The organism is Sphingomonas aquatilis (assembly GCF_014196115.1).
In the GTDB taxonomy this organism is placed as follows: Bacteria; Pseudomonadota; Alphaproteobacteria; order Sphingomonadales; family Sphingomonadaceae; genus Sphingomonas; species Sphingomonas aquatilis.
Window position 1 is genome coordinate 909,415 of sequence record NZ_JACIDB010000001.1, and the last position, 223,690, is coordinate 1,133,104.

A 223,690-nucleotide genomic window follows, 5' to 3' on the forward strand; every position below is an offset into this window, starting at 1 on the left:
CGATGCGCGTGATATCGAAAAACGGCAAGTGATTCGTTGAAAAACGATATGACAGGCGCTGTGGTCGGATCGGTGCGGCTCGCCAGCCGCTACCGACCTTTTCGACGTGCAGAAGCGCCCGCCGGTTTCGTCGCCTCAATAGGCTGCGGTGAAGCGGGCGTGGGGATGGCGGCGGTGTTCCAGCTCGTCGACCATCGCGATCGCATAATCGGCGAAGCTGATCCGGCTGTTCCCGGCCTCGTCGGTCACCAGCGCGTCGCCACCCAGCCCGAACTGCCCGGTGCGGGGGCCTTCGAAAATCTCGGCCGCGGGCGAGAAGAACGTCCAGTCGATGTCGCGTTCGTTGCGCAGGGCATTGAGGAAGGCCACGCCGCCCTCGGCAAAGGCCTTCCACTCCTGTGGGAATTCCGGCGTGTCGATCAGGGCGACCCCCGGCGCCACCTCGAGACTGCCCGCGCCGCCGGTGACGAGCAGCCGCCGTATCCCGGCCTGGCGCAAGGCGGACAGCAGCATGTCCGCGGTCACGTCGAAATGGAGCGCGCTGACGACCGCGTCATGGCCGTGCAGCAACGTGGCGAGGGCCGCACCGTCCTGCGCGTCGCCGGCGACCGGCGTGACGCCGTCGGCCACGGGAATGCGATCCGGGTGCCGGGCGATCGCCGTGACCCGATGACCACGCGCCGCCAGTTCCTTCGTGATCTCCGATCCCGCGCGCCCGCTCGCGCCCAACACCGCCACCTTCATGATCATCGTCCTCGATGGTTTCCGATGGTGACCATCTCGGCTACGACCCGATGCCATGCAAGACGGCACCTTTATGTTACCCGGTCACCTGGAAGTGATCGACCGCGGCAATGTCTATGCGCGCGACTGTCCCGCGCGGAAGCTGCTCGACCGGATCGGCGACAAATGGAGCGTCCTGATCCTGCTGCTGCTGGGGGATGGCGAACTGCGCTTCAGCGTCTTGAAGCGCCACATTGACGGTATCTCGCAGAAGATGCTCAGCCAGACGCTGCGGTCGCTGGAGCGCGATGGCCTCGTTTCCCGCCGCGTCGAACAGAGCGTCCCGGTGTCCGTATCCTATGCCATCACCCCGCTCGCGCGCGGATTGCTGACGGCCATGCAGGGCATGATCGACTGGGCCGAAACGGCGATGCCGATGGTCGAGGCGGCGCAGCGGGAGTTCGAAGACCGGCTGCAGCGGATGTAAATCCCCGGACGCCCGAAAGGAGCGACCGTCCGATCCCTTCCATTCGCAGGCCACGAAAAAGCCGCCGCCCGGCATCCCGGACGGCGGCTTTTCTGTCAGGTCAGGCCGGGGCCTGAGCCGGGATCACTCCCGGTTCAGATATTCGCCCGCGGCTTCGTCGCTGCCGTCGCCCGAGGGGACGACTTCGGCGAGCGGGTCAGGACCCGTGCCAGCATCGTCACGCACCGAACGCTGCTGTTCGGCAGCGCGCAGTTCCGCGGCCGACGCCGGGGCGACGATCGCTGCCTGCAGCGCGCGCTGCTGGACGCGCAGCGCCGCATCGCGCGAGGAAGCCGCAACGCGCAGGCGATTCATGCCCGCGCCGGTGCCGGCCGGGATCAGACGGCCGACGATGACGTTCTCCTTCAGGCCCATCAGCGTGTCCTGCTTGCCCTGGACCGCCGCCTCGGTGAGGACGCGGGTGGTTTCCTGGAACGACGCCGCCGAGATGAAGCTGCGGGTCTGCAGCGACGCCTTGGTGATGCCGAGCAGGACGGGCTTGCCCTGCGCACGGACCTGGTTCGCGTCGAGCTTGTCGTTGATCGCGTCCATTTCCTCGCGATCGACCTGCTCGCCCTTCAGCAGCGTGGTGTCGCCGCCGTCGGTGATCTCGACCTTCTGCAGCATCTGACGAACGATCGTCTCGATGTGCTTGTCGTTGATCTTCACGCCCTGCAGTCGATAGACTTCCTGGATTTCGCTGACGAGATATTCGGCCAGCGGCTCGATGCCCATCGTTTCCAGAATGTCGTGCGGGTTCGGCGAACCGCCGATCAGGTTGTCGCCACGCTTGACGTAGTCGCCTTCCTGAACGTCGATCACCTTCGACTTCGGCACCAGATATTCGACGATATCGCCACCGTCCTCCGGCTGGATGCCGATCTTCCGCTTCGCCTTATAGTCCTTGCCGAACACCACGCGACCCGAGACCTTGGCAATGATCGCCGCTTCCTTCGGGATACGCGCTTCGAACAGCTCGGCGACGCGCGGCAGACCGCCGGTGATGTCGCGGGTCTTGGCGGACTCGCGGCTGACACGGGCCAGAACGTCACCGGCCTGCACTTCGGCATTGTCGTCGACCGACAGCACCGCACCCGGCGCCAGCATGTAGCGGGCGGCCTCGCCGTCTTCCGACGTCGTCAGGGTCAGGCGCGGACGCAGATCCTCCTTCGACTTGGACGAGGTGCGATATTCGATCACGACGCGCTGGGCGATACCGGTCGCTTCGTCGGTCTGCTCGGTGAGCGTCTTGCCCTCGGTCAGGTCCTGATACTTCACGATACCGGAGTTTTCCGTGATCACCGGCATGGTGAACGGATCCCACTCCGCCATGCGATCGCCCTTCGACAGCATATGGCCGTCGTCGAACATCACATAGGCGCCGTACGGGATGCGGTGCGTCGAGAGCTCGCGACCGTCCATGTCGACGATCATGATTTCGCCCGAACGCGACAGCACCACGCGACGACCGCGCTGATCGACGATCAGGCGCAGGTCCTTGAACACCGCGGTACCGTCGACCGGCGCCTCGAGGTTCGACTGCTCGTTGAGCTGCGCCGCGCCGCCGATGTGGAAGGTACGCATGGTCAGCTGCGTGCCCGGCTCACCGATCGACTGCGCCGCGATAACGCCGACCGCTTCGCCGATGTTCACCGGCGTACCGCGCGCGAGGTCGCGACCGTAGCACTTGCCGCAGACACCGATCTTCGATTCGCAGACCAGCGGCGAGCGGATCTTCATGCCCTGGATACCCATGGCCTCGATCTGCGCGACCATGGCTTCGTCCAGCAGCGTGCCGATCGGGATCACCACCGCATTGGTCTTCGGATCGACGACATCTTCGGCCGTGGTGCGGCCGAGGATGCGCTCGGCGAGCGACGCGATGGTCGAACCGCCCTGCACGATGGCCTTCATCTCCAGCGCGCGCTCGGTGCCGCAATCCTCTTCGATGATGACGCAATCCTGCGACACATCGACGAGGCGGCGGGTGAGGTAACCCGAGTTCGCGGTCTTCAGCGCGGTGTCCGCGAGGCCCTTGCGGGCGCCGTGGGTCGAGTTGAAGTATTCAAGAACGGTCAGACCTTCCTTGAAGTTCGAGATGATCGGCGTTTCGATGATCTCGCCCGACGGCTTGGCCATCAGGCCGCGCATGCCGGCGAGCTGCTTGATCTGCGCGGGGCTACCACGCGCACCCGAGTGGGCCATCATGTAGATCGAGTTGATGTCCTTCTCGCGGCCGACCATCGGGCCGTCCTCATAGTGACGGACCGCCTTGATCTCGTTCATCATCGAGTTCGCGACCTGGTCGCCGCAACGGCTCCAGGCGTCGATCACCTTGTTGTACTTCTCCTGCTGCGTGATCAGGCCGTCCTGATACTGCTGCTCGAAGTCCTTCACCTGCTCGCGCGTCTCGTCGACCAGACGATCCTTGTCCGGCGCGATGATCATGTCATCCTTGCCGAACGAGATGCCGGCGCGGAACGCGTGACGGAAGCCCAGCGCCATGATCGCGTCGGCGAACAGAACGGTCTCCTTCTGGCCGGTGTGACGGTACACTTCGTCGATCACCTCGCCGACGTCCTTCTTGGTCAGGACGCGGTTGACGGTGTCGAAGGGCACCTTGTGGCTCTTCGGCAGGCACTCACCGAGCAGCATGCGGCCCGGGGTCGTCTCGTAGCGCTTGAGGTACTGATTGCCCTGCTCGTCGGTCTGCGGAACGCGGCTGACGATCTTGGTGTGCAGCGTCACCGCGCCGGCGAAGAGCGCCTGATGCACCTCCTCCATGTCGGCGAGCAGCATGCCTTCACCCGGCTCCTTCTCCTTCTGGAGCGAGAGGTAATAGAGGCCCAGCACCATGTCCTGCGACGGCACGATGATCGGCTTGCCGTTCGCGGGCGACAGGATGTTGTTGGTCGACATCATCAGGACGCGCGCTTCCAGCTGCGCTTCCAGCGACAGCGGAACGTGCACGGCCATCTGGTCGCCGTCGAAGTCGGCGTTGAACGCCGAGCAGACCAGCGGGTGAAGCTGGATCGCCTTGCCCTCGATCAGCACCGGCTCGAACGCCTGGATGCCCAAACGGTGAAGCGTCGGCGCGCGGTTCAGCATGACCGGGTGCTCGCGGATCACCTCGTCCAGGATGTCCCAGACTTCCTTGCGTTCCTTCTCGACCCACTTCTTGGCCTGCTTCAGGGTCATCGACAGACCCTTGGCATCCAGACGGGCGTAGATGAACGGCTTGAACAGCTCGAGCGCCATCTTCTTCGGCAGGCCGCACTGGTGCAGCTTCAGCTCCGGGCCGGTCACGATGACCGAACGGCCCGAATAGTCGACGCGCTTGCCGAGCAGGTTCTGACGGAAGCGGCCCTGCTTGCCCTTCAGCATGTCGGACAGCGACTTGAGCGGACGCTTGTTGGCACCCGTGATCGTGCGGCCGCGACGGCCATTGTCGAACAGCGCGTCGACCGCCTCCTGCAACATGCGCTTTTCGTTGCGGACGATGATGTCCGGCGCACGCAGCTCCATCAGGCGCTTCAGACGGTTGTTGCGGTTGATGACGCGGCGATACAGGTCGTTGAGGTCCGACGTCGCGAAGCGACCGCCGTCCAGCGGCACCAGCGGGCGCAGTTCGGGCGGGATGACCGGCACGACTTCCAGGATCATCCATTCGGGACGGTTGCCCGATTCCAGGAAGCTCTCGACGACCTTCAGGCGCTTGATGATCTTCTTGGGCTTCAGCTCCGACTTGGTCGTCGCCAGCTCTTCCAGAAGCTGCACCTTCTCACCCTCGAGGTCGAGGTTCTCGAGCATGATGCGCACCGCTTCCGCGCCGATGCCGGCCGAGAAGGCGTCTTCACCGTACTCGTCCTGCGCTTCGAGAAGTTCGTCTTCGGTGAGCAGCTGATACTTTTCGAGCGGGGTGAGGCCCGGCTCGATCACGATATAGGCTTCGAAGTACAGCACGCGCTCGAGCTGCTTCAGCTGCATGTCGAGCAGCAGGCCGATGCGGCTCGGCAGCGACTTCAGGAACCAGATGTGCGCGACCGGCGCGGCCAGTTCGATATGGCCCATGCGCTCACGGCGCACCTTCGACACCGTGACTTCGACACCGCACTTTTCGCAGACGATGCCCTTGTACTTCATGCGCTTGTACTTGCCGCACAAGCATTCGTAATCCTTGATCGGACCGAAGATGCGCGCGCAGAACAGGCCGTCACGCTCGGGCTTGAACGTGCGATAGTTGATCGTCTCGGGCTTCTTGATCTCGCCGAACGACCACGAACGGATCTTGTCGGGCGAAGCGATACCGATCTGGATCTGGTCGAAGGTTTCCGGCTTCGCGATCGGATTGGCGAAATTGGTCAGTTCGTTCATGGGTATGAACCTCTTTTGAAACTCAACTCCTCTCCCATCGGGAGAGGAAGGGGCCCGCCAGCGAAGCTGGTGGGAAGGTGAGGGCAGGGCAGACCGCTGCCCTCACCCTTCCGGCGCGTTCCGCGCCTCCCTCCCTCTCCCGCCGGGAGAGGGAGGGCCGTGGCTTTATTCCGCCGCCTCGGCGAGGCCGCCTTCGTCTTCCAGGTCCTGCATGGACTTGAGGTCGACGTTGAGGCCCAGCGAGCGCATTTCCTTGACGAGCACGTTGAAGCTCTCGGGGATGCCGGCCTCGAACGTGTCGTCGCCCTTGACGATCGCCTCGTAGACCTTGGTGCGGCCGACGACGTCGTCCGACTTCACCGTCAGCATCTCCTGCAGCGTATAGGCAGCGCCATACGCCTGCAGTGCCCAGACCTCCATTTCGCCGAAGCGCTGGCCGCCGAACTGCGCCTTACCGCCCAGCGGCTGCTGGGTGACGAGGCTGTACGGCCCGATCGACCGCGCGTGGATCTTGTCGTCGACCAGGTGGTGCAGCTTGAGCATGTAGATGATGCCCACGGTGACGCGCCGGTCGAACTTGTCGCCGGTGCGGCCGTCGAACAGCTCCGATTGGCCCGACGTGTCGAGACCCGCCAGCTCCAGCATCGCCGACACGTCGCTTTCGCGCGCGCCGTCGAACACGGGGGTGCCCATCGGCACGCCGGTGCGGATGTTCTTCACCAGCTCGGCGATCTCTTCCGGCTCGCGGCTCTGGATGTCTTCGGCATAATGATCGCCATAGACTTCGACGAGGCGCGTCTTGACCGCGTCGGGCATGTCGCCCGCCTTGGCGTCCGGATTGGCCTCACGCCACTCTTCGAGTTGCGCCGCGACCTGCATACCCAGGTTGCGTGCCGCCCAGCCGAGGTGCGTTTCGAAGATCTGACCGACGTTCATGCGCGACGGCACGCCCAGCGGGTTCAGCACGAGATCGACCGGCGTACCGTCCGCGAGGAAGGGCATATCCTCCTGCGGCAGGATGCGGCTGATGACGCCCTTGTTGCCGTGACGGCCGGCCATCTTGTCGCCCGGCTGCAGCTTGCGCTTCACCGCGACGAAGACCTTGACCATCTTGAGCACGCCCGGCGGCAGCTCGTCGCCCCGCTCCAGCTTCTCGCGACGGTCATGGAACTTGTCCGTGATCCGCTTGGCCGCTTCGTCATACTGCTGCTTGACGGCTTCCAGGTTCGACTGGACCGCATCGTCCTGCACGGCGAACTTCCACCATTCGTGGCGGTCGACGCTGTCGAGCAGGTCCATGTCGATGGTCGAGCCCTTCTTAACGCCCTTCGGCGCCGCGGTCGCGACCTGATCCAGCAGCATCTCGCGCAGGCGGCTCCACGTCGCCCGGTTGAGGATCGTGCGCTCGTCGTCCGAGTCCTTCTTCAGGCGCTCGATCTCTTCGCGCTCGATCGCCATCGCGCGCTCGTCCTTGTCGATGCCGTGGCGATTGAAGACGCGGACGTCGACGATCGTACCGGCAACGCCCGGCGGCAGACGCAGCGAGGTGTCACGCACGTCGCTGGCCTTTTCGCCGAAGATCGCGCGGAGCAGCTTCTCTTCCGGCGTCATCGGGCTTTCGCCCTTCGGCGTGATCTTGCCGACCAGAATGTCGCCCGGCTCGACCTCGGCACCGACGTAGACGATGCCCGCCTCGTCGAGGTTGCGCAGCGCTTCCTCGCCGACGTTCGGGATGTCGCGGGTGATGTCTTCCGGTCCGAGCTTCGTGTCGCGCGCCATCACCTCGAACTCGTCGATGTGGATCGACGTGAACACGTCGTCCTTCACGATCCGCTCGCTGATGAGGATCGAGTCCTCATAGTTATAGCCGTTCCAGGGCATGAACGCGACGAGCGCGTTGCGACCCAGCGCCAGCTCGCCGAACTCGGTCGACGGGCCGTCGGCGATTACGTCGCCAGCGTTGACCACGTCGCCCACCTTCACCAGCGGACGCTGGTTGATGCAGGTCGACTGGTTCGAACGCTGGAACTTCATCAGCGTGTAGATGTCGACGCCCGACTTGCCCGCATCCACGTCACCGGTGGCGCGTACGACGATGCGGCTGGCATCGACCTGGTCGACGATGCCCGCACGCTTGGCGGCGATCGCCGCGCCCGAATCGCGCGCAACGGTCTCTTCCATACCGGTGCCGACGAAGGGCGCTTCCGCCTTCACCAGCGGCACGGCCTGACGCTGCATGTTCGAGCCCATGAGCGCGCGGTTGGCGTCGTCGTTTTCCAGGAACGGAATGAGCGACGCGGCGACCGAGACGAGCTGCTTCGGGCTGACGTCCATCAGCGTGATCGTTTCCGGCAGCGCCATCAGGAACTCGCCCGCCTGACGTGCCGAAACGAGGTCTTCGGCGAAGCTGCCGTCGTCCTTCAGCTCGGCCGAGGCCTGCGCGATCGTGTGCTTGGCCTCTTCCATCGCCGACAGATAGACGACGTCGTCGGTCACCTTGCCGTCGATGATCTTGCGGTACGGCGTTTCGATGAAGCCATACTTGTTGACGCGGCTGAACGACGCGAGGCTGTTGATCAGACCGATGTTCGGGCCTTCCGGCGTTTCGATCGGGCAGATACGGCCATAGTGAGTCGGGTGAACGTCGCGGACCTCGAAGCCCGCACGCTCACGCGTCAGACCGCCCGGCCCAAGCGCCGAGACGCGACGCTTGTGCGTCACTTCGGACAGCGGGTTGGTCTGGTCCATGAACTGCGACAGCTGCGACGAACCGAAGAACTCACGCACCGCGGCGACCGCGGGCTTGGCGTTGATCAGGTCGTTCGGCATCACGGTCGACACGTCGACCGACGACATGCGCTCCTTGACCGCACGCTCCATGCGCAGCAGGCCGACGCGATACTGGTTCTCCAGCAGCTCGCCCACCGACCGCACACGGCGGTTGCCGAGATTGTCGATGTCGTCGATCTCGCCCTTGCCGTCCTTCAGGTCGACCAGCGTCTTGACGACCGCCAGGATGTCCTCGGTGCGCAGCGTCGTCACCGTGTCCGGGCAGTCGAGGTCCAGGCGCATGTTCAGCTTCACACGACCCACGGCCGACAGGTCGTAGCGATCGGGATCGAAGAACAGGCCAGCGAACAGCGCTTCGGCGGTTTCGAGCGTCGGCGGTTCACCAGGGCGCATGACGCGGTAGATGTCGCTGAGCGCCTGCTCACGCTCTTCGGCCTTGTCGGCCTTCAGCGTGTTGCGGATCCACGCGCCGGTCGACACGTGGTCGATGTCGAGCAACTCGATGCGGTCGATGCCCGCCTTGTCGAGCTTTTCGAGGTTTTCGGCGCCGATTTCGTCGCCCGCCTCGACGTAGATCTCGCCGGTCGCTTCGTTGATCAGGTCATACGCCGAATAGCGGCCGTAGATTTCCTCGGTCGGGATCAGCAGTTCGGTCAGGCCGTCCTTGGCTGCCTTGTTGGCTGCGCGGGGGCTGATCTTCTGCTGCGCCGCGAACACGACTTCGCCCGACGAGGCGTCGACGATGTCGAACAGCGGCTTCACGCCGCGCCAGTTCTCGGCCGCGAACGGAATGCGCCAGCCACCCTCGCCGCGGACGTAGGTCACGCGGTTGTAGAAGTGGTTGAGGATGTCCTCGCTGGTCATGCCCAGCGCATAGAGCAGCGCCGTCACCGGCAGCTTGCGCTTGCGGTCGATACGGACGTTGACGATGTCCTTGGCGTCGAATTCGAAGTCCAGCCACGAACCGCGATACGGGATCACGCGCGCGGCGAAGAGATACTTGCCCGAAGCATGGGTCTTGCCGCGGTCATGGTCGAACAGCACGCCCGGCGAACGGTGCATTTGGCTGACGATGACGCGCTCGGTGCCGTTGATGAAGAAGGTGCCGTTCTCCGTCATCAGGGGCATGTCGCCCATGTAGACGTCCTGCTCCTTGATATCGATGACCGACTTGGCTTCGGTATCGGGATCGACCTCGAACGCGGTCAGGCGCAGCGTGACGCGCATCGGCGCGGCATAGGTGATGCCGCGCTGGCGGCATTCCTCGACGTCGAACTTCGGCGGTTCGAGGACGTAATCGTCGAAGTCGAGATAGGCGGTGCCAGCGAAGTCCTGGATCGGGAAGACGCTGCGCAGCGTCTTTTCCAGACCCGAGACGTGGCCCGTCGACTTGTCGGAGCGCAGGAACTGCTCATAGCTTTCGCGCTGAACCTCGATCAGGTTCGGCATCTGGATGACTTCGTGGATATCCCCGAAGATCTTGCGGATGCGCCGCTTTGCGGTGCTGCCCTGGATCGCCTTGGTGGCCATGAGCGTTATCTGTCCTCAAGTCGCTGGCGAGGCCCGGATGGGACCCGCCGAAATGTCGTGCCCGGAAATCCCCGGACCGGACGCACGAAGCGACGCAAAAAAGCCGATCGCATGATACTGCGTCGGCCTTTGGCGTCTGAAACCGCAACCCTCTATCCGTACGAAGCGCTGCGCGACGGCGCTTCATGTCCCGAAAAGCTGTGGTGAGGCGCACATATAGGCGCGGTGTTGGATGCTGTCAAAGGGCGGACGTCCAACAGCGATCCAACACGGGGTTCTGGCTGGTTGCCGGTTCGGCCGGTCGCCTTGGCGGGGCGGTTCGTCGCAGCGCGACTGGCGGTCGTCGCTGCATGCCGCAGGAGCGGAGGCTTATCTTTGGAAGAGTTCCGCACCGATGACGAGTTTCCGGGGTGTGCGTCGGCGCACGATCCCCTTCCTGATGGCGACCGCCGTCGCGCCCATGGCGATCGCGATGACAGAGCCGGCCGCCGCGCAGACGGGCAATGGCACGGCGGCGCAGACGTTGCCGGGGCTGGACAATTTCAGCCTGCCGCCCTCGCAGCCGACGCCCACGCCGAGCCCGACGCCGGCGCCGGTCATCGCGCCGTTGCCTACCCCCACGGCATCCCCGCGGGCGACGCCCACACCCCGCGTGACCCCGCGTGCCACACCGACGCCGACGCCGCGTGTTACGGCGATCCCGACACCGCGGGCGACCGCATCGCCTACGCCGGCCGCCACGCCGACCGCGATAGCGGTGCCGACCCCGACGCCGACGGCGACGGCGACTTCCACAGCATCGCCCCCGCCGGTCGAGGCCGCTACGCCGTCGCCCGCGGCCACGACCGTACCGGCGACCGCACCGAATAGTGAGTCCGATTACGGATGGCTGATCGGGCTGGCAGTGGTGTTGGGTCTCGGTGGGGCAGGGGCCTGGTGGTGGCGTCGCCGCCGCGCCGACGCCGCGGATGAGCCGGTCGCCGCCGTTGCGCCTGCGCCCATTCCGAAACCGCAACCGGTCCGGCCGCGCGCACCGGCCGCGTCACCCGCCACGCCGCCGGCGCCCGTACCCGCGCCGATATCCGCACCCGTCGGGGATCGCGGACGGCTGTCGCTGAGCCTCCACCCGCGCCGCGCCGGCCTGAATCTGCTCAGCGCGACGGTGGAGGCCGAGCTGGTCGTCCGCAACGACGGCAGCGCGCCCGCGCAGGCGATCCGCATCGGCGCGGCGCTGATCGGTGCGACACCGGGGCAGGGCGACGAGATCGCGCCCGTGTTCGACCAGCCCGTCGTCCGCCCTGCGACCCCGCCCTTCGCGCTCGGGCCCGGCGAGGAGCGGCGGATCCGTCTGGTCGTCGCGCAGGCGCGGGCGGATATCGTCCCGCTGACCGCAGGCGGGCGGACGTTGTTCGTCCCCGTCGTCGCGGTCAACGCGCTGTACGATGCCGGCGCAGGCATCGCCGGCCAGAGCGCGCGCGGCTTTGCGGTCGGCGTCGAGCGCGTCGACAGCGCCAAGCTCGCGCCCTTCTGGCTCGACCAGCCTGCGCGCATGCACGAACAGCTGGCGGTCCGCCCTTATGGTGCCGGCGTAGAGCGCTAGCCCAAACCGCCCGTCAGGCACGAACCGGACGGGCGGGCGACGCGGTTCAGGCGGCAGCCTTCAGCGTCGCCATGTCGATGACGAAACGATACTTGACGTCGCCCTTCACCATCCGCTCGTACGCCTCGTCGATCTGCTCCATGCGGATCATCTCGACATCGCTGGTCAGACCATGCTCCTTGCAGAAGTCGAGCATCTCCTGCGTCTCCTTGATCCCGCCGATCAGCGAACCGGCCAGCGCGCGGCGGCGGAAGACGAGGTTGCCGACCGACGGCGCCGGGTGCGGCTCCGCGGGCACGCCGACAAGGCACATCGTGCCGTCGCGCTTCAACTGGACGAGCAGCGCGTCGAGGTCGTGGGGAGCGGCTACCGTGTTCAGGATGAAGTCGAACGAGCCCGCATGCGCGGCCATCTGGTCGGCGTCTTTCGAGACGATCAGGTCCTTGGCGCCGAGGCGCTTGGCGTCGTCGCGCTTGCCCGGCGAGGTCGAGAAGACATAGACCTCCGCGCCCATCGCGGCGGCGATCTTGACGCCCATATGGCCGAGGCCGCCGAGACCGACGATGCCGACCTTCTGGCCCGGCCCGACCTTCCAGTGATGCAGCGGCGAATAGGTGGTGATGCCGGCGCAGAGCAACGGCGCGACCGCAGCAAGGTCCTTCTCGTCATGGCCGATGTGGAGGACGAAATCCTCGGTCACGACGATATGGTCGGAATAGCCGCCGAACGTGTGACCGCCCATCACCTCGTCCGGGCCATTGTAGGTGCCGACGAAGCCCGTCGTCTCGCAATATTGCTCCTCGCCGTCATTGCACGAGGGGCAATGGCCGCAGCTGTCGACCATGCAGCCAACGCCGGCGATGTCGCCGACCTTGAACTTCGTCACGTCGCTGCCGACCGCGGAGACGCGGCCGACGATCTCGTGGCCGGGGACGCAGGGGTAGAGCGTCCCGTCCCATTCGCCGCGCGCGGTATGGAGATCGGAATGGCAGACGCCGCAATAGAGGATGTCGATGGCGACGTCCTTGGCACCGGGATCGCGGCGTTCGAAGTGGAAGGGCGCGAGCGGGGCATCGGCAGCCTGGGCGGCATAGCCCTGGGTGGCGGTGGGCATGATGGAAACCTTTGGAATGGAGACAGGTGAGGGACGTCGCACGGAACGTTTCCCTTGTGCTGCAACGCGGTAAGGACGCGGAGGGTCCCGGGGATCGTTTCGATGACTTGGATCGGCTGAGTCGATTACAAAGAGGGTCCGGCGCCGATCATTCCTCCCCCGCCAGGGGGAGGTGGCAGCGCGCGAGCGCTGACGGAGGGGGAGGTTCATGCGCGCGTCGTAACGATCGGCGTCCTTACCTCCCCCTCCGTCACGGCGCCGCCGCACCGCCTCCCCCTGGTGGGGGGGGCGGTGGTCGTCGGATCGATCAGTTCGTCGGCGCCGGCACCATCACCAAGGCATCGATCGCCGCCTGCAGGATGTGCGCAGCAGCGAGATTGTCGATCCGTTCGGCGCGCTTGGCGCGGCTCATATCCTGTTCGATCATCGCGCGTTCGACCGCCACCGTGCTCCAGCGTTCGTCCCACAGCAGGATGGGGAGGGCGAGATCGGCGCAGTTGCGCGCGAAGGCGCGGGTCGACTGGCTGCGCGGGCTTTCGGTCCCGTCGAGGTTGAGCGGCAGCCCGAGCACGATGCCGCGGACATGCTGCGCGGCGATCAGCTTGGCGATCGCGGCCTTGTCCGCGGTGAACTTGGTACGGCGGATGAGGTCGGCGGGGCTCGCAAAGCTCCAGCCGGCGTCGCACAAAGCGGTGCCGATCGTCTTGGTGCCGAGATCGAGCCCGATCAGGCGACCACCCTGCGGCAAGGCCGCGCGAAAGTCCGTGCGGTCGAGGGTGATCATGCGCTGGCTCCGAACGCGGCGAGGCGGCGGGCGGCGTCGGCGCGGACATTGGCCCAGAACAGGCTGTAGTCGTAGACGTGGTAATTGTTGCCGGGCAGGACGTACCCCCCCACCTCCGGCGGTGTGCCGATCAGCAGGATGCCGCGTGGGTCGCAGCGCGCGGGCACCTTGCCCGGCTGGATCGTCGCCGTGCTGAGGTCGGCGCTCGGGTAGAGCGTGCCGCGGTTGGCGCTGGCCGGCGCGGCGGCGCCTGCGGTGCCAGTCAACGGGTTGGTGCAGACCATCGGGCTGCCCTGGCGCGGGCGGCCGTCGAAGCCTGTTGTCGTGTCGTAAAGGTCGGTGATGAGCGACGGGTCGGCAGGCTCGGCAAAGCTCTGCCACGACAGCAGGCAGCGGGCCTGATCGGGGCGGGTGCATTCCGGCAGGGCGAGCGCGGCAAGGTCGGTCGTCTTCGATACCGGCCAGCCGACGACATAGGCGGCGACGATACGACGCGCGATCGGCGTGCCGGCGATCTTTTCGCGCAGCAGCCGGGTGAGGTGGAGCGCGCCCTGGCTGTGGCCGGCGAGGATGATCGGGCGCTTGGGGTCGACCTGGCGCACGAAGGCGTCGAAGGCGGCGGCGACGTCGCGATAGGCGAGGTCGAGCGCCTGGCTGGCGCTGGCCTCGCTGGTCAGGAAGGCGCCGAACGTCGCCTGGCGGTAGCGCGGTGCCCAGATGTCGGCGCTGTCGTTGAACGCGCTCGCCTGGCCGCGCAGGAAGATCGCGGCGCGGGCGTTGGTCTCGGCATCGTCGAGCGCGGCGTTCCAGTGCGCGCGCCCGATGTACGAGGTCGGGTGGATGAAGAAGACCGCGGCCTTGGCCTGCCCGGCGGGGGCGGGGGTGTAACCGGCGGGCGTCCACCGCGCGGGATTGCCGGGGATATCGGGCCGGGCGATCCACATCTTACGCTCTGCGTAGACGCGCGGATCGACGCTCGCCTGCGCCTGGAACGTCTCGGTCGGCACCAGCGCCATGCGCAGGATGCGGTTGCCGGCGAGGCGGTAGGCGATCGCCCCGGCGATCACGAGCGCGATCAGGACGGCGAAGACATAGAGGAATTTACGCGCCAAGCGAGGCTCCCGGTTCAATGGGCGTGCTCTGCCCGATGCGGGGCGGCGGGGCAATGCGGGGTGAGGCAATCAGGATTTCGGTCCGAAACGGTCATTCGGTATTTACCAATTGTGGGTACTGCTGCCGCACAGAAGGGGAGCAGGCCATGATGATCGCCGCGGTGACCAGGGCAGATCGTGCGATTGCCATGCCGTCCATGGGCGGACGTCAGGCCGGGTTCGAGGCGGCGCTCGCGGTGCAGGCCACGCCGTCCGCCGGAGATGATGCGCGTACCAGTGCAACCGCGGCGGTGGCGGCCTTCGACCTCGACTACGGGGCCGGTGGACACAGCCGGGCCGACGTCGAAGCGCGTTATGCCGAGGGCGCGCGGACCGTCAGCGCGGCACAGGGCTTGCCCGAGGGGCGCTACGACTTTTCCGCAATGAGTCCGCGGGAACTGCGGATCGTGACCGGCCATCTCGTGCTGAGCGGCGCGGCGCGCTCCGACGCCATGGCGCAGTTGACCGCCCCGATCGATACGGGCGGCGGCGGCACGACGGCCGGCGCGCCGGCCGACTGGCTGGCGACGCTGAACGATCGGATCACGGATGCAAAGGCGCGGGTCGACGGTGACGCGATCTATCTGGAGTCGGCGCGGTTCACCCTACAGCGGTTCCACACGAAGAGCGATCGGCCGACAGGTGCCGGGCCGCTCGCATCGTCGGTGCCCATGACGGCCGGCGCCAAACTCGACGCGGCGCTGGAGGCCTTCCGCAAGGAAGGGAAGATGACGCCGGCCGAGCGCATGCCGCGGCAGGTGATGAAGGAGATGAAGATCACCGAGGACGATCTGAAGGCGATGCCGCCCGAACAGCGCGACGCAACCGAGAAGAAGATCGGCGAAGAGGTGGCGCTGCGGCTGAAGAAGCTGGGGATCGATGGCGGGGGTGCGGGCACGCGGTCGGCGGAGGCATATATCGCCGCGCAGGGATAGAGCAGCCGTTACCTGTTACCCGTTACCCGTTACCCGTTACCCCTTACCCCTTACCCCTTACCCGTTCGCCCTGAGCCTGTCGAAGGGCGGGTGGCCGCATGCACTGGAGCCGCCTGTGGAACCCCGTGCTTCGACAGGCTCAGCACGAACGAGGGGCGGCGGGTCGACCCGTCCGCAACCGAAGCTGTTGCGCCGCAGCGCGGGCTTGGTGTAGCCGCGTCGGCATGTCCGTAGACACCGCCACCGTAAAGAAGGTCGCCGCGCTCGCGCGCATCGCGATCACCGACGAGGACGCCGGCCGCCTCGCCCCCGAACTCAGCAACCTGCTCGGCTGGATCGAGCAATTGGGGGAGGTCGATACCGCCGGCGTCGAGCCGATGACCGCGGTCATCCCCAATGCCCTGCGCCTGCGCGACGACGTGGTGAACGCCGATCCGCTGACCGGCGGCGGCATCCGTGACGACCTGATGGCCAATGCCCCCCAGGCGGAGCACGGCTTCTTTACCGTTCCCAAGGTGATCGAATAATGACCGACCTGACCGATATGGGCATCGCCGCGATCCGCGACGGCGTGCGCGCCGGCAGCTTTTCCGCGGTCGAGGTCGCCGATGCCTTCGTGGTGAAAGTGGCCAAGGCCAAGCCGCTCAACGCCTTTCTGGTCGAGACGCCCGACCATGCGCTCGCCGCCGCCAAGGCCGCCGATGCCGCGCGTGCTGCCGGCGAGACGCTGAAGCCGCTGGCCGGCGTGCCGATCGGCATGAAGGACCTGTTCTGCACCAAGGGCGTGGCCACCACCGCGGCGAGCCACATCCTGGAAGGCTTCACGCCGACCTATGAATCGACCGTGTCGCAGAACCTGTGGGACGCGGGTGCGGGCATGCTCGGCAAGCTGAACATGGACCAGTTCGCGATGGGCTCGTCGAACGAGACCAGCGCATTCGGCAATGTCGTGTCGCCGTGGCGCAAGCCGGGCAGCGACACGCCGCTCGCCCCCGGCGGATCGTCGGGCGGCAGCTCGGCGGCGGTCGCGGCGGGGCTGTGCCCTGGTGCGACGGGCACCGATACCGGCGGGTCGATCCGCCAGCCCGCCGCCTTCACCGGCATCAGCGGGATCAAGCCGACCTATGGCCGTTGTTCGCGCTGGGGCACGATCGCCTTCGCCAGCTCGCTCGATCAGGCCGGGCCGATGGCGCGCGACGTCAAGGACTGCGCGATCATGCTGGAGGCGATGGCGGGCTTCGACGCCAAAGACGCGACCTCGCTGCAGCTCGACGTGCCGAAGTGGGAACAGGGGCTGACCGGCAACCTCGCCGGCAAGCGCGTCGGCATCCCCAAGGAATATCGCGTCGACGGCATGCCTACCGAGATCGAGGCGCTGTGGCAGGCCGGGATCGACTGGCTGAAGGATGCGGGTGCCGAGATCGTCGAGGTGTCGCTGCCGCACACCAAGTACGCGCTGCCGGCCTATTACATCATCGCGCCGGCCGAAGCGTCGTCGAACCTCGCGCGCTATGACGGCGTACGTTACGGCCTGCGCGACCTGCCCGAGGGCGCGGGGCTGCAGGACATGTACGCCGCCACGCGCGCCGCGGGTTTCGGCGCCGAGGTGAAGCGCCGGATCATGATCGGCACCTATGTGCTGTCGGCCGGTTTCTACGATGCCTATTACACGCAGGCGCAGAAGGTGCGGACGCTGATCGCGCGCGACTTCGAGCGTGCTTGGCAGCAGTGCGACGTGCTGCTGGCACCCACCGCACCGTCGGCGGCGTTCGCGCTGGGCGACAAGTCGGCCGATCCGCTGGCGATGTACCTCAACGACGTGTTCACCGTGCCGTCGAGCCTCGCGGGCCTTCCGGCGATGAGCGTGCCGGGCGGGCTCGACAAGGACGGTCTGCCGCTGGGCTTGCAGATCATCGGCAAAGCGCTGGACGAGCAGGGCGTGCTGAACGCAGGGCTCGCGATCGAGGAGCGCGCGGGCTTCGTCGCGCGGCCGGGATCGTGGTGGTAACCGACCGGACCTTCACGACACGCAACGTCGCGATGCTGCGCGAGGCGCAGGCCGCGCTCAACGTCGCGTTCGGGGCGATCCTCAGCGCCTATGTCGGGATCTCGCTCGCCGAGATCGACAACCATCCGTTCGACCACCACGTGCTCGCGCGGTTCTTCATCGCGCTGGCGGTGTTCATCCTGGGGCTGTCGGTCGGTAATAGCCTGATCCTGCGCGGCGAATTCCGGCTGAGCGCGATCTTCCTGATCCTGGCGCTGATCGCCGCGGTCTTCGCACATCACGAAGGCACGGTGCTGCGCTTCGAGGGCGCGATCCTGCGCATCCTGGCCGGCTGCTGGGTCGTCGCGCTGCTCGGCAGCAACATTGCGCTGACCGCGATCAACTATCTTCATCATCGGAATCGAACATGAGCGACTATCGCATCCAGGGCGCCACCGGCGAATGGGAGGTCGTGATCGGCCTGGAAGTCCACGCCCAGGTCACGTCCAACGCCAAATTGTTCTCGGGCGCCGCCACCGCCTTCGGCGCGGAGCCGAACACGCAGGTCAGCCTGGTCGACGCGGCGATGCCGGGCATGCTACCGGTGCCGAACATGGAGTGCATCCGCCAGGCGGTGCGCACCGGCATGGCGATCGACGCGCAGATCAATACGTGGTCGCGGTTCGACCGGAAAAACTATTTCTACGCCGATCTGCCGCAGGGCTATCAGATCAGTCAGCTCTACCATCCGCTGGTCGGCGAAGGCGCGGTCGAGATCGCGCCGGACGACAAGAACCCTGACGCGACCAAGACGATCGGCGTCGAGCGCATCCACGTCGAACAGGACGCGGGCAAGCTGATGCACGACCAGCATCCGACGCGGTCGTATGTCGACCTCAACCGTTCGGGCGTCGCGCTGATGGAGATCGTCAGCCGGCCGGACATGCGTTCGCCCGCCGAAGCGGGGGCGTATCTCACCAAGCTGCGCTCGATCCTGCGCTATGTCGGCAGCTGCGACGGCAACATGGACCAGGGATCGATGCGCGCCGACGTCAACGTCTCGGTTCGCAAGCCGGGCGACGAGTTCGGCACGCGCACCGAGACGAAGAACGTCAATTCGGTGCGCTTCGTGATGCAGGCGATCGAGCATGAGGCGCTGCGTCAGGTCGAGGTGCTGGAGAGCGGCGGCACGATCGTGCAGGAAACGCGGCTGTTCAATCCGGACACCGGCACGACGCGGTCGATGCGGTCGAAGGAAGACGCGCACGATTACCGCTATTTCCCCGATCCCGACCTGCTGCCGCTGGAGCTGGACGAGGCGTTCCTAGCCGACTGCCGCGCCAGCCTACCCGAGCTGCCCGATGCCAAGCGTGCGCGCTACGAAGCCGCTGGCATCTCGCCCTATCAGGCGGGCGTGCTGACCGCCGAAGTCGAGGCGGCGCGCTGGTTCGACACGCTGCTCGACGCAGGCGCGAAGCCGGTCGCGGCGGCGAACTGGACGACGTCGGAACTGTTCGGCGCGCTCAATCGCGTCGGCAAGGGCATCGCCGAATCGCCGGTGTCGCCGACCCAGGCGGCCGAACTGCTGGCGCTGGTCGCCGACGGCACCTTGTCGGGCAGCCTGGCGAAGCAGGTGTTTGAGGTGATGCTGGAGACGGGCGAGGCGCCGGCCAAGATCGTCGAGGACCGTGGGCTCAAGCAGACGAGCGACACCGGCGCGATCGAGGCGGTGATTGCCGAGGTGCTGGCGAAGAACCCCGGCCAGCTGGAACAGTATCGCGGCGGCAAGGAGGCGCTGTTCGGCTTCTTCGTCGGCCAGACGATGAAGGCGATGGGCGGCAAGGCCAATCCGGGCGTCGTCAACGAACTGCTCAAGAAAGCGCTCGCCGGCTGATGATCGAGCGGGTCGCCCGGTGCCGGTGCGGACAATTGTCCGCGACCTGCACGGGCGATCCGGTGCGCGTCTCGGCGTGCCATTGTCGCGGGTGCCGGCGGCTGACCGGCGGCGCTTTCTCCGCGCAGGCGCGCTTTCCCGCCGAGGCGGTGACGCTAGCGGGTGCGTTCCAGACATGGGAGCGCGTGGGCGACAGCGGCCGTCGCGCCTGGTTTCGCTGGTGTCCGAACTGCGGTGCCACCGTGATGTTCGTCAACGAAGGCTATGAGGAGATGCCGGCAATTCCGATCGGCGCCTTTGCCGATGACGATGCGCCGACCCCGACGCGGTCGATCTTCGAAGACAGCAAGCTGCCGTGGGTGGCGGTGGCCGGCGAGGGGATCGAGCACTTCGCCTGATGGGCACCCGCCAGTAAGATCGTATCCGCCATGTCTTCGTCATTGCGAGCGGAGCGACGCAATCCAGGGCGTCCTGCTCCGGCTCTGGATTGCTTCGCTGTGCTCGCAATGACGCAGGATTCTGCGTAACGTCGCGATGTGTTCGACGAGGACAGGGGCATGGAAATGAAGAGGCTCGCCTGCGTGGCGTTTGCATTGATGGCGATGCCGGGCGCGGCCCAGCAGATGCCGCCACCCCCCACGCCGCTGCCCCGCGTCGCGCTCGACACGACCGCGGGCCGCATCGTGATCGAAGCCGATACGCGGGCCGCGCCGATCACGGCGGGCAATTTCCTGAAATATGTCGATGGCAAGCGGCTGGACGGCGTCGTCTTCTACCGTGCGGTCAAGGTCGCGGACAAATTCGGCTTCGTGCAGTTCGGCGCCAACGGCGATCCCAAGCGCGTGCTGCCGCCGATCAAGCATGAGCCCACGACGCAGACCGGACTGCATCATACCGATGGCGCCTTGTCGGTCGCGCGCTTCGCGCCCGGCACCGCGCGCGGCGACTTTACGATCAGCGTCGGCGATCAGCGCGCCTCGCTCGACGCCGATCCGTCGAAACCGGGCGACAATCTGGGCTATGCCGCCTTCGGCCACGTGGTCGAGGGGATGGATGTGGTGACGAAGATCATGGACGCACCCGTTTCGCCGACCGCGACGATCCAGGGATCGTTCAAGGGCGAGGTGCCTGTGGCGGCGGTGAAGGTCATCACCGCGCGGCGGGTGCCGGTGGGGATTGCGGTCAAGCCTTGAGGCGGGGGCGGTGACCTGACGAAGGGGCGGTCGAAATGTCGGCCGCCCCAGTGGCCTTATTGTTGGGTCAGGTCCTGGTTCTTGACCTCGCCGCCGGTGCCGCTGTTGCCGTCGAACTCGCCGGTGTCCGTGAAGCGCACCGGCTCCAGACCGCCTTCGCCGCGCGCGACCGCGTCGGCGCGTGCTTCGACCGCCTGTTCGATATCGCTGCGCTCGTCCTTGCGCGTATCTGCCCGCAGCGCATCGGGATTGCCCTCGGGCGCATCGTCCGGCAGCGCCTCGACCGTGTTGTTGTGCCGATCGGTCATATCAGATCTCCGCCGGTTGCGACGTGCCGGGGTCGCCGGCGGGCGTGGTGGGCGAGGGGATGTCGACGTCGGGCGTCGGCGGCGTGATTTCGGGCGGCGGTGCGCTCGGCTGGACCGGCTGGCTGGGCTGGGCGGGCGTTTCGGGTGGGGGCTGGGTGGCCATGGTGACACTCTCCTTCACCCGCCAAACGTCCCGCAGGCCAGCGGGTTGCGGCGCCCCTTGCTTGCACGCGCCGTGCTGGTATAGACGCGCGCCCAAGGGAATGCCCTTCGAAGTACCGCTTCGATGGGATTCCTATCGGCGGGTCCTTCGTGCGGGCGTGGCGGAATTGGTAGACGCAGCAGGTTTAGGTCCTGCCATCGCAAGATGTGGGGGTTCGAGTCCCTTCGCCCGCACCAGTCCCGCCGCTCCGAGCGCGGGACGGCAGCTAAAGATTTTTCGTCAGATTTCTCAAGATTGAAGGCCGGATATGCAGACTGTCGAGACGTTGAACGAGGGCCTGAAGCGCACCTACACGCTGACCATCACGCCGAAGGACATCGATGCCAAGGTCGATGCCGAAGTGAAGCGCGTCGCGCCGCAGGTGAAGATGCCCGGCTTCCGTCCCGGCAAGGTGCCCGTGAACCTGGTGCGCAAGATGCACGGCGAGGCGCTGGCCGCCGACGCGCTCAACAGCGCGATCCAGGAAGGCGTACAGTCGCTGATCGCCGACAAGCAGCTGCGCCCCGCGATGCAGCCGTCGGTCGCGCTGAACGACGATTATGCGCCGGGCAAGGACGCGGTCGTCACCGTCGAGATGGAAGTGCTGCCCGCCGTGCCGACCCCGGCGATCGACGCGCTGAAGCTGGAGCGTCTGACCGTGCCCGTCGCCGATGAAGCGGTGGATGAGCAGCTGCAGAAGTTCGCCGACCAGTCGAAGAAGTGGGACGATGCGGCCGAGGACAAGGCGGCCGAAATGGGCGACCTCGTCACCGTCGATTTCGTCGGCAAGACCAGCGACGGCGTTGCGTTCGACGGCGGCACCGGCACCGACATGGGCGTCGAGCTCGGCTCGGGTCGCCTCATCCCGGGCTTCGAAGACCAGCTCGTCGGCGTGAAGCTGGGCGAGGAAAAGACGCTCAACGTCACCTTCCCGGAAGACTATGGCGCCAAGGAACTCGCCGGCCAGCCCGCGACGTTCGACATCACCGTCAAGAAGATCCAGGTCGCCGGCGAGAGCAAGATCGACGAGGATCTGGCCAAGAACCTCGGCCTCGAGAGCCTCGAGCAGCTGCGCGGCCTGATCAAGGGTCAGATCGAGCAGGAGCATAACGGCCTCACCCGCACGCACATGAAGCGCAAGCTGCTCGACCAGCTCGCCGAGGGTCACGATTTCGAAGTGCCGCCGTCGATGGTCGAAGCCGAATTCGCGCAGATCTGGCAGCAGCTGGAGCACGAAGCGACGCACGAGGAAGACCCCGCCGCGGCGATGGCCGAGATGGAAGCCGAGCGCGACGATTACCGCAAGATCGCCGAGCGCCGCGTGCGTCTGGGCCTGCTGCTGTCGGAAATCGGCCAGGCGAATGGCGTCGAAGTGACCCAGCAGGAAATGAACCGCCTGATCGGTCAGGCCGCGCAGCAGTATCGCGGCGAGGACCAGCGCCGCTTCATCCAGTACATCCAGCAGGAGCCGATGGCGGCCGCCCAGCTGCGTGCGCCGCTGTATGAGGACAAGGTCGTCGACTTCCTGTTCGGCAAGGCCGAAGTGACCGACCGCGACGCGACCCGCGAAGAGCTGGAAGCCGCGATCGAGAGCGAAGACGGCTTCGCCACCGGCACGCACAGCCACGACCACGACAACCACAAGCCGCGCAAGTCGTCGAAGAAGGCCGACGCGGGCGCCAAGGACGAAGGCGGCGAAGCCAAGCCCGCCAAGAAGGCCGCGGCGAAGAAGCCGGCCGCCAAGGGCGAAGACGCCGGCGCGGTCGAAGCGCCCGCCGGTGACGAGGCGGCTCCCGCCAAGAAGCCGCGCGCCAAGAAGGCTGCCGCTCCGGTCGAGGCCGAAACCGCGGTGACCGAATCGTCGCCGGAAGCGGCCGAAGCCGCCGAGGGCACCGAAGCCGCCGACGCGCCGGCGAAGAAGCCGCGCGCGAAGAAGTCCGCGGCGAAGACCGAAGGCTGATCATGATCGGGGGAGGGGGCTGCGGCTTCCTTCCCTTCTTCGTCATCCCGGCGAACGCCGGGATCCATGGACGCGCGCGGCTAGCGGTGGACCCGCTCCCGATGTTCCGTATCCATGGATCTCGGCGTCCGCCGGGATGACGAGTATCTGGGTATACGGCTCCGTGAAGGTGGAGGCATGAGCATCGTGACGCAGCCGACGATCGCAGTCCTGCTGCCCTGTTACAACGAGGCCGCCGCGATCGGACAGACGGTGGCCGGCTTTCACGCCGCGCTGCCGGATGCGACCATCTACGTCTACGACAACAATTCCACCGACGCGACGATCGCCGTTGCGCGTGAGGCTGGCGCGGTCGTCCGCACCGAACGCATCCAGGGCAAGGGCAACGTCGTCCGCCGGATGTTCGCGGACATCGATGCCGACGTCTATGTGATGGCCGATGGCGACGCGACCTATGACGCGGCCTCGGCGCCGGCGCTGGTCGCGCGGCTGCTGTCCGAGCAATGCGACATGATCGTCGGCAGCCGGGTCAGCCAGGTGCAGGAAAGCTACCGCCGCGGCCATCGCTTCGGCAATGCGCTGCTCACCGGCATGTTGGCGCGCCTGTTCGGGCGCAGCTTCACCGACATCCTGTCCGGCTATCGTGTATTTTCGCGTCGGTTCGTCAAAAGCTTCCCATCGCTGTCGTCGGGCTTCGAGATCGAGACCGAGATCAGCGTCCACGCGCTCGAACTCAAAATGCCCTGTGCCGAGATCGAAACGCCCTATTACGCGCGTCCCGAAGGCTCGGCGTCGAAGCTCAGCACCTATGGCGACGGCTTCCGCATCCTCAACACCATTCTGACGCTCTATCGGATCGAACGGCCGTTGCTGTTCTTTGGCGCGATCGGCGCGCTGTTCGCGGCGGTGGCGGTCGTCCTCGGCGTACCGCTGGCGATTACGTACATGCACACGCATCTGGTGCCGCGTTTCCCCACCGCGGTGCTCATCACCGGGCTGATGATCATTGCCGCGCTGTGCGGCTTTGCGGGGCTGATCCTCGATACGGTGGTGCGCGGCCGGCGTGAGGTGCGTCGGCTTGCCTATCTGGGACACAAGGCGCCCCAAAGCGGGGCTTGAACTCCCCCGCGCGAGCGCCGATGTTGGCGGCCTCAAGGGCATAAGAGAGACTTTCATGCACAATCCGTTCGAGACCGGTGATTTCGCGAACCATCTGGGGCGCGCAGGCCTTGGCTTGCAGCAGACCCAGGCTGGCCTCGTGCCGATCGTGATCGAACAGTCGAACCGCGGCGAACGCTCGTTCGACATCTTCAGCCGCCTGCTGCGCGAGCGGATCATCTTCGTCACCGGCGGTGTCGAGGACGGCATGGCCAGCCTGATCACCGCGCAGCTGCTCTTCCTCGAGTCCGAGAACCCGAAGAAGGACATCTTCATGTACATCAACTCGCCGGGCGGCGTCGTCACGGCGGGCATGGCGATCCACGACACGATGCAGTATATCCGTCCGCGCGTCGGCACGGTGTGCATCGGTCAGGCGGCGTCGATGGGCAGCTTCCTGCTTGCCAGCGGCGAACCGGGCTTGCGCGTCGCGCTCACCAACGCGCGCATCATGATCCACCAGCCGTCGGGCGGCGCACAGGGCATGGCCAGCGATATCGAAATCCAGGCCAAGGAAATCCTGCGCATCCGCAAGCGGATGAACGACCTGTACGCGCAGTACACCGGCCAGCCGCTCGAGGAGATCGAGCGTCGCATGGACCGCGACACGTTCCTGGAAGCCAATGAAGCCAAGGAGTTCGGCCTGGTCGACGAGGTGTTCGACAAGCGTCCGACCCCGGCCGAAGACGTCGCCCAAGCGGCCTGAGAACACGCCTGGGCGTGACTTTAGTGACTTTTCGACGTTGTGATATGCGTACCGGCCGGTCTACCATGACCGGCCTCACCAGCGGGGAAAGCCCCGCGACAAGGAAGTGTGAATGACGAAATTGAGCGGTGGCGACTCGAAGAGCACCCTCTATTGCTCGTTCTGCGGCAAGTCGCAGCACGAGGTGCGCAAGCTCATTGCGGGACCGACCGTGTTCATCTGCGACGAGTGCGTCGAGCTGTGCAACGACATCATCCGTGAAGAGACGAAGTCGGCACTCGTCAGCAAGAAGGACGGCGGCGTCCCCACGCCCCAGGAAATCTGCAACGTCCTCGACGATTACGTCATCGGCCAGAAGCAGGCGAAGCGCGTCCTGTCGGTCGCGGTGCACAACCACTACAAGCGCCTGAACCACGGCGCGAAGGGCGCTGACGTCGAGCTCGCCAAATCGAACATCCTGCTCGTCGGCCCGACCGGCTGCGGCAAGACGCTGCTCGCGCAGACGCTGGCGCGCATCCTCGACGTGCCGTTCACCATGGCGGATGCGACGACGCTGACCGAGGCGGGCTACGTCGGCGAGGACGTCGAGAACATCATCCTTAAGCTGCTTCAGGCGTCCGACTATAACGTCGAGCGGGCGCAGCGCGGCATCGTCTATATCGACGAAATCGACAAGATCAGCCGCAAGGCCGAAAACCCGTCGATTACGCGCGACGTGTCGGGCGAGGGCGTGCAGCAGGCGTTGCTCAAGCTGATGGAAGGCACGACCGCCAGCGTGCCGCCGCAGGGTGGCCGCAAGCATCCGCAGCAGGAATTCCTCCAGGTCGACACGACGAACATTCTGTTCATCTGCGGCGGCGCGTTCAGTGGCCTGGAAAAGATCATCGGCGACCGCTTGCAGGGCAAGTCGATCGGCTTTGGTGCCTATGTCGCGGCGCCGGAGGAAAAGCGGACTGGCGAGTATCTGCGCCAGACCGAGCCGGAAGATCTGCTTAAGTTCGGCCTGATCCCCGAATTCGTCGGCCGTTTGCCGGTGATCGCGACGCTGGAAGACCTCGATGTCGAGGCGCTGGTCAAGATCCTGAAAGAGCCGAAGAACGCGCTGGTCAAGCAATACCAGAAGCTGTTCGAGATGGAGCAGGTGGAACTGGGCTTCACCGACGACGCGCTGGTCGCAGTCGCCAAGAAGGGCATCGAGCGCAAGACCGGCGCTCGCGGCCTGCGGTCGATCCTGGAGGGCATATTGCTCGACACGATGTTCGACCTGCCCGGCATGGACGGCGTCGACGAGGTGATGATCGACAAGGACGTGATCGAGGGCCGCAAGGAACCGATCCGCGTCTATGCCGAAAAGAAGAAGGACGGCGCCGGCGCGGCGGCGTAAGATTTGAAGACGGTAAGGGAAGGGGCGTCGCGAAAGCGGCGCCCTTTTTCGTTTCGGATTTGCGAGCTTGGCTATGGCGGCCACCCTCACGCCGTCACCCCGGACTTGGTCCGGGGTCCACCCCGCGGCGAGGGGAAGGCCAGAGGCTCTATCGGCACCCTTGCGGCTCGGTGGACCCCGGAACCAGTCCGGGGTGACGAAGAAGGGAATGCTCCCCAAGGACCCGCCACCCAAACCCGTCGTTAACGCCCCGTCCGCCATAACCGGCGCCGACGACACAGGAGCAATGCGTGGTAGGAACCCGGATCGAAACGGCACCGGCCCAGAGCCCCGGCTGGCGCGGCGGTGCGGGGCCGCTCGCGATCCTGCCGCGCGTCCTCTTCCGTGACGAACGGCCGTGGCTGGCGATCCTGGTCGGCTGGCTGCTGACGATCGCGGGCAGCACATTGATCGGCTGGATCGTCGCCCGTATCGCGCCCGACAATAGCGGCCCCGACTTCGGCGACGTCTCGGGCGCCACCAAGCTGTTCCTGATCGCGCTGTTCAGCCCCGTGGTGGAGACGCTGATCATGGCCGGCGTCCTCAGCCTGCTGCTCCGCTTCCTGCGGCCGTGGCACGCGGTCGTCGCCAGCGCCTTGCTATGGGGCATCGCGCATAGCCTGTCCTCGCCCTGGTGGGGCGTGGTGATCTGGTGGCCGTTCCTGATCTTCTCGACGCTCTACGTCACCTGGCGCCCCCACGGCGCTTGGCGCGCCATGGCCATCGTCGCCTCGGTTCACATCCTACAGAACCTGTTCCCGGCGCTTCTGATCGTTATGGGCAAATGATCGTGATGTACCGTCGCCGCTGGCGAAAGGCTGTATACTCGCATAGGATGGGTTAAACCCTTGCGAGCAATACCATGTCCTCCCTCTCGGTTGCCTACCAGCGCGATGGCTATGTCGCTTTACCTGCACTTTTTCCGCCAGAGGTGCTGCTCGCCTTTTACCGTATGATGCAGGGCGATCTTCAGGCGGCCGGACGTCCCCTGCAGAGCTTTACCGCCCGCGGGCCCCTGCTCCGCCAGCCGGCGGTCGAGGTCTATGCATTGCAATATACGCCGATGCTGACGTTCCTATGGGGGCTGACCCCGCGCGTTGCGGAGGTGGTGGGTCGGCCACTGCTGCCGACCTACGCCTACTTCCGAGCCTATCAGCAGGGCGACGTGTGCCGCGTCCATTCCGATCGTCAGGCCTGCGAACACAGCCTGTCACTCACCATCGCTTATGGCGACGACCGTCCCTGGGCATTGTCGGTGGCGACCGAACGGACAGATGCGCCACAACCCGTCGTCGCCGACGACTTCGGCGATCAATCCCATGGGTCGGTAGCTATGCAGCCGGGCGACGGGGTTCTCTACCAGGGCACGCATCATCGCCACGGGCGGCTGGATCCCAACCCGAACAGTTGGTCGGCACATCTGTTTCTACACTGGGTAGAAAGGGACGGACGCTACAGGGATCAGGCCTTCGACCGGCCGGCGCAAGAGCGAGCCGCGCGGGCACGGTGAGGCTTTCCCCGGCGGCTTGGCGAATTTGAGAGCGGTGGCCAGCATCGCGATCTGGCCGATCTCCTTCATTGCCGCGTTGAGCAGCCTGTCGCGATAACGCGGGTCGGGCGCGCGATTGCCTCGGGCCCGGGGTGATGCCGCTTGTAGGCGCGGGTATCGCCCTCCACGCCGCTGATCGCGAGGTGCAACCTAGAGCAGCGGTAGGTGAAGCCGTTCCGCGCGAGAAGCTCGTCATGGGGAGCTTTCGTGGCGTTGGAGCATTGGCTTTGCGTAACGATCCGGGAGGCGATGACAGACGTGGCAGGAGCAGCGAACGACGGCACGGTGGCGCAGGGTGGCAAGGGGTGGCTGGGCTTGCCCCTGTGGTCGCTGGCGTTTCCGATCGTGGGCGTGCCGGCGGTGCTCGTGTCGCTGTATGCCATGGGGACGGTCGGGTTGATCGCCGCTGCGGTGATCCTGATCGGAGCGGTCGTGTCGGCGGTGCATCAGGCCGAAGTCGTCGCGCACCGCGTTGGCGAACCCTTCGGCACGTTGGTGCTGGCGGTCGCGGTGACGGTGATCGAGGTATCGCTGATCGTCTCGCTGATGGTGTCGGGATCGGGCGACGTGTCCGCCCTGGCGCGCGACACGGTATTCGCCGCGATCATGATCATCCTGACCTTCATCATCGGGCTGTGCCTGCTGACCGGCGGGGTTATGCACGGCGAGCAACGCTTCACGCTGCGCGGGATCAGCGCGGCGCTGGCGACGCTGGCGGCGCTGACCGTCCTGTCGCTGATCCTGCCCAATTACACCACCAGCGCCGCGGGGCCGACCTATGCCCCCTCGCAATTGATCTTCGTCGCGGTGGTCAGCCTCGTGCTCTACGGCACGTTCGTGTTGGTGCAGACGGTGCGGCACCGCGACTATTTCCTGCCCGCGGGCGATGTCGAGCCGGAGGCGCATGTCGCGCCGCCCAGTGACCAGACCGCATGGGCGGCGTTCGGCGTCCTGCTCGTCGCGCTGGTCGTCGTCGTGTTGCTTGCCAAGGGGCTGTCGGCGAAGATCGAACAGGCGGTGATCTCGGCGGGCCTGCCGCTCGCCGTGGTCGGCGTGATGATCGCCGGACTGGTGCTGGCGCCCGAAAGCCTCGCGGCGTTCAATGCGGCGCGGCGCGACCGGTTGCAGACCAGCCTGAACCTGGCGCTGGGATCGGCTCTGGCGACGATCGGCCTGACGATTCCGGCGGTCGCGATCGTCAGCCTGGTGCTGGGGTTGCCGCTGGCGCTCGGCATCGGCGCCAAGGCGATGACGCTGCTGGCGCTGTCGCTGTTCGTGACGACGATCTCATTGGGGACCGGGCGGACGACGATCTTGCAGGGGGTCGTCCACCTCGTCATCTTCGCCGCCTATCTGTTCACGACAGTGGTGCCCTGACGTCATGCGGCTTGCGACGGGACGCGATCGGAGTGCGGTTGCCGGCATGCTGGCGCGCGCCTTTCAGGACGATCCGGCGTTCGGATATATCTTTCCCGATCCGGCGACGCGGGCGCGGCAGCTGCCGCGGCTGTTCAGGCTGCTGTATGACAGCGACGGTGCTGCGGGGATGCGGCTGGTGAGCGAGGGCGGCGAAGCGACGACGCTGTGGCGCGGGCCGGGACGGGCCGCCATGGGGTGGGGCGAGATCGTCCGCCATCTGCTACCCTTCGTGGGCGCCCTGGGGACGGCCATACCACGCGCCTTGCAGGTCAGCGGCGCGGTAGAGGCGCATATGCCGCAGGGCGACTTCTGGTATCTGCACATCGCCGGATGCGATCCCGCGGCGCAGGGCCGGGGTTACGGTCGACGCGCGCTAGTGGCCGGGTTGGAGCGGGCGGCGGGGCGAACGCCCTGCTATCTGGAAACCGCGACCGAACGTAATCTGGGATTCTATGCGAGCGTGGGGTTTGCGGTGATCGACGAATGGCGCGTCGGACGCGACGGTCCGCGCTTCTGGTCGATGCTGCGCCCTGCTGATCGGCGGTGAAGGGGCGGGGCAAGCGCCTGGCGTGCCCCGCCCGAGACGGTCGCCCTTACAGCAGCTCCACCGCCATCGCCGTCGCTTCGCCACCGCCGATGCACAGCGATGCGAGGCCGCGCTTCTGGCCCGTCGTCTCCAGCGCCGACAGCAAGGTCGCGAGAATGCGCGCGCCGCTCGCGCCGATCGGGTGGCCCAGCGCGCAGGCGCCGCCATGGATGTTGAGCCGCTCGGGGTCGATGCCGAGATCGTGGATCGCGATCATCGAGACGGCGGCGAACGCCTCGTTCACCTCGAACAGGTCGATGTCGTCGCGGCCCCAGCCGGCGCGCTCCATTGCCTTGCGCATCGCAAAGACGGGGGCGGTGGTGAACAGGGCCGGCGCATGCGCGTGCGCGGCATGCGATACGATGCGCGCGATCGGGTTCAGCCCCAGCCGCTCGGCGACGCTGGCGCGGGTCATCACCAGCGCGGCGGCGCCGTCCGAGATCGACGAGGCGTTGGCCGCGGTGATCGTGCCGTCGCGCGAAAAGGCGGGCTTCAGCGTCGGAATCTTGGCGATGTCGCCCTTGGCGGGCTGTTCGTCGAGCGCGACGGTGGTCGAGCCCTTGCGCCCCTTCACCTCGACGGGGACGATCTCGCGGTCGAATGCGCCAGAGGCCTGCGCGGCCTGCGCGCGGGTGAGCGACCGGATCGCATAATCGTCCATCGCAGCCCGCGTGAACTGATAGTCGGCCGCGGTATCCTCGGCGAAATTGCCCATCAGCTTGCCGGGTTCGTACGCATCCTCGAGGCCGTCGAGATACATGTGATCGAGCAGGCGATCATGGCCGATCCGCGCGCCGCTGCGATGGGCCTTGGACAGATAAGGGGCGTTGGTCATGCTCTCCATGCCACCCGCGACCAGCATGTCGACTGATCCGGCGGCGAGCGCTTCGGCCCCCATGATCGCGGCCTGCATGCCCGAACCGCACATCTTGTTGACCGTCGTCGCTTCGACGTGGGTGCCAAGGCCCGCGCCGATCGCGGCCTGCCGGGCGGGTGCCTGGCCGAGGCCGGCGGGCAGGACGCAGCCCATATAGATGCGCTCGACCGCCTCGGCAGATACGCCTGCGCGCTCGACGGCGGCCTTCACCGCTGCCGCGCCCAGCTCCGTGGCGGTCGCGCCCGACAGTGCGCCCTGGAACGAGCCCATCGGCGTACGGGCGTAGCCGAGGATGACGACGGGATCGGTGGACATAGGCTCTCCTGCGTTTCTACTGGGCCGGTGATCTAAAGGGTGGGAGGACCAGGGGCAATGATCGCCGCACGGATACAAACAACGCCCGGCGCTTTGTGGCGGGGTGGAAGAATTTATCGCGCCTTTACGGTGGTTTGCGTCGATCAGCGGGATGATTGCCGCGGCCGTCGTGGCCCTCGATTGGGGGCGGCGCGATACAGGCTGGGCGATGGCACTGTTCTGCCTGTCGGCGATCGCGTGGATCACCGGCGCGGTGCTGATGCGCGACTGGGCGCTGGGATCGCAGAATGTCGTGCTGCTCGGCATCGATCTGCTCGGGGTCTACCGCTACCTCATCCGCAGTCCGGAGACTGCGGAGAATTGACGTGACCTTGGCCCTGTGGCCGCTTGGGCTGGGCGTTCTAGGCGCGATCCTGGGCAGTTTCATCGCTGCGCTTGCGATCCGCTGGCCGGAGGGGCGCTCGGTGATGCGGGGGCGCTCCGCCTGCGACGCCTGCGGGGCGACGCTGACCCCGCATGAGCTGGTGCCGGTGGTGAGCTATGTCGTGCAGCGGGGCCGCTGCCGGCGATGCGGGGCGCGGATCGATCCGTGGCACCCGGGCGTGGAGCTGGCGGGGGTGGCGATCGGCGTGCTGGCGGGGTTCGCCGCGCCGGGGTGGGACGGCATGGCCGGCGCCGTGTTCGGCTGGCTGCTGCTGGCACTCGCGGCGCTCGACGTGCGCGCCTTCTGGTTGCCCGATCGGCTGACCGGACTGCTCGCCGTCACGGGTCTTGCCGCAGGCTTGGCGGGCGTGGCGCCGGTACTGGACGCGCGGCTGATCGGCGGCATTGCGGGCTATGGTTCGCTCGCCGCGATCGCCTGGGGTTATCGCCGCTGGCGCGGGCGCGACGGGATGGGCGGAGGCGATCCGAAGCTGATGGGCGCGATCGGCCTGTGGCTTGGCTGGCGCATGCTGCCGGCGGTGCTCGTGATCGCGAGCCTGATTGGCCTCGGTGTCGCCCTATTTGCCCGGGTGAGGGGCGCGAAGGTCACGGCGGATATGCCGCTGCCGTTCGGTGCGCTGCTCGCTATCGCAGCTTACGCAGCGTGGCTCGCCATGATAGCATTTGCGGCATGATGATCGCACCGTTGCTCGCCCTCGCGCTCCAGACGGCCGCGCCGGCCGTTCCGCCCATCGTGTCCGCGGCGTCGCCCCTGCTGGGGCCGATCGGCCAGCAGTCGCTGCCCGCCAAGGGATGCGCGGCCTATCTGTGGAGCACCGCCGATCGCCAATTGGTCGCCATGGCGAGCGTGGACCGTGCGACGCTGCGGGTGTCGGTCGGGGGCAAGACCATCGATCTGGCACGCGGCGCGGTCAGCGGCACGGCGCCGCTGGGGTTTGCGGCGAGCACCGAATACCGGGGTGAGGGGATGAGCGCGCGGCTGACGATGGACGTGGTGCAGCAGGAGGGGCTGACCGCGGGCGCCCGCGTGCCGAGCGGAGCGTTGCAGATCGATCGCCCCGGTGCCGACGGCGTCGTGGTGCCGGTCGCCGGCCTGATCGGATGCGCGGCATGACGCTGACGGATATTCTCGCGGCGCAGCGCAGCGCCTTCACCGCGGAGCTGCCGGTCGATGCCGCGACCCGCAAGGACCGGCTGCGCCGCGCGGCCGCGATGATCCGCGATCATGGCGACCGATTCTGCTCGGCGATGAGCGAGGATTTCGGCCATCGCAGCCCCTATCAATCGATGATCACCGACATCGCCGGCTCGATCGCGCCGATCGCCTATGCGCTGAAACACGTCGATCGCTGGATGCGCCGCGAGAAGCGCAAGCTGGAATTCCCGCTGGGCCTGTTGGGCGCGCGGGGCTGGATCGAATATCAGCCCAAGGGCGTCGTCGGCGTCATCGCGCCGTGGAATTTCCCGGTCAATCTGGTGATGGGGCCGATCGCGGGCGCCTTTGCCGCGGGCAACCGGGTGATGGTGAAGACCAGCGAGTTCACGCCCGCCACCGCCGCGCTGTTCGAAGAGGTGGCGCCGCGCTATTTCGCGACCGACGAGCTGGCGTTCGTCAGCGGCGGTGCCGACGTCGGCCAAGCCTTTGCCGCGCTGCCGTTCGATCACCTGCTGTTCACCGGTGCGACCGGGATCGGTCGACACATCCTGCACGCCGCAGCCGATAATCTGACGCCGGTGACGCTGGAACTGGGCGGCAAGAGCCCGGCGATCATCGGCAAGGGCGCCGACCTGCCCCGCGCCACCGAGCGGATCGCGATGGGCAAGATGCTGAACGCCGGGCAAATCTGCCTCGCGCCCGATTATGTGCTGGTGCCCGAAGCGCAGGAGCAGGCGGTCGTCGACGGCCTGACGCGCGCGGCGGGTGCGATGTATCCCACCCTGCTCGACAATCCCGATTACACCGCGATCATCAACGACCGGCATCACCAGCGCCTGACCGACTGGATCGACGATGCCCGCGCCAAGGGCGCGCGCGTCGAGGTCGTCAATCCGGCGAACGAGGCCATCGCGACCGCCAACGGGCGCAAGATGCCGCTGCACATCGTTCGGGACGTCACCGACGACATGATCCTGATGCAGGAGGAAATTTTCGGCCCGGTGCTACCGATCGTCCGGTACGACGGGATCGACGCCGCGATCGACCGGATCAACCGCGGGGGACGGCCGTTGGGCCTCTATCATTTCAGCGAGGACGCCGCCGAACAGCGGCAGGTGCTCGACCGGACGATCTCGGGCGGGGTGACGCTGAACGACGTGGTCTTCCACGTGTCGATGGAGGATCTGCCGTTCGGCGGCGTCGGGCCGTCGGGCATGGGCAGCTATCACGGCATCCACGGCTTTCGTACCTTCAGCCACGCGAAGGCGGTGCTGCGGCAGCCGCGGATCGACGTCGCCAAGCTCGCCGGGATCAAGCCGCCGTATGGCAAGGCGATCCCTGCGGCCATCAAGCGGCAAATCCGGTCCTGATGGGATCGCGGGCGGCGGTATAAGTCTGGGTCGCTGACAGAAAGAACTGCGCGGCGGCAACCAAAACCAAGCTTCGGCGTTGTGCAATGGCTTGGGGGTGTATTCGAACGCGAACGCTCTCGAAAAGGGGAACGTTAGCGCGTGCGAGTATTGACCGGACGACATTATTGGCTTGCCGTCGCGCTGCTCGCCGCGACGCCGGCATCGGCTCAGTTCAACCAGCAGCAGGGCACCGCGCCCGCGCAAGGGCCCGATGCGCCGAAGGCCAAGGATCAGGCGATCCCGACGACCGCGAACGATCCCGCGGTAGACACCGGGCCGATCATCCCCGACTCCGCGTTCGACGCCGCATTGCCGACGCTGAGCGGCGATATCAACGCGCCGCTCGAGCCCATGCCGAAGGATGCCGCGAAGGCGGCTGCGCCTCAGGTTCAGTCTGCCGGGCAGGCGGGCGCCGTTCAGGGCGATGCGACGCTGCCCCCCGCCGCGGCGGAAAACCCCGAACTGGCGCAGCCGCTGATCCCGCTGACGCAATTCGATACCACGCCGCTGCAAACCGCCGCCGACGTCAAGAGCGCCAACGCGCCCGAAATCCGGTACGACACGGTGCTGACCGGCTTGCAGAAACTGGGGCTGGCGGACGAGTTCAAGTCGTTGTCCGCCTTGCAGGAGGGCAAGGGCAAGGCCGCGAATGCGACACAGGTCGCAGCCCGGGCACGCGAGGACGAAGGGCTGGCGGTGCGGCTGATGAAGTCGCTCGGCTATTATGACGGCACCGCGATTTCGCTGATCGAGGCGGAGCCCGGCACGGACGGCAAGCCTTCGGGCCGGCTGCGCGCCACCGTCACGGCGACCCCGGGGCGGCTGTATCGCCTGTCGTCGATCAAGGTCGAAGCCCAGCCGGTCATCCCGGCCGACCTCATCACGCGCAACCTGCCGCTGAAGGTCGGCGATCCGATCGAGGCCGCGCGCATCCAGGCGGCGGAGGCGAACGTCAGCCTGGTCCTGCCGCAGCAAGGCTATCCCTTCGTCAAGGTCGGCGACCGCGACATCCTGCTCGACGACCAGTCGGACAAGGCGACCGGGGCCTATACGCTGCCGGTCGATACCGGCCCGCGCGCGCGCTTCGGGCAGCTGGTGACCAGCGGGGATCCGGTGTTCGGCCTCGACCACCTCAACGTCTTCCCACGCTTCAAGAGCGGCGACCTGTACGACAGCCGCAAGACCGACGATCTGCGCGACGCATTGGTTGCGACGGGGCTGTTTTCCAGCCTGTCGGTGCAGCCGGAAAAGACCGGGCGGGTCAACGCCGACGGCACCGAGGCGGTCGACCTGCTGGTACGGCAGACCGAAGGACCGGCCCGCAGCCTGGCGGGCAGCGCGGGCTATTCGACCGGGCAGGGCTTCAAGGCCGAGGGCAGCTGGACCCACCGTAACCTGTTCCCGCCCGAGGGCGCTGTGATCGGCACGATCGTCGCTGGTACGCAGGAACAGGGGCTGTCGGCGACCTTCCGCCGCTCGAACGCGGGCAAGCGCGACAAGACCTTCCTCGCCTTCGCCAGTGCCAACCACAACAATTACGACGCGTTCGAAGCCTATACCGCGACGATCTCCGGTCGCTGGAGCTATGTATCGACGCCGATCTGGCAGAAGCGCTTCACCTATTATTACGGTGGCGAGCTCGTCGCGACGAACGAAAGCGTGTTCGACTTCGCGCGGGGTGATCGGGTGCGGCGCAACTATGGCATCGTCGCGCTGCCGGCGCAGGTCGAATGGGATACGTCGAACAGCCTGCTCAACCCGACGCGGGGCTATCGCCTGCGCCTGAACCTCAGCCCCGAAGGCGCGGTGAGCGACGGCGTGCGCCCGTACGTGCGCACGATGATCGAGGGGACCTTCTATTATCCTGTATCGAACAGCCTGGTGATCGCCGGCCGCGCGAAGGCCGGGTCGATCCAGGGTATCGATCGCGACGCGCTGGCGCCGTCGCGCCGCTATTATGGCGGCGGCGGCGGGTCGGTGCGCGGCTATGGATACCAACGGCTCGGGCCGCTCGATCCGCAGGGCAATCCGGTCGGCGGACGTTCGCTCAACGAATTCTCGATCGAGGCGCGCTATCGCTTCGGCAATTTCGGGATCGTGCCGTTCCTCGACGCCGGCAATAGCTATGAATCGAGCCTGCCCAAGGGCACCGATTTGAAGTTCGGCGCGGGTATCGGCGGCCGCTTCTACACCAATTTCGGGCCGATGCGCATCGACGTCGCAACGCCGCTCAACCGGCGGCCGGGCGACGGGCGCGTCGCGCTGTACATCTCGATCGGGCAGGCATACTGATGAGCGACGACACGCCCGTGCCTGCCACCGAACCTGCCGTCGCCGAACCCGCCGTGATCGTGGCTGCAAAGCGCCCGCTGTGGCAACGCATCCTGAAATGGCTGCTGGTCGCGATCCTCGCGCTCGTCGTGCTGGTCGGCGTCGTCGTGCTGGGGATCAATACCGATCCCGGCCGCCGCTTCGTCGCCAACCGTATCGGCGGTTATACGACCGCCTCCGGCCTCAACATCAAGGTCGGGCGGATCGACGGATCGCTGTACGGCAAGATGGTGCTGAGCGACGTGCGCGTCGCCGATCCCAAGGGCGTCTTCCTCACCAGCCCGCGGCTCGACGTCGACTGGCGGCCGTTCGCCTTCGCCAGCAACCATGTCGACGTGCGGGGGCTGTCGACCGATCTCGTCACGCTCGCCCGCCGGCCGGAGCTGAAGGCGACGCCAAGCGACCCGAACGCGCCGCTGTTGCCCGACCTCGATATCGACGTGAATCGGCTGCACATCGGCCGCCTGGTGCTGGCGAAGCCGGTGACGGGCGAGACGCATGTGCTGCGTGTCGATGGCGCAGTGCATATCGCCGATCGCCGCGCGCAGCTGGTGGCGGACGCAGCGGCGTTGCGCGGGCCGGGCATCGCCGGTGGCGACCGACTGCGGTTGACGCTGAATGCGGTCCCCGATCGCAACATGCTCGACGTGAACGCCAAGCTGTCGGCGCCCGTCGGCGGCGTGGTGGCCACGATGGCCTCGCTGAAGGCGCCGCTGACCGCGAGCGTCGACGGGCGCGGAAGCTGGCAGGCGTGGCAAGGTCGCGCGCTGGCGACGCTGGGGCAGGGGCAGCTCGCCGACATCGGCATCACGGCCAAGAATGGCCATATCGAGCTGCGTGGCTTTGCCACCCCGGGCCTGTACCTAACCGGTCCGGTCGAGCGGCTGACCGCGCCGCGGCTGGACCTTGCGATCGATACGACGCTGAACGACCGCAAGGCGGATACGCGGATGACGCTGAAGTCCGACGCGCTGGCGGTGGATGCAGGCGGCCTGCTCGATCTGGCCAACAGCCGCTTCGGCAATTTCGCGGTCAACGCACGGCTGCTGACGCCGGGCGCGATCGCACCCAACCTGCGCGGTCGTGACGTGATGGCGCGGCTGGTGCTAGATGGCGCCTTCGCGACGCCGACGGTGGATTACAAGGTCAGCGCGGCGGCATTGGGCTTCGGCACGACGACGGTCGAGACCGTCTATGCCGAGGGGCTGGCGCGGGTGAATGCCGATCGCATCCTGGTGCCCGTCAACGCGCGCGCGCGCCGCGTCACCGGTCTGAATGCGGCCGTGGGTGGGCTGACGAACAATGTGCGGATCAATGGCGATTTCGCCATTTCGATGCCCAATATCCTGTCGGATAATCTGCGCATCCGATCCGATAACATCGATGCGACCGCGGTGGTCGTCGCGAACGTGCAGACGGGTCGCTACACCGGCGCGCTGAAGGGGCGGGTCAACAATTACCGCGTCGAGAGCATCGGCATCATCGACCTGACCACCGACGCCAAGCTGGTGCCCGGCGCACGTGGCGGGTTCGGCATCACCGGCCGCGTCGTCGCGCAGACCAAGCAGCTGTTCAATAGCGGCGTGCGCGACTTCCTGGGCGGCAATGCGATCGTCCGCAGCGACATCGGCTACAGCCCCGAAGGCATCGTCACCTTCCGCAATCTGCGGATGAACGCGCCGCAGTTCCGCATCACCCGCGGCGAGGGACGATTCGATCCGGGCACCGGCGCGGTGGCGGTGAATGCCGACGCCTATTCGGCGCAATATGGCCCCGTCACGGCGCGTGTCACCGGCACCGCCGATGCCCCCGTCGTCGTATTGCACGCGGCACGGCCGGGGCTGGGCGTTGGGCTGGTCGATGTCGATGCGCGGATCGTCGGGCGGGGCGGGGCCTATGCCGTGACCGCGAAGGGCGGCACCGATTATGGGCCGTTCACCGCCGATGTGCTGGTGCGGCCCAGCCCGCGGCTGACGGTGGACGTCAACCGCCTCGTCTTTGCCGGCATCGTCGGACAGGGGCGGATCGCCGCCACGCCGGCGGGGCCGTTCGCTGGCGCGCTGCAGTTCGCCGGCCGTGGCATCACCGGCAATGTGCGTCTGGCGGATCAGGGCGGCTATCAGCGCGCTGACGTCGCCGCACGAGCGTTCAACGCCACCATTCCCGGCCAGTCGGACTTCACCATCGGTCGCGCGATCGTCAATGCCAGCGTCATGATGGTCCCCAAGGCGCCGCAGGTGGTGGCCGACGTGCAGGTGGGCGATACGCGCTACAATGCCTTCGTCATCCAGGCGATGCGCGCCAAGGTGAACTATGCCGGCGGCCGCGGCACCGCGCAGGCGGTGCTCAACGGATCGAGCGGCGTGCCGCTGCGTCTGGCGATCAACGCGCGCCTGTCGCCCGATGCCTATCTGGTCGCGGCGCAGGGGCAGGCGAACGGCATCCCGTTCCGCACCGGCACGCCGGCGCGGATCACTGCGGCGCGCGGTGTCTATACGCTGGCGCCGACGCGGATCGATTTCGGCCAGGGCACCAATGCCGGTTCGGCCCGCCTTGCGGGATCGTTCGGCGGCGGCGTTACCGCGGCGCAGGCGCGGCTCGACTCGCTCAACCTGTCGATCCTGTCGGCGTTCGTGCCGAACCTGGGCGTATCGGGCGCCGTCACCGGCAGCCTCGACTATCGTCAGCAGGGGCAGGCGATCCCGGCGGCCGATGCGCGGCTGACGATCGCCAATTTCCAGCGCACCGGCCTGTCGGCCGTGTCCGAACCGGTCGACGTGCAGGTCATCGGCAAGCTGCTGCCCGATGGTGGCGAGATGCGGGCGCTCGTGAAGCGTGGACCGATGGCGATCGGTCGCCTGCTCGCAACGCTGCGGCCGCTGCCGCCGGGCGCGGGATCGTGGACGACACGGCTGATGCAGGCGCCGCTCGGGGGCGGTATCCGCTACAACGGACCGTCGGCGGTGCTGTTCAGCTTGGCCGCGCTGCCCAACCAGCAGCTCTCCGGACCGATCGCGGTCGCCGCGGATTTCTCCGGTCGCGTCTCGGCACCGCAGCTCAACGGCCTGATCCGTGCCGACAATCTTACCTATGATAACGAAACCTTCGGCACGCGCCTGTCGCAGATGAAGATTGCCGCACGCTTCAACAATGACCGGCTCGAACTCACCGGCCTCACCGCGCGGGCGGGCAGTGGCACGGTGCAGGCGCAGGGTACGATCGGCCTGGCGGCGGATGCCGGCTTCCCGGTCGACGTGCGCGCGCGGCTGGACAATGCGCAGCTCGCGAAGAGCGATGCGGTCGCGGCGACCTCGTCGGGCACGATCCGCTTCACGCACGGCCGTGATGGCGGGCTGTTGCAGGGCAACCTCACCATCCCCGAGGCGCGCTATCAGATCATCCGTCAGGGCGCGGCCGAGGTGCCCGAACTGACGGGCGTGCGCCGCAAGAGCCAGATCGTCACACCGCGGCCCACCGACCGTCCGACGCCGGCACCGGTCAGCACGATCCGCCTTGATCTCAACGTCAGTGCGCCCAACCAGCTGTTCGTGTCGGGCATGGGCCTCGAATCCGAATGGCAGATGAAGCTGCACGTCGGCGGTACGTCGGCGGCGCCGGTGGTGACCGGTGGGCTCGATCTCGTCCGCGGCACCTATTCCTTCGCGGGCAAGCGGTTCGAGGTCAATCGCGGCACGATCCGCTTCAACGGCGGCGCGCTGAGCGATCCCGACATCAACATCCAGGCGACCACCACGGTCAATGGCATCACCGCGGTGATCCAGATCACGGGCACCGGCCAGCGCCCGCAGATCACCTTCACCTCGACGCCCGCCTTGCCGCAGGACGAGGTGCTGAGCCGCCTGCTGTTCGGCACCAATCCCGAAAATCTGTCGGCGACCGAGGCGATCCAGTTGGCGAGCGCGCTCAATTCGCTGCGTGGCTCGGGCGGGGGGCTGAACCCGCTCGGCAAGCTGCGCTCAGCGACGGGCTTCGACCGGCTGCGCGTGCTTGGCGCCGATCAGGCGACCGGGCGCGGCACCAGCCTCGCCGCGGGCAAATACATCACCGACAACATCTATGTGGAGATCGTCACCGATGCGCGCGGCTATACCGCGACACAGCTGGAGATCGCGCTGACCCGTACGCTCAGCCTGCTGACCGCGACCGGCTCGCAGGGCGGATCGGACGTCCGCTTGAAATATTCGCGAGACTATTGACGCGACCTACGGTAGCCTCTCCGCAAATCCGAATAACGGGTATGCGGAGAGAGCGGTGGCCGAGCATTTTGACGTCGTCGTCGTGGGTGCGGGAATTTCAGGGGTAGGTCAGGCGTATCACCTGCAAAAACGCTGCCCTGACCGCAGCTATGTGATCCTGGAGGGGCGGGCCGCACTCGGGGGTACGTGGGACCTGTTTCGGTATCCCGGTATCCGATCTGACAGCGACATGCACACCTTGGGCTTCGCCTTCCACCCATGGCGTGCCGCCAAATCGATCGCCGATGGTCCTTCGATCCGGGCCTATGTCGAGGAAACGGCGCAGACCTATGGCATCGATCGCCACATCCGCTTTCGGCACCACGTCACCGCGGCGTCTTGGTCGACCGCCGACGCGCGCTGGACGGTGGAGGCGACCGGCCCGGACGGGGCGCCGCTGACCTTCACCTGCAATTTCCTGTGCATGTGTTCGGGCTATTATAAATACGCCAACGGCTACACGCCGCATTTCGAAGGCGTGGAGAGCTTCGGCGGGCGGATCGTCCACCCACAGCTCTGGCCCGAAGATCTGGAGTATGACGGCAAGCGCGTCGTCGTGATCGGCAGTGGCGCGACGGCGGTGACGCTGGTGCCCGAAATGGCGAAGCGCGCCGGCCACGTCACGATGCTCCAGCGCTCACCGACCTATGTCGTGTCGCGTCCGGCGGAGGATCGCTTCGCCAACTGGCTGCGCGACCGTCTGCCGGCAAAGCTCGCCTACGGCACCACGCGCTGGAAGAACGTGCTGACCGGCATGGTCTTCTACCGCATCGCAAAGAAGCGGCCGCAGAAGTTCAAGGAGCGGTTGATCGGCATGGTGCGGGAGCATCTGGGGCCGGACTATGACGTCGATACCCATTTCACCCCGCGCTACAATCCGTGGGACCAACGGCTGTGCCTGGTGCCCGACGCAGACCTGTTCGACGCGATCAAGCGCGGCGATGCGTCGGTCGAGACGGGGACGATCGATCGGTTCACGCCGACGGGTATCCGGCTGTCATCGGGCAAGGAATTGCCCGCCGACATCATCGTCACCGCGACGGGGCTGGAGCTGCAATTGCTCAGCGGGGTGCGCTTCAGCCAGGATGGCATGCCGATCGATCTCAGCAAGGCGCTGCAATATAAGGGCATGATGTTTTCGGACGTGCCGAACCTGGCCTATACGTTCGGCTATACCAATGCCTCGTGGACGCTGAAGGCTGATCTGGTCGCGACCTATGTCTGCCGCCTGCTCAACACGATGACGAAGCGCGGGGTGCGCCAGGCGACGCCGCATACCGACGATACGACGATGACGACCGAACCGTTCGTCGATTTCACCTCGGGCTATATCCAGCGCGCCGAACGCGATCTGCCCAAGCAGGGCTCACGCAAGCCGTGGAAGCTCAACCAGAATTATGCGCTGGACGTGCTGGCGCTGCGCTTCGGGTCGGTGGACGACGATATGGTGTTCAGCAATCCGGCGCGTGAGCGCAGGGGGACGGACAGCATCGCGGCTTGAGCGCGGTGCGCTGGCCTTCGTCGGGCCATTCCGATGGAATGAAGGGGCGGCGGTTCGCGGACCACGCTCAAGAGCCGTGATGTCACCCGACAGGGCCGGGGCTCGGCACAACCGATATAGAAACGCCGGCGCTACGGGCGCCGCAACGGATCCGGTTCGGGATGGCTGGAGGCGTAGCCTGCCGCCATCCCGAACCGGTCGTGATTACCAGGGCTTGATGTCGACGGTGATGGCAGCGGCGACGATCGCGAAGAACAGTTCCAACATGCTTATCTCCCTTATGGTCACACCGCGAGGATGCCCGTTAACCTTAACAGTACATTAAGGATTACTCAATCTGGCATTCAGGCGCTTAGGGGCATCGCGAGGATTAACGCTATCTTCAGCGATCTGGCGTAGCCCGGACCCGTCATGACGCGCGCGCCCCGCACGAAAAACGAGCAAATTCCGAAGGATGGGGCGGTCAGCGCGCCCACGCCAGCGGCTGTTTCGCAGCGCTTTTACCTTTTGGTCGCCATCGCCAACTTCGCCGATTTGCGCCGCCGGGTCGGCTGTGCCCGCGCGGAGGGCATCGCGTCGATCGCAGCGGCCCGAATCAGTCGGTTACTGCCCGATGCCTCGGTAGCGATTGTCGGCCGTGACCAACTGGCCTGCACGTTCCTCGACGACGATCCTGCGGCGATCGACATGCGGACCGCCGCCATCGCCGCGGGGTTTCGCGAACCGTTCCTGATCGGCGATGCCAGCGTCTTGTTCTCGCTCGATTTCGGTGCCGCCTCCGCGCCCGCATCGACCGTCGACGAGGTGGCGCTGGTCGAAGCGGCCGAGGCGGCGCTTGCCCGCACCCGTCTGTCGCGCGATCTCGCCCCATCCGCGCTGCCCGCCGAACTGATCGCGCTGGGTGACGAATTCGAGCGGGCGATCGCCTGCGACGAGCTGATCCTCCACTATCAGCCCAAGGTCCACGTCCGGCGGCAGGAGATCACCAGTGCCGAGGCCTTGGTGCGCTGGCGCCATCCGACGCGCGGGCTGGTGATGCCCAATGATTTCATCGCGGCGGCGGAGCAGTGCAATCTGATCGGCGCGATGACGCTGTGGACGATCCGCCGCGCCATCGCCGATCAGCGTAACCTCGTATCGCGCGGCCACGACCTGCGGTTGTTCATCAACATCTCGGGTCAGTTGCTGGCCGACGACGCCTTCGTGCGCGAAGCCTGCGTGCTGGTGGGCGACAGCGATGCCCGGTTGGGGTTCGAGATCACTGAAACGTCGGTGATCCGCGATCCTGCCAGCGCGATCGCCAACCTTCAGATCTTCGCCGATTTCGGCATCGTCATTTCGATCGACGATTATGGTGCCGGCCTGTCGTCGCTGGCCTATCTGAAGCAACTGCCCGCGCGCGAGCTGAAGATCGACAAATTGTTCGTGACGCAGCTCACCAGCTCCAATCGCGATCCGCTGATCGTGCGATCCACCATCGACCTGGCCCATGCGCTGGAGATGGAGGTGGTGGCGGAAGGCGTCGAGACGCACGCCGCGCTCGCGCTGTTGACGGTGATGGGCTGTGACATGGTGCAGGGATTCCTGCTCAGCCGGCCGGTGCCGCTCGACGCACTGGTCCAATATATGGACGACGGACTTCATCGCCTCGTCCGACCGCAGCCGCTTGCCGCCTTCGGTGGCTTGCAGGTTCAGCGGCGCTGACATGGCCACGTACCGGCCCGCGTCGCGGCCGGGCCGCATGATGCTCGCTGCCCTTGCCCTGACGCTAGCGACGCCCGCGGCGGCGGTCCAGGCCGGCGATCGGTTCGATGCGCTGATCGCAGACGCCCGTGCGGCGATGCTCACTGATCCGCATCAAACCGTGACCCGTGCGCGCGAAGCCGAACGGATGGCCGCCGGTGCCCCGACCGCATCGCAACGCGCGATGATGCAGGCGACGGCGCAGTGGTTACAGGGTGAGGCGCTACTGCGATTGAACGACGTCGATGGCGCCCGTCCGCTGATCGAACATGCGGTGCGCGTGTCGGCGCGGCTGGCGCCGAATGCGATGCTGCATGGCGATGCCTTGCTGGCACGGGGCTGGATCAACACGGCGCAGGTGGACGTCGCGGATGCGCTGAGCGACTATCAGAAGGCCTATGCGATCTTCCGCCGGCAGGGCGAGGTGCGCAGCCAGTCCAAGGCGTTGCAGTCGATCGGCGCGCTGTACAGCGGCGCCAACGATCATGTGAATGCGCTACGCTATTTCGATCAGGCACTTGGCACCTACCGCGGCGATCCCATGCTGGCGCTATCGCTGTACAACAACCGCGGCGGCGCACTGAAAAAGTTGAAACGGCTGCGCGAGGCGGAGGCGCAGTTCGACAAGGCACTGGCGCTGACCGCGCAGATGCGAAGCCCGCTGCTGCAATCGCTGGTACTCGGCAATATCGCCGAAACGCGGCTGGCAATGGGCGATGTCGCGGGCGCGCAACGCGCGATCGACGAAGGCCTGCGTCTGTCGGGGCAGGACGGCGCCGGTCAGCCCTATCGCACGGTTTTGATCGGGCTGGCGGCGCAGGCGGCGTATCAGCGCCACGATCTGGCAACGGCGGCGCGGCTGATCGGCGAGCGGTTCGCTGGGCAGGATTTTGCCAAATCGACGCTGATCGACCGTGAGGCGCACCAGACCGCATACACGATCTACCGCGCGAGCGGTGCCCCCGACCTCGCGCTACAGCATCTTATGGCGCTGAAGCGGCTGGACGACGAGGCAACCACGCTTGCCCGGTCGACCAATGCCGCGCTGATGGCGGCGCGCTTCGATTTCGCAAATCAGGAACTGCGGATCGCCAACCTGCAGCGCGACGAAGCGCGGCGGAGCGTCGCGTTCGAAAAGGCGCGTGTCCGCACGCAGCAGACCGTGTTCGTCGGCTTCGCCGTCGGCGTGCTGGCGGTGCTGCTGATGCTCGGCATCGGCATCGTGACGCTGCGGCGCAGTCGCGACCGTGTGCGTGCCGTCAACGCGGACCTCAAAAAGGCACTGGCCGCCAAGTCCGAATTCCTTGCGACGACCAGCCACGAAATCCGCACGCCGCTGAACGGCATCCTCGGCATGACGCAGGTGATGCTGGCGGACGGCAGCGTCGCGGGCGATCTGCGCGATCGGCTGACCGTCGTCCATGGGGCCGGCGTGACGATGCGCGCGCTGGTCGACGACATCCTCGATGCTGCCAAGATCGAGAGCGGTCGCCTGACGATCGAAGACGCGCCGTTCGATCTCGCTGCGATGCTGCGGGATTGCCTGCGCTTGTGGCAGGATCAGGCGGCGGCCAAGGGCCTCGTCTTCCACGCCGATTTGTCCCGCTGCCCCGATTGGATCGTCGGCGATGCGTTGCGCGTGCGGCAGATCGTGTTCAACCTGATGTCCAACGCGTTGAAGTTCACCGCGAGCGGCAGCGTGACGCTGACCGTCGAAGCGATCGCGGCGGCGGGCGACAGCGAGCGCATCCGAATCGTGGTGACGGATACGGGCACCGGCATCGCGGTCGAACAGCAGCAGGCGATTTTCGAATCGTTTACCCAGGCGGACACCAGCACCACGCGGCGCTTCGGCGGCACGGGGCTGGGCCTGTCGATCTGCCGCAACCTCGCGCGAGCGATGGGCGGCGAGGTGACGGTGGCGAGCGTGCCGGGCCAGGGCGCCTGTTTCACGGTCGACCTGCCGCTCCGTCATGCCGACCGGCCCGAGCAGCCGAAGGATCAAGCGCAGGCAGGCGTCCTGGTCGTCGACCCGCATCCGATCACGCGGGCGATGCTGAAGACGGTGATCGCGACGCGGGCGGCGGACGTCGTACCGCTCGCGACGCTGGACGCAGCAATCGACCGGCTTGCCGCCGACCCCATCGACCGGATCGTCGTCGACGTTGCGGCGCTGCGCGCGTGCGACGACCCCCATGCCGAGATCGGGCGCCTCGTCGCAGCGGCGGGCCGCGAAGCGACAGTGCTGCTGTTGTGGCCGGCGGATGCCGCCGCGGCGCGTGCGGCCTTCGATCCCGAAATCGAAGTCCTGCACCTTCTCAAACCGATAGCGGCGAGCGATCTGCTCGCCGTCCTGTTCGCCAGCCGCGACGCAACGCTTGTGTCACAGGCGGCATGAGGCGTAGACGCGCAGCCATGTTGACCCATTGCCCTCGCGGATGCCGGACCATGGTGCGATGAACGTCTTGTTCATCGAGGACGACCGGATGAATCGCCGCGTCGTCCGCGACATGTTGGACGTTGCCGGTGTTGGTATGGTCGAGGCGGAGAACGCCGAGGCGGGGCTGGCGGCGATCGAAGCCGAAACCTTCGATATGCTGCTCATCGATCTACGCATGCCGGGGATGGATGGCATCACCGCGATCGGGCACATTCGCGCGCGCCCGGATGACAAGGCCAATGTGCCGATCATCGTCATCACCGCGGACACGGCGTTGGACCTGCGCGAACGCTGTCTGGCCGCGGGCGCGAACGAGGTGCTGTTCAAGCCGGTGGCGATGGATGCGCTGTTCGAGGCCATGGGGCGGATCCTGGCGCAGGACCCTGGCGGCGCGACGATCGGCTAAGCCGCACCGCTGTCGTCGGCAGTCGATGGCCGCGTGGGCAGGATCGGGCTGTCTTCGGCCACAGTCGGGTCGGGTGTTCCGACAAGGGCGATCGTGTCGTCCTGCTCCTTCACCGCGAAACCTACGTCTTCGAGACTGAGCTTCAGGTGGATGCGGGTCAGATGATCCGCCTCGACAAGGGCGAACAACGTTTCGGGTGTCTCGCTCATCCGGGTCCAACTGGTCAGGAATGGAGCCGTTCCGACATTAACCACCAATGTGGATGATTTGCGACGGACCGTTGGCTGTGGCCCGCTGCCGCAAACGCCCGCTGCGGCGATCTGCACCCGCTCTGTTGCCCGCCCGGTCATGCCGTGCGAGGCTCTCCCGCCGCGATGTGAACCGGAGCGCCCTATGAACTTGAATCCCCTTCGTTTCGTCTTGGCCCTGGCGATCGTCGGCACGAGCGGCACCGCGCCGGCGCAAAACGTGCCGCAGGCGCGCACCGCCAGTGGACCGGTACGCGGCGCGACGGACGCGGGCGTGGACGCGTTCAAGGGCATTCCGTTCGCGGCCCCGCCGGTGGGCGCGTTGCGCTGGCAGCCGCCGCACTCGGTCCAAGCCTGGACGGCGCCGCGCGACGCCACGCATTATGCGGCGGATTGCATGCAGCTGCCGTTCCCCAGCGATGCCGCGCCGCTCGGCACGACACCGGCCGAAGACTGTCTCTACGCCAATGTGTGGCGGCCCGCGGGCGTCAAGGCGGGGGCCAAACTGCCCGTGCTAGTGTGGATCTACGGCGGCGGCTTCGTCAACGGCGGGTCCTCGCCGCCGACCTACAGCGGCGCGGCGCTGGCGCGGCAGGGCATCGTCATGGTGAGCTTCAACTATCGCCTGGGACGCTTCGGCACCTTCGCGCATCCCGCACTCGCCACTACGCCGCGCAAGGTGGACTTCGGTCTGCTCGACCAGCTGGCCGCGCTGCGCTGGGTGAAGCGGAACGTCGCGGCTTTCGGTGGCGATCCCGATGCGGTGACCATCATCGGCGAAAGTGCGGGCGGCATGTCCGTCCACGCCATGCTGACCTCGCCCGCGGCGCGGGGCCTGTTCCGCGCCGCGGTCATCCAGTCGGGCGGGGACGGATCGTACAAGGGCGCAAGCGTAGCGACCGCAGAGACGGCGGCGACCGCCTTTGCGCGCGCCAAGGGCATCGACGGTACAGGCCCCGCGGCCTCGGCGGCACTGCATGCTTTGTCCGGTGAGCAGGTGGTCGACGGCCTCAACCTCGCCACCCTGGGGCAGCAGCAGGGTGAGGGGCGCACTTACAGCGGGCCGGTGCCCGATGGCCGTACCTTCGTCGACGGCCGCGACGCCTATCGCGCCGGTCGCTTCGCGCACGTACCGGTGATGGTGGGGGCGACCAGCAATGATATTGGCGGACCGGATGGCGTCATGATCGGGGGCGCACGCGACGTCGCGGGGCTGCTCGCGAAGCAAGGCGTGCCGGTCTATTACTATCGCTTCGACTATGTCGCGACGTCGGCGGCGACGCCGGACGGTGCGGGGGCGGGGCATGCGACCGACATCCCGTTCTTCTTCGACACGGCCGACATCAAATATGGCGCGGCGACCACATCGACCGATCGCGCCGCGGCGACCGTAGCGAGCCGCTATCTCGTCAATTTCGTCAAGACGGGTAACCCCAACGGCAAGGGCGCCGTCCCATGGCGGCGCTATGACGCGGCGGACCCGGCGATGCTGACGATGACGCGCGGCGGCGGCGCAACGCTGGCCCGCGAATAAAAAGAAGCGCTCGCCTCCGTTACTTGAGAGGCGAGCGTGAATTTTGCCGTGTCTGGTCGCTACGGTCGCGATGACGGGCGACGGGCATATATCAGGTTTCTCGCGGTAGCGGACTGCCGCGCTAACCGAGGCAAGCGGCGCGTTACTTCCCGCGCCCGGTCGCTTCCTGCAGCGCATCGATCCGCTTCGAGGCTTCCGCCTTGGTCAGCGTGTCGTCGAACGATTCGCCGGCTTCCTCGCTCAGCGTCTTGAGGTAGCTCGCCTGCGCACCGGTCATCGCCTCGTCGCCGGTCGTCCAGTCGTCGGGGTTCTTTTCGGCGTTGCCGGTCGGGTGGTCCTTGGGATTCTCGGTCGTGGACATGGGGTCTTCCTTTCAGAAGACCCCAACATTCCTGTTCCTTATCCGTTCCAGCCGGTGAACGGCATGTTCAGCGCCTCGGCCACCGCATGATGCGTGATCTTGCCGTGATAGACGTTGAGACCGTTGGCGAGGTGCGCGTCCGCCTTCATCGCCGCTTCCGCGCCCATGTTGGCCAGCTTGATGGCGAACGGAAGCGTCGCGTTGTTGAGCGCGAAGGTGCTGGTGCGCGCGACCGCGCCGGGCATGTTGGCGACGCAATAATGGATCACGCCGTCGACCTCGAACACCGGGTCTTCGTGGGTGGTGGCATGGCTGGTTTCGAAGCAGCCGCCCTGGTCGATGGCGATATCGACCATCACCGCGCCCCGCTTCATCGTCTTGATCATGTCGCGCGTCACGAGCTTCGGCGCCGCGGCGCCCGGCACCAGCACCGCGCCGATGACGAGATGGGCGTTCTTCACCGCCGATGCGATCGCCGCCTTCGACGCATAGGCCGTCTTGATCTGGCTGGAGAAGAACATGTCCAGCTCGGCCAGGCGATCGTTCGAAATGTCGTAGATCGTCACGTCGGCGCGCATGCCGACCGCCATCTGCGCGGCGTTGACGCCCGACACGCCGCCACCGAGGATCGCGACCTTCGCCGGGGCGACGCCCGGAACGCCGCCGAGCAGGACGCCGCGGCCACCCTGTTCCTTTTCGAGGTAATGCGCGCCGACCTGCACCGACATGCGGCCCGCGACCTCGCTCATCGGCTTCAGCAGCGGCAGGCCGCCCCGCGCCGCGGTGACGGTTTCGTATGCGATGCAGGTCGCGCCCGATTTCACCAGTCCTTCGGCCTGCGCCTTGTCGGCGGCGAGGTGGAGGTAGGTGAACAGCAGGTGCCGCGGTTCGAGCAGCGCGATCTCGCTCGCCTGCGGTTCCTTGACCTTCACGATCATGTCGGCGGCGGCGAAGACCGCTGCGGGATCGGCCAGGATCGTCGCACCCGCGTCGATATAATCCTGGTCCTCGAAGTCGATCCCGGAGCCGGCCTTCGTCTCGACGACGACCTCATGGCCGGCGGCGACCAGCTCGGCGACCGACGGCGGGGTCAGGCCGACGCGATATTCGTGGTTTTTGATTTCCTTGGGAACACCGATGCGCATGGGAATCTCCTCTTCTAACGGCGCTCTTACTACGCGCAGGGCGGGAGAGGCTTGCAATGTCATTGCCTATCGGCGGCCACTGCGGGATGTTCTTGCGTGGATAGTTGCCATAAAGCGAGAATCATGCTCGACGCCCTAGACCAGAAGATCCTTGGCCAGTTGCTCGTCAGTTCGGACCTCACCAGCGCCGAACTGGGGGAGAAGGTGGGCCTGTCGCCCAGCGCCGCGCATCGGCGCGTCGGATCGCTCAAGGATCGCGGGCTGATCGCCGGCTTCCGCGCCGTGCTCAGCAAGGCGGCGCGCGGCAATCCCAGCGTCGTGATGGTGAACGTGACGCTGCGCGACCAGCGCGAGGAGACGATGGCCGCGTTCGAGCGCCAGATCGTCGACGTCCCCGAAATCCGCGACTGTTTTCTGATGAGCGGCGAGGCGGACTATATGCTCCACGTCGAGGTGCGGCGCGACGATACGTTCGAACGCATCCACCGCGAAACGCTGTCGCGGCTGCCCGGCGTCACCCGGCTGGCGTCGCATTTCGTGATTCGTGAGGTCTTTCGCAGGCCCTAACTCGCGTTTGCTTCCAATGCGGTACGCGCTCGCGCGGCCGGGCAACGCGCGATGTCGGGAGACGCTGCGAGCCCTGTCTCGGGGCGGCTCATCGCCTTCCGCTGCCGTTGCTCCCGCCGTTCAGGCCATGCTAAGGCAGCGCCGATGCAACAGCTTGCGAACAACGCCGGTCGCGTACCGACGGACCGATCGAGCCGCTCGTGAGCAGCCCCGTACCGGCAGCCCCTCCCGACGCCCGCGCGGAGGATGAGATACCCGTTCACCACAGCGATGGCCTGCTGAAGCTGGCGGTCGGTGCGATCGGCATCGTCTTCGGCGATATCGGCACCAGCCCGCTCTACGCCTTTCGCGAAACCTTCGCCGGGCACCACAAGCTCGCGCTCGATCCGCTACACATAATGGGCGTGCTGAGCCTGATGTTCTGGTCGATGATGATCGTGGTGACGATCAAATACGTCGCCATCATCATGCGCGCCGACAATAATGGGGAAGGGGGCAGCCTGGCGCTGCTCGCCCTCGTGTCGGGGCGGACGAAGAGCAAGCGATGGTCGACCGGCATCGTGCTGCTCGGCGTCTTCGCCACCTCGCTGTTCTACGGCGATTCGATGATCACGCCTGCGGTGACCGTGCTCGGCGCGGTCGAGGGGTTGGCGATCGCAGCGCCGGCCTTTTCGGGGCTAGTGCTGCCGATCGTGCTCGCCATTCTGATCGCGCTGTTCTGGGTCCAGCGCAGCGGCACCGCGCGAATCGGCCTGATCTTCGGGCCGATCATGCTCGTCTATTTCGGGGTGATCGCCGTGCTGGGGCTGCTCAGCGTCGTCCAGACGCCGCATGTCCTGTGGGCCTTTTCACCGCACCACGCGATCCACTTTTTCCTCGCCGATCCGGTCCGTGCGTTCCTGGCGCTCGGTTCGGTCGTACTCGCGGTGACGGGGGCGGAGGCGCTGTACGCCGATATGGGGCATTTCGGGCGCAAGCCAATCGGCTTGTCGTGGCTGGTGTTCGTGCTGCCCGCGCTGATGTGCAACTATCTGGGGCAGGGCGCGCTGCTGTTCCGCGAAGGCGAGGCGGCGCTGCGCAGCCCGTTCTACATGCTCGCGCCCGACAGCTTGCAGCTGCCGCTGGTGCTGCTGGCGACGATGGCGGCGATCATCGCCAGCCAAGCGGTGATCTCGGGCGCCTTCTCCGTCACGCAACAGGCGATCCAGCTGGGCTTCATGCCGCGGCTGCGCATCGAACACACGAGCGCTGCGACGGTGGGGCAGATCTACATCCCGCTCATCAACTGGCTGTTGATGACGATGGTGATCCTGCTGGTGCTGTTCTTCCGCACCTCGTCGAACCTCACCTCTGCCTATGGCATCGCGGTGACGGGGGCGATGTTCATCGATACCTGTTTGCTCGGCGTGGCGCTCACCCGGTTGTGGAATTGGCCGCTCTATGCCGCCGCGCCGCTGCTCGGCCTGTTCTTTCTGGTCGACGGTGCCTATTTCGCCGCGAACCTGACCAAGGTGCCCGATGGCGGCTGGTTCCCGCTCATGATCGGCCTGATCGTCTTCACCTTCCTGACGACCTGGTCGAAGGGGCGAACGCTGATGATGGAGCGGCTGCGCGAGGCGGCGATGCCGACCAAGGTGTTCATCACCTCCGCGATCAATTCGGCAAGCCGCGTGTCGGGGACGGCGGTGTTCATGACCTCCAGCGCCGATGGCGTGCCGCACGCGCTGCTCCACAATCTGAAGCACAACAAGGTGCTGCACGAGCGGATCATCCTGCTGACGGTGAAGATCGTTCAGCAGCCCTATTGGCCCGAAACCGACCGCGCCACGCGCGAGGAGATGGGCGAGGGCTTCTACCGCCTCGTCCTGCGCTACGGCTTCATGGAAGAGGTGGACGTGCCCGCGGCGCTGAAGCGCGTCCATGGCTGCGGCACCGATTTCAAGATGATGGACACCAGCTTCTTCCTGTCGCGGCAGACGCTGCTTGCCTCGGAACGGCCAGGCATGATGCTGTGGCGCGAAAAGCTGTTCGCCTGGATGCTGCGCAACGCCGAAAGCGCGATGGAATTCTTCCGCCTGCCGACGAATCGCGTGGTCGAGTTGGGCAGCCAGGTGGAGATTTGAGCGAGCCGGCGCCCATCATCGTGACGGCCCTGTTCGGGCGGCGCGACCAGGGCTGGTTCGATGCGCAGCGGGCGGCGCACTTCCCGCCCGAACGCAACGTGCTGGCCGCGCATCTGACGCTGTTCCATCACCTGCCGCCCTCGGCAGAGGGTGAGATCAAGCATCGCCTGAACGGCCTCACCCGCGGCGTGCGAGCGCCGCAGGCGCGCGTCGGCGGGCTGATGTCGCTGGGGCGCGGTGTCGCCTATCGGATCGAATCGCCCGATCTGGTCGCGATCCGGCGCGATCTGGCCGACGCTTTCGCGGGCCTGCTGACGCCGCAGGATGCTGGCGGCTGGCGTCCGCACGTCACCATCCAGAACAAGGTCCAGCCCAATATCGCGAAGCTGCTGCTGACCGCTTTGTCGCGCGATTTCGCCCCCCGCGACGTCGAAATCGCGGGGCTGGCGGCATGGTGGTATCGTGGCGGTCCATGGGAAGCACTTTCCCGTCACATGTTCGCTTGACGAGGGCTGCATCCCGCTCCTATAGGCGCCCCTCCACACGGCGGGGCGGAGTAGCTCAGCTGGTTAGAGCACGGGAATCATAATCCTGGGGTCGGGGGTTCAAGTCCCTCCTCCGCTACCACATCGGTAGCGCCGCGCGTGTGACACCATCGACAGACGGAACGCTTTGTTCACCATTGCCGTGCGATGGCATAGGCCGGTTGGTTCGGGTCGCGTCGATGCCCTATCACTTTTCCAATGAACGTCGGACCGCCGATCGGCGGGTCGCCAAGCAGCCCCATGCGGGGCCCGAGCGTCGTCTTGCGGAGCGCCGGGCGACCGAGGTGAAGCTGGTCCGCAAGCCGCAGCCGATGCATCGCGGCGTGTTGTGGGCGGCGGTTCTGATGGTGCTGGTCCTGTCCGACAGCGTATGGCTCGACGGGGCGTATCGCCACATGGTGACGGGCGGCATCGCCGGCTGGGTCGCCAGCGTGCGCTATTGGTCCGATCACGTCTGGGATTGGCGCGCCTAGGCGAACGCCCCGAACGGATCGTTCATCACCAGCATCGCGTCGGACCGCGCGAGTGCGATCAGCGTCAGGCCGTGTGCGCGGGCGTGGTCCAGCGCTAAGCTGGTGGGGGCGGAGATGCCGACCAGCAGCGGCGCTGCGGCGACCAGCGCCTTGTCCGCCATTTCGAAGCTGATGCGCGACGTGACGAGCGTGAAGGCTGAGCCTGCGCTCGCGTGTGCCTGCGCGCCGATCAGCTTGTCGAGCGCATTGTGGCGGCCGACATCCTCAAAGATCGCCGCGATCGCGCCATCGGCGGTGCAGGCGGCGGCGGCATGGACGGCGCCTGTCGCGGCGTTGAGGCGCTGGTGCGCGCGAATCGCCGCCAGCGCGGCAAAGATCGCGGCCGGCTCGACGACAGGGCAGGGAGGCCGCTGGCGCACGGGTCGGGCAAGCTGTTCCAGGCTGGCGATCCCGCACAGGCCGCATCCGGTATCGCTGCTGCGATGGCGGACGCGGTCGTGGATGCGGGGGCGGCAGTGCGCGGCGAGCGCAACGCGGACGATCCATCCCGCCTCGGCCGCGAACACGTCGATATCCTCCACGTCGGCCGCGGTGTCGGCGAGGCGTTCGGTCAGCATGAAGCCGAGCGCGAAGACGTCGAGGTCGCGCGGCGTCATCATCATCACCGCATAGCCCAGCCCATCGACCTCGATCGCGACGGGGGCCTCGACCGCGACGTCGCGCAGACCCGTCGTCGCCCGGCGATCGGCGTGGAGCACCCGGATTGGCTCGGGCCGCGATACGCTCACAGCGCGGCAAGATCCTCGGGCGTGTTGACGTTGGCGATCCGTTCCGGGGTGGCGATCGGCAGCGCGCCGATCTGCTGCGCCCAGCCGCGCACCGCGCGTCGCGCGTCATGCGCGATATGGTCGACGAGCGCGTCGGCGAGGTCGGCGGGCCAGTGGCCGATGACCGGCGCGTCGCTGCAATAACTGGGCGCGCGGCGCAGCAGCGCGGCGACGAGCGCCTCGGGCAGGGACGGCGTGTCGCAGGGCACCGTCAAGACGCTGTCGAAGCCCTGCGACGCTGCATAGTGCAACGCGCCCGCGATGCCGCCGAGCGGCCCGAGGCCGGGGGCCGGGCGATCCGCGATCCCACCCTCACGCCCCACGACGACCACCGCATCGGTCCAGCGTGCGCAGGCGTCGCGGACGTGCGACAGTAGCGGCCGGCCGTCCCACAAGGCGGCGGCCTTGTCGCTGCCGAAGCGGCTCGATTGGCCGCCGGCGAGGATCGCAGCGAGGATCAGGCCGCCTTCTCCACTCGCACCGGCACGGATTTCCCCGCCGGAACATGGCTTTGTTCGGCCTTGTGTGTGACCGGCATCAGGATGTTGCATTCGGGGTAATAGCCACCCAGGCAGCCGCGCGGAATGTCATAGGGCACGACCAGCAGACCATCGACGCGCTTGTCGCCGTTCGTGCCCTCGTCGCCGACCAGATCGACCTTGTCGTGCTCGGCCAGGCCCAGCTCCGCCATGTCGGCGCGGTTCATCAGCACGACGTCGCGCGTGCCTTTGATGCCGCGGAACCGGTCGTGATAGCCATAGACGGTCGTGTTGAATTGGTCGTTCGAGCGCAGCGTCATCAGGCGGAAGCGGCCGGGGGCGTCCTTGAAACCTGTGGCGTTCAACGCGCTCGGTACGTTGAATTCGGCGCGGCCGCTGTCGGTGAGCCATTGGCGGTGGGCGGCGGGCACACCCTTCCAGAAGCCGCCGGGGATCCACATCCGCTCGTTGAAGCGGGCGAACTTGTCCGGATAGGTCGCCTCGATCGCATCGCGCACGAGGCCGTAATCGCCGACCCAGGCGTCCCAATCCACCTTCGGGTTGGGATCGAGCGTCGCCTTGGCGATGCCGGCGAGGATCGCGGGTTCGCTGAGCAGCGTCTCCGCCGCCGGCGTCGCGCGGCCGCGGCTGCCATAGATGCGGCTAAAACTGTCCTCCATCGTCACCGCCTGCGGGCCGGTTGCCTGTTCGTCGGTCTCGATCCGGCCCAGGCAGGGGAGAAGGTAGCAGGTCTTGCCGGGCAACAGATGCGTGCGATTAAGCTTGGTCGCGATGCTGACGGTGAGGTCGAGCGTCTGCCATGCCGGCTCGATCCGTGCGGTATCGGGCACCGCGCGGGCGAGGTTGCCGCCCAGGCCCAGGAACGCCTGCGCGCTGCCGTCGATGATATGCTCGCACGCTTCGACCGTATCCCAGCCCTTGTCGCGCGGGGGTTCGAAGTCATACAGCTGCTGCAGCCGGTCGAGCGGGGCGAGCTCGGGCTTTTCGGTGATGCCGACGGTGCGCTGGCCCTGCACGTTGCTGTGGCCGCGGACTGGGCCGAAGCCGGCGCCGGGCTTGCCGACGTTGCCGCGCAGCAGCATCAGGTTCACCAGCGTGTGGAGGTTGTCGATGCCGTGAACGTGCTGGGTCAGGCCCATGCCGTAGACGCAGATGACCCGCTTCGATTTGGCGTAGACGGCCCCGGCAGCCTCCATGTCCTGACGGGTTATGCCGCTTTCATGCTCCAGCGTTGCCCAGTCGGTCGCGCGGACCATGTCGGCGAACGCCTCGAACCCCGTCGTATGTTCGGCGATGAAGGCATGGTCGAGGATCGCGGGGGCGTTGATCCGCTGGCACTGGTCGTCCGCTTCGATGACGTATTTGCAGATGCCGACCAAAGCGGCGATGTCGCCGCCGGCCTTCACCTGGTGATATTGCGTGGCGATCGGTGTCGACTTGCGCGTCGCCATCTCGATCGGGTTCTGCGGATCGGTAAAGCGTTCGAGGCCGCGTTCCTTCAGCGGGTTGAACACCACGATCTCGACGCCCCGCTTGGCGCAACTGCGCAAGGGGTGGAGAAAGCGGGGTGAGTTCACCCCCGGATTCTGGCCGAAATAGAAAATAGCGTCACACTGGTCGTAATCCGACAAATGGATCGTGCCGACGGGCGAACCAATTGCAGACTTGAGGCCGACCGACGTCGTCTCGTGACACATGTTGGACGAATCGGGCAGGTTCTGGCTGCCGTACAGGCGCGCCATCAACGCCCACATGTAGCTCGTTTCCAGACTCGCGCGGCCGGATGCGTAGAAGATCACCTTCTTGGGATCGTAGCGCTTCAGATGCGTGCCGATATCGGCAAACGCCTCCGCCCAGCTGACCGCGACATAGCGATCGGTGGCGGCATCATATTTCATCGGATGCGTCAGGCGCCCGGCCTGTTCGAGGTCGTAATCCTTCCATCCGCGCAAGTCGCTGACGGTATGCTTCGTGAAGAATTCGGGCGTGGTGCGATAGGTGGTCAGCTCCCACGCGGTGGCCTTCGCGCCGTTTTCGCAGAATTCGGCGATATGCGGATGCGCCGGCTTCCCCCAAGCGCACGAGACACACATGACGCCCCCGGGCTTGTTTAGCCGCGTCAGCTCGCGCGCGGTTTCCGGCCGCACCTTCTCGCGAAGGTTGATCTCCGCAACCGACTTCATCGATCCCCAGCCACCGGCGGGACCGGTGTAAGGTTCGGTGCTGATCGTCTGGTCGTCGCTCACGTCGCAGTCCCTCCGCTCGTCCGGACGCCAACGTCCCGCCCGGCGGTTGGATGCATGCCGCATGCCACGGCTTATGTACACGCCATCCGATATCTTATCACACGCCTGCCGGCCGGCGCATGGCCAAACCCCACAATTTGAAGCAGCTCCGCGCAAATTGGTATTGTATTGATCTGAAAGGAATGAGAACCACGATGGTTCTGAGGGGTGGTTTCAAACAAACCGCAAGCAAATAAGGGGCGCTATGCTGTCCTTTATTGTTGGCCGTAACCGGGTGACCCGTGGCGATGACACACGGACATTCGCGCTGATCGGTCGCGGCGAAATGCAATCATCCCCGGATCACGAAGGGGAAAGAAGATGATGATGTACAAGGGGATACTCGCCTCCACCTGTTGTCTGGCGGCGTTGCTCGCCATGCCGGCGCACGCCCAGGTCACGACCGATCAGGACGCTGCGACCCAGATCGGCGATCCGGTCGCTTCTGCGAAGCTGGCCGCCGACCGGGCACGCGACGATTCGGTCAACGCAGACAAATCGCAGGACATCATCGTCACGGGCACGCGCATCGCGCGGCCGAACAACCGCTCCGCGGCACCGATCACCACCGTCACGGTCGCCGACATCGCTGCTCAGGGCGCGACGACGATCGAAGAGGTGATGAACCGCTTGCCGCAGGTGCAGGCCAATGCCGAACAGAATTACGCCGATTCCGACGGCCGCCAGCGTATCAAGCTGCGCAGCCTGGGTTTCGAACGTACGCTGACGCTGGTCGACGGGCTGCGGCTCGGCATCCAGAACGGCATGGACGTCAGCCTGATCCCCAATGAGCTGGTCGAGCGGATCGACGTTTTGTCGGGCGGTGCGTCGTCGGTCTATGGATCGGACGCGGTCGCAGGCGTCGTCAACTTCGTGTTGAAGAAGGACTTCAACGGCATTGCGCTGACCGGCAACTACAGCTTCTTCAACCACGACAATCGCGCCAATCCGGTGACCGAAGCGGCCGGCCGGGCCTTCTTCCCGGCCAAGCAGGGTTGGACCAACGACGGCGGTCGGGCGAACGTGACGCTCACCGCGGGCAAGACCTTCCTGGACGGGGCGGTCAGCCTGTCGGGCTACCTCAACTATCGCCAGTCGGAGCAGGTAAATTTGGGCGACCGGTCGCTGTCGGCGTGCGAAGTCACGCAGACGATCGCGACCGGTGTGCTCAACTGCACGCGGAGTACCTATACGCAGGCGGGCACGATCGTCCCGGGCGGGATCGGTGTGGGCAGCACGCTGGTCAACGATCCCAGCGGGTTGGGCCGGTTCGTGCCGTATAACTCCGGTCCGGGCACCTCGACCAACCCGTACGACGAACTGGCATTCCAGCGGCCGTTCAATCGCCTGAACACCGGCGCCTTCCTGAACGCCAAGATTTCGAGCGACATTGAATTGTACTCGACCGCGATGTTCTATCGCGACCGGTCGTTCAATACGCTGCCCAACCGCGTCTATTCCTACAGCGCCTATGGTGCGCCGGCGTATCAGACCAACTGCGACAATCCGTTCCTGTCGACGTCGCAGCGCACGACGCTGTGCGGTACGCGGACGACCGGTTTGGTGCCGCTCGACGTCCGCTATCGCTTCGATGCGCTGCCGCTGGTCGAGACGGGGTTCGAGAACCGCGGCGTGCGCGTTGCGGGCGGCCTGCGCGGCAAGGTGCTCGACGATGCCTGGCGGTATGACATCGCGGGCGTCTATTCGATGATGCGCGCCAAGACGATTTACCCGTCGCAGCCCGATTACGATCGCGTCAACCGGTCGCTCAACGTGGTGAACGTCAACGGCACGCCGACCTGTGCGTCGGTGGTCAGCGGTGCCGACCGCGCCTGCGTGCCGTTCAACGCCTTCATCCCCGGTAATAGCAACCTGGCCCTCAACAACTATCTGTTCACCAGCACCGACGGGTCGCAGAACAGCACGTCGCTGATGTGGCAGGCGCTTGCGGTCCTGAACGGTGACCTTGGCAAGTACGGCATCACCTCGCCGCTCGCCGAGCAGGGCGTCGCGGTCGCTTTCGCCAGCGAATTCCGCGCCGAGCTGTACAAGAGCAGCGCCGATGCCCAGTTCCGCGCCAGCAACGGCGGCACCGATGCACGTTTCACCCAGAACGTCGTCGAATCGAACGTCGAGGTGCAGGCGCCGCTGATCGAGCACAAGCCGTACACCGACCTGTTGCAGGTCAACGGCGGCTACCGCGTGTCGAAGTACAACCGCCTGAACGGCACCTTCAACACGTGGAAGGTCGAAGGTATCTGGGCGCCGATCGCCGACATCGGCTTCCGCACGTCGTTCAACAAGGCGCAGCGCGCGCCGACGGTGATCGAGGCGGATCAGGCGAGCAACGTCAACTATACGACGTCGGGTCCGAACGATCCGTGCGCATCGACCCGCGATCCCAATTCGTCGAACCCCAACGTGCGGGTCGCACCGACGGCGTCGATCGAGCAATGCCGTCGCACCGGCCTGCCCGACAATCTGTACGGCAGCGCGACGCTGGACTGTTCGGCGCTGAACACCGGCTGCACCGTGCGCAACGGTGGGTTCAATCTGAAGCCCGAAACCGCCTATACCAAGACGTTCGGCGTGATCCTGCGCCCGCGCTTCGTCCGCGGGCTGACGGTGTCGGCGGATCGCTTCATCATCAACTTGAATGACTCGATCAACTTCTTCCAGGTCAACGACTTCCTCAACGGGTGTCTGACCACGGGGCTGCAATATTACTGCCGCGGTATCGTGCGAAACCCCGGCACCTACACGCTGAACAGCGCGCCTGGCGGCAATCCGACGACCGGCTATTATGCGCGGGGGACGAGCAACAGCTACAAGTCCCAGTCGCATGGCTGGGACTTCCAGGGGCAGTATACGCTGGGCCTGGCGGGGGCGGGGTCGCTCGATACGTCCTTCAACGGAACGTTGACGACCCGTGTCGGCAGCCAGGATACGCCCGATGCCACGCCGCGCAATTGCGTCGGCTATTACGGGCCGGGCTGCGGTGAGAGCATGCCGCGCTGGTCGCACGGCCTGCGCACCACCTGGACCAGCGCCGACAAGGTGGCGAGCGTGTCGCTCAACTGGCGGCACATCTCGGGCATGACGATCAGCTACAATGCGCCGGCCGACACGGGCATTCCGGCGAACACGGCGCAGTTCCGCCGGTTCTACACGGGCGTGCCGACGTACGATTACATTGATCTGTCCACCAGCTTCGACATCGCCAAGCGCTTTGCGTTGCGGGTGTCGGTGAACAACCTGTTCGACCGCGACCCGCCGCTGCTTCCCGACTCGCGCAACGTGTTGGGCCTGCTGCGTAGCAATACGCTGTTCCGCTACGACCTGCTCGGTCGGCAGATCGTCGTGGGGGCGACCGCGCGCTTCTAATAGCGCGCCTTTGCCTATCGGATGGTTCAAAATCGTGGGCCGATCGCCTAGATCGGTCCACGACTCTTTCATCCGACAGGCACTTTTCCATGACCACTCATACCACCCGCATGCTGATCCTCGGTTCGGGGCCTGCGGGACTGTCCGCCGCGATTTATGGCGCGCGGGCGGGGATGCAGCCGATCGTCGTGCAGGGCATCCAGCCCGGGGGTCAGCTGACCACGACGACCGATGTCGAGAATTATCCGGGCTTTGCCGACGTCATCCAGGGGCCCTGGCTGATGGAGCAGATGCAGAAGCAGGCGGAACATGTCGGCACGCGGCTGATGTGGGACACGATCGTCGAGGTCGACCTGTCCAAGCGCCCGTTCCGCCTGATCGGCGACGGCGGCGATGTGTATGAGGGCGAGGTGCTGGTGATCGCCACCGGCGCGCAGGCCAAGTGGCTGGGCATCGAGAGCGAGGAGCCGATGAAGGGCAAGGGCGTCAGCGCCTGTGCGACCTGCGACGGCTTCTTCTATCGTGGCAAGAAGGTCGCGGTGATCGGCGGCGGCAACACTGCGGTCGAAGAGGCGCTCTACCTCACCAACCACAGTGATGACGTGACGCTGATCCACCGCCGCGACACGTTGCGCGCCGAGCGCATCCTGCAGGAGCGGCTGCACGCGCATCCCAACATCACGGTGCTGTGGAACAAGGAAGTCCGTGAATTCGTCGACGGCGGCGGCACCGCGGGTCTCGTGGCGCTGGAGCTCGAGGATACGCAGACCGGCGAGCATTCGCGGCTCGACGTGCAGGGCGGCTTCGTCGCGATCGGCCATCATCCTGCGACCGAGCTGTTCCGCGGCCATCTGGCGCTCGACGACGATGGCTATATCGCGGTGGAGACCGGCTCGACGCGCACCAGCGTGCCGGGCGTGTTCGCGTGCGGCGACGTGGCGGACAAAGTGTACCGGCAGGCCGTGACGGCGGCGGGCACCGGTTGCATGGCGGCGCTGGATGCCGAGCGGTTCCTGGCGGCGGCAGAGTTCGCTGAAATGGCTGAGGCGGCGGAGTAAGCGGTTCGCTGCTGCTTCCGCCCCGAAACGTCTCCCCAGCGCAGGCTGGGGTCTTTTGCGGCTCTTGAAGTGCGATCTAACCGAGAAGTCCCAGCCTGCGCTGAGATGACGTCGAGTGGTCCGCGTTATGCTCAGAGTTTAGTGAGGGCGGAGAGGACGGCGTTGCGTAGTGTGCGCTGGTCTTCCGCCCGGGCGAAGCTGTGCGAGGCGGTATCGATGCGCTTCGTGGGCAGGTGGCGCGCGGCGGCGGCATAGGCTTGCGCGGTGGCGTCGCCGCTAGCGAGTAGTATGGTAGCGGCGTCGCCCCAGTCGGTGATTGCAGCGACGACGCGGGCGGCGAGCGCTTGCGGCGCTGGGGTGGCGGCCTTGCGCAGGCCCTTCATCGCCTTGGCGAGGTCGATGTGGCCGGTGAGCAGGCGACGCCATGCCGCGGGGTCGGTGAGGCGCTGGCGGTAGGTCGCGCGGATCGCGGCGGCGGGGGGCAGGGCGTCGGTCTGCTCGATCGTCCAGGGATTGGCGAGCAGCAAGCGATCGATGCCGGCGTCGCGGCCGAACAGCGCGAGCGTGCTCGCCGCGTCGCAATTGCCGAAGCCGACGATGCGGTCGAGCTGTGGGGTGTTGGCGCGAAAAGCGGCGGCTGCGGCGATCAGATCGTCTCGGGCGGACAGGAAACCGCGGTTTTCGCCGGTCGAGTCGCCGATGCCGCGGCGGTCGTAGCGGAACACCGGATGGCCCGCCGCTGCCACCGACTGTGCGAGGAGCGCCATGCCGCGGTGCGCACCGCATCGTATTTCGTTGCCGCCGGACACGATCAGCACACCGGTCGTGCCGGGTGCTGCGTCGAGCGTACCGATCAGCGTGTCGCCCGCGCAGGGGAAGGTGATCAGGCTTCGCATGCGGCGATCCAGGCGGCGATGTCGTCGGCGAGCAACTCGGCGAGCGCGGCATCGTCGCCTGGTTCGGCGCGGCGCCAGAGTGGGGCTGCGTCGACGTGACGGTCGGCGGGGGCGGGATCGGATGACAGGCGCACGACGCGGCGGGGCGTGCCGGGTTGATCGAAGGGGGCGGCGGCGCCGAACGAGGTGAGTAGGTTGGGCGACAGGACGTTGCCCGCAGTCTCCACAGTGTCGGCGCCGTACATCATCGCCTGTCGGTCGCCGTCGTTACCCGCCGCCCGCCACGTCCGGTGGAGGTCGCGTAGCAGTGAGTTGCTGTCCTGAGGGGCGAGATGCCACCGGCCGCTACACGGCGCGAGGGTGTCGAGCAGGGCGCCGCTGCGTATGCCGACCGCATAGACGCGGCGGCCGTTGTCGAGGCAACGATGGCTCAAAGCCGTCAGTGCGTCCGCCATGCGCGGCAGGGACAGTCCTGCAAGCGGCACGAGGCTTTCCCCCTGTCCCGGCACGTCCGGCAGCAAGCCGGCGATCCCGCGTTCGGCCAGTCGGCGCAGCAGGCCAACGGCGAAGGTACGCGTGCGGTTGGCTTCTTCGAAGAGGGGCAGGACGAGGATGACCACCGGCCCGGTATCGGGGCCGAAGCGCAGCAGCGCCTCGCGGCCGCCGCTCCAGTCGTAATGGTCGATGCGCGGCGCCATGCCGCCCGATGCTAGACCAGCGCCTTGCCCGCGGCAAATTCGACGAGCGCGCCGAAGGTTTCGAGCATGTCGCCATCGACCTCGTCATCCTCGATCAGGATGCTCAGCCGATCCTCGATCTCGGTCAGCACGCCCGCGACCGCCATCGAATCGAGTTCCGGCAGCGCGCCGAACAGCGGCGTCGTCGCCCGGAAGTCCGCGACCCGCTCGGGCGACAGGCCCAGCACATCGGCAAGGACGGCGCGAACGGTGGTTTCGACCTGGGTGTAGCCTTCGGGAAGCAAAGCGTTCGGCCTTCGATCGGTGACGTGCGCGGCTGCGTTAGAGGCTGGGGCTGCATTCGGCAATAACGTGACGCTATGAGGGGATATGGCGCCAGACCCGACACCGTTTCCGATCGACCATCTCTTGCGCGGAGACCCCGACGCCCCGGCGCTGATCGAGCGCGCGCGGACATGGCGCTTCGCCGAGGTGGAGGCGGCGGTGGCGAGTGTAGCGGGCTGGCTGACAGCGTGCGGATTGGCGCCGGGGGCGCGGGTCGCGACATGGCTGCCCAAGACGGCGCTGGCGTGTGTCATGCCGCTCGCCGCGGCGCGGGCGGGCGTGGTGCATGTGCCGGTCAACCCGGCGCTGCGCCGGGCGCAGGTCGCGCATATCCTGGCGGACAGTGGCGCGGCGTTGCTCGTGACGCAGGCCGCGCGCGCGGCGACGCTGGATGTCGGTGACCGACCCGACGATTGCCGGCTGGTCGAGGCGGACGCGGTGCCGATGGCCGATGCCGGGCCGGGGCGGTCGGACCGCGATCCGGCATCGCTGGCGGCGATCCTCTACACCTCCGGGTCGACGGGGAGGCCGAAGGGCGTGATGCTGAGCCATGCGAACCTGTGGCTCGGGGCGGTGTCGGTCGCGCACTATCTGCGCCTGTCGCCCGCGGATCGCGTGTTGGGGGTGTTGCCGCTGTCGTTCGACTATGGGCAGAACCAGCTGCTGTCGAGCTGGTATGCCGGCGCGGCGGTGGCGCCGCTCGATTATCTGACCGCGCGCGACGTGGTGAAGGCGGTCGAGCGCACGCAGGCGACGACGCTGGCCGGGGTGCCACCGTTGTGGGTGCAACTGCTGGAGGCGGACTGGCCGGCGGAGACGGCGGCGCGGCTGCGGCGGCTGACCAACTCGGGCGGCGCGCTGACGGAACGGCTAGTGCGCGGCCTGCGGTCGCGCTTCCCGCAAGCGGATCTGGTGGCGATGTACGGCCTGACCGAGGCGTTCCGGTCGACTTGGCTCGACCCGGCGCTGATCGATGCGAATCCCGATGCGATGGGTCGGGCGATCCCCTTTGCCGAGGTGGCGGTGGTGAAGGCGGACGGGACGCGCGCTGTCGGCGAGCCGGGCGAACTCGTCCATGCCGGGCCGCTGGTCGCACAGGGCTATTGGCGCGATGCGGAGCGGACCGCGCAGCGCTTTCGCCCAGCGCCCGCATGGATGGCGAGCGGCGGCACAGCGGTCTGGTCGGGCGATACGGTGCTGGAGGGCGCGGACGGGCTGCTGCGCTTCGTCGGGCGCGATGACGAGATGATCAAGAGCGCGGGCAACCGGATCAGTCCGCTGGAGGTGGAGGAAGCGGTGCTCGCCGGTGGTGAGGCGCGTGAGGCGGTGGCGGTCGGCGTACCCGATCCTCGCTCCGGTCAGGCGATCGTGGTGGTGCTGGCGGGCGATCCGACGAGCGAAGACGCCTTGCGCGCGCGGTTGCGCGGGCTGCTGCCGAGCTTCATGCAGCCCGCGCGCTACGACTGGCGCGAGGAATTGCCGCGCAACGCGAACGGCAAGCTGGACCGGGCGGCGATCCGGGCGGAGACGAGAGCATGAAGCCGATGGGGGCGCTGCCGCCCGAATTTGCCGGGCAGCGCAGCATGCTGACGATCGCGGGGAGGCCTGCGGACGATTGGGCGGAGGCGACGCCCGTCTTCGTCTATGACGTCGGCATCGTCGCGGCGCGGGTGGCGCGGTTCCGGGCGGCCTTCCCCGACGTGGATCTGCATTATGCGATCAAAGCCAACCCCTTGCCCGCGCTGCTGGACCGGGTCGCGCCGCTGGTCGACGGGCTAGACGTCGCGTCGGGTGGCGAGCTGGAAAAGGCCTTGGCGGTCAAGCCCGCGTCGGCGATCAGCTTCGCCGGCCCGGGCAAGCGAGATGTCGAGCTGCGCGCGGCGATCCGGGCAGGCGCGACGCTCAACGTCGAATCGGAGGGCGAGGCGACACGGGCGCTGCGGCTGGGCGAAGACCTGGGCATCGCGCCGCGGCTGGCGGTGCGGGTCAATCCCGACATCGAATTGCGCGGTTCGGGCATGCGGATGGGCGGGCGACCGTCGCCCTTCGGCGTCGATGCGGCGCGCGCGGCGGCGCTGGTCCGCGCGATCGTCGCGAACGGGGCGGACTGGCGGGGCTTTCACATCTATGCCGGCAGTCAGGCGCTGGATGCCGGCGCGATCGCCGAGACGCAGGCCGCGACGCTGGCGTTCGCTGCGCGACTCGCCGACGAGGCGGGCGCCGCGCCGCCGCTGGTCAATCTGGGCGGCGGGTTCGGCGTGCCCTATTTCGCCGGCGACGTGCCGCTGGATGTCGAGGCGGTGGGCGCGGCGCTCGGCGAGGCACTGGCGGCGCGGCCCGCCGTTCTCGGCCAGGCCCGCTTTGCGATCGAGCTGGGGCGCTGGCTGGTGGCGGAGGCGGGCGTCTATCTGACGCGGATCGTCGATCGCAAGGAGAGCCAAGGCGAGACGTTCCTGGTCACCGATGGCGGCCTCAATCACCAGCTCGCCGCGTCGGGCAATTTCGGTACGGTCGTGCGGCGCAATTATCCGCTTGCGCTGGCCCGCGACCTGGGCGGCGCGGGCGACGAGACGGTGTCGGTGGTGGGGCCGCTCTGTACGCCGCTCGACCGGCTGGGCGACCGCATCGCGCTGCCGCATGCCGATGCCGGCGACCTGATCGCGATCTTTATGGCGGGGGCCTATGGTGCCAGTGCTAGCCCCTCCGGCTTTCTGGGCCACCCTCCCGCCGTGGAGATCGTCGCGGGTTAGCGGAAATCGGCATTCAGGTGTGCCGCGACCAATTCCTGCCCTTGGCGGGGGGCAGTGAAGCCGTGATGGAGGCGGGGAAGAGCGCCACATCGGTTTGGGCGTCCTCCCCCTCCGTCATGCCTTTGGCATGCCACCTCCCCCTGGCGGGGGAGGAATTGGTGCTACAGTGTCGGCGTTGATCTCAACGGGATCAGTCGATCGTGATCGTCGTGCCGAGCGTTACTGCGGGCAGGTTGGCGGACGTGTCCTGCAACGCGACCGTCGCGCCCTTGCGCAACGGGCCCAAATGGTAGGTGATCTCCACGCCCGTCATCGGCTCGCCGGGGCGGCAGGCGCCCGCGGTCACCGCGCTGCCGCACAAGGGGCGCTGGGTGGAGGGCGGGGCCGCGACCGCGCCGTCGATGCGGACGACACGCGCCCGGCCGATGCCGGTTTCCTGCACGACGACGCTGATCGGCCCGGTATGTGGCCGGTTGGTGTGCGTCTGGTCGGGGGCGATCCGTTCGGACTGCGTCGCGGAACTGACCGCGACGATCTGAAGGCCGGTCAACGGCGGGGCGGATTGCGCACCCGCCGCCACCGGCGTAAGCGCCAGCATGAGGCCGGCGGGCAGGAAAAGCCGTGTCATCCGGTCACCATACCCGCGCCGTCGTTCTGTTGCGAGAGGGACGACGGTGGCCTTCCCTGCAGCGTCACTAACGCTATCTTCACCTCTCTCGCGCCATAGCCATCGCTCAAGCCCTTGATCTCACGTGTGCGTGGCGGTCCATGGGCGTCAGGAGACATTGCATGCGTTCCGGTAAGTCCGTCCGTGTCCTGCTCGCCATCGGCGCCGCGTCCAGCGCGCTCGGCGGATGCGTCGGTGGCGGCGCCAGCCATCCCGAACTGCCGCCCGCCAGCTATGTCGCATCGAAGGAACAGCCGGGCGAGGAATATGTCATCGGCCCGCTCGACCAGCTCAACGTCTTCGTCTGGCGCCAGCCGGAACTGACCGCGAAGGTCCAGGTGCGCCCCGATGGCCGCATCACCACGCCGCTGATCAACGACATGCCCGCGGTCGGCAAGACGCCCGCGCAGCTTGCCGCCGACATCAAGAAGGCGCTGAGCCAGTATGTCACCGACCCGCGCGTGTCGGTGATCGTCGAGAATTTCTCCGGCACATACAGCCAGCAGGTGCGCGTGATCGGCGCGACCGAAAAGCCCGCGTCGATTCCCTATCGCGCCAACATGACGCTGCTCGATGCGATGATCGCGGTCGGCGGCCTCAGCCAATATGCGGCGGGCAACAAGGCGAAGCTGATCCGGCACGACCGCGATACCGGCGAACAGCACGAATATCAGCTGCACATCGCCGATCTGCTGAAGCGCGGCGATTCGAGCGCCAACGTCAGCCTGCAGCCGGGCGACGTCATCATCATCCCCGAATCGATGTTCTGATCGGATGAACGGCCTCTACGACGAAGCGCGCCTCGCGCTCCATGCGATCTGGACCCGGCGCTGGCTGGCGCTGGCGGTCGCCTGGGGCGTGTGCGTGCTCGGCTGGTTCGTGGTGAGCCAGATCCCGAGCCGCTACGAATCGCGGGCGCGCGTGTTCGTGCAGATGCAGTCGATCCTGCCTGCGTCGATGGATGCCGCCCCCCAGACGCAGCAGAAGGACGTCGACACGATCCGCCAGACATTGGTCAGCGCGGTGAACCTGGAAAAGGTGGTGCGTGGCACCGACCTTGCGCAGACCGTGTCGAGCGACCGCGACGTCGCCGATCGCGTCGCGGGCCTCGCGCAGGCGATTAAGGTGGAAAGCCAGCAGGACAATCTGTTCCAGATCACCACCACCGCGGCCAGCCCCAAGCTGGCGCAGCAGATCACCCAGAAGCTGATCGACATTTTCGTCGAAACCAACCTGGGCCGCGATCGCAGCCAGACGACGCAGAGCCTCGACTTCCTCGATGCGCAGCTGGCGCAGCTGCAGAAGCGGCTGTCGGACGCGGACACCAAGCGGTCCGATTTCCAGACGCGCTACCTCGGCTCGCTGCCCGGGACCGGTACGGTCGCCGACCGGATCGGCGCGGCGCGCGCGCAGATGGCGCAGGTCGACGGCGATCTCGCCACCGCGCAGTCGAGCCTCGCGACGTTGCAGGCGCAGATGGCGGGTACGCCGCAGACGGTTGCGGGCACCGGCGGCATCGCCGCTGGGCCGGCGCGTGCGGCGCTCGCTGCCATCCAGGGTCAGCTCGCCGATGCACGCGCGCGGGGCTATACGGATCAGCATCCGGACGTGATCGCGTTGAAGCGCCAGCTTGCCGTCGCGCAGGCGGCGGCGCAGCGGGAGCCGGCGGGCGCCGGGCCGGCGGGCACGCCCAACCCCGTCTACCAGTCGCTGCAATCGATGCTCGCCGACAAGCAATCGGCGGTTGCCGGGCTGCGGATGCGCAAGGCGCAGTTGCAGGGCGATCTCGACCAGCTGACTGCGAAACTGTCGCAGGACCCGGCGGTCGCCGCCGAACAGGGCCAGATCGACCGCGACTATCAGGTGCTGAAGGATCAATACGACCAGCTGCTCACCCAGCGCCAGCAGGTCGCGCTGCGCGGGCAGGCGGCGACGCGGACGGACAATGTGAAATTCTCGGTCATCGACCCGCCGACGGTGCCGCGCGCGCCGACCGCACCCAACCGCATGCTGCTGCTGACCGGCGTGTTGATCGCGGGGCTGGGCGCGGGCATCGGTGCAGCGTTCGCGATGGGGCAGCTGCGCGCGACCTTTGCCACCGCACCGCGGCTGGAAAAGGCGACCGGCATGCCGGTGATCGGTGCGATCGGTGAAGTCGTGACGCGCGTCCAGGCGGAGCAGCGGGCGAAGCGCCTGAAAATCTTCGCGGGCGGTGCCGCGGGGCTGGTGGCGGCCTATGTGCTGCTGCTCGGCGTCGAAGTGCTGCAACGCGGGCTGGCGGCGTGACGGGGACGATATGATGCACAAACCCATCCGCCGCGACTCGCTGCTCGAACGGGCCGCGCGCGCGTATGATTTCAGTGCGGGGTTCCGCGCGCCGGTGAAGGACGCTGGCGATCCGGTGCAGGATGACGCCGTTCCCACGGCCATGCCTGCGCCCGACGTCGAGCCGGCATCGGTTGCCGAAGAGCCGGCATGGCAGGCGGCGGCGCCGATCGACGATCCGACCTTCCTCGCCATCCCGCCCGAGTTGCGCGCGCCCGTGGGGCAGGAGTTGCCGCCGGCCTTTTACGAAACGCCCGAGCTGAGCGACATCGCCGGCATCGATCGCGGCATGCTGGCCGAGGCGGGGATGATCGTGCCCGGCGCACCGGTCGGCCCGCTGGCGGAGGAATTCCGCCTCATCAAGCGCCAGTTGCTGATCACGCGCGAACGCATCGCGCAGGGCCATCAGGGCGACAAGGCGCGGACCGTGCTCGTCTGTTCGGCGCGACCGGGCGACGGCAAGACCTTCTGCGCGGTCAATCTCGCGCTCTCCATGGCGATGGAGCGCGATACCGAGGTGCTGCTGGTCGATGCCGATTTCGCCAAGCCCGACGTGCTGGTGCGCCTGGGTCTCGCCGAACAGCCGGGGTTGCTCGACGCACTGGCCGACAGTCGGATCGATGTCGAGAATCTCGTCATCCGCACCGATATCGGCGGCCTGTCGATCCTGCCTGCGGGGACGAAGACGGCGACGGATACCGAGTTGCTGGCCTCCGCGCGTACGCGGACGGTGCTGTCGCGCCTGCTCGACGCCAATCCGCGCCGCATCGTGATCTTCGATTCGCCGCCCGCGCTGGCCGCCTCGCCCGCGGCGGTTCTGGCGATGCTGGTCGGGCAGGTCATGCTGGTGGTGCGCGCCGACGATACGCCCGAAAACGAACTGCGCGAGGCGGTGCAGCGGCTCGACGGCTGCGACGAGATCACGCTGGTGCTCAACGCTGTGTCGTTCGTGCCCGGCGGACGACGCTACGGCACCTATTACGGTCAGGAGGGGGGCAAGTGAGGCGGTCTATCTCTCTCGGGCTGGCGCTGGGCGCCTGTGCGGTCGCCGGATCGGCCGAGGCGCAAGGACGGCGCGTCACCGCAACGCCCTATATCGAACTGGGGCAGGTGCTCGACGCCGATCTCAACAGCGGCGACGTGCTGACCTATTCGACCATCGCGGCCGGGATCGATTTGGCCGCCAATACGTCGCGGGTGAACGGGCAGCTGTCCTATCGCTACGAACGGCGGATCGCCTGGGACGACCGGATTGGGGATTCGGACGTCCACACCGGTCTGGCGCGCGTCTCCGCCAAGGTCGCGCGCGGCCTGACGCTGGAGGCGGGCGGTATCGCGACACGCGCGCGTGCCGACATCCGCGGTGCGGCGCCGGGCGTGCTGGTCGGCAATGTCGATAACATCAGCCAGATCTATTCGGTCTATGCCGGCCCCAGCTACGCGACCAACGTCGGGCCGGTGGCGGTCGCCGCCAGCTATCTTGCGGGCTATACGAAGGTCGAAAGCCCCAGCTTCGTCGGCGTCGGCCCCGGCCAGCCGCGCTTCGATTATTACGATACCGCCTTCAACCAGTCCGCCGGGATCAGTGCGGGCGTGCGGCCGGGCCAGGTCCTGCCCGTCGGCCTGACCGCCAGCGCCGGCTGGGACCGTGAGGATGCGGGCCAGCTCGATGGCCGCTACGAGGGCTGGCGCGTCCGCGGCGACGCGTTGATGCCGGTATCGCCCTATGTCGCGCTGACCGCAGGTGTCGGCTACGAACGGATTGAAACGAGCAATCGCCCGGCGCTGACCAATGTGGCGGGCCAGCCCGTCGTCGATGGCGATGGCCGCTTCGTCACCAACAGCGCCGCGCCGCGCCAGATCGCCTATCGCACCGATGGCGTCTATTACGATGCGGGTGTCGTCTGGCGCCCCAACCGCCGCGTGTCGGCGGAGGCGCGCGTAGGCAAGCGCTTCGGGTCGATCAGCTACAGCGGTCTTGCCACCTATCAAGCGTCCGAACATGTCGGAATGGCCGTGAGCGTCTATGACAGCGTCACGACCTTCGGCCAGCAGCTGCGCAACGGGCTGCAACAGCTGCCGACCAGTTTCATCTCCGCCCGCGATGCGTTCACGCAGCAGTTCAACGGCTGCGTCTTTTCGACCAGCGGGGCGACGCCGGGCGGCTGCCTGAACGACGTGTTCCAGTCGATCCAGACCGCCAGCTATCGCGCGCGCGGCGTCGATGCGGTGCTATCGGTCACGCGCGGGCGGACGACCTATGGCGGCGGCATCGGCTATGCGAACCGCAAGCTGTTCAACCGCGACGACGTGCCCGGCGTGACGCTGTACGGGATCGAGGATCAGAGCGCCTATGGCCAGCTGTTCCTCAACCGCCAGCTGTCGCCCGTCTCGACCATCGACGGCAACCTGTTCGTTAATTATTACGAATCGGGCGTTGCGCAGGCGGCCGGCGTCTGGGCCTATGGCGGCACCGCCAGCTATGGGCACAGCTTCGGCCGGATCACCACCTCGGCCAGTGCGGGCGTTTATGCGTTCGACACGGGCGATCTGGACACCACCTGGTCCGCGCAGGCGCTGATCGCCGCGCGCTATTCCTTCTAGGGGCCGCACAGGATGTACGAAGATCATTTCGGGCTGACCGGACGCCCCTTCCAACTCACCCCAGACGCGCGCTTCTGGTATGAGACGGCGACGCATCGCAAGGCGATGGCCTATCTCGGCTATGGCATCGCGCAGGGCGAGGGGTTCATCGTCGTGACCGGCGATATCGGCGCGGGCAAGACGACGCTGGTGGGGCATCTGACCGGCCTGCTCGATCCCGCAGCGCTGAACGTCATCACGATCGTGTCGACCGCGATCGCCGCCGACGACCTGCTGCGCGTCGTCGCGACGGGCCTCGGCGTCGATCCGGCCAACCTGACCAAGGCGCAGCTGCTGACCGCGATCGAACGCGGACTGCATGCGGTGAAGCGCTCCGGCCGGCGGACGCTACTGATCGTCGACGAGGTGCAGGCGCTGCCCGTCGATTCGCTCGAAGAGCTGCGCATGCTGTCCAACTTCCAGGCGGGCGGGCATGCGCTGCTGCAGATCCTGCTGCTCGGCCAGCCCGAGTTCCGCGAGCGGTTGCAGGGATCGGAGCGGCTGGAGCAATTGCGCCAGCGCGTCATCGCCATCCACCACCTCGATCCGATGGAGCCGCATGAGGTTGCCGATTATGTCGCGCACCGCCTGTCGGTGGTCGGCTGGCAGGGGCGGCCGGACTTTGCGGACGACGCGTTCGAGACGCTGTATCGCGGATCGGGCGGCGTGCCGCGGCGGCTCAATCAGCTTGCCGCGCGCGTGATGCTGGCGGCGGCGCTGGAAGGGCATGAGCTGATTGACGGTCGACTGGTGCGCCAGGTGGTACGCGATCTGGAGGCGGACCTGCCGGCGAGCTTTACGCCGACGGTGGTGCAGCCGGCCCCTGAACCCGAACCCTTGGCCGAGACGGCGGTCACGGCAGAGCCGGTCGCTATCGAGCCCGCGGTCGTGACGGTCGAGGTGGAACCGGAAACCGCCATTGAAGAACCGGCCATTGAAGACGTGACGCCGATCCGCCGCTTCGTGCCGCGCACGCCGCAATGGCTCGAACCCGTCGCCGATGCGCCGCGCGATCCGCTGCCGATCGTGGCGGAGCCTGTGGTGCAGTTTGTCGAAGAGTCTGCGTTCGCGCCGATCGTCGCGGATGCGTCCGACGACGTTACGTCAGAGCCACTGGTGGAAGAAACGACGACCGAAGACACGCCGGTCGCGGCCGAACCGGAACCGCAAGCGGCACCGGCGGCCCCCGCGTCGAGCGATGCCGAGTGTATTGCGGCGCTGGAGGCGCGGATCGCGCAACAGGAAGAGGCGCTGCGCCGTGTGCTGACGCTGCTGGTCGACTGGGTCGAGGCAGACCGTAGTGAGGCGGCGGCGACCGCAATGGTTGCCGGCGTTGCCGACCTGCACCACGGCCATGATGCCGTCCCCATCCGCTCGCCCGCCGCGTGGGACCATGCCGCCTGAGCCGCTCCGCAACGGCCTGTCGGTCGATGTCGAGGAATGGTTTCAGGTCGGCGCGTTCGAACGCACGATCGACCGCGCCGACTGGGACACGATCGCGAGCCGCGTTGAAGCGAACACCGGCGCGGTGCTCGACCTGTTCGCCGAAAGCGGGGTGAAGGCGACCTTCTTCACGCTTGGCTGGGTCGCCGATCGCCATCCGCGACTGATCCGCCGCATTGCCGACGCGGGACATGAAATCGCGAGCCACGGCTGGGACCACCAGCGCGTCTTCACCATGGACATCGCGAGCTTCCGTGCCGACCTGGCGAAGGCGCGTGCGGCGCTGGAGGATGCAAGCGGGCAGGTGGTGACCGGCTATCGCGCGCCCAGTTTCTCGATCGACCCGCGCAACCTATGGGCCTTTCCGGTGCTGGCGGAGGCGGGCTACGCCTATTCGTCCAGCGTCGCGCCGGTCGCGCACGATCATTACGGCTGGCGCGATGCGCCGCGCTACGCCTTTCGTCCGCTCAAGGATTCGCCCTTGGTCGAACTGCCGGTGACGGTTGCGCGCATGGCGGGGCGGCATATCGCGACCGGCGGCGGCTTCTTCCGCATGCTGCCCGGCGCGCTGACCGATTTCGCGGTGCGGCAGGTCAATGCGGAAGGCCATGCGGGCATCTTCTACTTCCATCCCTGGGAGGTCGACCCGGACCAGCCGCGCGTCGCGAATGCGCCGCTGCGGTCGAAGGTGCGGCACTACAGCCGGCTCGGCGCGATGGCTGGCAAGCTGCGTGGACTGATCGCCCGCCACGACTGGGGCCGCGTCGACACCGTCGTCGCGCGCGAGGCGGCGCTGCTCGCGTGATGCATGCGCCGATCGAGCCGCGGCTGGACGTGCGCGAGGCGAACCTGGGCGACGTCCGGGAGAGCGGCGCGATCGACGCCTTCGTTCGGGCGGCGGCAGAGGCGACGCCGTTCCATCTGACCGGCTGGAGCCGCGCGGTCGAGCGCGGCTGCGGCCAGCGTGCCCGCTATCTGGTCGCGAGCTATCCCGACGGCGATATCGCCGGTGTGCTGCCGCTGACCGAGATGCGATCGCCGCTGTTCGGTCGGGCACTGGTGTCGACCGGCTTCGGTGTCGACGGCGGCATATTGGGCGATGGCGTGGAGGCGCTGGCGGGGGCGGCCTGGGCGCTGGCGCAGCGGCTGGGCTGCCCAGGCGTCGAATTGCGGGGCGGGCCAGCGCCGCGGGGCTGGGCGACCAACGATACCGCCTATCTCGGCTTTGTCCGGGATCTGGCGGCGGATAACGATGCGGAATTGCTGGCCGTGCCGCGCAAGCAGCGTGCTGAAGTGCGCCGCGCGCTGGGGCTGGAGCTGGAGGTCGTCACCGGTGGCGAGGCGCTGCTGCGCGAGCATTATGGCGTCTACGCCGTATCGGTGCGCAACCTGGGCACGCCGGTGTTTCCGGCCAATCTGTTCCGCCACGTTGCGGGGGCGCTCGACAGCGATGTGCTGACGGTGCGGCATCAGGGCAAAGCCGTGGCGAGCGTGCTGAGCCTGTATTTCCGCGGCACCGTCTTTCCTTATTGGGGAGGCGGGACGGCGGCGGCGCGGGGGCTGCGCGCCAACGATCGCATGTATTTCGCGCTGATGAGCCATGCGCGGGATCGCGGCTGCACGCGGTTCGACTTCGGCCGGTCGAAGACGGGTACGGGTGCGGCGGCGTTCAAGAAGAACTGGGGCTTTACCGGCGTGCCGCGCTGCTATGCGACGCGCAGCGACGGGCCGGCGCGCGAGGTCAATCCGCTCAATCCCAAATATGCGATGATGGTGGCAACGTGGAAGCGGCTGCCGCTGCCGCTCGCCAATCTGATGGGACCGTGGATCGCCCGCGGCCTGGGCTGATGGAGCTGCTGTTCCTCGCGCACCGCGCGCCCTTTCCGCCCGATCGCGGCGACAAGATCCGCAGCTATCACGTCCTGCGTCACCTGATGGCACGCGCGCGCGTCCATCTGGTCGCGTTCGGGGAAGGCGATGCGGATTTCGATGTGCCAGCGCCCATCGCGGAAGGCCTGGAGAGCATCACGCTGATCCGCCGCACCAAGCCACAGGCGCTGGCGGCGGTCGAGGCCTTGGCGACGGGGCGGCCGGTGTCGCTGACCGCCTTCAATGCCCCGGCGATGCGGCGGGCGGTCGCGGCGCGACGGGTCGATGCCATCTACTGTTTTTCCGGGCAGATGGCGCAATATCTGCCCGCGGGCGTGCCGGCGGTGATGGACTTCGTCGACGTCGATTCCGCCAAGTTCGCGCAATTCGCCGATGCCGGCAGCATGGCCATGCGCTGGATGATGCGGCGGGAGGCACGGCTGCTCGGTGCGTTCGAGCGGCAGGTGTCGGCAAGCGTCCGCGCCAGCCTGTTCGTCAGCGAAGCGGAGGCGGCGCTCTTCCGCAGCGGCGGTGGGGCAGGACGGATCGTCGCGGTGGAGAATGGCATCGACGCGGCGGCGTTCGATCCGGCCGGTGTCGGTCCGGCGACACAAGGCCCGTTGCTCGTCTTCACCGGCCAGATGGATTACCGCCCGAACGTAGAGGCGGTGGTGTGGTTCGCGACTGAGGTAATGCCGCAGCTGCGGCAGACGCACCCCGGCGTCCGCTTCGCGATCGTCGGGCGTGCGCCGACCGCGGCGGTGCAGGCGCTCGCCGCGCCCGACGTGATCGTCACCCGTGCGGTCGACGACGTCCGCCCCTGGTTGGCGGCGGCGAGCGTGTGCGTCGCGCCGCTGCATCTGGCGCGCGGCATCCAGAACAAGGTGCTGGAGGCGATGGCGATGGCGCGGCCCGTCGTCGCCTCGCCCGCCGCCGCCGAGGGCATCGACCATGCCGGCACGTTGCGGGTGGCGGGGAGCGCGGCCGAGCAGGCACGGGCGATCGGCGCGCTGTTGGACGATCCGGATGCGGCATCCGCGCTGGGCGAAGCGGCGCGGGTGCGCGTGTTGGCGCGGTACGATTGGGCGGCGCGGCTGGCGCCGCTCGGGGCCCTGCTTGGGTTGGGCGCATGAGCGGCTGGCGGCGGCATGGGATCGCGCTGGCGCTGGCTGTTGCACTCATCCTGTTGATCTTCCGCGCCGACGTCGTGCGGCTCGTCACGATCTGGTGGACCAGCACGACCTTCGGGCATTGCCTGTTCATCGGGCCGGTGATCGGCTGGCTGGTCTGGCAGCGGCGGCGCGAGCTTGGTGCCTTGACGCCGACGGCCTGGTGGCCGGGGCTGCTGCTCGTCGCGGCGGGGGGCGCCGGCTGGCTGATGGGCGATGCGGGTTCGGTCAGCTTCGCGCGGCAATTGGGTGTGGTGCTGATGCTGCAAGGCGCAGTGGTGACGCTGCTTGGCGCGCAGGTGGCGCGCGGTCTGCTGTTCCCGCTGGGCTATGCGCTGTTCCTCGTCCCCTTCGGCGAGGCGCTCGAGCCGCCGTTACAGGCGGTGACGGTGCGGATCGTCATGCCGCTGCTGCACTTGGTCGGCGTTCCTGCCACGTCGAACGGCGTGCTGATCCACGCCGGCCGCTATTATTTTGAGGTGGCGGAGGCGTGTTCGGGCGCGAAGTTCGTCATCGCGATGCTCGCGTTCGGCGTGCTCGTCGCCAACGTCTGTTTCGTGTCGTGGCGGCGGCGGATCGGCTTCATGGTCGCCGCGCTGGTGGTGCCGGTGATCGCCAACGGCCTGCGCGCCTTCGGAACGATCTACGCCGCGAACCTGACCAGCGTGGAGGCGGCGACGGGGTTCGACCATATCGTCTACGGCTGGCTGTTCTTCGGGCTGGTGATGGCGGCGGTGCTGGCGATCGGGTGGCGCTGGTTCGATCGCGCGCCCGATGCACCCGCGTTCGATCCTGCGCGCCTGCCGCCCGTGCGGAGGGGGCGGATCGCGTTGCCGCTCGGCGTGCTGCTGACCGCCACCACCGCCGGTGTCTGGCCGGTGTGGAGCGCCGCCATCGCGCATCGCGCCGCGCCATTGCCGACGCAGATCGATTTGCCGGTAGTCGCCGGCTGGACCCGGGTGCCGCTCAGCCAGCGCGCGGCGTGGCAACCTTACTACCCCGGCGCCGACCATGTCCTGTTCGGCCGCTACGCCCGCGATGGCGCCGCGGTCGACCTGGCCGTCGCGGTGTTCGCGTCCCAGGGCGAAGGGCATAAGATCGGTGCGTTCGGCACCGGCCCAATCCGCGAGGAGGACCGCTGGGTCCGCATCGCCGACGCCGCGCCGATCGCTGGCGGTGCAACGCTGCGTATGACCGCGCCGGGGAGCGACGGCCATGCGGTGGAGCGCATCGTCGCGACATGGTACGTCGTCGGCAACAGGGTTACGGCGGACGAGCGCGTGGTGAAGATCGAGACGATGACGGCAAAATTGCTCGGCGGTCCGCAGCGAGCGGTGGCGATCCATCTGTCGGCCGAAGTGACGCCGGGCCGCGACGCGCGCGCGGACATCGCCGCCTTCGCCGCGGCCTTGGGCCCGATCGATGGCGTGGCGGATCGCCTGACGGGCGCGCGCTGATGTGCGGCATTGCGGGGCTGTTTCACCCCGGCACTCCTAAGCCCGTCGATCCCGCCCGCATTGCCGCGATGATCGCGGTACAGGCGCACCGTGGTCCAGATGGCGAAGGCATATGGACCGCGCCGGGCGTCGGGCTGGGCCATCGCCGACTATCGATCATCGATCTGGAAGGCTCGCCGCAACCGATGCATGCGGGCGCGCTGAGCGTCACCTACAATGGCGAGATCTACAATTTCGCCGAGCTGCGCGCGCAGCTGGAGCGGGGCGGCGCGCGCTTCGTCACCGATGGCGATACCGAGGTGCTGCTGCACGGCTGGCGCGCCTGGGGGCCGGGGCTACTCGACCGGCTGAACGGCATGTTTGCCTTCGCGCTCCACGATGCCGAGGCGGGGACGCTGTTCCTCGCTCGCGACCGGCTGGGCGTGAAGCCGCTCCATTATGTCGAGCTGTCCGACGGCAGCCTCGCCTTCGCGTCCGAACTGAAAGGCCTGCTCGCGCATCCGCTGCTGCGCCGCGTGCCCGATGCGACCGCGATCGAGGATTATCTGGCGTTTGGTTACGTCCCCGACGACGCCTGTCTGATCGCCGGCGTGCGCAAGCTGCCCGCCGGCCATTGCCTGCTGGTGCGGCGGGGGCAAAGCGTACCGGCGCCGCGCCGCTGGTGGGACGTCAGCTTCGCCGATCGCGCGACCGGATCGACACGCGCGCTCGGCGAGGAGCTGCTGGCGCATATGCGCGAGGGCGTGCGCAGCCGCATGGTCGCCGACGTGCCGCTCGGCGCCTTCCTGTCGGGTGGCGTCGACAGCTCCGCGGTCGTCGCGCTGATGGCGGAGGCGAGCAAGGCGGCGGTGCGCACCTGTACGATCGGCTTCGACGAGGCCGGCCATGACGAGCGCGCGCATGCCGCGGTGGTCGCACAGCGTTTTGCCACCGATCACCATGCGCAGGTCGTGCGCCCCGACGATTTCGCGCTGATCGACACGCTGGTGCATCATTTTGACGAACCCTTTGCCGATGGCAGCGCGCTAGCCACCTATCAGGTCGCGGCATTGGCGAGAGCGCGGGTGACCGTGGCGCTGTCGGGCGATGGCGCGGACGAAGTGTTCGCCGGCTATCGCCGCTACCGTTTCCAGGCGGCCGAAGAGCGCGTGCGGGGCCTGTTGCCGCCCGCATGGCGCACCGCGGCGTTCGGGACGCTGGGCCGCTATTATCCCAAGGCCGATTGGGCGCCGCGGCCGCTGCGCGCGAAGACGACGTTACTCGCGCTCGCCAGCGATGGCGACGAGGCTTACGCACGCGCCGTCGGTGTCACCTCGCCAGAGCTGCGAGGCATGTTGCTCGGCGCCGATGTGCGCGCCGCGCTGCAGGGCCACCGGGCGGAGGACCGCTACATTGCCGCGATGCGCGCGGCGCCGGCGCGCGACGCGATTGATCGTGCACAATATGCCGACCTGAAGATCTGGCTGCCCGGCGATATCCTGACCAAGGTCGACCGCACCAGCATGGCGGTGGGTCTGGAGGCGCGCGAGCCGCTGCTCGACCATCGGTTGGTCGAATTCGGTGCGCGACTGCCCGCGTCGATGCGGCTGCACCGGGGGACGGGCAAATGGCTGATGAAGCGCAGCCTGGAACGCTATCTGCCGCGCGACATCCTCTACCGGCCCAAGATGGGCTTCGTCACGCCGATCAGCGACTGGTTCCGCGGCGCGCTGGCCGACGAAGCGGAGGCGCTGACCCGGTCGCGCTTCCTTGCCGACAGCGGCTGGCTGGCGATGCCGACCGTCGCGCGGCTGGTCGAGGCGCATCGCAGCGGGCGCGCCGATTACGGCCGCACGCTGTGGCAATTGATGATGCTGGAACGCGCCGGACGCCGCCTGTTCGGCTGATCGTTTCGCGGCCGGTGTCACCGCACTGTCATCAAATCCTAACCCGCCATTTACCGCTCGCCCCCTAGGGTCGCGGCCATGTTGTTCGACATCGATCTGCTGCGCAACGGCGCTTTCGGTGGCGTGCAGGCGTCGGTGAAGGGCGAGGGTGTTTGCCTGATCCACACCGCCTCGCTGGCGCAAGCGGTGGATATGTTCCGGCAATCGCCCGATCTTCGGCTGCTCGCGATCGTCGATGCGCAGCGCCGTCCGGTGGGCGTTATCCGGGAACGCGATGTCCGGACCATCCTGTTCAACCCGTTCGGTCACGCGCTGATGCAGAACCCCAGCATCGGCGGATCGCTGACGACGCTGATTCGGCCCTGTGGGACCGCCGATGCGGGGCTGGATGCCGATGCGCTCGTGCTCGCCTATCTCGACGCGGGCGGGGACGGACTGGTGCTGACCCGTGATGGCGTCTTCGATTCCGTGGTCGATGCGACCGCATTCGAGCGGCTGTCCATCCAGCGTCGTACCCAGGTGATGACCGATCGCGAGGCGCGGGCGGCGCGGATCGACGCGGCGGGCAAGGCCTTCACCGCCGATGTCGCGCATCTGGCAGCGGAACTCGCCGAGGCGGCGGAGCGGATCGCCGCAATGGCGGGGTTGGTCGTCACGCGCGCGGGGGCCTCGCGCCGGGATGCGGCGTCGGTGGCGGGTGCGACCGGGCAGATGGTCACCGCGCTGACCGACATCGCGGAACTCGGCCGGACCCTGGCGACGACGCTGGACGGCATCGGCGGGCAGACGGCCCGCGCCGCGGCCTTGCGCAACGATGCGCGCGTGGCGGTGACAGCCGCGGGCGATCGCGTGACGCGGCTGGTGGAGAAGGCGACCGCGGTCGACGACATGCTGCGCCTGATCCAGACGATCGCCAGCCAGACCAACCTGCTCGCCCTCAATGCCGCGATCGAGGCGGCGCGCGTGGGAGAGGCGGGGCGCGGCTTTGCGGTCGTGGCGAGCGAGGTGAAGATGCTGGCGCAACAGACCGGCACGGCGGCCAAGGACATTGCGGCGCGGGTGGCGGACATGCACGGCCTGCTCGGTGACGTCGTCGGCGGCCACCGCACGCTGGAGGCGACCATGGCCGCCATCGCCGATACGGGCGTCGCGATCGAACAGGCGGTCGCCGCGCAGCAGGGGGCAACGCGGCGTATCGCCAGCCATGTCGAGCAATCGGCAGAGGCAGGCCATGCCATCGACGATCGCGCGCGTGCGATCAGCGATCAGTCGGCGGCGATCGGTGACGACGTGTCCGGGCTGGAGGCGGTGTCGCGGACGCTGGCCGAATCCACCGGCCGTCTTCAGTCGCGCGCGCGCAGCTTCGTGCAGCTCACCGCGTCGTTGTAGGCGTCAGCGCAGCTTGGCGATCGACAGGCCATCGGCCTTGGCGCGATCCTTAGTCGATTCCTCGCTGCGTTTCAGCGCCTTGGCGATTGCTTTCAGCGCCATGCCCTTCTTGGCGAGCGTGTGCAGCTTCTGGATCTCGTCCGCGGTCCAGGGCTGGCGATGGCGTTCGAACGTCTCTCCCTTCGCCATCAGAACACCGCCAGTGCGGCGTGGAGGGTGAGCGCGGCAAGCGCGACCGTGGAAGCGAGGAACAGCATGAAGCGGGGCAATACGCGATTGACCGTCGCCTGCACCAGCGAATGCGCGATCCGCAGGCCGACATAGGCCCAGGCGATCGCCGCATTCGGGCCATCGCCCGTGCCGCTCAGCGCGATGACGGTGCAGACGGCGTAGAATAACGTCGGCTGCTCCATCAGGTGATTGTAATTGTGCGCCTTCCACTGGATGTGCCGCGGCAGCGCCCGATCCGCGTCGGCGGCGGTCGATCCGACCAGCTTGCCCATGTCGACGCCCGCCGCCTTCATCGCGGGCATGCGCGTCGCCAGCATCCAGACGAACATCACGAGTGTCCAGGCGATGAGTGCCACCATCGGGCGCAGGATGTCGCTGTGCATGTTGTCCCCTCCGTTGGGAGCGGAACCTGACGCACAGCGTTTCGTCCCGCAACCTTTCATATCGGCGGCTCCGGATCACTCGGGGCTCCCAAGCCAAGGACGAGGCACGATGAAGCAGACCGGCAATACGATCCTGATCACCGGCGGCGGTTCCGGCATCGGTGCGGCGCTGGCACAGCGCTGGCACGATGCGGGCAACACCGTCATCATCGCAGGCCGCCGGCAGGAGGCGCTGGACGAGGTCGCTGAGGGCCGCGACAATATCCACACGATGACCATCGACGTCGACAGCGCCGAGGGGGTCGCCGACTTCGCCAAGCGCGTGATCGAGGCGCATCCCGACCTCAACGTGCTGATCAACAATGCCGGCATCATGCGCTTCGAGATGCTGGAGACGCAGCGCGACCTGTCGGATGCTGAAGAGACGGTGACGACCAACCTGCTGGGGCCGATCCGGCTGACCAATGCGCTGATCGATCACCTGAAGGGCAAAGACGATGCGGTCATCGTCAACGTGACCTCCGGGCTTGCCTTCGTGCCATTGGTCGATGCGCCGACCTATTGCGCGACCAAGGCGGCGATCCACAGCTACACGTTGTCGCTACGCAACGCGCTGGAAGGCAAAGTGGAGGTGATCGAGCTGGCACCGCCGGGCGTGCAGACGACGCTGACGCCGGGGCAGGAGAAGCGGTCGATGTACCAGCCGCTCGACGATTTCGTCGACGAGGTGATGCGGCTGTTTGGCGAGCAGCCGACGCCGAAGGAGATTCTGGTCGAGCGCGTCCGTGGCTTCCGCAACGCCGAACGTGACGGCAATTTCGACGCCACGATGAAGCAGCTCAACGATTTCGCGCGGAAAGCGCGGGAGGAGGGGAACGCCTCTGCATAATCCCACACCCGCTCGTGCTGAGCGTGTCGAAGCACGGCTTTCCGCACGAGAGACAGCGCGTGCGGCGACCCACCCTTCGACAAGCTCAGGGCGAACGGAGTTTTGGGGGCTCCCAATAACAAAAAAAGGGCGTCCCGGATCGAACCGGGGCGCCCTCATCATGCAGCCCGCAGGCCCGACTTACTTGTCGAACAGCTTGCCCCAGCGGTGAACCGGACGGTCCTTCCACAGGCCGCGGTGATAGGCGTCGGACGCCAGCAGCGGCATCACGCTGCCCGCTTCGGCGAAGACCATCTGCTCGATGCCGGTGTTCACCTTGCCCCAGCTCGCCGCTTCCTGCAGCGTCGAGGACGAGCAGGCGCCGTCGCGCACGTCGGCGACGGTGATCTGCACGGCATATTTGTGGACCTGCACGTCGTCGTGACCCAGGATTTCCGCGCAGACGACGGTGTCCTGGATGAAGTTCTTCGGCACGCCGCCGCCGATCATCAGCAGGCCGGTGGTGCCGGCCTCGATCTTGATCTCCGTCAGTTCGCGGAAGTCGGCGACCGCGTCGATCATGACATAGGGCTTGCCCGCCTTGGCGGCATCGACCTGATGCTTGACGAGGCCGAAGCCGGCCGAGCTGTCGACGAACGCCGGGCAGAAGATCGGCACGTCATGCTCGTAGGCGAGCTTGACGAGGCTGTTCTCCTTCTTGCCGTGCTCGACGAGATACTTGCCCATCTCGCGGATGAACGCGCGCGACGAATACGGGCCGGCCGGCAGCGATTCCGCGATCTCGAAGATCGTGTGGTCGACGTGCTGGAGCGCTTCCTCGTCGATGTACGTGTCGTAGATGCGGTCGATGTAGAGCGAGCGCAGCGTGTCGTCGTCGGGGATTTCCAGCGCCTGATAGTGCTTGTGGCCGAGACCCTCGAAGAAATCCATGTCGACGATGGTCGCGCCGGTGGCGACGATGCCGTCGACCATGTTGTTCTTCACCAGCTCGGCATACAGGTCCATGCAGCCGCCGGCCGAGGTCGAACCCGCGATGACGAGGAAGATCGAGCAGTCCTTGTCGGCCAGCATCTGGTTGTAGATGTTGGTCGCACGGCCGAGGTCGCGGCTGGTGAAGCTCATGTCCGCCATCGCCTCGACGATCGGGCGCGCGTCGAAGCTCTTGATGTCGATATGCTTGACCTGCTTCGACAGCAGCTCGGCCTTGCGGGTGTCGTTGATCGGCGCATTGGCGCCTGCGGTCTTGGTGAGGGTGTCGGTCATGGTTCGCCTTTGGCTATCCAATACCCGTCGTCATTCACTGTTGGGGACGCGGAAACCCAATGATCTCCCCCCGCGCGGGCGCGCGAGGGGAGGGAAAGGATCGATTACGGTAGGGGCGTTACAGCTTGACGACGTTGCCCGCACGCTGCTCCGCGACGAGGCGGTCCTCGGCGTAGACCGACAGCATCGGCTCGTCGGTCACGACGACGGTGTCGCCGGTGCCGAAGCCGTTGAAGCCGGTGCGCATCGCCTGGCCATAGGCGCCGAGCATGCCGATCTCGAAATAGTCGCCGGTGTTCGTGTCCGCGGGCAGCGGGAACGGGCCGGCCATATAGTCGAGATCGTCGCAGGTCGGACCCCAGAAGGCGAAGTCCATGTCGCGCGCGTCCGATTCCGGCTCGCGCAGCAGCTGCACCGGATACTTCCAGCCGATATGCGCCGCATCGAACAGCGTGCCATAGGCGCCGTCGTTGATGTACAGCTCATGCCCGCGGCGGCGCTCCACGCGCACCACGACCGACGCATATTCGGCGCACAGCGCGCGGCCCGGTTCGGCCCACAATTCGGCGGAATAGCTGACCGGCAGGCTTTCGAACGCGCGATGAATCGTCTCGAAGAAACGCTCCAGCGGCGGCGGGGTCATGCCGGGATAGGCCGAGGGGAAGCCGCCGCCGACGTCGATGACGTCGACCGTCACCGCCGCGTCGACGATCGCCGCGCGCACCCGCTCCATCGCGTTCGAATAGGCGTCCGGCGACATCGTCTGGCTGCCGACGTGGAAGCAGATGCCGAGCGCGTCCGCCACCTGACGGGTCGCGATCAGCAGCTCCTTCGCCTCCGACTGGCCGACGCCGAACTTCGAACCGAGGCTCAGCTTGGCATATTCGGACGAGACGCGCAGGCGCACGCACAGCGTCAGGTCGGTCGCGCCCTGCGTGGCACGGACGATTTTCGCCAGTTCCTCCAGGCAGTCGAGCGAGAAGGTCTTCACGCCATGGACGAAATACGCCTCGGCGATCGCCTCTTCCGACTTCACCGGGTGCATGAAGCAGCAGGTTGCGTCCGGCAGCGTCGCCTTCACCAGGCGCACTTCCGCGATCGACGCGGTGTCGTAATGCGTGATGCCGTTGTCCCACAGGATCTGGAGCAACGCGGGCGTCGGATTCGCCTTCACCGCATACATCGGACGCCCCGGAAACTTCTCGACGAAGAATCGGGCGGCCCGTGCAGCAGCGTGCGGACGGACGAGCGTCACCGGATCGACCGGGCGACTCTGGGCGATGTCGATGCCCCCACCGAGAACGGAGGAACGGGCGGTCGAGAGGGGCGCTAACCCCAGCGCGCTATGGTGCTTGGCCAATTCAAGGGACCTCCAATTGCCTTACGGCATACGGTGACAAAAGCTGCCTTGCGGTTGGAAGTCCCATGGGGCAGCGGAGGCGCGATCTATGGTTGCTTGGCCTGCATGTAAAGTGGCTGATCGCACGAAAGGACGAAAAGTGACGATTTTGCGACAGCCGACGCGGGCGGGGGTGCGGGACGCGGCCGAAAAGATCGCGCGCATACTGCCGCCGACGCCGCTTTATGTGCATGAAATCAAGGGGATGAAGGTTGTCTTCAAGGCGGAATCCCTGCAGCCGATCGGCGCGTTCAAAATCCGCGGCGCCTGGCATCGATTGACCGCCTTGGACGCGGAATCGCGGGCTCGCGGCGTCGTTGCCTTCTCCAGCGGCAATCACGCGCAGGGAATCGCCTGGGCGGCGAAGAGGCTGGGGATGCCGGCGACGATCGTGATGCCGGCCGACGCGCCGCGTGCGAAGCTGGAGGGCACATTGGCGCTGGGGGCGGAGGTGGTCCGATACGACCGCGCGACGGAAAGCCGCGAGGCCATCGCCGCGCGGCTGGCGGAGGCGCGCGGCGCGACTCTGGTGCCGAGCTTCGACGATCCCTGGGTGATCGAGGGGCAGGGGAGTGCCGGGATCGAGGCGGGGGCGCAGATGGCGTCGCTCGGCCTCGGCGCGCCGCGTCGCGTCGTGGTGCCCTGCGGTGGCGGCGGTTTGTCCGCGGGGCTGGCGCTCGCCCTGAAGGATGCGGCGATCACGGTCGTGGAACCCGAGGGCTGGGACGACATGCGCCGCAGCCTGGAGGCGTCATGGATCGAGCCGGTCGGTCCCAACCCGCCGCCGACCGCCTGCGATGCGCTCCAGACGCCGCGCGTATCCCCGCTGACCTTCGACGTGCTGGCCCGCCGCGATGCGACGGGCGTCGCGGTCAGCGAGGCGGAGACCGCGGCCGCGCAACGCTGGGCGGCGGAGCATTTGCGGTTGGTGGTCGAGCCGGGCGGCGCGGTGGGGCTGGCGGCGGTGCTGGCGGGGAAGGTCGCCGTGGAGCCGGGGCTGCTGGTGATCCTGTCGGGCGGCAACGTCGACATCGACGCCTATGCGCGGGCGATTGCGGGCTGACTCCTTCCTCCGTCATCCCGGCGAACGCCGGGATCCATGGAGGCGGTGAACCGGCGTTGGAATGCCGTCAGCAGCGGCGGGTGTCCATGGATCCCGGCGTTCGCCGGGATGACGAACACTAAAACCCCTTGCCGAGACAGCTATCCAGCCCGTTGCGCTTCACCACGCCGACATAGCGCGCCAGCGCATTGCCGTGCCGCCGCACGAAGCCGCGCGGGTCGATCGCGGCGCGCTTCTTGGGGAGCGGCAGCACTGCGGCGATCCGGCCCGCCTCGGTCGGCGACAGATGGGTTGCGTCGTGATCGAAATAGCGGAGCGCGGCGGCATCCGCGCCATAGGTGCCGATCCCCGTCTCGGCGACGTTGAGGTACACCTCCATGATCCGCCTTTTGCCCCACAGGGTCTCGATCAGGACGGTGAAATAGGCCTCCAGCGCTTTGCGCGCGTAGCCGCCGCCCTGAAACAGGAACACGTTCTTGGCGGTCTGCTGGCTGATCGTCGATCCGCCACGCAGCCGTTTGCCCTGCGCATTGCTGTAGGCGGCGCTGGCGATCCCCTTCCAGTCGAAGCCATGGTGCGAACAGAAGCGCGCATCCTCGCCTGCGATGGCGGCGCGGGCCATGTCGGGGTCCATCTCCGACAGCGGCATCCATTGCTTGGTGACGCTGCGGCCGCCGAGCAGGTCGCCCATCATCGTCCAGGTGAAGGGCACGGGCACGAAGCGGAAGATGCCGACCATGAGCACCGACACGATGACGAACGCCAGCACGGCTTTCAGCAGGATACGGAGGACGCGGCTCATCGCCGCGCTTTACGGGGCGGGGCGCTCCGGCATCAAGCCCAGGATCGCGGCCGCGGCGTCGATGCCCGTCTGGTAGGCGACATGTGCGGTCGAAAAGTCGTGTGCCGAACAGGCCTCGCCGACGAAGAACAGCCGGTCGTGGACGGGCGCCGCCAGCGCTGCCCGCGCCCCCGCGTGGCCGACCGCCGCATGGCTGTAGCTGCCGTGGATATGCGCCGCGTCCCGCCAGCGCGTCGCACCGAGCGGATGGAGCCGCCGCTGCCAGTCGCTGCCCAGCAAGGCGACCAGTTCGCGAATCGCAAAGTCGATCGCCGCCCGCTCGTCCGCCATCGCTTCCGCGCAGGAACCGCCGAAGAAGCTTTCGATGATCGGCAGCCCGAACGGCGACAGCCGGTGGCTGGCGGTGCAGGCGCTGTGAGGGTTCCCGGTCAGATGGGCATGCGCCGGCCATTCGGGCGTATCGACGGAGAGGAATACCTTGTCGGCGAGGCCGAGCGGCAGGTTCGCCGCGGCCTGCTGCTTGTCGGGCAGCGGCGGGTCGAAGACGAGTCCGTCGTACGCCGTCGTCGGCAGCGCGAGAATGACCCGCGCCGCCTCGATCGTCCCCGCAGGCGTGTCGAGCCGGATTCTTGTCCCGCGATGGTCGATCCGCGTGACCGGCGTGTCGAGCCGCACCGGCACGCCCCGCGCATGACCGAAGATCAGCGTCCCGTATCCGGCGGGCAGCGCCCAATTGTCCTCGGTCGCTGCATCTTCGTACGCTGCCCAGTCGTGGAGCGACACGCGGCCCAGCGGCGCGCCATTGGCATAGCCGGAGATGGCATCGATCATCGGGCGCCACGGGTCGTCCGCAGCGACGAAGTCCGACAGCGGGCGGTCAGCGCCGTCGAGCGCGGCATGCGCAGCGGTTTCGAAGCGATCGTAGGCTTCGCTGAATGCGCGTTGTTCGTGCGGAGGGAAGCCCAGGTCGCGCCATTGGACGCCCCAGTTGGGGGACGATCGGTCGATGGTGACGCCGGCGGCCTCGGCGATCCGGGTCCAGGGATTGCGTTTGGCGGAGTGGAGCCAGCCGCAGCCGGCGTCGACGGTGACGGAACCCTTCGACCCAATTTGTTCGTCACCCCGGACGTGTTCCGGGGTCCACTTGGCGGCGTGGGGGGCGTCTCGTGGCTCGAACGATCCCCCAGCGGCCCGGTGGACCCCGGAACAAGTCCGGGGTGACGGGGTAAGTGGGGCAGGGGCGAGGCTCCCATCGAGCGGCAACCGCAGGCTACGTGCGCGACCGCCAAGGCGGTCGCCCGCCTCGACCAGCAATACTTCGGCACCCGCGTCGTGCAGCGCCCGCGCCGCGGCGATACCGGCCGCGCCGCCGCCGACGACGACGGTCAGGCCGGCCGGCACGCTCACCTCAGGCCGCGATCAGGCGCTTTTCGCCGGCGATCCGCATCATCGCCTTTTGCAGCTTCTCGAACGCCCGCACCTCGATCTGGCGCACGCGCTCGCGCGACACGCCGTACACCTGGCTCAGCTCTTCCAACGTCTTGGGATCGTCGGTCAGGCGCCGCTCGGTCAGGATGTGCTTCTCGCGGTCGTTCAGGTCGTCCATCGCGCTGACCAGCATGTCGTGGCGGACGTCCGCCTCCTGCGCGTCGGCGACGACCGCGTCCTGCAACGGTGCATCGTCCTGCAACCAGTCCTGCCACTGGCCCTCGCCATCTTCGCGCATCGAGACGTTAAGCGACGTGTCGCCGCCCATTGCCATGCGACGGTTCATGCTGACGACATCGCTTTCGGCGACGCCCAGATCGGTCGCGATCTTGGTGATGTGCTCGGGACGCAGATCGCCGTCCTCGAACGCATCGAGCTTCGACTTCATGCGCCGGAGGTTGAAGAACAGCTTCTTCTGTGCCGCAGTGGTGCCCATCTTCACGAGGCTCCACGACCGCAGGATATATTCCTGGATCGACGCGCGGATCCACCACATCGCATAGGTGGCGAGGCGGAAGCCCCGATCGGGCTCGAACTTCTTCACGCCCTGCATCAGGCCGATATTGCCTTCGCTGATCAGCTCCGACGTCGGCAGGCCATAACCGCGATAGCCCATCGCGATCTTGGCGACGAGGCGCAGGTGGCTGGTGACGAGCTGCGCCGCCGCCTCGGTATCGCCATGCTCCTGAAAGCGCTTGGCGAGCATATATTCCTGCTCGGGTTGCAGGATGGGGAATTTCTTGATCTCGGCGAGGTAGCGGTTGAGGCTCTGCTCGCCGCCGAGGGCAGGTATCGTCGCGGGGACGTTGCTGCGGGCTGCCATGATCTGATCTCCCTTATCTTGCGGAGGCGTGTCGTCCCTGTCGCGGCAACGAACGGTCCGGACCTATACGTGAAGCTCGGTGAACAGTTCCTGCATGTCTGCAGGCATATCGCTATCGAACGCCAAAGCGGTGCTTTTCACCGGATGGATGAACCCCAGATGCGCCGCATGCAAGGCCTGGCGGCGGAAACCGAGGGTTTCGAGAAGCGCTTTTTGAGCACCCTTTGTTCTACCATAGACCGGGTCGCCCAGCAAGGCGTGCCCGATCGAGGCCATGTGGACGCGCACCTGATGCGTGCGCCCCGTCTCCAGCCGGCATTCGACCAGCGCCGCGTCGCGCAGCAGCTCCATCGTGCGATAATGCGTCACCGCGCGCTTGCCGCCCTGAACGATCGCGATCTTCTTGCGGTTGGTCGCCGAGCGGGCGAGGGGGGCGTCGACCTTGCCCTCCGCCGGTCGCGGCCGTCCGCCGACGATCGCGCGATAGCGCCGATCGATACTGTGGTCGTGGAACTGGCGCGCCAGACCCTCATGCGCGCGATCGGTCTTGGCGGCGACCATCAGCCCGCTGGTATCCTTGTCGATCCGGTGGACGATCCCCGGCCGCGCGACGCCGCCGATGCCCGACAGGCTGCCCTGGCAATGGTGGAGCAACGCGTTGACCAATGTGCCGTCGAGATTGCCCGCCGCTGGGTGGACGACGAGGCCGGCGGGCTTGTCGATCACGATCAGATGTTCGTCTTCATAGGCGATGACGAGGGGGATATCCTGCGCCTCGTTGTGCGGCAGCGTCGGATTGGGCACCGCGACGTTCAGCCGATCCCCCGCGCTCGCGCGCTTGGCGGGATCGCGCACCATCACCCCGTCGCGCGTCACCGCGCCGCTGGCGATCAGCACCTTCAGCCGCTCGCGCGACAGCGTCGGCACCGCATCGGCGAGCGCACGGTCGAGCCGCCAGCCATCGGCGGCAGGCGCGATCGTCGCTTCAAGGATGGAAACCCCCCGGTCCATACCGTAACGATGTGGGAACGATGGTGACGATTGCAAGCGACCTTGCCCGCCAAATCCTGCGCGCTGGGGCAGCCTCGCCGGACGAAGAGGTGTGCGGCCTGCTGTTCGGCACGGCCGACGCGATCGCGGCGGTGCAGCCGTGCCGCAACGTCGCCGCCGATCCGTCTCGCTGGTTCGAGATCGACCCCGCCGCTCTGCTGGCAGCGCACCGTGCGGCACGGAGCGGCGGGCCCGCGATCGTCGGCTGGTATCATTCGCACCCCTCTGGCGAGGCCAGCCCCTCGCCGCGCGACGCCGCGAGCGCCGCGCCGGACGGCATGCTGTGGCTGATCGCGGCGGGCGGCGCGCTGCGCGCGTGGCGGGCGGTGGAGGATGGGCAGGTCGAGGGGAGGTTCGAGGCGGTGGGGCTGAACGTTTTCCACTGACCCCTTTTTTCGTCATTCCGGCGAACGCCGGAATCCATGGACGCACGCGGCCGATGCTGCGCCCCACCGCTTCCCCACCGTATCCATGGATTCCGGCGTTCGCCGGAATGACGAAGGGAGGGAGCGAAGCATGCCGCTTGCACCCGTGACTCATCCCCGCCACATCAGAGCGATACTTCAGGGGATACCCATGTCCGTCAGCCCGATCGATTTTGCGAGCCTGCTCTGCTCGCGCCTGTGCCATGACCTGCTGTCGCCGGTCGGCGCGCTCAACAACGGGCTGGAGCTGCTCGGCGACGAGAATGATCCCGAGATGCGCACCCGCGTCTTTCAGCTGCTCAGCGAGAGCGCACGCGTATCCGCCAACAAGCTCAAATTCTTCCGCCTCGCCTTTGGTGCCGCCGGCGGCTTCGGCGAACAGGTCGACGCGCGCGAGGCGAAGACGGCGATCGAGGGCCTGCTTGCCGACAATAAGCGCACGCAGTTCAACTGGTGGGTGGAAACGGAGACGCTGCCCAAGTCCGCGCTGAAGGTGATGCTCAACCTCGCCCTGATCGCCAGCGAGGCGCTGGTGCGCGGCGGCACGCTGGATGTCGGCGGCGAAGACAATGGGGGGCAGCTGGAGATCGTGGTCAAGATCGAAGGGCCGCGGATCATCCTCGACCCCGAATTGCGCCGCACGCTGACCGACGGCGAGGGAGCCGAAGGCGTCACCCCGCGCGCGGCCGCCGCCTATCTGGTCCACACGCTTGCCGCCCAAGCCGGCGGCACGGTGCTGGTCAGCGAACCGGCCGAGAATGTCATGATCTTCGGCGTCGCCTTTCCGAACGGCTGATCGGAGTCGGGCGCCGCAGTAAACGCGCTCTTAACCCCTCATCCGCCATGACCCCACGCGACTACCGCCCGGGGACCCATGGACGACCTGCTGCAGGAATTCATCGCTGAAACCCGCGAGACGCTCGACGCTTTGTCGGGCGAGATCGTCGCGTGGGAGGCGGATCCGGGTGATCGCGCGCGGCTAGATGCGATCTTCCGCTTCGTCCACACGGTGAAGGGCAGCTGCGGCTTCCTCGATCTGCCGCGCCTCGCCCGGCTGAGCCATGCCGCCGAAGATGCGCTGGCGACGGTGCGCGACGGCCGCCGCACGCCGGATACCGCGCTGGTCGATGCCGTCCTCGCGATCGTCGACCGGATCGGAGACATCGTCGAGGCGATCGACGGCGGCGAAGCGCTGGACGATACGGGCGAGGACCTGCTGATCGCGGCGCTGGCGGAGGATGCGCAGCCGGTCGCGTCAGTGCAGGCGGCGCACCTGCCGCGCGTCGGCTCCCGCTCCGTCCGGCTGAACGTCGACCTGCTCGACCGGATGATGAGCGGCATGTCGGACATGGTGCTCGCCCGCAACGAGCTGGCGCGGCGGCTGCGCGATGTCGATAACGACCCGCTGGTCGAGGCGGCGCTGGAGCGCCTGTCGCTGACCGTCGCCGACATGCGCGATACCGTCACCCGCACCCGCATGCAGCGGATCGACGCATTGTTCTCCGCCTTGCCGCGCATGGTCCGCGATACCGCCGGGGAGCTCGGCAAGCTGGTGGCGCTGACCATCGAGGGCGCCGACGTCGAGCTGGACCGCGAGATGATCGAGCTGATGCGCGATCCCCTGCTCCACATCATCCGCAACGCGGTCGACCATGGTATCGAGGCGCCGGCGGATCGTCGCATGGCGGGCAAGCGCGACACCGGCCGCCTGGTCGTCTCGGCGCGCCAGTCGGGCAACCAGATCCTCGTCGAAATCACCGACGACGGCCGCGGTATCGACGTCGATCGGCTGGTCGAAAAGGCCAGGGCGCAGAAGATCCTGACCGCCAGCCAGGCCGCCGCGATGGATCACGCCGCCAAGCTCGACCTCATCTTCCATCCCGGCCTGTCGAGCCGCGATACGGTGACGGCGATCTCGGGCCGCGGCGTCGGCATGGACGTGGTGCGCGCCAACATCGAACAGCTTGGCGGGCGCATTCATCTGGCCAGCCAGCCGGGACGCGGACTCAGCATCGTAATCTTCGTGCCGCTGACGCTATCGATCATGTCGACGATCGTCGTCGGCGTCGGCGATCATCGCTTCGCGATCGCGCGCCAGTCGGTCGACGAAATCCTGCGCATCCGCGGCGAATCGGTGCGGATCGACACGATCGGCGACACGGCGGTCGCGACTGTGCGTGGGCGGAGGCTGCCGATGGTGTCGCTCGCCGAATTGATGGGCCTTGCCGGCGAGAAGGATCAGGCCGCGACGCTCGCGATCGTGTCGACGCGTGGCGGCGATTATGCGCTGGTGATCGATCAGGTGATCGATACCGAGGACCTGGTGGTCAAGCCGGCGGCGCCCGCCGTGATGGCGACCGGCCTGTACGCCGGCCAGACGCTGCCCGATTCGGGCCAGCCGATGCTGCTTCTCGACGGATCGGGTATGGCCACCATGGCGGGCCTGCGGTTCGACAAGACGCTGATCGCCGACGAGGCACCGGTCGAACAGACGCGCGCGAACGCCATTCCGGCCCTGCTGTTCGAGGATCTGGACGGCCAGCGCCGCGTGATGCCGCTCGCGGCGATCGACCGCGTCGAGCCGGTGTCGGTCGATGCGATCCGCCGGACCGCGGGCAAGCTGCGGCTGGCGATCGGCGGGGCGCTCGTCCCCTTGCAGGCGGTCGCCCCGTTCGGCGACCGACGCGAAGTACCCGTGCTGCGCCTGACCGATGGTTCGACCGAGATCGCCTATGCGATCCATGAGCCGGTCGAGATCGTCCATCTGCCCGATCAGATCGCGCCCGTCTTCGGCTGCGGGCCGGTTGCCGGCGTCGCGATCATCGGCGGCGAACAGGTGGAATTGCTCGACGCGCATGCGCTGTTCGCTGGCGAAGCGCTGCGACCGGCCGAGCCGCGTCTGTGCCTGTTGCAGGGGGATGGCAGCGGCTGGATGGAAACCTTCCTGCGGCCGATGCTGGATGCGGCGGGCTATCGCTGCGTCACCCAGCCGCCGGCGGACGTGCCGGTCGACGTCGCGCTGGTGATGGATGATCGACCCGTCGCACCCGCCGTCGCGCGCAATGTCGTGCGGCTCCGGCGCGATCCGGGGGTGGGCGAGGGCATCTATCGCTACGACCGGTCGGCCTTGTTCGATGCGCTGGCGCGCGCGGTGGGGGAACGATGATGGAGCTGTTCCTGATCGCCCAGATCGCCGGCCGCGGCGTCGCGATCGCCACGTCGCAGATCGATTCGGTGGTCGACATCGCCGAAACGGTCGCCGTGCCGCGCACCGCGCGCGCGATCCGTGGGCTGGTCGCCTTGCGCAGCCGCGTCGTGACGGTGATCGACACGGGCACCGCGCTCGGCCTCGCGCCGATGCCAACCCATGCGCGGCGCGCGGTGATCACGCGGGTCGATGGCCATGATTATGCGGTGCTGGTCGACTCGCTCGACGATGTCGCGCTGTTCGATCGTCAGTCGCTCTCTCCCGGCCTCGCCCTCGATCGCGGCTGGGCGCGGGTGGGCGTCGGGTTGATCGAACGGGACGACGAGGCGCTGCTGATCGTCGATCTTGCGGCGATTGTTCCGCAACAGGCGGTGGCGGCTTAACGGCCCGCTTACCCTTGCCTGTCACACAGGCGTCAGAACGAACACTTCCTTCGTGAAAAGGCGTATCCATGAAGACCTGCCTCGTCGTCGACGATTCGAAGGTGATCCGCAAGGTGGCCCGGCACATTCTGGAAACGCTGGACTTTACCGTGACGGAGGCCTGCGACGGCCGTGAGGCGCTCGACGCCTGCCTGGCGTCTGCCCCTGACGTGATCCTGCTCGACTGGAACATGCCCGTGATGAGCGGGATGGATTTCCTGCGCGCGTTGCGCGAATCGGCGATCCCCTCGCGACCCAAGGTCGTGTTCTGCACCACCGAGAACGGCATGGCCTATATCCGCGCGGCGATCGACGCCGGCGCGGACGAATATGTGATGAAGCCGTTCGACCGCGATACGCTCGAATCCAAGCTCCAGATCGTCGGCCTCGCCTGAGTCGGTCCGGGTGCATGGCGCCGCTTCCCCAACCTTTACGTGACGATGTGCAGGCGGAGGACGACAGTCCCGCAACGCCGCCCCGGCCCCTGCCGCGCATCCTGATCGTCGACGATTCGGCGGTCACACGCGCGGTGATGGAGCGGATCGTCACCGCCAGCGGCCGTTATGTCGTCGTCGCCAGCGTCAGCACGATCGCGGCGGGCCTGGCGGCGCTGGCGCGGGAACAGATCGACCTGATCCTGCTCGACATCAATTTGCCCGACACCGATGGCCTCACCGCCCTGCCGGCGCTGCTCGCCGCCAGTAATGCGGCGCACGTGCTGGTCGTCTCGGGCGCGCTGAACACGGGCGGCGACGTCGCGCAGCAGGCACTCGACGCCGGCGCGATCGACACGCTGTTCAAGCCCGAGGCCGGCCAGCGCATCACCCAGTTCAGCGAATCGCTGCTCGGCAAGATCGATCGGCTGCTGGCCGTCGATCCCGCACCCGCCGCGGTCGACGAGCAGCCCCCGGCGTTGGCGATCCGCACGCCGGCAGCCGTGCGCGATGCGAAGGGTGTGACCGTCCCGCTCGCCACGGCTGCGGCGGATTACGACGTGGTGGCGATCGGCGCCTCGACCGGCGGTATCCATGCGCTCAGCGAATTGCTGCGGGCGATACCGGCGGAATTCCGTCTGCCGATCCTCGTCACGCAGCATCTGCCCGCGGCCTTCATGCCCTATTTCGCCGCGCAACTCGCGGTGATCGGCGGCCGGCCGTGCGATGTCGCCTGCGACCGAATGCGCGTGCGCCCCGGGCGGATCATCGTGGCGCCGGGTGATGCGCATATGCGCTGCGTCCGCCTGCCCGACGGGTCGGCCGCGGTGCGCCTGACCGACCAGCCGAGCGACAGCGGCTGCATGCCGTCGGTCGATCCGATGCTGGCGTCGCTCGCCGACATCTTCGGGCCCCGCGTGCTCGCCATCGTGCTGAGCGGCATGGGGCGCGACGGCGCCGATGGCGCGCGATCGGTGCATGAGGCGGGAGGCAGCGTGATCGTGCAGGATCGGATCAGCTCGGTCGTGTGGGGCATGCCGGGCACCATTGTGCAGGCGGGCCACGCGGACGTCGTCCTGTCGCCGCGCGACATCGGCCTGTTCGCCGCCGCCGGACAGCGGCCATGATCGCCCCGTCGCGCGCGACCGCCGTGCGCCCGCCCGCGGCTGGCAGCACCGTATCGCCCGCGACGCTGCAGATGTTCAGCGCGTTGCTCGAGGCGCGGACGGGCCAGCGGATCGCCAGCTATCGATCCTGGCGGATCGATACGGCGCTGAAATCGCTGATGCGCGATCGCGGCCTCGGGACGCTCGACCAGCTCGTCGCGCTGCTGCGCGAGGGGCGCGATCGCCCGCTGGCCGACGAGGTGGTCGACGCGCTGCTCAACCAGGAAACCTCGTTCTTCCGCGATGCGCCGATCTTCGATCTCGTCGTCGAGGCGGTGGCGGCCGCGGAACGGCGCGGCCACCGTGCGCGCATCTGGTGTGCCGGCTGCGCCACCGGGCAGGAGCCGCAATCGCTGGCGATGCTGTTCGCCGAACGGGCGGAGGCGGGCGCCCCTATGCCCGAAATCCTCGCGACCGACGTATCCGACCTCGCGCTCGCCCGCGCCCGTGCCGGCCGGTACACGCAGTTCGAAATCCAGCGCGGCCTGCCGATCCGCCAGCTGATGCGCTGGTTCGATGGCGAGGGCGGGGAATGGACGATCAAGCCCGACCTCGCCCGGCGCGTCATGTTCCGGCAGCACAATCTGGTCGCCGACCGCCCACCGGCGGGCGCGTTCGACGTCATATTGTGTCGCAACGTGCTGCTTTATCTGTCGCCCGAAACCAAGCAGGCGGTCTTCCGCACCTTCGCCGACGCTTTGCGGCCCGACGGTCTGCTGGTGCTGGGGGCGGGGGAGACGGTCATCGGCCAGACGCAGCTGTTCCAGCCGAGCCGGACGCTGCGGGGCTTCTACGAACGGTCGGCCGTGCCAACGTCCGACGGCGGCATCGCCGGCGCAGCCCAGGGCCGCGGCGGCGCCTGACCGCGGATCGTCCAGCCCCTCTTACCTCGCGCGTGCGGCTCGGCTAACGTGCATCGCCATGGACCGTCTCGACACGCCCTCGCCGAACTTCGACGAGCGGACGCTGCCGATCAGCATGATCGTGCTGCACTACACCGGCATGCAGGATGCCGCCTCCGCGCGGGCCCGCCTGTGCGATCCCGAGGCCAAGGTCTCGTCGCATTATCTGCTCGACGAGGACGGTACGCTCCACCGCCTCGTCGCCGAGGAGCATCGCGCCTGGCATGCCGGCGCATCGCACTGGCGCGGCATCACCGACGTCAATTCGGCGAGCATCGGGATCGAGATCGTCAATCCGGGGCATGAATGGGGCTATCGCCCGTTCCCAGAGGCGCAGATCGAGGCGCTGCTGCCGCTGGTCGCGGACATCAAGGATCGCCACGGCATCACCCGCGGCAATATCGTCGGCCATTCCGACGTGGCGCCGGTGCGCAAGCGCGATCCGGGCGAGCTCTTCCCCTGGCACCGGCTCGCCCGGCTGCGCCTCGCGTTACCGCGGCCGACGCGCAATCTGCTCGACCCGATGTGGACGCAGGCGGGCTTCCTGCTTGCGCTGGAACGCTTCGGCTATGACGTCACCGATCCGATGGCGGCGATCATGGCGTTCCAGCGCCGCTTCCGCCCCGAACTGATCGATGGCGAGATCGATGCGGAATGCCGCATGATCCTGCTCGCGCTATTGCTTCCCAAACCGCAGGGGGATGAGTAGAGAGGCCCGGTCAGAGGGTCGGGCGGCCGCGGGCATCGCAAGATGCGCGAGGAAAGTCCGGGCTCCGCGAAACGACGGTGCCGGGTAACGCCCGGCGGGGGCGACCCCAGGGACAGTGCCACAGAGAGCAGACGGCCACTCCTTCGGGACGGTCATGGTGAAAGGGTGCGGTAAGAGCGCACCGCGCGACCGGTAACGGAAGCGGCACGGCAAACCCCACCGGGAGCAAAACCGAATAGGGACGGCACAGGGGCTTCGTTTCAGCTCGTCGTCCGGGTTGGTTGCTGGAGGCGGCGCGCAAGCGTCGTCCTAGAGGAATGGTCGCCCAGTCCCTTCGGGGATGGACAGAACCCGGCTTACAGACCCTCTGGCGTTTATTGCCGTGGCGGTAGGACGTTGCGCGCCGCCGCCCAGCGCTTATGTGGGCGGGGATGGCGCGTAATCCCACCCGTTCGAACGACTGGGGCTTTCCCCGCTGGCGCGGCTACGGCTCGTCGCGCGAGGCGACCACGGTCCGCCTGTGCGACCGGCATGGCTGCGACGCGCCGGGCAATTGCCCCGCGCCCAAATCGCCCAACAGCCCCGATCGCTGGTATTTCTGCGAAGCGCATGCCGCCGAATACAATCGCGGCTGGAATTATTTCGAAGGTCTGTCGGCCGAGGAAGCCGCCCAGCGCGAGGCATCGGAAAGCCGCACCGCATCGGGCTATGCCAATGCCAGCCATTATGCCTGGGGCGGCCCCGGCGACGGCAGCCGCTCGCGCGACGAGATGCGCGCGCTGGAGGCGCTCGAGCTGGAGAGCGACGCCGATTTCGATGCGGTGAAGGCGGCGTGGCGCCGGCTGGCCAAGGCGAACCACCCGGACGTCCGCCCCGGCGATGCCGATGCGGCGGTCCGCTTCCAGGCGGTACAGGCGGCCTATGAGGTCTTGCGGACGGCAGAGGAGCGGCGCGAGTGGCGCCCCAGCTGAAACACGTCCCCAGCGCCTGGTCCGGCGCGGTCCTGGTCTGCGGCAAATGTTCGAAGAAGATCGACGGCGGCTTCGGCAAGAAGGGCCGCACGCCGCTCGCCAAGGTGTTGCGCAAGATCCTGGGGCTGAAGAAGGGGCGCAAGGCGCCGCTCGGCGTGGTGGAGACGCGCTGCCTGGGCGTCTGCCCGCGCGGTGCGGTGGCACTGATCGATGGCCGCGATCCCCACCGCTGGCTGGTGGTGCCGCAGGGCGCCGACGTGGCGGAACTGGCGGCGCGGCTGGCACCGCAGCCCGAGGCGCGCTGACGGTCGCCCCACACCCCGCGTCACCCCGGACTTGGTCCGGGGTCGACTCCGCGGCGAGGGGGATGGCTGGAGGCGTGACCGTCCCCTAGCGGCCCGGTGGACCCCGGACCGAGTCCGGGGTGACGAGGTGGGTTGGGGACGCGCCCCGAACCCCTCAAACGTACCGCGCCGCTGTCTCGCGGATCAGCGCGATCATGTTCGGAATCCCCTGCGTCCGGTTCGAACTCAGCTGGTTCTTGAGGTCGAACGACGCCAGTTCCCTCTCGATATCGGCCGCCAGGATATCGCCCGGCGCGCGATCCTGCACGGTGAGCAGCACCAGCGCGATGATCCCCTTGGTGATCGCCGCATTGCTGTCCGCCAGGAAATGCAGCGTGCCGTCGTCGCGCCGCGTCGGATAGACCCACACCGACGCCGAACAGCCGCGCACCAGCGTCGCCTCCGTCTTCAACGCATCCGGCATCGGTTCGAGCGCGCGGCCGAGATCGATCAGCAGCCGATAGCGATCGTCGGCATCCAAGAAGTCGTATTCGTCGCGAAGGTCAGCGAGGTTGGTCATGCGACGCGCGGTACAGGCGGGGGCGGGGCGGGGCAACCGGGCGTGGGGCTTTCACGCACATCTCGCCGAACGTCCGTTCGCCCTGAGCCTGTCGAAGGGCGGGCTGCCACAAGCGCGGCAGGTTTGCGGTGATGATCGTGCTTCGACAGGCTCAGCACGAACGGGGGATTTGGCACGAGATATCCCGCGCTTCTCCGCCGACGAAAAAGGGCGGCCTCCTTGCGGGGGCCGCCCTCTTCGTATCGCTTCGGTCGGCCGTCATGGGGGCAAGCCCCATGACGTCGAAGCTCGGCGGAGCCGAGCCCGGCCGGCCTGGAATTGGGATCGCAGAAGCGATCCCAATTCTGCAGCTTACTTCAGCTCGACGGTCGCGCCGGCTTCTTCGAGCTGCTTCTTGATCTTCTCGGCTTCGTCCTTGTTCACGCCTTCCTTGACCGGCTTCGGCGCGCCCTCGACGAGAGCCTTCGCTTCGGTCAGGCCCAGGCCGGTGATCGCGCGGACCTCCTTGATGACGTTGATCTTCTTGCCACCGTCGCCGGTCAGGATCACGTCGAACTCGGTCTTCTCTTCAGCGGCCGGAGCGGCAGCGCCACCGCCAGCAGCCGGAGCAGCGGCAACAGCCGCAGCGGCCGAAACGCCCCACTTCTCTTCGAGCATCTTCGACAGCTCAGCGGCTTCGAGGACGGTCAGTTCGCTCAGGCTCTCAACGAGCGCGTTCAGGTCTGCCATGGTACTTCCTTCATAGTTCGGGGCATCGCCCCGGAGTGTCGTTCACAAAATCGCTTGAGGCCAAGCGCCTGAAAGATCAGGCGGCTTCCTTCTCGGCATAGGCCGACAGCACGCGCGCGATCTGCGCCGCGGGAGCCTGGGTGATCGTCGCGAGCTTCGTTGCCGGAGCAACGATGAGGCCCACGATCTTCGCACGCAGTTCGTCCAGCGACGGCATGGTGGCGAGCGCCTGCACACCGGCTACGTCGAGAGCCGTCGCGCCCATCGATCCGCCCACGATTTCGAACTTGTCGTTCGTCTTCGCGAATTCGACCGCAACCTTGGCTGCGGCGACCGGATCGACCGAGGAGGCAAGGCCGACCGGGCCGGTGAGCATATCGCCCAGCGCGCCATAGTCGGTGCCATCGAGTGCGATCTTGGCAAGCTTGTTCTTCGAGACCTTGTAGGTCGCGCCGGCATCACGCATCAGATTGCGCAGTCGCGTGGACTGCGCCACCGTCATTCCGTTGTTGCGGGTGACAACCACCACGCCGACCTCGGAAAAGGTGCGATTCAACTCGGCAACGGCCGCGGCCTTTTGAGCACGATCCATGCCATTCTCCACGTTTGAGAAGGCCACGCAAAGCGGCCCTCCCGGTTACAAACCGGCAGGGGAGAACCCCGGCCGGGGTTGTCCATCGATGGGGAAGGGCACCCGTGAAGGTGTAGCAGACCGACGCAAGGCTATCGCCCGACCGGTCCGTCAAATTCCTGTCCCCGTCTCGGCAGGACATTAAGCCGCGGCATATTCCGCAGCACCTGCTGTCTTGGACGGATGCACGACGAGCGAACCCGCCGGCAAGGCCGCGCACATAGCGGAAATACGGGGCGAGTCAATCATGCGCATAGGTCCTCCCCCGCCAGGGGGAGGGGGACCGCTCGGCGCAAGCCGAGTGGTGGAGGGGGAGGAAAACGGCGTCCCCCGTCACAAATATCATCGCCGACCGCCCCCTTCCGTCAGCGCTGCGCGCTGCCACCTCTCCTGGCGGGGAGAATTTACGTGTCTTCAATTCGTCACGTTCGTTTCATCCGGCCGTCATCCGATCGCAATCCCCCTGCCGCTTTCCCCCGCCAAAATGGGGATCGCACCGCCGGCCAACGGGCCGCGATCAAGGGGGAATTCCATCATGACCATGCTCGACCAGCCGGCCATCGGCTATGACGACGGCGACATCGATACCAATGTCAGCACGAACGGCCATATCAACGATCTCATCGCGCTCCGCTATTCGCGCCGCCAGACGCTGCGCGGCGGCCTGTCGGCGATGAGCATCGCGGTGTTCGGTGGCGCGATGCTGGCGGGCTGCGACCAGGACGACACCCGTCGCGCGACCACGGTGACCGCGGGCGACGCCACCAGCACCACCAGCGGCAAGACGGTGACTTTGGTCGGCACCGTCACCAGCGGTATGGCAAGCAGCACGGGCTGGACGCAGACGAGCGGCCCGACGGTCGCGCTAAGCACCAATTCGACCGGCACCGCCACCTTCACCGCACCCGCGGTGACGCAGAGCACCGTCCTCGGCTTCCAGTTTGCCAGCACCTCGTCGGACGGCATCCGCTCGATCGCCGATACCAGCGTCACCGTCGCGCCCGCGATCCTCGATTTCACCGCGGTGTCCAAGAGCCTGGCCGACGTCGTCGCCGTACCCTCGGGCTATCAGGTGGCCGTCCTCTACCGCCTCGGCGATCCGATCAACGGCAGCGTCGGCGCTTATGCCAATGACGGCAGCGACACGACCTTCTCGGCGCGCGCGGGCGACCATCACGACGGCATGAGCTATTTCGGGCTCGCCGCCAGCGGCACCACGCCGGACGCGAGCAACAGCAGCCGCGGCCTGCTGGTGATGAACCACGAGAATATCACCGAAAGCTACCTGCACCCCAACGGCCCGACCAACCTGTCGTCGGGCGTCCGCCCGACCGCCGAGGTGCTGAAGGAGATGGAGTGCCATGGCGTCAGCGTGATCGAGATCACGCGCGGCACCAGCGCCTGGAGCTATAGCAGCACCAGCAGCTTCAACCGCCGCATCACGCCGTTCACGCCGACCAGCTTTTCGGGGCCGGTCGCGGGCAGCGCGTTGCTGTACACCGCCTATGCGACCAACGGCCGCACCGGTCGCGGTACGATCAACAATTGCGCTAACGGTCGTATGCCGTGGAACACCTATCTGACCGCGGAAGAGAATTGGGCGGGCTATTTCCGCCGCGATTCGGGCGACAACACACGCCGCGCCGCCGCGGTGGGGGCGAAGTCGGTCACTGCCTTCTCGCGCTACGGCCTCAGCGAACGCGCCGGCAATTATCGCTGGACCTTCTCCGACGCGCCGACCTCGGGCGACACGACCCGGATCGCCAAGTTCAACGCGACGATCGATCCGACCAAGGCGGCCGACGGCACGCAGGATTTCCGCAACGAACCCAACCAGTACGGCTGGATCGTCGAAATCGATCCGTTCGACCCGTCGTCGACCCCGCGCAAGCGCACCGCGCTCGGCCGGATGAACCACGAAGGCTGCGTCGTCGGCCGCACCATCGCGGGCGTCCGCCCGGCTTTCTACATGGGCGACGATGCGCAGAACGAATATCTCTACAAGTTCGTCTCCGCGACGCCCTGGTCCGATGCCGACGCCACCGCGAGCAACCGCTTGGCGATCGGCGACAAATATCTCGACAGCGGCACGCTGTACGTCGCCAAGCTCAACGCGGACGGCAGCGGCCAGTGGCTGCCGCTGGTGTTCGGGCAGGGGCCGCTGACCGCGGGCAATCCGGCCTATGCCTTCGCCGATCAGGCTGATGTGCTGACCCATGCCCGCCTGGCTGGCGACGCGTTGGGCGCGACCAAGATGGATCGTCCCGAATGGACGGCGGTCAATCCGGTCAACGGCCAGATGTACCTGACGCTGACCAACAATTCGTCGCGCACCGCCGCCAACACCGATGCCGCCAACCCGCGCGCCTATAGCGATCCCAAGACGACCGGCGGCCAGACCAACGGCAATCCCAACGGCCATGTCATCCGCCTGCGCGAAACCGGCGACACCAGCGAGGCGACGAGCTTCACCTGGGATATCTACGCCTTCGGGGCGGGCGCGGACCTCAACCCCGCCAACATCAATCTGTCGAACCTCGACGCGACGAACGACTTCTCGTCGCCGGACGGCCTGTGGTTCGCCCGGCCCAGCAACGTCGCGGGGCAGGGGACGCCGCTGATGTGGATCCAGACCGACGACGGGGCCTATACCGACGTCACCAATTGCATGATGCTCGCCGCGATCCCCGGCACCGTCGGCGATGGCGGAACGCGGACGATCACCAACAGCCTGAACGGCGTCACCGCCAGCCAGACGACGCGCATCGGCAAGGCGCCGGGCACGTCGCTGAAACGCTTCCTGGTCGGCCCGAAGCAGTGCGAGATCACCGGCATCGATTCGACGCCGGATGGCCGGACGCTGTTCGTCAACATCCAGCATCCTGGCGAAAACGGCGGCCCGACCAACATCACCAGCAACTGGCCGCAGAGCCAGGCGACCGGCACCGGCACCGGTCGTCCGCGCTCGGCGACGATCGTCATCACCAAGACGGATGGCGGCATCATCGGCCTGTAATCGGACCGGGGCGACCGCGGGGACCACCACCCGCGGTCGCTGCCTTCAAAAAAAGTCCGCTTTCGACCCGTGTCGGGAACCTCCCGTTAAAGACTGGCGCGGCATAGCAGGCTCTATGATCCCGAGTGCCACCCCTCTGTCGCCGATCGTGGGCCCCGTTCGCCCAGGGGAGCGGCCGTGAAGCAGCGGGAACCGCGCCGGAAGGTGATGGTGCGAGCGCGCATGCGCCGGGGCACCGGTTGGGGCGACGTCACGATCCACAATATGTCGTCGCGCGGACTGCTCGCCACCGCGGACGAGGAGTTCCGCCCGGGTACGGTGATCGAGATCCGGCGCATCCATCACATCATCGTCGGCCGCGTCGTGTGGGCGAAGGGCCAGTATTTCGGCGTCCGCACGCAGGACAAGATCGACATCGACGGCATCGTGTCGGCCAAGCCGCCGGCGCAGAAGCCGGGGACCGAGGCGGGCGCATCCGGCCCGGATCGGCGTGGCGCCAACCGGGCCGTCTCGGTCGCCGAGCGCGAAGCCAAGAGCCGCCGCTTCGCCGCGCGCTTCCAGTTCGTCGTCATGCTGATCGGCATCGGCGCTGCGGGACTGATCGCGGTGCAATATGTCTCGGGCGTGCTGTCCACCCCGCTCGCCGCCGTCAGCGCCGCGCTCGACGGCAAGTAAGGCCGCCGGGTCGTTCTACACGCTCCGTCACCCCGGACGTGTTTCGGGGTCCCCCGGGCCGTGGGGGGGCGTTCTCGCCTCGGGCCATCCCCCTCGCCACGGAGTGGACCCCGGACCAAGTCCGGGGTGACGGGCGGGTGGGGCCGCCGTTCCGAACTACGTTTAGCGTGCGAAGAGCCGGGGATCGCTTGCCGTGCGCTGGAGGCCAATTTGGGCCCGCCGGGTCGTTCCAAACGCTCCGTCACCCCGGACTTGTTCCGGGGTCCACCGGGCCGCGCGGGGGCGTTCTCGCCTCCGGCCGTTCCCCTCGCCACGGAGTGAACCCCGGACCAAGTCCGGGGTGACGTGTGGGTGGGGCAGGCGTTCCGAACCACGCCCAACGCGAGACGGGCCGGGATCGCCCGCCATACGCGGGAAGCCGATAGGACCAGCCGGACAGCTCCAAACGCTCCGTCACCCCGGACGTGTTCCGGGGTCCACCGGGCCGCGGGGGGACGTTCTCGCCTCCGGCCGTTCCCCTCGCCGCGGAGTGGACCCCGGACCAAGTCCGGGGTGACGGCGTGGGTAGGGCGGGCCTTCGCGCATTGAGCCCACACGCAAAAAGGGCCGGGATCGCTCCCGGCCCTTTTCGTATTCCGAACGATCGGAAAGGCTTACGCGCCCGCGACCTCGGCGGTATCGACGCGGATGCCCGGGCCCATCGTCGAGCTGACGGCGACCTTGCGGACATACTTGCCCTTGGCGCCCGACGGCTTGGCCTTGACGACCGCATCGACCAGCGCGTCGAAGTTGCGGCGCAGGTCTTCCTGGCTGAACGACGCCTTGCCGATGCCCGAGTGAATGATGCCGGCCTTTTCGACGCGGTATTCCACCTGACCGCCCTTGGCGGCCTTCACTGCTTCGGCGACGTTCATCGTCACGGTGCCGAGCTTCGGGTTCGGCATCAGGCCCTTGGGGCCCAGCACCTTACCGAGGCGGCCGACGACGCCCATCATGTCCGGGGTCGCGATGCAGCGATCGAAGTCGATCGTGCCGCCCTGGATCGTTTCCATCAGGTCTTCCGCACCGACGACGTCGGCGCCGGCGGCGCGCGCTTCGTCAGCCTTCGGACCGCGGGCGAAGACGCCGACGCGGACGGTCTTGCCGGTGCCGGCGGGCAGGGTCACGACGCCGCGGACCATCTGGTCGGCGTGGCGCGGATCGACGCCCAGGTTCAGCGCGACTTCGATCGTCTCATCGAACTTGGCGGTGGCGTTCTGCTTCGCGAGCGCGATCGCCTGATCGACGCCGTGCAGCGTTTCCGGGTTGATGGCGTTCGCCTTCTGCTTCTTGGTCAGCTTGGCCATTCTATCAGCCCTCCGTCACTTCGAGGCCCATCGCGCGGGCGGAGCCTTCGATGATCTTGGTCGCAGCCTCGATGTCGTTGGCGTTCAGATCCTTCATCTTGGTCTGGGCGATCTCGGCGAGCTTGCTGCGCGCGATCTTGCCCGCGACGACCTTGCCCGGCTCCTTCGAACCCGACTTCAGGCCGGCGGCCTTCTTGATCAGGAACGACGCCGGCGGCGTCTTGATCTCGAAGCTGAACGAACGGTCGGCATAGACGGTGATCTTGGTGGGCAGCGGCGTGCCCTTGTCCATGTCGGTCGTCTGCGCGTTGAACGCCTTGCAGAATTCCATGATGTTCACGCCGCGCTGACCCAGCGCCGGGCCGATCGGCGGGGCGGGCTTGGCGTCGCCTGCAGGAACCTGCAGGTTGATGTAACCTGTGATCTTCTTTGCCATGTCACTCTCGTTTCAAGTTTAGCGGTCCAGACGGGGCAAGCCCCTCCCGCAAGCATTCCAGGCATGAGCATGGAAGCGCGGGCCCTTACGCGCAAAGGCGCGCGGGGGCAAGGGGGGGCAACATGGACCGCCCGGCGGCTATGACGGGGGAGGCTGTACAAAGCGATCGACGTGTCCGTAACCCGTCATCCCGGCCTTGAGCCGGGATCCCGCTTCTTTCTTCGGCCGTTGATAAAGCGGGGCCCCGGATCACGTCCGGGGTGACGGGGTTGGGCGCGCGCGGGGCATTGCACGCGTCTAAATCTACGCGACGCGGCGTCCCATGTCGCGCTCGTCCAGATACGGCGCGACGATCCCCATTGCGCGATAGCGATCCTGCACCTCGGCCGGCAGCAGCGCAAAGGCACGGATGACGCCGCGGCATTCGGGGCTGCCGCACGCGCATTGCATCGACCAGTCGGGGTCGGCGAGCGTGGTGGAATAGTCCCAGGCGATCTCCTCGCCCGGCGCGATCGGGCGCAGCGCGACCAGGAAGACGCCGTCGTCGGTGAAGCGCAGGCCCGCATTGGGCGAACAGCTATGGTTGATCAGATCGTCGATCCGCCCGGATGGCCCCATGTAGCGGTCGCGCCCGATCTGCAGATACCGGTCCGACGCGCCGCTCAACCCTTGCGGCAGACGCGCGGCGGGGACGATCGGGCCGGAGAAGCGCACGATCGTCTCGGCTTGCGCGAAGCCCTGTGCCGCGAACACCGCCTTGCCGATATGCGTCTCGCCGACCGCGAACGGGTTGGCGGGCAGATAGGCGTCGAGCACGCGCAGCTTGCCCTCGCGCCGCCCGAACGAACGGATCGGGTTCAGCGTCGCCAGCCCCACCATGAACCACACGCTGGCGTGGCACAGCAGCTCGACGACGACATAGCCATATTCGCCCACGCCCGAGCCGGGGCTGCGCATCGTCACCAGCAGCGTCGCCATGTCGCCCAGCGTCCACAGCCCCCAGGCCGGCGAGCGTTCGCGCGCGCGATCCTCCCACACGCTCGCCCAGGTCGGCCAGAAGCCCAGCGGCACCGCCGCGACGACGAGCATATGCGCCCAGAACGTTTCCTGTAGCGGCAGCCACAGGATGATCGCGGCGAGGCTCGCCGCCATGCAGATCGTCTCGGTCGAGGATGGCCGAGTCCAGCGCGAGCGGCGCCACATCGCGAGCGTCACGACGATACAGGCAAGCGCGGAGACGATGAAGACGATGCCCTGCGGCTCACCAGGATTGACCGCGACATAGGTGGCGGCCTCGACCCCCGTCGCGACCGTCCAGATCAGCCAGGACGCGCGGCTCGGCTCAAGCAGATGCCGCCGAAGCCCTGCCAGATAAATGGCATAGCCCGACAGGCTCAGCACCATCGCCACGATGAACCAAGGCTCGACCGTCATTCCCCCACCTTCTTGGTAAACAGGGCGTAAACGATGATGGTAAATCCGTCGAGGGGGCGGGGCGTCTCGCGAAGTCGGCGGCAGAACGGATGGCCGGCTTCATCCGAGGCCTTCGCCCACCCACCCCGTCACCCCGGACTTGATCCGGGGTCCACCGGGCCGCGAGGGGACGTCTGGAGCCTCTTGCCGTCCCCCAAGCCGCGGAGTGGACCCCGGAACCAGTCCGGGGTCCCGCTTCTTGCCCGACCACCAACAGCGGGACCCCGGCTCAAGGCTGGGGCGACGGCGGACCGCAGCAAACCCTACAACGGCAAACTCGGCTGCACCGCGTCGTCCGCCGGCTCGGCGCCCGGCCGCAGGATGCCGGACAGCGTCAGGCCGAGCAGGCGGACGCCGCCCGGCACGGGCAGTTGCGCGGTCAGCAGGTCGATGCCGATGCCGAGGAACGCCGCCTTGCTCGCCACCGGCACGGCGAGCGAGCGGGCACGGGTGATCGTCTGGAAGTCGGCGTGGCGCAATTTCATCGTCACCGTCTTGCCCTGCGCCCCTGAGCGTTCGACGCGCTCCCACGCCGCATCGGCGACGCGGGCAAGCGCGGCGTGCAGGTCGGCGGGATCGGTCAGGTTGGTTTCGAACGTCCGCTCCGCGCCGATCGATTTGGCGGCGCGATGCGCGCGCACTGGGCGGAAATCCTGCCCGCGCGCAGCACCATACAGATAATCCGCATAGGAGCCGAAATGCTGTTGCAGAAAGGCGAGCGGCCGGTCGCGCAGGTCGGCGCCGGTGACGATGCCCAATTGCTCCATCCGCCGCGCCGTCACCGGCCCCACGCCATGGAAGCGCTTGACCGGCAGCGAGGCGACGAAGGCGGCGCCCTTGTGCGGCGGGATGACGCAGAGGCCGTCGGGCTTGTTCTGGTCCGATGCCAGTTTGGCGATGAACTTGTTGTAGCTCACCCCCGCTGACGCGGTGAGCCCGGTGACCTGCTTGATCCGCGCGCGGATCTGCTCGGCGATCGCCTTCGCCGATCCCAGGCCGTGGCGGTCTTCGCTGACGTCCAGATAGGCTTCGTCGAGCGAGAGCGGTTCGACCGCGTCGGTGTAATCGGCGAAGATGGCGCGAATCTGGTTCGACACGGCTTTGTACACCTCGAACCGCGGGCGGACGAAGACGAGGTCGGGACAGCGCCGGATCGCGGTGACCGAGGGCATCGCCGATCGCACGCCGAACGCGCGCGCCTCGTAACTCGCCGCCGCCACCACGCCGCGCGCCCGGCTGCCGCCGACCGCCACCGGCTTGCCCCGCAGCGCCGGATCGTCGCGCTGTTCGACCGAGGCGTAGAAGGCGTCCATGTCGACGTGAATGATCTTGCGCATGGGGGGCGTCGCGCCGTCGGCCATCGTGCAGCCATCCCGCCAATCCCATCGCAGATCAAGGCGTTGCCGTTGCGTTTGCGGTAGAACGAAGCATGATCAACCCATCACCCGACCCGGCCCCGGGCAAGACCGCGCTGCTGCTCATCGACATGGTCAACGCGCTCGATTTCGAGGGCGGCGACGATCTGCGCGCGGCGACCGAGGATATCGTCGCGCCGATCCTGTCGCTGCGCGCGGCGGCGGATGCGGCGGGCGTGCCGGTGATCTACGTCAACGACAACAACGGCCAATGGCATTCGGAACGCACGCGGCTGGTCGAGGACACGCTGGCTAAGGACACGCCCGGCCGAGCGGTGACGCAGGCGCTGCGCCCGCGCGACGACGATTATTTCATCATCAAGCCGCAGTTTTCGTGATTCTACGCCACCAACCTGCCGGTGCTGCTACCGCAACTGGGGGTGAGCCGGCTGATCCTGACCGGCGTCGCCGCCGACATCTGCGTGCTGTTCACCGCGGCGGACGCGCATATGCGGCAATATGATCTGTGGGTGCCGGGCGATGCCGTCGCGGGCAACCATCCCGAACGGACGCGTTGGGCGCTGGAGATCATGCGCAACAGCATGGACGCGCTGGTCGAGCCGACGGCGGCAATTACGCTGGGCGATTGGGTGGCGCGGGGTAGGGCTCGCTTTTCGTCACCCCGGACTTGATCCGGGGTCCCGCTATTGGCCGACCGGTGAAGAAACGGGACCCCGGATCAAGTCCGGGGTGACGGGATTGTTGGGGTGGCGGGCTGGTTGAGGGCTCAGTCCCCCGCCGCCAGCACCGCCGCCACCTCGTCCTCCGAAATCCCGAACGCGCCGGCCAGCCCCGTGATCGACGCGCCGCGCTTCGCCAACACACGGATGCGGTCGGCGTCGACCAGCGTCGTGTAGCCATGTGTGTCGCGCTGTTCGCGGACGACATCCTTGCGGCCGGAGCCGCGCGGGCGGCGTGCTTCACGGGCATGGGGGTCGCGGGCGGCGGCCTTTTCCTCGGCCTCGCGACGGGCGGTGCGCGCCTGTTCGCGCTGCGCGGCCTCCGCCTCGCGCTCGGCGGCGCGGGTTTCGAGGCGGCGCTCGGTATCGGCGACGCGCGCGGCAGCCCGGGCCTCTCGGGCCTGTGCGCGTTCGGCGGCGCGCGCGTCGGGGCTGGCGTTGCTGCGGACGCGCAATCCGGTGGAGGGGCCGACGCCCCAGCTCTTGTCGACCACGTGTGTTCGAATCCTGGTGAACGGGGCTGCGCGCCTAGCAGGTCGTCGCACAGCGCGACACCTTCGGCGGTGTCGGACGTTGTCGCCGCCGTACCGAATCGTGAAGGAGCCTGCCATGACCGCCATCCGCTGCCTGATCGCGCTGCCGTTGCTGGCACTCGGCGCCTGCGGGTCGGGCGGGGAGTCCGCCTCCACGACCGGCGAGGCGGAGGCGACGCCCATGGTCGCAGCGAGCGCCACCCCGCGCGCGCTATCGACCCCCAAGCCGGCGCGCACCAGCGTCGCCGCATCGCAGCCCCTGTCCTGCGCCGCCGAGATCGGGCCCGCGGCCGCAGCAAAGCGGGTGGCGATCTGCCGCAACGTCTCGCCCGCGACGCATCCGCCGTGCAACGCCGCCAACAGCTGCGCGATGATCGAGGACGAGATCGCCCGGTCCTGCGCGCTGTTCGACGGGAAGGGATCGCGCATGGCCGGCTGCACCGTCGATCCGACCAGCGGACAGGCCGCAGCCGATGTGGTGCGGCGCTATTATTCCGCGATCAACGCGCGCGATTATGCCACCGCCTGGACGCAATGGGGTGACGATGGCCGACCGGGCCAGACCTTCAAGGGCTTCGAACAGGGGTTCGCCAAGACCCGCGCCACCCGCGTGACGATCGGCACGCTGCCCCCGGCGGAGGGTGCCGCCGGCTCCGTCTACCAGACCGTGCCCGTCACGGTGGAGGCAACGACGGATGGCGGCACGCGCCAGCGCTTTGCGGGAAGCTATGTCGTCCGCCGCGTCAATGGCGTGGACGGTGCGAGCGCGGCACAATTGCGCTGGCATCTCGATTCAGCGACATTGAAGCCGGCCACCGGTGGCTGATCCCGATCCCACAGGGCCAACTCACGCCTCCCCCGCCAGGGGGAGGTGGCATGCCGCAGGCATGACGGAGGGGGAGGTCAGGGCGGCGCTTGGCCGCAGGGCATGTTGCCGTCCGCCCCTTCCGTCACCGCATCGGGTCGATCATGCCCTCAGCATGATCTTGAACGGCCGGGGGCCGTTCATCCCGATGCCCACCTGGCGTATGAGGACCTTTTATCGTTTGGCCGGATGGGGATTCGCCTTACAGGTCGACGCCCGCCGCGATCGCTTCCAGCTTGCGGATGCGCTCCTTCAGGTCCGCGATCTCGATCCGCGATCCCGCGGAATGGACGGGGGGCAGCGCGTCGGCCTGCGCATCGAGCTGCGAATGCTTCAGCGTCAGCCAGCTGCGCCAGCCGGACAGGCCCGCGGTAGTCACCATGGCCAGGCCGGCGAGGCCCGACAGCGACAGCGTCAGATACAGTTCGGGATCGGTCATCGTCCGTCTCCTCAGCGGTGGCGCAGGCGCTCGATCTCGCGGTCGAGATCGGACGTGCTGCGATTGTCGGTGATCACGCGCTCCAGCACCTGGATGCGCTCCTTCAGGTCGCGCACCTCCTGGGTGAGGCGGCGGGTGTCGTCGGTCATGTCGGGCTGAAACTGGTCCGAATGGCGCGGGCCGAAGGCGTTGAAGCGGGCGCGGAGCACGCCGCCGATCACCACCAGCGCGACGATCGCGACGATCATTTCTGCGGGGTTCATGGGTCTGTCCTTCCCTGTGACAGAAACTGGGGGGAGGGGATCAGTTGACGGGCAGGCGCTTCGCCGCCGGCTCGTCGCGCAGCCGTTCGATCTCCTGCGCCAGGTCGGCGCCGCGATCGGTGACGATGCGTTCGAGCACGCGGACGCGCTCCTCCAGCCGTTCGGTCTGCGCGGCATATTGCGCCGCTTTCTCGGCGACCTTGTCCGCCTCGATCTCCATCCGCCGCTGTTGCAGCGCGAACCAGGGCTTGACGAAGACGCCGCCGAAGATCGCGAGCAGGCCGCAGCAGATGCCGAGGATCGGGATGAGCATGGCGGACATGTCAGTTGGCCTCCAGCCGAAGCGCTTCGATCTCGCGGTCGAGGCGGTGCGAACGATCGGTGACGATGCTCTCGACGGTGGCGAGCCGTTCCTGCAACCGGTCGATCTGGCCGATGCGCCGGGCATTCTCGGCGTCGAGCAGTTCGATATCGTGGCGCGCCGCCAGATCGGGGGCGGAGATCGCCTTTTTCACCTTGCGCTGGCCGTACCACTGGATCGCCAGCGTGATCGCGGCACCCAGCGCCATGCAGAAGACATGATCGGGACCCATGTTGCGTGTCCTTCTTAATGGCTGCGCAGCGCGTCGATCTCGCGAGCGGTGCGCTCGGCAGGATCGGTGGCGATGCGTTCGATGACGGCGAGCCGGTCCTTGATCGACCCCAGTTCGGCGCGCAGCTGCGCGTTTTCCTGGCTGAGCAATTTGACGCGCTCGGCCGTCTCCTCGTTCTTCTGCGGATAGACCGCCTGGCCCCAGGCGCCGTCGAGCGGATAGCCGTTCTTGACCCGCAGCCAGGTGGTGATGATCCAGCCGGCCATCGCCATCACCATGATGAGCGCGGTCAGCGGAAACATACCCTGGACGATGGAATAGACTTCGGGAGACATGACGTTTTCCCTTTCGCGTCAGCGGTCGCGGAGCGCTTCGATCTCACGGGCGGTGCGCTCGGCGGGATCGGTGGCGATGCGTTCGAGGACGGCGATCCGTTCCTCCAGGCGGCTGACCTGGCCGGTCAGCTTGTCATTCTCTTGGGTCAGCAGGCCGATGGTGCGCTCGGCGTCGGGCGAACCCCCGTGGCGGCGCTCGTGGCGGCTGCGCCAGCGATCGGGTTCATAGCCGTGGCGAACGCGGATCCAGTTGTTGATGACCCAGCTTGCCGGCCCGATCGTGAAGATCGCGATCGGTACGAGTATCCCCAAGTTACTCATGGTCGTATCCCCTCTTTCAGCTCGCGAGGCAAAGGCTCAGCGGAGGCTGTCGATTTCCTCGGCCAGCCGGCTGTTGCGGCTGGTGTAGTGCAGTTCCATGTCGGCGAGCCGGCGGTCGATATCGCGCAGCTTGCTGCGAACCTCGGTGGTCGACCGCTTCGGGTTGGTGCGCACGCCCTGCCAGAATTTGGCGTCTTCGTGGCTCTCGTACAGGTCGACCGGCTTCTTGGGCGCCAACCACGCGGCGGCGATATAGCCCAGCAGGACCCAGCCGGAGGTGGCGACGGTCAGGATGACCATGGCGACGCGGACCAGGGTGATGTCGAAGCCGGTGTAGTCGGCGATCCCCGAACACACGCCGGACACCTTGCCGTTCGGCTTGTCGAGGTAGAATTGGGTGCGGGCGGACATCTCAGTTCCTCCGGTCGAGCTGATAGTGGGTTTGCTGAGCGGTCAGGCTCGGCTTGAAGTCGGGGTTGTCGGCGGCGACGATCCGCTCGACCGTGTTGAGGCGATCCTCCAGCCGGCGGGCGAGATTATACATCTCGTCCAGCAGCTTCTCGTCCTCGTCGGTGATCTTGGGTGCCTGCTTCCACTTGGTGACATAGTGCAGGATCACCCAGGGCGCGCCGATGAAGAGCGATCCGAACAGGATGGCCGGGACGGCGATATCCTCCATCTCAATCCTCCTTCTTGAGGCGCGCCTTCAGCGCGGCGAGTTCGGCATCCACCTTGTCGCTCTGGCGCAGCTCGGCGATCTCTTCCTCCAGCGTCTTCGGCACGCCCAGCCCCAGCGCTTCCGCGCGACCCTCGGCATCGTCGACGCGGCGTTCCAGGATGTCGAAGCGGCTGAACGCCTCGTGCGTCTTGGGGCCGGCGTACATCTCGCGCAGGCGGTAGCGGTTGTTGGCGCTTTCCAGCCGCGTCTGGACGTTGGACTGCTTGGCGCGCGCCTCGGTCAGCTTCTTCTGCAGCTTGGCGATATCCTCTTCCGACGCGCGGAGCGCATCGTCGAGGACCTTCACCTCGATCATCAGCTGCTCGGCCATGTCGCCGGCCTTCTGCTTCTCGACGAGGGCGGCCTTGGCCAGGTCTTCGCGGTCCTTCGACAGCGCCAGCTCCGCCTTTTCCTGCCAGCTCGCCTGCAGCTGGTCGAGCTTGTTGATGTGGCGGCGCATTTCCTTCTGGTCGGCGATCGTGCGGGCGGCACTGGCGCGCACCTCGACCAACGTCTCCTCCATTTCGAGGATGATCATGCGGATCATCTTCGCCGGATCTTCCGCCTTTTCCAGCAGGTCGGCGAAATTGGCGGCGACGATGTCGCGGGTGCGGGAAAAGATGCCCATCGTGTCGGTGCTCCTCAAAATCATGGCCGGGGCGGGCCGGGACCGTGGCCCGCCCCGGTTTGGGACCGCTTTACGCAACCTGGCGGGCGGTCGTCACGCTGGTCTGGTGTGCCGTCGCCGGTCCCACCGCGCCAGCGACGCAGGTCGCGCTGAACAGGACGGTGCAGACGATGGCGGCAAACTTGCGACCGATCTCGGTGTTGAACATGGGAACCTCCTCAAAAACCGTGTTTCGTGTTGCCGCGATGGCGGTATGCCAGCAGCATTGCAGGAGGCGTGCCAATTCCGAAAACGGCGGATTTCCGTCGTTTCGGGGTGTATTATTTTCCTGAACCACCGATGAACACTTGCGCATTCTTGGTGTTTTCCGCCAGAAGTTGGCGATGCAGCGGACGACACAGGTCATCGGTCAATCAGGCGCCTTTCTGGACGCGCTGGAACGCGCCAGTCGCGCCGCCGCGCTCGACCGACCGGTGCTGGTGATCGGCGAACGCGGCACCGGCAAGGAGCTGGTCGCCGAACGCCTTCACCGCCTGTCGCCGCGCTGGGACCAGCCGCTCGTCATCATGAATTGCGCCGCGCTGCCGGAATCGCTGATCGAGGCTGAATTGTTCGGGCATGAGGCGGGCGCCTTCACCGGCGCGACCAAGGCGCGCGCCGGGCGGTTCGAAGAGGCGCATGGCGGCACCCTGTTCCTCGACGAGCTCGGCACGCTGTCGATGGCGGCGCAAGACCGGCTGCTGCGCGCGGTGGAATATGGCGAGGTGACGCGGATCGGATCGTCGCGGCCGATGCGCGTCGACGTGCGTATCGTCGCGGCGACCAACGAACATCTGCCCGACAAGGTCGACGCGCACGAATTTCGCGCCGATCTGCTCGACCGGTTGAGCTTCGAGGTGGTGACGCTGCCCCCGCTGCGCGCGCGATCGGGCGACATTGCCGTGCTCGCCGATCATTTCGGGCGGCGCATGGCGTCGGAGATCGGCTGGGAACGCTGGCCCGGCTTCGGCCCGCGCGCGCTCGACCAGTTGCTGACGCACCGCTGGCCCGGCAACGTGCGCGAGCTGCGCAACGTCGTCGAGCGCGCGGTCTATCGCTGGGAAGGCGAGGGGCCGGTCGACGGGATCGAGATCGACCCCTTCGCCTCGCCCTATCGCCCGCAGGATGGTGCCCGGCGCGGGGCGAGCGGCGGCGGTGCGCCGACGCCGGCCCCCGCGCCATCCTCCCCGTCGGCGGAGGTGGAGGACAGCCCCGTCGCGGCCTGCGATGCCGGCCCATCCGACTTCAAATCACGCGTCGCCCGCTTCGAACGCGAACTGCTGGCCCGCGCGCTCGCCGAACACCGCTTCAACCAGCGCGCGACGGCAGAGGCGCTGGGCCTGAGCTACGACCAGCTGCGCCACGCGCTGCGGCGCCACGACCTCATCAACGCGAACGGGTAGGCGCGGCCGCCCGCCCCATACTTCGTCACCCCGGACTTGTTCCGGGGTCCACTCCGCGGCGAGGGGGACGGCCGGAGCCTCTTGCCTGCCCCTTGCGGCCCGGTGGACCCCGGACCAAGTCCGGGGTGACGAAGTAAGGGGGGGGCACTCCGCCACCCGCCATCACCGTCACCCCGGCCGCAGAGCCGGGGTCCCGCTTCTTCTTCTCCCCGCCCGTCGTAAAAAGCGGGACCCCGGATCACGTCCGGAGTGACGGACGGAAAGCTCATCACGCTTGCGTAACGGCGCGGGAGCGTTAGGCCCGCTTCCGCGTTAACGCGGGGACGCAACGTCCCCACCTTTTGGAAGGAGCCTTTCCCATGGCATTCGAACTGCCGCCGCTGCCCTACGCTTATGACGCGCTGGAGCCGGTCATCTCGAAGGAGACGATGACCTTCCACCACGACAAGCATCACGCCGCCTACACGAACAAGCTGAACGAAGGCGTCGCCGCCGACCCGAAGCTGGAAGACAAGACTATCGAGGAGATCCTCGGCATGATCTCGTCGCTGCCCCCGCTGATCCGTAACAACGGTGGTGGCTTTTGGAACCACGATTTCTTCTGGAAGATCATGGGGCCGAAGGGTTCGACCCAGCCGTCGGGCGCGCTGAAGGACGCGATCGATGCCTATGGCGGCCTCGACAAGCTGAAGGAAGACTTCAACACCAAGGGCGCGGGCCAGTTCGGCTCGGGCTGGGCCTGGGTGATCAAGGATTCGTCGGGCGCGCTGAAGGTGACGTCGACGCCGAACCAGGACAATCCGCTGATGGACGATGCCAAGGAACCCGGCACGCCGATCCTGGGCAACGACGTGTGGGAACACGCCTATTACCTCACCTACATGAACGACCGCCCCGGCTATCTGAAGGCGTGGTGGGACGTGGTGAACTGGGACGAGGCCGGCAAGCGTTTCGACGCCGCGTAACGCCCAAAATTCCTCCCTCGCTTTAGCGGGGGAGGGGGACCGCCGGCGCAGCCGGTGGTGGAGGGGGGCGTCTCCGCGAACGCAAGGTTCGCCCTGTCCGCCCCCTCCGTCACCGCCTGCGGCGGCGCCACCTCCCCCTGGCGGGGGAGGACTTACTCCAGCGGGATATCCGCCTCCGGATTAGCCTCGGTGTTCAGCCCGTGCCGCAGCAGCATCGGGATATTCGCGAACGCGAACAGCAGGGTAAGCGGGATCGCGCCCCACAGCTTGAACCCGACCCAGAAATCCCAGTTGGTGTTGCGCCACACCGCTTCGTTCAGCGCGGCCATCACGACGAAGAACAGCGCCCAGTTGCGCGTCAGCTTGCGCCATCCTTCGGCCGTCAGCCCCGGATAGGCGGTGCCGAGCAGCCCCTCCAACAGCGGCCGGCCGGTCAGCAGGCCGAAGCCCAGCACGATCGCGAACATCGCATAGACGAAGGTCGGCTTCATCTGGATGAACTTGGGGTCGTGGAAATAGACGGTCAGCCCGCCGAACACGACAACGAACCCGCCCGAAATCCACAGCATCGGCGAGATGTGGCCGAGCTTGCGCTTCGACACGATCATCGCCGCGATGGTGGCGAGGACGAAGGCGGTGGTCGCGACGATCACCTTGGCGATCACCAGCGCGCCCGCGCGGTCGAGGTCGGACAGGAAGCCGGTGCTCGCGCCCACCAGCCGGATGGCGAGGGCAGCGGGGAACAGGAAATTGACCGCGAAGAACACGAGCAATGGCCCGTATTCGACGCCCAGCCGCACGCCGGGGGAGGATTTCTGGGTCATCTGAGTCACGCCGCGAGCTCCCCACCCGTCACCCCGGACGTGATCCGGGGTCCCGCTTCTTCTTTGAACCGCGCGGATAAGCGGGACCCCGGCTCAAGGCCGGGGTGACGGAGTACAGGCGACGTCACCGTCCCCTCCATCGGGATTCCCGCGGAGGCGGGAATCCAGACGGGCTGGCCTTGCAACTCCATCGCTGACGTTCGCCAATCTGGATTCCCGCCTTCGCGGGAATGACGAACGTGGAAGGCGACAGGCACCATCACTTCCGCCCCCCCGCATCGACACCGGCAATGATCCGCGCCACCTCGTTCGCGTCGAACGGGCGCAAATCGGTCATCCCTTCGCCCACGCCGATCGCATGGATCGGCAGGCCGTATTTCTCCGCCGCCGCGACCAGCACGCCGCCGCGCGCGGTGCCGTCGAGCTTGGTCATCACGAGGCCGGTAACGCCCGCCACTTCCTTGAACACTTCGATCTGCGACAGCGCATTCTGCCCCGTCGTCGCATCCAGCACGAGCACGACATCGTGCGGCGAGGCCGGGTTGATCCGCCCCAGCACGCGCCGGATCTTGGCGAGCTCGTCCATCAGCTCGCGCTTGTTCTGCAGGCGGCCGGCGGTGTCGACGATCAGCACGTCGATGCCCGTCTCGGTCGCCTTCTTCACCGCATCCCACACCACGCCCGCGGCATCGCCGCCTTCCGGCCCGGTGACGATCGGCACGCCGACCCGCTCCGCCCAGGTGGCGAGCTGGCCGATCGCGGCGGCGCGGAACGTATCGCCCGCGGCCAGCATCACGCCGTAATCCTGCTCCATCAGCAGGTGCGCCAGCTTGGCGATCGTCGTCGTCTTGCCCGATCCGTTGACGCCGATCACCAGGATCACCTGCGGCCGCGGGAAGGCCTCGATCTCGATCGGCTTGGCGACCTTGGCGAGCGCCTTCTCGACCTCCTCGGCGACGACCAGTCGGATGCCCAGCTCTTCCATGTTCCGCTCGAACGTGCCCTCGGCCAGGCGCGCGCGAATCTTGCCCGCGGTATCGGGGCCGAGGTCGGACGCGATCAGCGCCTCCTCCACCTCGTCCAGCGTCGCATCGTCCAGCCGCGCGCCGCCGAGGCCGGCAAGGTTGCCGACCAGCCGGTCGGACGTCTTCTTGAAGCCACCGAGCAGGCGCTCGTGCCAGGAGGGGGTGGTGCTCATGAAATCGTACCTAGCAGATGGGTGTCGGTTGCAGCGGTGATGCGGACTTGCACCACCTGTCCCGTTCGCGCTTCCATTACCGTTCGCCCTAAGCCTGTCGAAGGGCTGCTTTCCACACGCGCCACGCTTGCGGATAGTTGGGCTTCGACAGTGGACAGGTCGTCGAGGCCCCCGGCCTCGACTGGAACGTCCGGGGGACGTTCCACCTGTCCACCAGCCCGAACGGGGAGGGGGGCGCAGTCGGTCAGCAGCACCTCGGCGAAATTGCCGGCGTGGCCACGGGTTCCCGGCCGTTCGACCAGCACGTCCTGCACGCTGCCGGTAAGGCCCGCAAGCCAAGCCGCCCGGCGCCGGCCGGCGCTCGCGCGCAGCCGTTCGGCGCGGTCCTTGATCGCAGCGGGCGCGACCTGCGGCATGCGCGCGGCGGGGGTGCCGGCGCGCGGGGAATAGGGGAAGATATGGCCATGGACGATATCGGCATCGTCGATCAGTGCCAGCGTGTCGGCGAACATGGTCTCGTCCTCGGTCGGGAAGCCCGCGATCAGGTCCGCGCCGATCGCGATGTCGGGACGTGCCGCCTTCAGCCGCGCGACCATATCCACGGACTGTGCACGCGAATGCCGCCGCTTCATCCGCTTCAGGATCATGTCGCTGCCCGCCTGAAACGACAGATGCAGGTGCGGCATCACCCGCGCCTCGCTTGTCACCAGCTCGAACAGCCGATCGTCGATTTCGATCGAATCGAGCGACGACAGCCGCAGTCGGGGCAGCGCCGGGACATGCCGCAGGATGCGCTCGACCAGCAGGCCCAGCGTCGGCGCGCCGGGCAGATCGTGGCCATAGCTCGTCAGGTCGACGCCGGTCAGCACCACCTCGTGATGCCCCGCATCGACCAGGCCCGCGATCCGCTCCACCACCGCGCCCGCCGGCACCGATCGGCTGGGACCGCGGCCGAAGGGGATGGCGCAGAAGGTGCAGCGATGGTCGCAGCCGTTCTGCACCTCGACGAACGCGCGCGCATGGCCGGTGAAACTCGCGGCGAGGTGCGGCGCCGTCTCGCGCAACGCCATGATATCGCCGACGACGACGGGTTCCAGGCTCGCCCAGGCGGCGGGGTTCAGCTTTTCGCCATTGCCGATCACCCGGTCCACCTCCGCCATCGCGGCGAAGCCGGCGGGGTCGATCTGCGCCGCGCAGCCGGTGACGACGATCTCAGCATCCGGCCGGTCGCGCCGCGCCCGCCGCACCGCCTGGCGGCTCGCCTTCACCGCCGCATTGGTCACCGCGCAGGAATTGACGACCACGGTATCGCGCCCCGCCAGCAGGGCACGGATCGTTTCGCTCTCGGCGATGTTGAGACGGCAGCCGAGGGAGATGACCTCTGGCGCGGGAGCAGACATGACGCGCGATCTAGTGAGGGACGGCGCCCAAGTCCATGACATGGCGGCCGCGGTATTGGACTTCTGGTTCGGCCTGACCCAGGAACAGCATTTCGCCAAGGACGATGGCCTCGACCGGCAGATCGCCGACCGCTTCGGCGCGATGCGCGACGGCGTGCTGCGCGGCGATGCGGAGGGGTGGCGCGACGATCCCGACGCCTTGCTCGCCGCGATCATCCTGCTCGACCAATTCTCCCGCAACATTCATCGCGATACGGCGCAGGCGTTCGCGGCGGACGACCTCGCCGTCGAGCTGACGCTGGAGGCGATCGCCAAGGGCTGGGAAGGGCGCTTTCCCCCGGAACGGCGCGTGTTCCTGTATATGCCGCTGATGCACGCAGAGAATCTCGGCCTGCAGAACCTGTCGGTCGAGAAGTTCGAGGACCTGGGGCTGGCCGAGAACATCGCCTTCGCCAAGGACCACCGCGACGTCATCGCCCAATACGGCCGCTTCCCCAGCCGCAATGCCGCGCTGGGGCGGGAGTCGACCGAGGCGGAACAGACGTACCTCGCGCAGCCGGATGCGGGTTGGTAGAACCCCTCCTTCTTCGTCATCCCGGCGCACGCCGGGATCCATGGACACGGCAAGGCCAGCGTTGCGCACCCGCTCGAGATGCGTCGCAACCATGGATCCCGGCGTGCGCCGAGATGACGAAGGAGAGGGCGCGCGCCCGCCGAAAAAGCCCGTCATTCCCGCGAAGGCGGAAATCCAGGCTGGCAAACCTCACGCTTCCATCGCCGACGGCATAGGTTATGGATTCCCGCCTCCGCGGGAATGACGTGGATTGTGGGGCAGCGGCACCCCGCCACACCCACCCCTCTCGTCACCCCGGCCTTGAGCCGGGGTCCCGCTTCCTCCCCACGGCCGGCAAGTAGCGGGGCCCCGGATCAAGCCCGTGAGGACGCCGCCAAACCCCACCCCTTGCCACCACACCCCATTTCCCCTACACGCCCACCCACGTTCCACCACGGAATGCGATTGAGGACGCGCCCACGGGTGCACGCTGGCCGGCGAGGTTTCGCCCGCCGGCGTCTTTTGCGTTGTGTGGTATGATGAGGATTTGAGGCGATGTTCGACAGTCTGAGCGACCGGCTTGGCGGCGTATTCGACCGCCTCCGCGGCCGTGGCGCGCTGACCGAGGCCGATGTGCGGACCGCGATGCGCGAAGTGCGCGTCGCGCTGCTGGAGGCCGACGTCGCGCTGCCGGTCGCCCGTCAGTTCGTCGACAAGGTCACCGAGGAAGCGGTCGGCCAGAACGTCCTGCGCTCGGTCACGCCGGGGCAGCAGGTCGTCAAGATCGTCAACGACGCGCTGGTCGAGATGCTCGGCGCGGACGAGAGCGAGCTGAACCTGTCGGTCACGCCGCCCGCGGTCGTGATGATGGTCGGCCTGCAAGGCTCGGGCAAGACGACCAGCACCGCCAAGATCGCCAAGCGCCTGTCGGGCCGTGATCGCAAGAAGGTGCTGATGGCGTCGCTCGACGTCAATCGCCCGGCGGCGCAGGAACAGCTTGCGACGCTGGGCAAGCAGATCGACGTCGCGACGCTGCCGATCGTCGCCGGCCAGCAGCCGGTCGACATCGCCCGCCGCGCGCTCCAGTCGGCGAAGCTCCAGGGCTTCGACGTGCTGATGCTCGACACCGCCGGTCGTCTGCACGTCGATCAGGCGCTGATGGACGAGATGAAGGCGGTCGCGGACATCGCGACCCCGCAGGAAATCCTGCTCGTCGTCGACAGCCTGACCGGCCAGGACGCGGTCAACGTCGCGACCAACTTCTCCGAACAGGTGCCGCTGACCGGCGTCGTGCTGACCCGCATGGACGGCGATGCACGCGGCGGTGCGGCCCTCTCGATGCGCGCCGTCACCGGCAAGCCGATCAAGTTCGCCGGCACCGGCGAAAAGATGGATGCGCTCGAAGCGTTCCACCCGTCGCGCGTCGCCGGCCGCATCCTCGGCATGGGCGACGTCGTCAGCCTGGTCGAGCGCGCCGCGGAATCGATCCAGCAGGAAGATGCCGAGCGGATGACCGCGCGGCTCGCCAAGGGTCAGTTCGACATGAACGACCTGCGCGGCCAGCTGGCGCAGATGCGCCGCATGGGCGGCCTCGGTGCGCTTGCCGGCATGATGCCGGGCATGAAGAAGGCGCAGGGCGCGCTCGCGCAGGCGGGCGGCGACAAGGTGCTGATCCACATGGACGCGATGATCGGGTCGATGACCGTGAAGGAGCGCTCCAAGCCCGAACTGATCAATGCCAAGCGCAAGATCCGCATCGCCAAGGGATCGGGCACGACGGTGCAGGAGGTGAACAAGCTCCTGAAGATGCACCAGGAAATGTCCACCGCCATGAAGAAGATCAAGAAGATGGGCGGGCTGAAGGGCATGATGGCCATGCTCGGCAAGGGCGGCATGGGCGGCCTCGGCAACGCGCTCGGCGGCGCCGGCCTCGGCGAGATGATGGACAAGGCGGGCGGTGGCCTCCCCAAGGGCCTGCCCGGCCTCGGCGGCGGTCAGGACGGCATGCCCAAGCTGCCCCCCGGCTTCGAAAATCTTCTCAAGAAGAAATAACAGAACACCGTAACTGCCTTAGAACGAAGGACTATCTACCATGGCACTCAGCATTCGTCTGTCGCGCGGCGGCTCCAAGAAGCGCCCGTACTACCGCATCGTCGTCGCCGACGCCCGCAGCCCCCGCGACGGCAAGTTCATCGAGAAGATCGGCAACTACAACCCGCTGCTCGCCAAGGACGCCGAGAACCGCATCGTGCTCGACGCCGAGCGCGCCAAGTACTGGCTGTCGAACGGCGCGCAGCCGACCGACCGCGTCGCCCGCTTCCTCGATCAGGCCGGCGTGCGTGAGCGCGCGGCGCGCAACAACCCGAACAAGGGCAAGCCGGGCGAAAAGGCCACCGAGCGCGCCGAAGAGCGTGCCGAGAAGCTGAAGGCGCAGGAAGAAGCGGCCGCCGCCGCTGCCGCCGCCCCGGCGGAAGAGGCTCCGGCCGAAGAGACCACCGAGGCGTAAGCTTCGAGGCCGACCCTCCGATGCGCAGGCATCGAAGGTGAAACTGGTGCGTTGAGCCGTCCTTACCCGAGGAGGTTCACGCACCATGGCCATCGATCCCGATCCCCGCACCGCGCCCGACGAGACGTTCGAGGACGCTGCGGTGAACGCGCCCAACGAGGGCGTTTCCGCCACCGATCCCGCAGAAGGGGATGACGATGCCCCAGCAGGCACCGACGGATCACCCGACCAAGGCTGACGCGCCCGTCGTTCTCGCGGTCGTCATTGGCGCGCATGGCGTCAACGGCCAGGTGCGGCTCAAGGTCTTCGCCGAGGATTTCGGCACCTATAAGAGCTTCAACGGCGGCGCCTTGACGCTAAAGTTGACGCAGTCGGGCAACAACGGCCTGATCGCCCGCTTCGCCGAAGTCGCCGATCGCAACGCCGCCGAGGCCTTGCGCGGCACCGAACTCACCGTCCCCCGCTCGGCACTGCCGCCGCTGGGGGAGGGCGAATATTACCACGCCGATCTCATCGGCCTGGCTGCCGTGTCGACGACAGGCGAAGACTTGGGCCGCGTCGTGCTGGTCGAGAATTTCGGCGCGGGCGACGTGCTCGAAATCGAACGCGCCAATGGCAAGCGCTTCATGATCCCCATGAACGCCGACGCCGTGCCGGAGTGGAGCGCAAACGCGCTGACGGTAAACGCCGACTTCGTGGAGTAACGCTTCCCCAAACCCCCCGTCACCCCGGACTCGTTCCGGGGTCCACTGGGCCACGGGGGGTCGTTAGAGCCTCTAGCCGCCCCCCTCGCCGCGGAGTGGACCCCGGACCAAGTCCGGGGTGACGGCGCGAGGGTGGCCGCCGCCCCCATCACCTCACCGCCACAACCGCCCACGCTCCGCCAGCAAATTCCGGATCGTCGTCGCCGCCACGCCTGCTTCACCCATCGCATGGCTGATCTGGTCCAGCCCCTTCACCACGTCGCCCGCCGCAAACAGGCCGGCCACGCTGGTGCGCTGATGGTCGTCCACCTCAAGGCACCCTTCGTCGCTCGCCCGCGCGCCCGCCGCGATCGCCAGGTGCGACCGGATCCGCGACCCCAGCGCCGGATAGACGCTGTCGAACGCCATCCGCCCCTGCGCCGTATCCAGCGCGATCCGGTCGCCCTCGATCGCCCAGCCGCCGCACGGACCATCGACACGCGTAATGCCCGCCTCGTCCAGCTTCGCCGCGCAGGCCGCATCCAGCGCGTGCTCCGCCTCGGGCGCGATCAGCGTCACGTCGCGCGTATAGCCGCGCAGGAACAGTGCCTCGCGCATGCCATGGTCGCCGGTGCCGATCACGCCCACGCGCTTGTCGGTCACCTCATAACCGTCGCAGATCGGGCAATAGCGCATCAGCCCGCGCTCCAGCGCCGGGTCGTGCACCTCGGGCAGGATGTTGGGCCGATGATTGACCACCCCCGTCGCCAGCAAGACGGTGCGCGCGCGAAAGTCGCCATCGTCGGTGACGATGCGGAAATCGTCGCCCTCCGGCACAACCGCCGTGACCTTCTTCTCCTCGCGATACGCACCGTACTTTTCGGCCTGCTCGCGCATCAGCCGCAGCAGCTCCTTGCCCGCAATCCCCTCGGGATAGCCGGCGTGGTTGCGCGTGCATGGGATCATCGCCGCACGGCTCGACCCGCTGTCGAACAGCCGGATGGAGAGGTGAAAGCGCGCCAGATAGATCGCCGCGGTCAGCCCGGCCGGCCCCGCGCCGATGATGATGCAATCGTCCACGCCGTCGTCCCCTGAACCGTCGCCTTGCCCCACGTCCGTCATGTATATACATCCTGTCTATACGGAGGCATGGCATGGGTAACGAATATCGCGCCAAGGTGTTCAAATCAGGCAATTCCGTCGCACTGCGCCTGCCGAAGGCGCTCGGCCTGAAGGAAGGCGACGAGATGCTGCTGCGCGAAGAGCGGGGCAGTTTCATCGTCGAACCCGCGCCGGTCGTCCCGAAGAAGATCGACCTCACCGGCATCTACGGCTCGTGCCCGGGGATCAAGCCGGTGGAGCGGCTCGACATGGCGCCGCGCGAGCTGGATTGGGAAGGGAAGCTCCTTCGCCCATGACCGCGCCGCGCTTTCTGCTCGATACCAATATCCTCGTCTATCTCATTGCCGGCGAACGCGATCTGCTCCGGGATCGCGTCCAGCAGCACGAGCCGGGCACGATCGTGACGTCGACATTGTGCGTGGCTGAGGCGCTGTCCGGCATTACAGACGATGACCAGAAGGTCGCACTCGGTCGGCTGCTGACCGTCATCGAACCCTTACCCTTCGGTATGCCGGAAGCCCGGCGTTTTCCGGATGTGCCGTTCCGACGCGGCAAGCTCGATCGCTTCATCGCAGCCCACGCGTTGGCGACCGGCCTGACGATCGTCACCAACAACGAAGCCGACTTCGCCGACATCCCCGGCCTCCAAATCGAAAACTGGACCCAATGACCTTCGCTGCCACCGTCCTCACCCTCTACCCGGAGATGTTCCCCGGCCCGCTTGGCGTCTCGCTCGCCGGCCGCGCGCTACGGGAAGGGGGCTGGACCTGCGATCCCGTCCAGATCCGCGACTTCGCCACCGACAAGCACCGCTCGGTCGACGACACGCCCGCGGGCGGCGGCGCCGGCATGGTGTTGCGCGCCGACGTGCTGGCGGCGGCGGTGGACAGCGTCGCGGACGGTCGCCCGATCCTCGCCATGACCCCGCGCGGCGCACCGCTCACCCAGAGCCGCGTCCGCGCGCTCGCGAACGGCCCTGGCGTCATCATCCTGTGCGGCCGGTTCGAAGGCTTCGACGAACGCCTGTTCGACGGCCGCGAGATCGAGCAGGTCTCGATCGGCGACTACATATTGTCGGGCGGCGAGATGGGGGCGCTGGTGCTGCTCGACGCTTGCATTCGGCTGCGTCCCGGCGTAATGGGCGCGCCTTCCAGCGGGGATGACGAGAGCTTCGAAACGGGGCTGCTCGAATATCCGCAATATACCCGCCCCTATGAATGGGAAGGGCGCACGATCCCCGAAGTGCTGCGATCGGGGGATCATGCGAAGATCGCGGCCTGGCGGCAACACCAGGCAGAGGTCGATACACGGCTACGGAGGCCGGACCTTTGGGAGCGCCATGAGGGCGCTCGGGTCCAACCTCCCTCTGGCGCGCGGCGACGTAAGGACTGAAGTCATGAACCTCATTCAGCAGCTCGAAGCCGAGCAGATCGAAAAGCTGACCGCCAAGCGCGCGATCCCCGAATTCCGTCCCGGCGACACGCTGAAGGTCGGCGTGAAGGTCGTCGAAGGCGAGCGTACCCGCGTCCAGAACTACGAAGGCGTGTGCATCGCGCGGTCGAACAAGGGCATGGGTTCCTCGTTCACTGTCCGCAAGATCAGCTTCGGCGAGGGCGTCGAGCGCGTCTTCCCGCTCTATTCGCCGAACATCGATTCGATCGACGTCGTCCGCAAGGGCGCCGTGCGTCGCGCGAAGCTCTATTATCTGCGTGGCCGCACCGGCAAGTCGGCGCGTATCGCCGAACGCCGCGACACGCGCCCCGCGAAGGGCACCGCCGCCGCGGAGTAATTCCGGCAGCGTCGCGAGACATGGAAAGGGCGCGGGGGGCAACTCCCGCGCCCTTTTTCGTGCGTGGGCGTGGGGAAGGGGCTGGAATGCCCGGTCGCCGACGACCTTCGGATTAATCCGTCATTGCGAGCGTAGCGAAGCAATCCAGGGCGTCCTGGTCCGGCTCTGGATTGCTTCGCTACGCTCGCAATGACGGGTTCGACTGCGTCCGAGTCTAGCCGGCGGGTTCGTTTATCTTCCTGAGCGCCTGGCGTCAGGAATGCGCCTGCTCGCCGCCGCCCATCCCCACCACGAACGCCTGCCAAGCCTCGCTCGGCTCGAGCCGCGCCCTCGCCGCAGCCGGCACGCGCAGGCCCACCACGCGCGTCAGCTCGAACCCCGCCAGCGCCGGCATCGCCACGCCCGGCGTGCGCAGGCTGTACGGCATCACCGTGATCCCCAGCCCCGCCGCGACATAGGCGCCCGCGCGATCGTCGCTCACCGTCCGCGCCGCCATGAACGGGCGCACGCCGCGCGCGGTGAAGAAGCGGCTGACGAGCGGCAGCGCCTCGCACTGGCGCCGCACGATCATCGTCTCGCCCGCGATATCCTCCGCGGTCACACTGGCGCGGTGGGCGAGGGGGTGCGTCACCGCCATCGCCACGCCATAGCCCTCCTCGAACAACCGCACGTCATCCGCATCGCGCGCCACGCCGGGGCCGAGCAGCGCATCGATGCGGCCATGGTCCAGCTTGCCCTGCAACTCGCTCGTCCGCCCCTCGACGATCTCGATCCGCTCATCCGGCGCCGCGGCCCGCGCGGCCGCCAGCGCCGCGCCCAGCGCGATGGTGGAGACGGTCGGCGCCACCCCGATGCGGATGAGCCGATGCGGCGGCGTCGCCTGCACCGCGCGCTCGGCGGCGGCGAACTCCGCTTCGATCCGCCGGGCATGATCGACGAAGCGCGTCCCCGCGTCGGTCAATCGCACCCGCCGCCCGCTGCGATCGAATAGTTGCTGGCCAAGCAACGCCTCCAGCTTGGCGATCCCCGCCGACAGCGTCGGCTGCGTCACCCGCGCGCTGGCGGCGGCCGCGGAAAAGCTCCCCTGATCGACGACGCCCAGACAATAGCGGATCAGATAGCGGTCGATCATAGATGCCATCTATACGTCGCCGCGTCCGCTGTCGATTTTCCCTGGCGCCCGTGCCTGTGGTAGCAGGGGTGCAAAGACATAAGGAGCGGATGTGACACCCGATTTCGATTTCGCCCTCGGCGAGGCCGCGGACATGATCCGCGACTCGACGCAGCGCTTCGCCACCGACCGGATCGCGCCGCTCGCTGCCAGGATCGACGCCGACGACTGGTTCCCGCGCGACGAACTGTGGACCGCGATGGGCGAACTCGGCCTCCACGGCATCACCGTCGAGGAAGCCGACGGCGGCCTCGGCCTCGGCTATCTCGAACATGTCGTCGCGGTGGAGGAAGTCAGCCGCGCGTCGGCCTCGATCGGCCTCAGCTACGGCGCGCATTCGAACCTCTGCATCAACCAGATCCGCCGCTGGGCGAACGCGGAGCAAAAGGCGAAATACCTGCCCAAGCTCATCAGCGGCGAACACGTCGGCAGCCTCGCCATGTCCGAAGCGGGCGCGGGCAGCGACGTCGTCTCGATGAAGCTGCGCGCCGAGGCACGAGGAGACGGCTATGTCCTCAACGGCACCAAATTCTGGATCACCAACGCGGCCTACGCCGACACGCTCGTCGTCTATGCGAAGACGGGTGAGGGGTCGCGCGGCATCACCGCCTTCCTGATCGAAAAGGACATGCCCGGCTTCAGCATCGGGCAAAAGATCGACAAGATGGGCATGCGCGGCTCGCCGACCGCGGAACTCGTGTTCGACGATTGCTACGTGTCTGCCGAACAGATCATGGGGCCGCTCAACGGCGGCGTCGGCGTGCTGATGAGCGGCCTCGACTATGAGCGCGCGGTGCTCGCCGGCATCCAGCTCGGCATCATGCAGGCCTGCCTCGACGTCGTCGTGCCCTTCGTCCGCGATCGCAAGCAGTTCGGCCAGCCGATCGGCCAGTTCCAGTTGATGCAGGGCAAGATCGCCGACATGTACGTCGCGCTCAACTCGGCGCGCGCCTATGTCTATGCCGTCGCCAAGAGCTGCGACGCCGGCAAGACCACCCGCTTCGATGCCGCCGGCGCGATCCTGCTGGCGAGCGAAAATGCGGTGAAGGTCGCGCTCGAGGCGATCCAGGCACTGGGCGGCGCCGGCTATACCAAGGACTGGCCGGTCGAACGCTTCATGCGCGACGCCAAGCTGCTCGACATCGGCGCCGGCACCAACGAAATCCGCCGCATGCTGATCGGCCGCGAACTCATCGGCGCCGCGCCGAAGGTGGCGCAGTGAGGGCCTCCCAATTCCTCCCTGCGCGCAGCGCGGGGAAGGGGACCGCCGGTCGCAGACCGGTGGTGGAGGGGCCGGCGCAGCCGGTGCTTCGCACCGCCCCTCCACCACCGCTACGCGGCGGTCCCCCTCCCCAAGCAAGCTTGGGGAGGATCTGATGGGCCCCGTTCTCCCCACCACCGTCACCCGCGACGGCGAGGCCTTCGCCCGCAACGCCGCGCACAACCGCGCGCTCGCCGACCGCCTGCGCGCCGACGTCGCGACGGCGGGCCTCGGCGGCAATGCCAAATCGCGCGAGCGCCACACCGCCCGCGGCAAGCTGCTCCCCCGCAATCGCGTCGAACGCCTGCTCGATCCTGGCAGCGCCTTCCTCGAAATCGGCCAGCTCGCCGCCTACGGCCTCTATGACGATGACGTCCCCGGCGCCGGCATGATCGCCGGCATCGGCCGCGTGTCGGGCCGGCAGGTGATGATCGTCTGCAACGACGCGACGGTGAAGGGCGGCACCTACTTCCCGTTGACCGTGAAGAAGCACCTCCGCGCGCAGGAAATCGCGCAGGAAAATCGCCTGCCGTGCATCTACCTCGTCGACAGCGGCGGCGCCAACCTGCCGCATCAGGCGGAGGTGTTCCCCGACCGCGATCACTTCGGCCGCATCTTCTTCAATCAGGCGAACATGTCGGCGCTCGGCATCCCGCAGATCGCCTGTGTCATGGGCAGCTGCACCGCGGGCGGCGCCTATGTCCCCGCCATGTCCGACGAGACGATCATCGTCCGCGGCCAGGGCACGATCTTCCTCGCCGGCCCGCCGCTGGTGAAGGCCGCGACGGGAGAGGTCATCAGCGCCGAAGACTTAGGCGGTGCCGACACGCACGGCCGCCGCTCGGGCGTCGTCGACCACGTTGCCGAAAACGACGACCACGCGCTGTCGATCGTCCGCGACATCGTCGCGACGCTGCCCGAACAGACCGGCCCGCAGATCGCGCCGGCCCGCGCCCCGCTCTACCCGGCGGAGGACCTCTACGGCCTGATCCCCGACGACGTCCGCGCCCCCTATGACGTCCACGAGGTGATCGCGCGCCTGGTCGACGGCTCCGAATTCCACGAATTCAAGGCGCTGTACGGCGCGTCGCTGGTCTGCGGCTTCGCCACCATCCACGGCCTGCCCGTCGCGATCCTCGCCAACAACGGCGTGCTGTTCAGCGAAAGCGCGCAAAAGGGCGCGCATTTCATCGAGCTCGCCTGCCAGCGCAAAATCCCGCTGCTGTTCCTCCAGAACATTTCGGGTTTCATGGTCGGTGGCAAGTATGAGGCGGAAGGCATCGCCAAACATGGCGCAAAGCTCGTCACCGCCGTCGCCACCGCGAGCGTGCCGAAGATCACCATCCTGATCGGCGGCAGCTTCGGCGCGGGCAATTACGGCATGTGCGGCCGCGCCTATTCGCCCCGCTTCCTGTTCACCTGGCCCAACAGCCGGATCAGCGTGATGGGCGGCGAACAGGCGGCCAGCGTCCTCGCCACCGTCCACCGCGACGCGGACAGTTGGACGCCCGATCAGGCCGAAGCCTTCAAGGCCCCCGTCCGCGCCAAATACGAAGACGAGGGCAACCCCTGGTACGCCACCGCGCGCCTGTGGGACGACGGCATCATCGACCCCGCGCAGACCCGCGACGTCCTCGGCCTCAGCCTCGCAGCCTGCCTCAACGCCCCCATCCCGGAGCGCCCCAGCTTCGGCGTGTTCCGGATGTGATCGGCGGGACCCGCCTATTCCTCCCCAAGCGCCGCTTGGGGAGGGGGACCGCCGGCCGCAGGCCGGTGGTGGAGGGGCATGCGCACCTGTGCGGCCGCCACCACCAGCCGGACGACGTCCTCCAGATCGCGGAGCACCTCGCGTGCAGACACCCGCAACGTCTCGATCCCATAGGCCGGCAGCATCGCATCCCGCCGCTCGTCACGCTCCGGCCGATCGCCGCGATCATGCGCCTCGCCATCGACCTCGACCGCCAGCCGCGCCGCCGCGCAATAGAAATCCAGTACGAACGGCCCCGCCGGATGCTGCCGTCTGAACTTCAAACCCGAAGGCCGCGCGCGCAAGGTCGCCCACAACGCCACCTCAGGCACCGTCATCGTGCGGCGCAACTGGCGCGCGTGGCGCACTGTCCTTCCCGGCTTGTCGAGCATCGCGCAGGCCCCTCCACCATGCTTCGCATGGTCCCCCTCCCCGAGACAAGCTCGGGGAGGATAGGGCGAGGCCCGATGGCGCTGTCCTACACGCCATCAAATATGGTAAGGGGAACGTGCATGGCCGCGCTCCTCGCTTCGCCCTCGCACACCCCGGTACGTTCCTCGCCCCCGCAGCCCCCGGTGTCCGGGACACGACGTACCCTCCACTTCGTCCACTTCCAGCAACACTTCCCCCGGAGCGCCCCGTGATCGAATCGCTGCTCATCGCCAATCGCGGCGAGATCGCCTGCCGCATCATCCGCACCGCACGCGGCCTCGGCATCCGCACGATCGCGGTCCATTCCGATGCCGATGCGACCGCGCTCCACGTCCGCGAGGCCGACGAAGCCGTCGCGATCGGCGGCCCGCGCCCGGCCGAAAGCTATCTGATCGGCGAGCGCATCATCGCCGCGGCCAAGGCCACCGGCGCACAGGCGATCCACCCCGGCTACGGTTTCTTGAGCGAAAATGCCGACTTCGCGCAGGCGGTGCAGGACGCCGGCCTGATCTGGGTCGGTCCCAATCCCGACAGCATCCGCGCAATGGGCCTGAAGGACGCTGCCAAGGCGCGCATGATCGCCGCCGGCGTGCCCGTCACGCCCGGCTACCTCGGCGAAGACCAGTCGCCCGATCGCCTCCGGTCTGAGGCCGACGCGATCGGCTATCCCGTCCTCATCAAGGCGGTGGCGGGCGGCGGCGGCAAGGGCATGCGCCGCGTCGACGATGCCGCCGATTTCGCCGAAGCGCTCGCCAGCTGCCAGCGCGAGGCGGCGGCCTCGTTCGGCGACGACCGCGTCCTGCTCGAAAAATACGTGCTGAGCCCGCGCCATATCGAGGTGCAGGTCTTCGGCGACAGCCACGGTAACGTCGTCCATCTGTTCGAACGCGACTGCTCGCTCCAGCGCCGCCACCAGAAGGTGATCGAGGAAGCCCCCGCGCCCGGCATGGACGCCGCCACCCGCGAAACGGTCTGCGCCGCCGCCGTCCGCGCCGCGCAGGCGGTCGACTATGTCGGCGCCGGCACGATCGAATTCATCGCCGACGCCAGCGAGGGCCTGAACGCCGATCGCATCTGGTTCATGGAGATGAACACCCGCCTGCAGGTCGAACATCCGGTGACTGAGATGATCACCGGCCAGGACCTCGTCGAATGGCAGCTGCGCGTCGCCAGCGGCGAGCCGCTGCCCTGCCGTCAGGACCAATTGGCGATCCACGGCCACGCGATGGAAGCACGCCTCTACGCCGAGGATCCCGCCAAGGGCTTCCTGCCCAGCATCGGCCGCCTCGACGCCTTCGATCTTGGCGACACCGTGCGCGTCGATACCGGCGTCGAACAGGGCGCCACGATCACCCCCTATTACGATCCGATGATCGCCAAGGTGATCGCCCATGGCGACACCCGTGAAGAGGCGCGCGAAACGCTTGCCGACGCGCTGGACGCCGCAATCGTCTGGCCGCTGCGCAGCAATGCGGGCTTCCTCGTCGAGGCGCTCGACCACCCCGCCTTCGTCGCCGCGACCCTCGACACCGGCCTCATCGCCCGCGAAGGCGACGCGCTGATGCCGCCCGCGCTGCCCAGCGAAGAGGTGCTGGTCGAAGCCGCCCAGGCGCTCGCCGGCCCGCAGCCGGTGCCGGGCTTCCGCCTCAACGCCGCGCCGCGCCAGATCGCGATGCTGTCGGTGGCGGGGGAGCCGGTGGAGGTGGACTTCAGCCACCCCGCCTCACCCCCGTTCGCCCTGAGCCAATCCCACATCCAGTTCGGGCTGAGCCAACCCCACACTCCGTTCGCCCTGAGCCTGTCGAAGGGCGGGGTGCCACAAACGCAGGCATCCCCTGCGGCAACCCGGGCTTCGACAGGCTCAGCCCGAACGGATGTTGGGGCGGCTCACCGAGGTACGGCCCCCGACCGCCTCCTCGTCACCGAAGGCGGCCAAACGTGGGAAATCACCCCCTATCGCGCCGCCGCCGCCGCGGCCGGCGGGGCAGGGGACGGCGCGATCCTCTCCCCCATGCCGGGCCGCATCATCGCGGTCGACGTCACCGCCGGCCAATCCGTCACCAAGGGCCAGCGCCTCGTCACGCTGGAGGCGATGAAGATGGAACACAGCCTCACCGCCCCCTTCGACGGCGTGGTCGCAGACCTCACCGCCACGCCCGAGGCGCAGGTGCCCGAAGGCACGCTGCTTGTCCGCATCGAACCGCAGGGAGAGCAATAATGGCCGGCCGCTTCTACGACGAATGGCAGGTCGGCGACCGCCTGACGCACGACATCCGCCGTACCGTGACCGAGACGGACAACCTCCTGTTCTCGACCATGACCCACAACCCGCAGCCGCTGCACCTCGACGCCGAAGCGGCGAAGGCGAGCGAGTTCGGCCAGATCCTCGTCAACGGCACCTTCACCTTCGCGCTGATGGTCGGCCTGTCGGTCGGCGACACGACGCTCGGTACGCTGGTCGCGAACCTCGGCTACGACAAACTGGTGATGCCCAAGCCGGTGTTCATCGGCGACACGCTCCGCGCCGAAACCGAAGTCGTGGAACTGCGCGACAGCAAGTCCCGCCTCGACGCCGGCCTCGTCACCTTCCGCCACGTCCTCCTCAACCAGCGCGACGAACCGGTGTGCCAGTGCCTGCGGAAGGCGCTGCTCAAGCGGAAGGGGGCGTAACGCCTTCCCACCCATATCGTCACCCCGGACTAGTTCCGGGGTCCACCGGGCCGCAAGGGAACGGCAAGAGGCTCCAGCCACCCCCCTCGCCGCGAAGTGGACCCCGGACCAAGTCCGGGGTGACGAAGGAAGAGGAGAACCCCTACCGCACCGCAGCAAAGTTTTTCTTGCGGTTCATCCACCGGATCGATGGGCTATCCCGCCCCATCCGCTACCCAGCGCAACGATTCCAAAAGGGGCTGAACCGTGACCATCATCAGCGAACTCCTCGCCGCCGCCAGCGCCGCAGCGCTTGCTCAGGCTGCTCCGCAAACCGCACCACAGACCGAAGCCGCCCAGTCGGCCCCCGTCGCCGACGCCGCCTCAACGGCTGATGCCAATAATCCAGATGGGGGCCAGGACATCATCGTCACCGGCACCCGCGCCACCGGCCGCAGCCGCCTCGACAGCGTCGCTCCGGTCGACGTGCTGAGCGGCGCCAGCCTGCAGCGGCAGGGCACCACCGAACTCGCGACCGCGCTCGCCACCGTCGCCCCGTCGATCAACTTCCCGCGGCCTTCCGCTAACGACGCGACCGATGCGATCCGCCCAGCGACGCTGCGCGGCCTGTCGCCCGACCAGACGCTGGTGCTCATCAACGGTATCCGCGGCCACACCTCCGCCAACCTCAACACCAACGGCACCGTGGGCCGCGGTTCGGCGGCGGTCGACCTCAACACCATCCCGACGGTGGCGCTCGACCGGATCGAGGTGCTGCGCGACGGCGCCTCGGCGCAGTACGGCTCGGACGCGATTGCCGGCGTCGTCAACCTCCGCCTTCGCGAAGCCCGCTCGGGCGGCGGCGCGCAGGTCAATTACGGCTTCTACGACACGCAGGTTGATACGGCACGCGGCAGCCGCCACGTCACCGGCGAACACACCGTCACTGCCTCGGCCTGGCAGGGCATCGGCTTCGGCAGCGACGGCTTCGTCACCGTCTCGGGCGAATATCTGAAGCGCCAGCCGACCAACCGCGCCGACTTCGATCCGCGCGTGACGCCGACCCGCGTCACCGGCCGCTATGGCGACCCGGAGGTCGAACAGTTCACCGGCTTCGTCAACGCCGGCACCTCGCTGACCGACAACCTGAAGCTGTATGCGTTCGGCGGCTATCAGGACCGCGACACCCGCGGCGCGGCCTTCCCGCGCGTCCGCGCCGACAATGCCAGCGCTGCGACCATCACCCAGCTGACGCTTGCCGGCTATCCCAACGGCTTCCTGCCGATCATCAATACCAAGTCGAAGGATATCAATTCGGCGGTCGGCCTGCGCGGCACCGTGTCGGACTTCGACGTCGACCTGTCGCTGAGCTACGGCCGCAACACCGTCGACTTCCGCACGCTCAATTCGGCAAACTACGCCTATGGGTCGAGCACCCCGCGCAACTTCTACGACGGTGCGGTCGCCTACGACCAGTACGTGGCGGGCCTCGACGTCACCCGCAAGTTCGACGTCTTCCAGTCGCTGAACGTCGCCTTCGGCATCGAGGGGCGCCGCGAAGGCTATAAGATCACGCCGGGCGAGCGCGCCTCCTACGATTACCCTGCCGGTGCGACCGATGCGGTCGCCGGGTCGGCACCGGGCGCGCAGGGCTTCGGCGGCTTCGCCCCCCGCAACGCCACCAAGCGCAACCGCCGCAGCGGCAGCGTCTACCTCGACCTCGAAGCGCAGCTGACCGATGCACTGCTGATCGGCCTCGCCGGCCGCGCGGAGGATTATTCGGACTTCGGCAGCACCGCCAACGGCAAGTTCTCGGCCCGCTACGACGTCGCGCCCTGGTTCGCGCTGCGCGGCACCATCTCCACCGGCTTCCGTGCGCCGTCGCTGCAGCAGCAATATTTCACCCAGGTCGCTTCGGTCGTCACCAACGGCGTGCCGATCCTGACCGGCACCTATCCCTCGGTCAGCCCGGTCGGCACAGCGCTTGGCGGCCTGCCGCTCGAACCCGAAAAGTCCACCAACATCTCGCTCGGCACCGTCATCCGCGCCGGCGGCTTTGACCTCACCGTCGACGCCTATTCGATCCGCATCCGCAACCAGATCGGCCTGTCGGAGAACATTACGCAGAGCGCGTCACAATCGGCCGCGGTCAATGCCGAGATCGCGCGCTTGCTCGCCAGCACCAATACCGGGGCAACGGCGGCACGCTTCTTCATCAACGGCCTCGCCTCGACCACGAAGGGCATCGACGCCGTCGCGCACTATCGCTGGCGCACGGAGAGCGCGGGCGCGTTCGACTTCACGCTGGCCGGCAATATCAACAAGATCGACGTCACCCGCGTCCCCACCTCGACCGCGACGCTCAACCCGGCGCCGACCTTGTTCGCACGCAGCCGTATCCTGACGCTGGAACAGGGCACGCCGGGCGAGAAGATCACCGGCACGATCGACTGGTCGCTCGACAAGCTCGGCGCGCTCGCCCGCGTCACCTATTACGGCGACGTCAATCAGCCGGGCACGCTGGCGAGCGGCACCGCCGACGTCCACACCGGTCAGCATGCGATCACCGATTTCGAGCTGCGCTATTCGGCCCCCAAGGGCGCGCAGATCGGCCTCGGCGTCAGCAATTTGTTCGACGTCTATCCCGATCGCCAGATCGCCGCGAACAACTCCACCGGCGTGCTGGGCTTCCCCTATTATTCGCCGTTCGGGTTCAACGGCCGCTACCTGTACGCCCGCGTCGGCATCAACTGGTAAATCGGGAGCGGCGGGGGACGTTACAGTCCCTCGCCACCCACCCATTGCGCATGCGCGAACCGCCGCGCGAGCGTCCAGTTCTGCTGTCGGATATCGGGCACCGCCACGACCTCCCACAGGTCGCCACGGGTCATCGGTCCGATGCAGAACAGCCGGTCGTCGACCGTCCCGTCGGCATGGATCACCTGCGACTGGTGGTCGACGTCCAGCCCGATGCGCAAACTGTCGGGGCGGGCCAACCCCGCGGCGATCAGCTGCCGCAGCAGCGGCTCTTCCGACCGCAGCAGATCCCCCTGCGGCCCGGTGCAATTGACGATCCGCCGCGCCGACGTGGTTTCGGTTCCCTCGCTGCCCCGCGGCCGCCACGTCAGTGACGCGCTATCGCCGTCCGCCTCGGCCCCGACGATCCGCCCCGCCACGAACCGCAGCCGCCCCTCCGCGACCAGCGCATCGATCTTCGCCGCGATCGAGGGCGCCAGCCGATGCCGATGCACGTCCCAATACGGCCGCACATGCCGCAGGAACCGCGCCCGCGTCGCCGCATCCGCCGCGCCCCACATCAGCTGCGTGACGGGGCGCAACTCGTCCACCGCGGCGCGCCATCCGATCGCTTCGGCCCGGGTCCGCACATGGCGGACGAGCGCCGACAGCGTCCCCGCCGGCTTCTCGCGCAGCCCCGGCTGCCCCGGCAGGTCGGCATGCGCCCGCGGCGACAGACCGCGCCGCGACAGCGCGAGGATCTTGCCGCGGAACCCCGCCGCCTCCAGCGTCAGCGCCGCATCGATCGCGGTCAGCCCGCTGCCGATCAACACCACGCGATCGGCGTCGGTCAGCTCCGCCGCAATGTTGCCCGCCCAAGGATCGGACAGATAGCAGCCCGCCGGCAGCGCCGCCGGATCGAGTCCGCCCGGCGTATGCGGCGGCAGGTTGCCCAGCGCCAGCACTGCCGCATCCGCGGCAATCGCCTCGCCGCTCTGCAGCGACAGCGTCACGCCCGCGCCACTGCGGTCGATCGCACACACCTCGCCCTCGACCAGCGCGATCCGCCCCGGATGTGCCGCCATCGCCGCGTCGAGCAACCCGCGCAGATAGCGCCCATAGATGCGCCGCGAGACGAAGGTCTTGGCATCGCCCAGTCCCTCCGCCTCCAACCAGCGCACGAAGTGGCCGGGATCGTCGGGCAACGCGCTCATGTTGCCGGCGCGCACGTTCAGCAGATGCTCGGCATGCGCCGCGCTATAGGCGACGCCGCGCGCCATCTGATGGGGGCGCCGCTCGATCAGCGTCGCGCGCGGCCCTTCGTGGCGCAGCAGGTTGATCGCGAACAGCGTCCCCGAAAAGCCGCCGCCGACGATGACGACGTGCTCGTGGCTCGACGGCGGGGCGGGCGGGCAGTCCGGCAGGCTGGTCATGGGGCGGAGCGCTATCCCCTTCGCCGGTGCCGGGCAAGCCGGTCAGGGCGCGCTGGGCTCGGCCGCGGCCGGTTCGGGGGCGGGGAGTGCGGACACCAGCTCCAGCTTCTGCGGCACGGTGCCGAGCTCGATCCCCGCCTCGCGCATCCGCCGCAGTAGGACGATCAGCACGTTGCTGCGGGCGCTATATGCCGCGCGCGGGCTTTCGACATGCGCGAAGCAATTGAAGCGCACGCGCCCGTCGGCGATCCCGTCGATGAACGCCTTGGCCTCGGGCGTATCCAGGATCGCCGGTTCCGCCGCGAACGTCTCCAGCACCAGTTCGCGCACGCGATCGGCATCCGCCTCGATCGGCACGGTGAATTGCACCTGGATCCGCCCCAGCGGCGCGCCCAGCGTCTTGTTGAGCACCGATTTCGTGATCAGCTCCGAATTGGGGACGATCAGCGTCGAATGGTCGGCAAGCTCGATCTCGGTCGAGCGGACGTTGATCCGCTTCACGTCGCCCTCGTCGGTGCCGACGCGGATCAGGTCGCCGATCTTGATCGGCCGCTCGGCGAGCAGGATCAGGCCGGATACGAAGTTGGACGTGATCGCCTGCAACCCGAAACCGATACCGACCGACAGCGCCGACAGCAGCAGCGCGATCCGCTCCATCCCGATGCCGAGCGAGGCGAGCGACCAAATGACCGCCAGCGCGATGCCCACGTAACGCGCGACCAGCCGGATCGAATTGCGCACGCTGCCGTCGAGGTCGGTGGTCGGCAGATAGCGCTGGTCGAGCCAGCCCATGAACTGCCGCACCAGGAACAGACCAATCGCCAGCACGGCGATGAAGCGCAGGATGCTGCCCGGCGAAATCGCGATGCCGCCGATCTGCACGCCGCGCGCAAGCCCGCTCAGCCGGTCGAGTACCGATCCGAAGCCCGCCCCGAACGGATACAGCACCAGCCCCAGCGCGATGGCGAGGATCGCCAGCCGCAATGCGGCGGACAGCAGCACGCCGAACTGGTCCACCGCGCTGCCGCCCACGCCAACACCGTGGCGCAATGTCGTGCCGACGCGGCTGTCGCGCTGGAACAGGCTGGTCGCGACATCGTCGATGACGATCATCAGCAGATAGGTGCAGATGCCGAGCAGCGTCGCCCACAGCACGAACTGCAACACCGTCGCCGCCAGCCCGATATAGCCCGCCAGCAGCGCCAGCCCCGCGCCCGTGACGACCAGCCACAGCGCCACCGTCGCCGCGCCCACGCCGACGCTGGTCGCCGCCTCCTGCGCATCCGCGCCATTCGCCGCAGCGCGCGCACGCAGCCGCCCGATCACCAGCAGCGTGCCGCCGATCAGCAGCAGATTGGCGATCGCCTCCGCCACCTGCGACGCCAGCAGTACGGGCGGGCTGGCGCCGATCGCGGTGTTGAACGCATCCAGCAGGATGACGACGAAGGTCAGCGCGGCAAACACCCACACCGTCGGACGCAGCGCGGTCGCGACCGCATCGGTCAGCGGCACCACCCGCCACGACGGCTGACGCGCCATCAGGAAGGCAGCGCCCGCCGCGGCGGTGAAGCCTGAAAAGCCCGCAGCGCCGATCAGCGCGTCGGCCAGCTGGCTCCAGGCGGGGGCGATTAGCGCCGCCCAGCGCAACCCCTGTATGAGCACGAATGCGGCGGCGGTCGGCATGGCCGTGCCGATCAGCACCCGCCACATCGCATTGGCCGATCGGCGCACGCGGTGGCCCGGCGCGTCGCTGACCAGATAGCGCTGGCCGATCCCGCGCAGCCGCTGCCGCACGGGGAACAGCAGCAGCAGCGCCAGCATCGCGCCGAGCAGCGCGGTCCACGGCTTGCCCGCGCGCAGCGCGACATCGCCCTGCGACCATTCGCGCCGCATCAGCGTCGCGACCCGGCGCGCATCGCGCGGCATCGCGGAGAGCAGCTCCTCCCAGAATGCGGGTGAGACGGGGGAGGGCGACCGGACCGAGATACGCTGCCCGATCTCCGCCGCCTGCGCCTCGTCGATCTCGGCGACCAGCTGCCCCGCCTCCACCGCGATCAGCTGCCCGCGCTTCACCTTCGAATCGAGCGCATCGCGCGCCTGCGCCAGCGCCTTGCGTTCGGCGCGGATGTCGGGCGCCTCGATGACGCCAGCGGCGGGCGGCCCCAGCCCGGCGATCCGGGCATCGACCAGCGCGAGCTGCCCGCGCAGCTGATCCGCCGCATCGCGCGCATCGCTCTGCGCAGCGAGCGCCCGCGTGCGCAGGTCGGCACGGCCGGCCCGATCGACCTTGCCATCAAGCGCCGAATCGACCGCGGCAAGGTCAGTCTCCGCCCCGGCGAGTTCGCGGCTCGCGGTGTCGATGGGCGAGGGTTGCGCCAGCGCCGGCATCGCTAGGGCAAGCAGCAGCATCGCCCATGTCTGCGCCACCGCCCTCATCACCCTGCCCAAGCCGCCAGCTCCCATGCGTTGCGAAGCCCGCTGCCTAGTCGAAGAGGGGGCGGAAAGTCACGCGGGGAGGGGCAATGGCAGCCCCACCCACACCGTCACCCCGGACTTGTTCCGGGGTCCACCGGGCCGCAGGGGGGCGGCTGGCCTCTTGCCGCCCCCCTAGCCGCGGAGTGGACTCCGGACCAAGTCCGGGGTGACGAAGGCAAACGAACAGACCGTCACCCCAAACCCCTCACCGCCAGCCGGCATCCACCCAACAATTACGCCCCGTACACATCTTCGCATCATCCGATGCCAGAAACAGCACCAGCGCCGCCACGTCCTCAGGGAGAATGCGCCCGTCCAGGCACTGGCCCGCACCGATCGGGGTAAGAGGACGGCCACGCCACCCATACCGTCACCCCGGACTTGGTCCGGGGTCCACCGGGCTGCAGGGGGTCGGCTGGCCTCTTGCCGTCCCCTAGCCGCGGCGTGGAGCACGGACCAAGTCCGGGGTGACGAACGGAAACGAACAGGCCGTCACCCCAACCCCCTCACCGCCAGCCGGCATCCACCCAGTAATTATGTCCCGTACACATCTTCGCATCATCCGACGCCAGGAACAGCACCAGCGCCGCGACGTCCTCGGGCAGGATGCGCTCGTCCAGGCACTGGCCCGCACCGATCGGGGTAAGAGGACGGCAGCCCCACCCACACCGTCACCCCGGACTTGTTCCGGGGTCCACCGGGCCGCAGGGGGTCGGCTGGCCTCTTGCCGTCCCCCTAGCCGCGGCGTGGAACACGGACCAAGTCCGGGGTGACGAACGGAACCGAACAGGTCGTAACCCCAAACCCGTCACCGCCAGCCGGCATCCACCCAGTAATTATGCCCCGTGCACATCTTCGCATCGTCGGAGCTGAGGAACAGCACCAGCGCCGCCACGTCCTCGGGCAGGATGCGCCCGTCCAGGCACTGGCCTGCGACGATCTCCGCCTCGCCCTCCGGCGTGTACCATTTCTCCTGCCGCGGCGTCTTCACATTGCCCGGCACCACCGCGTTCACGCGAATGTTGCTGCGGCCCAGATCGCGCGCCAGGCTGCGCGTCAGGCCCTCAATCGCGGCCTTGGCGGTCTGGTAGACGATCAGGTCTTCGAGGCCCAAGTGCCAGCTGATCGATCCGAAGTTGACGATCACGCCGCCGCCCGCCGCCTGCATCGCCGGCACCACCGCCTTGGCGGCGAAGAACTGATGGCGCAGATTGACGTTCATCCGCTCGTCCCAATAAGCGGGCGTGACGTCGGCGACCGTGTGGCGATCGTCGTTGCCGGCGTTGTTGACCAGCACGTCGACCCCGCCCAGCGCCTCCTGCATGTCGGCGAACACCCGCGCGACCGCGTCGAGGTCGGTCAGGTCCAGCCGCCGGAACAGCGGCACATGCGCTGCACCTGCGCTCAACCGCTCGACCAGCACCTGCGATTCGGCCTCGGCAACGTCGACGAAGGCGACCTTCGCACCCTGCCGCACGAACGCCTCGACCAGTCCCGCGCCGATCCCCGATCCGCCGCCGGTCACGATCACGCGCCGATCGCGCAGCGAGGGGTAGATCGCCCGGGTGTCGGTCATCGTCGTGTCGGTCATTGCAACAGCCCCCGTGCCGCCAGATTGCGGATCAGCGCACCGATCCCGAACTCCCATGCCGGCGCATCCTTCGAATGGACGACGCGATTGACCAGCCGCCCCAGCCGCGGCGTCGCGATCTCGACCGTATCGCCGACCTTGTGGGTGAAGCCCTGACCCGCGACGTCGCGATCCTGCGTCGGCGCGAACAAGGTGCCAAGGAACAGCACGAAGCCGTCGGGATAGTGATGCTCGCTCAGCGCCTGCCGCTTCAGCTCTTCGGGGTCGCGGCTGATCTGGCTCATCGCGCTGCTGCCATCCAGCGTATAGCCGTCCGCGCCCTCGATCCGTAGCGTGATCTCGGCATTGCGGACGTCGTCCATCGTGAATTGGTCGTCGAACAATCGCACGAACGCGCCCAGCGAGCAGGACGCGTTATTGTCCTTCGCCTTGCCCAGCAGCAGCGCGGATCGCCCTTCGAAATCGCGCAGGTTGACGTCGTTGCCCAACGTGGCGCCCACCGCCTTGCCCTGGGCATCGACCAGCAGCACGACCTCCGGCTCCGGGTTGTTCCACGTCGAATCGGATCGCACGCCGACATCCGCGCCCCAGCCCACCGTCGACAGCACGGGCGATTTGGTGAAGATTTCCGCATCGGGGCCGATCGCGACCTCCAGATATTGCGACCACAGGCCCTCGTCGATCAGCGCCTGCTTCAGCGCCGCGGCTTCGGGTGATCCCGGCACCACCGCGCGCATGCTGCCGCCGATCCGCCCCTCGAGTCGGCCGCGCACCTCGGCCGCTGCGCTCGAATCGCCTCGGGCGCGCTCTTCGATCACGCGCTCCATCGCCGATACGGCGAAGGTCACGCCCGCCGCCTTCACGCATTGCAGATCGATGGGGGAGAGCAGGCGGACCGGGCCATCGACAGACAGGCCGATCGCATCCAGCGCACCGATCACCTCGCCCGCCGCCGGATCGAAGGCGGCGGCGGAGACCAGATCGGCGACTGTCGGCGCGACGCGGCTCATGTCATGGACGATGCCGTCCACCACCAGCACGGGGCAGGGGCCTTCGCCGCGATCGATGCGGCCGATCCAGCGGCCTTCGCGCCATTCCGCGCCCAGCGCGTCGGCAGGGTCGAACACACAGGCAGTCATGGACCGGCACTCTCCTGTTATTTGTCTGTCAATTTAGCGGTTAGCGTTACCACTCGTTGTTCTCAGCCAGCCTGTCAACGCTTGCCGCCATGCCGGCCGCGGCGGATCGGGCATCGCGTGCCGTCACGGGTTGCCAATGGGGCATGTCGCTGCTAGGGGCACCGTTCGCACGGCGCGGACCCCTTGTCTGCGGCCGCATTAGCTATTGACCGGAGTGATTGGGTTTTATGCAGATCGTCGTCCGCGACAACAATGTCGACCAGGCTCTTCGCGCGCTCAAGAAGAAGCTGCAGCGTGAGGGTGTGTATCGCGAGATGAAGCTGCGCCGTCACTACGAGAAGCCGTCGGAAAAGCGTGCGCGCGAGCGTGCCGCTGCGGTCCGTCGCGCCCGCAAGCTCGAGCGCAAGCGCGCTGAGCGCGACGGCGCACGGTAAGTCATTGTAAAATCACCGGCGTGCGTGTGCGAAACACGCGCGTCGGCGTGACTTTTGCGACTTTTGAACCGGTGACGGCCGGCCCGGCACCACAGCTCCAGGTGCTCTGATGTCCACCGTCACCGCCGTTCCGCTGCAGCCCGTCAAGCGCAGCTATCTCGTCTACCTCTGGGTCGGCATCGCGCTCGCCTGCATCGCGGCGTTCGCGCTCGCGCGCCAGGGCGACGACTTCCTGACCCGCAACGCCCGCGCCCGCGGCGTCGTCACCACCCCGTCCGGCCTTCAGTACAAGGTGCTGCAGCCCGGCGCGCCGGGTGCGCCCAAGCCGACCGACGCGGACGTCGCGCTGATCAATTACGAAGGCAAGCTGCTCAACGGCACGGTCTTCGACAAGTCGCAGCAGCCGACCCCGATGCCCGTCGCCGGCGTCGTCCCGGGCTTCTCCGAAGCGCTGAAGCTGATGCCCAAGGGCTCGAAGTACCGCGTATGGATCAAGCCGTCGCTCGGCTATGGCGCCGAGACCAAGGGCCCGATCCCCGGTAATTCGACGCTCGTCTTCGACATCGACCTGATCGACTTCCTGCCGGAAGCGGTGGTCCGCCAGATGCAGATGCAGGCCCAGCAGGGCGGCATGCCCGGTATGCCCGGCGCGATGCCCCCGGGTGCGGTTCCCCCGGGCACGCAGCCCCGCCGCTGATCCGGGCTTTCGACACATGAAAAGGCCGGCACTGGTATCCCCAGCGCCGGCCTTTTTCGTTGGCTTCGATACCCGCTCGCGGTGACCGATCACCGACTGGCGACCGGACCACCGCTCGCCAGGAACAGCGCCACCGTGTCGCTCAGCCGCGCACCCTTCGCCTGCACCAGCTGCGCGCGCGCCTGCGCATCGGCGGCGGTGGCGTTGAGCAGCACCAGCGAATCGACCCCGCCCAGCGCCAGCTGCCGGCGGGTGAAGGTGAGGGCGCGGTTCGACGCATCGCTCGCCCGCGTCGCGGCATCCAGCGCCACGCCATCGGTCGCAAGGCCGGTCAGCGCATCGGACACGTCGCCGAACGCGGTCAGCACCGCGGTGCGGTACTGCGCCTTGGCGCCGTCCAGCGCTGCTTCGGCCGCGCGCTGCTGATGGCGGAGCGCGCCGGCGTGGAAGATCGGCTGGGTGAGGCCGCCGATCAGCGTCCAGAACGGATTGCCGTCCTTGAACATGTCGCCGAAGCGCTGCGCCGATCCGCCCGCGGTGCCGCTGAGCGTGATCGATGGCAGCCGCGCCGCGATCGCGGTGCGCACGTCGGCGCCCGCGCCCTCCAGCTGTGCCGCCGCGGCGCGCACGTCCGGCCGCCGCGCGACGAGGTCGGAGGGGAGGACGGCGGGCAGGCTGGTCGGCAATTGCAGCGCCGCCAGCGTCGGCAGCGCGGGCAGGGGATCACCCGCCGGCCGGCCGAGCAGCGCTGCGATGACGACGCGCTGGTGTGCCTCCTGCCGGACGAGCGGCGGCAACGCGCCTTCTGCGGTCGCGAGCGCAGTCTGCTGCGTCGCCACGTCGGCGGCGCCGATCGCGCCCAGGCGCTGGCGCTGCAACTGGCTCTTCAGGATGTCGCGATTGACCGTGATGGCGATCTCCGCCGCCTCGACTTGGTCGGCGAGCACCGCGCGCTGGACGATTGCCTGCACCAGATTGGCGACGACGCTGGCGCGTGCGGCATCCAGCCGGTGGCGTTGCACCTCCGCCTGCGCCCGCGCCGACCGGATTTTGGATCGCACCCCACCGAACAGGTCGACCGGATAGCTGACCGCGACCTGCGCGGTGTGCAGCGTGTAGAGCTGCTGGTTCTGATCCGCGACCGCGGGCGACAGCGCATTGGAGACGCGCGTGCGCTCCGCCTGATAGCTGCCGTCGATCTGCGGCAGGGCCTGTCCGCCCGCCGCGTTTGCCAGCTCGCGCGCCTGCCGCAGCGCGGCGTCGGCGACGGCGATGTCATTGTTGCGCGCCAGCGCCTCAGCGACGAGCGCGTTGAGCTGCGGGCTGCCGAACGCCGTCCACCAGTCGGCGGCGACCGGCGCGGCCGTGAAGCCCTGCGCCGGCCCGGTCGCGGGGGCGATCGTGGCGGGCGTCGCGGCGACGGGCAGCGGCGCATGCGCGTCGAGGTCGTGGACGGTGCTCGCGCACGCCGCGGTCGAGCAGGCGAGCAGGATGACAAGGGTGCGGGTCATGCGAGGGCCTCCTCACCGGGGGCATCGGGATTGGGCGCATCGGGATCGGGGTGCGAATGGTGGCCGACGTCGCGACCATGCGCACCGCGATCCTCGGGCGGCACGCGCTTCGAGAAGCGGTCGATCAGCACCGGCAGGATCAGCAGGATCAGCACCGGCGCCAGCGTCATGCCACCCACGACGACGAGCGCCAGCGGCTTTTGCACCTGACTGCCGATGCCGTGCGACAGTGCCGCGGGCAGCAGGCCGATCGCCGCGACCAGACAGGTCATCACGACCGGGCGCAGGCTGTGGCGCACCGTGGTGGCGAGCGCCGTCTTGCGGTCATGCCCTTCGTCGACGGCGTTATTGTACGTCGTCACGACAAGGATGCCGTCCATCACCGCGATGCCGAACAAGGCGACGAAGCCGATTGCGGACGAGATGCTGAACGCCGTGCCGGTCAACGCCAGCGCCAGCACGCCCCCGACGACGGCGAGCGGGATCGCCGCAAAGGCGAGCAGGCTGTCGCGGATCGACCCGAAATTGGCGTAGAGCAGCAGCAGCATCAGCAGCAGGCTGATCGGCACGACGATCTCCAATCGCGCGATGGCGTTGTTGAGATTGTCCAGCTCGCCCGCCCATTCCAGGTGATAGCCGCTTGGCAGATGCACGGTGCGCTGGATGCGTGCGCGCGCTTCGTCCACCGCACCGCCCAGGTCGCGGCCGCGCACCGAGAATTTGATCGGGATGTAGCGTTCCTGATGCTCGCGATAGATGAACGACGCGCCGCTGGTCAGATGGACGTTGGGGACTTCGGACAGCGGCACCTGGATCGTGGTGTTGCTGCCGTCGGTCGCTGGCGCGCCGATCGTGATGCGGCGGATCGCCTCGATCGAATCGCGTTGTTCCGATTTCAGCCGGACGATGATCGGGAAGTGGCGGTCGGTGCCGGCCTCGTACAGGTCGGCGGTCGAGCTGCCGCCGATCGCCGCGGCGACCGTCTGGTTCACGTCGTCGGGCGTCAGGCCGTAGCGCGCGGCCTTGGCGCGATCGACGTCGACGCGCACGGTCGGCTGGCCCAGCGACTGGAATACGCCCAGATCCTCGATGCCGCGGACCTTGCTCATCTGGTCCTTGATCTGATCGGCGTATTTTTCCAGCGTCGGCAGGTCGGGACCGAACAGCTTGATCGAATTGGCGCCCTTCACGCCCGACGCCGCTTCTTCGACGTTATCCTCGATATATTGCGAGAAGGAGAAATCGACGCCGGGGAAGCGCTGTTGCAGCTTCTTCGACAGTTCCTCGGTCAGCGTTTCCTTGGTCACCCCGCTGGGCCAGCTGTCGAAGGGCTTCAACGGCACGAAGAATTCGGCGTTGAAGAACCCGGTCGAATCGGTGCCGTCGTCAGGGCGACCCTGCGCCGACAGGACCGACTGGACCTCCGGATATTTCATGATGATCCGCCGCACCTCGTTGACGACCGGCTGGCCGCCTTCGAGGCTGATCGACGCAGGGAGCGTCGCGCGGATGTACATATTGCCTTCTTCGAGGTGCGGCAGGAACTCGATGCCGAGCGAGCGCACGCCGACGACGGCGACCAGCAGCATCAGCACCGCACCGCCCAGTGCGATCACCCGGTTGCCCAGCGCGAAGGCGGCGGCGGGTTCGTAGACGCGGCGCAGCTTGCCGACGATCCACGTCTCCACCTCGGACAATTTGTCCGGCAGCAGCAGCGTCGCCAGCACCGGCGCGACGGTGAAGGTCGCGATCAGGCCGCCGGTGATGGCATAGGCATAGGTCTTGGCCATCGGCCCGAAGATATGGCCTTCGACGCCGGTCAGCGTGAACAGCGGCAGGAAGCTGGCGATGATGATCGCGGCGGCGAAGAAGATGCCGCGGCTGACCTCGCTCGACGCACCCAGCACCGCCGAGAAGCGGTTGGCGAGCGTGAAGTGACCCTTGCCGCTTTCCACGTGCGCCGATCGCTCCACCATGTGGCGGAAGATGTTCTCGACCATGATGACGCTGGCATCGACCACCAGGCCGAAGTCGAGCGCACCGACCGACAACAGGTTTGCGCTCTCCCCCTGCAACACCAGGATCAGGATCGCGAAGGCGAGCGCGAAGGGGATGGTCGCGGCGACGATGATGGCGCTGCGCAGATTGCCGAGGAACAGCCATTGCAATGCAAAGATCAGCAGGATGCCGACCACCATGTTTTCGAGCACGGTGTGGATGGTCAGGTTGATCAGGTCCGACCGGTCGTAGATGCGCTGTAACTGGACGCCCGGCGGCAGGATGCCGGAGGCGTTGATATCCGCGACCTCCTTCTGCACCGCCTTGATCGTCGGCATCGACTGGGCGCCGCGCTGCATCAGCACGATGCCCTGTACGATATCGTCCTGGTCGTTGTAGCCGGCAATGCCGAGCCGCGGGCTGTTGCCGATCGTGACGTGCGCCACGTCCTTCAGCAAAATCGGCTGGCCGTTGGCGCTGCCGACCAGCACGTTCTCGATGCCGCTGACCGACTGGATCAGGCCGACGCCGCGAACGATCGCGGCCTGGCTGCCGAAGTTGATCGTCTGGCCGCCGACGTTGCCGTCGCTCTTGGCGATCGCCTGCAAGACCTGGCTGACGGTGACGTTGTGCGCGGCGAGCCGGTCGTTGTCGATCACCACGTCGTACGCGCGCAGCTTGCCGCCCCAGCCGGTCACGTCGATCACGCCCGGAATGCGCTTGAAGCGGCGTTGCAACACCCAGTCCTGCAACGTCTTCAGATCCATCACCGAATAGCCCTTGGGCGCGGTGAGCTTGTAGCGGAAGATCTCGCCCACCGGACTCGTCGGCGACAGCGTCGGCTGCGCCCCGCCGGTCAGCGGCGGCAGCTGCGACAGGCGGTTGATGACCTGCTGCTTGGCCTGTTCGTTGGTGTAATCGTAGCTGAACTGGATCTTGATGTCGGACAGGCCGAACAGGCTGATCGCGCGGATCGCGGTCAGGTGCGGAATGCCCGCCATCTGCACCTCGATCGGGATGGTGACGTTGCGCTCCATCTCCTCCGCGGACAGGCCTTGCGTCTGCGTGATGACCTCGACCATCGGCGGGACGGGATCGGGATAGGCCTCGATATTCAGGTTGATGAAGCCGATGACGCCGGCGAGCAGCATCGTGACGAAGACGCCGACGATGAGCAGCCGCTGGCGCAGCGCGAAGGCGACGATCCGGTTCATTCGCCCAGGCCCGCTTCGTTGACGAACAGCGCGCCCGCCGTGACGATGCGCTCGCCCGGTTGCAGGCCGGACGTGATCGTGACCTTGCCGTCCTGCGCATCGCCGGTGGTGACATTGCGCGAGGCGAGCAGCCCGTCGGGGCGCACGACCCAGACGCGCGCATTGTCGCCTTCATGGATCACCGCGACCGCGGGCACGATGATGGCCTTGGTCGAGGTGGCGCGGTGGATCGCGAAGCTTGCGAACATCTGCGGTTTCAGCGCGCCGTCGGGATTGGCGATCGCGGCGCGCACCGGCAGGCGGTGCGTCACGGGATCGAGCGCGGCGCCGACCAGATCGATGCGCGCGGTGAACTGGCGGCCGGGCAGGGCGGGGGTGGTGACGGTCGCGGCATCGCCGACATGGATCGACGCCGCCTGCGTTTCAGGCACCTGCGCGACCAGCCAGACCCGCGAGGGGTCGGTGATCGTCATCACCGGCTTGTCGCCGCCCTGCGTGACATATTGACCGGGCGCCACGTCGCGCGAGGCGACGAGGCCGCTGATCGGCGCGTGCAGCGTGGTGACGTCATGGATGCCGGTGACTTCGCCGACGCCCTCCAGCCGGTTGATCTCGCCCGGCGACTTGCCCAGCACCGCGAGCTTGTCGCGCGCCGCGCCCAAGGCTGCGGCATTGGTGCGCGCGGTCGCCTGTGCGGCGGCGAGGTCGGCCTGTGCCTGCTGATAATCCTTCAGCGCGCCGCCAGCGGTTTCATAGATCTGCTTTTGCCGTTCCGCGGTCCGCTGCGCCGTCGCGAGCTGCGCCTGCGCATTCTGATACGCCGCGCGTGCCGCAAACAGGCCGCTGCGCGCATCGACGAAGTCGGTGGTCCGCACCAGCATCAGCGCCTGGCCCCTGCTGACGCGCTGGCCCGCATCGACCAGCACGCGCACGACTTGGCCCGAATAGGGCATGACCACCGGTGTGCTGCGATCGCCGTCCACGGTGATTGCGCCGCTCGCCAGCGTCGCCGCGTCCGACAGCGAATCGCCGACGCGCATCGTCGTCAGCGCAGCCATCTGTTCGGCGCTGGGGCGGAAGGTGCCCGGCGGCGACGCGGGCGGCGGAGCCTCCTCATGGTGCGTCAGCTTGCCGATCAGCGAGACGAGCAGGCCGATGCCGATCAACACCGCCGCGGCGATCCCCAGCCACCGCCATTGCGCCGACCGACCCAGGGTCGTGGCGGGGGGAAGCGTCTCCGGGGTGTCGGTGGCGTGCATGATGCGTCTCGCAGGCAATGAGGCTGGAGCCGGTAGGCCGGCTCGCTTACAGAATGCTGACAAATGCTGCGGCGCGAAAGGGTCCGATGCGGATTTTGTTGGTAGAGGACGATCGCGGGCTGGCCGACGCCCTGACGGCGGCGATGGTGCAGCGCGGGCTGACGGTCGATCTCGCCACCGATGCCGAGGAGGCGGAGGCCTATCTGGCGACCGCCGGCCATGCCGCGGTTCTGCTCGATCTGGGCCTGCCCGACGACGACGGCCTCGCGGTGCTGCGCCGCATGCGCGCGCGCGGCAACACCTGTCCCGTGCTGGTGCTCACCGCCCGCGGCGGCGTCGATGTGCGCATCCGCGGCCTCAACGACGGTGCCGACGATATCCTGGTCAAGCCGTTCGACCCGGACGAGTTGCACGCGCGCATCCTCGCGGTGTTGCGCCGGCAGGGCGGCTACCTCGGCAATGCGCTGGCGTGCGGGGCGTTGCGCTTCGACCTCGACACCCGCGTCGCCTGGGTCGGCGACCAGCGGTTGACGCTGTCGGCGCGTGAAACCGAATTGCTCGACCTGCTGCTGCGCCGCCTCGGCAAGGTGGTGCCCAAGCGCCTGGTCGAGGACCATCTGTTCGGCGTCGGCGGCGATCTCGGCTCGAACGCGGTCGAGGTCTATGTCCACCGCCTGCGCAAGCGACTGGACGATGCGGGCAGCGGCGTGCGGATCGAGACGGTGCGCGGCGTCGGCTACCTGCTCCGCCCGGCGACATGAGCAAGGGCTGGCGCCTGCGCCTGCCGCGCTCGTTGTTCGGGCAGGTGGCGCTGCTCTACGGCGCGACGGCGCTCGCCGCGGCGATCCTGCTGCCCTTCGGTACGGCGATGCTGCTCCACCAGATCGCGGGCCAATATCAGCGCGTGATGCTGGAACGGCAGGCGGATGCGGTGGCGATGCTGCTGCCCGGCGACCGGCCGCATCGCGCGGTGCGCGCGGTGGACCTGCTGGCGGGCGGATTGACGCTCGCGGTCGTTGACCGGTCGCGCCACGTCCTCGCCGAGCGCGGGCCCGCGCGGCCGGAACTGGTGACGGGAATCGCGCTCGATTCGCGCACCCGGCATGTCCGCCGTGGCGCGCTCGCCGCGGTCAGCCGGCCGGTCGGTGGCCGCTGGGTCGTGGTGTCGCAGGATGCCGCCGCGCCGGAGGTGGTGACCGACGATATCGTCCGCACCTTCCTGTCGCGCTTCGTGTGGCTGCTGCTGCCGGTGACGCTCATCGTGCCGCTGGTCGGCGCATGGATGGCCCGGCGGCTGACCCGGCGGATGAGCGCGGTTTCGGCGATCGCGGCCGATATCGGCCCGCGCACGCTCGATCGCCGCCTGCCGCAGGGCACGTTGCCCGCCGAGGTCGAGCCGCTGGCGATCGCCACCAACGCCGCGCTCGATCGCCTCGAACAGTCGTTCGTCACCCAGGCCGCCTTTGCCGCCGACGTCGCGCATGAACTGCGCACGCCGCTGTCGGTCATCCGCCTGCGCGCCGACGGCGTCACCGATCCCGCGGTGCGCACCGCGCTGCTTGCCGAGGTGGACCGCGCCGCGCACGTCATCGCCCAGTTGCTCGCGCTCGCCGACCTCGAACGTCCGCCGGAGGACGCTGGCACGCCGGTCGACCTGCTCGCGCTCGCCGAACAGGTCGTCGCCGACCGCGCACCGATCGTCATCGATGCGGGCTATCGTATCGCGTTGGAGGATCGCGGGCCGACGCCGGTCCGCGGCTACGCCCACGCCATTCAGCTTGCGGTCGAAAACCTCATTGAAAACGTCCTGCGCCACACCCCGCCGGGCACCGGCATTACCGTCGCGGTCGGGCCGGGCGCGCAGGTGCGCGTCACCGACGATGGACCGCCGATCGATCCTGCCACGCTGGCGCAGATGACGCGGCGCTTTTGGCGCGGCAGCGCGACGCGCAGCGGCGGCAGCGGCCTGGGCCTCTCGATCGTCGCGCGGGTCGCGGCAGCGCACGACGGCGCGCTCCATTTGTCGACCGGGGCGAACGGCCATGGCCTATGCGCGACATTGACGCTGGAACGGGCCGACATCGGCCGCGCCGGCGAACGGCCCCGCTGGCCGAATGACGGATAGCGCTTGCCCTTCAAGGCGTTAAAGCAGACCCTCAGAACTTCCGCGGCGCAACGGCGTTGTGCGTGCGGTTCGGAAGGCAGGCGCCTTCGAGGTGAGGGTCGAGTGAGGCATTCGGGGTCTAAGGCGCATCCGGCCGAACAGCTGGCGGCGATGTATGCGGCATCGTCGGTCGGGCTCGCCATCCTCGATCCCGATCTGCGCTACGTCTGGGTGGACGATCGCTTCGCGCGGCTCAGCGGCGTGCCGGTCGCCGATCATATCGGGCGCACCGTGGGTGAGATCACGCCCGACCGTGCCGACTCTGCCATAGCGCTCGCCGCCCGGGTGCTGGCGGGCGAAACGGTCAAGGGGCTGGAGATGACCGGCCCCGACGGCACCAGTATGTGGCGGCAGAACTGGCTGCCGATCCGCGATGACGTGGGGGAACTGACCGGTATCGGCGTGTCGGTGCAGGACGTGACGGAGGAACGTCGCGCCGAACGCGCCATCGCCACGCTCAACCGGATCAACACCGCGCTCGCGGCCGAACACGATCTCGAACGGCTCGTACAGATGGTCACCGATGCCGGGGTCGAGCTGACCGGCGCGTCGGTCGGCGCGTTCTTCCATAACGTCATGGACGACAGCGGCGAACGGCTGCACCTGTTCACGCTGTCGGGCGGCGAACGCGGCGACTTCATCCGGCTGGGCCGGCCGCGTGGCACCAACGTGCTGGGCCCGATCTTCCGCAACGAGGTGATCCGGTCGGGCAACATCACCCGCGATCCCCGCTACGGCGCCAACGCGCCCTTTGCCGGCATGCCGCCGGGCCATCCCGAGGTGACGAGCTACCTCGGCGTACCGGTGGTGTCGCGGCACGGGCAGGTCTTGGGCGGCCTGCTGTTCGGCCACCCCCATGCCGACCGCTTCTCGCAGCGTCACGAGGACCTGATCCTCGGCCTTGCCGCGCAGGCGGCGGTGGCGATCGAGAATGCGCGCCTGCTCGCCGCGGTTCAGTCCGCCAACGAACGGCTCGAACGGCGGGTCGAGGAACGCACTGCCGAGCGCGACCGCGTCTGGAACCTCTCGCGCGACCTTCTCGTGGTGGTCGAACCCGATGGCCGATTCCGCTCGGTCAACCCCGCCTGGACCGCGCTATTCGGCCATTCGCAGCACGATGTCGCGGGGCGTCCCGTAACGGATTTCGTCCACCCCGACGATGTCGCCATGACCCAGGCGGCTCTCGCGGCGGCGGCATCGGGCGCGGACGTACCGGTCGTCGAAAACCGCTATCTCGCCCATGACGGATCGCTGCGCTGGATCTCCTGGCTGACCTCGACCGAGGGCGGCCTGATCTATGGTTCGGGCCGCGACGTGACCGAGGCGCGGCGCAAGGACGAGGCGCTGCAGCGCACCGAAGAGGCGCTGCGGCAGAGCCAGAAGATGGAGGCGATCGGCCAGCTGACCGGCGGCGTCGCGCATGATTTCAACAATCTGCTGACCCCGATCCTCGGCGGTCTCGATTTCGTTCGCCGCCAGCTCCCCGATGGCGACCGCAGCCTCCGCCTGCTGGACGGCGCGATCCAGTCCGCCGAGCGCGCCAGCACCCTGGTGCAGCGCCTGCTCGCCTTCGCGCGGCGCCAGCCGTTGCAGCCAGATGCGGTCGATCTGGTCGCCCTGACGCGCGACATGGCGGCGCTGCTCACGACGACGGTCGGCCCGCAGATCCAGCTGGTCATTGACGCGCCCGAACGGCTGCTGCCGGCGATCGCCGATCGCAACCAGATCGAAATGGCGCTCCTCAACCTCGCCGTGAACGCGCGCGACGCCATGCCCAGGGGCGGCGTCATGCGCGTCGCTTTGGGGCACACGCACCTGACAGAGGCGGAAGACCCGCTCGCACCCGGCGACTATGTCTGTCTCAGCGTCTCTGACACCGGCCACGGCATGGACGCCGCCACGCTCGCCCGCGCGATCGAGCCGTTCTTTTCCACCAAGGGCGTCGGCCGTGGCACCGGGCTTGGCCTGTCGATGGTCCATGGTCTCGCCAGCCAGCTTGGCGGCACGTTCCGGCTCGCCAGCACGCCGGGGGCGGGGACGGTCGCCGAATTGTGGCTCCCGGCCAGTCCCGTATCCGTCGCGCCCGTTCCCGACGCGACCGGCGCGGCGCCGGTGTATGGTGCTGGCTGCGTCTTGCTGGTCGACGACGAGGGCGCGGTACGGGCCGCGGCGGCGCAGATGCTGCACGATATCGGCTATCGCGTGGTCGAGGCGGACAATGCGGACGCGGCGCTGCGCCTGATGCGCGACGGCCTGTCGCCCGACCTGCTCGTGTCGGATCATCTGATGCCCGGCATGACGGGCACCGAATTGGCGCGCCGCCTGCGCGCCGACCGGCCCGATCTGGGCGTGCTGATCGTCTCGGGCTATGCCGATGTCGAGACGCTCTCCCCCGATCTCGCCCACCTCCCCAAGCCGTTCCGCGAGGCCGATCTCGCCGCGGCGCTGGCGGGCCCCAAGGTGTTCGCCGCCCCAATACGCGCGCTGGAGCAGGACGCGGCAGCCGCGCCGTCGCGTGTGTGACCTCGCCCGGCGATCGGCTACACCCGGTCGCTAAACACCCTTCGCGCCTCAGGACTTCTCATGCCCGTCACCGACATCGCCACGCGCGTCTATAATCACGGCTGGCGGCTGGACCCGGTGGTGCGCAGCCTGCTCGACACCGATTTCTACAAATTGCTGATGCTGCAGCTCATCTGGCAACGGCATGCCGACGTGCAGGCGACCTTCGCGCTGATCAACCGCACCACGTCGGTGCGCCTCGGCACGGTGATCGACGAACGCGAGCTGCGCGAACAGCTCGACCACGCCCGTTCGCTGCGCTTCTCGAAGCGTGAGCTGATCTGGCTCGCCGGCAACAGCTTCTACGGCAAGCAGCGCATGTTCGCGCCCGATTTCCTCGCCTGGCTCGCCGAGTTCCGCCTGCCCGATTACGAGCTGCGCACCATCGACGGCCAGTTCGAACTCCATTTCGACGGGCCGTGGACGCACACGACGATGTGGGAAATCCCGGCGCTCGCCATCGTCAACGAATTGCGCTCGCGCGCCGCGCTGAAGGGCAGGGGGCGATTCGAACTCGACATCCTCTATGCCCGCGCCAAGGCGAAATTGTGGGACAAGGTGGAGCGGTTGCGCGCGATCCCCGACCTGGTCCTGTCGGACTTCGGGACGCGGCGGCGCCACGGCTTCCTGTGGCAGCGCTGGTGCGTCGAGGCGGTGAAGGAAGGGCTGGGCAGTCGCTTCATCGGCACCTCCAACGTCCTGCTCGCGATGGACAACGACCTGGAGGCGATCGGCACCAACGCGCACGAACTGCCGATGGTGCTGGCTGCGCTGGCGGGCGACGATGGCGGGGTCGCCGCTGCGCCCTATCGCGTGCTGGAGGAATGGCGCGCGCATTACGACGGTAATCTTCTGATCGCGCTGCCCGACGCCTTCGGCACCGCGGCCTTCCTGCGGCACGCCCCCGACTGGCTGGCCGACTGGACCGGGTTCCGCCCCGATTCGATGCCGCCGATCGAGGGGGGCGAACAGATCATGGCCTGGTGGCAGGCGCATGGCGTCGACCCGCGTCAGCGACTGCTGATCTTTTCGGACGGGATGGACGTCGACAGTATCGAAGCGACCGCGCGCCATTTCCGCGGCCGGGTGCGGACCAGCTTCGGCTGGGGTACGAACCTGACCAACGACTTCCGGGGCTGCGACCCTGAGGGCGGCCATGCGCTCGAACCCATTTCGCTGGTCGCGAAGGTCATCGCCGCCAACGGCCGCCCGGCGGTGAAACTCTCGGACAATCCCGCCAAGGCGACGGGCCATCCTGCTGAAATCGCCCGCTATCGTCGCATCTTCGGTGATGAGGGCCGGCCGGCGCGCAGCGTCACGGTGTGACGCCGCCGGTGCGTCGCCGCGATCGCAACCACGCAGAATTGGTCCGTTTTGCACAAAATGTTAATACGCGCCGGATATGAGTCTCGCCGGAACGGAGTTGGTTGTGTCGGTCATCGGGACATTCCTGCGCAGGGCGGAGCGGGCGTTCGATCACGCGCTGGGTGTCCCACGTGATGATATAGCGTTGCGCGCCGATCTGATCGACACGATGATGCTGCGCCCCGTCGGCGTCTTGACCGCAAGCCTCGGCTTTCTGCTGATGAGCGCGTCGGCTTGCTGGTTTGCACGGACCGGCTGGGCCGTCGCCTGGCTCGTCACGGACCTTGTCCTGCTCGCGGCGCGCATCGTGCCGGCGTGGATCGCGTGGCGGACGAACAGCCGCGTGCCCTATCGCATCGCCCGCATCATCCTTTTGCTGGCCAGCCTGATGTTCGCGACCTTCGGCGTCGGCTGTGCGTTCAGCTTCGCGACCGGTATCCAGGAATTGCAGCTGGCCGCGACGATGGCGGTCATGGCGTTGTTCACCGGCCTTGCGATCCGCTGGGCCGCCCTGCCGCGGCTCAGCATCGCGATGCACGTCGTCGTGGGCGCGCCGATGGCCTGCGCACTCGCCGGGATCGGCGCGTTCGTACTCCTGCTGTTCGCGGTGCTCGCGATCGGGTCGATCGTGCTGACCATCCAGAACAATCGCACGCTGCTGGCGGTCCTCGCCGCCAAGCGCCAGGCGCAGCAGCTCGCGCGCACCGACGTGCTGACTCAGCTGGTCAACCGCGCCGGCCTCGATATCGAGCTCGAACGCCTCGCCGGCACCAGCACCCGATCCGTGTCGTTGCTGTTCCTCGACCTCGACGGGTTCAAGGGCATCAACGATCGCTACGGCCATGCCGCGGGCGATCGGTTGCTGGTGGAGATCGGCGCGCGCCTGCGCGCGGTGGCCGGGGAACAGGTGGTGGCGCGGCTCGGCGGCGACGAGTTCGTGATCGTCCTGCCCGATGCCGGCGCCCAGATGGCGGAGGTCATGGCCGCCGCCGTACGCGAAGCCATCACCCGCCCGATCCATCTGCGCGAACACGGCGCCCTGGTCAGCGTCGGCGTCAGCCTCGGCTGCGCCAGCGGCTCGCTCGCGGTCGATGGCGCCGCGCGACTGCTCGCGGATGCCGACGCTGCGCTCTATGCCGCCAAGCGCCGTCGCCACCGACAGGCCGCCCGTCAGGCCGCGTCGCGTAACGCGGCCTGACGCTACCGCCTACAGCGTCTTTTCGTAGACGGTGTAGGTCTTGTTGACCCGGCTCTGGATCGTCTCGGCGATCGACCGCATCCCCTGATTGTCTTCCAGGATCCAGCCGATCTCGCCGCGGCTCGCGCCATAGCGCTCCACCGAGGCGCGGCGGATATATTCGATCATCATGAAGGCGAGCTGGCTCGCCATCCGCGACGATTGCAGCTCCTTCACCACGCCCATCAGCGGCACGCGCATCGTGCGCACCTTGGGATGGCGCAGCCATAGCAACAGCTTCGCCCAGCCGAACGGCAGCAGCGATCCGTTCAGCGGCTTGATCGCCTCGTTGAGGTCGGGAAGCGTGATCATGAACGCCACCGGCTTGCCGTCCAGCTCGGCGATGCGGATCAGGTCGTTGAACACGATCGGCTTCAGCTTGACGCCGACGTCCTTGATCTCGGGGGGGGTGAGGGGGACGAACCCCCAATTGTCGCTCCACGCATCGTTCAGGATGGCGAGGATGATCGCCGCCTCTTCCTCGAACTTACGCTTGTCGACCTCGCGCACGACGATGCGCGGATTGTTCTCGCCCGATTTGATGATCCGTTTGACGATCGGCGGGAATTCCTGGGTGATATCCAGCTCATAGGTGAAGAGCTGCTTGGCCGCCGTATAGCCCGCGCGCTCGATCCACCCCTGATACTCGGGCTTGGCATGGCCCATCATGATCGTCGGCGCATGGTCGAATCCCTGTACCAGCAGGCCCGGCTCTTCCCAGATCGATTGCGAGATCGGCCCCAGCACGCGCGTGATACCCTGCGCGCGCAGCCAGTCCTCGGCCTTGGCGAGCAGCGCGACGAAGATATCCTCGCGCTCGGCGTCCATCAGGCCCCATTGGCCGACGCCGGGGCCGAAGCCCTGCACCGCCGGCATGGTCAGCGCCAGCGTATCGATATGCGCAGAGATGCGCCCGACCACGCGGTCGCCCTCGCACGCAAGGAACAGCTGCGCCTTGGCATGGCTGTACCAGCCGTTCTTTTCGGGCGTGATCAGGCCCAGCGCCTCGCCCTTCAGCGGCGGCACCCAATTGGGATCGTCCTTGTACAGCCGGAACGGCAGGTCGACGAACGCCTTGCGGTCGCTCTTGCTGGTGACGGGCGTAATCGTCAGGTCGCTCAACATATCCCTCCCATGTCGGACCATGCACTCCATTCAATCCTCCCCGCCAGGGGAAGGTGGCATGCCGTGAGGCATGACGGAGGGGGAGGTTAGGGAAGTGCCTCGTAACCGAGGACATTCCTGTCCGCCCCCTCCGTCACCGCCTTCGGCGGCGCCACCTCCCCCTGGGGGGGGAGGACTAAGCTGCGGCGCCGAACATCGGTCGGCTCTAGCACGTCGGGCAACAGGGTCGAGTGACGATTCCGTCATCTGTGATCGAGAGGATGCACCGTCGCGCGCCTGTAAATGCCACGCTGTCGCCACTATCTACGGGCAATGGACCACGCCATGGAAAGCTCGCTGACCCTCTCGCGCAGCCCCGCTCCGGCGGCAGCCGCCGCGCGGACCCCGCGCCCGCGGATCGCCGACGACAAGGCGATGCTGCGCGCCGCTGCCGAACTGACGCGCGACCTCATCGCGCCGCGCCCCGGCATCTACTGGGCCGATCTGATCGCCTCGGCGGTGATCGGCTATGGTGCGCTGGCGGTCGCCGTGTCGGTGCAGGGCACCGGCTGGGTCGTGCTGGCCGCGGTGGTGTCGGCGCTGGCGCTGTACCGCGCGCTCAGCTTCATCCACGAAGTCAGCCACATGAAGCACAGCGCCTTGCCGCGCTTCCGTGGCGGCTGGAACGCGCTGGTCGGCGTGCCGATGCTCACCCCCAGCTTCATGTACGAAGGCGTGCATAACCTGCACCATGCCAAGACGCGCTACGGCACGTCGGAGGATCCCGAATATCTGCCGCTCGCGCTGATGAAGCCGTGGACGCTGCCCGCCTTCGTCGTCATCTCCGCGCTCGCGCCGATCGGTCTGCTGATCCGCTATGCGATCCTGTCGCCGGTTTCGCTGCTGTCGCCCAAGCTGCGCACGACGATCGTCGAACGCTATTCGGCGCTGGCGATCAACCCGTCGTTCCGCCGCCGCGCGCCGGAGGGCGAGGCGAAGCTGCTGTGGAACCGCGTCGAAACCGCTGCCAGCGTCTGGGCGATCGCGATCGTCGTGCTGACCGCGACCGGCGTCTTCTCGCTGCGTGGCGTGCTGATCGCGCTGGCGATCGGATCGGGCGTTGCGGTGGTCAATCAGGTGCGCACCCTCGTCGCGCATCTGTGGGAAAATGACGGCGAGCCGATGAGCGTCACCGCGCAATATCTCGACTCGGTCAACGTGCCCCCGCCCGCGTTGTTGCCGGCTTTGTGGGCGCCCGTCGGCCTGCGTTACCACGCGCTGCACCACCTGCTGCCCAGCCTGCCGTACCATTCGCTGGGCGAGGCGCACCGCCGCATCACCGCCGCGCTGGAGCAGGACTCGCCCTATCACAAGGCGAGCTACGCCGGCCTGCCGGGCCTGGTGAACAAGATCGTGCGGAGCACTTTCGTCGCCCGCTAAACCGGCGTAGGATCGCCCGATTGGGGCATGTCGAGAGGGAATGGCCGCATGAGCATCGTGTTGGCCATGGCCCTGCTCGCCGAAGCGGTCACCGCAACGCCGAACTCGCTGCCCAAGGGCACCGTCACGATCGCGATACGCGCTGACGACGATCAGGCGGCGGCCTTTGCCGAAACGGTCGGATCGTCGCTCTCCGCCGCTGACTTCCTCGTTCTCCCGCCGGCCGGGCCGAGCCGCTATCAGGCTCGCGTCACGATCGATCGCGACGTCCGCGGCCTCGTCACGGCACCCGCGCCGGTGGCGGGCCCCGATGTCAGCGTCGGCAATTGGGGCAGTGGCGTCCGGATCAGCCTGCCGACCCGCAAGCAGGATTTGCGGCCCCTGGTCGTGACGCGGATGACGCTGACCTTCGTCGACGTGCGCAGCGATCGCACCCTCTGGACCGGCACCGCGGTGACGACGCAGGTTGGCGGCACGCCTGCCGACGAACCGCACGTGCTCGGCACGAAACTCGCCGATGCGCTCGTCGTGCGCATGCCCGCCATTCTGGATGGTGCGCTGTCGATCCCCTGACCGGCGGATCACCCCATCTGATCGAACAGGCTCGGCATCGCTCCATTCGTCTGCGCCGCCAGCGTCGCGGCCGCATCGCGCGTGCGCTCGCTCCACCCGCGTGCCTGACGTTCTTCGCTGCTCATCGCATCGTACTGCGTCACCAGTGTCTGGCTGTAGGCCGCAAAGCTGCCGCCCTTGATCGCGCCCGTCGCACTCTCCCGCTCGCGCGATTGCAGGGCTGCCTTGGCGGCGCTCACCTCGGTCCGCGAAAAGCCGCCGGTCTGGTTGAGCGCGATCGCCGCCAGCGCCCGGCCCGACAGCTCGTCCAGCTTGGGCGTCGCCGTCTTGCCCGCGCTTTTGTACTGCGCGTCCAGCGTCGCGCGGACCTCCTTGGATAGCACGGTGAAATCCTTTTTCGCGTCGGCGATCTGGGCGGACGCGCGCCTGGCGGCGGGGGAGATCGTCGCGACGTCCCCCTTGCTCGCGCTCGTCGCGGTCTTGGCCGGCTGCGCCGCCGGCGACGTGCCGGTCGCGGTGACGGCAGCGGTCGACGTTCGGGCCGCCACGCCATAGCGTGATGCCAGTTGCGCCTGCATCAGTGCCGCAGCACCCGTTCCGGTCAGATTGGCCATCGCCCGATATCCCCTGCCGCCGTGCGACACAGCGCACGACGCAGGAGGAGGATAGGCCTCCATGGTTAACGAAGCGTCAGGACCGGGTGCTGTTGGATCGCGGGTCGTGAACAGACCCGAATATCATGCTCTAAGTCCTTGGGCCGCCAGCTCATCATAGGATCGGCGGATATGCCGCTGTCCTACACACAACGGGATATGCCACCCGTGTATCGGTCATGTGCCACCGCTCTTTCACTCCCCGACCCGGGATACGAAAAACACCTGCGCGGGTGAGACTTTTGTGACTTACCGCGTGCCCCTATTCCTCGGTGCGGATCAGCACCGCCTCGCCGATCAGCAGGAACAGCAGGAACGGCGCCCAGGCGGCGAGGAAGGGCGGGTAGGCGCCCAGATTGCCCATCGCCAGCGCGAAATTGTCCGCGACGAAATAGGCGAAGCCCAGCGCCATGCCGATCACCGCGCGCACGAACAGCTGGCCCGATCGCGCGATGCCGAACGCCGCCACCGCGCCCAGCAACGGCATCAGCACTGCGGAGAGGGGCCCGGAGAATTTGTGCCACAGCGTGCCCTCCAGTGACTTGGTCGGCCGCCCCGCATCGCGCAGGTCGCCGATCGCGGCATTGAGCTGCGTGAAGTCCAGCCCGTCGGGATTGACGTTGCCCAGCGTGAACTGGTCGGGGCGCACATCGCCGGCGATCGTCACCCGGCCCAGCGACTGGAGCTTGCCGCTTGCCACGTCGAAGCGCGTCGCCGGCTCGATGTCCCAGCCGTTGGCCACGCGGTGGCCGTGCGGCGCGGTGATGATCGCCTCCAGCCGCCCGGCGGTCCGGTCGTAGACGGTGATGTTGCCGAGGCGCGTGGCATTGCCCCGTCCGCGCACCTGTTGCACCGCGATCAGGTCGTCGCCATCGCGCACCCAGACGTTGGTGCGCTCGCCCCGATCGATCGGCAGCGCGCCGTAATCGACGTCTTTCCACCGGTCGAGCGTCGCGGTCGCGCGCGTCACGATCCGCTCGTTGAACACGAAGCTCACCGCCGCGACCCCCAGGCTCGCGACCAGCAGCGGCGCCAGCACCTGGTGTGCCGACAGGCCGGCGGCCTTCAGTGCGATGACCTCGCTGTTCTGGTTCATCGTGATCAGCGTCAGGATCGTGCCGAGCAGGACGGAGAAGGGCAGCAGGAACGCGATGATCTGCGGCGCGCGCAGCGTCACGTACGTCCACACCTGCGCCTGCGTGTTGCCGGGATGCGCCAGGATCGATCCCGATTCGCTCAGCAGATCGAGCGTCTGCAGGATCAGCAGCAGCGCGGCGAGCAACCCGAAGGTGCGCACCAGGAACATCCGGCCCATGTAGATGGCGACAGTGCGCGACGGGAAGAAGCTGCTCATGCCGCCACTCCCTTCTTGCGACCCCGGCCGGGCAAGTAGCGGGTGATCGCTTTCCCGATCTTGCCGAACGCGCGCTCGATCGCGCCGATCGGCTGGCCGCCGGGCACATAGGCGATCTGGTAGTACATCCAGATGATCAGGCCGGCGAAGATCACGAACGGCACCCAGAGCGCGATCAGCGGGTCGATCCGCCCCAGTTCGCCGATCGACGCGGCATATTCGTTCACCTTGTGGTAGGCGACGATCATCACGATCGCCAGGAACACGCCGACGCCCGAGCTCGATCGCTTCGGCGGCACGCCCAGCGCCACCGCGAGCAGTGGCAGCAGGAACATCGTCGCCACCTCGACCAGGCGGAAGTGGAATTCCGACCGGCTGCTGTCGCGCTGCTGCTCGCTGGCCGAGGCATGGCCTAATTTGGCCAGTTCGGGCAGCGTGAACTCCAGGTTGCGTCCCCCGCGCTGACGGAAATTCTCGTAACGGGGCAGGGGGATGGGCAGATCGTGGCTGGTGAAGGTCAGCACGCGCGGCACGGCGAAATTGGGCGCCTTGTGGACCAACGTGCCGTTGGTCAGGCGGAAGATGATCGTGTTGGGATCGTCGGTCGCCAAGAACTGGCCCGACTGCGCCGTCACCGAATAGGTCGTACCCTTGTCGCTGTAGCGCACGAAAATACCGTCCAGCTTGCGCCCGCTGTCATGGCTCTGCTCGATGCGCAGCGTCATGCGGTCGCCGAAATGGGTGAACTCGCCCACCTTGATCGACGCGCCCAGCGCACCCGTGCGCAGCTCGAAGCGCAGCTGCTCGTAATAATAGCGCGCCTTGGGCTGGACGAAGCCGACGATCGCGATGTTGAGCGCCGCGAGGATCAGCGCATACATGAACGGCACCCGCAGCAGCCGCGAATAGCTGACGCCCACCGCACGCAGCACGTCCAGCTCCGAATTGGCGGCAAGCCGGCGGAAGGCGAGCAGGATGCCGAGCAACAGGCCGATCGGGATGCCCAGGCCGAGATATTCGGGCAGCAGGTTGGCGAGCATCCGCCACACGACGCTGATAGGCCCGCCTTCGGTCGCGACGAAGTCGAACAGCCGGCGGATGCGGTCGAGCACCAGCAGCATGGCGGCGATCGTCAGCGTCGAAAACAACGGCAACGCGATCAGCCGGGCCATGTAACGATCGAGGGAAGTCATGCTGAACGAAGGCTCGCGCCAGGGAAAGGAGCCAAGGCTATAAGCGGGATGGCGGGGCACGTCAGCCCCCGGCGACAGCCTGTGTCGCCGCCCGTCACTCCGCGGCGATCTGGTGCGGCGGGGCGGGGCGGTCGCCCTGCGCCATGGCGGTCGCGATCGCGCGCTCCAGCCCGCCCAGCGTGAACGGCTTGCGCAGCACCTGATGGTGGCCGAACTCGCTCGCATTCGCCTCGCCCGCAAAGCCGGTGACGAACAGCACGGCGATATGCGGATAGGCGGGGCCGATCTCTGCGATCAGCTCGGGCCCCGTCTGCCCCGGCATCAGCACGTCGGAAATGATGAGGTCGATCCCCGCATGGCTCGCGAGCAGCCCCTCCGCCTTGGTCGGCGCGTCGCAGGCGATGGCGTGGTGGCCCAGCTCGTCGAGCGCGCCCATCGTCGCCATCAGCACGCGCGGGTCATCTTCGACGACCAGCACGTGAAGGCCCTCCGGCGCGACGGCCGGTGCCGGCGGGGTCGCGGCCACGACGGTCGTCTCGGCCTGCGGCTGCTGCCGGTCGCGCGGCAGGTACAGCGTCACGGTGGTGCCTTCGCCCGGCGCGGTGTCGATCGCGATCGCGCCGCCCAGCTGCTGCACCAACGCGAAGATCTGACTGAGGCCCAGGCCCGTGCCCTTGCCCGCAGCCTTGGTGGTGAAGAAGGGTTCGTAGACGCGCTCGACCACTTCGGGGGTCATGCCCTCGCCGGTGTCGGCCACCGCGATCGTCACGTAATCGCCCGCCGCGCAATGATCGACCTGATGCTCGTCCAGCGTCACCGCGCCGGTCGCAATGGCCAGCTCGCCCCGGCCATGCATCGCATCGCGCGCATTGACCGCGAGGTTCAGGATCGCATTTTCCAGCTGCACGCGATCGGCACGCACCTGCCATCCCCCGGCGCTGTCGCGCGTCGTCACGGTGATGCCGTCGCCCAGCGTCCGGTCGATCAGCTCCGACATGCCCGACACCAATTGGGCCACGGCGATCGGTTCGGGCTTGAGCGATTCCTCGCGGCTGAACGCGAGCAGCCGCCGGGTCAGCGCCGCCGCGCGATTGGCGCCATCGGCCGCATTGTCCAGGTGTCGCGCCGCGGCGTCGGGATCGCCCACCAGCGATCGTCGCGCCAACTCCAGTCCGCCCAGAACCACCGCGAGCATATTGTTGAAGTCGTGCGCGATACCGCCGGTCAGCTGGCCGACCGCGTCCATCTTCTGCGCCTGCCGCAGCTTGGCCTCCTGCACGCGCAGCTCGTCGGTCGCCTGCCGCACCGCATTCGCCAGTGCCTCGGCCCGTTCGCGTGCGGCATCGGCGTCGGCCCGCGCCAGCGCCCGCTCGCCGATCGCCCGCACCGTCAGCCAGCCGAGCACGACCGCGCCGATCACGATCAGCCCGCCGAACACCGCCAGCACGCCCGCGATCCGGCTCGACCGGTCGACGGTGCGCATTGCATCCGCGGTGCGCGCATCAAGCAGGGCGCGCTCGCCCTCGATGATCTCGTCCAGCGTCCGGTCGATCGCCGCCAGCGTCGGCGACTGGCGCGCCTTGTAATAGCGGGCAAGCGCCTGGGCGTTCTTGCCATAAGTGGTACTGAGCGCGGTCAGCGACAGCTCCTCGCCGCGCTGCTGGTACGCCTCGCGCAGCCGCGCCACGCGCGCGCTCTGCTCGCCGGTCTCGCGCGTCAGCCCTTCCAGCTTGTTGAGCTGCGTACCCGCCAGCCGCCACTGATCGTAATAGAGCTGGCCGAGCTCCTGCTCTGCCTTGCCGCTGATGACGTAGCGGCCCAGCGACGCCTCCGATCGGGCGATCGTGCCCGACAGGGTGCGGGCCAGGATCATCACGTCATAGCTATGCGCCTGCGCCGCAAGCGCGCGGTCGCGCTGGCGGTTCGCCTCGCCCAGCGTCACGATCAGTGCGACGAGCACCGCTGCGCCGAGCAGACCCATCACGACCAGCGTGACGGTCCGCCACGCCGCATTGCGTTCGGAATCCCCCCCCGGGGCCATCTCGGCGCCGTCCCGCATCACGGCAGCGACGCTAACGCGTTTGTCCGGTCAAGGAAAGGTGAGGGCGACCGGCTTCAGCCGATCGCGCCCACGGCCTGCCCCGCCGCCCGGAATCGCTCGATCACCGTATCCAGCTGCGCCACCGTATGCTCCGCGCAGAGCGAACAGCGTAGCAGGAACGTGCCGGCCGGCGTGGCGGGCGGGCGCGCCATGTTCACGTACACGCCCGCTTCCAGCAGCCCTTGCCACATCGCGACCGCCTGCGTCTGGTCGTCCAGGATCACCGCGACGATCGCGCTGTCCGGCTGTTCGGTGCCGAGGCGGAAGCCCAGCGCCTTCAGCCCGCCGTGCAACTGGCGCGCGTTGGACCACAATTGCTCGCGCTTGGCGGTCGCGGTCATCAGCTTGCGGATCGATGCGGTCGCGGTGGCGACGACGCTCGGCGGCAGGCTGGCGGTGAAGATGTATGCGCGGCAGGCGAGGCGGATCGCTTCGAACTTGGGATGGTTCGAAATGCAGAAGCCGCCGACCGTGCCGACCGATTTGGAGAAGGTGCCGACGACGAAGTCGACCTCGCCCTCCAGCCCCTGCGCCTCGTACACGCCGCGGCCGTTGGGGCCGTAGAAGCCCATCGAATGCGCCTCGTCGGACAGCACCATCGCGCCATGCTTCTTGGCGACGGCGACCATTTCCTTCAGCGGCGCAACGTCGCCGAGCATCGAATAGACGCCCTCCAGCACGACAAGCTTGCCCGCGTCCTTGGGCAGGCGCCCCAGCCGCTTGTCGAGATCCTCGACGCTGTTGTGGCGGAAGCGGACGATCTCGGCGACGCCCTGCTTGCAGCCATCGTAGATCGAGGCGTGGCTGTCGGCGTCGAGGATGACGTATTCACCCTTGCCGACCAGCGTCGAGATCATGCCCAAATTGGCCATGTAGCCGGTCGAAAAGACGATCGCACCGCTGACGCCGTAGAAGTCACGCAGCGCCGCCTCAGCTTCCATATGGTCGCGGAAGGTGCCGTTGAGCATGCGGCTGCCGTTGGTGCCCGATCCGAACTGGTCGAGCGCGGCATGGCCGGCGGCGATGACGTCCGGGTCGAACGTCATGCCCATGTAATTGTAGGTGCCGAGCAGGATCGTGTCACGACCGGCGATCACCGCCTCGGTCGGGCTCTTCACCTGCTCCATCACGATCGCGAACGGATCGGTGACGCCGGTATCGATCAGCGCCTGCCGCTCGGCGATCAGGCCGTCGAACTTCGACATCAGGTCGCGTTCCGGCGTGACCGGGGCGGGGTCGAGGTCCAGCGCCTCGGGCTGCAGGCCGGTCTCGGTCATGCCTCGGCCTTCAGCTTGACGACCGCATCGGTCAGCTGGCCGATATTCTCGATCTCCGCCTGCATGTTCATCGTGATGATGATGTCGAACTCGTCCTCGATCGCCGCGACGAAGTCCATCACGGTCAGGCTGTCCCATTCGAGGTCGCCCTGAAAGGTCGTCGCTTCGGTCAGCGCTACGCCCTTCTTGTTGAACGGTTCGATCTGGCTCTTGATCGTATCGAGGATCTGGGTGCGGTCGGTCATGATGGTCATCCGAATGGCGGCCAAATGCGGCGGTGTTGCGGCGCTATAGCAGCCCGCGGGCGCGATACCATCGTGCCGTTGCGGCGAGGCCATGCTCGGGCGCGATCTCCGGCGTCCACAGGTCGGCGGGCGGTCGCATCGCGGGGTGGGCGGTCCAGTCCGGGTGCGCGAGATAGCCGACACGATCGGCGGTGAGCTTCGCCCCGTCGCGGCGGACCGCGCGATCCAATTTGGCGCCCAGCATCAGCGCCGCCTTGGGCAGATGCAGCGTCAGCACGCGCTTCCGCCCCACCGCGCGCGCGATCGCCTGCGCCATCGCGGCATGGGTCAGCACATGGCCGTCATCGACCTCATACAACGCCGGCGACACCTCTGCCGTAGCGAGCGCCAGCAGCAGCCGCGCCAGATCGTCCACCGCGATCAGCGACACGCGCCCCCGCGGCGGCAGCAGGGCGATGCCCATCCGCGCGGCGCGGAACAGGTCGCGCATCTCCATGTCGCCGGGGCCATAGACGCCGCTCGGCCGCACGATGCTCCAGTCGAGCCCGCTCGCTTCGACCAGCGTCTCCGCCTCGGCCTTCGACCAGCCGTAGATCGACAGATCCGGCTCGCGCGCGGACAGCGACGAGACATGGACGAACCGCCGGACGCCTGCGGCCTGCGCGGCGGTGATCACCGCCCGCGTGCCGTCGATATTACCGGCGACGAAGCCGGCCTTCGTCGGCGTGCTGACGACACCCGCGACATGCACGATGGCGTCGGCCCCCTCGACCAATGCCGCCAAGCTGTCGGGCCGATCGAGCGCGCCCTCGACCCAGGTCACGCCGTCCCGCGCGCGCTGCGGCCGGCGGGTGAGCGCGCGCACGCCATGGCCGGCGGACAGCGCCCGCTCGACCAGCGCCCCGCCGACGAAGCCTGTCGCCCCGGTGATGGCGAGGGTGGTCACGACCCAACCCTCGCCCCACACCCACCGTCATCCCCGCGCAGGCGGGGATCCAGACTGGCAAACCTTTCGGCTCCATCGCCAACGCCGGAGGTTATGGATCCCCGCCTGCGCGGGGATGACGGGGCGGGCCGCATCACACCAACGCCAGATGGTTGCGATGCACCAGAGCCGCGCGCGGCGCATAGCCCAGGATCGCCGCCTGCTCCTCCGACCGCGTGCCCACCAGCCGCACCGCCTCGGCGACGTCATATTCCGACAGGCCCCGCGCGACCGTCCCGTCCGGCCCCTCGATCGACACGAGGTCACCGCGCCCGAACGCGCCTTCGATCCGTGTCACGCCCGCCGCCAGCAAACTGCCCCCCGCGGCCAAAGCACGCGCTGCCCCGGCATCGACATGCACGCGCCCGCGCGCCGTCAGCCCGCCCGCCAGCCACGCCTTGCGCGCCGACGCCGCCCGCTCCGCGACGAACAGCGTATGGCGAGGATCGCCGGCCAACGGATGCTCCATCCGCCCGCTCGCGATGGCCAGATGCGCACCCGCCCCGGTCGCGATCCGCGCGGCGGCAATCTTCGACACCATGCCGCCCGATCCCATGCCCGACGCCGATCCACCGTCCGCCATCCCCGCGACCGCATCGATCCGCTCGACCCGTGCGACGTGACGCGCGTCGGGATTGGTGTGCGGGTTGGCGTCGTACAGGCCATCGACGTCCGACAGCAGCACCACGCCCTGCGCGCCCGCTGCCTGCGCGACGCGTGCCGCCAGCCGGTCGTTGTCGCCGAAGCGGATTTCCTCGGTCGCGACGCTGTCATTCTCGTTGATGATCGGCACGACGCCCAGGCCCAGCAGTCGCCCCAGCGTCGCCGCGGCATTGAGATAGCGCCGCCGGTCTTCCAGGTCGTCGAGCGTCACCAGCATCTGCGCCGCCGTCAGCCCGTGCGCGCCGAGCAGTTCCGCCCATGTCTGGCTGAGCGCGATCTGCCCGGTCGCCGCCGCCGCCTGCGCATCTTCCAGACTGGCGCGCCCGCCCTTGGCAAGGGCCAGCCGCCGCGCACCCAGCGCGATCGCTCCGGACGATACCACCGCCACTTGCTGCCCTGCCGCGACGCGCGCGGCGATATCCGCCACCAGCGTCGCCAGCCACGCGCGCCGCACCGCCCCATCCGGCGCCACGAGCAACGCCGACCCGACCTTGACGATCAGGCGAGAGCAGGCGGTCGGCGGGAAGAGTGCGTCCTGCATGGGATCAGAGCGGCGACCAGCTGATCTCGTCTTCGCCCTCGTCGCTGTCGGGCACCGCTTCGGGGCCGGGCCCGATGCTGTCGAGCAGGCGGTCGAGCACCCAGTCGACGCCCGTGCCGGCCGCGCCGGACAGCGGGATGACGTCCGCGCCGCTCGCCTCGGCGAGTTCGGCGGACAGCGCCTCGATCAGTTCGTCGTCCAGCATGTCGATCTTGTTGAGCGCAATGACGTGCGGCTTGTCGATCAGCCCGCCGCCATAGGCCTCGAGCTCGTCGCGGACGATGCGATAGCTTTCGGCGACATCGGCGTCGTTGGCATCGACCAGATGCAGCAGCACGCGGCAGCGTTCGATATGCCCCAGGAAGCGGTCGCCGATGCCGGCGCCGTCCGCCGCACCCTCGATCAGGCCGGGGATGTCGGCAACGACGAATTCGCGGTTGCGGTGCCGCACCACGCCCAGCTGCGGGCGGGTGGTGGTGAAGGCATAGGCGCCGACCTTCGCCTGCGCGTTGGTGACGGCGTTGATGAAGGTGGACTTGCCGGCGTTGGGCAGCCCGACCAGCCCGGCATCGGCGAGCAGCTTCAGCCGCAGCCACACCCATGCCTCCTCGCACGGCCAGCCGGTGCCGTGCTGGCGCGGCGTGCGGTTGGTCGAGGTCTTGTAGCTCGCATTGCCGCGCCCGCCGTCGCCGCCGCGCAGGAACACCTCGCGTTGGCCGACCTTGGTGAAGTCGAGCAGCACCTCTTCCTTGTCTTCGGACAGCACCTGCGTGCCGACCGGCACCTTGATGACCAGATCGTCGCCACCGCCACCGGTGCGGTTGCTGCCCGATCCGCCATGGCCGCGTTGTGCGCGAAAGTGCTGCGTGTAGCGGAAGTCGATCAGCGTATTCAGGCCGGCCACCGCTTCGAAGACGATGTCGCCGCCCTTGCCGCCGTTGCCGCCATCCGGGCCGCCATATTCGATGAACTTTTCGCGCCGGAAGCTGACGGCTCCGGGGCCGCCGGTGCCCGAGCGGACGAAGATCTTGGCTTGGTCGAGGAAATGCATGCCGCCTCTTTAGCGAAAGGCGCGCGAACGGCCACCCCTGCCGGCGCATCCCCACGCCCCGCATGGCGACGAGGTTGTACCGCCAGAATGAGTAGCGCTATGAGGGGCACAGTGAAGTCGGCGTCTGATCCCCAAGCCCCGTTGCCACCCCCCGCTCGGCTGGGGTGGGTGCGCGCTTTCGATACCGCCGCCTTGCCGGCAAACGAGCGCTATGAGGTCTGGCGCGATGACGACGTCGCCAATCTGTCGACCCGCTACGAAACCGTGCCGGAAGAACCCTTTGCGGCGGCGATGGACTGGCTCGATCTCGGCACGTTCGGGATCGGCCACGCGGTGTTCACGTCGCAGCAGTGGGAGCGCACGCGCCAGAAAGCGGCACGCGACGACAATGACGATTTCGTGATCAGCGTGCGCCATGCCGGCGCCGCGATCTTCGAGATGGACGGGCGGGAGGCCATCGCGCCGACCGGATCGATCGTCATCGCCGACATGGCGCGTCCGAAACACCATTTCTCGGAAGCCTCGATCAGCACCGGCATGGCGTTGAAGCGGGCGGACGTGGAGCGTCTGTTCCCATCGACCCGCGCGCTGCACGGCCATGTCGTTGCGCCCGAACATGCCGCTTTGCTCGTGTCGCATTTGGCGCTGTTGCGCGGGCAGGCGGAGCATATGCCGGCGGCCAGCGGGCCGCTGCTGGCGCAGACGATCCTTGATCTGCTCTCGGTATCAGTCGCGGCGAGCTTCGCAGAGCGGCCGGTGGATCGCGATCGGCATGAGCGCGCCTTACGCGTCCAGCTGCGCGACGAGATCGAACGCAATCTCGGCTCCCCCTCGCTCACCGTGGCACGCCTCAGCCGTTCGCTCGGCGTCTCGCGCTCGACCTTGTACCGATTGTTGCAGGACGAAGGAGGCGTGCAGGCCTATGTCCGCACGCGCCGTCTGGAAAAGGTCGCGGAGGCGCTGCGCCGTGAGGGCGGGCGGGGGACGATCGCGGCGCTGGCCGAGCGCTGGGGCTTTTGCGACGCCGCCTATCTGGGGCGTGCCTTTCGCGAGACCTATGGCATGACGCCCGGCGACTATCACGCGATGCACGCCGCCCATCCGCGGGTCTGACGCGCACCGGCGGCAGGATATAGGCCGTCATGGCTATGGACCGGTTCGGGACCAAACTCTATCGTCAGCACCATGTCGCAGGTCCCTGAGAACGAACGCTTCCCTTCGGCGCCATCATCCTCCCGCTTGGGCTGGATTCCCTTTTTCGATACGGCAGCGCTGGCGGAGCGGGACCGGTTCAGCGCGTGGCGCGATTCCGACATCCGCAATCTCTCACAGCATTTCGAAACCCGGCCGACCCAGCCGTTCCAGGCGCGGATCGAAGGGCTCGATCTCGGCACGATGTTGCTGAACCACGTCCATATCTCGGCGCAGGACTGGCACCGCGGTGCAGCGCACCTGCGCGATCAGGCCGACGGGCTCGTCGTCAACGTGCGGCACGCCGGCGGTGCCTGGGGTCGGATGGGCGATCGCGACGTCCGCGCGCGGGATGGCGCGGTGGTGCTGACCGACATGGCGCTGGGCAACACGCATGTGTCCGAAGCCTCGGTTTCGACCAGCTTCGTGCTGCCGCGCGCGCTCGCCGAACGTGTCCTGCCCTCGGTCCGCAGCCTGCACGGCCATGTCGTGCCCGCCGAGCAGGCGGCGTTGCTGACCAGCCACCTCAGGGCGCTGCGGCACCATGCCCGTCACCTGCCTGCAAGCAGCGGCCCCGCCTTGGCGCAGACCGTCGTCGACCTGCTCGCGCTGGTGGTCCATGCCAGCCTCGGCGAGCGTCCCTGCGACAAGGAACAGCATGACCGCGCGCTGCGCGTCCAGTTGCGCGACGAAATCGAACGCAACCTCGGCTCGCCCTCGCTCAGCGTCGCCCGCCTCAGCCGCACGCTCGGTGTGTCGCGTTCGACGCTGTATCGCCTGTTGCAGGATGAGGGCGGCGTGCAGGCCTATATCCGCGCGCGCCGGCTGGCCAAGGTGGCAGAGGCCTTGCAGCGGCGCGGTGACCGCCAGACGATCGCAGCGCTCGCCGACCGATGGGGCTTTTGCGACGCCGCCTATCTGGGCCGCGCGTTCCGCGAAACCTATGGCATGACGCCGGGCGACTATCACGCGATGCATGCCAGCGGCCTGCCACCGACCGGCATCGCGACCCCCATCGCAACGCCGGCCGGCCGCATCGTCACTCCCTAGGCCGCGACAAGCGGTTCGGCAGCAACGCGCATCCGTCCCACGATCGGCGCCATCAGGCGGGATCGCGTTCGGACCGATCGAGTGCGCCCCACGTTCCACCGCTCTGGGATTTGACCAATTCGGTGCCGCAGCGGCTGCACGTACACCGCCACCGAGATCCGTCCGACCAGACCCGACGACGCGAACGCTTGTGGCCGATGACCAGACAGATGGGAGCTAAAACGCGTTTCATGCCAGGTCATCCACTCGATGCGGCCTCTTTAGGGAAAGAGGGCGTGCCGCATCAGGGGCTTGGCCATTGTCGGTGTTGCAGGCGCTATTGATCGCGTCTCACGCGGGCGTCTCGCCCGGTGCTTCGTTGCGCAGCAGCATGCCCACGGCCAGATCGCGCGCCTTGCTGCGCGGCAGGTCGAGCGCGCGCGCCATCGCCGCGCCGAGCAGCGCATCGCCCAGCGCCATCAGCATCAGGTGCAGCGTCTCTTCCTGGATCGGCCGCTCGGGTGGTTGCACGCCATCGGCAAGTTCGTCGACCAGATCGTGGACGGCGGACAGGATCGGATCGAGCGCATCGCGATTGCCCGACAGGATCATCCAGCTCGCCAGCGCACCCGCGCCGCCGCTGTCGAAGGCATCGAAGACGAGGTCGACGATGCGCCGCGGATCGGGCTCCCCGCCGCGGTTGCCCAGCACCGCATCGCGAATCACCCCCGTGATCTGCGCCGCCATCCGCGCGATCAGCGCCTGTTGCAGCCCCTCCGCCGATCCGAAGTGATGCAGCAGATTGGCATGCGTGCGGCCGATCCGCGCGCCGACCGCCTTCAGCGTCACCGCCTGCGGGCCGCTTTCGACCAGCAATTGCTGGGCGGCGATCAGCGCGGCTTCCCGGCTTTCGGTGGGGGACAGGCGGCGGCGCAAAGGGGCCGGGACGGGGGTTGAAGCGCTCAGGACGATGGCCTATTTACATTGGTGTAAGCAAATGCGGATATCGTCCTAGTACGGAGGAAATCATGGCGAAAGCAACCACGCCGCACGATCTGGTCATCACCGCGCGCGATCGCCGCTTCGGTCGTGGCGCCCGGATGGGGCGCTGGTGGCTGAACGACGATCCGATCGCGACCGCCTTCTACAACGCCTTGTCCGTCACCTTTCCAAAGGGCGAGGGCTTCTTCGTCGACAGCGTGCGCCGCTTTCGCGAGGGCACGTCGCCGCGCCTGACGCGCGAAATCAACGCCTTCATCAAGCAGGAGGTACTGCACACGCGCGAACATGTCGCGTTCAACCGCCATGTCACCGACCAGGGCTATGACGTGACGCGGCTCGACCGCGACGTCGACGCGGCACTGGCGCTGACCAAGGGCCGCCCGCCGATCGCCAGCCTTGCGGCGACGACCGCGCTCGAACATTTCACCGCGATGCTGGCGCATGAGCTGATCGCCAATCCCCGCCATCTTGCGGGCGGCGAGGAACAGGCGCGCGCTCTGTGGCTGTGGCACGCGGCCGAGGAGATCGAACACAAGGGCGTCGCCTACGACACCTGGCTGCATGCCACGCGCGACTGGCCGCGCTTCCGCCGCTGGTGGGTCAAGTCGTTCGTCATGCTGATGACGACCAAGCATTTCTTCGTCGGCCGGACGCGCGGCATGCTGGAGCTGTTGCGGCAGGATGGCCTCACCGGTCCGCGCGTCTGGGCGCGGCTCGCCTGGTATGCGTTCGGCAATCCCGGCATGGCGCGCAAGGTTGCGGGCGTCTGGGCCGCCTATTTCCTGCCCGGCTTCCACCCATGGAAGCACGACGACCGGGAATTGATCCGGCTGGCCGAGAGCGATTACGAGGCGGCGGTGATGCCGAGGGCAGTCACCGCCTGACGCCGGTCAGTCGAGCGCGGCCAGAAACGCGACGGCGGCGTCATACTCTCGCCGCCTGTTCGCCCGCGCCTGTTCGGCCAGCAGATCGCTGCCCCACAATTCCGCCTGCCAATCCTCGTCGACATGCGCGGCGGCCCATAGGGTATCGGGATCGCCCGCCTGCTCGATCAACGCGAGCGCCAGCACCAGCGACCCGGTGATCGTCACCACCGGCGACAGGCCCGCGAGGTGGAAGGCGTCGAGCGTCGCCACCGCCTCGCCGAGGCGCGTCAGCGTCGCGGGCGGCTGGGCGCGGTGGATGATCCCCGCGGTCGGCTCGAAATGGACGTCGTAGCGGGTCCGGGCCCAGTCGAGCCACGGGTCCCATGCCGCCTGCTGCCGCGCGATCAGATCGTCGGGCGACTCGGCCCGATAATAAAGCAGGTCGCTCGCGCCATAGGCGGCCAGCCCGGCGGCGAAGGACGCGGGGTCGGCCGCGATCCGGTCGATCGCCGCATTCGCCAGGCCGGTCAGCGGCATCGCGCGCGGATCCACCACCTCGGGCACCGCGCGCCATTCGCCCGCGACGGCCTCTGCCAGCGCGTCGGTCGGCAGCGCCAGCGGCACGCGTCCCGGCGTGCGCACCGGCCGCCCGTCGAGCGTCACCACCCGATCGGCGTCGACCGCCACCTCTGTCCAGAAGCGCTTCATGACGTCGGCGGCGTCCGCCAGCGGTGGGCGAGGGCGGCGGGCACCGTGGCGACGACGACGAGCGCCGACAGCGTGATCGCGACACCCAGCACCTTGGTGACCATATCGGGCGCGCGCACGGCCAGTATCAGGCCGAACACCGCGCCGAGGCTGCCGGCGATGCGGCTGCCGACCATCGCCAGCCAGCGGCGCCGGGCGAGGGCATCGCCGCTCATGCCAGCAGCCCGGGCAGCGCGGCCACGCGCTCCGCCACCACGTCCGCGCCCGCGTCGGCGAGATCGCGGACGTCGTGATAGCCCCAGGCGACGCCCACCGCCCGCGCGCCCGCGGCCTTGGCCATCGCCATGTCGAAACTCGTGTCGCCGATCATCGCCGTCTCCTGCGCCGTCGCGCCCGCTTCGTCCATCGCGGCAATCAGCATCGCGGGGTCGGGCTTGGATGGGTGCCGGTCCGCGGTCTGCAGTGTGACGAAATGGTCGGTCAGGCCATGATGCGCCAGAATATGCGCAAGACCGCGGTCCGACTTGCCCGTCGCCACACCCAGCAGCCAGCCATCGTCCGCGAGGCCCTGCAAGACCGCGGCGATCCCGTCGAACAACGGCTCCTCCGCCATCGCGCCGGTCGTCCGCAGGTGGAAGAAGGCGGCCTTGTAATCCGCCGCCATCTGCCGGTGCAGCGAATCCTCCGCTTGCGGTAGCAGCGTCGCGATCGCCTCGACCAGGCTCAGGCCGACGATCCGGCGGATCGCGCTGCGCGGCGGCGCAGGCAGAGCGGCGATCCGGAACGCATCCTCCATCGCCTGGCAGATATTGGCCTGGCTATCGACGAGCGTGCCGTCGCAGTCGAACACGGCGAGTTTGGTCATCCCCCGACGCCTACCGGGCAAGGGCGCAAGCGGAAAGCGCAAATCGCTCGCCCCCATGTAACCACCGTCACCCCCGGCCTTGAGTCGGGGCCCCGCTTCGTCCCAAACCGCTCAGCCACCGAATCCCGACTTTAGTCCTTCGCGGCCGCCCACCGCATCAGCGCGGCGATGTCGTCCTTGCCCTGTCGATCGAAGCCCGCGATCACTCCCGCCCGGTCGGCGGCGGTCTTGTTCTGGCTCAGCTTGGTCGTGCCGCGCACCGCGCTGACGGTGATGGCGAAGCCGCGAATCCCCGACAGCTGCTTCGCAAAGGCCTCGGGCGCCAGCTTGCCGCGATCCCAGGGATTGTCTTGCGGCTCGTGGAGCGCCGCCAGCCGGTCCAGCTGTTCGGTCAGGCCCGCGGCATCCACCTCATGCGCCACGCCGTCGATCTCGATCGTCTGGTAATTCCACGTCGGCACCTGGTCGCCCGGCACCGCATACCAGTTGGCGCTGACATAGCCGTGCGGCCCCGCCACGCTCGCCACCACCGCCGCGCCCTCCAGATGGCGGACGATCCGATTCGCGCGCGAGACATGAAAGCGCAAACCGTCGGCATGCAGCGTCACCGGTGCATGCACCACCATCGGGCCATCGGCGGTCGCGGCAAAGATATGCGCGAAGCCGATCCGCTCGGCCTCCGCCAGCAGTGCCGCCGCCTCCGGCCGGAAGAGCGGATTGGGGTGCATCAGCCCCGGCGGCCGCCCGGACCACTGCTTTTCGGGCCACCCGTCTTCGGCTTACCCGCCTTTGGACCGCTGCCTTTGCCGCCATCCTTGCCGGTCGATGCCGCGCCACGCCGCCGTCGCTCGCCGCGGTTTTCCTTGCGCATTGTCTTGGCATGCGCCTTGGCGCGCTGCTTCAGAACGTCCTTGGGCGGCGGGCCCTTCTTGGGCTCCTCCAGCGGCAGCGCATCGCCCTGCGCTTCTTCGAAGCCCAGGCTCTTCAGGCTTTCGGCGAAGTGCGTCGGCAGGCTCGCCGTCTCGTCGATGCTGCCGCCATCGGGATGGTCGACGCGGATGCGCCGGGCGTGCAGGTGCATCTTGCGGCTGATCCCGCCGGTCAGGAACGCCGCCGCGCCGCCGTACTTGCCGTCGCCGACGATCGGATGGCCGATCGCCGCCATATGTACGCGCAGCTGGTGCGTGCGGCCCGTAAAGGGTTGCAGCTCCACCCAGGCGCAGCGGTTGCCCGCGCGTTCGATCACGCGATAGCGGCTGCGCGCGGCCTGGCCGTTCTCCTCGTCGACGTGCATCTTCTCGCCGCCGGTGCCCGGCTGCTTGGCGATCGGCAGGTCGACCATGCCATCCTCGATCGACGGCACGCCGACGACCAGCGCCCAATAGACCTTTCGCGCGGTCCGCCCCGAAAACGCCTTGGCGAAGAAGGCGGCGGCACGGCTGGTGCGCGCGATGAGCAGCGCGCCCGACGTATCCTTGTCGAGGCGATGGACCAGCTTCGGCCGCCCTTCGGCATCATATTGCAGTGCATCGAGCAGCCCGTCGACATGCTCGGCGGTCTTGGTGCCGCCCTGCGTCGCAAGGCCCGGCGGCTTGTTGAGGACCAGCGCCTGCAGATCCTTGTGGATCACCATCTCGCGCGCGAAGGCGATCTGGTCCTCGCTCAGCGGCGGCCGTTCGCGCTTCGGCTTGGCGACGATGGCGCCCGTCTCGTCCTTCACCTCGGGTTCGGGCGGCGGCACGCGCAGCGTCTGGCCCGCCTTGATCCGGTCGCCCGGCGTCGCGCGCGCGCCATCGACGCGCAGCTGGCCGGTGCGCGCCCATTTCGCGACGGTGGTGAAGCTCGTGTCGGGCAGATGCCGCTTGAACCAGCGATCCAGCCGGATACCATCGTCGTCATAGCCGACGTTGAACTGGCGGATGCCGCCCTCGTCGCCGCTCATGCCGCCGCACTCCCGAACAGGCCGCGGGCCAGCATCAGCCCGGCAAACAGCGCGCCGATCGCGCCCGCGACCGATACGAAGACGTACAGTGCCGCCGTGGCGACCGCGCCACGCTCCACCAGCGTCACGACGTCGAGGCTGAACGACGAAAAGGTCGTGAACCCGCCCAGCACGCCAATGCCCAGAAACAGGCGCCAGTTCTCGCTGCCCCCGATCCGTGCGAGCACACCCGCCAGCAGGCCCATCAGCAGCCCGCCGATCAGGTTCACGGCCAGCGTACCATAAGGAAAGTTCGGGCCGAGCGCGGTGAGGGCGATCCGGCCGGTCAGATACCGCGCCGCCGAACCCAGCGCACCGCCGGCCATGACGAGAAGAAGAGGAGGCATGATCGCTGCCCTAGAGCAAGTTCGCACAAAGAGGAAATGCGGGGGTGCGATCCTGGGCGACGCTGCCCCCTCCACCCCGTCACCCCGGACTTGTTCCGGGGTCCACTCCGCGGCGAGGGGGGCGATTAGAGGCTCCAGCCATCCCCCCGCTGCCCGGTGGACCCCGGAACAAGTCCGGGGTGACGAAGGGGGGGCGGCGCTTCAGCCGATCACTTACCGCAACAACCCCGCCGCCCGCAGCGCATCGTTCACGATCCCCGCCACGCCGCCATCCCGCACGCCGCCAGCACCGCCCGCGCGCGCCTGCGCCGGGCCGACCGCCCGCGCGATGCCCCAGAAGGCGGCGATCCGCCGGGTCGAGGACAGGCCGACATCCAGCATGAACGGCCCAGCCTGACCGGCGGCCTCGGCACCCTGCGTCGCAATCGGCGTGCCATGGCCCATGGCGAGGATACGATGATCCTCGATCACGGCGCGGCCATGCCGGTCACGCCACACGCGATGCGGATTGCCGCCGACCAGCGCCTCCTCGGCAGGTGTCTCGCCGATCCCGAACAGCCCGCGCCATTGACTCAGCAGCGCTTCGGCATTGGCGGGGTGGACGGTGGCGTCGGTGCCGCCATGCCAGACCGACAGTGTCGGCCACGGCCCGTCGTGGCGGCTGGCGCCCCGCACGGCGGCGGTCAGCGCCGGGCCATCGGGCAGGTCGCGCCCGCGCATCCGCTCCAGCGCCTGGCTGACGCCCTGCGCGGTGCCATAGGGCAGGCCGCCGATAATCGCGCCGCCCGCAAACACCTCAGGGTAATTGGCCAGCATCGCCGCCGCCATCGCGCCGCCCGCCGACAGGCCGGTGACGAACACACGCGACGGATCGATGCCATGCGCCGCAACCATCGCCGCGATCATCGCGCGGATCGACGCCACCTCGCCATGGCCGCCGGCCATGTCCTCGGGCGCGAACCAGTTGAAGCACAGGTTGGGATTGTTGGCGCGCCGCTGCTCGGGGAACAGCAGCGCGAACCCGGCTTCGTCGGCGAGCTGAGACCAGCCCGCGCCGATGTCATAACCCGCCGCGGTCTGCGTACAGCCGTGCAGCACCACCACCAGCGCGGGCCGGGGTTGCAGCTGCGCCGGCACATAAACACGCGCCCGCAGATTGCCCGGATTGGGGCCGAAATCGGTCAGGTCGCTCAGGCGGTCTTCGCCATGGGCGACCGTCATGGCATCGGCCATGCGCTGGCCGACGAGGCGACCGATCGTGTCCGACAAGCGGGGCATGTTGGGGTCTCCGACCGGGCGGGATCATCGGCGAACCCGTCTTGCTGCATCGCACAATATGGGCGTGGGCGAGCCGAAGGCAAGCGCCGATCGGTCCCGCGGCCGGTACGTGCGCTACCGGACCAGCAGGTCCACCCGGCTGCCGCCGCCCGGCCCCGGCGTCACATGCACCACATAGGCCGCATCGCCGCGGGTGCCGCCAAGGACATGCTCGTCGCCCTCAGCCTGATGCTCCGCGCTATAGCCCGCTCGCGTCACCCGCGCATTGTACCAGTCGAGAATGCGCGCAGCCGGCGCACTGCTCGCAAAGCTGACGACGCGCAGTCCGCACGCATCATTGCCCGCCGCCTCCTGCACGCGCGCGTCGGGATAAAGCGGCACCGCGGCGGGCAGGCGCGCCGCCCAGGTGGCGGAATAGGAGACGCGCTGCGCACAGCCCGCATCCGCCGGCCGCTGCCGTGCCGCCAGCTCGGCCAGCGTCAGCGCCCCCGCCGCCGCCTTGCACGACGGGCAGTCGCCCTTGGCGGGCGGCGTCGGCTTCAGGTCGGCAGCGGTGACGCCATCCAGCCGGCCGGCGGTGGGGTCGGCGGGGATCGACAGCGGGTCCGGCCGGCTCGGGGGGCGCACGGCGTCGGTATTGGCGGTCTGGGTCAGCGCGGGATCGACCATGATCTGGTCGCGCAGCGCCGCGGTCAGCGCCGGGTCGCGCTCGTTCCCGGTCGCGCCCGCGGTCAGTTCCTTGTCCAGGCTGTCGAGGTCCTGCTGCGTCGCCGCCGGCTTGGCACATCCGGCGAGCAACAGCGCAGCGGCGACAAGAAGGCGATTCGCATGCATCGCGGGCGACCATGGCGCATCGGCCGTTAAGTCGCTATCCGCGGGCTTGGTTAACGCGCGCTTCGCCGGTTGCCCCCGCATCTTGCCGTGCGATGGGGCAGGGGCCATGTTCGTGTCATGCTGAACATCATCTCCGTTGCGATCGGCCTCGTCACCCTGGTGTTGGGTCTGGTCGCGTTCGTGCCGCTGCTCGGCTGGATGAACTGGCTGGTCATCCCAATCGGCATCCTCGGCGCCGCAGTGGGCGCGCTGTCGTCCTCGACCAGCGGGCGCAACCTCAATCTCGTGCTGATCGTCATCTTCGCGATCCGCCTCAGCCTCGGCGGCGGCATCTTCTAAACGACAACGGGCCCGGTCTTTCGACCGAGCCCGTATCGTCAGCGTCGCTGAACGATCAGCGGCAGGTTACCTGACCGCGATCGATCGACTGGCCTAGCAGCGCACCGCCGCCCGCACCGATCAGCGTGCCGAGCAGGCGCGATCCGCCGCCCGCGATCACATTGCCCAGCGCACCGCCGGCCAGGCCGCCGACCACCAAGCCGGTCGTTCCGTCGTTGCGACGACAGTAATAGCGCCCGTTGCCGCCGCGATAGATGCGGTCGTTCCGGGTCAGCCGGCGCGGCTGGTAATAGCGGCCATCGCGATAATAGTTTTCCGCATAATAGGCGCGCTGGCCCGGCGGCAGGCGGTTATAGTCGTAGTTGCGATAGCGGCGCCAATCGTCGCGGCGATCCTGGCGGATATCGCGCAGGTCCTCGCGGCGATCGCGGCGGGCGTCGCGCACCTGCTCGGCATATTCGCGGCGCGCATCGCGCACGTCACGACGCGAATCGGCATCGCGCAGGTCGTTGCGATAGTCGCGGCGCGCATCGCGCACCTCGTTGCGATATTCACGATCCGCTTCGCGGCGCGTGTCCTGCGCCTGCGCGGGGATCGCGCTCAGCGTGGTCGCCGCCAGCGCGGCGGTCAGAAGGGTAATACGCATCGTCTTGGCTCCTTTCGGATGATGTGGGCAAAGAACCGCCATCGCGCACAAGGAGTTGCGTGAACCGAAAACTACCGTCGGTTCATCCCCGCGACAGGCGCCGGCGGCGCGGTCGATCAGCCGAACGTGGTATCCAGCGTGATGTCGCAGTTGAGCACCTTGGACACCGGGCAGCCCGCCTTCGCCTCATTGGCGATCCGCTCGAATTCGTCGCGCTCCATGCCGTCGACATGGCCCGTCAGCGTCAGGTCGGACCGCGTGATGGTGAACCCGTCGCCGTCCTTCTCCAGCGTCACCTTCGCCTTGGTTTCCAGATTGCCCTGCGTCTTGCCGGCGCCAGCCAGCGCGAAGGCGAGCGCCATCGTGAAGCAGCCGGCGTGGGCCGCGGCGATCAGCTCTTCGGGATTGGTGCCGGGGCCGTCCTCGAACCGCGTGTTGAAGCCATATTGGGCGTCGGTCAGCAGGCCCGACTGGGTCGAGATATGGCCCTTGCCGTCCTTGCCCAGGCCCTCGTACCGGGCCGATGCGCTGCGGGTCGTCATATACGTCTCCTCGTGTTTCACGAGGCCATACGCAGAACGGGCGCCGCAGGTTGCCCCACAGCGCCCGTTCCGGTCTAATTTATCCGAAGCTTAGCGGCAGCGACGGTTGCCACCGCTGCGCTCGATCTCGCGACCCAGCAGGCCGCCGGCGACTGCGCCGCCCAGCGTGCCCAGCGTCCGGTCGCCGCGGGTGTCGATCGTGCGGCCCAGCAGCGCGCCACCGACCGCGCCGACGACGGCACCCGTCGTGCCATCGGGCTTGCGGCAGCGCAGGCGACCGCGGTTGTCGCGCCATTCGCGATACTTGTAGCGCTGTGCGCCCGCCTGCGAGACCGGAACGACCATCGTCGCCGGTACGACCATCGCGGCACACCCCATCGCCAGCATCAACTTACGCATCTGAATCTCCCGTCATCGTTTGACTGTGGTTTCGATAACGTCGGGCTATAATGACGGTTGCATGAACTGGGCACAACGTTCCGTTCAGGAAACCATTCAGGACTTCGGCGGGGTTTCGGATTCCGTCGCTGGTTCCGCAGCAGGCTTGCGATAGCGATTGGCCAGCAACGCCGCCCCCAGGATGAACCCGCCGGGTGCGAGTAGGATGACGGCGGCAAGGCCGATCTGGCGTTTGGTGATGGACATGAGTCGCAGGATAGCAGCGACAGGTGAACGACGGCTTGTCGCGCTGTACCCCTCCCAGCCCGTCACCCCGGCCTTGAGCCGGGGTGACGGAAGGAGTGATGAGAGACCTCTAAAACGGCACCTTGAACTTCATCATCGCGCGTGGGCTGCTCATGCCGTTGGGCAGGCTGCCCTGTTCCGCCTCGCCCGATACCCCAACCTTGCCGATCGTCGTCCGCGCGCGGATCGGCTTTTCGGCGTAGCGCGTCTCGTCGACGGGGCGCAGCCGGTTGGCATCGACGGGTCGTCCGCAGATCACGATCGTGCCGTCGGCGTCGGGCTCGCCGCACGTGGCCTTGGGCGCATCCGGGGCAGGGGCGGGCTTCACCGGCCGCATGTCCGCCGGCAGCGGCGGGCCCGCGACCGCCTGCATCGCCATCATCATCGCCAGCCGCATGGGGTTCGCTCTCCCGATTTCGGGGAAAGCTGACCGGCGATTACGGCAAAGCCATGGCCGGCCTTACCGATAGTTGAAGCTGATGCTGATCCGCTCGCCCTTGGCGGCGTTGGGCACCACCTCGTGCCGCAGCCAGCTTTCCCACAGGAAGACGCTGCCCGGCTTCGGCTCGGCATAGACGAAGGTCGCGTGATCCTCGCCCGCATCGGCGCGCCGCGTTGGGGCCGCCATCATCATCGGCAGCCGCGGATCCTCCAGCTTCAGCGCGCCGGCGCCCGCCGGGGTGGCGATATAGATCGTGCCGCTTACCGCACTATGCGGGTGGATATGCCCCGAATGCGTGCCGCCGGGCTTCAGCACGTTGACCCACAGGCTGTCGAGCTTCAGCTTGCGCCCGCCCAGATCGAACGCGCACGCCTCCGCAAAGCGCGCGACATGCTTGTTCAGCAGCTTGACCAGGTCGGCAAAGCGCGGGTCGCGCGCGGGCAGGTCGTTCAGCGACGCATAGGAGGTATAGCCGCGATAGCCATGCGCTTTCGACCAGGCGACGCCGGCGCGATCCTCGCGCGCCAGATCGAGGCACGCCTCCTCCAGCTCCTCGATCAGCCCGGCATCGCCCAGCTCGCCCTCATAGAAGCGCGTCGCGAACAGCGTCCTCACGGTCATTGTGCCAACCTCATCGCTACGTCGTTCATGAACCGCACGTCGTCGCCCTCCGCCAGCCACGGCGCCTCCGCCCCGATCGCGCCCAGCATGTCGGACAGCGGGTCCATCTCCGCCTTGGCGTAATTGCCCAGCACATATCCGGTAACGCGATCCTTGTGCCCCGGGTGGCCGATGCCGATCCGCACCCGGCGGAACTCCGGCCCCAGATGCTGGTCGGTCGAGCGCAGCCCATTATGCCCCGCGGTGCCGCCGCCGCGCTTCACCTTCACCTTGAACGGCGCGAGGTCGAGCTCGTCGTGGAACACGGTCAGCGCATCCGGCCCCAATTTGTAGAAGCGCAACGCCTCGCCGATCGCGCGGCCGCTCTCGTTCATGAAGGTCGCCGGCTTCAGCAGCAGCACCTTATGGCTGCCGATCCGCCCTTCCTGCGTCCAGCCCTGGAACTGCTTCTTCACCGGCCCGAAGCCGTGCATGTCGGCGATCAGGTCGAGCGCCATGAACCCGACATTGTGCCGGTGCATCGCATATTGCGGCCCCGGATTGCCCAGGCCTGCCCAGATCTGCATGGCGCGGTGTCTTTCCTCAACGTTGGCGCAAGGCGCGCCCTCCTACCGGTATTCGTCATTCCCGCGAAGGCGGGAATCCAGACTGGCTGACCTCACGGCAGGAGCGCAGACGTCAGAGGTTATGGATTCCCGCCTTCGCGGGAATGACGGTGATAACAAAAAGGGCAGGGGAGCTGCTCGCCACCCTGCCCCTTTCGCAAACCGGATCGATCCGGATCAGCCCTCGGCCGAATCCTCGTCGCTCTCGGCATCCGACTCTGCGGCGGCTTCGGCAGCCTGGGTCTCGGCGACCTCGGCCTCGAGCGCCTCGTCCTCGGCGGTCGGGACGGTCGGCGGCACGATCGTCGCGATCGCGAAGTCGCGGTCTTCGATCGCCGGCGTCGCACCCTTGGGCAGCTTGACGTCGCTGATGTGGATCGAATCGCCGATCTCGCGGCCCTTCAGCGAAATCGTGATCTCGCTGGGGATGTCGGCGGCGTCGACGACCAGCTCGACCTCGTGGCGGGTGATGTTGAGCACGCCGCCCTGCTTCAGGCCACGGCACTCGTCCTCGTCCGCGAACACGACCGGCACCGCGACGGTGACGGTGGTGTGCTCACCGATGCGCAGGAAGTCGACATGGACCGGACGGTCGGTGACCGGGTGGAACGCAACGTCCTTCGCCAGCGTGCGCTGACCGCCGACCATGATGACCGAGTTCATGAAGTGACCCGTCATCAGCGCCTTGACCAGCGCCTTCTCCTCGAGATGAACCGAGGCCGGCTCCTTGTTCTGGCCGTAGATAACGGCGGGGACGCGGCCGTCACGACGCAGCGCCCGGGAGGCTCCCTTGCCAACCCGGTCGCGCGTCTCGGCTGCGAGCGTAATGGTGTCGCTCATGCAGAATACCTTCCGAAACGTGCTAAAGTGTCTTTCCGCAGCCTCGCCTCCAGGGATGACCAAGGCCGGAAGCGGGCGCGCATAGCGGGAAGGGCGGGAAAAAGCAACCGAGTTGCTCGGGCATGACCTTTCTTCCGTTCGTGCTGAGCCTGTCGAAGCACGGGTATCCACAGGCGACGACGGCGCTTGTGGAAACCCGCCCTTCGACAAGCTCAGGGCGAACGGGTGTCGGGTTACGGTCTCGTGCTCAATACTTCACCCGCTCCGCCTTCAGCCCCAGCTTGGCGAGCTGTGCCTGCACCGAATCCGGTCCCGCCAGATGCCCCGCGCCCACCGCGATGAACACCGTTCCCGGCTTGGTCATCCGCTGCTTGATCCACTGCGCCCAGTTGCGGTTGCGATCCACCAGCAGGACCTTGGCGACCTCGGGCGAGCTCTTCAGCTCGTCGTTCATCTCGCGCGCCAGCGCCTCGGGGTCGCCGCGCGCCCATTCGTCGACCATCGATGCCATCTGCTTGTCCAGCGTCGGCAATTCGTCGACCGTGCTTTCCAGGAACTGGAGCTGCGCCTGATCCGACAGGCTGCCGAAGAAGCCCAGTTGCTGCTGCGGCGTCTCCAGCCCCGACAGCGGCTTGTGCGCCTGCTTCGCCGCTTCGGTGATCACCTCTTCCGGCCCGTTGGCGCTGTCGTACCCCAGCTTCGACAGCGGCGCGACCGACAGCTGCGTCGCCGCGAGCCACGGCTTGAACCGGTCGAGCGCATTGGCCGGCAGCCCGAGATCGGTCACCGCCTTGGTAAAGGCCGCGCGCTTGCCCTCGGGCAGGCGCTGCGTCAGCGGCGGCGTGCCGGCGGGCGCGACGCCGGTCGCCTGCACCAGCCCCTGCATTGTGGCGGGATCGGGCATCACGATCTCCAGCTTCACCTCGTCCGCCTTGTCGAACGCGCTTTTGACCGCCTCGTCGAACCAGGTGAGGCCCGGCTTCAACACATGGATCGTCCCGAACAGATAGATGGTCGTCTGCTTGCCCTTCACCACCCACAGCGCCGGATCGGCATCGTTCGCGGCGCGCGCGGGCGCCTGGGCGGGTTGCTGCGCACAGGCCGGCAGCGACAGGCACAAGGCGACCGCGGACACGGCGGCGGCAAGGGTTCGTATCATGCGGGGACGTATCCGGGTGGTGGGGCCAGACCTTCACCTAATGCCGCGCCGCACCACTTGCTAGACGCGGCGCCATCGGCCAAAGCCGGGCGCGTCATGGCTGCCACACCGCTTTCCTTCCAGAAGATGATCCTGACGCTCCACGATTACTGGAGCGACAAGGGTTGCGTGATCCTCCAGCCGTACGACATGGAAATGGGCGCCGGCACCTTCCATCCCGCCACGACGCTGCGCGCGCTGGGGCCGGAGACATGGAACGCCGCCTTCGTCCAGCCCTGCCGCCGGCCGACCGACGGCCGCTATGGCGAAAACCCCAATCGCCTGCAGCATTACTTCCAGTATCAGGTCATCCTGAAGCCGTCGCCGCCCGACCTGCAGGACCTGTATCTGGGGTCGCTCGCCGCGATCGGCGTCGACATGACCAAACACGATATCCGCTTCGTCGAAGACGATTGGGAATCGCCCACGCTCGGCGCCTGGGGGCTTGGCTGGGAAGTGTGGTGCGACGGCATGGAGGTGACGCAGTTCACCTATTTCCAGCAGATGGGCGGCTTCGACATGAAGCCGGTCGCGGGCGAGCTGACCTACGGCCTCGAGCGCCTCGCGATGTACATCCAGGACGTCGACAACGTCTACGACCTGCGCTTCAACGATCACGGCGTCAGCTATGGCGACGTCTTCCTCGAAAACGAGCGGCAGATGTCGACGTGGAACTTCGAGGTCGCCGACACCGCCACGCTGTTCGACGCCTTCAAGAAGGCCGCGGCGGAATGCGAGAACAGCCTCGCGGCCGGTCTACCGATCCCCGCCTACGAACAGGCGATCAAGGCCAGCCACACCTTCAACCTGCTCCAAGCGCGCGGCGTCATCTCGGTGGCGGAACGCCAGGCCTATATCGGCCGCGTCCGCGACCTCGCCAAAGGCGCCTGCGGCGCCTGGATGGAAAAGAACGGATGGGCGGCGTGAGCGCCTTGATGATCACGCTAAGCCGCGAAGACGCGAAGGGGTTTCGCGCAGAGGCGCAGAGGACGCAGAGCCGCCTGCGGCAATCCGGCCGCATGAGCGGCCAGCACATGTCGAGCGGTAGCGGTTGTGAAGGGACGCTCCGCGTCGAGCGTAACACCTCTGCGCTCTCCGCGCCTCTGCGCGAACCAAATCCTCTTCGCGTCTTCGCGTCTTCGCGTGAATCAAACCTCTTCTTCGGCGCCGCCCAATGACCGACTTCCTCCTCGAACTCCGCTCCGAAGAAATCCCCGCGCGTATGCAGGACAAGGCGCGGGAGGATCTCGCCCGCCTGTTCGCTGCCGAACTCGCCAAGGCCGGCCTCGCCGCCACAGAAACCGTCACCTACGCCACGCCGCGCCGCCTCGCGCTGATCGCGCGCGGCCTGCCGACCGAAACGCAGGCGGTCAGCGAAGAGCTGAAGGGCCCTAAGGCCAACGCCCCCGAACAGGCGCTCGCCGGCTTCCTGCGCAAGACCGGCCTGACGCGCGACCAGCTGACCGAGCGTGACGGCGTCCTCTACGCCATCACCGAAAAGCCTGGCCGCGCCACCGCCGCCGTGCTCGCCGAAGCGATCCCGGCGATCGTCCGCGCCTTCCCCTGGCCGAAGTCGATGCGCTGGGGCGCTGCCTCCGCCTCGACCGAATCGCTGCGCTGGGTCCGCCCGCTGCACGGTATCGTCGCGCTGCTCGGCGAAACCCTCGTCGACGTCGAGATCGCCGGTATCCGCTCCGGCGTCGCCACCTACGGCCACCGCTTCCACCACCCGGGCCAGATCACCATCGGCTCGGCCGCGGATTACGTCGAAAAGCTGCGCGCCTGTCACGTCATCGTCGATCAGGACGAGCGCCGCGCGCTGATCCGTGACCGTGCCACCGCGCTCGCCGCCGATGCGGGCCTGACCCTCGTCGAAGACGAAGGCCTCGTCGCCGAAAACGCGGGCCTCACCGAATGGCCCGTGCCGCTGCTCGGCCGCTTCGACGCCGACTTCCTCAGCGTCCCGCCCGAGGTGATCCAGCTCACCGCGCGCGTGAACCAGAAGTACTTCGTCTGCCGTTCGGCGGACGGCGCACTGGCCAACGCCTTCGTCTGTACCGCCAACATCGAAGCGACCGACGGCGGTGCGAAGATCGTCGAGGGCAATCGCAAGGTCCTCGCCGCCCGCCTGTCCGACGCGCGCTTCTTCTACGACACCGATCTGAAGACCCCGCTCGAGGAACAGGCCGCAAAGCTCTCGAACATCGTCTTCCACGAAAAGCTCGGCACCGTCGCCGACAAGGTCGACCGCGTCGCCAAACTCGCCCGCTGGCTGGTCGAAGAGGGTATCATCCAATCTCCCTCTCCCCTCGTGGGAGAGGGAAGGGGCCCGCTCGCGTCAGCGAGTGGGAAGGGTGAGGGGGACGCGGCAACTGTCGCGCCCCAAACTCCCCCTCACCCTTCCGCGCCTACGGCGCTCCCTCCCTCTCCCACAGGGGGAGAGGGACCGTCCCTCGCCGACATGGCCGAACGCGCCGCGCGCCTCGCCAAGGCGGACCTCGTCACCGGCATGGTCGGCGAATTCCCCGAACTCCAGGGCCTGATGGGCGGCTATTATGCCGCCGCCCAAGGCGAACCCCGCGAAGTCGCCGACGCCATCCGCGACCACTACAAGCCGGTAGGGCAGGGCGACGACGTGCCGACCGCGCCGGTGACGGTGGCGGTGTCGCTGGCGGACAAGCTGGATACGCTGGTGGCGTTCTTCGCCGCCGGGGAGCAGCCTACCGGATCGAAGGATCCTTTTGCTATCCGCCGTGCCGCTCTGGCGATTTTGCGCACGCTTGAGACCGCAAATTTGCGGATGTCGATGGTTGAAGTACTTTCGGCAGGGTCCCGACCGATATTGCAGATGCTTTTGGACGATCCCTACCGAAGCGCCTATGATCCGGTTGCACTCGTGCGTCATGGGTTCGAGACGCGTGTGCCTTATCTCTCTGATCCGGCAGAGGTCTTTGGGCCGGGGGCGTATTTTAGAACCAACGTACTTTTAGGGCTGCCGTCTCTGGCAGGCTTCTTCGCCGACCGCCTCAAGGTCCAGCAACGCGAAGCCGGTGTCCGCCACGACCTGATCGACGCGGTGTTCGCATTGGGTGGCGAGGACGACCTCGTCCGCCTGCTCGCCCGCGTCCACGCGCTGCAAGCTTTCGTTACCACCGACGACGGCGCCAATCTCCTCGCCGGCTACAAGCGCGCCGCCAACATCCTCAAGAAGGAAGCCTATACCCCCGATACCGAGGGGAATCCGAAAACGCTGTCCTACACGCCCGAAAAGGCGGAGGCTGATCTGATCGCCGCGCTCGATTCGGCCGAACCTGCCGCCGCGGCTGCGGTTGCGGCCGAGGATTTCGAGCGCGCGATGGCGGCCCTCGCGTCGCTGCGCGCGCCGATCGATGCGTTCTTTGACAGTGTGACCGTCAACGATGCCGATCCGGCGAAGCGCGCCGCGCGCCTCGCGCTGCTCGCCCGTGTCCGCGCCGCGGTCCACACTGTCGCCGACTTTTCGAAAATCGAGGGGTAGAAACCAAACCCCCACGCCTATTCCACATCGTCCACTTCCGAACGTTCGGTATGCTCTTTCCTCCCCGGGGATCAGGCCAACACGTCAGCTCTTAAGGACCAGCGATGACCCAATACGTGTACCGTTTCGGTGGCGGAGTTTCGGACGGCGGAAAGGGCGACAAGAATCTGCTCGGCGGCAAGGGCGCGAACCTTGCCGAAATGGCGTCGATCGGCCTGCCCGTGCCCCCCGGCTTCACGATCAGCACCGCCATGTGTACGCGCTACTACGAAGAGGGTGAGCAATTCCCGCAGTCGCTGCGCGACGAAGTGGCGCAAGGTATCGCCCATATCGAAGGGGTTACCGGCAAGAGCTTCGGCGACGCGTCAAATCCGTTGCTCGTGTCCGTCCGCTCCGGTGCCCGCGTCTCGATGCCGGGCATGATGGACACCGTCCTCAACCTCGGCCTCAACGACACGACCGTGGAGGGCCTCGCGACCAAGTCCGGCGACGAACGCTTCGCCTGGGACAGCTACCGCCGCTTCATCCAGATGTACGCGGACGTCGTGCTCGAACTCGACCACGGCGCCTTCGAAGAGGCGCTGGAGATCGCCAAGGAAGACAACGGCTTCACGCTGGACACCGAACTGTCCGCCAGCGATCTCAAGGCTTTGGTCGCCGAATATAAGAGCCTGGTCGAGAAGGAATGGGGCAAGCCCTTCCCGCAGGACGTGCATGACCAATTGTGGGGCGCGGTCGGTGCGGTGTTCGGATCGTGGCAGTCCGAACGCGCCAAGGTCTATCGCCGCCTCAACGACATTCCCGCCGACTGGGGCACCGCGGTCAACGTGCAGGCGATGGTCTTCGGCAACATGGGCGACACGTCCGCCACCGGCGTCGCCTTCACCCGCGATCCCTCGACCGGCGCCAACGCCTATTACGGCGAATTCCTGATCAACGCGCAGGGCGAGGACGTCGTCGCCGGCATCCGCACGCCGCAATATCTCACCAAGACCGCGCGCGAAGAGGCCGGCGCCAAGCCCGCCTCGATGGAAGAGGCGATGCCCGAGGTGTATGCCGAGCTGGCGGCGGTCTTCGACCGGCTCGAAAAGCATTATCGGGACATGCAGGACATCGAGTTCACGGTCGAACAGGCCAAGCTCTGGATGCTCCAGACCCGCTCGGGCAAGCGCACCGCGAAGGCCGCATTGAAGATCGCGGTCGACATGGCGAGCGAAGGGCTCATCACCCGCGAAGAGGCGATCCTGCGCGTCGATCCGATGGCGCTCGATCAATTGCTCCACCCGACGCTCGACCCCGACGCCCCGCGCGACGTGATCGCCAAGGGCCTGCCCGCCTCGCCGGGCGCGGCGTCCGGTGCAGTCGTGTTCGATGCCGACACCGCCGAAAAGCGCAAGGCGGCGGGCAACAAGGTCATCCTCGTCCGCGTCGAAACGAGCCCGGAGGATATCCACGGTATGCACGCCGCGGAGGGCATCCTCACCGCCCGCGGCGGCATGACCAGCCACGCCGCCGTCGTCGCGCGCGGCATGGGCCGTCCTTGCGTCTCGGGCGCCGGATCGCTCTCGATCTCGGCCAAGGACAAGGTAATGAAGGTTGCCGGTCGCGAGATTCGCGAAGGCGACGTCATCACCATCGACGGCGCGTCGGGTGAGGTGATGTTCGGCGCGGTCGCTACCGTGCAGCCCGAGCTCGCCGGCGACTTCGGCACGCTGATGGAATGGGCCGACGGGGTGCGTCGCCTGAAGGTGCGCGCCAACGCCGAAACCCCGCTCGACTGCCAGACCGCACGCGATTTCGGCGCGGAAGGCGTCGGCCTGTGCCGCACCGAGCATATGTTCTTCGACGCCGACCGCATCACTGCGGTCCGCCAGATGATCCTCGCCGACAGCGAGACCGGCCGCCGCGCTGCGCTCGCCAAGCTGCTCCCTGCGCAGCGTAGCGACTTCACCGCGATCTTCGAGGTGATGGCGGGCCTGCCGGTGACGGTGCGCCTGCTCGACCCGCCGCTGCACGAATTCCTGCCACATGAGGAAAACGAATTCGCCGAAGTGGCCGCGGCGGCCGACGTTGACGTCGAGGTGCTCAAGCGCCGCGCCGCCGAGCTGCACGAATTCAACCCGATGCTCGGCCACCGCGGCTGTCGGCTGGGCGTCACCTATCCCGAAATCTACGAAACCCAGGCGCGCGCGATCTTCGAAGCGGCGCTCGACGTCGCCGACAAATCGGGGGCGGCGCCGATCCCCGAGGTCATGATCCCGCTCGTCGCCACCAAGCGCGAGCTCGATCTGATGAAGGCGGTGGTCGATCAGGCGGCGCAGGCGGTGTTCACAGAACGTGGCAAGACCATCGACTATCTTGTTGGAACGATGATCGAATTGCCCCGCGCCGCGCTGAAGGCAGGCGAGATCGCAGAGACGGGCGAATTCTTCTCCTTCGGCACCAACGACCTGACGCAGACGACGCTGGGCGTCAGCCGAGACGACGCCGCCCGCTTCCTCGGCGCCTATGTCGAAAAGGGCATCTACGCCAAGGACCCGTTCGTCAGCCTAGATGTCGAGGGCGTCGGCGAGCTGGTCGAGCTGGCGGCCGAGCGCGGGCGCAAGACGCGCCCCGGCATCAAGCTCGGCATCTGCGGCGAACACGGCGGCGACCCGGCGAGCATCGCCTTCTGCGAAAAGGTCGGCCTCGATTACGTCTCGGCAAGCCCCTACCGCGTGCCGATCGCGCGCCTCGCAGCGGCGCAGGCGGCACTGAAGTAAACCTGTTCACGTCACGCCGGCCGAAGAGCCGGGGTCCCGCTTTTGCCCTGGCTAAGAGGAAGAAGCGGGACCCCGGGGCAAGCCCGGGGTGACGGCCCCCACAGCAAACCTGAAACCTCATTCAGGTTTGCTTGACCCCGCGCCGTCGGCCCCGCTATCGCCGCGGCAACGACAGGAGAGAGGCGTTGAAGAAGCTCTATCCCGATGCCGCCGCGGCCCTCGAAGGCCTGCTGCATGACGGCATGACGATCTGCGCCGGCGGCTTCGGCCTGTGCGGCATTCCCGAACGGCTGATCGACGCGATCCAGGCCTCGGGCGTCAAGGATCTGACGATCGCCAGCAACAATGCCGGCATCGACGGCGAAGGCCTCGGCAAGCTGCTGCGCAGCCGCCAGGTCAAGAAGATGATCTCGAGCTACGTCGGCGAAAACAAGGAGTTCGAGCGTCAGTATCTTTCCGGCGAGCTGGAGGTGGAGTTCTGCCCGCAGGGCACGCTCGCCGAACGCTGCCGGGCAGGGGGCGCGGGCATCCCCGGCTTCTACACCAAGACCGGCGTCGGCACGCTGGTGGCCGAGGGCAAGGAGGTGAAGACCTTCGACGGACAGGATTACATCCTCGAACGCGGCATCCGCGCCGACCTCAGCATCATCAAGGGGTGGAAGGCGGACGAAAGCGGCAACCTCATCTTCCGCAAGACCGCGCGCAACTTCAACCAGCCGATGGCCACCGCCGGCAGGATCTGCGTCGCCGAGGTCGAAGAGGTGGTGCCGGTCGGCAGCCTCGACCCCGATCACATCCATCTGCCCGGCATCTACGTGAAGCGGATGATCGTCGGCAGCCCTTACGACAAGAAGATCGAGTTCCGCACCGTCCGCGAGCGGGAGAGCGCATGATGCGCCGTTTGGTCCTCGCGCTGGCCACCACGGCGCTGCTGACGGCCTGTGGCGGGCGCGGCGAACGCGTGGCGACGCTGCCCGCGCCGGGGCAGACCTACACCGCCGACGGCAAGGTCGTGCAGATCACCCGGCTTAAGGCGCTGCCAGCGCCGGGCTCTGCCGTCGGCGCCGATACGGCCGTCGTCCCGCCGCAGTTCCAGTTCCTCTACGGTTCGGGCGAAGCGCTGGCGCTCAGCCGGCAGGCGTTCCGCGCGCTCGTTTCCTACGCCACCTATCGCAAGGCGGCGGGCGACAGCGTCGTCCTCGCACCCAACGCCACGCTCGCCGCGCCGAGCTGGACCGCCTGCTCCGGCAAGCCGCGCGCGGCCGTGTTCGACGCGGACGAAACCGTGATCCTCAATCTCGGGGTCGAGGCATTGGCGGCACGCGATCCCGCCGCCCCCTTCGATGCCGCGCAATGGGCGCGATGGGAGCGGACGGGCGCCAAGGCCGTCGTGGCGGCTCCCGGCGCGATCGAGGCCTTCGCCGCGCTGCGCGCCGCCAACATCGCGATCATCATCAACACCAATCGCGATGCCTCCACCGCGCCGGGCACGGTCGCCACGCTGAAGGCTGCCGGTCTCGGTGACTTCACGCCGGGGGACAATCTGTTCCTGCGCCAGGGCATCAACGGCAAGGACGCACGCCGCGCCGCGATTGCGCAGCGCTATTGCGTCGTCGCGATGGCGGGCGATCAGCTCGGCGATTTCAGCGACCTGTTCGGTGCGATCGCCTCTCCGGCGGACCGTCGTCGCGCCACGGATGCGGGCGCGATCGGCGAGATGTGGGGCAATGGCTGGTTCGTCCTGCCCAATCCCGTCTACGGCACCGGGCTGAAGGGCGGCTTCGACGAGGTCTTCCCGGCCGACAAGCGCTGGGTCGACGGGGGTGCGCGATGAGCGACAAGCCCGTTCCGATGAACCTCGATCGCTACGCCGACATGATCGGCGGCAGTGCCGAATTCCTGCGCGTCTGGGCCAAGCAGGACGGCCCCGTCACCTGCTTCGTCAATCCGGTGCCGATCGGGCCGGATCCCTTCGCCTTCGGCCTCGCCATGGTCGATTGCGTCCGCCACGCCGCCAGGGCCTATGCCCGTGCGGTGAACATCGACGAGGAGGCAGCGCTCGCGCGCATCTGGGAAGGGCTGGATGCCGAGCGCGCTGCGCCCACGACCGATCCGATCTCCATCACCGCCAACAGGGATGTGCATTAATGGCTTGGGACCGCAATCAGATGGCGGCACGCGCCGCGCAGGAACTGCGTGACGGCTATTACGTCAACCTCGGCATCGGCATCCCGACGCTGGTCGCCAACAACATCCCCGCCGGCATGACCGTGACGCTGCAGAGCGAGAACGGCATGCTCGGCATCGGACCGTTCCCCTATGACGACGAGGTCGATCCCGATCTGATCAACGCCGGCAAGCAGACGATCAGCGAACTGCCGCAATCCGCCTATTTCGGCAGCGAACAAAGCTTCGCGATGATCCGCGGCGGGCATATCGACCTGACCGTGCTGGGCGCGATGGAGGTCAGCGAGGGTGGCGACATCGCCAACTGGATGATCCCCGGCAAGATGATCAAGGGAATGGGCGGCGCGATGGACCTCGTCGCCGGCGTCAAGCAGATCATCGTCGTGATGGACCACAATGCCAAGGATGGCAGCCCGAAGTTCATCCCCGCCTGCACGCTGCCGCTGACGGGCAAGAACGTCGTCGACATGATCGTCACCGACCTCGCCGTCTTCCGGCGGCCCGATCACGATTCGCGCTTCCAGCTGGTCGAACTCGCACCCGGCGTGACCGCTGACGAGGTCGCGGCCAAGACGACGGCTGCTTATCAGGTGGCGCTGTAACGATCGGCACGCTGCGCCCGGACGCCTGAGGAGGGACGATGCGCTGGCTGATCGGGATCGGGTTGATCGGGCTGATCGTCGGCATCCTCTACGCGACCGTGTCCGGGCCGCGATGGCTGAGTATAGCTGATGGCGTGATGGGCGGTGGCCGCGGGGTCGAGCGGGTCGCGGACGGCGTGCCGTTCGGGTCGCACGGGCAGACGCTCGACGTGTGGCGGCCCAGCGGGGCAGCGAGCCGGCGGCCCGTCGTGATCTTCATCTATGGCGGCGGCTGGGTGAATGGCGACCGTGCCGCCTATGCCTTCGCCGCACGCGCCTTCGCCAAGGCAGGCTTCGTCGTGGTGGTGCCCGATTATCGCAAGGTGCCGGGCGTGCGCTTCCCGGCCTTCGTTCAGGACGGCGCCGATGCGCTGCGCTGGGTGCATGATCACGTCGCGCAATACGGCGGCGATCCGGAGCGGATCGCGGTCGCGGGTCATTCGGCCGGCGCCTATAATGCGGTGATGCTGGCGATCGACCCACGCTGGCTGCGCGACGTCGGTCTGGCGCCCGATACGATCAAGGCGGTGGTGGGGCTGTGTGGCCCGTACGACTTCTTCCCGTTCGATTCGAAGCGATCGATCGACGCTTTCACAGGCGTAGTTGATGGCCCCGCAACACAGCCGGTCCACTATGCCCGCCCCGGATTGCCGCCCATGCTGCTGGTGACGGGCAGCGCCGACACGCAAGTGAAGCCGCGCAACGCCATCGCGTTGGCGCAGCGGTTGCAAGCGGCGGGTGCGCCGGTGGAGCTACGCAACTATAGCGGCCTCAGCCACGAGGACGTCGTCATGGCGCTCTCGGTGCCGTTCCGCGGCAAGGCGCCGGTGCTGCACGACAGCGTCGCGTTCCTGGATCGGATGTTGGGGACGGGGAGGGTGCCATGAGCTATACGTTGATCACCGCCAACCGCAATTATTCCAGCTGGTCGCTGCGGCCTTGGCTGTTGATGATGGCGCTCGGCATTCCGTTCGAGGATCGGATCGAACCCTTCGCGCAGGCCGACAGCTGGCAGGCGTTCCGCGCCTTCTCGCCGACCGGTCAGGTGCCGGTCCTAATCGACGGCGACCGCACGATCTGGGACTCGCTCGGCATCGTGATGTACCTCGCCGATCGGCACGAGGGTGTCTGGCCGGCGCACGAGGATGCGCGCGCCTGGGCGCAGAGCGCGGTCGCGGAGATGCACGGCGGGTTTGCAGCGTTGCGCAACGAGCGGACGATGAACGTCGGGGTGCGCGCCGATCCCAAGCCGGGTTCCGCCGCTCTGGCGCGCGATGTCGCGCGGATTGCCGAGCTGTGGGACGAGGGGCTCGAGCGGTTCGGTGGTCCCTGGCTGGGCGGCGAGGCCTTCACCGCGGTTGACGCCTTCTACGCGCCTGTCGCCTTTCGCGTGCGCACCTATGGGATCGACGTGGGTGAGGCGGGGCAGCGCTGGGTCGCTACGATCCTGGCGCATCCCGACGTCCTTCGCTGGGAAGCGGTGGCGCTGACCGAGACCTGGCGTGAGCAGGCGCATGAGGCGGATATTCGCGCCTGCGGGACGATAACGGCGGACCATCGTAAATAGGCGATCCTCCCGGCAATAATCTGTCGCACAGCCTTTCGCCGACGCATCGTTTCGGTTAACGCGAGCGCCATCATGGCATCCCGACCACAGACCCTGTACGAAAAGATCTGGAACGCGCACGTCGTCGAAACGCGCGACGATGGCACGTGCCTGATCTACATCGACCGCCACCTCGTCCACGAAGTCACCAGCCCGCAGGCATTCGAGGGGCTGCGCGCCGCCGGGCGCCGCGTCCGTCGCCCGGAGCTGACGTTGGCGGTGCCCGACCACAATCTGCCGACGACGCCGCGCGTCGATGCCAGCGGGCGCCTGATCCCGATCGCCGACCCCGAAAGCGCGCAGCAGCTCGACGCGCTCCGCCGCAACACCGCAGAATTCGGTGTCGATTACATCGATGCGACCGCGGCGGAGCAGGGCATCGTCCATGTCGTTGGCCCGGAGCTGGGCTTCACGCTGCCCGGCACGACGCTGGTCTGCGGCGACAGCCACACGTCGACCCACGGTGCGCTCGGCGCGCTAGCCTTCGGGATCGGCACCAGCGAGGTCGAGCATGTCCTCGCCACGCAGACGCTGCTGCTCAGCCCGTCGAAGACGATGGAGGTCCGCGTCGACGGCACGCTCGGCTATGGCGTCAGCCCCAAGGACGTGATCCTCGCGATCATGGGCCGCGTCGGCGCGGCGGGCGGCACCGGCCACGTCTTCGAATATACCGGTGACGTCGTGCGCGACATGTCGATCGAGGGGCGGATGACGCTCGCCAATATGTCGATCGAGGGCGGTGCGCGTGCCGGCCTCGTCGCGCCGGACGACACGACCTTCGCCTATCTGAAGGGCCGGCCGATGGCGCCCAAGGGCGACGAGTGGGATCGGGCGGTGGCCTGGTGGCGCAGCCTCGCGACCGATGCCGGCGCGCGCTACGACAAGAGCGTCACCCTCCACGCCAGTGAGATCGCACCATCGCTCACCTGGGGTACGAGCCCCGAGGATGTTGTGCCGATCACCGGCGTCGTCCCCGAACCCGACAGCTTCGCCGATCCCGCCAAGCGCGAGGCGGCGCGACGCAGCCTGGACTATATGGGCCTGACGCCGGGCACCGCGATGCAGGACGTCGCGATCCAGCACGTCTTCATCGGCAGCTGCACCAACAGCCGAATCGAGGATCTGCGCGCCGCCGCGGCGGTGGCGGACGGACGCCGCGTCGCGGATGGCGTGCGCGCAATGGTCGTGCCCGGATCGGGGCTGGTTAAGCGGCAGGCGGAGGCGGAGGGCCTCGACCGCGTGTTCGTCTCGGCGGGCTTCGAATGGCGCGAGCCGGGCTGTTCCATGTGCCTCGCGATGAACCCGGACAAGGTGCCCGCGGGCGAGCGCTGTGCCTCCACCTCCAATAGAAATTTCGTGGGACGTCAAGGACCTGGCGCGCGGACTCATTTGTTGTCGCCGGCAATGGCGGCTGCTGCCGCAGTCATGGGACGGCTCGCCGATGTGCGCGATGTGATGGGAGGACGATGATGAAGAAGGTTCTGGTGTTGCTGGTCGCGGGCGCGATGATGAGCGGCGTCGCCGCCTATGTCGCCGGTGCGCGTGTGCTCACCCATCCGGCCGCGACCCAGCGCTGACGCCGATGCAGCCCGTCACGACCGTCAGTGGCACCGCCTATCCCTGGGGTGCCAAGAATATCGACACCGACATCATCATCCCAGCGCATTGGCTGAAAACCATCACGCGCTCCGGGCTCGGCCGCGGCGCATTCGAAACGGTGCGCGCGCAGCCGGGTAACGTCTTCGACGATCCCCGCTATGCCGGCGCGCCGGTCCTGATCGCCGGCGACAATTTCGGCTGCGGATCGAGCCGCGAACACGCCGCCTGGGCGCTCGCCGACATGGGCGTAAAAGCCGTCATCGCGCCCAGTTTCTCCGACATCTTCTCCGGCAACGCCTTTAAGAACGGCATCGTCCCGGTAGTGCTGCCGCAGCAAGCGGTCGACCGGCTGGTCGAGGTGGCGAAGGAGCAGCCGATTACCGTCGATCTTGAGACGATGACGGTCACGACCCCCTATCAGGATCGCTTCACCTTCGAACTCGACCCGTTTCGTCGCCGTTGCCTGATGGAGGGGCTGGACGAAGTCGGTCTGACACTGGCAAGAGATACCGCGATTTCGAAATTCGAAGGTGCGGTCGAGCAGAGCCGCCCCTGGATCGGGAGTAGGAGCGGGTATGCGAGCATTGCTGTCGAAGGCGCCGGGCGGACCTGAAACTCTAGAGCTGACGGAATCGCCGGATCCCGTACCTGCCAAGGGGCAGGTGCTGGTCGCGGTGAAGGCCTGCGCGATCAACTATCCCGATGTCCTGATCATCGAGGACAAATATCAGTTCAAGCCGCAGCGCCCGTTTGCACCCGGTGGTGAGATCGCGGGCGTGATCGAGGCGCTGGGCGAGGGTGTCACCGACTGGCAGGTCGGCGATCGCGCGATGGGCGTGATCGGCCACGGCGGCCTTGCGACCAAGATCGCCACCGAGCCGCAGCGCCTCTACCGCTTGCCCGAAGACCGTAGCTTCGCCGAGGGCGCGGCACTGATCCTTACCTACGCCACCACCATCCATGCGCTGCTCGACCGCGGACGCTTGGCGGAAGGGCAGTCGCTGCTCGTGCTTGGCGCGGCCGGCGGCGTCGGCCTTGCGGCGATCGAACTCGGCAAGGCCTATGGCGCGCGGGTCGTCGCGGCGGTGTCGTCGGAGGAAAAAGCAGCGGCTGCCAAGGCTGCGGGCGCGGACGAAACGATCCTCTATGGCCGCGCGCCGTTCGATAAGGATCAGTCCAAGGCGCTCGCCGAACAATTCAAGGCGGCGGGCGGCCGCGGCGGCTTCGATGTGATCTACGATCCGGTGGGCGGTGACTATGCCGAGCCGGCGCTGCGCTCGATCGCCTGGGAAGGGCGCTATCTGGTCGTCGGTTTCCCGGCGGGTATTCCAAAGCTGCCGCTCAATCTCACTCTGCTGAAGAGCTGCGATGTCTGCGGCGTGTTCTGGGGCGCGTTCGCTGCCCGTGATCCGCAGGCGAATGCTGCGCATGTCGACACTTTGTTCCGTTTGTGGCGGGAGGGGCGCATCGCGCCGCGCGTCACGGAAACCTTTGCGTTCGAACGGGGTGGCGATGCGATCGCCAAGATGGCCGCACGCGGGGCGATCGGCAAACTGGTGGTCGAGGTCGGTTGACCTCGGCCACCGGGCGGGGCGGTTAGCGTACCGCGAATACGACAGCCAGGATCATCGCCCACAAGAAGAGCGAGATCCCCGTGCCGATCATTACGCCGGTCAGCGGCGTGGCGCGGTGGTCGTGAGTGCCGGAATGTGTGCCGGCGATGAGAGGCGCGTTGGTCATTGTCCTTCTCCAGCGGGTCGATCTTTACGTCGTACCCTATATTCAATATCTCATAACCCGCTTAACGGTTCCATAACGTAGGCGTTACGTTTTACTTATTTTGCATGTCCCGTCTCGAGGGCTGATCGTGCGGCACAGCAGCGTGCGTTGCGCGGGCGGTCACCCGCTCCTATGTGGAGACCGAAGTAGACCGACCCGGGGGAAATGGCCGCGATGACGATGTTCGACGATCGGGAAAAGGCATTGGAAGGGCAGTTCGCCCGCGCCGAAGAAATGGCATTTCGCATCACCGCGCGCCGCAACCGTCTGCTGGGCCAGTGGGCCGCGGAATTGATGGGTTTGACGCCGGAGGAAACGGATTCCTACGCGAAGTCGGTCGTGCAGGCGGATTTCGAGGAAGCGGGCGATGAAGACGTGGTTCGCAAGTTGCTGGGTGACCTCACCGCCGCGCGTGTCGAGACCGACGATGCCACCGTGCGCCGCGCACTCGCCGACAAGGCGATCGAAGCGCGTCGCCAGTTGATGCAGCCGGAGTAAGTACCGCGATGCCGATGGCCGCTGACGATATCGCCGCGCTGATCCGCGCCGCCATTCCCGATGCCGAGGTCGAGATCACCGATCTTGCCGGCGACGGAGACCATTATGCCGCACGCGTCGTGTCGGCGAGCTTCGCGGGCCTGCCGCTGCGCCAGCAGCATCAGGCGGTCTATGCGGCGCTCGGCGGCCGGATGGGCGGCGAACTCCATGCGCTGCAACTCAAGACCGCAGCAGCCTGAGGATAGAGACCATGACCGACGATACCCACGCCCGCATCGACGCCGTCGTTAAGAACAACGCCGTGGTGCTGTTCATGAAGGGCAGCCCGCTGTTCCCGCAGTGCGGCTTTTCCAGCCGTGCGGTGGCAATCCTCGACCATCTCGGCGTCAGCTACGAAAGCGTCGACGTGCTGCAGGACCAGGCGATCCGCCAGGGTATCAAGGCCTATTCGGATTGGCCGACGATCCCGCAGCTCTATGCCGGCGGCGAATTCATCGGCGGGTCAGACATCATGATGGAAATGTACGAAAGCGGCGAACTGGCGACGCTGCTGAAGGGCGAAGCCGCCGCGCAGTAAGCGCGGGCTTCGATGCCTGCCCGGCGAGATCGGGCATCGGGCGGGCGCCGTATGGCGTCCGCCTTTCTGTTTTTGTGGCTGTTGTGCGCTAGGTTCGCTAGCGGTCTGGCGGTCCGGTAAGAGAGGATCGGCCTCGCGTGGCCACGTCGGCCGGGTGCGGGTGGGCCGGTACGTGATACGATCCCGCGGCTGGCCCACCCTGCTGAAGCGTCGAACGCTCGGCTGCCCTGACATAAGCATCCGGCGTGCCAATTGCGCCAACCGACGAAAATGGCTGCACCTGCTTGGTTAACGCCACTAGGCTCGTAGACGCAGCTGTAAAATTCTTCGACAAGCGCCGCGCACCGTCGCCTCTCGCGGTTTGGACCCGCCACGTCCCCTATTGACTACGCTCGTAATCGGAGCGATCACAGCTGTAGTCGATAGAGGAGCGTAACCGTGGCCGAACGAATCAGCGATGCCGAGCATGCGGTGATGGAGGTCCTGTGGGACGAATCGCCGCTGACTGCGCAGGACGTGGCGGAGCGGGTCGATCCGGCGCGGGGCTGGAGCGCCAATACGGTCAAGACACTGCTCGGCCGGCTGCTCGCCAAATCCGCGATCGCGCATCAGGAGGATGGCCGCCGGTATCTCTACCGCCCGATCGTTGCGCGCGACGATTACGTGTCCGGCGAATCGAAGCGGCTGATCGACCGTCTCTTCGGCGGCAAGCTGACCCCGCTCGTCGCCCACCTCGCCGAGCGTGACGAATTGAGCGCGCAGGATATCGCCGAAATCGAGGCGCTGCTGAAGGACCTGAAACAATGAGCGCGCTGCTGCCCGGCGCGCCGTTCCTCGGCTGGCTCATCGAGGCGCTGGCCGCCTCCACGCTATTGATGGGGCTAGCGCTGCTGATCCGCCGCCCGGTTCGGGAGGCATTCGGGCCGCAGATCGCCTATGCGCTGTGGGCCTTGCCACTGCTCCGCCTGTTGCTGCCGCCCTTGCCGGCAGGCCTGCGGCAGGCGGCAGCCACCCCGCTCAGCCAGGCGAGCGAGACGATCACGATCATGGTCGTGGGGCAGGGCGCCACCGCGGTCGCGCCCGCCGTCGCACCACTGGCCGAAGGTGCGCCGATCGCCTGGGGCCCGATCGTCGGTGGAACGCTGGCGCTGCTGTGGGGCGTCGGCGCGCTCGGTTTCCTGCTGTGGCATCTCACGAGCCATACGCGCTTCTGCCGTCGCCTGCTCGGCACCGCCGCGCACGTCGAGGAGATGCGAGGCGTGCGCGTGATCGCCAGCGATGCGGCGCCCGGGCCACTCGCCTTCGGCGTGCTCCGCCGCTATGTCGCCTTCCCGCTCGACTTCGCCGATCGCTACGATGCCGACGAGCGCGAACTCGCGCTGGAGCATGAGATCGGCCACCACCAGCGCGGCGATCTGATCGCCAACTGGATCGCCCTGGCGGTGCTTGCGCTCCACTGGTTCAATCCCGTCGCCTGGCGCGCCTTCCGCGCCTTCCGCGCCGATCAGGAGCTGGCCAACGACGCCCGCGTACTCGCCGGCCGCTCCGCCATCGACCGTCACGCCTATGCCTGCGCCATCGTGAAGGCCGCGCACGGCGGGGCCGTGTCCGCCGCCTGCCACCTGCACACCATCGACGATCTGAAGGGGAGAATCCGTATGCTGACCACCATGCCGCGTTCGCGTCGGCGTCTCGCGACCGGGGGCGTGCTGATGTCCGCCGTCGTCCTTACCGGCCTTGGTCTCACCGCCTCGGGCACCAGCGCTGCCAAGGCGATCAGCGGCAAGGTGGGCGATACGATCGGCGTCGATCTGCAAGCGCAGCCGCCGGCGCCGCCGGCCCCTCCCGTCGCTCCCGCGCACCCGGCACCCGCTACCGCGCCCGATGTGGCGGCGATCGCGGCCGTGCCGGCGCCTCCACCGGCTCTCGAGGCGCCCGACGCGCCTGCCGCACCGCCCGTTCCCGCAAAGGCGCGCCGCGTCGTGATTAAGACGGAGAAAGACGGCAAGACGGCGACCTTCACCTCCGACATTAACGGCCATTTCGATGACGCCGCGATCGAGAGGATGGTGGCCGACGCACAGGCGAACACGCCCGAGGTGACGTCGCGCAACTGCACCGACGGCGTCGATGGCAACCCGCGCAAGTTCGTGATCCAGACGGTCAGGAACGGCAAGCGCGCGATGATCGTGTGCAATAATCGCATCGAGGCGGCATCGGCGTCCGCTGCAGCGGCCGGTGCCTATGCGACTGCCAAGGCGGGTGTGATGCTTCACTACAAGCGCGACGCGCTGCAAACGGCGCTGTCGAGCGTCATGGTGACGCGCGCCAGCATCGCCAATAACGCCAGCATCCCGCCCGCCGATCGCGCCTCCGCCCTGAAAGATATTGATGACGCGCTGGTCGAGCTGCGCAACGAGATGGCGGATATCGGCAAGGACTGACGTCCCGATCCGATACCGGCCTCGAACCTCCCCGCGCACGGTCCCGCGTGGGGAGGTTTTGCTTGCGCCCAGGGCCACCGCACGCCACATCCATGGACAATGCCCGCGCATCCGACCGGAATCCCGATCCGGCTCGAGCCGCTCGTCACCCGCGTGCTCGCGCCCAACGCCTCGCCCTACACGTATAGCGGCACGCAGACGCACGTCGTCGGCACCACCGATCTTGCGATCATCGATCCGGGTCCCGATGATCCCGCGCATATCGCCGCCCTGCTGGACGTTGTCGCCGGCCGGCCCGTGACGGCGATCGTCATCACGCATCATCATCGCGATCACAGCCCCGCCAGCCGGCCGCTCGCCGCCACCACCGGCGCGCCGATCGTCGGCCCCCGCGCGCACCATGTCGCGGACGATGCCCTGCCTTTGGATGCCGCCTTCGACGCCGATTACGCGCCCGATCGCGTGCTGGAGGAGGGCGACACCGTCAGCGGCGATGGCTGGACATTGCGCGCCATCGCGACGCCCGGACATACCTCCAACCATCTCGCCTATGCGTTGCCCGAAAGCGGCGCGCTGTTTTCGGGCGATCATGTGATGGGCTGGGCGACCAGTGTCGTCTCGCCGCCCGATGGCGACATGGGCGACTATATGGCGAGCCTCGACAAGCTGATGGGTCGCGACGATCGCGTCTATTATCCGGGCCATGGTGAGGCGGTGGACAATCCGCAGCGGCTGGTGCGCGGCATGCTCGGCCATCGCAAGCAGCGCGAAGGGCAGATCCTGCGCCTGCTCCGCGAAGCCCCGATGGCCATCCCGGCGATGACCGCGCGCATGTACGTCGGGCTCGACCCACGGCTGCTCGGCGCGGCGGAGCGATCGGTGCTCGCGCATCTGTACGACCTGCGCGATCGCGCACTGGTGGAGGAGGAGGGAGACGCATGGCGGATCCGCGCGTGATCGATCCCGCAACGCCGCCGGCCCGCGGATCGATCGGATCGTTTCTGGGCAAGGCCGCGGGCGTTATCGTCCTGCTGGCGCTCGCGGTGCTGCTCGGCCTGTGGGCGATCCAGCGCTATGTCGAACGGCGGCTCGCGCCCGATCCCACCACGGTCGCCAGCGCCAGCCTGCAGGGATTGCGCGAACAGAACCGGCTGTCGGCCTTCGCGGCGCGCTTCGTCGCCGTCTCTACCTCACGCCAGTCGCAGCTTGGCCTGTCGACCGAAAAGACGCTGATCATGCCGGGCACCGTTCGCTACGAAGTGGACCTCGCCAAGCTGACGCCCTCCGACGTTATCTGGGACGCTGGCACCAAGACGCTGTCGGTGCGCCTGCCGCCGGTGGAGATCGACGGGCCGCAGATCGATCTGGCGCAGCTGCGCGAATATGGCAGCGGCGGCATCCTGTCGCACGTCACCGATGCCGAGGCGCAACTCGATACGGCCAACCGGCGGGCCGGGCAGGCCGAACTGGTGCGGCAGGCGCGCGACGCTGCTCCGATGAAGCTCGCCCGCGATGCGACGCGCCGCGCGGTGGAGACCAGCTTCGCCATGCCGCTGCGCGCTGCCGGGATCGACGCCCAGGTGAAGGTACGCTTCGCCGATGATCCGACGCCAGCGGGCGAGCGTTGGGATACCAGCCGGTCGTTGCAGGAAGTTCTTGGCAACGCAGAGTGAGGCCCGGCGTTGAGCCCGGCGTGGGTATCGCCTAACGGGGGTGTCATGGAACTGACGACCAATCTGGCAGGGCTGGACCTGCGCGCCGAGATCGACCGCCTCCGCAAGGAGCGCAACGCCGTCATCCTCGCGCATTACTATCAAAAGCCCGAGTTGCAGGACCTGGCCGATTTCGTCGGTGACAGTCTGGATCTCAGCCGCAAGGCGCAGGCGACCGATGCCGACGTCATCGCCTTTTGCGGTGTGCGCTTCATGGCGGAAACTGCGAAGATCCTCAGCCCCGACAAGACGGTGGTGCTGCCCGACATGGATGCCGGGTGCAGCCTGGAAGACAGCTGCCCGCCCGAACAATTCGCCGCCTTCCGCGCCGCGCATCCCGATCACATCGCGCTGACATACATTAACTGCTCGACCGAGGTGAAGGCGCTCAGCGACATCATCGTCACCTCCTCGTCCGCGGAAACGATCCTCGCCCAATTGCCGCGCGATCAGAAGATCATCTTCGGCCCCGACCGCAATCTCGGCGGCTACCTCCAGCGCAAGACCGGGCGCGAGCTATTGCTCTGGCCGGGCGTGTGCATCGTGCATGAGGCATTCAGCGAGACCGAGCTGCTGAAGCTCAAGGCGCAATATCCCGGCGCCCCCGTCGCGGCGCACCCCGAATGCCCCGCGGTGATCCTGGATCACGCCGATTATGTCGGTTCGACGCGCGGCATCCTGGAATATGCCAATGCGATGCCCGGCGACACGCTGATCGTCGCGACCGAGCCGCACATCATCCACCAGATGGAAAAGGCGATGCCGACCAAGCGCTTCATCGGTGCGCCGGGTGCGGACGGCAATTGCAACTGCAACATCTGCCCGTACATGGCGCTCAACACGCTGGAAAAGCTGTATATCGCCCTGCGTGACCTCACGCCGCGCATCGAGATCGAGGAAGGGCTGCGGATCAAGGCGAAGAAGAGCCTGGATGCCATGCTGGCGCTCGCCTCGACCAGCGTCGGCAAGGGCGATCTGGGGCCGGCGCCGGTGGCGCCGGTCCCTGTCACGGGGGACTGACGCGTCAGCGCGACGATGTCGGGGTCGACGCGCCGAGAAGTTCGTGCGCGGCACCGAGGTGGATCGCCACCATCGTCAGCTCCAGCGTATCGGCCAAGGCCAAAGCAGCCGCGAGCAACCGGCGCAATTCGGCCTCGTCAGCATCGTCATCCATCTGTCGCCCTCCCGTTCCCGTCACATGTGATCGCCGCTTTTCCTTCCGGCCCCCCAATAGGATGATCCAGCCATGCGCTTCCGTCTGGACGGCTTCGATACCGACGCCTTTATCGCCGCCACCCTGGCGGAGGACCTGGGGGAGGCGGGCGATATCACCTCTGCCGCGGTGATCCCGGCAGAGGCGCGCTTCGCCGGCGTGATGGACACGCGCGAGGCGATCGTGGTCGCGGGGCTGGGCCTGGCGGAGGGCTTTTTTCACGCGCTCGATCCGCAGGCGGTGATCACGCCGCTCGCGGCCGATGGCGATCGTGTGCCGGCCGGCACAGACCTGATGCGGATCGAGGGATCGGCGCGTGCGATGCTGACCGCCGAACGCTCGGCGCTGAACACCGTGCAGCATCTGTCCGGCATCGCTACGCTGACCCGTCAGTACGTCGATGCGATCGCGGGTACGGGCGCGACCCTGCTCGATACGCGCAAGACGATCCCGGGGCTGCGCCGGCTCGAAAAATACGCCACGCGCGTCGGCGGGGCGCAGAACCATCGCATGGGCCTGTGGGATGCCGCGATGATCAAGGACAATCACGTCGCGGTCGCGGGCGGCATCGCCGCGGCGGTCCAGCGCGCGGTTGGCGCGGGGATCGAGCGGATCATCGTCGAGGTCGATTCGCTCGACCAGATCGCGCCTGCATTGGACGGGGGTGCGACGCATCTGCTGCTCGACAATATGGCCCCCGATATGCTGCGCCAGGCGGTGGCGATGATCGGTGGCCGTGTGCCGACCGAGGCGTCGGGCGGCGTCCGTCTCGACACGATCCGCGCCATCGCCGAAACGGGCGTGACCTATATTTCGGTGGGGCGGCTCACGCAGTCGGCGCCGGCGGCGGATATCGGGCTGGATTTCGCGCTGCTGTGATCGTGGCGGCTTGCACGGCGCCGCTGCGCGGCTAGGCTGCCGCGCATCTGTTCTGCTTGGGGGCACCCATGATCAAACCACCGTCGATCGCGCGTTTCGAACAATTCTACTGGGCCTCGGTCATCCTCGGCCTGATCAACACCGCCCTCAACTGGAAGACCTCGCAGGCGCTGATTGCCGCCAATCCGGTCCTCGCCGGCGCCAGCTGGATCGTGCCGGTAACGCAAGTGATCGGCCTGATTATCGCCGTGCTGCTCTGGTTCTTCATCGTCCGCCGGCCCAGCGTCGTCGCCAAGTGGATCCAGGTCGTCTTCGCTGCTCTCGGCGCGTTCGGCATAGCCTCGGCGCTGTTCATGCTGGCGATGGGGCGTGTGCCGGTCACCATCCAGGTCGTGCTCGGGCTCGTGGCCAACATTCTCTACATCGCCGCCGCGGTGATGCTGTTCAAGCCGGACGCCAAGGAATGGCTGGGCGAGGGGCGCGACCCCGACGATATCGAGGCGCCGCGCGTATGATCGGCCGGCTTCTGCTCGCCGCCACGGCGATCGCGGCGCCGGCCGCGGCTCAGGCGCAAAGCTATCGCTGCTCGGCCCCGACCCAGATCGATCGGCCACGCCCCGATCTGGCCGACGCCCGCCAGCCGCAGCGGCTGCTGCCGATCGGCGGCTATACGCTGGCGATCACCTGGGCCCCGCAATTCTGCCACGAGCATGCGCGCGACGCCTCGGCCCGTTTCCAGTGCGGTAGCGGCAATCGCTTCGGCTTCACGCTGCACGGCCTGTGGCCGGATGGCGTGGGCAAGGACTGGCCGCAATATTGCCAGGCGACGCCGCTGCTGTCGCGACAGGTGATCCAGCAGAACATCTGCTCGACGCCGTCGGCGCAGCTGTTGCAGCACGAATGGTCGAAGCACGGCACCTGCATGTCGGGCTATACGCCGGAGCGCTATTTCGCGCAGTCCACCGGCCTGTACGCGAAGCTGCGCTATCCTGACATGAATGCGCTGTCGCGTCGTCCGCTGACCGCGGGCAAGCTGGCGCAGGCGGTGGCGGATGCCAATCCCGGCCTCACCGCCGACATGATGCGGATCACCGCGAACCGTCGCGGCTGGCTGGACGAAATCTGGCTCTGCCTCGACAAGACGTTCCGTTACCAACGCTGTCCGGCGCATCAGGGCGGACTGGCGCCTAATGCCAGCGTGAAGATCTGGCGCGGCATGCGATGATCCCGTTGCCGTCCGGGCCGGTACGCACCGGCCCGGCGGTCAGCCGATGATCGCCGCCGTCGCCGGGTGATGACGGTCCAGATGCTTGCGGATGATCCGCAGGTTGCGCGTGTTGGATCGAAAGAAGAAATCGGGCACCGCGCCGACGAAGGGGATGAGGCCGAGCGCCCAGTCGATCCCGACATTGCCGAACATCCGCGCCATCTGCAGCTTCGACATGCCGAGGTTGCGCGCCTCCCAGACCAGCCACGACCCGATCAGCGCCGCGATCGTCGTCCCGACGACGGGCACGAGGTCGAGCAGCACGTCCATGCCAACCTTGCGATTGGTGCCGGGCAGCGTGAACAGCCCCTCCATCACGCGTTCCATCGCTTCCAGGCGGATGCGGACCGAGGCGGCGTCACGCCCGGTCGGCAAGGCTGCGATCAGCGGACGCATGTCCATGGGACGGGGCCGGCGGGGCGTGGTCTGTGCCATGCCGCTTAATTGGTGTCGTCGCGCAGCCGGTTCAACGGGTGCCAGGCGCGCGTGTTCGGGCGCCACTGCCTCAGCCGCAGCGCGACCAGCGACCAGCGCAAGGGCCGCGCGATCGGGATGAAGGCGGTGTCGACTGCCAGCGCCGCATCGGCCTGGCCGATCAGCCGGGCGCGGTCGGCCATCGTCGGCGCATCGCGGGCGGCGATCAGTGCGGCACGGGCCTCGTCCCCGCACGGCGCACAGGCGGTGGCGAGATACCAGCGCGCGCTGTCATAGGGGGCGACCTGATCGACGAGGCGCAATTCGGCGGGGGCGGTCATCGCGACGCGTTCCGGCGTGATCCCGATCGCATAGAGCGCCGCGGCCATCTGACCATAAAGCAACGTCGCGCCGGGCCCCGGCGGCAGGGCAATCCGCATCCGCACAGGCGCACCGAACCCGGCGACCCGCGCCTGAGCGTCCGCGATCCGCTGCTCGGGCGACAGCAGCGCCCAGCCGGGGATGGCGGGTGGGGCGCCGGAATCGAGCGACTCTGGCAGGATGCGCTCGGCCGTTTCCCAGCCCGGCATCACCGCCGCGGTCACCGCGGCGCGATCGATCGCGCCGTTCAGCGCGGCGCGATTGCCGGGATCGGCAAGGAAGCCGTCTCGTGAGGCGATGGCGAAGCCGAACAGGCCGACGGCGGGATCGAGGCGGAGATTGGCCGGCGCGACCTGTGCCAGGCTGAGCAGCGGCCAGTCGGTGAAGGTGCCGCCGGTGACGTAATCCGAATCGCGGGCGACGAAGCGGACGATGGCGCGTGCCGCCCGTTCGCCGATCAGCCGCACGTCGTCTTCCGGGCGGGTCGTGCGGTGATCCTCGGGATCGGCGCGCGTCCGGTCGAACGCCGGGCGGAGCAACAGGCTGCGATGGGCGGCGCTGACGATCCGCATCGGTCCCGCGCCGCCCGCACTGCCGATCCCGCCGCTGCGCCACAGCGCGAGTTCGGGCTGGGCGAACAGCTTGAGCAGATCGGGGCGAGGGCGCAGCAGCCGCACTTCGATGACCTGCGGCGTCATCGTGACGATCTCGTCGATCGCCGTCAGGAACGGGGCAAGGGGGTTGCGCGAGCCGGGGGCGATCTGGCGCCGCAACTGCGCGACGACCTGGTCGGCGGTGACCGCGCTGCCATCGGGCCATTGGCCGTCGCGGAGCCGGAAGATGTAGCTGGTGCCCTGATCGATGACGATCCAGCGTTCGGCGAGCCCCGGTTCGATCTGGCCGCTGGCGTCGAACCGCACCAGCCCCTCTGCCGTCGCATCGAGCAGCAGCCGGGTCGGCGTATTGGGCAACGTGCGGCTGGGATCGGCAAGCCGCGGTGCGGTGCCGATCGCGCTAGCGACGACCGGCCCCGAATCGGGCCGCCGGTCGCAACCGGCCAGCGTCGCGGTCAACGCCAGCCCAAAAGCCATGGTGCGGACGGCGGGACTCGAACCCGCACTCCATAGGAAGCCGATTTTAAGTCTATGGTTTCTCAGTTCCCGACCGTTCCGCAGCGTTCCCGACTCGGCAGATATGCGTCGGCTTCCTGATCTGTTCTGCCGCTGGTACATTCCCGGAACTTCCGTGTAATTCCCGGCCGAATTACACAGGAATTTACAGGGGGGCCACATGAAGGTGAAGCTTGCGACAACGGGGAGAGTGATCGAGTTGCGTCGCTTCGGCCCGTGGTGGAAGCCGTGGGACCGACGCGGCACCCTCCGCATCGATCACATAACTGGCCTGCATGAAGTCACTCCGGCTTTGGCCCGCAGGCTCAGCGACTATGATTTGCACCTCATGCCGAAGGTGCGCACCAATGACAGTGTGTTGCATACCGTATTGGAGGCAGAGCAGCGCCGCCGGGAGGGGAAGACGGCGAGGCAGGCCTTGGCCGTGTCGATCCTCTCGCTTTTGGTGGCGTTCGCCGCCGTCGCTTTGAAGGTGAGCTAGCCGAAAATGGATCAGCCCGTCAGCCCAGTCAAAGGCATCCGCGAACGCGACGCAGTCAACGGTTACATCGTCGTCGCGGACCACAATTTTTCACGTGCCCGCTACGAGTATCTCGTGACCCGGCGCGATCAGATGCAAGATCGGCTTAGGTTTGGAGCAATGGCGCTCAACGGGGCCTCTCTTGCCGGGCTGATGGCCGCTATGGGGGGCGATGGAAAGGCGGCTAGTTGGGCGGGCCTGAGCGGAACAGTAGCGCTGTGGTCGGCTACGGCTTTCATCCGGTATAACGTGTGCAGGCATTGCCGCTCTGATCGCGTCGAACAAGTACACAACGGAATCTGGCGATGCCTTCAAAAGGTACATGACCGCAAAACGGCTCGCCGCGACATACGAGGGTGGTGATTGGGATCAGGCGGGCGCCGCGATGAACGAGCATCACGAATCACCGCTTGTTGACTTCCAGTATTCCGCCGCATCAGTCGCCTTCCAGAACGTCGCTCATGGCTGCTGGCTCGCGGGAATATGCCTGCCGGTCGTGACAAAATTGCTCGCATGATCGCCCGACGAATAACGCTTTGGTTATGGTGCCATTCCAAGTTCAGACTGCTGCGGCGGGGCAAAGCACCCTCGCGATACCCACCAGATCGCGGTTGCTCCGTGATTGATCGGAGTGTCCGCCGCAGCACCTGATTACCGCGCTGGCTTGAATTCCGCCCAAGGATCAGCCGAGCGTGCCGCGGGAAAGCCCGAGAACATCATGCCGCCCATGATCCGGCGCTTGGCTTCCATCCGCGCATTCTTCATCACCGTACCGACCGCGTTCTGTTGCCCCTCACGATCCTTCGCCCGCCACGAGGGCGACGACACCAGCGCATCAAGCCGAGGCTTGGCCAGTTCGCCGACCGCGGCTTGCAGGCTATCGTACTGCTCGGGCGTCCACTTCTTGTATTTGCCACCATCCTTGTACGTCTTGGCTGGCATCGACATGGTGGCGCCAGCATCGACCAGCGCGGCAATCGTCGGGTCCCCGCGATCCTGCCCGGTGTAGACCGGGGAGATAATATCCGGCCCAATCGCGTCCTGCGCCTCCATCGGGCGCCCGAACACGTCACGCCGCGGATAAAGGCCGGTCGACACGCCGGGGATGCGCGAACGGATGCGATCCATAGGCCCGCGTGCCTCACGCATCAGCGGGTCTGTCTCACGGGCCACCTGCGCCACGAGGGCGGGCACTGCGATTGCGCCAGCCGTCCGCGACACGAAGTTGTCCATGTATCGGCCAGGGTCGTTCACCGCTTCCAGCGCCGAGCTGAGGCCCGACAGCCAGGTCTTGGACGTGAGATTGTTTGCGATGGCGGCGAGAACCAACGTCCCCGACCGCTCTTGCTGCGCGTCCGTCATGTGTGAGCGCAGATCGACCAGATCCGCGACGGTGCCGATCGTCGTGGAGAACGGATCAAGCCGGGCGTAGCTGTAGTACCGGTCCCCGATCTTGAGGCTGTAGGGCTGCCAACCGTTAGCCTCCAAGAGCCGGCGCGCGCTGCGATCGGCCGGCCCACCGCCCGTGATATGCCCAGCAAGCGCCATTTCGTAGATGGCCGCACCAACACCGGTGCCGACGACGGCCCGCGTGATCGCCATGTCACGACGCGCGCCGCCGGCCGCATATTCCTTGCGCCACGACTTCATTGCCAAGGCCGCGGGCGAGCGTTCGGCCGCGAACTTCAGGAGGTTCATGGGGGTGCGGATGAACGGCAGGAGCAGCTTGGCGAGCGGCTGGCCCTGCGTCGCTGCCGACAGCCCGGCCGAGAAGCTGCCATGCCGCAACGGCGTCTGGAACGTCAGATAGCGGGCATAGTCCATCGACCGCTGCAACAGCTCGTCGGTCGGGTTCAGAACCAGATCGGCTGCACGATCGCGCGCCGCCTGCCCCTTCAAGCCCTCATTGACGGCCTGCCGCATCGCGAGGCCGTTCAACTCCATGCGGCTCGCAATGCCTTTAAATAGCTCGTCTTCCGCCGTCAGCAGCCGCGTAGGCGTGCGAATGATGCGCCCAGCCCGTCCACCGATCGCGGACATTTGCGACTCGACCTTTGTTACCGCGTCGGCAGCATCGCCGGTCAGGAAGGACCGCGCAGCCGCGGCCATGCCTTCCCGGGCGCCCGACACCATGCCGGCAGCGCGCGTGCCAAGCTCCGAAAATAGCACGCGGTCCGTTTCAGCCTGCCCCGGCAGAGCCTTGCGAACGGCGCCAATTCCTGCGGCAACGGCGTGTTCGGGGATCTGTGCGAGCGAGGTGAGCGTGTTCGACAGGATGTTGACGGCATGGGTCTGCGGCCCGGACAGCAGGCTATTGATGTAAAGCTCAATAGCCTTGTCCCGCCACTTCGGCAGGAGGGAGCGCAAGGCAAATTGGTTGATGCCGGCCGGCGTGGTCCCGACCTTCTCCAGATCAACAATGCGCTCGGCCACGTCCTTCATGCGGGCCGTTCCACCCAGCGTCTCCCCAAGCGAGGACAGCACCTGCGACACGTCGCGGCTGTCGGCCGTCATGCGGAACTGTTGCAACAGCCGTCCTGCTTCGGCCGTCATGCCGGCTACCTGCTCTTGGATCGCGGCATGCCGCAGCCATGCACCCCGGAAAGCCGCCTCCAGCTCGTCGCCTGGGGTTTGAACCCGCGCCATGCGCTTGGCCATGTTGACCAGATCGGACGCCGAACGGGCCAGCAACTGGCGAGCGGCAAGCGCTTCCTCCGCGTTGAAAGCCTGCCCCTTGCGGCGCTTCAACAGATCGTCAGCCGTCATGCCAAGGTCTTCAGCGAGGCTCTTGGTTTCGGCCTGTGTGATGCGACCGCGGCGCGCGGCATCGAAGCCGCCGGCGATGCGATCGGTCTGCGCGAGTGCCCGCTTTATCGCCTGCGGACTGTCGAGCTTATCCAGGCGGATATTGCCAGCGAGGTTCGGCGCGTTCTCGCCCCATTCCTCATAGGCCCGCACAGGCGCTGCGTCCTCGTTGGGCGCGCGCACGGGGGCATACCGCCCCGCCTCGATCCGTGCCGCCTCGTCCACGCCATCAACCGTGTTCGCCGGCAGCGGCAGCATGTCACGTGACGTCACGCCTTCCGCCTGGGCAATGCGCTCAGCGCTGGCACCTGTTTGTGCGGCAGGGGTGAATTCGGCCCATTCGTCGGCGACCGGACCAGTCAGCGACGGCGACGGAGTTTCGTTCGCCATGGCCTGCGCTGGTCGGCCAACGTTGAGATAGTCGACGGGCGCGCCGCGGCGCGCAGCGAGCGGGTCCAACGAAGGCAAGGGAGCAACACCGCCATTGCGTGGAGCGACTTGGCCCACGTCGATCCAGTCAGGGTTTCGCGGACCCGGCGGCTGCATGAGCTTGCCAATGGAAAGGCGGTCGACAATCTCCGTTTGCTCGGGATCAAGCGCGATGACAACGCGATGCCGCGGACCATCCTTGTTGACCCGCCCACCGCCGATATGAGTGATGCCGTCGTGTCCGAGTGATCGAACCAGCGCGTCCATCGTCTCGCGGCCTTCGCTTGCCGTCACACCCTCAGACGACAGGATGTCTTCCACCTCCCGGAACATCTGCTCATTTGTGGCGCCCTGCGGCAGATCATCGAAGTACCGGCTGCCGTAGTCACCGACCACCCGTTTCGCGACTGCTTCCCACGTCTCGCGATCAGCCGCCTTGTCCATATCGAGCGGGTTCTTCACCGCCTGCCGCACCGCATATAGCGTGCGATCAGCAGCAGTTTCCTGCGCCGCCTTGCTCAGCCCCTTGCCGGTGTATTGAGAGGCTATGTCCGCACTATCGGTCAGGTACGTACCAGCGCCAAAGAGGCCGTAACCACCGCGCCCGTAGGGATCAAATTCCTGAATGTCAGGACGCGGCGACCCGTGGAGCATAATCGGCGGCAGCCCGTCGCCTTCCTGCCTGCGCCAGCCACGCTGCGCAGCCCACTCCGCAGCTTCGGCCTGCACGTCCGCGAGGGTGCGAGCAGGGGGAGCCGAACGGATGGGTGCGGCAGTGTTGATCGAGGGCGCAGAGGTGGACGGCTGCGTGCGATACCGAGGCGGCATTGTCAGAAAATCGGGCTGACGAGCTGCCGTGTCGGGCGCAGTGAAGGGCGCAGGTTGAATATCCAGCACGTCACGCGGGCGAGGAAGATCGTTGGACGCGCGGCTCTTGGCACTGTCAATCGCCCCGTCTGCCAAGTCCTGCGCGGCCTGTTCGCCGTCACGCCCAGCCAGTCGGCTAAACGGCCTGCCAATCAGACGGCCTACAGCAGGGGCAAGAGCGCCCGCCGCCGTCCCCAGCGCCAGACCAGCCGGCGCGCCGATCAATGCGCCCTGAAACCGCCCCCGCGCGTCCTCACCCTGTCCGACGCCGGCTAGACCGCCCTCGATCGCACCAGCGACACCGAGACGGCGGACCACTGCCTGCCGCGCCGCCTGCTCTGCGGCATAGCGCGTGCCCCCATTGCGCAGAACTTCCGCCGCCGCGCGATAGCCCAATCCCTCAACAGACGCGCCGGGGGTGATAAGGCCACCGGCTAACTGCCCACCAAAGCGGGCATAGGGATGGTTCGCGTCGTCATAAGCGAGGATACTGCGGTTCTGATCGAGGTTGTTGGCGAGAATGTCACCAAAGCGCCGGTCGGACGACCACACGTTTTCGCGGGCGTTCGGCACGACCGTATCCACCACCGCGCCCATCTCATCCAGCATGTTGATAGGATCGGCCACACCGCGCAGGAACGACCCCGTAGCGCCGTCCTTGTTGTCGGTGAGGACGCGCGGCGCATCCTTGTAGCTGACCACGTTGCCCGCGCCGCCGGCCTTCGCGCGGCGGGCGTAGAGCTTGCGCGTCTCGCCTTCATCGATCTGAAAGCCGTTCGCCTTCGCATAGGCCAACAGATCCTCAGGCTTGGACGCCATGTTCTGAAAGATTGCCGCGTAGCCCTGTGCAATCTCAGGGCGCAGCCCCTGAAACGGCATCGGCTCATCGTTGAACACGGCGACTGCATCACCGGCCTGTCCCGTCTCAGGCTTGGCCCACGGGTCCGGCGTCTTGTGCCGATAGCTTGCGGGCTGCTGGAATGCTGTTTGCCAGGCGCCCTTGCCATTCAGGCGCGCGAAGCGCTCGGCTTCCATGTACGCGCTCAGACGGTTGGGATCGCCCTTCAGGAACGACGGGGTAGCGACGGCCAACCCCTGCCGTAGCAATCCGTCCGCAGCGTCGCCGCCCCGTTCGAGAGACGCCACCGGCCGGCCATAAGTCGCGGCGCCGGTGGGCGTGACGACCGCCCCCGGCTGGAGGTAGGGCAACAGGCTGGTGCGCGCCATCTGCCCCAACTGCACCGCGGTGCCATCGCGAGCGCGGCCAGTCTGCGCCAGCTCGAACGCATCGGCGCCGTACAATCGCGCGTTCTGTCCATTGGTCAGCGCGAATGTGTCACCATCATGCGCCTGCCCGGTCGGCACCAGTGTTGCCCCGGCCGCCGCATAGTCTGGCTTCCGGCGCTTACCGGGAGCGGGTTTGAATTCGCCCCACGGGTCCGCGGGCGCAACCATCGGTGCGGTGCGGGTAGACGGCGCCGGCTGAAATTCGCTCCACGGATCATCGATCAACGGACCATCTCCCGCCCGTCAGGAGTGCGGAACCGCGTCCCAGGGGGCAGCGCGCGCGCTTCCGCTGGCGTGCGGACTGTCGGCATGCTTCCACCGCCCGAACGACCGCCGCCGCCGCCGCGATGGCCACCACGGCCAGCCTGATAGGTCGACAGCGCCTGTTGTTCGCCAGCCGACAGCGGCTGCCCCTGCGCCATCTTGGCAAGGATCGGCGCGACGACACCGCCCATGGTCGAGGGCGCACGGGGGCCGGCCGAGGCGCGAGGGCGAGGCGGTGCGGGGTGCGCCTGAAGATAAGTTGGCGTGCCGCGGAGTTGCAGGCGATTGTCCTGCCGAACGCCTTCAAGCCCCAGCTTGGCCTTTTGCGCTGTCGGGCCGCTGCCTCGCAGGACGTAATCCTGTACGGCATTGTCGTAACCCGCATCGCCGGGGTTCAGGCCGAGCGTCGAGGCATAGGTTTGATAGTCTTCCGGCGCGTCGTAGACGACCTCAGACTGTCCCGTCGTCGGATCATAGCGCACCCGATCGTTGCCGGCGTTGAAGAACTGCGGCTTGTTGAGCATCGCATCGCGGTCTTCAATCTGCCACTGGCGATCCTGCTGGCGCAATTGATCTTGACGCACCGCTTCATCCTGAGCCCGTTGGCGGGAGAGGCGGTTTTGGATGGTCGCCATCGCAAACGGGTTCCCCTGGCTCGCCGAGTAGCGCAGGGCAAATTCGCCGACCCCCCCTAGGATTTTCTCGCCTAGCCCTCCATGCTTGAAAAATCCCGGCTTCTGCACCGTCGCGTTCGTCAGGTCGGGGTTGATTGCCGTTAGGTCGGGTGGAGGCATGGCGAGGCTACGATCCGCGGCGCCGATGGTGTCCGCCCTTGGGACGGGAGCAGCCCCTTCGAACCCTCGAAACATCATGCCCGGCATCTGACTGCGCATCAGGGCAGGATTATTCTCGGTGCCGTCGTCCGGAACCACGGGGTTAATGCCGCCAAGGAGACGCCGGTTGAGCGGAGACGAACTAGCAAACATCAGGCGTGACCTTCCGGGTTGATGACGCTCAGGACTTCAGGAATGTCGGCCGCGATCAACGCGACCTCAGGCCGAGACAGTGACGCGATGAGGTTGGCCAGCGGGGGCCATGCGTCGGCAATGCCCTCGTTGCAGAGCGTGAGAAGCAGGCCGACACTCTCATTCGCTGCCCAGCACGCGCGGAAGCGGCTACCTCCGTCGCGCAGTTCGTATTCGCGGCGCAGCAGGACCACGCCTGCGAGACGCATCCGCATAAGGGGATCGCCCGAGAAACTGCCGATGCGCGCGAACTGCTCGGCTTTCACCAGCGCCTCAAGCCGGCCGTCCCCATCGGCGACGCTGCGTAGATTGTTCTCGCTCATACTCGCCAGGGCGTTGAGATCCCCGCGCGCCGCGTCGGCAAAGTTTGCAAGGATGTTCGTGCGCAATTCGGTTTGCGCCCGGTCTTCCTCCCACACCGGCCCGACGCCCATAGCGTCGAGTTGGTCAGCCGCCTCTACGTCGCCAGCATCGGCCAGACCGCGCAGCCAGTGCGCCGCCTCCATACGGAAAAACGGGTTAGTACAGCCCCGCATCGCGCGATAATCGGCACGGGCGATGAGGATACCCGCGAGCCTCCGACGATCCTGAGCGTCGCCGATCGAGGCGGCAAGGTAGGCGTAGCACTCTGCCGCGGTGAGGCTTTCCAGGCGGGACACCTCGCCGGCCAAGCCCAACTCCAAGGCCTGCTCGCGGAGCGCCCGGTACGCTTCGACCGATCCACAGACCGCGGCGCGATAGTGTTCGACGCTCGGGTCTTCCATCATGGGAGCCGCTTCCATCACGACGCCCTCACGTCGTTGCGGACGAGGTGCCGCATGTATTCCGGCACGCTCATGCGCTCGCGGCGCGCTTTGGCAGCCACCGACGCCGCCAGGGCAGAGTTAAGACGAAAGTCTATGCGCGCGTCATGCACCAACATGATGGCCTTCCTATGAGGACGCGGCGCCCGACAAAGAGGACGCGAAGCAGACGCAACCCCCCTGACCGAGAAGAGCCGCGGCGTTGCAAATGTCGTGATGTGGATTCATGGCCTGCCAGTCTCCGAGGTTGGAAACGGCTTCTGCAAGGCAGATGGGCCAGTTGATCTTAAGCTACTGCCGTACCGCCAAATGTCAATATGACTATTGGCAAATGTCCCTACAGGCCGAGCGCTATGGCACAGCGATTCGATCGTCCACAGCGGGGAACGTCAGGCTGGCGTTTGCACTGATACGGAAAGTGCGGCAGGCTTGCGCCATGGCACGCGCTACTTCGCTCCTTCTACTCGTACCGATCGCCCTTGTGCTGGCAGGATGCGGGCGGCAATCGGACGAGCCGCAAGGGGATGCGAACAGCGCGGAAGTCGCGACGCCCGATCCCGCGAAGAATACGACGACGGAAGCCATGTGCGGCGACCCCAAAGAACGGGCGGACGCAATCAGTCGCGTGGCGGAAGACCCGAAGGTGCATGACGACCCCGATTACGTCTATGAAGTCGCGTCGGATATTGCAGAGAAGGGCTGCCCCAAGCCGAACCGCTAACTTTTAAGGCGGACTCCGACGCCAGCCGATCCCTTGCCGTCTTTTACCGTCGCGCCCGCAGAGATGAATTCGACGCCCCCGCGCTCCAGTGCGCCCCGCATATTTGCGATGCTATCGGCTTGCACGGTCTGGCCAGACTCGAAACGCGCCACCGTCGCGTAACCAATGGATGCTTCGCGCGCGAGGTCCGTAGCGGACCACTTCAGCGCAGCCCGCGCCATCCGGCATTGTTCCGATGTCATGTGATAGAGATTATCTCACAAAAAGGCTTGCTGCAACCCTGCTGCGCTGATAGAGGTTCTATCACCGCTTGAAGCGGTAAGCGACCGAACGAGAGGCTTAGGACCCTCCCGCCCGGTCTGACCACAACCGATCATCTGGAGATCGATCATGGCTACACGCGCCCTTAGCATCATCGTGCCCGATGCTGCCACCCCGGCCGCGCCTATCGCGCTGCTCGCACCCACCAACGACAATCTGCCCTGCTGGACCGCCGACCCGCGCGCCAAGCGCCTGCTCGCGTCCTGCGCTGCCTCCATGCCCCAGGGCGAATGGAAGCGCGCCTACCATGCCTACGGCTACGGGACGGCGTTCCGCTATGTCGGCTACCGCGCCGAGGCGCTGGAAGCGATCCGCACCGCTTTCGGTCAACAGGTTCTCGACGCCTACCACAGCCACGGGGACGCAGCTTACCCGCTCTTCAGCGCGTGGTGCCGGTCTGTGAGCGTTACCGACGCGATCGACGCCGCCGCCGAGACAGCCCTTGCCGCGCAGATGGAGGGCTGATCCGATGGGCACCAACACCACCCGCCGCGCCCTTCTTGGAGGCGCCGGCTTGGCTGGCGTCGCACTGATCGCGCCCGCCGCTGCCCTGCTCCCTGCCGCCGATCGTCACGGAGCATGGCTTGCCGAACGCGCCCGTCTGATGGCCTACGCAAACAGCATCGATTGCGAGAGCAAGGCGTTCGATAGCGCCTGCCTCGCGATGGGTAGTCTTGAACGCCGCATCATGCACACGCCCGCCGCCAATGTCGCAGAGGCAAAAGCGAAGCTGCGCCTTGCTACCGTGCTGGATGCTGAAGGCTCGCAGCTCACGGGCGACGAAGCCGCAGAGATCATGGTGGATATTGCCCCATTCCTCGCAGGGGAGCGCTGACATGACCACATCTACCACCCGCCGCTCCCTCCTACGTCTCGGCACTGGCGCGCTCGCCTACGGTGCCGGCGCTGCTGCCGTCGCCGGTGGCCTTGCCCTCGCTGGCGAAGCAAAGGGCGCCGAGCCGCTGACGGTCAGTCCGGCGTTGTCAGGCCTATTGGACCAGTACGCGAAGGCCGATGCCGTCTTGTGCCAGTGGTACAAGGACGTCTGGAACCCCGCGGTCGAAGAAAATCGAACCGCACAAGAGGCAATTCCTCACACCCGAATTTCGGTGCCGGGCTATCGCAACGTGCTGGACGAGGACACGCCACCGTACACTTTCGATACGGCAAACCCCTACGCGGTGTCTCGCGCCAAGAGCATCATGTCGACGCCCACCGACCTCCAAACCGCTGATCCCCGGTGGCAAGAAACGCGCCGCGCGGCTCGACGCCTGACTATCGCCAACCGGTGGCGGGAGCGGAAGCTGGCTCGCATCGATCGCGCATTCGAGGCGCGCGGCCTTCAGCAGCAGGAAGACAAGCTGTGGGTTCCGATCCACGCCGCCACAGACGCCATCATCGCGTTCCCGGTTGCGCACGTCCTCGACCTCAACGCTAAGTTGGCTCACATGGAACAGGTCGGGACGTGTGAAAGCGACCCCGATGAATACCAGCGCATCATTCGCGATGACGTTCGGCGCCTCTCCGGCGGGGAGGCGTAAGCATGGCCCGTCTACCGAAAGCCACCCTCGCAGACGGCAAGGTCATTGCCCTACCCACCGCCGCCGCTCGCAAAGTCGACAACTATCGCTTTGCCGAACAGCGCCGCGCAGCTCTTAGCGCTCGCAAAGGCAACCCGTTTGCTGATCGCTACCAGCACCATCAGGAAAGAGAAGCCGATCATCTCGCCGCTGACTTCACAGCAATCCAGCAAACGCCTGCCCTGCTGATTGTCTCTGCAATACTGCGCAGCATGGACAGTGAGGCGGTCACGAAGGTTCTGGAGCAGCTGGCTCCGGGTGCGGTGGCCGGTCGGCCGGCACACTGCCAAGCCGTGACTGCCGTGAAGGTCAACCGGTTGAACTTGGGTCAGCAATTCGACCTGTTGCGCGCGCTCGACCGCCTCAACGCGGAGGGGCGCTGACATGGCCGCTACCATCACCGAGCAGGGACCTAGCGCCCCTGCATTCGATGCCGCCGCATGGTTCGCCGCTTGGTCCGACCATGGCGGGATAGCGATGTTGATGGGGGACCGTCTGTGGATCGGCCGCGCGCCGGTCCTCGACAGGCAGGCCACAGAACGCCTCAACAACCTTCGGGCGCCGATCATCCACCCCGAGGCGCAAAAGGCCCTGACGCGGCTTCTCCGGGCGAATGCCGCTCAATCCGCGCCGGTGATGGAGGGCTGACACAATGGCAACTATTGCACACCCGCAGCAACCCAACCTCCGCGCCTTCATCGTCTATGACCATGTTCCGGCCGGTTTCGCCGCCTATCCTGTGAAAGACGATGCGAACGCG

Annotated in this window: 218 protein-coding genes, 2 tRNA genes, 1 other RNA gene and 3 pseudogenes (1 of these 224 cut by a window edge); 128 read left to right on the top strand and 96 right to left on the bottom strand. The window is 67.5% G+C overall.

Translation table 11 applies throughout. The annotated features are described in order from the left end of the window. Positions 1-135: 135 nt before the first annotated feature. Positions 136-750: an NAD(P)-dependent oxidoreductase gene (locus GGR47_RS04160; RefSeq protein WP_147035519.1), complete on the bottom strand. Its 615-nt coding sequence runs from the start codon at positions 748-750 to the stop codon at positions 136-138. 67 nt (positions 751-817) lie between these two features. On the opposite strand from GGR47_RS04160, the gene GGR47_RS04165 reads away from it, so the two are divergent. Beyond that, positions 818-1,210 carry a winged helix-turn-helix transcriptional regulator gene (locus GGR47_RS04165; RefSeq protein WP_244304979.1) on the top strand — a complete coding sequence of 131 codons (393 nt, stop codon included), beginning with the start codon at positions 818-820 and terminating at the stop codon, positions 1,208-1,210. A 123-nt stretch (positions 1,211-1,333) separates the two neighbouring features. Here GGR47_RS04165 and rpoC read toward each other — a convergent pair whose 3' ends face one another. Together rpoC and rpoB are read right to left on the bottom strand one after the other, a co-directional pair. After that, positions 1,334-5,623 carry a DNA-directed RNA polymerase subunit beta' gene (gene rpoC, locus GGR47_RS04170; protein WP_043059954.1) on the bottom strand — a complete coding sequence of 1,430 codons (4,290 nt, stop codon included), beginning with the start codon at positions 5,621-5,623 and terminating at the stop codon, positions 1,334-1,336. Positions 5,624-5,788: 165 nt separating this feature from the next. Continuing rightward, entirely contained in the window at positions 5,789-9,943 is a 4,155-nt protein-coding gene (gene rpoB, locus GGR47_RS04175; protein WP_017978136.1) for a DNA-directed RNA polymerase subunit beta, read from the bottom strand. 394 nt (positions 9,944-10,337) lie between these two features. Between rpoB and GGR47_RS19085 the strand changes: the two genes are divergently transcribed. Beyond that, a complete protein-coding gene (locus tag GGR47_RS19085; RefSeq protein ID WP_244304980.1) occupies positions 10,338-11,543 on the top strand; it encodes a flagellar basal body-associated FliL family protein in 1,206 nt (401 codons plus the stop codon). A 46-nt stretch (positions 11,544-11,589) separates the two neighbouring features. Here GGR47_RS19085 and GGR47_RS04185 read toward each other — a convergent pair whose 3' ends face one another. The 3 genes from GGR47_RS04185 to GGR47_RS04195 form a co-directional block, all read right to left on the bottom strand. Then, positions 11,590-12,657, bottom strand: coding sequence for an NAD(P)-dependent alcohol dehydrogenase (locus GGR47_RS04185; protein ID WP_147035522.1), 1,068 nt, complete (start codon positions 12,655-12,657; stop codon positions 11,590-11,592). Positions 12,658-12,964: 307 nt separating this feature from the next. Continuing rightward, positions 12,965-13,441: a Holliday junction resolvase RuvX gene (gene ruvX, locus GGR47_RS04190; RefSeq protein ID WP_147035523.1), complete on the bottom strand. Its 477-nt coding sequence runs from the start codon at positions 13,439-13,441 to the stop codon at positions 12,965-12,967. Continuing rightward, positions 13,438-14,553: a DUF3089 domain-containing protein gene (locus GGR47_RS04195; protein ID WP_147035524.1), complete on the bottom strand. Its 1,116-nt coding sequence runs from the start codon at positions 14,551-14,553 to the stop codon at positions 13,438-13,440. Before GGR47_RS04195 ends, ruvX begins: the two co-directional genes overlap by 4 nt. Positions 14,554-14,699: 146 nt before the next feature. Here GGR47_RS04195 and GGR47_RS04200 point away from each other — a divergent pair, with 146 nt between their 5' ends. The 7 genes from GGR47_RS04200 (at position 14,700) to GGR47_RS04230 (ending at position 20,601) form a co-directional block, all read left to right on the top strand. Further along, positions 14,700-15,527, top strand: a complete 828-nt coding sequence (locus GGR47_RS04200) for a hypothetical protein (protein WP_147035525.1) — start codon at positions 14,700-14,702, stop codon at positions 15,525-15,527. A 224-nt stretch (positions 15,528-15,751) separates the two neighbouring features. Continuing rightward, positions 15,752-16,054, top strand: coding sequence for an Asp-tRNA(Asn)/Glu-tRNA(Gln) amidotransferase subunit GatC (gene gatC / locus GGR47_RS04205; RefSeq protein ID WP_147035526.1), 303 nt, complete (start codon positions 15,752-15,754; stop codon positions 16,052-16,054). Continuing rightward, positions 16,054-17,535 carry an Asp-tRNA(Asn)/Glu-tRNA(Gln) amidotransferase subunit GatA gene (gene gatA / locus GGR47_RS04210; RefSeq protein ID WP_147035527.1) on the top strand — a complete coding sequence of 494 codons (1,482 nt, stop codon included), beginning with the start codon at positions 16,054-16,056 and terminating at the stop codon, positions 17,533-17,535. Before gatC ends, gatA begins: the two co-directional genes overlap by 1 nt. Then, entirely contained in the window at positions 17,529-17,945 is a 417-nt protein-coding gene (locus GGR47_RS04215; protein ID WP_231376773.1) for a hypothetical protein, read from the top strand. Before gatA ends, GGR47_RS04215 begins: the two co-directional genes overlap by 7 nt. Beyond that, on the top strand, positions 17,942-19,408 hold the full coding sequence (gatB, locus tag GGR47_RS04220) for an Asp-tRNA(Asn)/Glu-tRNA(Gln) amidotransferase subunit GatB (protein ID WP_147035528.1): 1,467 nt from the start codon (positions 17,942-17,944) through the stop codon (positions 19,406-19,408). The genes GGR47_RS04215 and gatB overlap by 4 nt, the downstream gene beginning before the upstream one ends. Continuing rightward, positions 19,408-19,806 (top strand): GFA family protein, encoded by a 399-nt coding sequence (locus tag GGR47_RS04225; RefSeq protein WP_147035529.1) that lies wholly within the window; start codon positions 19,408-19,410, stop codon positions 19,804-19,806. Before gatB ends, GGR47_RS04225 begins: the two co-directional genes overlap by 1 nt. Positions 19,807-19,965: 159 nt before the next feature. Further along, on the top strand, positions 19,966-20,601 hold the full coding sequence (locus GGR47_RS04230) for a peptidylprolyl isomerase (protein WP_371859728.1): 636 nt from the start codon (positions 19,966-19,968) through the stop codon (positions 20,599-20,601). Positions 20,602-20,657: 56 nt separating this feature from the next. On the opposite strand, the gene GGR47_RS04235 is transcribed toward GGR47_RS04230, so the two are convergent. Then, the gene (locus GGR47_RS04235) at positions 20,658-20,909 is read right to left on the bottom strand and encodes a hypothetical protein (protein ID WP_147035530.1); all 252 of its coding nucleotides are present in this window, start codon (positions 20,907-20,909) and stop codon (positions 20,658-20,660) included. A gap of 1 nt (position 20,910) precedes the next feature. After that, positions 20,911-21,072, bottom strand: coding sequence for a hypothetical protein (locus GGR47_RS04240; protein ID WP_017978150.1), 162 nt, complete (start codon positions 21,070-21,072; stop codon positions 20,911-20,913). A 151-nt stretch (positions 21,073-21,223) separates the two neighbouring features. On the opposite strand from GGR47_RS04240, the gene GGR47_RS04245 reads away from it, so the two are divergent. The 9 genes from GGR47_RS04245 (at position 21,224) to GGR47_RS04285 (ending at position 29,873) form a co-directional block, all read left to right on the top strand. Next, positions 21,224-21,308: transfer RNA gene (locus GGR47_RS04245), tRNA-Leu, on the top strand. 71 nt (positions 21,309-21,379) lie between these two features. Continuing rightward, positions 21,380-23,071 (top strand): trigger factor, encoded by a 1,692-nt coding sequence (tig, locus tag GGR47_RS04250; RefSeq protein ID WP_147035531.1) that lies wholly within the window; start codon positions 21,380-21,382, stop codon positions 23,069-23,071. Between the two features lie 177 nt (positions 23,072-23,248). Continuing rightward, positions 23,249-24,190: a glycosyltransferase family 2 protein gene (locus GGR47_RS04255; protein WP_147035532.1), complete on the top strand. Its 942-nt coding sequence runs from the start codon at positions 23,249-23,251 to the stop codon at positions 24,188-24,190. Between the two features lie 55 nt (positions 24,191-24,245). Then, entirely contained in the window at positions 24,246-24,935 is a 690-nt protein-coding gene (locus GGR47_RS04260) for an ATP-dependent Clp protease proteolytic subunit (protein ID WP_147035533.1), read from the top strand. 112 nt (positions 24,936-25,047) lie between these two features. Continuing rightward, positions 25,048-26,319 carry an ATP-dependent Clp protease ATP-binding subunit ClpX gene (gene clpX / locus GGR47_RS04265; protein ID WP_017978154.1) on the top strand — a complete coding sequence of 424 codons (1,272 nt, stop codon included), beginning with the start codon at positions 25,048-25,050 and terminating at the stop codon, positions 26,317-26,319. 290 nt (positions 26,320-26,609) lie between these two features. Further along, positions 26,610-27,146 carry a hypothetical protein gene (locus GGR47_RS04270; protein ID WP_043059942.1) on the top strand — a complete coding sequence of 179 codons (537 nt, stop codon included), beginning with the start codon at positions 26,610-26,612 and terminating at the stop codon, positions 27,144-27,146. A 74-nt stretch (positions 27,147-27,220) separates the two neighbouring features. Further along, positions 27,221-27,868 carry a hypothetical protein gene (locus GGR47_RS04275; RefSeq protein WP_147035534.1) on the top strand — a complete coding sequence of 216 codons (648 nt, stop codon included), beginning with the start codon at positions 27,221-27,223 and terminating at the stop codon, positions 27,866-27,868. A 288-nt stretch (positions 27,869-28,156) separates the two neighbouring features. Continuing rightward, entirely contained in the window at positions 28,157-29,284 is a 1,128-nt protein-coding gene (locus GGR47_RS04280; protein WP_043059941.1) for a calcium:cation antiporter, read from the top strand. A gap of 4 nt (positions 29,285-29,288) precedes the next feature. Further along, entirely contained in the window at positions 29,289-29,873 is a 585-nt protein-coding gene (locus tag GGR47_RS04285) for a GNAT family N-acetyltransferase (RefSeq protein ID WP_147035535.1), read from the top strand. Positions 29,874-29,919: 46 nt separating this feature from the next. Here the strand turns inward: GGR47_RS04285 and GGR47_RS04290 are convergent, their stop codons facing one another. Then, on the bottom strand, positions 29,920-31,104 hold the full coding sequence (locus GGR47_RS04290; RefSeq protein ID WP_147034952.1) for a thiolase family protein: 1,185 nt from the start codon (positions 31,102-31,104) through the stop codon (positions 29,920-29,922). 151 nt (positions 31,105-31,255) lie between these two features. On the opposite strand from GGR47_RS04290, the gene GGR47_RS04295 reads away from it, so the two are divergent. The 10 genes from GGR47_RS04295 (at position 31,256) to GGR47_RS04340 (ending at position 46,793) form a co-directional block, all read left to right on the top strand. Further along, a complete protein-coding gene (locus GGR47_RS04295; protein ID WP_147034953.1) occupies positions 31,256-31,468 on the top strand; it encodes a hypothetical protein in 213 nt (70 codons plus the stop codon). Position 31,469: 1 nt separating this feature from the next. After that, positions 31,470-32,222 carry a prepilin peptidase gene (locus GGR47_RS04300; RefSeq protein ID WP_147034954.1) on the top strand — a complete coding sequence of 251 codons (753 nt, stop codon included), beginning with the start codon at positions 31,470-31,472 and terminating at the stop codon, positions 32,220-32,222. Next, the gene (locus tag GGR47_RS04305; RefSeq protein ID WP_147034955.1) at positions 32,219-32,662 is read left to right on the top strand and encodes a hypothetical protein; all 444 of its coding nucleotides are present in this window, start codon (positions 32,219-32,221) and stop codon (positions 32,660-32,662) included. The genes GGR47_RS04300 and GGR47_RS04305 overlap by 4 nt, the downstream gene beginning before the upstream one ends. Next, complete coding sequence (locus tag GGR47_RS04310; protein ID WP_147034956.1) at positions 32,659-34,074, top strand: coniferyl aldehyde dehydrogenase; 1,416 nt, start codon at positions 32,659-32,661, stop codon at positions 34,072-34,074. The genes GGR47_RS04305 and GGR47_RS04310 overlap by 4 nt, the downstream gene beginning before the upstream one ends. Positions 34,075-34,224: 150 nt before the next feature. Beyond that, complete coding sequence (locus tag GGR47_RS04315) at positions 34,225-36,408, top strand: BamA/TamA family outer membrane protein (RefSeq protein ID WP_147034988.1); 2,184 nt, start codon at positions 34,225-34,227, stop codon at positions 36,406-36,408. Continuing rightward, the gene (locus GGR47_RS04320; protein ID WP_147034957.1) at positions 36,408-40,664 is read left to right on the top strand and encodes a translocation/assembly module TamB domain-containing protein; all 4,257 of its coding nucleotides are present in this window, start codon (positions 36,408-36,410) and stop codon (positions 40,662-40,664) included. Before GGR47_RS04315 ends, GGR47_RS04320 begins: the two co-directional genes overlap by 1 nt. Positions 40,665-40,719: 55 nt before the next feature. Further along, positions 40,720-42,204, top strand: a complete 1,485-nt coding sequence (locus GGR47_RS04325; protein WP_167509686.1) for a flavin-containing monooxygenase — start codon at positions 40,720-40,722, stop codon at positions 42,202-42,204. Positions 42,205-42,615: 411 nt separating this feature from the next. Then, positions 42,616-43,908, top strand: a complete 1,293-nt coding sequence (locus tag GGR47_RS04330; RefSeq protein WP_244304937.1) for an EAL domain-containing protein — start codon at positions 42,616-42,618, stop codon at positions 43,906-43,908. Positions 43,909-43,945: 37 nt separating this feature from the next. Further along, on the top strand, positions 43,946-46,345 hold the full coding sequence (locus tag GGR47_RS04335) for an ATP-binding protein (RefSeq protein WP_244304938.1): 2,400 nt from the start codon (positions 43,946-43,948) through the stop codon (positions 46,343-46,345). A gap of 58 nt (positions 46,346-46,403) precedes the next feature. Further along, on the top strand, positions 46,404-46,793 hold the full coding sequence (locus tag GGR47_RS04340; RefSeq protein WP_043059996.1) for a response regulator: 390 nt from the start codon (positions 46,404-46,406) through the stop codon (positions 46,791-46,793). Here the strand turns inward: GGR47_RS04340 and GGR47_RS04345 are convergent. Next, entirely contained in the window at positions 46,790-47,002 is a 213-nt protein-coding gene (locus GGR47_RS04345) for a hypothetical protein (RefSeq protein WP_147034959.1), read from the bottom strand. The two genes, GGR47_RS04340 and GGR47_RS04345, sit on opposite strands and share 4 nt — an antisense overlap. 184 nt (positions 47,003-47,186) lie before the next feature. On the opposite strand from GGR47_RS04345, the gene GGR47_RS04350 reads away from it, so the two are divergent. After that, a complete protein-coding gene (locus GGR47_RS04350) occupies positions 47,187-48,575 on the top strand; it encodes a carboxylesterase/lipase family protein (RefSeq protein ID WP_147034960.1) in 1,389 nt (462 codons plus the stop codon). A gap of 142 nt (positions 48,576-48,717) precedes the next feature. Here the strand turns inward: GGR47_RS04350 and GGR47_RS04355 are convergent, their stop codons facing one another. Both GGR47_RS04355 and ald read right to left on the bottom strand, forming a co-directional pair. Further along, the gene (locus tag GGR47_RS04355) at positions 48,718-48,936 is read right to left on the bottom strand and encodes a DUF3072 domain-containing protein (RefSeq protein WP_147034961.1); all 219 of its coding nucleotides are present in this window, start codon (positions 48,934-48,936) and stop codon (positions 48,718-48,720) included. Between the two features lie 38 nt (positions 48,937-48,974). Continuing rightward, the gene (ald, locus tag GGR47_RS04360; protein WP_147034962.1) at positions 48,975-50,081 is read right to left on the bottom strand and encodes an alanine dehydrogenase; all 1,107 of its coding nucleotides are present in this window, start codon (positions 50,079-50,081) and stop codon (positions 48,975-48,977) included. A 123-nt stretch (positions 50,082-50,204) separates the two neighbouring features. Between ald and GGR47_RS04365 the strand changes: the two genes are divergently transcribed. The 5 genes from GGR47_RS04365 to GGR47_RS04385 all read left to right on the top strand — a co-directional run bounded on the left by GGR47_RS04365 (position 50,205) and on the right by GGR47_RS04385 (position 53,789). Then, a complete protein-coding gene (locus GGR47_RS04365; RefSeq protein WP_017978174.1) occupies positions 50,205-50,648 on the top strand; it encodes an Lrp/AsnC family transcriptional regulator in 444 nt (147 codons plus the stop codon). A gap of 200 nt (positions 50,649-50,848) precedes the next feature. Then, complete coding sequence (locus GGR47_RS04370) at positions 50,849-52,771, top strand: potassium transporter Kup (RefSeq protein ID WP_147034963.1); 1,923 nt, start codon at positions 50,849-50,851, stop codon at positions 52,769-52,771. After that, the gene (locus tag GGR47_RS04375; protein WP_147034964.1) at positions 52,768-53,277 is read left to right on the top strand and encodes a 2'-5' RNA ligase family protein; all 510 of its coding nucleotides are present in this window, start codon (positions 52,768-52,770) and stop codon (positions 53,275-53,277) included. The genes GGR47_RS04370 and GGR47_RS04375 overlap by 4 nt, the downstream gene beginning before the upstream one ends. Positions 53,278-53,321: 44 nt before the next feature. Beyond that, positions 53,322-53,398: transfer RNA gene (locus GGR47_RS04380), tRNA-Met, on the top strand. Positions 53,399-53,495: 97 nt separating this feature from the next. Beyond that, entirely contained in the window at positions 53,496-53,789 is a 294-nt protein-coding gene (locus tag GGR47_RS04385) for a hypothetical protein (RefSeq protein ID WP_147034965.1), read from the top strand. Here the strand turns inward: GGR47_RS04385 and fdhD are convergent. The 3 genes from fdhD to GGR47_RS04400 are packed head-to-tail and all read right to left on the bottom strand — an operon-like array spanning position 53,786 to position 57,362. Further along, on the bottom strand, positions 53,786-54,577 hold the full coding sequence (gene fdhD / locus GGR47_RS04390) for a formate dehydrogenase accessory sulfurtransferase FdhD (RefSeq protein ID WP_147034966.1): 792 nt from the start codon (positions 54,575-54,577) through the stop codon (positions 53,786-53,788). The two genes, GGR47_RS04385 and fdhD, sit on opposite strands and share 4 nt — an antisense overlap. Continuing rightward, positions 54,574-55,167, bottom strand: a complete 594-nt coding sequence (mobA, locus tag GGR47_RS04395; protein ID WP_244304939.1) for a molybdenum cofactor guanylyltransferase — start codon at positions 55,165-55,167, stop codon at positions 54,574-54,576. The genes fdhD and mobA overlap by 4 nt, the downstream gene beginning before the upstream one ends. Continuing rightward, complete coding sequence (locus GGR47_RS04400; protein WP_147034967.1) at positions 55,074-57,362, bottom strand: FdhF/YdeP family oxidoreductase; 2,289 nt, start codon at positions 57,360-57,362, stop codon at positions 55,074-55,076. The genes mobA and GGR47_RS04400 overlap by 94 nt, the downstream gene beginning before the upstream one ends. Positions 57,363-57,722: 360 nt before the next feature. On the opposite strand from GGR47_RS04400, the gene GGR47_RS04405 reads away from it, so the two are divergent. Next, positions 57,723-60,785 (top strand): TonB-dependent receptor domain-containing protein, encoded by a 3,063-nt coding sequence (locus tag GGR47_RS04405; RefSeq protein ID WP_244304940.1) that lies wholly within the window; start codon positions 57,723-57,725, stop codon positions 60,783-60,785. 89 nt (positions 60,786-60,874) lie between these two features. Continuing rightward, positions 60,875-61,843: a thioredoxin-disulfide reductase gene (gene trxB, locus GGR47_RS04410; protein WP_147034968.1), complete on the top strand. Its 969-nt coding sequence runs from the start codon at positions 60,875-60,877 to the stop codon at positions 61,841-61,843. Positions 61,844-61,974: 131 nt separating this feature from the next. Here the strand turns inward: trxB and GGR47_RS04415 are convergent, their stop codons facing one another. The 3 genes from GGR47_RS04415 to GGR47_RS04425 are packed head-to-tail and all read right to left on the bottom strand — an operon-like array spanning position 61,975 to position 63,721. After that, the gene (locus GGR47_RS04415) at positions 61,975-62,739 is read right to left on the bottom strand and encodes a hydrolase 1, exosortase A system-associated (protein ID WP_147034969.1); all 765 of its coding nucleotides are present in this window, start codon (positions 62,737-62,739) and stop codon (positions 61,975-61,977) included. After that, positions 62,727-63,437, bottom strand: coding sequence for an alpha/beta fold hydrolase (locus tag GGR47_RS04420; protein ID WP_147034970.1), 711 nt, complete (start codon positions 63,435-63,437; stop codon positions 62,727-62,729). The genes GGR47_RS04415 and GGR47_RS04420 overlap by 13 nt, the downstream gene beginning before the upstream one ends. A gap of 11 nt (positions 63,438-63,448) precedes the next feature. Further along, positions 63,449-63,721, bottom strand: a complete 273-nt coding sequence (locus GGR47_RS04425; protein ID WP_147034971.1) for an acyl carrier protein — start codon at positions 63,719-63,721, stop codon at positions 63,449-63,451. A gap of 85 nt (positions 63,722-63,806) precedes the next feature. Between GGR47_RS04425 and GGR47_RS04430 the strand changes: the two genes are divergently transcribed. Together GGR47_RS04430 and GGR47_RS04435 are read left to right on the top strand one after the other, a co-directional pair. Further along, entirely contained in the window at positions 63,807-65,300 is a 1,494-nt protein-coding gene (locus GGR47_RS04430; protein WP_147034972.1) for an acyl-CoA ligase (AMP-forming), exosortase A system-associated, read from the top strand. After that, positions 65,297-66,511, top strand: a complete 1,215-nt coding sequence (locus tag GGR47_RS04435; RefSeq protein WP_147034973.1) for a pyridoxal-dependent decarboxylase, exosortase A system-associated — start codon at positions 65,297-65,299, stop codon at positions 66,509-66,511. Before GGR47_RS04430 ends, GGR47_RS04435 begins: the two co-directional genes overlap by 4 nt. Before the next feature lie 190 nt (positions 66,512-66,701). Here the strand turns inward: GGR47_RS04435 and GGR47_RS04440 are convergent, their stop codons facing one another. Further along, the gene (locus tag GGR47_RS04440) at positions 66,702-67,139 is read right to left on the bottom strand and encodes a DUF4879 domain-containing protein (protein WP_147034974.1); all 438 of its coding nucleotides are present in this window, start codon (positions 67,137-67,139) and stop codon (positions 66,702-66,704) included. A 161-nt stretch (positions 67,140-67,300) separates the two neighbouring features. Here GGR47_RS04440 and GGR47_RS04445 point away from each other — a divergent pair, with 161 nt between their 5' ends. From GGR47_RS04445 to GGR47_RS04495, 11 genes are all read left to right on the top strand, one after another. Then, positions 67,301-67,948, top strand: a complete 648-nt coding sequence (locus GGR47_RS04445; protein ID WP_017978189.1) for an XrtA/PEP-CTERM system exopolysaccharide export protein — start codon at positions 67,301-67,303, stop codon at positions 67,946-67,948. 4 nt (positions 67,949-67,952) lie between these two features. Then, entirely contained in the window at positions 67,953-69,464 is a 1,512-nt protein-coding gene (locus GGR47_RS04450) for an XrtA system polysaccharide chain length determinant (RefSeq protein WP_147034975.1), read from the top strand. Between the two features lie 10 nt (positions 69,465-69,474). Then, a complete protein-coding gene (locus GGR47_RS04455; RefSeq protein WP_147034976.1) occupies positions 69,475-70,506 on the top strand; it encodes an AAA family ATPase in 1,032 nt (343 codons plus the stop codon). Then, positions 70,503-72,107: a hypothetical protein gene (locus GGR47_RS04460; protein WP_147034977.1), complete on the top strand. Its 1,605-nt coding sequence runs from the start codon at positions 70,503-70,505 to the stop codon at positions 72,105-72,107. Before GGR47_RS04455 ends, GGR47_RS04460 begins: the two co-directional genes overlap by 4 nt. A gap of 12 nt (positions 72,108-72,119) precedes the next feature. After that, positions 72,120-73,550, top strand: coding sequence for an ExeA family protein (locus tag GGR47_RS04465; RefSeq protein ID WP_147034978.1), 1,431 nt, complete (start codon positions 72,120-72,122; stop codon positions 73,548-73,550). Continuing rightward, entirely contained in the window at positions 73,540-74,394 is an 855-nt protein-coding gene (locus GGR47_RS04470) for an XrtA system polysaccharide deacetylase (RefSeq protein WP_147034979.1), read from the top strand. The genes GGR47_RS04465 and GGR47_RS04470 overlap by 11 nt, the downstream gene beginning before the upstream one ends. After that, complete coding sequence (locus GGR47_RS04475; RefSeq protein WP_147034993.1) at positions 74,394-75,437, top strand: FemAB family XrtA/PEP-CTERM system-associated protein; 1,044 nt, start codon at positions 74,394-74,396, stop codon at positions 75,435-75,437. Before GGR47_RS04470 ends, GGR47_RS04475 begins: the two co-directional genes overlap by 1 nt. Beyond that, a complete protein-coding gene (locus GGR47_RS04480; protein WP_147034980.1) occupies positions 75,437-76,591 on the top strand; it encodes a TIGR03087 family PEP-CTERM/XrtA system glycosyltransferase in 1,155 nt (384 codons plus the stop codon). The genes GGR47_RS04475 and GGR47_RS04480 overlap by 1 nt, the downstream gene beginning before the upstream one ends. Next, complete coding sequence (gene xrtA, locus GGR47_RS04485) at positions 76,588-78,084, top strand: exosortase A (protein WP_147034981.1); 1,497 nt, start codon at positions 76,588-76,590, stop codon at positions 78,082-78,084. The genes GGR47_RS04480 and xrtA overlap by 4 nt, the downstream gene beginning before the upstream one ends. Further along, positions 78,084-79,970 carry an XrtA/PEP-CTERM system amidotransferase gene (locus GGR47_RS04490; protein ID WP_147034982.1) on the top strand — a complete coding sequence of 629 codons (1,887 nt, stop codon included), beginning with the start codon at positions 78,084-78,086 and terminating at the stop codon, positions 79,968-79,970. Before xrtA ends, GGR47_RS04490 begins: the two co-directional genes overlap by 1 nt. Positions 79,971-80,048: 78 nt before the next feature. Continuing rightward, entirely contained in the window at positions 80,049-81,359 is a 1,311-nt protein-coding gene (locus GGR47_RS04495; RefSeq protein ID WP_147034983.1) for a methyl-accepting chemotaxis protein, read from the top strand. Between the two features lie 3 nt (positions 81,360-81,362). Here the strand turns inward: GGR47_RS04495 and GGR47_RS04500 are convergent, their stop codons facing one another. Continuing rightward, positions 81,363-81,548: a hypothetical protein gene (locus GGR47_RS04500; RefSeq protein WP_017978200.1), complete on the bottom strand. Its 186-nt coding sequence runs from the start codon at positions 81,546-81,548 to the stop codon at positions 81,363-81,365. Beyond that, a complete protein-coding gene (locus tag GGR47_RS04505) occupies positions 81,548-81,973 on the bottom strand; it encodes an MAPEG family protein (protein WP_147034984.1) in 426 nt (141 codons plus the stop codon). Before GGR47_RS04505 ends, GGR47_RS04500 begins: the two co-directional genes overlap by 1 nt. A 109-nt stretch (positions 81,974-82,082) precedes the next feature. On the opposite strand from GGR47_RS04505, the gene GGR47_RS04510 reads away from it, so the two are divergent. After that, positions 82,083-82,862: an SDR family oxidoreductase gene (locus GGR47_RS04510; RefSeq protein ID WP_147034985.1), complete on the top strand. Its 780-nt coding sequence runs from the start codon at positions 82,083-82,085 to the stop codon at positions 82,860-82,862. Between the two features lie 180 nt (positions 82,863-83,042). Here GGR47_RS04510 and GGR47_RS04515 read toward each other — a convergent pair whose 3' ends face one another. Further along, positions 83,043-84,125 (bottom strand): 1,9-bis(guanidino)-5-aza-nonane synthase, encoded by a 1,083-nt coding sequence (locus tag GGR47_RS04515; RefSeq protein WP_053111627.1) that lies wholly within the window; start codon positions 84,123-84,125, stop codon positions 83,043-83,045. Positions 84,126-84,243: 118 nt separating this feature from the next. Next, a complete protein-coding gene (locus tag GGR47_RS04520; RefSeq protein ID WP_183949437.1) occupies positions 84,244-85,485 on the bottom strand; it encodes a type III PLP-dependent enzyme in 1,242 nt (413 codons plus the stop codon). Between the two features lie 139 nt (positions 85,486-85,624). On the opposite strand from GGR47_RS04520, the gene GGR47_RS04525 reads away from it, so the two are divergent. Beyond that, on the top strand, positions 85,625-86,587 hold the full coding sequence (locus tag GGR47_RS04525; protein WP_183949438.1) for a threonine ammonia-lyase: 963 nt from the start codon (positions 85,625-85,627) through the stop codon (positions 86,585-86,587). Positions 86,588-86,705: 118 nt separating this feature from the next. On the opposite strand, the gene mtgA is transcribed toward GGR47_RS04525, so the two are convergent. From mtgA to GGR47_RS04545, 4 genes are all read right to left on the bottom strand, one after another. Then, positions 86,706-87,389, bottom strand: coding sequence for a monofunctional biosynthetic peptidoglycan transglycosylase (mtgA, locus tag GGR47_RS04530; RefSeq protein WP_147034986.1), 684 nt, complete (start codon positions 87,387-87,389; stop codon positions 86,706-86,708). A 9-nt stretch (positions 87,390-87,398) separates the two neighbouring features. Then, complete coding sequence (locus GGR47_RS04535) at positions 87,399-88,796, bottom strand: flavin monoamine oxidase family protein (RefSeq protein ID WP_147034987.1); 1,398 nt, start codon at positions 88,794-88,796, stop codon at positions 87,399-87,401. Between the two features lies 1 nt (position 88,797). After that, on the bottom strand, positions 88,798-89,700 hold the full coding sequence (gene rpoH / locus GGR47_RS04540) for an RNA polymerase sigma factor RpoH (RefSeq protein ID WP_017978208.1): 903 nt from the start codon (positions 89,698-89,700) through the stop codon (positions 88,798-88,800). A 63-nt stretch (positions 89,701-89,763) separates the two neighbouring features. Then, positions 89,764-90,711, bottom strand: coding sequence for an RluA family pseudouridine synthase (locus tag GGR47_RS04545; protein ID WP_017978209.1), 948 nt, complete (start codon positions 90,709-90,711; stop codon positions 89,764-89,766). A gap of 20 nt (positions 90,712-90,731) precedes the next feature. On the opposite strand from GGR47_RS04545, the gene GGR47_RS04550 reads away from it, so the two are divergent. The 11 genes from GGR47_RS04550 to GGR47_RS04600 all read left to right on the top strand — a co-directional run bounded on the left by GGR47_RS04550 (position 90,732) and on the right by GGR47_RS04600 (position 99,292). Then, on the top strand, positions 90,732-91,136 hold the full coding sequence (locus tag GGR47_RS04550; RefSeq protein WP_183949439.1) for a M67 family metallopeptidase: 405 nt from the start codon (positions 90,732-90,734) through the stop codon (positions 91,134-91,136). 190 nt (positions 91,137-91,326) lie between these two features. After that, a complete protein-coding gene (locus GGR47_RS04555; RefSeq protein WP_053111633.1) occupies positions 91,327-91,971 on the top strand; it encodes a histidine phosphotransferase family protein in 645 nt (214 codons plus the stop codon). A gap of 78 nt (positions 91,972-92,049) precedes the next feature. Beyond that, a complete protein-coding gene (locus GGR47_RS04560) occupies positions 92,050-94,341 on the top strand; it encodes a chemotaxis protein CheA (protein WP_017978212.1) in 2,292 nt (763 codons plus the stop codon). Next, complete coding sequence (locus GGR47_RS04565) at positions 94,341-94,766, top strand: chemotaxis protein CheW (RefSeq protein WP_017978213.1); 426 nt, start codon at positions 94,341-94,343, stop codon at positions 94,764-94,766. The genes GGR47_RS04560 and GGR47_RS04565 overlap by 1 nt, the downstream gene beginning before the upstream one ends. Before the next feature lie 68 nt (positions 94,767-94,834). Further along, positions 94,835-95,200: a response regulator gene (locus GGR47_RS04570; protein ID WP_017978214.1), complete on the top strand. Its 366-nt coding sequence runs from the start codon at positions 94,835-94,837 to the stop codon at positions 95,198-95,200. A 47-nt stretch (positions 95,201-95,247) separates the two neighbouring features. Further along, a complete protein-coding gene (locus GGR47_RS04575; protein WP_017978215.1) occupies positions 95,248-96,366 on the top strand; it encodes a chemotaxis protein CheB in 1,119 nt (372 codons plus the stop codon). Then, complete coding sequence (locus GGR47_RS04580) at positions 96,363-97,268, top strand: CheR family methyltransferase (protein WP_017978216.1); 906 nt, start codon at positions 96,363-96,365, stop codon at positions 97,266-97,268. Before GGR47_RS04575 ends, GGR47_RS04580 begins: the two co-directional genes overlap by 4 nt. 58 nt (positions 97,269-97,326) lie before the next feature. Further along, positions 97,327-98,016 (top strand): N-acetylmuramoyl-L-alanine amidase, encoded by a 690-nt coding sequence (locus tag GGR47_RS04585; RefSeq protein WP_017978217.1) that lies wholly within the window; start codon positions 97,327-97,329, stop codon positions 98,014-98,016. A 10-nt stretch (positions 98,017-98,026) separates the two neighbouring features. Further along, positions 98,027-98,391: RNase P RNA component class A (gene rnpB / locus GGR47_RS04590), an RNA gene on the top strand. A 56-nt stretch (positions 98,392-98,447) separates the two neighbouring features. Beyond that, positions 98,448-98,987 (top strand): J domain-containing protein, encoded by a 540-nt coding sequence (locus tag GGR47_RS04595; RefSeq protein ID WP_116460766.1) that lies wholly within the window; start codon positions 98,448-98,450, stop codon positions 98,985-98,987. Further along, the gene (locus GGR47_RS04600) at positions 98,972-99,292 is read left to right on the top strand and encodes a (2Fe-2S) ferredoxin domain-containing protein (RefSeq protein ID WP_043059904.1); all 321 of its coding nucleotides are present in this window, start codon (positions 98,972-98,974) and stop codon (positions 99,290-99,292) included. Before GGR47_RS04595 ends, GGR47_RS04600 begins: the two co-directional genes overlap by 16 nt. A gap of 154 nt (positions 99,293-99,446) precedes the next feature. Here the strand turns inward: GGR47_RS04600 and GGR47_RS04605 are convergent, their stop codons facing one another. The 3 genes from GGR47_RS04605 to rplJ all read right to left on the bottom strand — a co-directional run bounded on the left by GGR47_RS04605 (position 99,447) and on the right by rplJ (position 101,172). After that, complete coding sequence (locus GGR47_RS04605) at positions 99,447-99,851, bottom strand: SufE family protein (RefSeq protein WP_147037304.1); 405 nt, start codon at positions 99,849-99,851, stop codon at positions 99,447-99,449. Between the two features lie 351 nt (positions 99,852-100,202). Next, on the bottom strand, positions 100,203-100,580 hold the full coding sequence (rplL, locus tag GGR47_RS04610; protein WP_017978221.1) for a 50S ribosomal protein L7/L12: 378 nt from the start codon (positions 100,578-100,580) through the stop codon (positions 100,203-100,205). A 76-nt stretch (positions 100,581-100,656) separates the two neighbouring features. Next, positions 100,657-101,172, bottom strand: coding sequence for a 50S ribosomal protein L10 (rplJ, locus tag GGR47_RS04615; protein ID WP_017978222.1), 516 nt, complete (start codon positions 101,170-101,172; stop codon positions 100,657-100,659). Between the two features lie 580 nt (positions 101,173-101,752). Here rplJ and GGR47_RS04620 point away from each other — a divergent pair. Both GGR47_RS04620 and GGR47_RS04625 read left to right on the top strand, forming a co-directional pair. Then, positions 101,753-104,227 carry a PhoX family protein gene (locus tag GGR47_RS04620; RefSeq protein WP_147037305.1) on the top strand — a complete coding sequence of 825 codons (2,475 nt, stop codon included), beginning with the start codon at positions 101,753-101,755 and terminating at the stop codon, positions 104,225-104,227. A 177-nt stretch (positions 104,228-104,404) separates the two neighbouring features. Then, positions 104,405-104,902: a PilZ domain-containing protein gene (locus GGR47_RS04625; protein WP_017978225.1), complete on the top strand. Its 498-nt coding sequence runs from the start codon at positions 104,405-104,407 to the stop codon at positions 104,900-104,902. A 653-nt stretch (positions 104,903-105,555) separates the two neighbouring features. Here GGR47_RS04625 and rplA read toward each other — a convergent pair. From rplA to dinB, 4 genes are all read right to left on the bottom strand, one after another. After that, positions 105,556-106,248, bottom strand: coding sequence for a 50S ribosomal protein L1 (gene rplA / locus GGR47_RS04630; RefSeq protein ID WP_017978226.1), 693 nt, complete (start codon positions 106,246-106,248; stop codon positions 105,556-105,558). 4 nt (positions 106,249-106,252) lie between these two features. Then, positions 106,253-106,684, bottom strand: a complete 432-nt coding sequence (gene rplK / locus GGR47_RS04635) for a 50S ribosomal protein L11 (RefSeq protein ID WP_017978227.1) — start codon at positions 106,682-106,684, stop codon at positions 106,253-106,255. Positions 106,685-106,987: 303 nt separating this feature from the next. Then, complete coding sequence (locus GGR47_RS04640; protein ID WP_017978228.1) at positions 106,988-108,118, bottom strand: SET domain-containing protein; 1,131 nt, start codon at positions 108,116-108,118, stop codon at positions 106,988-106,990. 302 nt (positions 108,119-108,420) lie between these two features. Continuing rightward, positions 108,421-109,518 (bottom strand): DNA polymerase IV, encoded by a 1,098-nt coding sequence (gene dinB / locus GGR47_RS04645; RefSeq protein ID WP_147037359.1) that lies wholly within the window; start codon positions 109,516-109,518, stop codon positions 108,421-108,423. A gap of 68 nt (positions 109,519-109,586) precedes the next feature. Between dinB and GGR47_RS04650 the strand changes: the two are divergent. Next, a pseudogene (locus tag GGR47_RS04650) lies at positions 109,587-110,204 on the top strand (cysteine hydrolase family protein). Between the two features lie 95 nt (positions 110,205-110,299). On the opposite strand, the gene GGR47_RS04655 reads toward GGR47_RS04650, so the two are convergent. Further along, positions 110,300-110,746, bottom strand: coding sequence for a hypothetical protein (locus GGR47_RS04655; protein WP_183949440.1), 447 nt, complete (start codon positions 110,744-110,746; stop codon positions 110,300-110,302). A gap of 115 nt (positions 110,747-110,861) precedes the next feature. Here GGR47_RS04655 and GGR47_RS04660 point away from each other — a divergent pair, with 115 nt between their 5' ends. Beyond that, positions 110,862-111,611, top strand: a complete 750-nt coding sequence (locus GGR47_RS04660) for a nuclear transport factor 2 family protein (protein WP_147037258.1) — start codon at positions 110,862-110,864, stop codon at positions 111,609-111,611. A 241-nt stretch (positions 111,612-111,852) separates the two neighbouring features. Here the strand turns inward: GGR47_RS04660 and GGR47_RS04665 are convergent, their stop codons facing one another. From GGR47_RS04665 to GGR47_RS04710, 10 genes are all read right to left on the bottom strand, one after another. Continuing rightward, a complete protein-coding gene (locus GGR47_RS04665) occupies positions 111,853-112,089 on the bottom strand; it encodes a hypothetical protein (protein WP_017978233.1) in 237 nt (78 codons plus the stop codon). A gap of 11 nt (positions 112,090-112,100) precedes the next feature. Continuing rightward, positions 112,101-112,352 (bottom strand): hypothetical protein, encoded by a 252-nt coding sequence (locus tag GGR47_RS04670; protein ID WP_147037259.1) that lies wholly within the window; start codon positions 112,350-112,352, stop codon positions 112,101-112,103. A 40-nt stretch (positions 112,353-112,392) separates the two neighbouring features. Further along, the gene (locus GGR47_RS04675; protein ID WP_147037260.1) at positions 112,393-112,674 is read right to left on the bottom strand and encodes a hypothetical protein; all 282 of its coding nucleotides are present in this window, start codon (positions 112,672-112,674) and stop codon (positions 112,393-112,395) included. Position 112,675: 1 nt separating this feature from the next. Next, positions 112,676-112,945, bottom strand: a complete 270-nt coding sequence (locus tag GGR47_RS04680) for a hypothetical protein (RefSeq protein ID WP_017978236.1) — start codon at positions 112,943-112,945, stop codon at positions 112,676-112,678. A 14-nt stretch (positions 112,946-112,959) separates the two neighbouring features. Further along, positions 112,960-113,280 (bottom strand): hypothetical protein, encoded by a 321-nt coding sequence (locus tag GGR47_RS04685; RefSeq protein ID WP_043060021.1) that lies wholly within the window; start codon positions 113,278-113,280, stop codon positions 112,960-112,962. Positions 113,281-113,298: 18 nt separating this feature from the next. Then, entirely contained in the window at positions 113,299-113,592 is a 294-nt protein-coding gene (locus GGR47_RS04690; protein ID WP_017978238.1) for a hypothetical protein, read from the bottom strand. Positions 113,593-113,637: 45 nt separating this feature from the next. Continuing rightward, positions 113,638-114,012, bottom strand: coding sequence for an envelope stress response membrane protein PspC (pspC, locus tag GGR47_RS04695; RefSeq protein ID WP_017978239.1), 375 nt, complete (start codon positions 114,010-114,012; stop codon positions 113,638-113,640). Between the two features lies 1 nt (position 114,013). After that, a complete protein-coding gene (pspB, locus tag GGR47_RS04700) occupies positions 114,014-114,280 on the bottom strand; it encodes an envelope stress response membrane protein PspB (RefSeq protein WP_147037261.1) in 267 nt (88 codons plus the stop codon). Position 114,281: 1 nt separating this feature from the next. After that, the gene (gene pspA, locus GGR47_RS04705; RefSeq protein ID WP_017978241.1) at positions 114,282-114,947 is read right to left on the bottom strand and encodes a phage shock protein PspA; all 666 of its coding nucleotides are present in this window, start codon (positions 114,945-114,947) and stop codon (positions 114,282-114,284) included. Between the two features lie 70 nt (positions 114,948-115,017). Continuing rightward, a complete protein-coding gene (locus GGR47_RS04710; RefSeq protein WP_017978242.1) occupies positions 115,018-115,155 on the bottom strand; it encodes a hypothetical protein in 138 nt (45 codons plus the stop codon). Between the two features lie 175 nt (positions 115,156-115,330). Between GGR47_RS04710 and pspF the strand changes: the two genes are divergently transcribed. Together pspF and GGR47_RS04720 are read left to right on the top strand one after the other, a co-directional pair. Then, entirely contained in the window at positions 115,331-116,389 is a 1,059-nt protein-coding gene (gene pspF / locus GGR47_RS04715) for a phage shock protein operon transcriptional activator (RefSeq protein WP_147037262.1), read from the top strand. Positions 116,390-116,748: 359 nt separating this feature from the next. Then, positions 116,749-117,354, top strand: coding sequence for a superoxide dismutase (locus GGR47_RS04720; protein ID WP_147037263.1), 606 nt, complete (start codon positions 116,749-116,751; stop codon positions 117,352-117,354). Between the two features lie 152 nt (positions 117,355-117,506). On the opposite strand, the gene GGR47_RS04725 is transcribed toward GGR47_RS04720, so the two are convergent. The 3 genes from GGR47_RS04725 to mtaB form a co-directional block, all read right to left on the bottom strand. Beyond that, positions 117,507-118,178, bottom strand: coding sequence for a septation protein A (locus GGR47_RS04725; RefSeq protein WP_147037453.1), 672 nt, complete (start codon positions 118,176-118,178; stop codon positions 117,507-117,509). Positions 118,179-118,437: 259 nt separating this feature from the next. Beyond that, entirely contained in the window at positions 118,438-119,376 is a 939-nt protein-coding gene (ftsY, locus tag GGR47_RS04730) for a signal recognition particle-docking protein FtsY (RefSeq protein WP_147037452.1), read from the bottom strand. Continuing rightward, positions 119,373-120,776: a tRNA (N(6)-L-threonylcarbamoyladenosine(37)-C(2))-methylthiotransferase MtaB gene (gene mtaB / locus GGR47_RS04735; RefSeq protein WP_183949441.1), complete on the bottom strand. Its 1,404-nt coding sequence runs from the start codon at positions 120,774-120,776 to the stop codon at positions 119,373-119,375. The genes ftsY and mtaB overlap by 4 nt, the downstream gene beginning before the upstream one ends. On the opposite strand from mtaB, the gene GGR47_RS04740 reads away from it, so the two are divergent. The 5 genes from GGR47_RS04740 (at position 120,775) to rimM (ending at position 124,539) form a co-directional block, all read left to right on the top strand. Further along, the gene (locus tag GGR47_RS04740) at positions 120,775-121,350 is read left to right on the top strand and encodes a DUF924 family protein (RefSeq protein ID WP_371859754.1); all 576 of its coding nucleotides are present in this window, start codon (positions 120,775-120,777) and stop codon (positions 121,348-121,350) included. The two genes, mtaB and GGR47_RS04740, sit on opposite strands and share 2 nt — an antisense overlap. Positions 121,351-121,884: 534 nt before the next feature. Continuing rightward, positions 121,885-123,381 (top strand): signal recognition particle protein, encoded by a 1,497-nt coding sequence (gene ffh, locus GGR47_RS04745; protein ID WP_017978249.1) that lies wholly within the window; start codon positions 121,885-121,887, stop codon positions 123,379-123,381. Positions 123,382-123,421: 40 nt separating this feature from the next. Further along, positions 123,422-123,835, top strand: a complete 414-nt coding sequence (rpsP, locus tag GGR47_RS04750; protein WP_017978250.1) for a 30S ribosomal protein S16 — start codon at positions 123,422-123,424, stop codon at positions 123,833-123,835. Positions 123,836-123,920: 85 nt separating this feature from the next. Beyond that, positions 123,921-124,073 (top strand): hypothetical protein, encoded by a 153-nt coding sequence (locus GGR47_RS04755; protein ID WP_167509783.1) that lies wholly within the window; start codon positions 123,921-123,923, stop codon positions 124,071-124,073. Then, on the top strand, positions 124,027-124,539 hold the full coding sequence (gene rimM, locus GGR47_RS04760) for a ribosome maturation factor RimM (RefSeq protein WP_147037139.1): 513 nt from the start codon (positions 124,027-124,029) through the stop codon (positions 124,537-124,539). The genes GGR47_RS04755 and rimM overlap by 47 nt, the downstream gene beginning before the upstream one ends. Before the next feature lie 153 nt (positions 124,540-124,692). On the opposite strand, the gene GGR47_RS04765 is transcribed toward rimM, so the two are convergent. Continuing rightward, positions 124,693-125,640, bottom strand: a complete 948-nt coding sequence (locus GGR47_RS04765) for an NAD(P)/FAD-dependent oxidoreductase (protein ID WP_147037138.1) — start codon at positions 125,638-125,640, stop codon at positions 124,693-124,695. A 32-nt stretch (positions 125,641-125,672) separates the two neighbouring features. Between GGR47_RS04765 and GGR47_RS04770 the strand changes: the two genes are divergently transcribed. The 4 genes from GGR47_RS04770 to rplS are packed head-to-tail and all read left to right on the top strand — an operon-like array spanning position 125,673 to position 127,429. Next, positions 125,673-125,936: an AbrB/MazE/SpoVT family DNA-binding domain-containing protein gene (locus GGR47_RS04770; RefSeq protein WP_147037137.1), complete on the top strand. Its 264-nt coding sequence runs from the start codon at positions 125,673-125,675 to the stop codon at positions 125,934-125,936. Beyond that, a complete protein-coding gene (locus GGR47_RS04775; protein ID WP_147037136.1) occupies positions 125,933-126,310 on the top strand; it encodes a type II toxin-antitoxin system VapC family toxin in 378 nt (125 codons plus the stop codon). Before GGR47_RS04770 ends, GGR47_RS04775 begins: the two co-directional genes overlap by 4 nt. Next, entirely contained in the window at positions 126,307-127,032 is a 726-nt protein-coding gene (gene trmD / locus GGR47_RS04780; RefSeq protein WP_147037135.1) for a tRNA (guanosine(37)-N1)-methyltransferase TrmD, read from the top strand. Before GGR47_RS04775 ends, trmD begins: the two co-directional genes overlap by 4 nt. Before the next feature lie 4 nt (positions 127,033-127,036). Beyond that, positions 127,037-127,429 (top strand): 50S ribosomal protein L19, encoded by a 393-nt coding sequence (gene rplS / locus GGR47_RS04785; RefSeq protein WP_017978256.1) that lies wholly within the window; start codon positions 127,037-127,039, stop codon positions 127,427-127,429. A 253-nt stretch (positions 127,430-127,682) separates the two neighbouring features. On the opposite strand, the gene GGR47_RS04790 is transcribed toward rplS, so the two are convergent. Then, the gene (locus GGR47_RS04790) at positions 127,683-128,561 is read right to left on the bottom strand and encodes a LysR family transcriptional regulator (RefSeq protein WP_147037134.1); all 879 of its coding nucleotides are present in this window, start codon (positions 128,559-128,561) and stop codon (positions 127,683-127,685) included. Positions 128,562-128,694: 133 nt separating this feature from the next. Between GGR47_RS04790 and GGR47_RS04795 the strand changes: the two genes are divergently transcribed. Both GGR47_RS04795 and GGR47_RS04800 read left to right on the top strand, forming a co-directional pair. After that, positions 128,695-129,822 (top strand): isovaleryl-CoA dehydrogenase, encoded by a 1,128-nt coding sequence (locus GGR47_RS04795; protein ID WP_147037141.1) that lies wholly within the window; start codon positions 128,695-128,697, stop codon positions 129,820-129,822. Positions 129,823-129,973: 151 nt separating this feature from the next. Then, entirely contained in the window at positions 129,974-131,569 is a 1,596-nt protein-coding gene (locus GGR47_RS04800; protein WP_147037471.1) for a carboxyl transferase domain-containing protein, read from the top strand. 14 nt (positions 131,570-131,583) lie between these two features. On the opposite strand, the gene GGR47_RS04805 is transcribed toward GGR47_RS04800, so the two are convergent. Continuing rightward, on the bottom strand, positions 131,584-132,000 hold the full coding sequence (locus GGR47_RS04805; protein WP_147037159.1) for an endonuclease domain-containing protein: 417 nt from the start codon (positions 131,998-132,000) through the stop codon (positions 131,584-131,586). 248 nt (positions 132,001-132,248) lie between these two features. On the opposite strand from GGR47_RS04805, the gene GGR47_RS04810 reads away from it, so the two are divergent. From GGR47_RS04810 to GGR47_RS04820, 3 genes are all read left to right on the top strand, one after another. Further along, entirely contained in the window at positions 132,249-134,258 is a 2,010-nt protein-coding gene (locus tag GGR47_RS04810) for an acetyl-CoA carboxylase biotin carboxylase subunit (RefSeq protein WP_147037158.1), read from the top strand. Next, complete coding sequence (locus tag GGR47_RS04815) at positions 134,258-134,710, top strand: MaoC family dehydratase (RefSeq protein WP_147037157.1); 453 nt, start codon at positions 134,258-134,260, stop codon at positions 134,708-134,710. The genes GGR47_RS04810 and GGR47_RS04815 overlap by 1 nt, the downstream gene beginning before the upstream one ends. Positions 134,711-134,956: 246 nt before the next feature. After that, the gene (locus tag GGR47_RS04820; RefSeq protein ID WP_147037156.1) at positions 134,957-137,446 is read left to right on the top strand and encodes a TonB-dependent receptor plug domain-containing protein; all 2,490 of its coding nucleotides are present in this window, start codon (positions 134,957-134,959) and stop codon (positions 137,444-137,446) included. Positions 137,447-137,466: 20 nt separating this feature from the next. On the opposite strand, the gene GGR47_RS04825 is transcribed toward GGR47_RS04820, so the two are convergent. The 6 genes and pseudogenes from GGR47_RS04825 to GGR47_RS04850 all read right to left on the bottom strand — a co-directional run bounded on the left by GGR47_RS04825 (position 137,467) and on the right by GGR47_RS04850 (position 144,063). Continuing rightward, a complete protein-coding gene (locus tag GGR47_RS04825; protein ID WP_147037155.1) occupies positions 137,467-138,858 on the bottom strand; it encodes an FAD/NAD(P)-binding protein in 1,392 nt (463 codons plus the stop codon). 42 nt (positions 138,859-138,900) lie between these two features. Further along, positions 138,901-141,294 carry a DUF3772 domain-containing protein gene (locus GGR47_RS04830; RefSeq protein ID WP_244305263.1) on the bottom strand — a complete coding sequence of 798 codons (2,394 nt, stop codon included), beginning with the start codon at positions 141,292-141,294 and terminating at the stop codon, positions 138,901-138,903. A 244-nt stretch (positions 141,295-141,538) separates the two neighbouring features. Next, positions 141,539-141,670 (bottom strand): annotated as a pseudogene (locus GGR47_RS04835) (SDR family oxidoreductase); the annotation flags it as partial. A 169-nt stretch (positions 141,671-141,839) separates the two neighbouring features. Then, a pseudogene (locus GGR47_RS04840) lies at positions 141,840-141,971 on the bottom strand (SDR family oxidoreductase); the annotation flags it as partial. 170 nt (positions 141,972-142,141) lie between these two features. Next, on the bottom strand, positions 142,142-142,924 hold the full coding sequence (gene xylB, locus GGR47_RS04845; RefSeq protein ID WP_147036405.1) for a D-xylose 1-dehydrogenase: 783 nt from the start codon (positions 142,922-142,924) through the stop codon (positions 142,142-142,144). Further along, the gene (locus GGR47_RS04850; RefSeq protein WP_147036406.1) at positions 142,921-144,063 is read right to left on the bottom strand and encodes a fumarylacetoacetate hydrolase family protein; all 1,143 of its coding nucleotides are present in this window, start codon (positions 144,061-144,063) and stop codon (positions 142,921-142,923) included. The genes xylB and GGR47_RS04850 overlap by 4 nt, the downstream gene beginning before the upstream one ends. A gap of 227 nt (positions 144,064-144,290) precedes the next feature. Between GGR47_RS04850 and rpsU the strand changes: the two genes are divergently transcribed. Together rpsU and GGR47_RS04860 are read left to right on the top strand one after the other, a co-directional pair. Next, entirely contained in the window at positions 144,291-144,497 is a 207-nt protein-coding gene (gene rpsU, locus GGR47_RS04855; RefSeq protein WP_017978269.1) for a 30S ribosomal protein S21, read from the top strand. A gap of 109 nt (positions 144,498-144,606) precedes the next feature. Further along, positions 144,607-145,194 (top strand): FKBP-type peptidyl-prolyl cis-trans isomerase, encoded by a 588-nt coding sequence (locus GGR47_RS04860; protein ID WP_147036407.1) that lies wholly within the window; start codon positions 144,607-144,609, stop codon positions 145,192-145,194. A gap of 89 nt (positions 145,195-145,283) precedes the next feature. Here the strand turns inward: GGR47_RS04860 and GGR47_RS04865 are convergent, their stop codons facing one another. The 3 genes from GGR47_RS04865 to GGR47_RS04875 are packed head-to-tail and all read right to left on the bottom strand — an operon-like array spanning position 145,284 to position 151,176. Further along, a complete protein-coding gene (locus GGR47_RS04865; RefSeq protein ID WP_147036408.1) occupies positions 145,284-146,705 on the bottom strand; it encodes an efflux transporter outer membrane subunit in 1,422 nt (473 codons plus the stop codon). Beyond that, complete coding sequence (locus GGR47_RS04870) at positions 146,702-149,917, bottom strand: efflux RND transporter permease subunit (protein ID WP_147036409.1); 3,216 nt, start codon at positions 149,915-149,917, stop codon at positions 146,702-146,704. Before GGR47_RS04870 ends, GGR47_RS04865 begins: the two co-directional genes overlap by 4 nt. Next, the gene (locus GGR47_RS04875; RefSeq protein WP_147036410.1) at positions 149,914-151,176 is read right to left on the bottom strand and encodes an efflux RND transporter periplasmic adaptor subunit; all 1,263 of its coding nucleotides are present in this window, start codon (positions 151,174-151,176) and stop codon (positions 149,914-149,916) included. The genes GGR47_RS04870 and GGR47_RS04875 overlap by 4 nt, the downstream gene beginning before the upstream one ends. Positions 151,177-151,262: 86 nt before the next feature. Between GGR47_RS04875 and GGR47_RS04880 the strand changes: the two genes are divergently transcribed. The 5 genes from GGR47_RS04880 to GGR47_RS04900 all read left to right on the top strand — a co-directional run bounded on the left by GGR47_RS04880 (position 151,263) and on the right by GGR47_RS04900 (position 158,465). Continuing rightward, the gene (locus GGR47_RS04880) at positions 151,263-151,937 is read left to right on the top strand and encodes a response regulator (RefSeq protein WP_147036411.1); all 675 of its coding nucleotides are present in this window, start codon (positions 151,263-151,265) and stop codon (positions 151,935-151,937) included. Further along, on the top strand, positions 151,934-153,301 hold the full coding sequence (locus tag GGR47_RS04885) for a sensor histidine kinase (protein WP_147036412.1): 1,368 nt from the start codon (positions 151,934-151,936) through the stop codon (positions 153,299-153,301). The genes GGR47_RS04880 and GGR47_RS04885 overlap by 4 nt, the downstream gene beginning before the upstream one ends. A gap of 102 nt (positions 153,302-153,403) precedes the next feature. Further along, positions 153,404-155,863 carry a PAS domain-containing protein gene (locus GGR47_RS04890; protein WP_244305092.1) on the top strand — a complete coding sequence of 820 codons (2,460 nt, stop codon included), beginning with the start codon at positions 153,404-153,406 and terminating at the stop codon, positions 155,861-155,863. Between the two features lie 60 nt (positions 155,864-155,923). Then, positions 155,924-157,228 carry a nicotinate phosphoribosyltransferase gene (pncB, locus tag GGR47_RS04895; protein ID WP_147036413.1) on the top strand — a complete coding sequence of 435 codons (1,305 nt, stop codon included), beginning with the start codon at positions 155,924-155,926 and terminating at the stop codon, positions 157,226-157,228. Between the two features lie 184 nt (positions 157,229-157,412). Further along, positions 157,413-158,465 (top strand): GGDEF domain-containing protein, encoded by a 1,053-nt coding sequence (locus GGR47_RS04900; RefSeq protein WP_147036414.1) that lies wholly within the window; start codon positions 157,413-157,415, stop codon positions 158,463-158,465. A 9-nt stretch (positions 158,466-158,474) separates the two neighbouring features. Here GGR47_RS04900 and GGR47_RS04905 read toward each other — a convergent pair whose 3' ends face one another. After that, a complete protein-coding gene (locus tag GGR47_RS04905; protein ID WP_147036415.1) occupies positions 158,475-159,629 on the bottom strand; it encodes an N-acetyltransferase in 1,155 nt (384 codons plus the stop codon). A gap of 324 nt (positions 159,630-159,953) precedes the next feature. Here GGR47_RS04905 and GGR47_RS04910 point away from each other — a divergent pair, with 324 nt between their 5' ends. Both GGR47_RS04910 and GGR47_RS04915 read left to right on the top strand, forming a co-directional pair. Continuing rightward, positions 159,954-161,048: a fatty acid desaturase family protein gene (locus GGR47_RS04910; protein ID WP_147036416.1), complete on the top strand. Its 1,095-nt coding sequence runs from the start codon at positions 159,954-159,956 to the stop codon at positions 161,046-161,048. A gap of 48 nt (positions 161,049-161,096) precedes the next feature. Further along, positions 161,097-161,621, top strand: a complete 525-nt coding sequence (locus tag GGR47_RS04915) for a hypothetical protein (protein WP_147036417.1) — start codon at positions 161,097-161,099, stop codon at positions 161,619-161,621. A gap of 8 nt (positions 161,622-161,629) precedes the next feature. On the opposite strand, the gene GGR47_RS04920 is transcribed toward GGR47_RS04915, so the two are convergent. From GGR47_RS04920 to obgE, 9 genes are all read right to left on the bottom strand, one after another. Further along, complete coding sequence (locus tag GGR47_RS04920; RefSeq protein WP_147036418.1) at positions 161,630-162,235, bottom strand: hypothetical protein; 606 nt, start codon at positions 162,233-162,235, stop codon at positions 161,630-161,632. 301 nt (positions 162,236-162,536) lie between these two features. Next, positions 162,537-163,628 carry an LPS export ABC transporter permease LptG gene (lptG, locus tag GGR47_RS04925; RefSeq protein ID WP_147036419.1) on the bottom strand — a complete coding sequence of 364 codons (1,092 nt, stop codon included), beginning with the start codon at positions 163,626-163,628 and terminating at the stop codon, positions 162,537-162,539. Further along, entirely contained in the window at positions 163,625-164,800 is a 1,176-nt protein-coding gene (lptF, locus tag GGR47_RS04930; protein ID WP_017978285.1) for an LPS export ABC transporter permease LptF, read from the bottom strand. Before lptF ends, lptG begins: the two co-directional genes overlap by 4 nt. A 115-nt stretch (positions 164,801-164,915) precedes the next feature. After that, positions 164,916-166,880 carry an ATP-binding protein gene (locus tag GGR47_RS04935; protein WP_147036289.1) on the bottom strand — a complete coding sequence of 655 codons (1,965 nt, stop codon included), beginning with the start codon at positions 166,878-166,880 and terminating at the stop codon, positions 164,916-164,918. Between the two features lie 56 nt (positions 166,881-166,936). Next, positions 166,937-168,199 (bottom strand): serine palmitoyltransferase, encoded by a 1,263-nt coding sequence (gene spt, locus GGR47_RS04940; RefSeq protein ID WP_147036283.1) that lies wholly within the window; start codon positions 168,197-168,199, stop codon positions 166,937-166,939. Continuing rightward, a complete protein-coding gene (locus GGR47_RS04945) occupies positions 168,196-168,444 on the bottom strand; it encodes an acyl carrier protein (RefSeq protein ID WP_147036281.1) in 249 nt (82 codons plus the stop codon). Before GGR47_RS04945 ends, spt begins: the two co-directional genes overlap by 4 nt. A 43-nt stretch (positions 168,445-168,487) precedes the next feature. After that, positions 168,488-169,390 (bottom strand): SDR family oxidoreductase, encoded by a 903-nt coding sequence (locus tag GGR47_RS04950; protein WP_147036279.1) that lies wholly within the window; start codon positions 169,388-169,390, stop codon positions 168,488-168,490. A gap of 133 nt (positions 169,391-169,523) precedes the next feature. After that, complete coding sequence (gene proB, locus GGR47_RS04955) at positions 169,524-170,633, bottom strand: glutamate 5-kinase (protein WP_147036277.1); 1,110 nt, start codon at positions 170,631-170,633, stop codon at positions 169,524-169,526. Between the two features lie 4 nt (positions 170,634-170,637). Next, positions 170,638-171,684, bottom strand: a complete 1,047-nt coding sequence (obgE, locus tag GGR47_RS04960; protein WP_017978291.1) for a GTPase ObgE — start codon at positions 171,682-171,684, stop codon at positions 170,638-170,640. A gap of 168 nt (positions 171,685-171,852) precedes the next feature. On the opposite strand from obgE, the gene GGR47_RS04965 reads away from it, so the two are divergent. Continuing rightward, positions 171,853-172,797, top strand: a complete 945-nt coding sequence (locus GGR47_RS04965; RefSeq protein ID WP_147036275.1) for a helix-turn-helix domain-containing protein — start codon at positions 171,853-171,855, stop codon at positions 172,795-172,797. Between the two features lie 126 nt (positions 172,798-172,923). Then, a complete protein-coding gene (locus tag GGR47_RS04970; RefSeq protein WP_246342843.1) occupies positions 172,924-173,925 on the top strand; it encodes a helix-turn-helix domain-containing protein in 1,002 nt (333 codons plus the stop codon). Between the two features lie 330 nt (positions 173,926-174,255). Here the strand turns inward: GGR47_RS04970 and GGR47_RS04975 are convergent, their stop codons facing one another. Beyond that, entirely contained in the window at positions 174,256-174,840 is a 585-nt protein-coding gene (locus GGR47_RS04975) for a TetR/AcrR family transcriptional regulator (RefSeq protein ID WP_043060135.1), read from the bottom strand. Positions 174,841-174,932: 92 nt separating this feature from the next. Here GGR47_RS04975 and GGR47_RS04980 point away from each other — a divergent pair, with 92 nt between their 5' ends. Further along, the gene (locus GGR47_RS04980; RefSeq protein ID WP_147036271.1) at positions 174,933-175,790 is read left to right on the top strand and encodes a metal-dependent hydrolase; all 858 of its coding nucleotides are present in this window, start codon (positions 174,933-174,935) and stop codon (positions 175,788-175,790) included. 6 nt (positions 175,791-175,796) lie between these two features. Here the strand turns inward: GGR47_RS04980 and GGR47_RS04985 are convergent, their stop codons facing one another. The 8 genes from GGR47_RS04985 to GGR47_RS05020 form a co-directional block, all read right to left on the bottom strand. Continuing rightward, complete coding sequence (locus GGR47_RS04985) at positions 175,797-176,480, bottom strand: ATP12 family chaperone protein (protein ID WP_147036270.1); 684 nt, start codon at positions 176,478-176,480, stop codon at positions 175,797-175,799. Further along, on the bottom strand, positions 176,477-176,695 hold the full coding sequence (locus GGR47_RS04990) for a hypothetical protein (RefSeq protein WP_147036268.1): 219 nt from the start codon (positions 176,693-176,695) through the stop codon (positions 176,477-176,479). Before GGR47_RS04990 ends, GGR47_RS04985 begins: the two co-directional genes overlap by 4 nt. After that, the gene (locus GGR47_RS04995) at positions 176,692-177,345 is read right to left on the bottom strand and encodes an HAD-IA family hydrolase (RefSeq protein WP_147036266.1); all 654 of its coding nucleotides are present in this window, start codon (positions 177,343-177,345) and stop codon (positions 176,692-176,694) included. Before GGR47_RS04995 ends, GGR47_RS04990 begins: the two co-directional genes overlap by 4 nt. A gap of 131 nt (positions 177,346-177,476) precedes the next feature. Then, a complete protein-coding gene (locus GGR47_RS05000; RefSeq protein ID WP_147036264.1) occupies positions 177,477-178,073 on the bottom strand; it encodes an FMN-binding negative transcriptional regulator in 597 nt (198 codons plus the stop codon). Beyond that, positions 178,073-179,287, bottom strand: a complete 1,215-nt coding sequence (locus GGR47_RS05005) for an RluA family pseudouridine synthase (protein ID WP_147036262.1) — start codon at positions 179,285-179,287, stop codon at positions 178,073-178,075. The genes GGR47_RS05000 and GGR47_RS05005 overlap by 1 nt, the downstream gene beginning before the upstream one ends. Beyond that, on the bottom strand, positions 179,284-179,673 hold the full coding sequence (crcB, locus tag GGR47_RS05010; RefSeq protein ID WP_183949442.1) for a fluoride efflux transporter CrcB: 390 nt from the start codon (positions 179,671-179,673) through the stop codon (positions 179,284-179,286). The genes GGR47_RS05005 and crcB overlap by 4 nt, the downstream gene beginning before the upstream one ends. A 213-nt stretch (positions 179,674-179,886) precedes the next feature. Then, a complete protein-coding gene (locus GGR47_RS05015; protein WP_147036260.1) occupies positions 179,887-180,951 on the bottom strand; it encodes an extracellular catalytic domain type 1 short-chain-length polyhydroxyalkanoate depolymerase in 1,065 nt (354 codons plus the stop codon). Between the two features lie 114 nt (positions 180,952-181,065). After that, positions 181,066-181,785, bottom strand: coding sequence for a hypothetical protein (locus GGR47_RS05020; protein WP_244305075.1), 720 nt, complete (start codon positions 181,783-181,785; stop codon positions 181,066-181,068). A 117-nt stretch (positions 181,786-181,902) separates the two neighbouring features. On the opposite strand from GGR47_RS05020, the gene GGR47_RS05025 reads away from it, so the two are divergent. Beyond that, positions 181,903-182,124, top strand: a complete 222-nt coding sequence (locus tag GGR47_RS05025) for a hypothetical protein (RefSeq protein WP_147036256.1) — start codon at positions 181,903-181,905, stop codon at positions 182,122-182,124. A gap of 55 nt (positions 182,125-182,179) precedes the next feature. Here GGR47_RS05025 and GGR47_RS05030 read toward each other — a convergent pair whose 3' ends face one another. The 9 genes from GGR47_RS05030 to GGR47_RS05070 form a co-directional block, all read right to left on the bottom strand. Further along, positions 182,180-182,770, bottom strand: a complete 591-nt coding sequence (locus GGR47_RS05030; protein ID WP_147036254.1) for a glycine zipper 2TM domain-containing protein — start codon at positions 182,768-182,770, stop codon at positions 182,180-182,182. A 116-nt stretch (positions 182,771-182,886) separates the two neighbouring features. Next, positions 182,887-183,312 (bottom strand): OsmC family protein, encoded by a 426-nt coding sequence (locus GGR47_RS05035; RefSeq protein ID WP_017978306.1) that lies wholly within the window; start codon positions 183,310-183,312, stop codon positions 182,887-182,889. A gap of 90 nt (positions 183,313-183,402) precedes the next feature. Continuing rightward, on the bottom strand, positions 183,403-183,711 hold the full coding sequence (locus GGR47_RS05040) for a glycine zipper 2TM domain-containing protein (protein ID WP_018251088.1): 309 nt from the start codon (positions 183,709-183,711) through the stop codon (positions 183,403-183,405). Between the two features lie 96 nt (positions 183,712-183,807). Beyond that, positions 183,808-183,957, bottom strand: coding sequence for a hypothetical protein (locus GGR47_RS05045; protein ID WP_167509745.1), 150 nt, complete (start codon positions 183,955-183,957; stop codon positions 183,808-183,810). Between the two features lie 109 nt (positions 183,958-184,066). Then, positions 184,067-184,393, bottom strand: coding sequence for a hypothetical protein (locus GGR47_RS05050; protein ID WP_043060123.1), 327 nt, complete (start codon positions 184,391-184,393; stop codon positions 184,067-184,069). A 63-nt stretch (positions 184,394-184,456) separates the two neighbouring features. Next, on the bottom strand, positions 184,457-185,059 hold the full coding sequence (locus GGR47_RS05055; protein ID WP_017978310.1) for a TIGR02466 family protein: 603 nt from the start codon (positions 185,057-185,059) through the stop codon (positions 184,457-184,459). Further along, the gene (pth, locus tag GGR47_RS05060; RefSeq protein WP_147036252.1) at positions 185,056-185,625 is read right to left on the bottom strand and encodes an aminoacyl-tRNA hydrolase; all 570 of its coding nucleotides are present in this window, start codon (positions 185,623-185,625) and stop codon (positions 185,056-185,058) included. Before pth ends, GGR47_RS05055 begins: the two co-directional genes overlap by 4 nt. Before the next feature lie 216 nt (positions 185,626-185,841). After that, a complete protein-coding gene (locus GGR47_RS05065) occupies positions 185,842-186,504 on the bottom strand; it encodes a 50S ribosomal protein L25/general stress protein Ctc (protein WP_017978312.1) in 663 nt (220 codons plus the stop codon). Positions 186,505-186,751: 247 nt separating this feature from the next. Next, positions 186,752-187,663 (bottom strand): TraB/GumN family protein, encoded by a 912-nt coding sequence (locus GGR47_RS05070; protein ID WP_147036251.1) that lies wholly within the window; start codon positions 187,661-187,663, stop codon positions 186,752-186,754. A 96-nt stretch (positions 187,664-187,759) separates the two neighbouring features. Here GGR47_RS05070 and GGR47_RS05075 point away from each other — a divergent pair, with 96 nt between their 5' ends. The 13 genes from GGR47_RS05075 to GGR47_RS05135 all read left to right on the top strand — a co-directional run bounded on the left by GGR47_RS05075 (position 187,760) and on the right by GGR47_RS05135 (position 201,588). After that, positions 187,760-188,629, top strand: a complete 870-nt coding sequence (locus tag GGR47_RS05075) for a glycine--tRNA ligase subunit alpha (RefSeq protein WP_183949443.1) — start codon at positions 187,760-187,762, stop codon at positions 188,627-188,629. After that, positions 188,617-188,880 (top strand): hypothetical protein, encoded by a 264-nt coding sequence (locus tag GGR47_RS05080; RefSeq protein ID WP_147036250.1) that lies wholly within the window; start codon positions 188,617-188,619, stop codon positions 188,878-188,880. Before GGR47_RS05075 ends, GGR47_RS05080 begins: the two co-directional genes overlap by 13 nt. Next, positions 188,877-191,219 (top strand): glycine--tRNA ligase subunit beta, encoded by a 2,343-nt coding sequence (glyS, locus tag GGR47_RS05085; protein WP_183949444.1) that lies wholly within the window; start codon positions 188,877-188,879, stop codon positions 191,217-191,219. Before GGR47_RS05080 ends, glyS begins: the two co-directional genes overlap by 4 nt. 104 nt (positions 191,220-191,323) lie before the next feature. Beyond that, positions 191,324-193,981: a pyruvate, phosphate dikinase gene (gene ppdK, locus GGR47_RS05090; protein WP_147035478.1), complete on the top strand. Its 2,658-nt coding sequence runs from the start codon at positions 191,324-191,326 to the stop codon at positions 193,979-193,981. Between the two features lie 185 nt (positions 193,982-194,166). After that, a complete protein-coding gene (locus tag GGR47_RS05095; protein ID WP_147035477.1) occupies positions 194,167-194,874 on the top strand; it encodes a CoA transferase subunit A in 708 nt (235 codons plus the stop codon). Continuing rightward, a complete protein-coding gene (locus tag GGR47_RS05100) occupies positions 194,871-195,815 on the top strand; it encodes an HAD family acid phosphatase (protein ID WP_147035476.1) in 945 nt (314 codons plus the stop codon). Before GGR47_RS05095 ends, GGR47_RS05100 begins: the two co-directional genes overlap by 4 nt. Then, entirely contained in the window at positions 195,812-196,129 is a 318-nt protein-coding gene (locus tag GGR47_RS05105; RefSeq protein ID WP_020486446.1) for a DUF5076 domain-containing protein, read from the top strand. The genes GGR47_RS05100 and GGR47_RS05105 overlap by 4 nt, the downstream gene beginning before the upstream one ends. After that, entirely contained in the window at positions 196,129-196,770 is a 642-nt protein-coding gene (locus GGR47_RS05110; RefSeq protein WP_063688462.1) for a CoA transferase subunit B, read from the top strand. The genes GGR47_RS05105 and GGR47_RS05110 overlap by 1 nt, the downstream gene beginning before the upstream one ends. Before the next feature lie 38 nt (positions 196,771-196,808). After that, positions 196,809-197,696, top strand: a complete 888-nt coding sequence (locus GGR47_RS05115) for an alpha/beta hydrolase (RefSeq protein ID WP_147035475.1) — start codon at positions 196,809-196,811, stop codon at positions 197,694-197,696. Further along, on the top strand, positions 197,693-198,376 hold the full coding sequence (locus GGR47_RS05120; RefSeq protein ID WP_147035474.1) for a glutathione S-transferase family protein: 684 nt from the start codon (positions 197,693-197,695) through the stop codon (positions 198,374-198,376). The genes GGR47_RS05115 and GGR47_RS05120 overlap by 4 nt, the downstream gene beginning before the upstream one ends. A 72-nt stretch (positions 198,377-198,448) precedes the next feature. Then, positions 198,449-199,885 (top strand): 3-isopropylmalate dehydratase large subunit, encoded by a 1,437-nt coding sequence (gene leuC / locus GGR47_RS05125; RefSeq protein ID WP_147035473.1) that lies wholly within the window; start codon positions 198,449-198,451, stop codon positions 199,883-199,885. A 112-nt stretch (positions 199,886-199,997) separates the two neighbouring features. Further along, positions 199,998-200,627 (top strand): 3-isopropylmalate dehydratase small subunit, encoded by a 630-nt coding sequence (gene leuD, locus GGR47_RS05130; RefSeq protein ID WP_147035472.1) that lies wholly within the window; start codon positions 199,998-200,000, stop codon positions 200,625-200,627. After that, complete coding sequence (locus GGR47_RS05135) at positions 200,590-201,588, top strand: NADPH:quinone oxidoreductase family protein (protein ID WP_183949445.1); 999 nt, start codon at positions 200,590-200,592, stop codon at positions 201,586-201,588. Before leuD ends, GGR47_RS05135 begins: the two co-directional genes overlap by 38 nt. Positions 201,589-201,610: 22 nt before the next feature. On the opposite strand, the gene GGR47_RS05140 is transcribed toward GGR47_RS05135, so the two are convergent. After that, positions 201,611-201,754 (bottom strand): hypothetical protein, encoded by a 144-nt coding sequence (locus GGR47_RS05140; protein ID WP_167509711.1) that lies wholly within the window; start codon positions 201,752-201,754, stop codon positions 201,611-201,613. Positions 201,755-201,967: 213 nt separating this feature from the next. Between GGR47_RS05140 and GGR47_RS05145 the strand changes: the two genes are divergently transcribed. From GGR47_RS05145 to nadA, 8 genes are all read left to right on the top strand, one after another. After that, on the top strand, positions 201,968-202,291 hold the full coding sequence (locus GGR47_RS05145) for a DUF1476 domain-containing protein (RefSeq protein ID WP_024310502.1): 324 nt from the start codon (positions 201,968-201,970) through the stop codon (positions 202,289-202,291). 8 nt (positions 202,292-202,299) lie between these two features. Further along, positions 202,300-202,530, top strand: coding sequence for a BolA family protein (locus GGR47_RS05150; RefSeq protein ID WP_020486447.1), 231 nt, complete (start codon positions 202,300-202,302; stop codon positions 202,528-202,530). Positions 202,531-202,541: 11 nt separating this feature from the next. Then, the gene (grxD, locus tag GGR47_RS05155; RefSeq protein WP_017978331.1) at positions 202,542-202,868 is read left to right on the top strand and encodes a Grx4 family monothiol glutaredoxin; all 327 of its coding nucleotides are present in this window, start codon (positions 202,542-202,544) and stop codon (positions 202,866-202,868) included. Positions 202,869-203,306: 438 nt separating this feature from the next. Further along, on the top strand, positions 203,307-203,675 hold the full coding sequence (locus tag GGR47_RS05160; RefSeq protein ID WP_017978332.1) for a BlaI/MecI/CopY family transcriptional regulator: 369 nt from the start codon (positions 203,307-203,309) through the stop codon (positions 203,673-203,675). Next, positions 203,672-205,312, top strand: coding sequence for a M56 family metallopeptidase (locus tag GGR47_RS05165; protein WP_147035471.1), 1,641 nt, complete (start codon positions 203,672-203,674; stop codon positions 205,310-205,312). The genes GGR47_RS05160 and GGR47_RS05165 overlap by 4 nt, the downstream gene beginning before the upstream one ends. A 99-nt stretch (positions 205,313-205,411) precedes the next feature. Further along, on the top strand, positions 205,412-206,269 hold the full coding sequence (locus tag GGR47_RS05170; protein ID WP_147035469.1) for an MBL fold metallo-hydrolase: 858 nt from the start codon (positions 205,412-205,414) through the stop codon (positions 206,267-206,269). Further along, positions 206,251-206,985 (top strand): DUF4230 domain-containing protein, encoded by a 735-nt coding sequence (locus GGR47_RS05175; RefSeq protein ID WP_147035467.1) that lies wholly within the window; start codon positions 206,251-206,253, stop codon positions 206,983-206,985. The genes GGR47_RS05170 and GGR47_RS05175 overlap by 19 nt, the downstream gene beginning before the upstream one ends. A gap of 45 nt (positions 206,986-207,030) precedes the next feature. Continuing rightward, positions 207,031-208,044, top strand: a complete 1,014-nt coding sequence (nadA, locus tag GGR47_RS05180) for a quinolinate synthase NadA (RefSeq protein ID WP_017978336.1) — start codon at positions 207,031-207,033, stop codon at positions 208,042-208,044. 4 nt (positions 208,045-208,048) lie between these two features. Here nadA and GGR47_RS05185 read toward each other — a convergent pair whose 3' ends face one another. Further along, a complete protein-coding gene (locus GGR47_RS05185; RefSeq protein WP_167509710.1) occupies positions 208,049-208,198 on the bottom strand; it encodes a hypothetical protein in 150 nt (49 codons plus the stop codon). Positions 208,199-208,270: 72 nt separating this feature from the next. Between GGR47_RS05185 and nadC the strand changes: the two genes are divergently transcribed. The 3 genes from nadC (at position 208,271) to GGR47_RS05200 (ending at position 210,341) form a co-directional block, all read left to right on the top strand. Then, positions 208,271-209,116 (top strand): carboxylating nicotinate-nucleotide diphosphorylase, encoded by an 846-nt coding sequence (nadC, locus tag GGR47_RS05190; RefSeq protein WP_147035465.1) that lies wholly within the window; start codon positions 208,271-208,273, stop codon positions 209,114-209,116. Between the two features lie 68 nt (positions 209,117-209,184). Beyond that, positions 209,185-209,631 carry a hypothetical protein gene (locus GGR47_RS05195; protein ID WP_017978339.1) on the top strand — a complete coding sequence of 149 codons (447 nt, stop codon included), beginning with the start codon at positions 209,185-209,187 and terminating at the stop codon, positions 209,629-209,631. Further along, positions 209,628-210,341 carry a ribonuclease T2 family protein gene (locus GGR47_RS05200; RefSeq protein ID WP_147035464.1) on the top strand — a complete coding sequence of 238 codons (714 nt, stop codon included), beginning with the start codon at positions 209,628-209,630 and terminating at the stop codon, positions 210,339-210,341. Before GGR47_RS05195 ends, GGR47_RS05200 begins: the two co-directional genes overlap by 4 nt. Before the next feature lie 39 nt (positions 210,342-210,380). On the opposite strand, the gene GGR47_RS05205 is transcribed toward GGR47_RS05200, so the two are convergent. Together GGR47_RS05205 and GGR47_RS05210 are read right to left on the bottom strand one after the other, a co-directional pair. Continuing rightward, positions 210,381-210,785 carry a DUF4112 domain-containing protein gene (locus GGR47_RS05205; RefSeq protein ID WP_147035463.1) on the bottom strand — a complete coding sequence of 135 codons (405 nt, stop codon included), beginning with the start codon at positions 210,783-210,785 and terminating at the stop codon, positions 210,381-210,383. A 38-nt stretch (positions 210,786-210,823) separates the two neighbouring features. After that, complete coding sequence (locus tag GGR47_RS05210; RefSeq protein ID WP_147035461.1) at positions 210,824-212,269, bottom strand: ABC transporter substrate-binding protein; 1,446 nt, start codon at positions 212,267-212,269, stop codon at positions 210,824-210,826. 199 nt (positions 212,270-212,468) lie between these two features. On the opposite strand from GGR47_RS05210, the gene GGR47_RS05215 reads away from it, so the two are divergent. Continuing rightward, a complete protein-coding gene (locus GGR47_RS05215; protein ID WP_147035459.1) occupies positions 212,469-212,789 on the top strand; it encodes a hypothetical protein in 321 nt (106 codons plus the stop codon). A 361-nt stretch (positions 212,790-213,150) separates the two neighbouring features. Further along, positions 213,151-213,345 carry a hypothetical protein gene (locus GGR47_RS05220; protein WP_147035458.1) on the top strand — a complete coding sequence of 65 codons (195 nt, stop codon included), beginning with the start codon at positions 213,151-213,153 and terminating at the stop codon, positions 213,343-213,345. A 134-nt stretch (positions 213,346-213,479) separates the two neighbouring features. Here GGR47_RS05220 and GGR47_RS05225 read toward each other — a convergent pair whose 3' ends face one another. Genes GGR47_RS05225 through GGR47_RS05240 form a run of 4 tightly spaced genes read right to left on the bottom strand, consistent with a single transcriptional unit; the run spans position 213,480 to position 220,427 of the window. After that, on the bottom strand, positions 213,480-218,441 hold the full coding sequence (locus GGR47_RS05225) for a thermonuclease family protein (protein WP_147035456.1): 4,962 nt from the start codon (positions 218,439-218,441) through the stop codon (positions 213,480-213,482). Then, positions 218,438-219,412, bottom strand: a complete 975-nt coding sequence (locus GGR47_RS05230; RefSeq protein ID WP_183949446.1) for a hypothetical protein — start codon at positions 219,410-219,412, stop codon at positions 218,438-218,440. Before GGR47_RS05230 ends, GGR47_RS05225 begins: the two co-directional genes overlap by 4 nt. A gap of 53 nt (positions 219,413-219,465) precedes the next feature. Continuing rightward, the gene (locus GGR47_RS05235; RefSeq protein WP_147035453.1) at positions 219,466-220,272 is read right to left on the bottom strand and encodes a hypothetical protein; all 807 of its coding nucleotides are present in this window, start codon (positions 220,270-220,272) and stop codon (positions 219,466-219,468) included. Between the two features lie 14 nt (positions 220,273-220,286). Continuing rightward, complete coding sequence (locus tag GGR47_RS05240; protein ID WP_147035451.1) at positions 220,287-220,427, bottom strand: ribbon-helix-helix protein, CopG family; 141 nt, start codon at positions 220,425-220,427, stop codon at positions 220,287-220,289. 152 nt (positions 220,428-220,579) lie between these two features. Here GGR47_RS05240 and GGR47_RS05245 point away from each other — a divergent pair, with 152 nt between their 5' ends. From GGR47_RS05245 to GGR47_RS05275, 7 genes are all read left to right on the top strand, one after another. Beyond that, on the top strand, positions 220,580-221,029 hold the full coding sequence (locus GGR47_RS05245; RefSeq protein ID WP_147035449.1) for a hypothetical protein: 450 nt from the start codon (positions 220,580-220,582) through the stop codon (positions 221,027-221,029). 390 nt (positions 221,030-221,419) lie between these two features. After that, complete coding sequence (locus tag GGR47_RS05250) at positions 221,420-221,815, top strand: hypothetical protein (protein WP_147035447.1); 396 nt, start codon at positions 221,420-221,422, stop codon at positions 221,813-221,815. Positions 221,816-221,819: 4 nt separating this feature from the next. Further along, entirely contained in the window at positions 221,820-222,185 is a 366-nt protein-coding gene (locus GGR47_RS05255) for a hypothetical protein (protein WP_147035446.1), read from the top strand. Between the two features lies 1 nt (position 222,186). Next, positions 222,187-222,891: a hypothetical protein gene (locus tag GGR47_RS05260; RefSeq protein WP_147035445.1), complete on the top strand. Its 705-nt coding sequence runs from the start codon at positions 222,187-222,189 to the stop codon at positions 222,889-222,891. Between the two features lie 2 nt (positions 222,892-222,893). Continuing rightward, positions 222,894-223,313, top strand: a complete 420-nt coding sequence (locus GGR47_RS05265) for a hypothetical protein (RefSeq protein WP_147035444.1) — start codon at positions 222,894-222,896, stop codon at positions 223,311-223,313. A gap of 1 nt (position 223,314) precedes the next feature. Next, complete coding sequence (locus tag GGR47_RS05270; protein ID WP_147035442.1) at positions 223,315-223,578, top strand: hypothetical protein; 264 nt, start codon at positions 223,315-223,317, stop codon at positions 223,576-223,578. A 4-nt stretch (positions 223,579-223,582) separates the two neighbouring features. Beyond that, positions 223,583-223,690 carry the start of a S24/S26 family peptidase gene (locus GGR47_RS05275; RefSeq protein ID WP_147035440.1) on the top strand. 156 nt of this gene lie beyond the right edge of the window, so the window shows 108 of its 264 coding nt (coding positions 1-108); it begins with the start codon at positions 223,583-223,585; the stop codon falls past the right edge of the window.

What these genes read in the sequence shown, in the direction of transcription:
- GGR47_RS05035 (WP_017978306.1), bottom strand. Translation starts at nt 183,312, where the DNA reads ATGACGACCCGCAGCGCATCGGCCCGGTACGAGGGCCTGGGCAAGGAC.
- GGR47_RS04880 (WP_147036411.1), top strand. Translation starts at nt 151,263, where the DNA reads ATGCGGATTTTGTTGGTAGAGGACGATCGCGGGCTGGCCGACGCCCTG.
- GGR47_RS04980 (WP_147036271.1), top strand. Translation starts at nt 174,933, where the DNA reads ATGGCGAAAGCAACCACGCCGCACGATCTGGTCATCACCGCGCGCGAT.
- GGR47_RS05240 (WP_147035451.1), bottom strand. Translation starts at nt 220,427, where the DNA reads ATGTTGGTGCATGACGCGCGCATAGACTTTCGTCTTAACTCTGCCCTG.
- GGR47_RS04415 (WP_147034969.1), bottom strand. Translation starts at nt 62,739, where the DNA reads ATGCGAAGCCTGATCACCTTCCCCTGCGCGGGCGACACGCTGATCGGT.
- GGR47_RS04285 (WP_147035535.1), top strand. Translation starts at nt 29,289, where the DNA reads ATGCGGCTTGCGACGGGACGCGATCGGAGTGCGGTTGCCGGCATGCTG.
- GGR47_RS04765 (WP_147037138.1), bottom strand. Translation starts at nt 125,640, where the DNA reads ATGACGGACGTGGGGCAAGGCGACGGTTCAGGGGACGACGGCGTGGAC.
- GGR47_RS04260 (WP_147035533.1), top strand. Translation starts at nt 24,246, where the DNA reads ATGCACAATCCGTTCGAGACCGGTGATTTCGCGAACCATCTGGGGCGC.
- rpsU (WP_017978269.1), top strand. Translation starts at nt 144,291, where the DNA reads ATGCAGATCGTCGTCCGCGACAACAATGTCGACCAGGCTCTTCGCGCG.
- mtaB (WP_183949441.1), bottom strand. Translation starts at nt 120,776, where the DNA reads ATGTCTGCTCCCGCGCCAGAGGTCATCTCCCTCGGCTGCCGTCTCAAC.
- GGR47_RS04815 (WP_147037157.1), top strand. Translation starts at nt 134,258, where the DNA reads ATGGCCGGCCGCTTCTACGACGAATGGCAGGTCGGCGACCGCCTGACG.
- GGR47_RS04225 (WP_147035529.1), top strand. Translation starts at nt 19,408, where the DNA reads ATGATCGAGCGGGTCGCCCGGTGCCGGTGCGGACAATTGTCCGCGACC.
- GGR47_RS05070 (WP_147036251.1), bottom strand. Translation starts at nt 187,663, where the DNA reads ATGATACGAACCCTTGCCGCCGCCGTGTCCGCGGTCGCCTTGTGCCTG.
- GGR47_RS04675 (WP_147037260.1), bottom strand. Translation starts at nt 112,674, where the DNA reads ATGTCCGCCATGCTCATCCCGATCCTCGGCATCTGCTGCGGCCTGCTC.
- GGR47_RS04945 (WP_147036281.1), bottom strand. Translation starts at nt 168,444, where the DNA reads ATGACCGACCGCACCCAGATCCTCGATACGATCAAGAGCCAGATCGAA.
- GGR47_RS05055 (WP_017978310.1), bottom strand. Translation starts at nt 185,059, where the DNA reads ATGACCGTGAGGACGCTGTTCGCGACGCGCTTCTATGAGGGCGAGCTG.
- GGR47_RS05195 (WP_017978339.1), top strand. Translation starts at nt 209,185, where the DNA reads ATGATCAAACCACCGTCGATCGCGCGTTTCGAACAATTCTACTGGGCC.
- GGR47_RS05050 (WP_043060123.1), bottom strand. Translation starts at nt 184,393, where the DNA reads ATGCGGCTGGCGATGATGATGGCGATGCAGGCGGTCGCGGGCCCGCCG.
- GGR47_RS04725 (WP_147037453.1), bottom strand. Translation starts at nt 118,178, where the DNA reads ATGACCCAGAAATCCTCCCCCGGCGTGCGGCTGGGCGTCGAATACGGG.
- GGR47_RS05260 (WP_147035445.1), top strand. Translation starts at nt 222,187, where the DNA reads ATGACCACATCTACCACCCGCCGCTCCCTCCTACGTCTCGGCACTGGC.
- ffh (WP_017978249.1), top strand. Translation starts at nt 121,885, where the DNA reads ATGTTCGACAGTCTGAGCGACCGGCTTGGCGGCGTATTCGACCGCCTC.
- spt (WP_147036283.1), bottom strand. Translation starts at nt 168,199, where the DNA reads ATGACCGAGACCGGCCTGCAGCCCGAGGCGCTGGACCTCGACCCCGCC.
- pspA (WP_017978241.1), bottom strand. Translation starts at nt 114,947, where the DNA reads ATGGGCATCTTTTCCCGCACCCGCGACATCGTCGCCGCCAATTTCGCC.
- GGR47_RS04330 (WP_244304937.1), top strand. Translation starts at nt 42,616, where the DNA reads ATGACGCGCGCGCCCCGCACGAAAAACGAGCAAATTCCGAAGGATGGG.
- GGR47_RS04465 (WP_147034978.1), top strand. Translation starts at nt 72,120, where the DNA reads ATGTACGAAGATCATTTCGGGCTGACCGGACGCCCCTTCCAACTCACC.
- rpsP (WP_017978250.1), top strand. Translation starts at nt 123,422, where the DNA reads ATGGCACTCAGCATTCGTCTGTCGCGCGGCGGCTCCAAGAAGCGCCCG.
- GGR47_RS05000 (WP_147036264.1), bottom strand. Translation starts at nt 178,073, where the DNA reads ATGCACCCCAATCCGCTCTTCCGGCCGGAGGCGGCGGCACTGCTGGCG.
- GGR47_RS05110 (WP_063688462.1), top strand. Translation starts at nt 196,129, where the DNA reads ATGGCTTGGGACCGCAATCAGATGGCGGCACGCGCCGCGCAGGAACTG.
- GGR47_RS04905 (WP_147036415.1), bottom strand. Translation starts at nt 159,629, where the DNA reads ATGTTGAGCGACCTGACGATTACGCCCGTCACCAGCAAGAGCGACCGC.
- xylB (WP_147036405.1), bottom strand. Translation starts at nt 142,924, where the DNA reads ATGACCGACACGACGATGACCGACACCCGGGCGATCTACCCCTCGCTG.
- GGR47_RS04990 (WP_147036268.1), bottom strand. Translation starts at nt 176,695, where the DNA reads ATGAGCGGCGATGCCCTCGCCCGGCGCCGCTGGCTGGCGATGGTCGGC.
- GGR47_RS05205 (WP_147035463.1), bottom strand. Translation starts at nt 210,785, where the DNA reads ATGGACATGCGTCCGCTGATCGCAGCCTTGCCGACCGGGCGTGACGCC.
- GGR47_RS04680 (WP_017978236.1), bottom strand. Translation starts at nt 112,945, where the DNA reads ATGGGTCCCGATCATGTCTTCTGCATGGCGCTGGGTGCCGCGATCACG.
- GGR47_RS05165 (WP_147035471.1), top strand. Translation starts at nt 203,672, where the DNA reads ATGAGCGCGCTGCTGCCCGGCGCGCCGTTCCTCGGCTGGCTCATCGAG.
- GGR47_RS04660 (WP_147037258.1), top strand. Translation starts at nt 110,862, where the DNA reads ATGACCGCCATCCGCTGCCTGATCGCGCTGCCGTTGCTGGCACTCGGC.
- GGR47_RS04720 (WP_147037263.1), top strand. Translation starts at nt 116,749, where the DNA reads ATGGCATTCGAACTGCCGCCGCTGCCCTACGCTTATGACGCGCTGGAG.
- GGR47_RS04365 (WP_017978174.1), top strand. Translation starts at nt 50,205, where the DNA reads ATGCTCGACGCCCTAGACCAGAAGATCCTTGGCCAGTTGCTCGTCAGT.
- GGR47_RS04585 (WP_017978217.1), top strand. Translation starts at nt 97,327, where the DNA reads ATGGACCGTCTCGACACGCCCTCGCCGAACTTCGACGAGCGGACGCTG.
- GGR47_RS05020 (WP_244305075.1), bottom strand. Translation starts at nt 181,785, where the DNA reads ATGCATGCGAATCGCCTTCTTGTCGCCGCTGCGCTGTTGCTCGCCGGA.
- GGR47_RS04555 (WP_053111633.1), top strand. Translation starts at nt 91,327, where the DNA reads ATGTCCGTCAGCCCGATCGATTTTGCGAGCCTGCTCTGCTCGCGCCTG.
- GGR47_RS04490 (WP_147034982.1), top strand. Translation starts at nt 78,084, where the DNA reads ATGTGCGGCATTGCGGGGCTGTTTCACCCCGGCACTCCTAAGCCCGTC.
- lptF (WP_017978285.1), bottom strand. Translation starts at nt 164,800, where the DNA reads ATGGCCCGGCTGATCGCGTTGCCGTTGTTTTCGACGCTGACGATCGCC.
- rplS (WP_017978256.1), top strand. Translation starts at nt 127,037, where the DNA reads ATGAACCTCATTCAGCAGCTCGAAGCCGAGCAGATCGAAAAGCTGACC.
- GGR47_RS05150 (WP_020486447.1), top strand. Translation starts at nt 202,300, where the DNA reads ATGCCGATGGCCGCTGACGATATCGCCGCGCTGATCCGCGCCGCCATT.
- GGR47_RS05080 (WP_147036250.1), top strand. Translation starts at nt 188,617, where the DNA reads ATGGGCGGCGTGAGCGCCTTGATGATCACGCTAAGCCGCGAAGACGCG.
- GGR47_RS05015 (WP_147036260.1), bottom strand. Translation starts at nt 180,951, where the DNA reads ATGCCCCGCTTGTCGGACACGATCGGTCGCCTCGTCGGCCAGCGCATG.
- GGR47_RS19085 (WP_244304980.1), top strand. Translation starts at nt 10,338, where the DNA reads ATGACGAGTTTCCGGGGTGTGCGTCGGCGCACGATCCCCTTCCTGATG.
- GGR47_RS04560 (WP_017978212.1), top strand. Translation starts at nt 92,050, where the DNA reads ATGGACGACCTGCTGCAGGAATTCATCGCTGAAACCCGCGAGACGCTC.
- GGR47_RS05255 (WP_147035446.1), top strand. Translation starts at nt 221,820, where the DNA reads ATGGGCACCAACACCACCCGCCGCGCCCTTCTTGGAGGCGCCGGCTTG.
- GGR47_RS04445 (WP_017978189.1), top strand. Translation starts at nt 67,301, where the DNA reads ATGCGTTCCGGTAAGTCCGTCCGTGTCCTGCTCGCCATCGGCGCCGCG.
- GGR47_RS05200 (WP_147035464.1), top strand. Translation starts at nt 209,628, where the DNA reads ATGATCGGCCGGCTTCTGCTCGCCGCCACGGCGATCGCGGCGCCGGCC.
- leuC (WP_147035473.1), top strand. Translation starts at nt 198,449, where the DNA reads ATGGCATCCCGACCACAGACCCTGTACGAAAAGATCTGGAACGCGCAC.
- GGR47_RS05030 (WP_147036254.1), bottom strand. Translation starts at nt 182,770, where the DNA reads ATGCGTATTACCCTTCTGACCGCCGCGCTGGCGGCGACCACGCTGAGC.
- GGR47_RS04275 (WP_147035534.1), top strand. Translation starts at nt 27,221, where the DNA reads ATGTCCTCCCTCTCGGTTGCCTACCAGCGCGATGGCTATGTCGCTTTA.
- GGR47_RS04350 (WP_147034960.1), top strand. Translation starts at nt 47,187, where the DNA reads ATGAACTTGAATCCCCTTCGTTTCGTCTTGGCCCTGGCGATCGTCGGC.
- nadA (WP_017978336.1), top strand. Translation starts at nt 207,031, where the DNA reads ATGGAACTGACGACCAATCTGGCAGGGCTGGACCTGCGCGCCGAGATC.
- GGR47_RS04570 (WP_017978214.1), top strand. Translation starts at nt 94,835, where the DNA reads ATGAAGACCTGCCTCGTCGTCGACGATTCGAAGGTGATCCGCAAGGTG.
- GGR47_RS04440 (WP_147034974.1), bottom strand. Translation starts at nt 67,139, where the DNA reads ATGACACGGCTTTTCCTGCCCGCCGGCCTCATGCTGGCGCTTACGCCG.
- GGR47_RS04935 (WP_147036289.1), bottom strand. Translation starts at nt 166,880, where the DNA reads ATGCGGGACGGCGCCGAGATGGCCCCGGGGGGGGATTCCGAACGCAAT.
- ruvX (WP_147035523.1), bottom strand. Translation starts at nt 13,441, where the DNA reads ATGATCACCCTCGACCGCACGGACTTTCGCGCGGCCTTGCCGCAGGGT.
- GGR47_RS04200 (WP_147035525.1), top strand. Translation starts at nt 14,700, where the DNA reads ATGATGATCGCCGCGGTGACCAGGGCAGATCGTGCGATTGCCATGCCG.
- GGR47_RS04185 (WP_147035522.1), bottom strand. Translation starts at nt 12,657, where the DNA reads ATGCCCACCGCCACCCAGGGCTATGCCGCCCAGGCTGCCGATGCCCCG.
- GGR47_RS04335 (WP_244304938.1), top strand. Translation starts at nt 43,946, where the DNA reads ATGATGCTCGCTGCCCTTGCCCTGACGCTAGCGACGCCCGCGGCGGCG.
- rimM (WP_147037139.1), top strand. Translation starts at nt 124,027, where the DNA reads ATGACGATGCCCCAGCAGGCACCGACGGATCACCCGACCAAGGCTGAC.
- GGR47_RS05045 (WP_167509745.1), bottom strand. Translation starts at nt 183,957, where the DNA reads ATGTCCATCACCAAACGCCAGATCGGCCTTGCCGCCGTCATCCTACTC.
- GGR47_RS04450 (WP_147034975.1), top strand. Translation starts at nt 67,953, where the DNA reads ATGAACGGCCTCTACGACGAAGCGCGCCTCGCGCTCCATGCGATCTGG.
- xrtA (WP_147034981.1), top strand. Translation starts at nt 76,588, where the DNA reads ATGAGCGGCTGGCGGCGGCATGGGATCGCGCTGGCGCTGGCTGTTGCA.
- GGR47_RS04290 (WP_147034952.1), bottom strand. Translation starts at nt 31,104, where the DNA reads ATGTCCACCGATCCCGTCGTCATCCTCGGCTACGCCCGTACGCCGATG.
- GGR47_RS05185 (WP_167509710.1), bottom strand. Translation starts at nt 208,198, where the DNA reads ATGGATGACGATGCTGACGAGGCCGAATTGCGCCGGTTGCTCGCGGCT.
- GGR47_RS05250 (WP_147035447.1), top strand. Translation starts at nt 221,420, where the DNA reads ATGGCTACACGCGCCCTTAGCATCATCGTGCCCGATGCTGCCACCCCG.
- GGR47_RS04165 (WP_244304979.1), top strand. Translation starts at nt 818, where the DNA reads ATGTTACCCGGTCACCTGGAAGTGATCGACCGCGGCAATGTCTATGCG.
- GGR47_RS04355 (WP_147034961.1), bottom strand. Translation starts at nt 48,936, where the DNA reads ATGTCCACGACCGAGAATCCCAAGGACCACCCGACCGGCAACGCCGAA.
- GGR47_RS05075 (WP_183949443.1), top strand. Translation starts at nt 187,760, where the DNA reads ATGGCTGCCACACCGCTTTCCTTCCAGAAGATGATCCTGACGCTCCAC.
- GGR47_RS04865 (WP_147036408.1), bottom strand. Translation starts at nt 146,705, where the DNA reads ATGACCCGCACCCTTGTCATCCTGCTCGCCTGCTCGACCGCGGCGTGC.
- mtgA (WP_147034986.1), bottom strand. Translation starts at nt 87,389, where the DNA reads ATGAGCCGCGTCCTCCGTATCCTGCTGAAAGCCGTGCTGGCGTTCGTC.
- GGR47_RS05265 (WP_147035444.1), top strand. Translation starts at nt 222,894, where the DNA reads ATGGCCCGTCTACCGAAAGCCACCCTCGCAGACGGCAAGGTCATTGCC.
- GGR47_RS05270 (WP_147035442.1), top strand. Translation starts at nt 223,315, where the DNA reads ATGGCCGCTACCATCACCGAGCAGGGACCTAGCGCCCCTGCATTCGAT.
- GGR47_RS04755 (WP_167509783.1), top strand. Translation starts at nt 123,921, where the DNA reads ATGGCCATCGATCCCGATCCCCGCACCGCGCCCGACGAGACGTTCGAG.
- GGR47_RS04885 (WP_147036412.1), top strand. Translation starts at nt 151,934, where the DNA reads ATGAGCAAGGGCTGGCGCCTGCGCCTGCCGCGCTCGTTGTTCGGGCAG.
- GGR47_RS04850 (WP_147036406.1), bottom strand. Translation starts at nt 144,063, where the DNA reads ATGACTGCCTGTGTGTTCGACCCTGCCGACGCGCTGGGCGCGGAATGG.
- GGR47_RS05175 (WP_147035467.1), top strand. Translation starts at nt 206,251, where the DNA reads ATGGCGGATCCGCGCGTGATCGATCCCGCAACGCCGCCGGCCCGCGGA.
- GGR47_RS05100 (WP_147035476.1), top strand. Translation starts at nt 194,871, where the DNA reads ATGATGCGCCGTTTGGTCCTCGCGCTGGCCACCACGGCGCTGCTGACG.
- GGR47_RS04795 (WP_147037141.1), top strand. Translation starts at nt 128,695, where the DNA reads ATGATCCGCGACTCGACGCAGCGCTTCGCCACCGACCGGATCGCGCCG.
- GGR47_RS04505 (WP_147034984.1), bottom strand. Translation starts at nt 81,973, where the DNA reads ATGCACAGCGACATCCTGCGCCCGATGGTGGCACTCATCGCCTGGACA.
- GGR47_RS04500 (WP_017978200.1), bottom strand. Translation starts at nt 81,548, where the DNA reads ATGGCGAAGGGAGAGACGTTCGAACGCCATCGCCAGCCCTGGACCGCG.
- GGR47_RS05140 (WP_167509711.1), bottom strand. Translation starts at nt 201,754, where the DNA reads ATGACCAACGCGCCTCTCATCGCCGGCACACATTCCGGCACTCACGAC.
- GGR47_RS04985 (WP_147036270.1), bottom strand. Translation starts at nt 176,480, where the DNA reads ATGAAGCGCTTCTGGACAGAGGTGGCGGTCGACGCCGATCGGGTGGTG.
- GGR47_RS05005 (WP_147036262.1), bottom strand. Translation starts at nt 179,287, where the DNA reads ATGAGCGGCGACGAGGGCGGCATCCGCCAGTTCAACGTCGGCTATGAC.
- GGR47_RS04995 (WP_147036266.1), bottom strand. Translation starts at nt 177,345, where the DNA reads ATGACCAAACTCGCCGTGTTCGACTGCGACGGCACGCTCGTCGATAGC.
- dinB (WP_147037359.1), bottom strand. Translation starts at nt 109,518, where the DNA reads ATGGCCGACGGCGCGACGCCCCCCATGCGCAAGATCATTCACGTCGAC.
- GGR47_RS04665 (WP_017978233.1), bottom strand. Translation starts at nt 112,089, where the DNA reads ATGACCGATCCCGAACTGTATCTGACGCTGTCGCTGTCGGGCCTCGCC.
- GGR47_RS05220 (WP_147035458.1), top strand. Translation starts at nt 213,151, where the DNA reads ATGACCGCAAAACGGCTCGCCGCGACATACGAGGGTGGTGATTGGGAT.
- GGR47_RS04435 (WP_147034973.1), top strand. Translation starts at nt 65,297, where the DNA reads ATGAAGCCGATGGGGGCGCTGCCGCCCGAATTTGCCGGGCAGCGCAGC.
- GGR47_RS04160 (WP_147035519.1), bottom strand. Translation starts at nt 750, where the DNA reads ATGATCATGAAGGTGGCGGTGTTGGGCGCGAGCGGGCGCGCGGGATCG.
- GGR47_RS04510 (WP_147034985.1), top strand. Translation starts at nt 82,083, where the DNA reads ATGAAGCAGACCGGCAATACGATCCTGATCACCGGCGGCGGTTCCGGC.
- pncB (WP_147036413.1), top strand. Translation starts at nt 155,924, where the DNA reads ATGCCCGTCACCGACATCGCCACGCGCGTCTATAATCACGGCTGGCGG.
- GGR47_RS04790 (WP_147037134.1), bottom strand. Translation starts at nt 128,561, where the DNA reads ATGATCGACCGCTATCTGATCCGCTATTGTCTGGGCGTCGTCGATCAG.
- GGR47_RS04385 (WP_147034965.1), top strand. Translation starts at nt 53,496, where the DNA reads ATGCCCTATCACTTTTCCAATGAACGTCGGACCGCCGATCGGCGGGTC.
- proB (WP_147036277.1), bottom strand. Translation starts at nt 170,633, where the DNA reads ATGCAGGACGCACTCTTCCCGCCGACCGCCTGCTCTCGCCTGATCGTC.
- ppdK (WP_147035478.1), top strand. Translation starts at nt 191,324, where the DNA reads ATGACCCAATACGTGTACCGTTTCGGTGGCGGAGTTTCGGACGGCGGA.
- crcB (WP_183949442.1), bottom strand. Translation starts at nt 179,673, where the DNA reads ATGCCTCCTCTTCTTCTCGTCATGGCCGGCGGTGCGCTGGGTTCGGCG.
- GGR47_RS04825 (WP_147037155.1), bottom strand. Translation starts at nt 138,858, where the DNA reads ATGACCAGCCTGCCGGACTGCCCGCCCGCCCCGCCGTCGAGCCACGAG.
- GGR47_RS04320 (WP_147034957.1), top strand. Translation starts at nt 36,408, where the DNA reads ATGAGCGACGACACGCCCGTGCCTGCCACCGAACCTGCCGTCGCCGAA.
- GGR47_RS04710 (WP_017978242.1), bottom strand. Translation starts at nt 115,155, where the DNA reads ATGTTCAACACCGAGATCGGTCGCAAGTTTGCCGCCATCGTCTGCACC.
- GGR47_RS04480 (WP_147034980.1), top strand. Translation starts at nt 75,437, where the DNA reads ATGGAGCTGCTGTTCCTCGCGCACCGCGCGCCCTTTCCGCCCGATCGC.
- GGR47_RS05235 (WP_147035453.1), bottom strand. Translation starts at nt 220,272, where the DNA reads ATGATGGAAGACCCGAGCGTCGAACACTATCGCGCCGCGGTCTGTGGA.
- GGR47_RS04545 (WP_017978209.1), bottom strand. Translation starts at nt 90,711, where the DNA reads ATGGACCGGGGGGTTTCCATCCTTGAAGCGACGATCGCGCCTGCCGCC.
- GGR47_RS05210 (WP_147035461.1), bottom strand. Translation starts at nt 212,269, where the DNA reads ATGGCTTTTGGGCTGGCGTTGACCGCGACGCTGGCCGGTTGCGACCGG.
- GGR47_RS04605 (WP_147037304.1), bottom strand. Translation starts at nt 99,851, where the DNA reads ATGACCAACCTCGCTGACCTTCGCGACGAATACGACTTCTTGGATGCC.
- GGR47_RS05120 (WP_147035474.1), top strand. Translation starts at nt 197,693, where the DNA reads ATGAGCTATACGTTGATCACCGCCAACCGCAATTATTCCAGCTGGTCG.
- GGR47_RS04595 (WP_116460766.1), top strand. Translation starts at nt 98,448, where the DNA reads ATGGCGCGTAATCCCACCCGTTCGAACGACTGGGGCTTTCCCCGCTGG.
- rpoH (WP_017978208.1), bottom strand. Translation starts at nt 89,700, where the DNA reads ATGGCAGCCCGCAGCAACGTCCCCGCGACGATACCTGCCCTCGGCGGC.
- GGR47_RS05170 (WP_147035469.1), top strand. Translation starts at nt 205,412, where the DNA reads ATGCCCGCGCATCCGACCGGAATCCCGATCCGGCTCGAGCCGCTCGTC.
- rplJ (WP_017978222.1), bottom strand. Translation starts at nt 101,172, where the DNA reads ATGGATCGTGCTCAAAAGGCCGCGGCCGTTGCCGAGTTGAATCGCACC.
- GGR47_RS04580 (WP_017978216.1), top strand. Translation starts at nt 96,363, where the DNA reads ATGATCGCCCCGTCGCGCGCGACCGCCGTGCGCCCGCCCGCGGCTGGC.
- GGR47_RS04860 (WP_147036407.1), top strand. Translation starts at nt 144,607, where the DNA reads ATGTCCACCGTCACCGCCGTTCCGCTGCAGCCCGTCAAGCGCAGCTAT.
- rplA (WP_017978226.1), bottom strand. Translation starts at nt 106,248, where the DNA reads ATGGCCAAGCTGACCAAGAAGCAGAAGGCGAACGCCATCAACCCGGAA.
- GGR47_RS04305 (WP_147034955.1), top strand. Translation starts at nt 32,219, where the DNA reads ATGATGATCGCACCGTTGCTCGCCCTCGCGCTCCAGACGGCCGCGCCG.
- pspB (WP_147037261.1), bottom strand. Translation starts at nt 114,280, where the DNA reads ATGGAGGATATCGCCGTCCCGGCCATCCTGTTCGGATCGCTCTTCATC.
- GGR47_RS04235 (WP_147035530.1), bottom strand. Translation starts at nt 20,909, where the DNA reads ATGACCGATCGGCACAACAACACGGTCGAGGCGCTGCCGGACGATGCG.
- GGR47_RS04620 (WP_147037305.1), top strand. Translation starts at nt 101,753, where the DNA reads ATGCTCGACCAGCCGGCCATCGGCTATGACGACGGCGACATCGATACC.
- GGR47_RS04240 (WP_017978150.1), bottom strand. Translation starts at nt 21,072, where the DNA reads ATGGCCACCCAGCCCCCACCCGAAACGCCCGCCCAGCCCAGCCAGCCG.
- trxB (WP_147034968.1), top strand. Translation starts at nt 60,875, where the DNA reads ATGACCACTCATACCACCCGCATGCTGATCCTCGGTTCGGGGCCTGCG.
- lptG (WP_147036419.1), bottom strand. Translation starts at nt 163,628, where the DNA reads ATGAGCAGCTTCTTCCCGTCGCGCACTGTCGCCATCTACATGGGCCGG.
- mobA (WP_244304939.1), bottom strand. Translation starts at nt 55,167, where the DNA reads ATGCAACATCCTGATGCCGGTCACACACAAGGCCGAACAAAGCCATGT.
- gatA (WP_147035527.1), top strand. Translation starts at nt 16,054, where the DNA reads ATGACCGACCTGACCGATATGGGCATCGCCGCGATCCGCGACGGCGTG.
- GGR47_RS04640 (WP_017978228.1), bottom strand. Translation starts at nt 108,118, where the DNA reads ATGACGGTCGAGCCTTGGTTCATCGTGGCGATGGTGCTGAGCCTGTCG.
- rplL (WP_017978221.1), bottom strand. Translation starts at nt 100,580, where the DNA reads ATGGCAGACCTGAACGCGCTCGTTGAGAGCCTGAGCGAACTGACCGTC.
- GGR47_RS04280 (WP_043059941.1), top strand. Translation starts at nt 28,157, where the DNA reads ATGACAGACGTGGCAGGAGCAGCGAACGACGGCACGGTGGCGCAGGGT.
- gatC (WP_147035526.1), top strand. Translation starts at nt 15,752, where the DNA reads ATGTCCGTAGACACCGCCACCGTAAAGAAGGTCGCCGCGCTCGCGCGC.
- GGR47_RS04770 (WP_147037137.1), top strand. Translation starts at nt 125,673, where the DNA reads ATGGGTAACGAATATCGCGCCAAGGTGTTCAAATCAGGCAATTCCGTC.
- GGR47_RS05025 (WP_147036256.1), top strand. Translation starts at nt 181,903, where the DNA reads ATGCTGAACATCATCTCCGTTGCGATCGGCCTCGTCACCCTGGTGTTG.
- pth (WP_147036252.1), bottom strand. Translation starts at nt 185,625, where the DNA reads ATGCAGATCTGGGCAGGCCTGGGCAATCCGGGGCCGCAATATGCGATG.
- GGR47_RS04420 (WP_147034970.1), bottom strand. Translation starts at nt 63,437, where the DNA reads ATGGCGCCGCGCATCGACCATTACGACTGGAGCGGCGGCCGCGAGGCG.
- rplK (WP_017978227.1), bottom strand. Translation starts at nt 106,684, where the DNA reads ATGGCAAAGAAGATCACAGGTTACATCAACCTGCAGGTTCCTGCAGGC.
- rpoB (WP_017978136.1), bottom strand. Translation starts at nt 9,943, where the DNA reads ATGGCCACCAAGGCGATCCAGGGCAGCACCGCAAAGCGGCGCATCCGC.
- GGR47_RS04310 (WP_147034956.1), top strand. Translation starts at nt 32,659, where the DNA reads ATGACGCTGACGGATATTCTCGCGGCGCAGCGCAGCGCCTTCACCGCG.
- grxD (WP_017978331.1), top strand. Translation starts at nt 202,542, where the DNA reads ATGACCGACGATACCCACGCCCGCATCGACGCCGTCGTTAAGAACAAC.
- GGR47_RS04495 (WP_147034983.1), top strand. Translation starts at nt 80,049, where the DNA reads ATGTTGTTCGACATCGATCTGCTGCGCAACGGCGCTTTCGGTGGCGTG.
- GGR47_RS05040 (WP_018251088.1), bottom strand. Translation starts at nt 183,711, where the DNA reads ATGCGTAAGTTGATGCTGGCGATGGGGTGTGCCGCGATGGTCGTACCG.
- leuD (WP_147035472.1), top strand. Translation starts at nt 199,998, where the DNA reads ATGCAGCCCGTCACGACCGTCAGTGGCACCGCCTATCCCTGGGGTGCC.
- GGR47_RS04470 (WP_147034979.1), top strand. Translation starts at nt 73,540, where the DNA reads ATGCCGCCTGAGCCGCTCCGCAACGGCCTGTCGGTCGATGTCGAGGAA.
- GGR47_RS04915 (WP_147036417.1), top strand. Translation starts at nt 161,097, where the DNA reads ATGAGCATCGTGTTGGCCATGGCCCTGCTCGCCGAAGCGGTCACCGCA.
- obgE (WP_017978291.1), bottom strand. Translation starts at nt 171,684, where the DNA reads ATGCATTTCCTCGACCAAGCCAAGATCTTCGTCCGCTCGGGCACCGGC.
- pspC (WP_017978239.1), bottom strand. Translation starts at nt 114,012, where the DNA reads ATGTCCGCCCGCACCCAATTCTACCTCGACAAGCCGAACGGCAAGGTG.
- GGR47_RS05105 (WP_020486446.1), top strand. Translation starts at nt 195,812, where the DNA reads ATGAGCGACAAGCCCGTTCCGATGAACCTCGATCGCTACGCCGACATG.
- GGR47_RS04345 (WP_147034959.1), bottom strand. Translation starts at nt 47,002, where the DNA reads ATGAGCGAGACACCCGAAACGTTGTTCGCCCTTGTCGAGGCGGATCAT.
- GGR47_RS04740 (WP_371859754.1), top strand. Translation starts at nt 120,775, where the DNA reads ATGACGCGCGATCTAGTGAGGGACGGCGCCCAAGTCCATGACATGGCG.
- GGR47_RS04475 (WP_147034993.1), top strand. Translation starts at nt 74,394, where the DNA reads ATGCATGCGCCGATCGAGCCGCGGCTGGACGTGCGCGAGGCGAACCTG.
- GGR47_RS04775 (WP_147037136.1), top strand. Translation starts at nt 125,933, where the DNA reads ATGACCGCGCCGCGCTTTCTGCTCGATACCAATATCCTCGTCTATCTC.
- rpoC (WP_043059954.1), bottom strand. Translation starts at nt 5,623, where the DNA reads ATGAACGAACTGACCAATTTCGCCAATCCGATCGCGAAGCCGGAAACC.
- GGR47_RS04295 (WP_147034953.1), top strand. Translation starts at nt 31,256, where the DNA reads ATGATTGCCGCGGCCGTCGTGGCCCTCGATTGGGGGCGGCGCGATACA.
- GGR47_RS04830 (WP_244305263.1), bottom strand. Translation starts at nt 141,294, where the DNA reads ATGAGGGCGGTGGCGCAGACATGGGCGATGCTGCTGCTTGCCCTAGCG.
- pspF (WP_147037262.1), top strand. Translation starts at nt 115,331, where the DNA reads ATGCAGCGGACGACACAGGTCATCGGTCAATCAGGCGCCTTTCTGGAC.
- gatB (WP_147035528.1), top strand. Translation starts at nt 17,942, where the DNA reads ATGAGCGACTATCGCATCCAGGGCGCCACCGGCGAATGGGAGGTCGTG.
- GGR47_RS05215 (WP_147035459.1), top strand. Translation starts at nt 212,469, where the DNA reads ATGAAGGTGAAGCTTGCGACAACGGGGAGAGTGATCGAGTTGCGTCGC.
- glyS (WP_183949444.1), top strand. Translation starts at nt 188,877, where the DNA reads ATGACCGACTTCCTCCTCGAACTCCGCTCCGAAGAAATCCCCGCGCGT.
- GGR47_RS04870 (WP_147036409.1), bottom strand. Translation starts at nt 149,917, where the DNA reads ATGAACCGGATCGTCGCCTTCGCGCTGCGCCAGCGGCTGCTCATCGTC.
- trmD (WP_147037135.1), top strand. Translation starts at nt 126,307, where the DNA reads ATGACCTTCGCTGCCACCGTCCTCACCCTCTACCCGGAGATGTTCCCC.
- GGR47_RS04550 (WP_183949439.1), top strand. Translation starts at nt 90,732, where the DNA reads ATGGTGACGATTGCAAGCGACCTTGCCCGCCAAATCCTGCGCGCTGGG.
- GGR47_RS04685 (WP_043060021.1), bottom strand. Translation starts at nt 113,280, where the DNA reads ATGTCTCCCGAAGTCTATTCCATCGTCCAGGGTATGTTTCCGCTGACC.
- ald (WP_147034962.1), bottom strand. Translation starts at nt 50,081, where the DNA reads ATGCGCATCGGTGTTCCCAAGGAAATCAAAAACCACGAATATCGCGTC.
- GGR47_RS05115 (WP_147035475.1), top strand. Translation starts at nt 196,809, where the DNA reads ATGCGCTGGCTGATCGGGATCGGGTTGATCGGGCTGATCGTCGGCATC.
- GGR47_RS05145 (WP_024310502.1), top strand. Translation starts at nt 201,968, where the DNA reads ATGACGATGTTCGACGATCGGGAAAAGGCATTGGAAGGGCAGTTCGCC.
- tig (WP_147035531.1), top strand. Translation starts at nt 21,380, where the DNA reads ATGCAGACTGTCGAGACGTTGAACGAGGGCCTGAAGCGCACCTACACG.
- GGR47_RS04455 (WP_147034976.1), top strand. Translation starts at nt 69,475, where the DNA reads ATGATGCACAAACCCATCCGCCGCGACTCGCTGCTCGAACGGGCCGCG.
- GGR47_RS04875 (WP_147036410.1), bottom strand. Translation starts at nt 151,176, where the DNA reads ATGCACGCCACCGACACCCCGGAGACGCTTCCCCCCGCCACGACCCTG.
- GGR47_RS04910 (WP_147036416.1), top strand. Translation starts at nt 159,954, where the DNA reads ATGGAAAGCTCGCTGACCCTCTCGCGCAGCCCCGCTCCGGCGGCAGCC.
- GGR47_RS04670 (WP_147037259.1), bottom strand. Translation starts at nt 112,352, where the DNA reads ATGAACCCCGCAGAAATGATCGTCGCGATCGTCGCGCTGGTGGTGATC.
- GGR47_RS04515 (WP_053111627.1), bottom strand. Translation starts at nt 84,125, where the DNA reads ATGACCGACACCCTCACCAAGACCGCAGGCGCCAATGCGCCGATCAAC.
- GGR47_RS04430 (WP_147034972.1), top strand. Translation starts at nt 63,807, where the DNA reads ATGGCGCCAGACCCGACACCGTTTCCGATCGACCATCTCTTGCGCGGA.
- GGR47_RS04805 (WP_147037159.1), bottom strand. Translation starts at nt 132,000, where the DNA reads ATGCTCGACAAGCCGGGAAGGACAGTGCGCCACGCGCGCCAGTTGCGC.
- GGR47_RS04255 (WP_147035532.1), top strand. Translation starts at nt 23,249, where the DNA reads ATGAGCATCGTGACGCAGCCGACGATCGCAGTCCTGCTGCCCTGTTAC.
- GGR47_RS04405 (WP_244304940.1), top strand. Translation starts at nt 57,723, where the DNA reads ATGATGATGTACAAGGGGATACTCGCCTCCACCTGTTGTCTGGCGGCG.
- nadC (WP_147035465.1), top strand. Translation starts at nt 208,271, where the DNA reads ATGCGCTTCCGTCTGGACGGCTTCGATACCGACGCCTTTATCGCCGCC.
- clpX (WP_017978154.1), top strand. Translation starts at nt 25,048, where the DNA reads ATGACGAAATTGAGCGGTGGCGACTCGAAGAGCACCCTCTATTGCTCG.
- GGR47_RS04565 (WP_017978213.1), top strand. Translation starts at nt 94,341, where the DNA reads ATGGAGCTGTTCCTGATCGCCCAGATCGCCGGCCGCGGCGTCGCGATC.
- GGR47_RS05245 (WP_147035449.1), top strand. Translation starts at nt 220,580, where the DNA reads ATGGGCCAGTTGATCTTAAGCTACTGCCGTACCGCCAAATGTCAATAT.
- GGR47_RS04920 (WP_147036418.1), bottom strand. Translation starts at nt 162,235, where the DNA reads ATGGCCAATCTGACCGGAACGGGTGCTGCGGCACTGATGCAGGCGCAA.
- GGR47_RS04340 (WP_043059996.1), top strand. Translation starts at nt 46,404, where the DNA reads ATGAACGTCTTGTTCATCGAGGACGACCGGATGAATCGCCGCGTCGTC.
- GGR47_RS04230 (WP_371859728.1), top strand. Translation starts at nt 19,966, where the DNA reads ATGGAAATGAAGAGGCTCGCCTGCGTGGCGTTTGCATTGATGGCGATG.
- ftsY (WP_147037452.1), bottom strand. Translation starts at nt 119,376, where the DNA reads ATGAGCACCACCCCCTCCTGGCACGAGCGCCTGCTCGGTGGCTTCAAG.
- GGR47_RS05065 (WP_017978312.1), bottom strand. Translation starts at nt 186,504, where the DNA reads ATGAGCGACACCATTACGCTCGCAGCCGAGACGCGCGACCGGGTTGGC.
- GGR47_RS05135 (WP_183949445.1), top strand. Translation starts at nt 200,590, where the DNA reads ATGCGAGCATTGCTGTCGAAGGCGCCGGGCGGACCTGAAACTCTAGAG.